Below are 173,699 nucleotides of genomic sequence, written 5' to 3'. Positions count from 1 at the left end.
GCCGCCCGTGCGGTAGTTGAACGAACTTTTGCCTGGTTAAACCACTTTCGACGGGTTACCAAAGATTATGAGCAGACCACCAGTAGTGCAGAATCATGGCTTTTGTGGGCTAACTGTGCATTGATGCGGAACCGATTGGCAAAATAACCAAATAATATTTCCCAACATGTTCTAAGTCATTTGTAATTCTTTTCTTGTATTCATCACACTGGCATTTTTTAAATGGCTATTTAATGATACTCTCAATTTATAGGGACGGTTAAAAGCTTCTTGAGAAACTTTAAAGTAGCAAGAAAGTGTCCTAATGATTTCTTTTGATAAGCCTTTTTTATAATTTAAAATATCTGAAACGAGGCCTTTGCTTACACTTAAAATCTCTGCTAAGTCTTTTGCCTTTAATGATTTTTCGCGCATTAATGATGTGAGCAATTCAATAGGATCTACCTCATTGAATGAGTTATGTTCCTCATCCCACTTCATAATCAGGTACGTAAGCAGTTCAATTTCATCTTGCGTGCTTTCGCCATCTCTAATGACTAAATCTTCTAAAGTACCACAATATTCTTTATACTGCTTCTCCGATTTGATTACTTTATATTTCAGCACTTCCATTTTAGTAGTCATTTACAGTATACTGTTGATTTTTTTGACAAAGCTTTGTGTACTGTGCATGGGTTCCTATCCAGCAGACAAAGAGATGAATCTGTTTCTCGCCGAAAGCATACTTACAGATCATGCGATATGTATTACCACCAATATCAAACACGACTCTATTAGTGCCATTGCCTAATAAATCGGCTGCTCCAAATGTGTCAAGAATATTTGCCGGTACCTGCCAATCGGCAAATTTGATTGCTGTTAACCAATTTGCAAAGGAGCTTTTACCTCGGGCATTCTTTTCAACATAAGCCTCGATCGTCTCTTTTTTTATTAGATGAACCTTCATAATACAACGTAAAGATAGTATAAAAGTTCACGTTATGTGAACTGCCACTAAAATTTATCCAGCCTGCTCCACTTAAAAACAGTTAACTTATTTGGAAAATTTATAGGTACCTTCAGCTGTAGATAATTGAATACAATCATATCAAGCCTTTTCTATCACAAATCTTCGATTAGGTTACATCAGCTCTTGAACCCACCGATTTCATTACAATTGCCGGTCTATTCCGGCCAAATTTCAAATCAACGACGGGCAGTACAGCCGAACCTGGATTTCAGTCAAATTTGCCGCATGCCGTATTAAGCAATCGATCTGCTTAGGGGTTAATTTTGTTAAATTCGTTGAAACTCTTCTGGCCACCAGTTTATCTTGATCGGCAACTTTTTCATTGATGATATGACAATAGTCTATACTGGCTTGAAGTCGCTCCAACACAGCTGCTTTATAGGTATCCAAATCCGACAGCCACTCTTCCGGAATCTGATGGGCTTCAATCAACCGAGTCGAAATTCGACCAGTTTTTAAGCCGTCCAAGAATCCCAATAAACATTTTTCAACATCCCAGCCCAGCGAGAGGTACGCAATCTCTTTTCGGTGGCTTTTAGCGGCATCGAAAAGGTGCTGAGCCATCTGAAAATTTTTGATTCGGGTCATGAATGTCTCTACAGTTCTAAGCAGTAAGGCAAACGTGTTCGTATATGTGCCTTCAAAAGGTAGTTTATTACCTGCATCGCTGGTAATAATCACATCACACTCGTACGAGCTGCCGGGTTGGGAAAGCTTCTGAATACCCTGATTATCGAAAACACCACCATCTACCAAGTAGGGACAAACGCTGTCAAACTGTTCAGGATTTTGGAAAAATTCCCGGTCAATTCGTACCGGCGAGAATGCAAATGGAACGCAGCTCGAAGCAGTAACGGCCCGGGACAGCGGAAATACATGGTGAAGAAAGCGGATTCTATGTTGGTGAGCATAGAGTGAATCCTCCATTTTCCTTTTTGAAAAGGTAAATGGACGACAGGTCTGCAGATTGGTGGACGCAATGGCTAATTCGGGCCGATCGGGTAAATCCGAAAGGGTAGCCCCTTTGTAGAAGAAGGAATCATAAGCCCGCTCGATTCGGCGGCTTATCGGAAATATTGAAAATTGAAATCGTATGAGACAGTAAACCCATAAAAGCCCCACAAACGCAGCAATCCACAACCAGCCAGTTACTAATAAATAAACGGTTAGAGTCAGCCCCCCAACAATATAAACCAACGTTCGCAGAAATATCCAGGAGAAGACGACCGAACGAATAACGCTATTGGTGGAGAGTTTTTGTGTCAACTCCTGTTCAAAAGCCGCGAAATTTCCTTGGTTTAGACAGTAGTATGCACCCGTAATTGATCCGCCGGAAACGGTGGATATTACATCAATTTGGGACAGAATGCCCAGCTCATGTAACTTTTTTAAAGTGCCTAAGTGGAAAGCGGCTGCTCGGTAGCCTCCTCCAGATAAAGCCAATCCTACTTTTTTATTTGTACGCATAGCCAGTCCTAAATTTACTCGTAAACATAAACCAGCAGTTCATCTAGTGTCACGATCAGGGCGCAGGTTGGGATAGGAACAGCGCGATTCAATTCCTTAAGTTCAGCAATGGTTGCTTCATCCCTTGTGCTTAATCTTTTCAGATTCATAGGATGCGTGTGCCATTCCCCTATGTAACCAATTACATCACCGGTCTTTTGCTTGACTTCATCAATTTCAGCCGGCAGCCCAATTGCTCCCCGAACAAACCCACCACAAGCTCCATGGCTACCTTGCGGCTCAGCGATAATGTCAAAAACATGGATCGTTTTCGTTTTATAATTAGCAATACCGATCAATACTCCCCCTGTTTCTTTAGGTGCCTGTTGCCCACTGTTCTCGAAAAGCAATTCTTTTATGCCACCCATCAGTCGCACCTGCCATTCGCTACCGGCTTTACAGGTCAATACGTCAAATGCCTGCACTTCTATGTATTCTGTACCGATGTTCGGAAACCCTGTCGTTTCGTCCAGGCTCGACATTGCCAATATTCCTGACATATCTTGTCTCGGCTGAGATGCCGCTGTTGCTAATATTCTTGAAAACACGCTGGCATGAAAACTTAGCATATCATCCGCCAACACAGATGTTGTCGAATTACAACCTAGCCCCACATTTAAATGGGTAACTTCCCGATGTGCATCGTTCATTCTCCAGGTCCGGAGTTGCTGGTTCTTGGTAGCATAAAAACAGGCGAGATTCACCAAATCGTCCATCCTTGGATTGCGGTTTTGCCCTTCCGCATAAAATAAGCCAAGGGCTCCTGCATCCGCTATTTCCGCCTTATAATACCTGGTGTTTGCCGGCAGTTGCTTTGCTAACAGGAAGTTCATCACCTGCACACTCGCTGTGGTATCGATTATTTGTTTGTACTCTTGAAATATGCGGTCCAGAAAAATCGCACTGAATTCAAAAGCATTAATTTTATCGGTGCTATCTGCCGGATAAAATTGTTTAATTACAGTGGCGAGTGCTTCTGCTTTATTTTGGCCTAACTGATCAGCAAATAATTCATGGCGGATCAAATTATGTGGCAACATTTTGTCATCGTCACAAATGCCTATCTGGAGGTTACCGCTCCGTGCATCATGCAATATCAACTTAGATCCAAGCGACCCCGCACCAATGTAAAGCGTAGTAGGCGTCTGGTCCCTGGCAGAAAGGTAATTGGCCATGTCCTTATTAAATGGCTCAATATGACCCTGAATCGTTACTTCAGTGTCATTATCAGCAGCAGCAACGCCCTCGGATGGCAAGGAGATCAGAAAATTTACAAACTCATAATTACCATTGTATCCGATTACTTTGCGAGGTCGTTTGATAGCAAGAATAACGCACAGGCCAAGCCTGATAATAGCGCCGAGTTCTTCAAGTTTCAGTAGCGCCTGATGCAAGTCGATTCCCCGCAAACTGAAGAACGTTTTAAGCTGTCCATAATTTTCAGGCCGTGATGTCAGATATCGATTATCTATTGAACCATCGGGATCCCAAAAGACGAAAGTAAGCATGGGATTTGCACTAAGATCCTTACCTTCACTTTTCGGAAGCTCTCTTATAGCATCACGAACACTTTCAAACACAAAAAGTGGAACAGGAACATTAGTCTGAAAAGCGAATAGCGTTCCCGCTTTTAAAAGCTGGGCCCCACCAAACAAGGCTACAGGCAGGTTAGGGACTAATCTCTGGTCATTAATGACAACTTCGTTGATCATATCATACCGATAGATATGATTTTTGAAAACATTTCCCTCCAGTCTGGTAGGGTCAAATTCATCTCCATCATCATCGAGCTGACCCGTAGCTGCCTTATAAAGCCATTGCCCACCCACGTCTAGAAAGTCGCTCATTTTAATCGTCGCGAACCATTCGTGGGGATTATTGCGAGCCAGACATAGCCTTGCCGGCTCTCCATCCGTTGTAAAATACAAATGCGAAAGCCGTGCTCGGGGAAAATTTTTCCTGTCACTTAAAATATAAGGCGCGATGTGCGGGTAACTATTCAATGACAGTTGTATCAGCATGGGTTCTTCATTACTGATGCTAATATCATCCACAGCACCCCGGCTCGGTAATGATACTGAGTAGGTGACCGGTATAACTACATTCCACTGATCAAGAGTCAATACTTTGGGATCATTGATCCCAAAGTATTGACTGATTTCCTGTATGGCAAACAGAACCTCAGCAGACAACTCACCTGCATGCGGTTGTAAAGAATCACTATGCAGCATATTATCCCTGGGTTACAACCGTTCCTGCAGCACCGGCACCGCCTGCCGAACCCGAAGCTGACCCGGTGGACTTTTTAGGTGCTCTGGCTGGGCCCTTAGCCGTAATATCAAAAATTATTGGTTCAGGTGCGGATTCCTTCGGTTCAACGGAGGTATTCAGGAACTTGTCCGTCCCTGAGAGCTTTTTAATGTATTCCTTTTTGGCATCAGCGTAAGGTGGATTATCATCATTGTTGACGATTTTCTTACTGGAGGCAATCACCCATGCCCCCCTACGGGCATAATCTAACGCTTCTAGCGAAGTAGATTGTACATCATCTTCTGAAGTATCATTGAAGAAGCTCCAGGAGCAATGGTGGGGAGCAAGAAACAGGTCCCAGTTCAGTGCCTGCTGGTTGACATCATTTTTAAAACGTTTCGTACGTTCCAGAATCTGTGCCCAAGTTGTGTAGTCCGAATCTCCGCCGAACATCGCCAAACAGCAAAAGTCCGAATCCCAACTGTAGGCCTTAAATCTCGCCTGAAAAACAATGCTGGCCGAGTTTTTATCCTTATCCGGGGAATCCAGGTGGATTTTGAAAGGAGCGTGAATAAAGATCGAAAACTTCTTCTGATCGACATCATTAAATCTGGTTACTAAATCACCAGGCACGGCACGCAGATGATTTAAGTCTTTATAATCTTTATTGCTGTCGTATCCGATTATTTTGATGCGGTTACCGGGCTTGTCTTTATCAGCATGATTTTTCCTGTGTAGATCAAGGCGCCTTTCCGCTTCGCACTGATGAGCGTCTTCATCATCGTTGGTGTACTGTTCAGCAATCATTGGCGAAAACCACATCGTATCCATCGTGATTAGGTTCTGGTCACGGTGTTTCTGTTCGTACTTTGCCGGATCACCCTGGTAAAAGTTGTCTTTAAATCCGTGGCAGTGATCCCGATCACCGTGGGTCAGAATGAACACATCCACGTAGTAGTTTCCATTCCGTTTCTGAAGAGAGTTCAGCAAATCCTTCTTGACATCATAAATTTTTGGATCCGTGCTTTCATCGGATTTCGCGGTTAGCTTGCAGTCAACCAGGATTCTGGTGCCGTCTTCGAGGGTAATAAGCGACATGTCGCCGTTTCCCACCGGGAAGTATTTGATAGTAGGATTAGCCATGATTCACCTCCTTTGTTTGAGCGGTGAACACCATGCTTATTTGTAAATCGGGTACTTTCGGCGTGGGCACTTCATCCATCGTGCCAGGCCAGCTCGTATAGCCATTTGCAAACAATTTCTTCATTTTCTGAATTGTTTATGAGTTAAAAATCACCGACCTAACTTTCTCAGGTCGGCATTAATTTTCGACTCAGCAGTTCGGCTATACGAAACTTATTTTGATATAGCGTATTAAAAGTTGTATTGTGTTGAACTTTTAATACTTTTGCATCAAAGCCTATTTCCGTCATAGTAGTATGCTGCAGGAAACTGCACGCTGAATCTTGACATACTAAAAAGCCTAGAAGGGGTCGGAGCCTTCGGGCTTTTTCCATTTTGATAAAAACCTTTCGGTTTTATAGCATTAATTCTGCTTCCTAGCTTGCCTGCCGTAAGGAATCGAAAAATATCAGCAGGCTCTGCACTGTAAAAATTGGCACCGTTTCAGTTCCAGGAATAGTCGGTTGCCGATTTGCGGTGGTTGCTCGGTCGATGGCCAATGGTAGCAATGGCTTTAATTCCGTATATGCATCGATTTGATTTTTCTTATACAGCGGCCAAATCCGTGTTAAATGCTCTACCGCTTCATCTCTGGATGCAAACGTAGCAGCAAAATCTTCAAAATGAAGAATAAACCATTGCTCTAAACAGATTGGACAGTATGCGCCACTTAGGCCATTTGAACCAATATATCGAAGCAAATCCGGAACCTCTATGCTTGGATTCCCGTAAAACAGCCATACATTATTAAAAGGATTCCGGTCACGGTTAGCCTGTTTTTTCTTTTGCACCGCTTCCTGAGCAAGCGCCCAAGGATCACAGGCCCTTTGGTTTGTCACCTCAACAGATATGGCTCCTCTCCGATTACGGGGTAGTTCCATTTGCAACGATTTTGCGTAGAGATATTCAGTGGTACCTGAACAAAAAATTAGCGCTCGGTTAGTTTTCACTCTCACTTCCATTTTGCATTTCAATAATAAAATTACGGTCATCGATTTGCGGAGTTGAGCCAATACGACCACTAGCGTACCACTTATCAATTGGAGTACCTAAGCGTAACCCAGGAATATCCGAACAGCGCCTGATCTCAGTACTTCCGAATTCGTCTTTGCTGGTAAACCAAACCTGATCCCTTCTGAAATGATCATTGGAAAGCTGGCTTACATCATGCGTCGCAAAAATCAGCTGAGCATTCTTTTGATTAATGTCCGGGTTGTGGAACATCCGGATAAAATACTTGGTAATTTCTGGGTGTAAATTCTTCTCGAACTCATCAACTACCAGAACACGGCCTTTGTCCAAGGCATCAAGTAAAATTCCACCGATTGCAAAAAGGCTCTGGGTTCCCGTTGATTCACTCCTAATTTCAAAAGCCCGCTCGTCGACTTTGACGCCGTTTTCAAATACGGGGTGAAGCGTTCTGATTTCGTATTTATATTGTTCTTTGATTTTCGTTTTGACCTCTTCAGGCAAGTCGCTCAATGCGCCGTCCTGCCAATCACGCTCCTTTGCAGTCACGGAAGATATACCCGTATCCAATGAACAGATGAGGGCGTTAAAACGTCTGGCAAATTTCGATGAGCTACCCTCGGCCAATCTTTTTGCGTAGAGCATAGCCATACTGCTTTCCATATGGTCTTCCATCAGCGGAAATACGGAAAGGCCCCTTCGAAAAAACAAATACGCCGATTTTAATACATCAATGTTGTTGTCAGAAGCCTTCGACAAAAACAGTTGATTGGGTAGAAGGAGTTTTTCAATCGCCTTCTTTACCCCTTTATAATAGTCACCAAATTTCATGTCTTTTTCAGCAGTACGCGAATACAACAGTGACTTACTTTTTGCAGGGTAACAAAAAAGCTCTTCTCGCTCAATCCTCTTCGATGAAAAAGAAATGGAATAATCGTACTGAATACTTTCGTAAAAAAAGCTGATATCCATTTCTACTGGACTCACTGCGCAAGTATTATCCAAAAGAAAGGGTTCATACGGTTCGATACTCTCATCCAGCTTATAGTTGGATGAGTGAATCACCAAATATTCCATAGCCCGGAACGCTTTTAAATAATTGCTTTTCCCGGAAGCATTGGGTCCATATATAACAGCTGACTTTAATACCGACTCTGTTTTTGTCAACTTCACATAGTTTCCCGCAAATCCTGAAAGGCCGGTTTTTAGAAATGATATTTCCTTCCTATCCTTAATTGACCCAAAGTTTTTAACAGCAAATGAGAGTAACATGACATTTTCACTTTAATTCTACACAAAGATAGAATGCTTACCCGAAATTTCAAAGATTTTTGCAGATTTTCTACTTTTTTTATCGAAAATTCGGATTTACAGGGTTAAAATATGCCTAAATATGCAAAAAATCATCAATTATTTGTAAGGATAGTTACTGACTACCGCTGGGCCCTCAGTAAAGCCAGAGATCGATATTAATATCCCCACCAGATCAGTTTCTGTACTGATACTCAAATTAATGACTAAGGAGCACCCTCTAAGTCGATGAAAGCCCAGTTTAAAGAGGGAGAGTCTCGGAGCCTTTTGGCTGATTATCTGGTAATACCAGAATGGTACTTAGATTTAGTTCATTCAGTTCACCTCATCATTCCTGTCGCTGTTTTGGTTGCTGACAACCCCTGGGCGACGGCAGCGTGTGCATTGCTTATTTCCACTGAGGAAACTATCCGAACCTTTATTTTGACCAATGGGAGTGGCCAAATGTTCATGCAGAACCTGCCGAGAGCTGGTCTTCCAAGCTACTAATAAGCTCTATGTAGAAACGCTTGAAACGGTCAAACTGTCCAAGTTAACTGTCTGACCGTTGATTGAAGTAAACAAGAAAACAGACCGGATTTATGAAACGAATAATGGGCCGTTTTTTCCCCTCTCCCTCCTACCCGACCGCCGTTCAGAAAAACGTTCTCTTTCGGAAAAGAGGTAATGAATACCTGCGAATAAACAGATAGTATTCTTTAGCTGGGTCAAAAAGCTAGTCTCAGAAACCTTTTTGCGTAAACTTTTCAGGCCCTACTTTTTGGTTCAGTGTTTTGAGAAGAATTTTATAGAAAAGCTTGATTGAAGTATAGGTTCAAAAAGGTATGAAATGTTGATTTGACGGATGGGATAGTCACTCTGCTACGAAATCAGCGGGGCCGCCAGGCGGTGGGCAGTGGCACCGTATTTTCCAGTACTTGACGCTCTGGATCCAGGATGTTCGCCAAGAAAGGTGCCGTGCGACTTGCCTTATTCGCGGCGATCTCAGCAGGTGTGCCTGCCGCAACGATCGTACCGCCGTCATTCCCGGCTCCGGGCCCGACATCAATGACCCAATCGCACTGGGCGACCGTGCGCATATCATGCTCGACAACGATAACGGTATTACCGGCATCAACCAGGCGGTTGAGCTGAACCAGCAGACGGTCGACATCACGCGGATGCAGGCCGGTGGTTGGCTCGTCCAACACGTACAGGGTGGTGCCGCGTTGCGTACGTTGCAGTTCGGTGGAGAGCTTGATGCGCTGGGCCTCACCGCCGGAAAGCTCCGTCGCGCTTTGTCCAAGTTTGAGATAACCCAGGCCAATATCCCTCAGCGTTTCCAGGGACCGCAACACTAACGCTTCCATAGCAAAAAACAGGCAGGCTTCGTCAACCGTCATGCCCAGCACATCCGCAATGGATTGGCCGTTCCATTTAATCTCAAGCGTCTTTTCGTTATAGCGAGCGCCATGACAGGTCGGACAGGGGGCATACACGCTCGGCATGAACAGCAGTTCGATGCTGACCTGGCCTTCTCCCGCACAGGTTGGGCACCGCCCTTTGGCGACGTTGAAGGAAAAGCGGCCGGCATCGAAGTGTCTCCTACGGGCCTCCGGCGTGGCGGCAAAGAGTTTTCTGACCTGATCAAAAAGGCCGGTATAGGTGGCCAGGTTGGAGCGTGGTGTTCGTCCGATTGGTTTTTGATCCACCTCATTCAGTCGCTGTATGGCATCGACATCGCCCCGCAATCGACCGACGGTTTTTTCGGCGGGGGTCTCCTCCAGCGCATCTTCCTCGGCCTCTTCCCGGCTCATGCCCAGGTGCGCTGTCACCAGATCCAGCAGAGACTGACTCACCAGGCTGGATTTGCCCGACCCCGAGACACCGGTCACGGCGGTAAAGCAACCCAGCGGGAAAGCCACGTCAACGCCCTTGAGATTATTTCGTCGGACTCCTTCCAGGCGCAGCCAGCCTTTCGGGGAACGGTTGCGGGCATCGAGCCGGGTTGTTTCCTCAAAAAGGTAAGGCCTGGTACGGGACTCGCTGACCTGCCTAAGGCCTTGGGGTTCTCCACTGTAGAGAATGCGTCCGCCCGCACTGCCGGCCTCCGGGCCAACATCAACGAGCCAATCGGCACGACGCATCAGCTCAACGTCGTGTTCGACCACGAACAGCGAGTTGCCCGACGCTTTGAGTCTATCCAGGGCGTCGAAGAGCGCGTGGCCATCGGCCGGGTGCAGTCCTGCCGTCGGCTCGTCCAGCACATAGATGACCCCAAAGAGCTGGGAGGAAAGTTGAGTAGCCAGACGCAGCCGCTGCAACTCACCGGATGAGCAGGTGGGCGTGCTGCGGTCCAGCGACAGATAACCTAAGCCCAGCTCGAGGAGCGTTGTCAGGCGATCCAGCAGATCACCGCACAGGCGCTCGGCAGCGATGCGCTTTTCAGGCGAGAGGTCATCGGTACGGCGCACATCAGGGGCGCCCTTGTGCGCCGAGCCACCGGCCTGCACGCGATTATCCAGCGCGGCTTTTGCCGCCTGGCGACTCACAAGCGACTTGGACGAATTCATGTGGGAGGCAAACTCGCCATTCGCTGCCGGCCTGATGACTTCTGCCAGTTGCTCCAGGGAGAGGTGCGAGAGATCGGCGATGTCGTAACCGGCGAAGGTCACCGAAAGTGCCTCGGGCTTTAAGCGCTTGCCCTGGCATACCGGGCAGGGGCTACTGATCATAAACTGCAACACGCGTTTGCGCATGGCGGCACTGTCCGTATGGGCCAGCGTGTGCTCCAGGTTTCGCTTGGCGCTGCTGAAGGTTCCCTGGTAGCTCGGTTCCATCTTTAGCCGCTGAGCCTGACGCGTTTCGGCCGGGGTAAGGCCGGCATAGACGGGAACCGTCGGCTGCTCGTCCGTAAAGAGAATCCACTGTCGATCCTTTTGGGGCAGGTCTTTCCAGGGTCTATCGATGTCATAGCCCAGCGAGACTAAAATGTCGCGCAGGTTCTGACCGCCCCAGGCCGTGGGCCAGGCGGCAATGGCTCGCTGGCGGATGGTCAGCGAAGGATCCGGAACCATCGACTCTTCCGTTATGGTATGCACGCGGCCCATGCCCTGGCAGCGGGGACAAGCCCCTTGGGGGGTGTTGAAGGAAAAATCCTCGGCATAGAGCATCGTCTGGCGGGGGGGGTAGGTACCCACGCGCGAGTAGAGCATGCGCACCAGGCTTGACAGGGTCGTCAAACTACCTACCGTCGAGCGGGCATTGGGCGTGCCGCGTTGCTGCTGAAGGGCGACGGCCGGCGGCAGGCCGTCAATGGCATCGACATCCGGCACGCCCACCTGATCGATCAGCCGCCTAGCATAAGGGGAAACCGATTCAAGGTACCGTCGCTGGGCTTCGGCATAGAGGGTGCCGAAGGCCAAGGAAGACTTGCCCGATCCGGAGACCCCACTAAAAACGACCAGCTGATTTCGGGGTATGGAGACGTCGATATTTTGGAGGTTGTGCTCACGTGCCCCCCGCACGCGGACATATCCCGATGCTGCTTTATCGTCCTGGTCGTTGGCGTTTGTTTGTCGAGCCATGCTAAAAGAAGATACGTGGAGAGGTTGCTGTACAATGGCAACGTGTGTGCTTTTTCGTTAACCGGGTTAATGCAAACAAAGTTGGGATGTTTGGCAAATACTACCACTTATTGAGCGAGGATACCAAACAGAATTGGTACGCAGGTCTTCGCTACCAAACGGGCCCACCGCATCGGCGGACCGTCGTGGCGCAGCCAAAAATGAAAATAGGCGTTTTAATCTCGCTTTTTTTGTTGCCCCTGCCGCTCATGGCGCCCGAAAATTCTTGACTCACGTCTCGTTTATCTGCCGGAGAAATTGGTTTTCCGTTCGATAACGCAGCGGAGAGCACGCAAAGGCCGTTTTGAACGAGGAGGAAAAGTAAGACTGACTTCCAAAACCGCACTGCCCGGCGATTCGTTCCAGGGACAAATCCGTGTTGATGAGATAATCCGCTGACTTTCGAAGGCGGAATTCTTTGAGCAACTCCAGAAAATTTTTGGAAAAATAACGCTTCAGATTCCGCTGGACTGCCGAGCGACTCATTCCTAATCCGTCGGTCAATGTACATAGCTGGTAATCTTTTTGGGAATAATGCGCTTCCAGTAGTTCCGTTACCCGTTTAACAAATTGAACAGTCAGGATGGCTTTTTCACCTTCTTTCTGGCAAATAATGGCCGTAACATCCGTTTTTAACTGAACATGATTTTTGACCTTCAGCAACAACTCTTCTTTCAAAAAAGGCTTCGTTAAATAGTCGATTGCGCCCTGTTTCAGACCCGCAATCCGGTCTTCTCTGGCTACTTTAGCCGTCAGTAAAATCACGGGAATGTGCCGAAAGGAAAGATTTTGTTTGATGGTATGAAGAAACGTAAAACCATCCATCTGGGGCATCATGACATCGCAGATAATTAGATCCGGCTGTAGTTGTTTCAACCGATATAAGGCTTCTTTCCCATTGGTTGCCTGTTCAACAACATGACCATATAATTGCAATAATTCTGCAATATTCTCCCGCAATTTCTCCTCATCCTCGACCAATAAAACAGTGGTCATATTGTACTATGTGATAATTAAAGCAAGTCCGCAATTTAAAATTACAACTAACTGGCAGACAATAAATTACAATTGAATAACAACCATGGATTACTTACATACGTAACCAGATGGTTATTTTTAATATAAAGATAGACAAAGATAGTCATTTTGATTGTTAGAATAAATGATTATATAATCATTTATCAGGCAGAAACTAATCCCGGATACCTACTTTCTGAAATCGGTGCTATTTTATAAATGAGGCTTCGTTTTTTTTAAATAACGCAACCCATGTAACTGATAATAGCGGCAACAAATTAGATTGCTGCGTTGATTAGCTAATAAGTTTTTTTTAATACCGTAGTAATTAGTAGTTTGTATGAATGATTCTTCCTTTCCACAATCTAATCCCGCATCTTCTTCGGGCCATGATTTGTTGCAGGCGGTGTTTGATAACTCTCCCTTCGGGATTACGCTGCTCGAACCGGTCTGGGATGAACACCATCGGATAACCGATTTTCGGTATTTGCTGGTAAATGGAATCTATGCCGATTGTTTAAACCTGACCGAAAAGGAACTAACCGGGCGTACGATGGGCGAGGTGGTTCCGAGCTTGCTTCAGGACGACATCTTTGACCTTCTGGTAGCCGTTACGCAGACCGGCCAGGCCCAGCAGTATCCGTTTTCGTATCCTGGTCAGACGGGCACGGTTTGGCGGAAAGCTCTACTAACCCCGCTGGCGAGTGGGGTTTTGGTGACCATTCAGGACATTACCGACTATAAAAAAGCCGAGGCAAATCTGCAACGACGGCTGGATCTGGAATCGATGATCGCTGCCCTGTCCAGCCGACTGATTAACCTGGCAGACGCTGATTTGGACGCCGGTATTGTGGATTCTTTGCGGCAGATCTGTATCTATAACGGAGCCGATCGGGCATCGGTCTTCCTGTTTTCGGCCGATCAGCAACGGGGAAGCTGCGTGCACGAATGGTGCGCTCCCGGTATTGCTTCCCTGAAAAATGACCTGCAAAACATACCCTTTCAAACCTTCACATGGTGGCTTCGGATGATGCTGACCGGACAGGTGATCCGGCTGGGAACGCTGGAGGATTTACCCGCAGAAGCTCATACCGAAAAGAGCATTTTAGGTGAAAAGAGCATTCGCTCCCTGTTAAGTATTCCGTTGATTATCGAGGGAGCCGCCGTGGGCTTTGTCGGCTTTTATGGCGTTCAGCATGAGCAGACGTGGGATGAAGCTGATATTTCCCTGCTTAAGACCTTCAGCACCCTGATCGTCAACGCCCGAAAGCGCATGCTGGATGAAGAAAAGGTACGACGCACCAACCAGCGGTTGCAGGGATTACGCACCATCGACCGGGCTTTATTGGGCAGCAACCGGCCGGACGAATCACCGATTCTCCTTGCATTACAGCATACCAACGACCTGATGCCGTGTGAGCGGCTGCTGGTGTTCCGCATCAGTGAAACCACGGGGCTTGCCTACGCCGAGTACTGCCTGGCGGATGGCGTGCTGGAGGCCCAACCCGATGTTATCATTCCGGCTGAGTACTTTTATACCGATCCCTTCCTGAAAGGAGAGCCGGTCGTTATTCCTCAACTACTCCCGGATAGGCAGGGAATCCCGCCCGAACTGGCGCTGTATGAGCAGGGATTCCGCTCGCTGGTGGCGGTGCCGTTGGTCAGGCAACAGCAGTGCATCGGTGCGTTTTTTCTGGTAGCGCGGACACCCGATTTTTTCACGGAGGAATATCTTCAGATTGCCCGGGAAGTGGCCAGTCAGCTTACGGTTGTTCTGCATCAGCAACAACTCCATGAACAGGTAAAACAATATACCGGGCAATTGGAGCAGCGCGTAGCCGAGCGCACGCACGAGATCTGGCAGTTATCGACCTGGCAAAAGGCGATTCTGGAACACGCCAGGCAGGCCATCATTTCGACAGATACCAATGGAATCGTCCAGACGGCCAATCTGGCCATCGAACAGTTGTCAGGCTATACATCCGACGAACTGATCGGACGGGTGGTTCAGATGGAGCCGGGCACCCCGGAAGCTCCGATTCCTATTGTTTCTTACCAAACTGCTTCCGACTCGTCACCATCGGAACGGTTTAAACTGGCTTTGGAAACGGATGGCTTTTTTTACACGGAATGCCTGATTTTGGGCAAAAAGGGCCAGCGTATTCCGGTTTTAATGACCGCCAGCGCCCTTCAGGATGAGGAAGGGAGGATAACGGGCTATGTGGGGATAGCAACCGATATTTCGGCGTTGAAAGCCGCTGAAGCAAAGGCCGAGCAAACGAGCCGCGAGTTGAAAATCTTTTTTGAAAGAGCGCTTGATCTGCATTGCATTACCAGTCTGGATGGGCATTTTTTAAAAGTAAATCAGGCCTGGACCGACACATTAGGTTATCGGGCGGAAGAACTTGAGGGGCAGCATTTCCTGGAATTTGTTCATCCCGACGACCGGGCCGGATCATTAGAAATGTACCAACAGCCCGTCATCGACGGGTATGTAAACCGGTATCGGCACAAAGACGGCAGTTATCGCCTGATCCACTGGCGCGCCAAACGCTACGAGAAACTGGTTTATTCATCGGCGCGCGATATCACCGAGCGAAAGATGGCCGAAGATGCCCTGCGGGAGAGTGAACAACGGTTTCGCGAAATTGCTGAAAATGTGGATGAGGTGTTTTGGATTCAATCGGCTGATCCTTTTAAATTGTTATACATTAACCCGGCCTACGAACGCGTATTTGGCATCACCTCCCAACGGCTGTATGACGATCCCTTTTCGTTTCTGAGCTCCGTTTTGCCAGAAGACCTGCCGATGGTAGCAGCGGCATTCGAGCGGTATCGCCAGGGCGAAGAAATTCCCATTCAATACCGCGTCCGGGGAGCTGATGGCCTGATTCGGTGGCTCAATGTCCGTAGTTTTGTGATGAAAGATAGTCGGGGCATTCCGTTGCGTTGCATCGGCATCGCCACCGATATTTCCAGCCAGAAAGAAAAAGAACTGGTGTTGCAGCAATCGCTGGAACGGGAACAGGAACTCAATAAGCTGAAATCACAGTTTGTCGCCACCGCTTCGCACGAATTCCGTACTCCCTTAGCCACCATCCAGTCGAGTGTCGATCTGATCGAATATTATCTGGACCGGCCCGAAATCACCGCTAACACCGCAATTCAACGGCATTTAGGGGTTATTAAAAATGAAATCCGGGCATTTGACGAATTGCTTTCCGATATGCTGACCATCGGCCGGATCGAAGCCGGAAAAGTCGTCTTTCATCCGGAGCCCGTTGATATTGTAGCTCATTGCCAGGAGATTGTCGCCACTCATTTTAATCAGCGTCAGGATCATCGTACCGTTCGGTTTGTGGTCGAAGGGAAGCCTGTTCCGGTCTATTTGGACGAGAAACTCATGAGTCACGTCATCGTCAATCTGCTCTCAAACGCCTTCAAATTTTCGAAGGCCAATCCGGAGTTACGCATCGTGTTTCAGCAAGCCCAATTGCTTATTTCGGTGACCGATCAGGGCATCGGCATACCCACCGCAGACCTGCCAAACCTCTTCCAAACTTTTTTTCGGGCCCGAAACGCCACCTCAATCCAGGGCACCGGCCTGGGTCTGGTTATTGCCCACCAGTTTGTAAAAGTCCACGAAGGCCAACTGGAAGTTCGAAGCGAAGAGGCCAAAGGCACTACATTTACCATTACTTTACCCAATTAGCATGTCAACGCAGATTTTAATTATTGAAGATGAAGTACAAATTCGTGAAAACATAGCCGAATGGCTGGGCCTGAACGGGTTTGACGTTGAAACCGCTCCGGACGGAATCCAGGGTGTCACCCAGGCAATCCTGAAGCAACCCGATCTGATTCTGTGCGATATCATGATGCCGGGTATGGACGGGCATCAAGTTCTGGAAGCCGTACGGGGTAATCGCTCCCTGGCCAGTGTTCCTTTTGTGTTCTTAACCGCCAAAGCGGATATGACGGATTTGCGACGGGGGATGGCCCTCGGGGCCGATGATTATCTGACCAAACCATTTACCAGCCAAAATCTCCTGCTGGCCATTCAAGCCCGATTACAACGCGAAGCCCTGAGAAAAGCCAGCCTTCTGGCCCAATTGAACGAGCAGCACCTTAGAGTTGCCCAAACGGCCGGTCACGAACACAACACGCCACTCGGCGGAATTATAGGATTTACGAACCTGCTGATCGATCATTTCGACGAATTCGATCGCGAAGATACGGTATCCATGCTGGAGATGATCCGGGTTTGCGGTTTGCGACTAAAACGATCGTTGGACAACGTGCGACTGATGGATATCCTGAAATGCGCGAATCCCTCCCATGAGGTCTACCTGGTTTTTACGACCGGTCAGACCACCATTGATTCGGAAACGATTGAAAAACAGATCCAGCACGTTGAAAAGCGGCAGGATCAGGAAATCAATCGGCGGGTTGATGTGGCAACCGCCCAACTCCGTATTTCGGACGATAATCTTCGCATTATTTTAGATGAACTGCTGGATAATGCGGTCAAGTTTTCGGACAAAGCCGGTCTCGTAGCGGTAACCGGACGCCAGGAAACTGATAGTTATCTGCTGGCCATATCAAATGAAGGCCGGTTTTTCAAGCCGGAAGATTGGACCCGAATCGAACCGTACAGCCAGTTTGACCGCCAGCAATACGAACAACAGGGATTTGGTCTGGGATTGGCTATTGTAAAAAAGCTGGTAGAATTAAACAACGGTTCGCTGGAAATTGAAAGCCAGCCCGATAGCTGGACGACCGTAGCGGTCCGGCTGCCGCTCCAGCCTGGATGAATGAACTGACAGGACTTTCCAGTCAGAAGGCCGTTCCCTTAAGGACCCAAACTAGGCTAAAGTTCAGCGTCAGGCCAACAGGACGATCAAAAATTAGTTGAGGCACCTACCAATTGCAAAACAAAAACCGGTCGGGTAGGAATAGTGATATTCGGACTTTAGATACCATAAAGCCGGAGACCATGAGCTTGGTAAGCAACGAAAAACCAGCCGAGATCCTTTTTGTCGAGGGAAAACGATCCGATTGAAAGCAGAGGACAAGGAAGCGATTATACTAAAAATCACAGTTAGTAACGGGACGATCACTCCGGGTTTACATCAAATCAGACTTATAACGAAGTAACCAATGATTCCTTTCAAGAAGAACAAAACGAGGGTGTCTTTCTATAGATGGGCCAAAATAACACTAATAATACTTGGGTGTGCACTTAGCGCGCTGGGGCAATCCAATTTCGCCAGCAAAACAATTGGCGTAGGGGTGGTAGTGTCCGACCTCGAACGCTCGCTGGACTTTTACGTGAATGGAATCGGTATGGTCAAAACCGGCAGCTTTACCATCAATGAAGAGTTCGGCAAACGTTCCGGCCTGACCAATGGTGTAGCCACGAACGTAACCATCCTGAAGCTCGAAAACAGCCCTGAAGCCACCGACTGGAAGCTGATGAGTTTGGGCAGCAAACCGGCGCATCCGAAGCCCAAACATATTCAGGACGACACAGGCATGCAATATATCACCATTCAGGTGAAAGCGCTGCAACCCATTATCGACCGGCTAACGCACCTGAAGGTGCCGTTTCTGGGTAGCACCCCTACACCCCTGAATGCCAAAGCGCACTTTGTTTTTGTGCAGGATCCCGACGGTACGTTCATCGAGTTAATTGGTCCGCTTCAATAAGCTTGAAAACTTGATTCTAACGGCGACGCTCTTTGCCAAAGGCGGTTGCCGTTTATTCATGTTCTCGCTCCTTATAGTCAGATGAAAACAAGCGCTTTTGATTTGATCTGCTAGCGATTGTGCTGCTGTTCAGGTGCGTTGCCTTGATGGGGTAGCTAACACAGTTGGAGTAACCAATGGGATACGAATCTGTTTCTACCATTAGCTGCGTTCCCGCTCCGGCGTACCGGTCGCTGCATTACATGATCAGAAAAAGAGCCGTATAGTACAGCGAAGACGCGACCGCTCCTGTGACCAGGCGTAATCGATACGGTCCGCCCTGGCGGTGCCGACCCAGGACGGACTGTGATTTTTCAGAGGTGGGGCGCCACGGCGAGGCCTGCACCGTGCCTTTTTGTCGATGTACCCCCTATCGGTAACGATTGACTTTCCATTCGGCATTGTTTTCTAGGCTGTTAGTTCACTCGATAAACGCCTTTAATAGCTTGATAATAAAACGAAATTACCTAAATACAGCACCGGCAATTGGTGCCATTCCCTGCTGTGAGGGTAGACACCAGAGAACCAGGATAGACATATGCCGTATAGGGGTTCATGCTGGTTCTTACTCAGGACGATATAGCTTCCCGCCATGATCGGCTCTCCGCACTGAATGGATCCGTGAGTGGAAGCGTAAACCATTTGGTTTAGTCCAGCTAGAGTCGATAAAGGGCCCTCCAGGAACGAGGCCATACCGGATGTGGGGAAAAGGGAGTCGTCGGGCCACCTTGCGGGCCGCTGATAGCAGGAAGATCTGCAAAGCACAAAGATTTTACGAAAAGAAATTCTAATTTTCTAAACAACTCGATTAAACAAGTGTTACCTCAGGCGAACGGATAACGGTTTGTGTATACGTTCCTGTCGCCTGGTTGCCCAGTTGGGATCACTTCCTCCGGACGAACCGCTCCTGCCGGATGTAGGGATCTTTCCAGCTCAACCACATGATATCCCCTGCCCATTCAGAGTCGGCTCCGTTAGGCCAACTCGCCTCTTTTTTGGCCGTCCGGCGCCCAGCGCTGCTGACCAACTGGCGAACCGCTTGTGAGAACGATCCGGGCCTGAGAAGCGTCAACCGCTTAAGCTGGGACGAGTTTACCAACAAAGTCCCGTTCATGCTCAATGTGCTCCAGCAGCAGTTGCAGCATCAGGACCAGGAAGCCCAGGTGGACCGCTTAGCCGCTGACCATGGCCTTCTTCGCTGGCGGAAGGGCTATATCTTGGCCGAATTGTTGGCCGAGATGCACTATTTAAGTCAGAGTATGCTGGCCGAATTGCGGACCTTCTGGCAACTCTACCCCTCAACCGATTCCCCATTGATCACCCTGGCCTATGAGCACCTCTTTGCGTTTGTTAATCAGATCAACACCGGTAGTGTGAGCCAGTTTACCGACTTACAACGTACGGCGGCCGCCAGCCGGGTTAATGTCCTGGAAAAAGCCCTGGCGGAACTTCAGGAGCTCAGCCAGCAACGCAGTGAGATCCTACGTCATTCCTCCCATGACCTGCGGGGTGGCTTCGGGGCCATTCAGGGAGCCGCTTCTTTATTGGAACTGGTGATGGATTCACAAGAGGAGCGTAAACAGATGCTGGACATGTTACTGCGGAACCTGACAACTTGCCGCTCGCTGGTTACCCAGTTGATGGACCTGGCCCGGTTAGAAGCAGGACAGGAAACCGTGCACATGCAGCCTCTGGATGCGGGTCCGTTGTTGACCAGTCTAGTAGCGAGCTACCAGCCGCTGGCCGCAGAGCGGGGGCTTTTACTCAAAGCAGACGGGCCGGCCAGCTTGCCGGTCGAGTGTGACCCCCTTCAGCTTCAACGCATTATTCAGAACCTGGTGCTCAACGCGCTCCAGCATACCCCTACGGGCTGGGTATCGGTCTGCTGGAGCCGGGAGAATGAGTCTCGCTGGATGGTCAGCGTGCAGGATTCGGGACAGGGCTTGTCTACCGCGGCTCTGGCGGGTTCACTACCCCACCTGGGAGTCCCCTCCCCCGAAAGCACAGCGGCCAATGGTAGGTCCGACGCTCAGCAAGCGGCTACCGCCCTTTCCTCCCGCTCCGGGTTTGCTCACCAAGGGGAAGGAGTGGGCTTATCCATCGTCAAGGGTTTGTGTGAACTGTTACTGGCTAGTCTGGAGATCGAAAGCAGACCAGGTGTAGGCACCCTGTTTCGGATACGGCTGTCCATTCAGGGGCAGACTTAAGGGCCACGTCCGCCTTTTCCGCCTATGGTGGTAGTGCCGAATGCCCGTTGACCAGCAAAAAAACGGCACGGTCCATTTTTTAGATACGCCCGTACCCTCACTTTTTTAGTTTCATATTAACTTTCTTGTTAAACAAAAGTTGTGTCCAGACAAGTAGGCGACTTTGACCAAGTTGGCTGGATCTCACGCAAAGTAAACACTAAAAGAAGTCGCCTTTGCGGCCAGACGATGCTGATAGCTGCGGCTATTAGAGCCCTCATGGGCAGCTTACGGAAGGGCAACCCTTCGGCTGCGGGTCAACCGGGCGAAGGCACTTGTCTTGCGAGACAATACGGATCTGTGGAATCAGATAGACGATGGGCAGTTGTTTCTCAGTCTGAAGGGAAGAAGTATTCGGAACGGTTGACTGGCATGCCGGATACAGGCAGCATTCCTTCGGATAACCCAATCGCTTGCCTCCTAAGCTTGGGTGCATGTAGTGGATAGACAATTTAATTGATGTTACTCCTCCTTGACCTATCTCTGTGGTAGGTAGCCGCTTGCGGCATAACAGCTTGACGTCTTCAGTAGATAGTTCAATCACGTTTAACGACAGGAAGCTATGTTAGCAATGAATTTTCGCGGGGCCCGTCAAATCAGGCTAGACCGTCATAAGCCCGAGCCAGAGATTAAGCATCCCTATGATGCGATTGTGCGCGTAACGCGTTCGTTGATTTGCGGATCCGACTTACACCTGTATCACGGTCGTGTGCCCGATACCCGGGTGGGCATGACCTTTGGCCATGAGTTTACCGGCGTAGTCGAAGCGGTAGGCTCGGGCGTGCAAAAACTGAAAGTGGGTGACCACGTGCTAGTGCCGTTTAATGTTGCCTGTGGCACCTGTCCGCATTGTAAGCAAGAACTCTACGGCAATTGCAATGAGTCAAATCCGCAAGCCACAGCCGTCGGCGGCTTTTTTGGCTATGCGCACACCGGCGGTGGCTATGATGGCGGACAGGCCGAATACGTTCGGGTACCGTACGCCGATGTGAGCCCAACGGTGATCCCCAAAGGAATGGACCTGGAAAACGCCGTTCTTCTGACGGATGTCGTACCCACGGGCTATCAGGCGGCCGAGCAGGGCGGCATCCAGAAAGGCGATACTGTGGTGGTATTTGGAGCCGGCCCGGTTGGTCTGATGGCGGCCCGCTTTGCCTGGTTTTTCGGGGCTACCCGGGTCATTGTGATTGACCACGTCGACTATCGCCTGGAGTTTGCCCGCAAGTTTGCTTTTGCCGAGGCTTACAACTTTCGGGAAATGAGAGACCCGGTGTTGTTCTTAAAAAAAGCCACCGATTACTTTGGCGCTGACGTATGTATCGATGCGGTAGGCTGCGATGGCACCGGCAGTGCCTTACAAACTATCACCGGTAAAGGACTGCTTTTGCAAGCCGGCGATGCCACAGCCCTGCACTGGGCGATTAACTCGGTAAAAAAAGGCGGCATTGTTTCCATCATCGGGGTATACGGTCCGCCCTGGAACCTGGCACCCATCGGAAGTCTCATGAATAAAGGGATTACCTTACGGGCCAACCAGGCCTCGGTGAAACGGCTGCTGCCCAAGCTGATTGATCACATCATGAGCGGGCGAATCAATCCCAAGGAAATGATTACCCACCGGCTTCCGCTGGAAGAAGTACCGGATGCGTACCGCATGTTTTCCAGTAAGCTGGACCACATCATCAAACCCTTATTAATTCCTCCACGCGCCAATGCGGCTTAAAACCTTATCGTATGCAAACCGTATTAGAAGATAAAATAGACGAATTTCAGGACCGCAAGATTGCGGATCGAAACCGGGATAAGCGCACCAAAGACATCCCCGGCTGGGGCATGGATGCAGATCCGGAAAATGATCCCACCTACCCCATGAAGCATTGGAACGGTGCGGACCACGAGCGGCTCAATTATGAAAAAGCCCCCCAGCAGCGCATCGACATTGAGGTCTTGCATTCGGTGGAGCGACCCGGTGTTACCCGAGTATTTGGTAATTCCTCACCACCTTCCGGTCTAAGTGGGGCTATTCGTCGCTATGCCTATCAGTATAGTGAAGCGACTGCTACGCACTGGATGACGCTGATATTGGCCGACCGGATCAACGCCATTGAGGGAAAGATAACTGACTTGGCACACGGCATACTTCCCAATCCCTGGATTGAGCGGGGCTGGCGAGCGGAATGGAAGTACAACCGGCCTGCTTTTATCCAAAAGGCCGCGACGACGGCCTTGCTGATCACGGCCGGTTTCATGGTGATGAAACGGAAGAACAAGCATAAGTCGGTTTAGTAAGCGGGTGGGATTTATTGTATCAACCCAGAAGAGGCCACAAGCTGAACCCTTTTGGGTTGATACGTTATTACCCGGCGAGTTACAAGTTACCTATTTACTGGTGCTCTAACAATTAAACCGATCCAATTATGAGTATGAGCAGTCATCAACTGGAACAAGTCTTTTTAGACGACACGTACCAATTAACCGGTGTGGCGATCACGAAAGACGGTCGTTTGTTTACCTGTTATCCGTTATGGCCCGGACCCCACCAGTACGGTGTAGTAGAAATCTTCCCTAATAACCGGGTGAAACCGTATCCGGACGAGCAGTGGAACAACTGGCAGGAAGGGGACACCGGAACGAATAAATGGGTTTGTGTGCAGGCGGTGTATGTTGACGCGGAGAACAACCTGTGGGTGGTGGACCCGGCCTGCCCGAACATGGAACAGGTGTATGACGCTTGTTTTAAGCTGGTCAAAATCAACCTGGCTACCGATAGCATCGAAAACGTATACCGGTTTGAGGGTGTACTCAGCAACAAAAGCTATATCAACGATGTGCGGGTCGATACCCAAAGAAAAGTAGCGTATTTAACGAACTCCAATGAAGGGGGGATTGTGGTGGTTAATCTGGAAACGGGAACAATCCGGCAGGTATTGCGCCATCACTATTCGGTAAAACACGACCCTTCCTTTACACTGATCATAGACGGGAAGGAATTTAAAAAACAGGGTCAGCCAGTACACCTTCAATCCGATGGCATTGCCTTAACACCGGATGGCGAATGGCTGTATTACAAACCGCTCACCGATAACAAACTCTACCGCATTCGCACGGAATTTTTGCGGAACGAAGCATTGCCGGAAGACCAACGGGAAGCTGCGGTGGAAGATTTGGGACGGTTTGCGGTGACGGACGGGATGATCTTTGACAAAAACGGCAACCTGTACCTGGGCGATTACCAGCACTACAAGATGGTGCAACTAACGCCTGCGCATCAGATGGAAGAGGTCGTGTCCGATGAAAGGCTGATATGGCCCGATAGTTTTTCGATTTCGACGGATGATTATTTATACATCAGTTGCTCTCAGATCAATAAGCAACCCGATTACAATGACGGCGAAAACAAAAGAACAACACCGTATGCCATTTACCGGATGAAATTGCCGAATGCCTAAATGCGGCATTTTTCCAATCCCTGGATTGAAAGGGGCTGGCGGGCAGAATGGAAGTACAACTCAAAAGGGTTTGTGCAACGGGCTGCTATAAGCACCGCCATACCGTTTGGCATTATCCTATAGCTGAGCAGGAAAAACCCACGCAAGTTGAACACTTGAATTATTACTGTTTATCAAAACGATGCATAATGGTGTTGTTTCGATACACAGGTAGCCCCACCTTATGAGTCGTATCTTTGATTATTGAATGATAGTTAGTAGAAAGGTTAAACTGATTAGGGTCACAATATTCAGCTTATATTTAACCGACTTGAAAGGAAAAAGTTAACCATCTCGATGTGCAACACCGGAAAACCAGTTATAGGAAATGGATGCACTACAGATACGCTACTATGGTAAACTCATTGAAACGCGCCGCGAACTGAGGCCCAATGAAAAAGCCGAAATCATTGAATATCTATGCCCTTGTGTTCCACCGGGTGATGTAGCCTTCATGGAACAATATGCCACTACCTACTACCTGATTCGTCTTCTTCAAGAAACTTGGCAATACAATAATCGAAAAACCTGATTGCCCCGCGTACCGTTTTGCGATTCCTCGCCATGCCGTCGACAAATGCCAGGCACACCAGTTGGAAAAACCAGTGATGAGGCTGTTGTAATACACTGAAATAGCCTTACACAAATGGGGTCAAATTAATTCAGTATAATACACTTTTTTGAACGGACATATTGACCCCAAGTTGGCTCCATTTTTCGATTGAGAAATGATGAGTTCAGGAAGCTAGCTATCAAATGCTGAACTCCACTACTTTTCTCCCCATTCCAATGTCAAGAAATTGGAATAAATGGTATGAGCACCGGAGTGGGTGTTTTAGCGACAGTCGGCTTTAAGTGTTTTTTATTTCTGTATGATGTTAATCATACGTATTAAAAATGTCGAACGAAATCATCGACGACACTGAAATTGGAACCGCACCGGCGGCCGCGTTGATTTGTGACGGAGCCGCCCGCGCGGACAGGTTTTGAGACCGGTAGCTCAAACTAAGAATGGCTGCGAGATGCGTAGGTCAGCGTCCCGAGAAAACGGGCGTTTTAAGAAACACACCTAATGGTGGTTGTTCGTAATCCACAATAAAGCCCCCGCAACTATTGATTTACAGAGCAGGGGCTATTAATGCAGAGCAGTGCTAACAATTAAACATGTTGTGCATCAAAGTACATTTTCTTGATTTCCTTTCTAGAAGCTTCTGCTCCGACTTCCTGCCGACGGTTGTAAATGGCTTGGGCCGCTTTACCTGCAAAATATCGTAGTTGGTCTTTACCATCTGTTGCGGCCTCAAAGATTACTTGAGCAATCTCTTCCGGTTCAGAAGTTGGTTTAATCATACTGAGCATTTTTTTCTCGGCAGCTTCATAATAGGGCAATGGTAGCACCACTCGATCACTATTAAACAGCTCGGTCTTCGTACTACTCGGCGAGACCGTTTTAATACCGATATTAAAAATAGATAATTCAATCGATAAGCATTCGCTCCACCCCTCAACAGCCCATTTTGTCCCGTTGTAAACACTTGTAAAGGGGAAGCTAGTATGTCCACCAATTGAGGTTACATTAATAAATAACCCACTCTGCTTCTCCCGAAAGTAGGGAATGAAGGATTGAGTAACGCGAATTGTTCCCAAGAAATTAGTGTCAATTTGCTGGGTAATTTGTTCATCGGTCAATGCTTCCAGAGAGCCCAGCAGACCATAGCCTGCATTATTCAACACAACATCAATATCAACCAGCGAAATGGCTTCTTCGACAGTTGATTTTATCTGCGTAACATCCGTAACGTCAAGTGGCAGAACGACTACATTCTGCAGTTGTGTTAATTCTTTCTCTTTTTCTGGCGTTCGCATTGTGGCGATAACTTTCCAGCCCCGTGCCTGAAATAGTTTAACGGCAGCTTTTCCAATTCCGGTTGATGCACCGGTGATAAAAATAGTTTTCATTTGGTTTCCATTTTTATGTTGTTTGAGCCGTAAACTTACCGTATTGAAGTATACCTTTGATACTTGTATACAAAAGGATACTTAAATACATGGAAGACAAAAATCGTTTTCAGGAGAAAATTGCAGCCATTCAAGATACGATGTATGTGATCGGGGGTAAATGGAAAATTCCGATTGTTCTGTCCATTTATAGCGGCAATAAGCGTTTTAACGACATCAGTAATTCCATCCCCAAGATCACTAATCGCGTACTTTCCAAAGAATTAAAGCACTTGGAAGATAACTTGATGATTACCCGAAAGGTGGTTGATGACTATCCTGTTCGGATTGAGTACGCGGTTACCGAGTATTGTTTAAGTATTCAAAGTGTGGCGAACACAATGGAGGAATGGGGAAGAAACCACAAGAAACGCTTGCAGAAATAATGAAACAATCTCTTGTCTCAAAAGACACTCATACCTGAGACGAAGAAAGATTGACGTAACCGTATTTCGGGCATTGGGCGAGTTAATGTCTTTCAAATCTATTTTTATAAATACCAAGTCTCGATCCGTCAAACTGTTAAGCATTGCGTAGATCGTGTTAAGCCTAACACGTATGGCTTCCCGTTCTTTGCACTGACAAAACAATATCAGGCAATGATGAAGACAGTATTTATCACCGGGGCTTCCTCTGGTTTCGGACACCAAACGGCTACCTTATTTCAAAAACAGGGCTGGAATGTCGTCGCTACCATGCGTTCCCCTCAAGAAGTACAAGGACTCGATCAGTTACCAAACGTGTTGGTTACTCAACTTGACGTTCAGGATGAGGCATCCATAACCCGAGCCGTAGAGGCAGGTATACGGCATTTTGGCCGCATCGATGTCCTAGTTAATAACGCTGGTTATGGTCAAATGGGCGTTTTTGAATCAACCACCCGTGAACAGATTCTGAAACAATTTAACGTTAATGTGTTTGGCCTGATGGATGTGACCCGGGCTGTCCTGCCCCATATGCGTAAACAAGGAAGTGGTACCATCATCAATATTTCCTCATTCGCCGGGCAGGTAGGTATGCCATTCGGGAGCCCTTATATCAGCAGCAAGTTCGCTGTAGAAGGCTTTTCCGAGTCGCTTTCTCATGAACTCCAACCCCTTAACATTAGCGTAAAGCTTATCGAGCCAGGCAGTGTAGCCACTAATTTCGGTAGTTCAAGGCAGATTAGCAAAAACGACATTGCGGCTTATGAGCCCATCATGACGGCCTTTTTTAAACACTTGGAAACGATCTTCACTACATTGCCTAAAGCTAGCCCAGAAGATGTTGCCCGAACTATTTACGAAGCGGCTACGGACCAACAGAGTCGGTTGCGCTATGTCGTGGGCGGAGATGGGCAGTTCTTTATAGACAGTAAATACCAGGACAGTAATAAAGACTTTAGCTCGCTGATGCGTGACTATTAACTCAGTGAAGGTGTCGGCTTTATTAGCTGAATTTGTTGTATGCCAGAATCATTCATTGATATTCATTCGATTAGTGAACTACACCAACTGTATGGTGTAGGTAAACCGAAGCACCCCTTAATTACAGTGGTTGATTTGGCCAAAACTCAGGTTAATTATCGTAAGAAAGCGGCTTCTTACCGGTTAAGCTTTTATACCATCTTCTGCAAACAGGTAAATGGAACGGTCAAATACGGTCGATCTTATTACGATTTCAGCGAAGGATCGATGATGTTCACTGCGCCAGGCCAGGTGATTACTTCCCGTGCTGATTCATACGCTGAAACAGGCTGGGGATTGTTCTTTCATCCCGATCTGATTTATAATTGTTCGTTAGGGCGACGAATCAAGGAATACACGTTTTTTTACTACGAAATATCGGAGGCTCTGCACATCTCCCAAGAAGAAAAAGACACCTTGGAAGCCTGTCTACAAAACATTCGAAAAGAATATACGCAGAACATCGACAAGCACACTCATACCTTGATTCAGAGCAATATAGAACTGCTGCTCAACTATTGTAGCCGTTTTTACGAGCGGCAGTTTTATACCCGCCAGAAAGTAAGCAACGATGCCGTTCAGCAGTTTGAAAAACTGCTGAACGATTATTTTGCCCAGCCCACGCTGATTAACACCGGTTTGCCGAGTGTGGCTTATTTCGCTGAGCAGATGCATCTCTCACCAAATTATCTATCTGATCTTTTACACCGGTTCACAGGCAAGACTACGCAGGAATACATCCATTTACAGGTGGTGGATAAAGCGAAATCGCTCCTATGGAGCACCGATCAATCTGTCAGCGAGATCGCTTACGCTTTAGGTTTTGGGTATCCATCCCAGTTTAGCCGGTTGTTCAAAAATAAGACGGGCTATGCCCCAAGCGAATATCGACACTTAAATTGAACTGTGCCAGTGATGGCTTCACCTAACAGTTGTTTAATTTCAACTGCTGTTGCACCTAGAGATTATATATTCTCAAAATACGCTCGTATTTTAGGAAGAAGACCAAAGCCTTGTTTCTAGAATGAATACAACTTGCCAAAATTGGATTATGAACCTACTGTTGACCCATAATAGATGAGATTTCTTTTCTACATAGAATTAGTTCAAGAAGGTATGAGTAGAAGGGTTAGGCAGGTATCACATTTTGTCCGCGTGGGCCCAGAGAGGGTGGTGTGTCAGAGATTGATAAGTGAATGGGATGGTCACCACTGAAAAAGGGACAGCTGCCCCAGATGATGCCGTCGTGAGCCAAGCGGACGAGCATTTGAGATACAATAGACCACTTTCTGAAAAGGCTAGGATTTTGGCTGCTTTTCTGCCGAAGAAACGTTTTGCGCGACTGACTAATTAGACGAACGTAGGACAAAACTAGTGCGGGAACGCGTTCGTAAGGTCAATCCCTTACCTACTACTTCTCTTGTTTCTACCTTTGGTTGCTATTTCCAAAGTATAGAATATTGGGTGCCTCTGAGCGCGCAGCAGCGATGTCTAGGTTACCGTCTTCATTGAAATCACCGACTGCAAACCCATACACCGTCCCCTTAGAATCGCCGAAAGAAATTGTTTTAAAAGCGTGGCCTGTCCCGTCATTAAAAAATATTGACGACGGAGCTTCGATATGCCCCACCAGGATATCAACTTTCTTGTCGTTGTTTAGATCGGCCAAGGTAAGTGCATAAGGAACTACCTTTGAATCCGCTAAGAGAATACCGGCTGAAAAGGTTTGATCTTTTTGGCCAAAATAGATGCTCACTCCTTTTTTTTCGTCTACAGTTACAATGTCAAGGAAATGGTCCGTGTTCACATCGGCTACGGCTGCCACCCGAATCGTAGCGTCAGGTAGCCCGAATGCAATACGACGGGCATCTGAAAAGCTAACCGTTGAGTTACCCAGATATACATAACTCTGGCCACCGTCCCGGTGCGGTACAACAAGGTCAATAAAACCATCCTGGTTCATGTCCGCAGGCGCAATCGTGGTGGCGGGGTAAGGAGCAAAGGGAAGGCAATTGCTAGTAAACTGTCCTTTTCCTCTGTTTAGGCAGATATAATTCACCGTTTCCTTATTACCTCTGTTTGCTAAAATAAGATCGGGCAATCCATCAGCGTTAAGATCAGCGATGGAAACATTCCTTGTTGGCCAATCAGGAAGGCCGAATTCAGAGTGAACCGTAAAATTTCCTTTCCCATCATTAACATAAATTAGCTTCTTATCCGGCGAATCATTGCTAATGGCAATATCAGGAAAACCGTCGCCGTTAAAATCCGCCACCCCCCCGGTGTATGATCGGTCGGATACTTTCCCCAGGCTGTAAGCCTTTCTTATACCGCCCTTCCCATTACCGAGGAGAACCCGGTCTACGATGGGCCAATGTCTTCCCTTCACCAGCAGTAGATCAAGATGGCCATCTCCATCAAAATCACCGAAACTTACATTCGCTGTTGTATCCGATTGCTTTTCAAGTTGTAAAGTTTGATTAAAGTTTGGCAAATCGTTCCTCTGAGCAAGCATTGCATGGGGTAAACTACTTACAAGGCCGATAATTATGAATGAAAATTTCATAGCAGTTCAATCAAATTTCTAGTCTTTCGTGGAAATAAAGCGTTTTTTCGCGAAAGCTCACAAGCTTCTCGTCGATTAGTCTGAAAAATTTAGTGTCATTTTTATAAACCATTAACTATGGGACAATAAATGGTTTAGAAGGAAATGACTTACCATCAAAACCGGACATAGCTTGTTGACAACTGGACATCAATGAAGCTAATTGTTGTCTCCTGAAACGCTCGTTTGTGAGACAATGTCTTCATTGATAAGACTCTGCCCTGTTTGGAACCCTGATAACCTTAGAGCGGTAGTTTGTGAAGGAGCTTATTGACCCAAGAGATGCCCCATTTCTGTGTTGAGAATGAATAGGTTCAAAAAGGTATCAATTCCTGATTAAGCTACGCGAGCGTTATTTGAGACGGTCGAGATTTATAATAATAGACCACCACATTTGGACACTACCCAAGTTGATAACAGTTCCGATTTAAGTCAACGGCTTAACTTGTTTGTGAATAGCTAAAAGAATTTTAGTTAATTCCTCGGGTTGGGAGAGGAAAGGTGAGTGACTTGTCCTCATTGAATAGATTTTTTGGCATGGCAATCGTTGGTACATCTGCCGCTGAATGTCTATACTAAGAGCCCGGTCTAATTGCGTCTCAATGTAGAAACGGGGTGGAGTTGACTTAACTTCAAGTTGATTAGAATTCTCGTTGCTGCTACTACTAGTACTTTGAGGCACTTGTGGTTCAGAGGTTAAATGAGCAACTGCCCAAGCACCTACTTCATCAGTACAGTCTGCATAAAATACCTCTTTAGCCATTTGGGGATTAACACTCACGCGATGGGTATCTGGATCCACTTGCAAAGCCTGGGGGAGTAATGACGTTTTATCCTGTCTCATAATTTCAGGAGGAGATATGTTTTCTGGCAATAAGAAAGCCGCCAGGTATACCATGGCCTGTATTTTTTCGGGGTAGCGTTGGGCCAGTTCCGTTATGATCATACCACCCGAGCTATGGCCCACCAGGATAACCGGTTGTGCTTGTTTCTCAACCAAGCGGCTTAGGGATTGGATCAGTTCCCCATGTTCCTTCCCTGAACCTGCAAAGTCAGGCGTCAATACCTGACGGGCATGTGGTTGTAAATGAGGGAGCAGTTTATTCCAGCACCAGGCACCATGAAAGCCACCATGAATGAAGAGAAAAACAGGGAGCATAGCTTATTGAGTTAAGTTAGGTTTTTTATCTAATAAACGAACGTTTGTTTATTTATGTTTTCATTTCCTCCCCTTTGTTGAAAGGATGTTTAGGGTTTCGCACGGTCTTAGTCCCTATCAGTTGGGCATTTCTTCTAGAATAGTTGTGTCACTTACCACTACCATTTGATGGGCCGCGTCCCACTTTTGCTGTGGAGTTACAAAGCCGATTGACCGGTGAAGGCGACTAGTGTTGTAATGAGTAACGAACCGATGTAATGTCTCTTTAGCTTCGTAGTAGCTGGCGAATTCATTTCGCTCGATAACCGCTCTTTCCAGAATACTGTGAACCGCCGGCCGCCCGGTCAATGTAGGCATTCTCTTCGGGAGTTGCCACATGGGTGAAGCGAACGGGCGCCCCCGTCCTGCTTCATCTGCGATGCTTTCAGAAAATTACGCACTTTGTGGGCGATAAATTGGCTACCATGATCATTGCGCAGAACCACCTCAGAATATGGGGGGCAGCTTATGTGTGTAAAACGCTAAATGGTCGGCTATTGATAGGCGTTTAACCGATGAAAGTTGAGTCATCAAATGGCTTTTGAATGTTTATCACAAACTAGGCTAATAAGGAATGTCGTCTTAGTCGTCTCAAGAAATGCTTGTGGCTGGGGCACAATTCATTTTAGTTCGAAATGCCTGCCCGTTTTATCTGCCATATAGTCAGCACGGGTACTTGGTGAGGCAGAAACCGAGCTACACCAGCATTCCAAACCGGAGGTGTTTTATCGATTTAAGTTGTATAACAGCCACAAGATTTTTTTGAGATGATGCCTTTGTTTATTGAGCAAGAATCGGGTTGGTAGCCAGGCTAAAATGACCGTGCTTTGAGCGCAAAAAGCACAAGACAATGCATCATATCAGCAACCCTTCCATTTTGTACTTTGGCACCCCTGTTGTGCTAGTTGGCACCACCAATAGCGATCAAACCTACAACCTAGCTCCTATATCATCCGCCTTTTGGCTCGGTTATCGCTGCATGATTGGTATAGCCGCCCATTCCAAAACAACTGAAAACATTCTGCGTAGTGGAGAATGTGTGCTTAACTTACCCTCCGTGGATCAAGTTGAAGCAGTTGACCGATTGGCACTCCTAACCGGAACGAGTCCAGTACCTGCGGGGAAACTAGCCAAAGGATATAGCTATGAAGCTGACAAATTCAAAAAAGCGGGAGTGACTCCCCTGGAATCAAATCTGGTCAAGGCACCCCGCGTGTTGGAGTGTCCTGTTCACCTGGAAGCGCGATTTGTCTCCATTCATCCGTTAGGGGCCGAAACGGGTATTGACCAGATTCGAAGTGTAGCCTTGGAATTAAAAGTTGTTCGGGTTCATTTAGCGGGGTCGATTCTTTCGGATGCCAACCCGGACCATGTTGACCCCAACAAATGGAAGCCGCTTATCATGAGTTTTCAGCATTTTTATGGGCTTGGTTCTCAGCTACAGCCGGCTAAATTAGCCTCAGTACCAGAACGATTGTACAGAACTTTTGACACTGAATCGGCCAAAGCCACTCATTGATTACGGCTATATTTAAGAATGGTCCCCAATTATGGGCCGGTTAAAGCGGGCCGCACGCTCGGTTGAGGATTGGGCACTGGATACAATGAATTCCAATTGGGTTTTCCGAGTATCATGCGTTGGCTGCGGTGACAATTTCCATTGCCTAAGCGGAGCCTTATCAAAAAAAAGGTCATATAAGGAATGAGTTTCCCCCATTCTTATACAACCTTATCATTCATCGAATGCTTATTACGCAAGTTAGGTGACAAGCTATCGTCGCCATCGACTACATGCATTGCATAAGCCCCGGAAATGAGGGAAGACACCACGGGTGAAAGGCTCCCCATACGTACATTTCAGTGACCGGGCCACACGGGCTCGATTTATAATCCTTCTCTTCCTTCCTGACCGGTGTTAAGGTTGACCCTTACCACCGGCAGCACCGTATACCTGCCCGGTGGCGTAGCTACCCTCGTTAGCGGCCAATTGAACATAAATCGAGGCCAGCTCAACGGGTTGGCCAGGCCGACCCAGCGGGGTATCACCGCCAAACGTCTTTAATTTTTCCGCCGTAGCACCACCACTGGGTTGCAACGGAGTCCAAATGGGGCCGGGGGCTACACCATTCACCCGGATGCCTTTTGGCCCCAGTTGTTTCGCCAGCGACTTGACAAAATTCATTGTGGCCGCTTTTGTTTGGGCATAATCGTACAAATTGGGCGACGGATCATAAGCTTGTTCGGACGTGGTTCCAATGATAGAAGAGCCAGGTGACAGGTGTGGTAAAGCGGCCTTGATGATCCAGAACGGTGCGTAGATGTTGGTCTTCATCGTCGCGTCGAAGTCCTCTGAAGAGACATCCAGTATGGATTCACGGCTTTGTTGCCGGGCGGCATTACTGACCAGAATATCCAACCCACCGAGCCCTTTCACCGCTTGTTCAACCAGCCGCTGGCAAAAGGCTTCTTCCCGAATATCGCCCGGGATGGCAATGGCCTTTCGGCCTTCTTTTTTGATCAGATCAATCACCTCTCTGGCGTCAGATTCTTCCGCCGGCAGGTAATTGATGGCCACGTCGGCTCCTTCCCGCGCATAGGCAATGGCGGCAGCTCGACCCATGCCTGAATCTCCTCCGGTAATTAATGCCTTGCGGCCCAGTAAACGACCTGACCCTTTATAGCTCGTTTCGCCATGATCAGGACGAGGAATCATTTTGCTGGCTAAACCCGGCCATGGTTGCATGGGCGTCGTAAAGGGAGGCTTGGGATATTTAGTGGTTGGATCGCTGAGTGGTACCGGAACGGCGGCCTGGGCATTTTGCCCTTCCGAAAAAGCGTTTAGAGGACCGACCGATACGGTTGCCGCCAGGGTGCTTCCAATCCCGCCTATGGCCTGGCGTCGGGTTAGTTGATTGTCCTTTTTCATGGGAATCTTCTGTGGTTGTATACTTTTTGTTGGGACCGATTGGCTTTTTTTTATGTCATACCCTTAACTGCCGGGATGCAGTAAAGTTGCAGATTACTCGAAACGTCTATAATCCGGCTTCAAATCAAGCCCTGAATCAGCAGGAACGTGGACGGGCAAGCGTTTGAAACGGCTTCGTGAACGTACACGGTGAAACCGGTCTGAACCAGTTTAGAGTGGCGCACCAATGAACACAGATTGAAGCAGGCGCTCACCTGGAGATAGGAATAACTTCTGTTTCGAACCACCGCTGCGGCATTTCCTTTGAGTAAGGTTTTTTCCTGATTCCATCATCATCGATGTGAACTCTTGGCTGGGTAATTAAAGCGGCAGTCTACCCAATGATTTACACTTGTTCTATGTGGGTCATACGTTTGAAAAACGGTCCGCAGGGCATCACTGCGACGCCTGCGGATACCATTTTTGACAGCTAGACAAAACAAAGAGTGTCCATAGTGCAACAGTCACGCTTCTTTTTTGAGAACAAGATTTCTGTGTTGAGTATGAAAGGTTCAGAAAGCTATAATTTATAGGTGTTTATAACCTCATCCATCCGAAATTGCCATTTCAGCGGCTTGACGGTTACCAAAAACACTATAAGAAGTGAAGTGCGATGTCATTCTAAACAATTTCGAGTTTGTATTGAGACAAATGAACTAGTATTTACCCCAAATCTGCCATCCTTTCTGTGCTATTCGGGAGACCTTTGACGAGTCCAAGCTGGATTATTAATCGTCAACTTCGTGTCACTCATGAAAATACACTATTTCCTGCCAACCCTTACCCGACATTTGCTTTATTGGCTAATGCCCTGCTTCCTGACCAGTCTTGCGGCCTGCCATTCTGCTGAACTACCCCCTGAACCGAGCAGTTATCAACGCCGGAATTCTGGGCTGGACTCGGTTTGCCCACCTACCCCCGGGGTTGTAAAATTCCCTAAAAATGAACTCTTTATGAAAGGGCGTATAACCGGTGGTCAGGACACTTCTTTTCACGGATTCTGACAGCCAACTAAACCACTTCACTGATGAAAACGCTTCATCCCCACTTTCTCTTTTTACTGCTGGTCATCATTATAGCGAGCCGCCCTGTTTTTGCCCAACCCGCCCGGATCGACTCACTGCTAACCGTGCTGAAGACGCAAAAGAAAGACACCAACCGGGCCAATACGCTCTCCAAACTGATTGGGAATTATCAGCGCAATAACGAGCCAGAAAAGGCTATCCAAACGGCAAACGAGATGCTGGCACTGGCCAATCTAATAGGATCTGAAAAATTCCGGATTGAGGCTTATTATCAAATTGGTATGACCTATTTCTATAATAGGATAAACTATGAAACCACCCTGAAATCCTGGCAAAACTTTCTACTCGTTCTTCCTGCCCGGGAAAAATCGGGTAATAAATGGGAGCTAGCTTGGATCTACTATTATCTGGGCGCGACTGATTCCCAACTCAATAATCTTCCTGATGCACTGAATTATCTATATAAAGCGTTAAGACTCGCCCGGGAAACGGGTAATCAGGCACTGGCAGCTGAGATTTATTATTTTATCGGCGGTATTTTTCTGGAACAGAAGCAATACCCGGAAGCCTTAACGAATTTACTGGAATCGCTGCGACTTCGAAAAATCATCGGTCATCAATCCGACATTGCTCATACCCTTACCCCAATCGCCCAAGTTTACATGTTCCAACGGGATTTTGCTAAAGCCTTTCAGTACACGCAGGACGCTTTACAGATCGTTCAGCAACCCGGGTTCGATGGCCCGAATTGGATGGTGCCTTTAAACTACAGGACCTTAGGGGAAATATACGAAAGCATGGGCGAAGCCGCCCACCAATTCGGTGATGAGCAGGAAGCCGCTAAACTGTACACCAAAGCCCTTGAAAATTTTCAGACGTCATTAGCCGACTGGAAAAAACTCAGGCAGACATCCGGAGTCGCCGAGGTAACGCTATTGATCGGAAACATCCACCGCAAATTGAACCGACAGGCCAGCGCAAGAGACTATCTAGAACGGGGGCTGAAAGCAGCCATTGACGATAAGTACCTGCAGAGTGTGGTTGAAGGCTACCGGTTTTTATCGAAACTCGACAGTGCCCAGGGCAATTACCGGCAGGCTTACCAAAATTACAAAGCGCACATCGTTTTCCGCGATAGCCTGTTTAATCAGGAAAAAACCCAGAAATTAACGGAGGTAAAAATGCAATATGAATTCGACAAGAAAATGGCCCTGGCCAAAGCTGAGCAAGAAAAGAAAGACTTGTTGGGTCAACGTGCTATAACCCGACAATACGCCGTCATGACACTCCTAGCGATTCTGGTCGTAGTAGTCACTCTGATTGCTTTTATACAATGGCGCAATAACCGACAGAAGCAACGCACCAATGCGGTGTTGCTGCAGCAAAAGGCGAAAATCGAAGAAACGCTCAACCACCTGAAAACGACCCAGACCCAATTGGTTCAGAAGGAAAAAATGGCCTCGCTGGGCGAACTGACGGCGGGCATTGCCCACGAGATTCAAAACCCGCTGAACTTTGTCACCAACTTTTCGGAACTCAGCTCGGAGCTGGTGGACGAATTGGAAGAAGAACGCCAGAAAAGCGCACACGATCCGGTACTAGAAGTGGAACTGCTGACCGACCTGAAAGACAACCTGGGTAAGATTCTGCACCACGGCCAGCGCGCTTCCAGCATTGTCAAGGGTATGCTCGAACACGCCCGCAGTTCCACTGGGGAGCAGCGCCCAACCGACCTCAACGGTCTGGTAGATGAATACCTTCGACTGGCCTATCAGGGGCAGCGGGCCAACGACAAATCATTTAACTGCAAACTTCAAACCGCCTTCGATCCGGCCATTGGCGAGGTGAATCTGATCCCCCAGGAAATTGGCCGGGTGCTGTTGAATTTGTTCAGCAATGCGTTTTATGCCGTCCATCAACAGCAACAACTGGCTCGGAACGTCAACTACCAGCCGGAAGTGGTAGTGCAGACGTCGCGTCAGGAAAAGCTGGTTATCATCACGGTTCACGATAATGGAACCGGTATTCCGGATAGCGTAAAGTCGAAAATTTTTCAGCCTTTTTTCACGACCAAACCCACTGGTCAGGGCACGGGGCTAGGACTCTCACTAAGTCATGATATTGTTACCAAAGGTCATGGCGGACATCTGTCGGTGAGCAGTCAGGAGGGGCAGGGTACCGAATTCACCCTAAGTTTACCCATTCCGTCAGCGGACGCGTAATTTCTCTCGTTTTTTGCGTAAAATCATCCGAATCTTAGTCTGCTTAATCGATGAAGACCAAAATCCTGCTGGTGGATGATGAAGTGGATCTGGAAGCCCTGTTCCGCAAAAGGTTCCGGCCCCAGATTCGGACCGGTGTTTATGACTTTGTCTTTGTTCGCGATGGGCTGGAGGCCCTGCGGGTACTGGAGCAGCAGCCCGATATTGATCTGGTGCTAAGCGACATTAACATGCCCGGCATGGACGGGCTCACTCTGCTGGCCCGACTGTCGGAAATCAACCCCCTGGTGCGTACGGTGATGGTGACGGCCTATGGTGACATGGACAACATCCGGCTGGCGATGAACCGGGGCGCTTTTGACTTCATCACCAAACCCATCAATTTTCAGGACCTGGAAGCGACGATTGAAAAAACCCGGCAGCACGTCCACCAGTTACGGGAAGCCGCGCAGTTGAAGGCGATAGATGCGATGAAAACGCGCTTTTTCACCAATATCACCCATGAACTGCGTACGCCCCTGTCGTTGATTCTTTCGCCGGTGGATAAGCTGTTGGAGATTGATGACATTCCCACGCCGTATCAGCACCAGCTCACGATGGTCCGGCGGAATGCCCGGCAATTATTGCAGCTGATCAACCAGTTGCTGGATATCCATAAACTGGAAGCGAGGCAAATGGATCTGGTCAACGAGGTGGGCGATTTGCCCGGCTTCGTCGGGCAGATTGTGGATTTGTTTCGTCCCTCGGCGGCCATTAAAAACCTGACGCTGACTTACCAGCCTGAATTGCCTACCGGAACGTATCTGTTCGATGCAGGGAAATGGGAGAAAATTCTTAACAATCTGCTCTCGAATGCGATCAAGTTTACAGCCACCGGCGGTATCAGCGTCGAATTGTATCCGACGCCCGTCGGCGCGGGGTTGTCGGTTCAGGACACCGGGATTGGAATTCCGGCAGACCAGCTTCCGTACATTTTCGACCGGTTTTATCAGGTGAACCTAACACGTACGGAAGCGTATGAGGGCACCGGCATCGGGCTGGCGTTGGTTCGTGAGCTAGCGCTCCGGCTGGGAGGCACCATTCAGGTCGAAAGCCGGGTGGGTGGCCACGCTCCAGGCACTGATTTTGTGCTGGAGGTTCCGATTCAGCGCGTGAGAGATTCTGTTGAACCAACCACTATCCCGGCACCCGGTCTGCTGATTGACCCGGAACACCCGACAAATGATTTGGCCACCCCAACCAGCCGTTCCGATCAACTACCGCTGATATTGGTGGTGGAAGATCACCGCGAATTGCGGGAGTTCATGGTTGCCGAACTGGCCACGACGTACCGAATTCGGGTAGCGGGCAATGGACAGGAAGGCTGGCTGGTGGCCCGGGAAGAATTGCCTGATGTGGTGATTACCGACCTTTTAATGCCCAAACTCGACGGTTTTGCGCTCATTGAGCGTCTGAAAGCCGACCCGGCCACCGACCACATTGCCGTCATCCTGTTGACGGCCCGCGACGAGCAGAGCAGTCGGATGCAAGGTCTGGCGTGCGGTGCCGATGAGTACCTCACCAAACCATTTCACCTCGACGAACTGCAGTTGCGGCTGCGCAACTTGCTGGCCCGGCAGCAAAACTTACGGGACCAGTTTTGCCAGCCATGGGCCAGGCCGGGAGAAGACCTGACGTCAGGGGCGGTTTTGCCGACCAAAGCCGGTCAGTTTCTAAGCCGATTTTACCAGCTGGTGGAAAGCCGGCTGGATGATTCGGCGCTAAGCGTAGAAGACATGGCCGACCAGCTGGCTATGAACCGCAAAACGCTCTATCGGAAAGTGCACACATTGACGCAACTGTCGCCTTTGGACCTAATTCGGCAATACCGGCTTCGCAAAGCCGTTGATTTGCTCAAGCTGGGCAACAACGTTTCCGAAACCGCCTACTTGGTTGGCTTCGAATCACCTTCCTATTTTATCCGGGTTTTCCGGGACTTTTATCAACAAACTCCATTGGAATACCTCAGACAGTAATCGATTATAGGACACATCTACTAACCGGCAAGCCAATTTAAGTCAACAAACTAGTGTATGACACTGAAATAGGCCTATAAAATTGAAGCCAGTAATTCTCTGTTTAACGCCCATTTTTGAACTGACTTGTTCAACCAAATAAACCCGCTATTTGCAAAAGGGACTGATCGGCTCAGAAAGCTATGAAATCCTGATCTAATCCACTTCCCTACTCTCCTTTTAAATTCAATGACAGATAAATACCCTACTTTAAATCCCTGTATGGGTGTTTAAAGCAACAAACGGAATTAAAACCGTCTGCGCCGGCAGCCCGGTCACAAACTCAACTGCATCAGCGAAAAAGGAACACCGTCCGCGGCTGCGGTTGCTTTCTAACGGGGCCGCCCGGCGGATTACAATTTGAGACGACAGGATTACACAAAGAATATCCATTGCGCAAGGCCAACTGACGTCGCAGGAAAACGGGCGTTTAATGCTACACATCATTCCTTTCAGGTTACGATCCAGTCGGTTGTCATAGCTATTGTCATTTAATCTTAGGTCCCCGGTGTACATTCAAGATGCGCGATGAACGTTCGGCTTTGGGCCACTCGTATAACATATCGTTAAACTTTAGTGGGTCAACTGGTTTGACAAAGGCTCGAATTTGATAAGGGCAGCAAATATCTGTATCACCCGGATCGCCTACGTAAACTACGCCTTTCCATTGTCCATTCTTTTCGACCTTTATGGGCGGCTGAACCCAATGCCTATGGTCACCTACGGGGCGAATCACTACCCATACCGTGTCGGCGTTCATTGCTTTGCCTTCCATGACTAACTGATGGGGTACTATATGCACGTCGGACGGATAATAAATAGTAATATCATCCGTAAAGATGTAGCGTTCGTCTCGCCGGATTATTTCTTTTATGTCAGAAGCTAATTCAGCTTTGGGCCACTTATGCAAAACGTCCCACGGAAAAAGAGTTTGTTCTGGATTGACAAAGGCCCGTACCTGAAATTTTCTATCAGTAGTATACAAAGACGAATCGCCAATAACAATCGGAACTCGCCAGTGACCGTGGGAGTTGACTTTAGCTGGGTATGCGACGTAGTAGTTAGACTCGTTATCTGGTTTGACGACAAGCCAGACAGTATCAGCATTACTTACTTCGCCCTCAATAGGAATTAGGCGTGGGTATCTAACGGCAGAAAATGGCACATGCATATGCAGTCCACTTGCCTGTTTGAATTTAGTTCGTTTTAGGGTGAGGAAATAACTGCCTAAACCAAATAGCACAATCAGCCCTGTTAATACAGGTAAGGATAACCGCTTGGTCAGACCCGTAGTGACATTGGGTGCGCTGACGGATTTCCCGGCAAGATCTGTGGCTGAACCTTCGGCATACAGGAAGCAGGTCTCCAGAATCTTTCTATCCGGCATGTAGCCATCGGCGGTGAAGAGCAGTACCAACGTATAGGTACTAGGAATGTGAATACTTTTTTGCTGTCGGTCGATGCCCCCGCGCACGAAAAGCTCCTCTTCAAACGACTCACGCAGAGGTTCGTAATTAGCCCGGTTGGTGTTGAAATTAAAAGCGGGGTATTTAACCCGGTCCTGGGCATGGTACGTCTGGTAGCGGGCTTTGATACTTTCTCGCAACGTAAATATTTCATTATCAGGGGTGTATCTGGTAAATTTTTCCATGCCTAAGGAAATACATAACGAACGTAAGTGAACAGAAATAGAAACGTAACGAAACCGAAATTTAAACGAAACGCCGAAACAAGGCCAGCATTTGCAGAAATTTAATCTTTGTTGCGGCCTGTACGAAGCCTGTATCCAGTATACTCACTGCACGGCTGTACGTTTCTAACGACAGATCTACCTCAATCATTTTCTAATAATTTTCACCATGCAATTGCTCGTATTACCCCTCTGGTTGTTACTCTCTTTTTTTACAAATATGCCGTTCGTCCAAGTCAACCCGATGGCCTACAACACGGATAATAAACAGGAGGATCTTTTGATACTACCTGATACCCATCGGCCTGATAAATCGTCGAGAAGTAGTTCAGCGTCTAAAGCAATCACGGTTAAAGGAAGCTGGGACGAGTATGGTGCTGGAGGAGGTATGAATTTTGGAATTCCCCACGACCGTCGGTTTTCACCCAGAAACATCGCGTTTGATTTTGACGTATTGCAGGAAAACGCAAAAGTTAGGTTTTACTATCAGGCCACTACCCCTATTGATGCTATTGTTATCTCCGAATTTGGTCAGGAGCAACGTGCCTATATGTCTGGTGGACATGAATATATTGATCTTACTTTCCAGCGGCCCGGCAAACAAACGCTTATCGTCTGGAGTACCCGAGGTAGTGTAGGCCGCTTTCAGTATATCATTGATGGGCCGGTAGGAAACGCAGTTCAGCGAAAGCCAAATCGATGGACGCAACCGGCAACCAGTTTTGGTGATGAAGGCGGAGCAGGTATAGGCGGCAACGCCTTCTCCTCCCGAAACCATTTATATATGTTTGAGCCAACTCAGGGAACATTTTTTGATGTCAATATAGAGGCCACAGGGTGTGCGGTAAAGGTTATAGTAGTTGATCCGAGCGGGGCTGTTCTGGAGGGATACAATGATTTCGGGTACGATCAGGTACCTGGCATTAGCTACAATGTCGTAAAAGCGAATCGTAAGGGTAAGTATCAGATTTATGTCTGTACACAGAAGCCCAACGAGATGGGTACTTACAAGCTGGATGTGATGGGTAGTCTGGTTAGTGATCCCGTTCGTACACAGGGAAAATTTCAGGCGATCACCGGACGTTTCAAGCCAACCTCAAGCCAGAACGAACATCCAATCTCGGTGTTTGGCGGATTTCTGGAGGTCATTTACCGATCAAAACAGATAGATGGCAATACCGTTCTTATGGACTCATACCAACAACCCCTAAATCCAGTCTTTGATGAGACCCCAACCCAACGGCTGATTGACCGTACATTTCGGATTGAAAAGGGAGGAGATCATAAACTCATCGTTTCAAACCCTGGTAAAAAAGCAGGTGAGTATGAGCTGTTAATTTGGGGCTACTTCAAAGAGATAGCTGATAACGTCCAAAGCCAGAATACAGCTATACCCAATACTGTAAGCGGGAGCAGTTCCGTAAGTAACGGGAACATGGTGATTATAAACGGGAAAGTTGTTTCCAAAAACATTACTGATTTCTCTACCCTCAGGCTGGTGTACGAAAATCTGGAGACAGGCAAACGTGTAGGCGAAGTGACTCCAAACCGCGACGGTAGTTATACCTTTACGGTACCCGTAGGGCAACAATATAGCATCACCGCCCTAACCAAAACCAGTCAGATTGCCAGTTCTGAAAATCTTGACCTAACCACCGTAGCTGACCCGAAAAAAGTTGTTACGTTAAAACCAATCCGTGTAATTGATAACACAGAAATCGGTTCAAAACTGGTACTTAACAACATTTTTTTCGATACGGGCAGTCCCATTCTACTCCGAAAGTCGTTTGCGGAGTTAAAACGAGTTGGGGCTTTCCTGAAAGCAAATCCGTCAATGAAAGTTGAAATAGCAGGTCACACCGATAGTATGGGAGATGACAATTCAAATCTGATACTTTCGCAAAATCGGGCAAATGCCGTTTTATACTACTTGCAAGATCAAATAGACGACACAACGGGTGGCAGATTAGTAGCTAAAGGCTATGGAGAAAAAGAACCAACTGCTCCGAATACTTCGGATGGAGGCCGTCAGCAAAATCGACGGGTTGAGTTCAGAATTATTCAGTAGCTGCCCTCTTGCCATGTTCGGAACGTGCGTTATTGGCCACTGGTTACCGGGCGGCAGGGTGCGGACCTCAACGTCAGGCTAGTAGCCCATAGGGTCAATTAATCAATAGCCATTTATTGGACAATTACTGTACGCATATACTCGTGTACACACCAGATCAAGTAATCTTTACATTGAAAATGACTCCTATTAAGTGTAAAATATTGACAATACTGGCTTACTAGCTAATATAAGCACATGGTATAGCTGTCTACTGTTCCTATCAATCACTCACGTTCAAATTCGTTTACATGAAATCAGTTATTGTACCAATACTGTGTCTGTTATTTTTTATCTACGCCTGTTCAGATCGTAAGAGCACTAAAGAAACGGCAGATAGCCGACCCACATCCAATAGCTTGTTGATCAGTCGAGCCGTTAAGGGTAGTCTCGCCAATGAGAATCATGGTTTTTTATCCATTGATGGGGAATGGCTTTTGAAAGAAGCGTATAGTAAAGTGGGAGATTTTTCGGAAGGCTTAGTGTTTGTCGAATCTGATCAGTGGTCTGGCTACGTCAATTTAAAGGGTGATCGCGTTATTGAAACCAACTATTCAGGGGAACGCTTTGCTGAAGGCTTAGCTAGAGTCACTGAGACAAAGGAGCAACAGTTATTTGGGTATATAGATAAAAAAGGGAAAGTAGCTATTCCCGTAAAGTACCAGGCGGCTCATACCATGTTTTCGGAAGGTTTAACCGGTGTCATGTTAGACGGCAAGTTTGGGTATATCGATAAATCAGGCAAGAAGGTAATCCCCCATAAATGCCTTTCGGACGATAGAAGAACAGAGTGGTTACAAGTTTTTTTATGACAATAAGATCATAAAAAAAGCAAAAAAGGTATCGGTCGACATCAAAAGCGCCACCATTGGCGAGATTATGAGCCAGTTCATGAAAGGTCAAGCTCTAAGCTATACCATTGTCGACGAAATTGTTGTCATCAAAGCCGAGAGAGCCCTACCCGCCTTTGACAAACCCGTAGAGAAAAACGTTTCAACTACCGTTCTTGCTCCAAAAATTCTTGAACGTATAACTGGTAGCGTTAGAGATTCGAAGGGGGAAACACTCCCCGGTGTTACGGTTCTTGTGAAAGGAACGACCAAAGGGACGACCACGAATGAACAGGGTCAATTCGAATTGAATGTAGCGGAGAATGACGCTGTTCTGGTTTTCTCCTTTGTCGGATACCTCTCCCAGGAAGTTGAGATTAAGCAACAATCGCAGCTTCACATCACGCTACAGACCGATATAAAGTCCTTACAGGAAGTCGTTGTCGTGGGTTACGGAACGCAGGCCAGGACAACGCTAACGGGTTCAATTGTCACAACGAAAGGAGAAGAGCTAAAACAGAACCCGTCTGTTAATTTATCCAATTCCTTGGCTGGTCGGTTGCCGGGTATTGTGGCCAATACGCGTTCGGGGTTTCCGGGGAGTGGCGCATCGATCTTGATCCGGGGGCAAAGCACGTTGGGAAATAACAATCCACTTATTGTAATCGATGGTGTTTGGGGACGCGGTGGATTTGAGCAGATTAACCCGAATGACGTGGAAAGTATTTCCGTTTTAAAGGATGCATCGGCTGCCATTTACGGTGCCCAGGCCGCCAATGGCGTTATTCTGATCACAACAAAACGAGGAACTTCCGGCAAACCGGTCATCAGTTATACGATCAATCAGGGTTTTTCCCAGCCCACCCGGTTGGCCAGGATGGCAAACTCGGCGACGTATGCCGAATACATGAACGAACTGCTCCGGTACCAGGGGCAGGCTGATCGGTTCACCGTCGAGGATATTGAAAAATTCAGGAATGGCAGTGATCCTGTCAACCATCCAAACACCAACTGGCAAAAAGAAGCGCTGAAAAAATTCAGTTTGCAGAATCAGCAGAATATCTCGGTTCGGGGTGGCAGTGATGAGGTTAAATACTACGTATCCGGCAGCTTCGCCAATCAGAACGGTATTCTGAAAAACAGCAATATTGACTACAAGAATTTCATCATCCGGTCGAACATCGATGCGAATTTATCCAAAAACATTCGCGTTAGCCTCGACTTTTCGGCCAATCACCGTTCTACCATCTATCCATCCATGGGCGTTTCGTCCATTTTTCAAACCATATGGCGCAATTATCCCTTTCTACCGGTTTATCACCCGAATGGTTTACCGGCACCGGGCATTGAGCGGGGAGAAAATCCGTTGTTGATGGCGTCGAATGAAGCAGGTTATGATAGCCAAAAAGACAATATCTACCAGACCCTTGCTTCATTTGAAGTCAAAATGCCTTGGGTAGAAGGTTTGGCGGTCGACGGTTTTGTGGCGCATGATCGCACCTATTCACCCGACAAATTATTTAGAAAACCGTGGAAGGTTTATGACTATAACGCCCAGACCAATGTTTACACCGAACGATTGGGCGGCTCGGTGAGCCAGCCCACGTTGCAGGAAACGTTTGAATCATCAACCCGCACGACGCTGAATCTGCGCCTGAAGTTTGATAAATCCTGGGCAAAACACACCCTGAGTAGTTTTGCTGCCTACGAACAGACCGAAACGGTCGGCAGTAGTTTCTGGGCTTCGCGCCGAAATTATTTAAGTAGCGCCATCGACCAGCTCTACGCGGGTGGGGTAGCCGGTAAGGATAATTCAGGTACGGCTTACGAAACCGCCCGCCGGAATTTCTTTGGTCGGGTGAATTACAATTTTGATGAAAGGTACCTGCTTGACTTTAATTTTCGTTACGATGGTTCACAGAACTTTCCAACCAGCAGACGATATGGCTTCTTTCCCGGCGTGTCGGTGGGCTGGCGATTGTCCGAAGAGCGGTTTATTAAGGAACGTGTAAGCGTTATTGATAACTTAAAACTCCGGGCTTCCATTGGCAAAATGGGAAACGATCAGGTTGATGCTTTTCAATACCTGTCGACCTATACATTTGCTGACGGTTACTATTTCGCCGATCCGGTTACGCAGCTTAACCGGGGACTCACGCCCAACCCAAACATTACCTGGGAAGTGGCCCGCACCACCAACATCGGTCTGGAAGCCAGCTTCTGGAAAGGATTGCTGGGTGTTGAACTGGACGTATTCAACACGCGCCGGAACAACATCCTGACGGCCAGAAACGCTTCCGTTCCGACCTATACCGGTTTGAATCTACCGACCGAAAATATTGGTATCGTTGAAAACAAGGGCTTTGAATTGCAGGTTTCGCACGCTAACCGGAGCAAAAAGATTGGCTACCGGCTGATGGGCAACGTCGCTTTTGCCAAAAACCGCATCATCGATATCGACGAACCGGCCAACCAGCAGCCCTGGCAGATGCGCACGGGCTATCCGATGGGAACCAGCCTGTATTACGACGCCATTGGTATTTACCGCTCGGAGGAAGAAATTACCGGCTCTGCTCATCCGGTAGGAACCCGTGTTGGAGATCTTCGCTACCGGGATGTGAATGACGACGGTAAGGTTGATGCCAAAGATCGCATCCGTACTGAGTACACCAACGTCCCCCAGCTCACCTTCGGCTTTACCGCCAGCGCCAGCTATAAGAAATTTACCATCAGCGCATTATTGCAGGGCCAGGGCCGGGTAAGCCAGTACGTATTCCTGCAATCGGGTTTGCAAGGAAATACCTTACAAGTAATGGCTGATAACCGGTATCGGCCTGAAAACCCCAACTCGACCTACCCCATTCTGCCCACCTACGACGCCGAAATTAGTGGCTACCGGTCAACTTTCTGGTTAAGGAATGCCAGTTTTTTGCGTTTGAAAACGCTTGAATTGGGGTATGACGTGTCGCCGGATTTCCTATCCAGAATTAAAGTACGCAACCTCCGGGTTTTCCTAAACGGTTCTAACCTGTTCACCTGGGATAAATTAAAGTATTTTGATCCGGAAGGAACGAACGAACTGGGCGGTTTTTATCCGCAGGAAAAGATTTACAACCTCGGCCTTAACCTTACTTTCTAAACCTGACCATGAAAATTTCACTGACTACTACACGACTATTCCGGTCGGTTATTTTTCTGCTTCTGTTGACCCAAAGTGCTTGTGATGACGGTTTTCTGGAACGCCAGCCTTTGGATAAAATATCGGAAGCCGATGTCTGGAAAGATGAAAAGCTCATCGAAGCTTTTGTCAATACGTGCTATAACGTGCGGCATGGTTTTCTGGTTGATTACTACATGATGCCCCTGAGCGACGAAGCGTACCGCCGGGCCCGGGAAACGTTCCACCTCGTCAATCGGGGCGAAATTACGCCGGTTAATAACGTGGCATTAGACCATTGGAGTAGCTTTTACAACATAATTACGAACTGTAATATCTTCTTTCAAAATATTGAGCAGGCGCCGATTGGGCAGGAAGTAAAAAACCGGATGATTGGTGAAGTTTCTTTTCTGCGGGCCTACGCCTATTTCCGGCTAATCGGTCTTTATGGCGGTGTTCCATTGATTAAGGATGTTTTCAAACTGGGCGATAATTTCGCCGTTGTCCGAAATTCGTACGAAGAGTGTTCGAACTTTATCGTCAGTGAACTGAGCAAGGCGCAATCGCTTCTTCCTCTTTCTTATACAGGTTCCAATCAGGGACGAGTCACAAAAGGAGCTGCTATGGCTTTAAAGGCACGTGTGCTTTTGTACGCAGCCAGTCCCCTGAACAACCCCGAAAATAAGGCGGAGAAATGGCAAAAAGCCGCTCAGGCTGCCAAGGAAGTCATGGATCTGGGCATCTACCAATTACAGCCAAACTATAAAGCGCTGTTTATAACTCCGTTTAATAGTGAGGTAATTTGGTCCCGCCAGTTTAAAAATAACCTGAAGGTAGAACACCAGATTGATCTACACTTTTATCCCAACGGGTCGGGAGGGTATGGCCAGGTTAATCCTTTGCACAACCTGGTGGATGCTTTTGAAACGAAAAGTGGAAAGTTACCCGCCGAAGACCCCGCTTACAACCCGCAAAATCCGTATGCGAATCGTGATCCCCGGTTTTATGACTGCATTTTGTACGACGGCGCTAAATGGCTTGATCGGGAACTGGGTTCCTATCTTCCGGGTGGACTGGATTCGAGCGAAGGAATTGAAGGCTGGAATGCTTCCTTTACCAGCTATAGCGTCCGGAAGTTCGTAGATGAATCCATTCGTCGTCCCAGTGTTACCAATTTGGGAAATACCCCCTGGATTTTTATCCGGTATGCTGAAGTTCTGTTGAACTACGCCGAAGCACTTTATCAACTGGGTGACGAAACGAAAGCCCGGGAACTGGTCAATCTGATCAGAAGCCGTGAAAGCGTAAAAATGCCGGCCCTAACGGAAAGCGGTTCGGCGCTGCTCAAACGCATCCAGCATGAGCGGCAGATTGAACTGGTTTTTGAGGAACACCGCTTTTTTGATGTACGCCGGTGGAAGATTGCTATGGAAACGGATAACGAAGACGCGAAAAAAATGGTAATTACCCGCAATGCTGCAACCGGCCAAAAAACGTATAAAGTAGAAGTGTTTCAGCCTAGGGCTTTTCAGGAACGGAACTATCTGATTCCAATCCCACAAACCGAAATTGAACGCAATTCCCAGCTTCAACAAAATCCTGGCTACTAAGGCCATTGGCTATGAATATATCCCGAAATTATAAACAAGCCTTCTTGTTGGCTTGTGCGCTGGTCTGCTCAATTTACTTTCCCAATGATGCAGCGGCACAGGAAGACTTGTCGGTTTTTCCCTATTGGAGTTATGAGGAAGGCTCCCCTTCGACATCCCTCTACCGACACCTTTGCCAGCGGGCTTTCAGACAATTGCAGACACGAAAGCAGGCAATTACGAAGCTGAAAACGAAAGCCGACTGGGAAAAAAGACAGGCAGCGGTCCGTGCAAAACTTCAAAAAATGGTTGGCCCCTTTCCGGCGAAAACGCCCCTGAATCCGGTCATCACCGGGACGATTCAGCGGGAAGACTTCACGGTTGAAAAACTGTATTTTGAGTCGCGGCCCCACTATTATGTGACGGCGGCTCTCTTCGTTCCGAAAAACCGGTCAGGGAAGCTGCCGGCCATTGTTTATTGCAGCGGGCACAGCTACAACGGTTTTCGTCAGGAGAGTTACCAGCGTATCATGCTGAACTATGTAAAGAAAGGGTTTATTGTACTGGCCTTTGACCCGATCGGACAAGGCGAGCGGCTGCAGTATGACGACGAAGTTGTGAAGAAATCGGCGGTTAACGAGCATTCGTATCCCGGTGCCCAATCGTTCATAGCGGGTTTGTCGCCGGCCAATTATTTTATCTGGGACGGCATCCGGTCTGTGGATTACCTGCTGACCCGCTCCGAAGTAGACCCGGCCCGGATTGGCATTGCGGGACGTTCGGGCGGGGGTACGCAAAGTGCCTACATTGCCGCGCTGGACGATCGTATTGTTGCCGCTGCTCCGGAATGTTACATCACCACGTTTGATAAGTTATTGCGTTCCAAAGGCCCGCAGGATGCGGAGCAAAACCTGCTCTATGGCCTGGAAAACGGGATTGATATACCGGATTACCTGGAAGTGCGAGCACCAAAACCCACTTTAATTGTGGCTACCACAATGGATATTTTCAGTATTCAGGGGGCCCGGAATGCCTACCAGGAGACCCGCAAAGCTTATCAGGCTCACGGTAGGGTCGATGCGTTGACGATGGTAGAAGATGACGCCGGCCATTTGTCAACGGTTAAAAACCGGGAAGCTTCCTATGCCTTCTTTCAGAAGTATTTAAAGAATCCTGGTAGCCCGGCCGATCTGGAAGTTGAATTTTTTAAGGAAAAAGAACTATTCGTTACATCAGGTGGGTTGGTGCGAAATTCCCTGCAAGGCGAAACCTTGTTTTCATTAAACCAGAAATACACCCAAACGCGGCTGAATGAAAGAGAAAAACGGCCTGCCGTATCCGGGAAGAACCTGCGGGAAAAAATTATTGCGCTGACCGGCTACGAAAAACCGCCTTTGGGCACCGATCTTATTTTTTGTGGCCGCCTGCACCGGCCGCAGTATGCCATCGAAAAGTACCTGATCAAAGGTTCAGGCAATTATTATCTTCCCGTTCTGTGGTTAAAGCCCCAAATCAAGAGCACAAAAACCTTGCTGCTCCTGGACGAAAGAGGGAAGGCGACGGCAGCGAAGGTGGGTGAATGGGCCGATCAATTGGCTCAAGCGGGTTACCAGATAATTTTGCCTGATCTGAGTGGCGTTGGAGAACTGGGCACCGGATTTATGAAAGGGGGCGATTCTGTTATCGAAGACATACCGCTAAACTTATGGTTTACGGGGGTATTGACGCATAAAAGCCTAGTAGCGGTTCGGGCCGAAGAAATTGAAATTCTGGCCGATGTCATCAAAAAAAGCATTGGCTTAAATCGGCCCCTGGCGGCATCGGCGTTCGGAACGTTAAATGCCGATTTGCTCCATGCTAGCGTACTTAATAACATGTTCGACCAAATCGTTCTTCTTAACCCTTTGGTTTCGTATCAATCTTTAATTGAAGAAAAACATTATAAAACCAAGTTTGTGCTTTCTGCGGTAGCCGGAGCCTTGTCGGCTTACGATTTGCCGGATCTGGTGGCCACCTTGCCGACAGACAAATTATTGATTATAAACCCACTAGATGCCAGTGAAAAGGGAGTAAGTTCTGAAGAAACAAAAAGAATTTTTCGAAATTGTAAATCATCTCTGAATATCCGTTATGATGTGAAGCCGGATCGGTATGTGGCTGAAATCATAGGATGGTTACGTTAACTTTAAAGCCGGAGCCCAGGCATAAACTTACGAATGCTCCTGACGGCTCCGGCTTACATTTATTACCGTTGGCTCTCCAAAGACAGAAAGTGGGCAACTGCGGATTAAATCGGATTGTTTCGGGTGTATTACCTTGAAACAGTTTTATAAGGGGTATTTATTCCTGCGCAATTACTGCATTTCTGAACCAATATTCTGACCTCAAGATGAGCCTCTGAGTCGCGTAGAGAGATGATCGGTTCAAAAAGGTATCAATTTCTGATCAAAGGTTATTTTCTTTATCCCCTTTCCAATTACCCTCTTTGTGAGAGTTGAATGAGTATTTAGGTTTTTGAAGGGCCAGAATGGTCGAAAAAGTTGTGATTGACACCGTCAGTGGCCAGTTAGAAGGTTCAGTAAAGAGCAACAAAAGGCACGGAGAAAAATAGAACGCTACAACACCTTATCCGGAGTGATGGGCAATTCACGAACCCGTTTGCCGGTAGCGTTGAAAACCGCATTGGCCACGGCAGCGGCAACCGCTACAATGCCCACTTCACCGATGCCTTTAACCCCCAGCGTGTTGACATGTTCATCCTTCTCATTAATAAAAATGGCGTCCAGCTGGCCGATATCTAAATTAGTCGGAACGTGGTAGTCGGCCAGGGAGCGGGTGACGAAATTACCCCAGCGCGGGTCAACCACCGATTCCTCCGTCAGCGCCATGCCTATGCCCCAGACGTTACCGCCGATAATCTGCGAGCGGGCGGTTTTGGGATTTAGAATCGTTCCCGCGCCCGTCACAGCCAGAAACCGGTTTACCCGAATCATCCCCGTTGATTTGTTGACGGCTACTTCCGCAAAATTGGCATTGAAACTATGGGAAGAATAGTCTTCGGCACGTTCCGGTGGTTTGCTGTCAACGCGTGTCTGGAAGTCGGTTATTTTTTCAGAGCGCATCAACTGGGCGGCCGTGGGGCGGACAAAGAACTGCTTGCCGGATTTAGTCACCAGTTCCTGCGTCAATTTTACACACGCATCGTTCACGGCATTAGCGTAACTGGCCGCACCCACCGAACCCACCGCTCCGGCAGCCGGTGGCAGGTCGGAGTCGCCGATGATTACGTTCACGTTTTGAATCGGCAAGCCCAGCGCATCGGCGGCCGTTTGCGTCAGGATGGTGTACGTGCCGGTACCCAGGTCGGCAGCGGCCAGTTCAACGGTGGCCGCTACATGGTCTCCCGTGCGCTTCAGTTTTACCAAAGCCGAGGTAGGACGCTGGTGGGCGGGGTACGTTCCGGCTGCGACGCCGTACCCAACCCAGTAATTGCCCTGCTGGTTTTGGCGGGGTTCGAACTTGCGGTTTTCCCAACCAAACGCTTTGGCGCCTTCCTGCAGGCACTGCACCATGGCGCGTGACGACCAGGGTTTGCCATTGGACGGATCCCGATCGGGTTCGTTTTTGATCCGAAACGCAATCGGGTCCATTTTGAGTTTATACGCCAGCTCGTCCATCGCTGATTCAAGAGCAAAACTACCCGTCGATTTGCCAGGCCCCCGCGTGTAGGTTGGGAGAATCAGGTTCATGGGCACCACCCGGTAGGTAATGAGCGAATTAGGCGTGTCGTACATGACTTTCGAGCAGTCGCCACAGGGCTCGATAAACTCGTCATTGATGGCGCAGTGGGTTGTCGTTTCGTGCACCAGCGCGGTTAACTTGCCATCGGCTGTCGCGGCCAGACTGATCTTCTGACGATTGTGCTGCCGCAGCCCGACGGAGTTGACCATCTGCTGACGCGTCAGGGCCAGTTTCACCGGCCGGTTGACGTATTTGGCTGCTACTGCTGCCAGCGCCAGATTGGCCCATTGTCCACCTTTGGACCCAAAGCCACCCCCAATGTAAGGGGAGACGATCCGCACCTGCTCCGGCTTCAGGTTCAGGGTAGCCGCCGTGGCCGTTTGCGCCCCGTTCACAATCTGCGCACTGTTGTACAGGGTAACATGGTCGCCATTCCATTCGGCGATCGTGGCATGAGGTTCCATGGGATGATGGTGTTCGATGGGCGTTTCGTACACTTCCTCCACTTTGTAAGTTGCCTGGCTGAGCGCCTTTTGTACGTCGCCCCGTCGGGCGTCGGCTTTCTCTTTATCCTTGGGTAGACGGGCTTGGTCGGCCAAATTATCGAAATCAACTTTCGGTTCCTTTTTATCGTAGGTAACCGTGATGAGCCGCGATGCATACCGAGCCTGTTCAAAGGTTTCGGCCACGACAATGCCAATGTGCTGTCCGAAGAACTCAATTTCCGGACTTTGCAGCAAAGCTCCCCCGCGCAGGCCCCCTTTGACGTTTAGTTTCGGAGCATTTTGATGAGTGATGATAGCGATCACGCCCGGTGCTTTCTCGGCGGCAGTCGCGTCGATTTCCTGAATTTTACCGGAAGCAATCGTACTTTTGATCAAAATTGCATACGCCGGATTCTTCACCGGATGATCCATCGAATAAGGCGCTTTACCGGTCACTTTGGCGATGCCGTCAATGCGGTTGATGGGGGTACCAGTAACTTTAGGTATATCCTTCATGAATTTAGCGCGTTACGCCTAGGCCTTACCGCCATTAACGGCCATCTGCAAGGCCAGAACGATGCTTCGATTTCCCAATTCTACTTTGAATGCATTGTGTGTCAACGGTTTGGCGTCCGCCATTTCGGCGTTGGCTGCCCGTTTAAAAGTAGCCTCTGTGGCCTCTTTACCCACCAGTATTTGTTCGGCTTTCAATGCCCGCCAGGGCTTGTGAGCCACTCCGCCCATGGCAATACGCGCCTGTTTAATCGTATTCCCTTCGATTTCCAAAGCCGCAGCGACCGAAACCAGCGCAAAGGCATACGAAGCCCGGTCGCGGACTTTCAGGTAATACGACTGTTCCGCAAACCGGTTCTTCGGCAGTTCGATGGCGGTAATCAGCTCACCGTGCATCAGGTTTGTGTCTTTTTCGGGTTCATTGCCCGGCAGTCGGTAAAAATCAGCAATCGGGATGCTGCGTTGCTGCCCGTTGGCGCTTCGGACGATGACCGTGGCATCGAGTGCCGTTAGCGCAACGGCCATGTCGGATGGATATACTGCTACGCAGTGTTCCGACCAGCCAAAGATTGCGTGCATCCGGTTGATGCCTTCACGGGCTCCACAACCCGTTCCCGGTTCGCGTTTGTTGCAAGGCATGGCCACTTCGTAAAAATACGGGCAACGAGTCCGTTGCAACAGATTACCGCCGTTGGTCGCCATATTCCGAATCTGGCCCGATGCACCTGCCAGAATCGCCTGCGATAGCAACGGATAGTGCTGACGCACCAAGAGATGATTGGCCGAGTCGGTGTTTTTACCAAGTCCACCTAGCGAAATACCGCCCTGATTCGCTCCGTTGATGATGGGTTTGATCTCGCTCAGATCCAATTCCGAAATGTCGATTAGCGCGTTGGGGCGTTCAACATCCTCCTTCATCAAGTCCAGCAGGTTGGTACCTCCCGCCAGGAATTTGGCATTAGGGTTCTCGGCCAGCAGCTTGATCGCGGACGTAGCATCTTTGGCTCGGGTATAGGTAAAAGCTCTCATTGGATGCGGTTGATAAGGGTTAGGCCGAGCGGAAAACCTGCTCAACGGGCTTTCCGCTGTGCACTTCCTGAATGGCGGCCACAATATTGGGATAGGCTCCGCATCGGCAAATATTGCCCGACATGCGCTCCCGAATTTCCTCATTGGAAAGTTTGACCGGTCCTCCTGGCTGACGCACGTTGCCGGTAACGTAGCTGGTGTGGCCTTTCTTTGCTTCATCGAGCAGGGCCACCGCCGAGCAAATCTGGCCGGGCGTACAAAAACCGCACTGGAAACCGTCGTGTTTCAGAAAAGCCTCCTGCATTGGATGAAGCCGGTTTCCTTGCGCCAATCCCTCAATCGTTTGCACGGTTTTTCCCTCGCAACTGGCCGCCAGCGTCAGACAGGATAACACCCGACTTCCGTTGACAATCACCGTACATGCTCCGCACTGACCGTGATCACAGCCTTTTTTGGAGCCGGTGAGGTTCAGCCGTTCCCGCAACGTATCCAGCAGCGTCATGCGTGAATCGATGGTCAGCTTATGGGCTTTACCGTTGACTTTCAATCCTATATCAACGCCATTCTCAAGGCTGGATGGAGCGAGTTCGACCGGGAGCGTTTCTCTAGATGGCCGGGTCAGTACCCGTTCCGCCACTGCTGATTGAGCCGCCAGGATGCCTCCGCCCGCCAGGGTCAACAATTTAAGGAAGTGGCGACGATTGACACCCGTATTCATAATTTCAGCCAGATCGTCTGGCATCAGGTCGGCAAACAACTGCTTTTCCTCCTCCGTTAGTTCAGGTGATTCGTGTTCGTCCATTGGATTTTGGTCATTGAAGAAAAGTTCATAAAATAGCATTGGCTGATCATTTCTAGCCATGACCAATGGCTTTTCCCTATCAACATATTTGACGAATGGCTAACCAAGAAGTGAACCTTGTTGTTAGAAAAGAATGCATTATATGTCTTGGCCCCTTACTAATTGACCAGAATGACCAGCGCAGTTGAGTCAATTTTCAATCTCAACCCATTTTACAAAAGATAAAGCTAAACGGGTAGCTCTTCAATGTATCCGAAACGGGCTCTCGTAGATATTAAAAGTAGCTTTTTTAAACGGACTTGCTGATCCTAGTTAAGTCCTTTTTTTACAGAATATGTAACTAGATAAGCTGCTTATTGACAAGCCTGTTCTCATTGAGTTCAGTTGGTTACTCTTCGCTCGTTCAATCTACGCTATCGCTATGCAATCCGCCCCCAAAAATCAACCGACTCGACTTTATGAGCGGTATCGCCAGTTGATCAAAGCTCATTTAACAGACTTGGTGAAGGGAGATGCTGAAACCATGTTGGACATTGAAGACTTCGCCGATCAATTGTGCGTTCATCCGACTCATTTGACGAATACTGTCAAAGCCGTAACGGGCACTTCGGCGTGTGGCGTGTTTCAGTTGGAAATTGGGCATGTCGCCAAAAAACTATTGACTGACCGGACCAGAACCGTGCAGGAGGTAGCTATGCAATTGGATTTTGAACCCTCCCAATTCACTAAATGGTTCAAGCGGATTTATGGCATAACCCCCAAGGCGTTTCGACAGGGCCAAATACTGAAATCATGACCATTTTCTACGGCGTAGCCCCTCTACCTTTGGTGCTGGAACAAACGGGTTTGAATCATGATTATAGACGGGGCAAATGTACTCATTACGGGGGGGAGTGAAGGAATCGGTTATGGGTTGGCCGCCCGATTTCTGAAAGCAGGGAGTCGGGTGCTGGTCACTGGGCGGGATGCGGCCAAATTAGCAAAAGCCGCCAGCGAGTTACCCAGCTTGAAGACGTATGTCAGTGACATGGGGAAGATACAAGACCGGGAAGCACTGGCTCAGTATGTCGCCAGCGTGATGACTCCCCTGCACTGGGTGATCAATAATGCAGGCATCCAACGTAGAATCTCCCTGGCTCAAGATAAAGCTCCCTGGTCTGAACGGCAACAGGAAATGGATATTTTACTGTCGGGACCGATTCATCTTAATCATCTGCTAATCCCGCTGCTTCTGCAACATAAATGGCCAAGCCGGATCGTGAATGTTACGTCCGGGGGAGCCTTCATCCCCCAACCGTTTGCGCCAGTTTATAGTGCCTGCAAAGCGGCTCTGCATAGTTATACCATGACGCTAAGGTACGCTTTAGCGAACACCTCATGTGGTGTAGTAGAGCTTATACCTCCCGCCGTGATGACAAACCTGGCTGGCAATGGCCAACAGCATGGCGCTGATCTGGATGCTTTTTGTGACCATGTATTCCAGTCACTCCTTATTGACGGTCTTGAGACCGTAGGGTATGGCCCAACCGAACAGCTTGAACCGCAATTATCCGAGCAATCCGTCACAAAACTCTTTGAAACAAGTGCTTCCCGTTTTCCAGTAGACGGGTATTCCCAAGGCTAAATTTTTTAGGAAGATGAATAATCATTTGCGAATACATAAATTAGCATCTCATTAATCGCTCATGGCGGTTGCCCAACTCTCCTATTCAGCCAATGAAAAATCGATCTAAAAAGCGGAGTTGTGCAACAGCCAGGGGCGTATCCTGCGACGAAAAATACACAAACAGGTTTATATGTAAATGGAAACCAACCAGTGTCGGCATCCAGTACCTTTTTGTCGATTCAGCCTAATTACTATGCCTAAATTCGAGAGGGGTCACGCCTGTCTTCGATTTAAATAACCGGGAAAAGTATTGCGGATAGTCAAAGCCCAACGAAAAAGCCAGCTCGCCAACCGATTTATCCGTTCCGAGTAGCAACGTCTTGGCTTCTTCGATCAGGTAATAATGAATCCGGTCCTGGGCGTTCATCCCCGTTTCCTTTTTCAGTAAGTCACTTAGATAATTGGGTGATAAGAATACCTGGTCTGCCAAGTACTTCACGCTAGGCAAACCTTGCTTCCGCAGGTCTGCAGACTGAAAATAACTCACCAAAACCGCTTCCACTTTGCTCAACAGGTCTTGATTGACCGTTTGCCGGGTGATGAACTGCCGGTCATAGTACCGGGTGCAATAGTTCAACAATAGCTCAATCGTAGAAACGATTAACCGCTGACTGTGCCGGTCAATGTTTTCCGAGAGTTCCGAATCAATCTTCTCCACGAGCTCAGACAGATTTTGTTTTTCCTTGTCGGATAAATGCAGGGCCTCGTGTGTCTCATAGGAAAAGAACGAATACTCTTTGATGGTTCTGCCTAACGAAGTGCCCCGGATCAGATCAGGGTGAAAAAACACGCCCCAGCCCCACATGGCCACATCGAGTTGGGCAGGCTCGTCCAGGGAAATGACCTGGCGGGGCGCGATGCAGATCAAACTGCCGTCCTGAAAATCATAGGCTTGCTGGCCATACTTCATTTTATTGGGGCAATAGTTCTTAAACATCAACGCGTAAAAGCCCAAAGTAACTTTCAGACCTGAATTGAACTGCTCGCTGAACTGAGAGAAGTCAACCACCGCTCCCTGGGGATGCTTCACCCGAGCTTGGGGAAGCAGTCGGTACATGTCGGTGATCGTTTCGAGATGAAGGATGCTGCTCATCGCTTATACCTGGCTCATGATGATTTTATCAAAGGCGCGATCGCCTAAGTAAGTACGCAGCCAAACAAGGGGTTTGGCCCAGCGTCCTACTCTATATCGGGTTTTGGGCTTATTGTCCGTTACGATTTTCGACACTGTATCAGCAATAACTACGGCTTTCGAACCGCTCCCTCGCTCATAGGTTTTTTTCGTTGACGCGACCAATTTGCGAGTCAGCTCAGCGTACGCTCCGGCTGCGGAAAACTGACCTAGACTTTTCAGGACTTCCTCACTGAACTCGGTTAGGATGATGCCTGGCTCCAAGACCACCACGTTAATGTTAAAGGGCGCTAATTCCAGTCGTAAGCTGTCACTGAACCCTTCAATGGCATGCTTACTGGCATGATACCAGGCCCCCATCGGCGTGTAGATTTTACCGCCCATGGAGGAGGTATTGATAATGGTGCCTGCCTTGGCTTTGCGCATGTAAGGTACCACTTTTTGGGTCATCGAAGCCAAGCCGAACAAGTTTACTTCGAACTGTCTTCGGGCCTGCTCCAGGGGAATGTCTTCAACCGATCCATACAGGCCATAGCCCGCATTATTCCAAAGCACATCAATCTTGCCTTCATGATTAATGATGGTGTCTATCACCTGTTGAATATCAGCTTGGTTAGTCACATCCATTTGGATGGGATGTCCACCCATGGCTTTTATATCCTGCATTTGCTCGATACGCCGAGCTGCGGTGTAGACGGTATGGCCTTTTTGAATAAGCTTCTTAGCCGTTTCTTTGCCCATGCCCGAACTGGCTCCCGTAATTAAGATGACCTTTTTCATGATTGCGTCGTTTTAAAAGTACGCTACAAAGGTCTACCGGATAGGGAAGGGAGACTTAACACGAAACCGGGTTGGTTGTATACAAATTCTCTTTTGGGGAAGTATTCCCTGCCAGAGGATATCCTATTCATCTACTTTTGTTCCCAGCGATAAGCTTGCTCGTTCGTAACTGGGTTTTGCCTTGCCAAACATAGTTCCCAGATGATTCCCATGTTTCATAAATTTTCTTGAAACGCTCGTGGCTGTTGCATAACTCTAACTCGAAATTAAAGTTCGATAATTAAACTTCCTTACGAGGCAAACCTGAACGTCAAACCGTTTTTTAGAGCAGTCGATTAAGTACCAATTCAACACACACACGAGTAATGCAACAGCCACGCTCGTTTTATGGTACTCTCCTAAGATACCCTTCGGGGCATTTTGCTTTCATATTTTGTACAACTATACACGTCCGTTTATGAATGAACAGGTTACTAGGTTGGCGCTGGTCAACCTGGTTTTCCACAACCTCAAAAACCTTTGGAGTCAAAAAATGCGAAATTTGATGTCAACAGTAATGCTAATTGATGCCCATTTTCTGGACTGTAAATATGACCCAAAATGCCCCCTAATATGTATTGAAAATTAATTGGGTCAGAAAGCTATCATATGCTGATTGAAGTCCCTATTTTTCCTTTGGAACCTAAGGGGAAAACATAAACGGTGTGAACGACGGAATGGGCGTATGACACGGCAGTCTTCTTTGGGCGTTTTTTACTTCTTTAAGCGGCTGTCCAAATTTCAGCAATACTTATCTGAAAAAGGGGAGATTTGTTGCCGGATTAAACCAAAACGCAGATGCGCACACTAAGATACAAAAAATGGGGCCTGCTCATCATTCTGTTTGTCTTTTCAGTTTCATTGAGGGTGCGGGCACAATCGAAAGATACCCTGTATCTGCCTGACCCGCTCATCGCCGAAGCCTATTATAAGGCCGCTCATCAGAATATTCTGGCAGCGGTTAATCCCGCTGTTTTCAAGGGCTATTTTTCGGTTTGTGCCGACGGAATCGGCTTTGGTTACGGCAATAGCTATCCTTCTCTGGACGGACATCAGATGAGTGACGCTTTGCTGTGGCTGGGACAGATCAATACAGTAAAAGCAAATTGGGACTATGTGACGTCTTTTCAAAAGCCGGATGGGAGGCTACCCCTGGCCATACTTCCAGCGAACGCCGGGAAAAAGATCGGGCCCAAAAATTACCAGGCGGAAGTTGATCCCAATGGAGGTTTGTATAAACACTGGGTACCGAAGGATCCGTTGAGAGCATTGGCGGGAACTACCTACATTCAGAATGCGGATGTGATCTTTCGATTCACGTCTGATAAGCAATGGCTTAAAGAACAATTGCCTTCCATAAATCGAACGGCCGATTACCTGGCTTCCCTGATTTCTGATGAAGGCGCGGTGGGTGGTGCCGGGTATTACGTCGAGCGTCCTACGCGGGTGGAATTCGACGGGGTTTCTCAAGGGCATGTGGTAGACGCCTTCCGGCGATTAGCAGCTCTAAACAACGTTGTTGGCAACCAGGTGGCTACCCAAAAATACCGTGGGCTTGCTGATCGTGTGGCGTCGTTCTTTCAAAAAAAATTCTGGCAGGGAACCCAGTATGCCGAATACCTTCATCCCGAAAAAGGAGTAGTCAAAGGCCATGGCCTCACCGATGTCGACTGGACAGCCCTGGCCACCGGGGTTGCATCAGAAAAGCAAAAAAAGGTAGTATGGCCACAACTGAAAAGTGCGAAGGGCTTCTACTACAACGGCATGCCAACCGGAATTGCCACCAAACCCGAAACGTACGAAAGCTGGGAAACTACCTATGCTGATAACCAGGACCTGGCAGCAATGGGCCGGGTGTGGTATCTGGAAGCCTGGGCGAGGGCGAACATGGGTGACGCAGAAGGGCTGATCAGCAGTATTCGGGCGGTGAGCCAGGCGGGTCGCGACAGTAGCTACTACTGGCGTGAGCGCTACAATGCCAAAGGTGGTTACGGAGCTAAAAAGTACAATGAGTATCCGGCGAATCTGATCAGAATTGTTCAGCGGTTTTTATTTGGCGCCGAACATGGTCTTGACGGATCGCTCCAACTTTCACCGGTAGCCCCTGAGGCCTTTTGGCGTTCGGGTTTTGGACAACGTCTATCATTACGCAATGGTGCGATCTATTATATGATGAAGGATGGGAGAACGGATGGCCAGTATACAGGCGGCACATCACAAACCCTGTCTATCAAATTCCCGTACCCGGTTAAAAATATCCATCTGGTCATCAATGGAGCGCCGGTCGCTCAGCGCAGTAAAGACCAGTGGATAACGTTTGTATTACCCCCTTCAACAGAAGGCCCGCCATCGACGTTCAGTTTGCGCTTTGAACACTAGAGCACTCGGAGCAGCTTCCTCAACTGTTGCAGATGGGATAGGTGGAGCTAGAGGATACCACCTTTCAAATCGGGTTTTCAACGTGATCGCTTAACCCGGTTAGAACCTAAGGTTTAAGGACCTTGAGTACTTTTCGCTCTTTCTGGGTTGCCACTTCCAGCAGATACTGGCCTGGGCCGGAACCAATCGGTACCCGCTGCTGCTCAACGGCCTCCGCCTGCTGAATGCGCTTGTGGTGAAGTACCTGCCCCTGGAGATTCGTCACCTGTAGCTGCACCCATTCACCTTCTGCCCCCCGAATCTCAACCTCAGCCGAAGTGCCGACCAATGGATTGCCCATTAGCCGCACCTGCAGGCCGGAAGAGCCCGGTTCGCCGGAGCCAAACCGGGCTCTTCCGCAGGCGGTTTTCAGGTTCCACTGGGTGGTCACCGTCACCCCATGCTGACGCGCTCTGAGTGTAAAAGGTTGTACATCACTGGCCGTGCGGAGCGCGAAATCGACAAATTGATCCGGGTTGGTTGTCCAGGGTGTGATACCCGCTGCCATGTACTCGATCAGTGAGCCGTCTCCTCCGCTGGAATTAAAGTGGAAGGCTCCGCTCCCGCAGTCATACCAGGGCGGTTGTAACGTCAGAAGGCCTGCCGGGAAGACCGTTATGGAAAAGGTCGTCAGGATTGGCCGGTTGCGAAACTGGCCGGTACTGGCTCTGAAGGTGACGGTGAACTGGCCCACACTCGTGGGCGTTCCCTGGATGGTTGCCAATGGGCTATACTCCAGCGTAGTAGAAGTCAACCGCAAACCCGGAGGAAGTCCTTCCACCTGAAAGGCCCACTCAGACGCATAGGTCGCATAGTTAGACATATAGGGCGTAGGATCGACAATGAAACTGCTTAGGACAAGGCCTCTTCCGGCCAGCGTTTGTCCCTGGGTCATGACCTGCGGTGGAATCGGTTGGAGTAGCTGGGGAATAAAGGGGGGGCGGAGGGTCGTACAGGCGGCTCTCAAATCGAAATTGTAGGTGACCGGCTGACCATTTTGAATCGCGGTTATGGGAATCACTTTAGGATCACTCCGCAAGCCGGGTTCAACGGTGCCGACTTTGTCGGCGGTAGTAGCACGGGTAATGCCTGGAGCCGTGAAGGTGATCGGCGTGTTATTCCCTCCACTGGTACGGAATGTGATCTGGCCGGTGTTGCAGTTGAAGTAAGGGGGCAAGACCTGGAGCGGCTCGCGGAGCTTGACCACCCAGAAGTCTCTTTCTCCATGATTGCCGGTGACATTCCCGTTGGTAGATCCCGTATAGCCAGCCATCGCATAGCCTCCATCTGAAGCCAGCGCAATGCTAAAAACAGATTCTTCGTCCGTACCTCCCAAGCATTTCTGCCAGCTCAACTGGCCTAACCGGGTGAGTTTGATCACCCAAAAGTCAAGAATTCCGCCCTGAAAGCCACTGACATCGCCATCGTTGGAGTTAGTGGATCCCGCCACTAAAAAGCCCCCGTCGGCGGTGGTGGTAATCGCATTGGCAATGTCATCGCCCGTGCCCCCCAACGTTTTTTGCCAGATCAGTTTTCCCTGATCGTTGAGTTGTACGACCCAGGCATCCTGTTTTCCATGATTGCCAAGTACATCGCCGTCATCAGAAGTCGTAGTTCCGGCTACCATTAATCCGTTATCGGCAGTGAGGGTAATGGCAAGAGCGATGTCGGCCTGGGTACTTGATCCGCCCAGCGCCTTTTGCCAGACCACATTCCCTGAACCGGAAAGCTTCACGACCCAAGCATCCGATTGACCACCGTGATTGCCACTCACGTCGCCATCGTTGGAGGAAGTTTGTCCCGTCACGACAAAACCCCCATCCACAGTTGCCGTGATGGCCGTTGCTCCTTCACTCCCCGAACCGCCAATCGTTTTTTGCCAGACAATTCCTCCTGTACTGTTCAGTCTCACCACCCAAATATCTCCTCCACCATGATTGCCACTGACATCGCCGTCGTTGGAAAGCGTTTCCCCAATGACGACAAAACCCCCATCCGTTGTCGTCGTGATGGCTCTGGCATACTCAATACCGGTCCCACCCAAGGCTTTTTGCCAAACAATCCCTCCGGTACTGTTGAGCTTCACCACCCAAAAATCACTTTCCCCGTGGTTGCCGCTTACATCACCATTGTTGGAAAACGTGCTTGCGGCCACCACAAACCCCTTATCGGGAGTCGGTATGATGGCATTTGTAAAATCATATCCGGTCCCTCCTATGGCTTTTTGCCAGACGATATTTCCAAAGGCATTAAGTCTAACGACCCAAGCGTCATTATCTCCATGATTACCGCTGACATTTCCATTGTTGGATTTCGTTTCCCCGGCTACCACGTAACCCCCATCAGAGGTTGGCTTTATGGCCCGGCCATAATCCAAATTAGTCCCTCCAAATGTTTTCTGCCAATCCAGAAGTTGGGCTGGTGAAACCGTTAGACTTCCCAGCCAGAAGACCATCGTCACAACCACTGAATTGAGCCCCAAAATTCCGCGGTAGTTACAATTCTTCCAGAATGTAATACGTGTTTTCATAGCGATTTTGGTGATTTATGGAACGTACTTTCAAAAATCAAAACCGGTAAGTGAACCGTGCAATAACCGTCGATTAGCTACTGCCTGTAAGCGAGTCATTTTATAAATTCAGACTTTCATGTGATTGAGCATATCATGTGTTCAATCACATGCGACTTTCGTTAATTTTAACAGCATCCTGTTTTGCTGTAAGTAGCAATCAGCTAGATATTTATATAGGAATACGAAGCTTCTCATATAAATCACAGTAAAGACGATTGCCCATCTAAGTAGACTAATCGCCAATTTTACTTCACCCGTATTAAATCGATTTTCGTTACTTCGGCAAAATTGCGTGAGGTTTTCGGAGTAAACCGTGACCGTTATCAGTTCAATGGCTAATTGATGTCACTATTTTTAAGGCTTAAACCCGCTCCTTATCCACCAAAACAATGCTTTGGTTGACCAAACGCATACCACTCGCCAGGATTACGCCCTACTTTTGGAAGCGGTTCGCCATATCCGTCCGCTCTAAATCCCAAGTTAACCGAACTAACGACCGAAGTGATCGACTCCATGCCGGTCGACCAGTATTTTGGGCGCATCGGCAGTGCCGCTTATGATCGAATCTTGATTTAGCCTGTACTTTTTAGGTTTAACCCGGGAGGGCACCAAAACCCAATTGCGTCGGAAGAACTCCCACGTTGTTTTTGAAATCGACCAAATGCTGAGTCCGCAGGTTTGGCGCAGTGTCCTCTTCGAAGGAACGTTTCAGGAACTTCAGGGTGAGGAGCGTGAACACGCAATGTATCTTATATCGACGTAGCGTAGCTGAGGAGAAATCCAGCGTAGCTATCTGGCAGAAAAACCCGAAAGATCCTGTGCAGGACTTTCTAACGGAACGACTCGGAGCCTAAAGCCCCAGGAGAAGGAGTATTATAAAGAAGTGGCGCAGGACGTCTTAAACCTAATGGAAGGTAGAAACCACCCGCCCAAGTTGAAGCGTTCAGAAAGGATTTTAGCGACATTTTAAGCCAAAATCAGCAGCAACAGAAAGATTATTCCAAATGACTACCGTTTTCAGCCTGAATATATAACGAAAACCAATAGCTTAAGCTCCGCCATTTTCTCCAAAAGGTACCGGGACGCCGGAGCGTTGCGAATTCAAGCAAAAGTGGCCGGGTCGCCGACGCGATGCAAATCCTTTGGGTTTCTACAGAAGGTGCCGGGTCGTCGCACGATAAAAATGATTTGTCAGTTCAGGTCGTGATGGCGACATTTTCGATAATGCCCGAGCTAAAGCGGGCTCGCGAAGTCTTACGAGTGCGGAAAGAGCAAGGTAGTGTTCCGGGCAAGCCAAAGGGAGTCATTAGAAGTCTATCTATAATGCTGCCCGGCAATAATCGAACATTTATGTAGCTTGGGCGTACCTATTAACACCATTATTCAGGTACAGCTGGACTATGGGCGTTACTCTTCGTTAAAACAGTACTTGAAAAAGCGGAAAATTTCCACACAAGACCCTGTATAACAATTGCTTACCACTTTCTCGCGACGGATTCCCCGAAATGTGTTAACTACCCCTAAATTGCAATCGCTTTGATGGGAAAGATTGAAGCGTGAGAAATCCAAAATTACCATCCTGTCATCATGAAGCATGAAACAGACAACTGGAGTTCGCAATATAATGGATAAGCAGACGATCGGGAAATTGAAAGCTTGGAAGCAATTCAGTCCGTATTTTGTTAAAAAGGAAGTTCCTGCAAAAACAACGCTTTTGCAGGAAGGGAAAATATCCACAACGATGTACTTCATTGAAAAAGGCTGTTTGCGAACCTGGATAAATAATGACGGTAAAGAAATAACCACCCAGTTTTTCTTTGAAGGCGATAGTGTTTCTTCCATTGAAAGCTTCAGGACGAAACAACCAAGCCTATACAGTATCGAAAGCCTGGAACCTTGCATTTTACAAACCATTTCCCAAAAGGATTTTCAAAATATCATTGAAGATTCGCCGGGATTAAAAAAGGATTTTGAAGAGCATTTATTTAAGCGACTTTTTCAAACCCAGAAACTTGCTTATTCTTTCCTCAAAAATAATCCTCAAAAACGTTACGAAGAGTTGATAGAACAGTACCCACATATTATTCAACGTATTCCGCAACATTACATTGCTTCTTATTTAGGGATCACATCCGTTTCGTTGAGCCGAATCCGAAACAGGCGATAAGCTTCTTTATTAACAATTGTTATCGTCTGAGGCTAATTACCTTCTCAATTTTGCACTGTAACGAAACGGTGAAAAATGAGAACAGTAATAGTATTTAACCATCCTTATAATGGAAGTTACTGTAATGCAATTTTAAACGCAGTAACTAAAGGACTTCAAAAAGCTGGTCACGAAGTGGATCTGATGCATCTTGACAATGACGGCTTTAATCCAGTAATGTCGCAAGCCGACTTAAAAGCATTTGTAGCACGTCAACCCATAGACCCACAGGTAATCGATTATAACGAGCGTTTGAAAAAAGCCGACCATTTGATTTTTATTTTCCCCATCTGGTGGGATATAATGCCCGCTACAACCAAAGGATTTATTGATAGAGTTTTATCTCCGGGCGTTGTGTATGATCATCACCCAAGAGGTTTTGGATTGGTGCCGCTTTTAAAAAACCTTAAGCGTATAACCATTATTACCACGATGAATAAACCAGGAATACTGTACTTACTACTGATTGGAAATTTAATCAGGAAAGTAATGGTCCGAAGCGTGTTTAAAACGATGGGGTATAAAAATATCAACTGGATAAGTTTTACTTCAGTAAAAACAGTGAGCCAGGCAAAGCGGGTAAAATGGCTTTCAAACCTTGAAAAGAGGTTTTCAACACTCATTAATTAATGTCAAATACAATACAAAATGAAAATAAACAGCTTAACTCCGTCATTTTCTCCAAAAGGTACCGGGACGCCGGAGCGTTGCGAATTCAAACAAAAGTGGCCGGGTCGCCGACGCGATGCAACTACTTTGGGTTTCTACAGAAGGGGCCGGGTCGTCGCACGATAAAAATGATTTGTCAGTTCAGGTCGTGATGGACACATTACAAATTAATGATTAATTGGTACAAATTAGCACGAAAACAATGCAGTTAGGTTATGCACGGGTCGTTACATTCTCAAACAGACGCACTACGCCAGACAGATTTCTGTCCAATAGATTGGTAAGAGAATAAATTGATACAGTTTACGCGATGTTTAGACGACTTGAATGCACTAGTGTCAACTCTCATGAATTAGATTAATCATCAGTTCACTTGCATTGGTATTGAATATCTAGCATTCTATTATTGAAAGAGCCATTTTGAGGATAGCCTTCTGCATTATATTGATAAGGAGAATCAAATAATGAACTAAACTGTTCTTTTACAAAAAAATATTTAACCCTGGTCATATTATTAATCGATAGTAAATACATGGCATCGTAGGGAATGAAACTGGTTCGAAGCTGAGACAAGTCCTTAAAAGGATTTGGATGCGAATCATATTCATATTCCATTTCCGTAACAAGCATATCAGGGAAACTGGTTCTCTTAACATAAACCACGTTACCTTTTTCATTGTATTCTAGATCTAACACGTAATTCAGCCTTTCTGTGTAGTTTTCTATTACATTTGGCGAACCCTTAATTTCATAACCGCTCTTTGTTACTTTAGCAATCCTGTCGCCTTTCCACTGGAAATCTATCTTTTCAGACGGAAATGGTACTGAGCTATATGTAATCCTGCTGCTCAAAATCCCATCGTTGCTATAAAAAAATTTCGTTTTATAGGAGTTACTTGATGGCCAGCCAATAGTGATTGGTTTACCGCTTGAATTATAGTTAATTGTATTTATATTTTCGACCTGGGTATTACTAAAAGAATCGAAATTCGTTACGCGTATTTCTACTATTTTGTTTCCTTCATACTGAAGTTTATAATTATAACCCGCTGCTGTTGTATCTGTAGTATAGCTTGAAATCAGGCAATCTTGCTGCTCCGGTTGCTTGTCAATATTATTTTTTCGGCAGCAGATTAGGAAAATAAGTGGTCCTAGCACAAAAACATATTTCATCAATAAGTTAAATCAATCAGAAATGGAAGGAAACATTCGTCTTTAGCAAAATTACAAATATTTAAGCAGCTACATTGAAGGTTTCTTTTAGTAAATGGACAACGCGGCAGCCGCAAAGAATTACTCTAAGAAAATATAATGCTTATTCTAATTGACTATCAGTACTTTACAGAATTGAAGATTTTCTGGTACAATATGAAAAAATGTTAAACTGATAAAATATGGTTTCACAACTTGTTCCAAAGCCTAAATTCAAGACAGAAGCCGAGTGGTTCGCTCATTACCGAAGGCAGGAACAATTCAGGAAGAGCCAGTAACCTACTAAGGCGCTTTTGGAATTTACCGTAATGAACAAATTAATTGCTATAGAAAATACTGTATTTACATTAAAATAGCCCATTGTTTGCCAATCATATTACGGAATATTTATACCTAGCATTCGAGTTTTTCTAATCATCCTCGAATCATTTGACTATCCCTTGTCGAAATAATCGTATCTTGTATTATATTAACCACAAACCTACACTATTTTGATAAGGGCAACTGTAACGGATAGTAGGATCAGACGATCCTACTGTTTCATGCAGGCTATTTGCGGCAAGGCTCTTGAACCCATCCCGGCGGCCCGGTTCCAAGGCACGCAATTGCGGATCTACCCGTAGATAGGAGTCTTTTAGGCCTTCTTTACCATCGGTTAGCTCGGTGAACGGAGTTCGCCTGAGGAGTAAGATTGAGATTCGACACCTAAATCTATTGCCGATGCCCATTTTTTACTCGCTGATTAGTAAACTGACAAAAAGAATCAAGACAATTCAAAACATACTTTAACTCTTAACTTTTAACTCTTAATTCTTTAGTAAGATCTGCATGCGGTCGGCTTTTGCGATCTTTCGGCGGAAATCGACGTATTCGGCGTAGGTTTCCGGCGCATACAAACCGGCTTCGATTACCAGCCTGCGGATGTATTTTACGGTATTCCCTTCCATCTGTACCGATGCCTGATAACGCCCGAAACGGGAGGTCAGCAGAACCGGCTCAAACCCGTGCTCGACACCAAGTCCGGGCGCTAATTGACAAAATACCGTATCGCTATCCAGATAGCTGGAAGGCAGCCGAAACGCCGACGTTCGCTGGTCGTATTGAATCGGCAGGATTTGATCCGACGATACCTGATTAGGCACAAAAAACAGGCGGTTTCCCGTGCGGGTAGCGCAGGTTGGCAGTTGAATGGCGATTTGCTCGATCACCGTCGGCAACGTATGCTTTTGCTCCTGAAAGGAAAAAGATGAAATCGTAAAATTGGGAATCCGGAACTGCTCGTATAACCATTGTCGCTGATCGTCCGGACTGGCCGTGTACATGACCGATTCGATGGCTTCTGCCTGAATACCGGTATACGTTGTGCGGACATCGGCGGTCGCGTTTCCTGACGCATCGAGCCGCAGCCGGACAGAGCGGTTCTGCTGGTTGTCTTCCGGTCGGTAGCTGGGCGTCCGAACCAGCTTTCCGCCTTCGGGCGTCAGTAGCAGCGCATGGCGATTGCCGGTAAAGCTGCCAACATACCCGGCCGGTACGTACGGATTCGTGCATTCCAGCCAAACGGTATCCTTCGCCAGAGGAACACACAAAATCATGTGATTGAATTGCGACGACGGAAAATCCGGCAGCACATCGGCCGTATTCCGACCCGCTACCACCAGCGCCAGGCTGGACGGTATTCCGACCGTTTTTAACAGTGCCCCCGTATAATTCGACAACGCTTTACAGTCGCCGTAGCCTTTCTCCGCCACCACGGAAGCCGGAAACGTCTGCCAGCCGCCGATGCCGAGCTGAATGCTGACGTAGCGCGTATGCTGCTGCACAAAACCGTATATCTTCTGAATTTTCGTCCGGACATCGGTTTCCCCGGCAACGAGTTCCAGCGCCTGACGCCGAAGCGGTTCGGGCAGTTGGTCACGCCCGTCGTTGAGCTGATACAGAAACCGGCCCAGGTCCTGCCAGGTGTTCATCTGGCCTTTGCGGGCTTCGAGTTCAAACTCCTTCGGGGCCGTCACAACGCCCGGACCCAGATTCGTATAATACGGTGCATAGGCTTCATAATCGGCTACTTTCTGCCGTTTCAACTGCCAGCGATACGCCCGCTCAGTTGGGCCATCCACCACTTCGGGAGCCGGGAGCCGGTTCAGGATTTTGTAGCGTAACGACTGTCCTGCCGGTAAAAGCACCTGAAACGTTGCCGATTCCAGCGCCAGTTTCTCATCGGTCTGCGGAAACCAGGCCGGGTACGTCATCGTGCTGTAGGTGGTGACTTCGTAGCGAAATTCAACGGTAAACGGATAGTCCGCATACGTAAAGCCGGCCGATTTAACGCGGTTATCTTCAAATAACGAAACGTCACTAATGGCACTCAGATCCTGAATATCACCGCGTTTGAGTCGCCTTACGGTTTTTCCTTCGGCATTGAACAACGTTCCTTCGATGCTGCTTACTTTCGAAAGTTTGCTGTAAGGCACTTCCAGTTTCGCATACGACTTCCCTTCCTGGTTCAGAATCGTAACGGCATAATGGACCGTTTCGGTTGCTTCGGACGGTGTTTTGACCTTAAACGTATGCTCATGAATCCGCATAACCGCGGAAGCCCCTGCCGACAACTCCGCTGGAATGGTTACGACCGAAAAGGGCTCTCCTGCCCGGCTGGCCAGACTGATTAGCCAACAAGCCGCCAATCCGATTACCTGCTTATTTTTCATCCGTCTTTTTTAATACGACCTGCTCGGCGTGTTTGGCAATAATCTGGTTATAAAATTCCCGCAGGGCGCCGTATTCCTCCGGACCAAAAATAGCCTTACTAAACACTAACCGGCTCGATATCTGCAAGTTCCGGCCTTCTACGCCCGTCACAAAGCTGAACCGACCAACATTACCGGGTAAGGCTAAAGCGATATTCCTGGGCACTTCCTCCACCTTGTATCCTTCGGGTAGGGTGTAACTGGCGACGTATACTTTTTCGATGGGCACGCCCATGTCGACCGGAAACCGTCGTTCAGGCGATTTAAATGGATTCTTTGCGTAATCGGAAATGGGCAAGGGACGCAGATACAACCGGTTTTCGATCCGGCTTACGGCTTCGGAGACCGTAACGTGGCCTTTGATAGTCAGCGGCAGGTAGCTCGAGTCCGCATTCAGCACAACCAATTCGTTCCATTGCCAGTCGGGACTCTGGCTTTTGAACGCCTGCCGAAATTTTTCCAGACTGATTTCTTTCAGGACCTGGCGACTGTCGGCGGCCGCGTAGCCACTTTGTGTGACCGTAATGGAACCATCCAGTTGGCCGTCTTTCGTTATTTTCAACAGGAACTGCCCGGATTCCCGGCGTTTCTCGATGGGCGAAAGCGACACCCAGCGGGGGTGTCGGATGTGGACGAGCCGCCCTTCGCCATTGAGGCAATGCACCGGCAAAACTCCCGCCCTGAGACCGGGCCCACACGCATCGAGCAGCCAGTCTTTACCGCCCCAGTTCACCAGCGCGATCACGTAGTCGAATCGGCTCAGGAGCGGATATTCCTTGCTCAGCGTGCCATTCTGCTTCGTACTCAGAATAACCGGAAAGGCTTCCAGGCCCATCTCCCGCAGCAGGCCCACCAGCATCAGATTTAAATCAGCGGTGTTGCCGGTTTTAGCCTCGAAGGCTTTTTTGAGTCCGTCTTCGGTATAAATTGCGCGTCGCTTGTTCCAGCTCATGGCCTTCTGAATGAATTGGTAAGCTGCCGTTACCTGTTGCAGCGTGTCCGCCGACTGTTTCCGCAGCGTCGCAGCCGTTTCTTTCAGAAAACCGGTTCGGTTGATGGCGAGTCCAAACTGACTGTCAACCAGTAAAAGCTTGTCCAGATCATCCCATTTTTTGGCATAGTTCCGGGGCCCAATCTCATGGGGCAGCGTTGTCCGCACCAGTTCAAACCAGACTTTAGCCCGGTAATTATCGGGCGTTGCCATAAAATCTTCTTCCCGCAAAGCCACCAGATTTTTCATGGCCCAGCGGTAATGAATCATAGTGCCCGATGACTGATTCTCATCAACTGCCAGGGGCTCGAAGCCCTGAAAGAGAATCCGGTATTCAAATCCGGCGATCAGATTCAGCTCGTACTGACTCCAGCGAACGGGAATATCGCGCTGAAAATCCCATTCCCGCAATTCAAACACAAAGTCGGACGTGAGTGTATACGTAAATTCAATAACGGAGCCTTCCCGAACGTTCGGCAGCGTAAACCGCTTGATGTACAATTTTTCCGTTCGGCGTTCTTCAAAGATGGCATCTTTGTTCAACTGGTCCACTTTTACCGATCCATCCGCCAGAAGCGTGTGCGTACTGCCTTGAATGTCCCGTACTTCTTCGCGCAGATCCGACCGCAGGCGGTAGAAGGGAACGGTTATGGTGGAGCGTTCAAACGCACTTTTCTTCAGAATTTTAATCCGGACGTGGCGCTGGTATTCCGCGTAATAGCCCCGGCTGTCATTCTGGAGAATGGCGGTTTTGCCAATGTCGGACAGAACAACCGCTTCCGCCGACGAATCGGCGGGATACATACGCATCGTTAAATCGTTGTAATCAATCTGGCCGAACGTAAGTTGCTGGGAGAAACCACAAGCAGAGAGAAGCAGGCACGACAGGGTCAGCCAGTAATTAGCAAGGCGCAGTGAAAACATACAAGTACGGTGTGAATTTTCAAATCAAGGCACCAAGCTACAAAGTAACGTAGTATCAAACAATCACTCTTTGTTCGCAAACTGTTTTTCGCCCGCTTCGACGGCCAGCGTTAAATGGTTTTCTTTGGGCGGTATCGGACACGCATAACCATCGCTGTAAGCACAGTAGGGATTGTAGGCTTTGTTGAAATCCAGCGCTATTTTTCCATCTTTAATATCGCCCACCCGCAGGTCCATATACCGGCCACCACCGTAGGTTTCCCTGCCATTGCTGGCGTCTTTAAAAGGCAGAAATAAATAGTCGCGGTATTGGGGTAATCGGGCGAGTTGCAGACTGCGGTAGAGCGTAAGGCGGCATGTTTTCCCTTTTAAACGAAACGTCAGCAGGGCATAACTGACGTAGGTTTTTTTCTGACCGTCATACGTAGGCAACTCAAAGGGTTCGGCAGTGGGCGTGCGTTGAACCGTCGCTTCTACGCGGTAAAGGGAGTCAGGTTCGTAGAAACTCAGCTTTTTAAAATCTTCTTTTTTTAACGGGCTTTTCGGCGATTTCAGGAAATCGGCCTTATATTCTTCCCGATGGGCGGCAATTTGTTGGAGATACGGAGTTTGAGAAAAGCCGGAAAGGCTCGCTACGAGAGCGAACAACATTCCGGCTAGTCGACGTTTATTCTTCTGAGTCATCAGCGGCACCGGTACGGGGCGTTTGCTGGTCTGAAACCAGTTCAAATCCTGAAATACCATCGCCATAATCGTACGGTTTGATCGTGAATGTGTATTCATGATCCTGGAAATTAAGGCCAATCTTTTGCAGTACGCCTTTCAACGGAATCGAATAGCCACGGCCCGTTTTTGACAATTCAAAAGCTTCAGTGTCACCCGCTTCCGTTGGAATCAAATACAATGCTTTAACGCCTTTCCGACGATTAACCGTACCCACTTTATAATAAGGCTTCGATGGATCGATGCTCAATCCTTCCATCAATTTTTGTGGGAAAGCTAAACGACCGGTTTTGGTCACAGATGTCGAGAACGTAGTCTCTTTCGGAGTTATTTTGGGTGCGTCTTCCGCATTATCCTCCGGCGAAAAGAAGCGGATTTTGTTTGGTTTTACTTTCATCGGGTGTGCTAAAAAAATGTTTGTGCGCAAAGCTATTCAATTCTATTTAATTTCTTTCACTTTTATTCAATTCTACCGCTATAAATACCGCCATTTTAATTATTAATTAATTCAAGTCCAAAACCTGATTCCTTATCAATTGATGAATCAAGCAACCGGATTTTCTACCTTCATCACCCAAAAACGCCTAAACCCGCTCCCTATTATACCAGCTAATATTTCTTATAAACCAGCGCAACACAACTATAACGTTCAAGATAATACGGTTAAAAATGGAATGATCTTCACAACAATGACACCTTTATCATCCCATCATGAACTAATTATTTTCAAAGCCTTCTGCTTTCTATCCAGACTAATTTTAGATAATTTTTTATAGAAAAAACTAAACAAACGCAGGACATTCCCGTTTGAAATCGAATTTTACAGGTAAACAGTCCATTTCATAACGACCCAACCCGGGCAGCCGGTCCCTTTAAATCAGATTCGGGTCTACTGAACAAACTTTCATACAGACCGGTCGTTTACTAGTAATCATTATCAAATTAAACTCAACGATCATGAAAAAAGTAAGTTTATTCCTGATGCTTGTCCTGGGTGCCTGGACTTTCCAATCGTGTAATACTACCAGCAATAAGGACAGCGCTGAACAGGCCGAAGATGCCAATGAAAAGAAAGACATGCCCGAAGATGATTCCGAATTTGCGGTAAAAGCGGCCAGTGGAGGCATGATGGAGGTAGAACTGGGGAAACTGGCGCAACAAAAAGCGCAAAACCAGAAAGTAAAGGATTTCGGAGCCATGATGGTAACAGACCATTCCAAAGCGAATGAAGAATTCAAAACGATTGCGGCTTCCAAAAACATGACCATCCCGGCAACGCTGAGCGACGAACACCAGAAACACGTCGATGATTTAAGCAAACTTTCGGGGGCCGAGTTTGATAAAGAATACGTGAAACTGATGGTCGATGACCATAAGGAAGATATCGACTTGTTTAAAGATGCTTCCTTCAATGCTAAAGACCCCGACATAAAAGCGTTTGCCGGAAAAACACTGCCGACGCTGCAAAAACACCATGATGCCATAAAAGCTATTCAGGATGGCATGAAATAACTCCTTGTGAATTGATTAAAAAAGGAACGCCGGATAAACCGGCGTTCCTTTTTTATTTCTTTATCGTATCTTGGACACGAGTCGACGCCGGTGCAATTTGCCATTTTAGTTACGCAAACCGGCGGTTTAATAGGATTCCTAAACCAATGAATAACATGAAAAGAACGGTTTTCCGGGCACTGACCTTCCTGGTTCTTTTTCCCACGCTACTGGTTGCCCAAACGGGAAAAGTACTTGATAATCAATCCTTAAAAAGCAAAATCCTGAAGAGTGAACGGAAATTTGCCATTTATTTACCACCCGATTATGAATCCTCGCAGCGCACCTACCCCGTTCTTTATTTGCTGCACGGTGCCGGAGACGATCATACGGGCTGGGTGCAATTTGGCGAAGTGTTGCACATTGCCGACAAAACCATTGCGGAAGGCAAGGCAACACCGATGATTATCGTGATGCCTGACGCCAATACCGGTCGGCGTGGCTACGAAAATGACGTGAAAGGCGAATGGCGGTATGAAGATTTCTTTTTCGAAGAACTCATGCCTTTTGTTGAAAAAAACTATCGAATTAAAGCCGAGAAGCGGTTTCGGGCAATTTCCGGCCTGTCGATGGGTGGCGGAGGAACCTTTACTTACGCCCTGCACCACCCGGAATTGTTTTCATCAGCTTGCCCACTCAGTGCCGCCACCGGACCACTTTCCCTGGAGGACGCCAAAACTCGGTTGGCCCGCAACAACCAGACTGCTACGGACGAAGAATTGCAGGCTTATTTCAACCGCCAAAGTGTGCTGAACCTGATTAATAACGTGCCTGACAACCAGAAAAAAGCCGTTCGCTGGTACATTGATTGCGGTGACGATGATTTTTTATACGAAGGTAATTCGCTGGTTCACATTGCGATGCGTAAAAAAGAAATTCCCCACGAGTTTCGAATTCGGGACGGTGGTCACACCTGGACGTACTGGCGAACGGCTTTGCCGACAGTACTGGAATTTGTTTCGGCAGCTTTTCACCAGTTTTGAACCTGATCCGAAACCGTATTGCCAAATTTTAATTGAAACCGGATCCCTTCAAAGTAAAGCAACTGACGTTCTCATCCTATGACGATGAGAACGTTTTTTTTAGTACTAATTTCCCCACGAACATTTTTTATTTAGTACCTTATTCTATTAGTAATAACTACTTAGGTGAAAATTAAATACGTACCTATTTGAAACCGTTAATTCTTATAGCGACCCAATAGCCGATGACGCCCTATAATTCCACCTTTACTCAAATCATACCTACTTAACAAGTGGTTTTTGTTTCCCGATTCAATCGAAAAAATTGCGGGATATACCCTCTACTTTAATTCAAATACCAGATAGACGCCTGTTTTATCGGACAGTTTAAATCACATGTAATCGAATGCCAAACAATGGTAACTTGTTTAATCCTGATAAAAAACATAACGATATGCCGTTCGCAAAAGAAGTCGCTTACGACCCCCCATTAAAGTATAGCTTATGTCGGTTAATTGATCGGGTTTAGAATCAAAAGTATCTTATCGTATGTAGTAAGCCGATTTGTTGAAGATGACGCCAGTAGCACTGATTTTGGAAGAAGGCCTAAATGTGCCGGGTGATTCATTCTGCCAAGCCGCCCTAAATCGGATTCAGGTTCGACCACTGAAAAACGGACCCCCTTTTCGGGTGGCGCAACTTTTGATCCGTTGATTTCCAAATCAGAAGGTAATGACGTTTGGACGCAAACCGCCTGGATTCAGAAGGGCGTCTGCTGATCGGGCAGGCGGTGTTAATTTTGAAATACAGCCCATTCGCCCCGGATTTCTCCTTGTATTTCTGTGAGAAAAAGTGTTATTTTGCGGGTCAAATTTTTGCGTAAAACTAACAATGGCTTTAATTAACAAGATCAGAGAAAAGTCAGGCCTGGCAGTAGGTATTATTGCCGTCAGTTTGATTTTATTTATTGTAGGAGGAGATCTGCTCGGTTCACGGAGTCTGTTTGGTGGACAGGACCAGAGCGTTGGCGAGATTGCCGGACAAAAGATTTCGTATCCGGAATTTAATGCGAAAGTCGATGAAGCCCGCGCTGCCTATGAACAGCAAACCGGTCGGCCCGCTTCTGAACAGGATCAGATTCAACTCCGCGATCAAGCCTGGAATCAGTTTATTTTAGACATTGCGTACCAGAAAGAATACGACGCACTCGGGCTGGCCGTCACTCAGGACGAGCTGGTCGATATGGTACAGGGCAATTACATCAGCCCGGCCATCCGGCAGACCTTTACGGACCCTAAAACCGGTGCTTTCGATAAAAATACGGTTATCAATTACCTGAAAAACCTGAAAACGTTGCCAGCCGAACAGCAGCTGGCCTGGGCTAATTTCGAAAAAAATCTGAGCACCGACCGGACCCGGACAAAATACGAAAACCTGCTCCGGTTGTCGTCATTTGTAACGACGGCCGAAGCCCAGAAAGAATACCAGGCTCAGAATACCCGTGCAGATGCTAAATTTTTGCTGGTTCCTTATTATTCAGTTCCTGATACAACGGTGAAAGTAACCGATGGTCAGCTTCAGGAATACCTGGACAAGCACAAAGACGAATACAAAAGCATCAACAGCCGGACCATTCAGTATGTAACCTTTCCGGTTGCACCGTCGAAAGAAGACAGTACGGCTTTATACGATCAGATTAAAACCCTGGCCCGCGGCCTGGCAACGGCAACGAATGATTCGTCGTATGCCCGGATGAATTCCGACATTCAGGCACCGTTGTATATGACGCTGGGTGAAATGCCCGAACAATTGAAAGCCACGGTTGGCACCTTTGCGCCGGGCGGTGTATACGGGCCTTATAAAGAAGGAAATACCTACTTTATTTATAAATACAGCGGTGTCAAGAAAGACACCAACTTTACCGTTCGGGCCAGCCACATCCTGATCCGGGCCACGGGCAGTGATTCGGCCAAAGCCGCTGCCCGCATCAAGGCGGAAGGTATTCTGCGCCAGATTCAGGGAGGAGCCAACTTTGAGGCTCTGGCAGCATCGACCAGTGACGACGGTTCGCGCCAGCAAGGCGGTGATCTGGGTTATTTCAAAAACGATAACCGGATGGTGAAACCATTTCAGGACGCCATTTTCGGCTTCAACGGAACCGGTTTGATTCCGCGTCTGGTCGAAACCGAATACGGCTACCATATTATCAAAATAACCGAGCCGAAAACCAATACGTTATACCGCATTTCGACCATCGGTAAAACCATCACGGCCAGCCAGGCGACCCGCGACGAAGTGTATCGCCGAGCCGAACAATTTGCAACGGAAAGCCAATCGAAGGAAGCCTTTGAAGAAAATGCGAAGAAAGACAAAACTCTGGTGGTCGCTACGGCCGAACGGATTCCGGAAAATTCAACCAATGTAAATGCACTTGGTAACGCCCGCGAACTGGTTCGCTGGGCCTTTAATGACGATACCGACATCAACGATGTTTCATCGGCCATCGAAGTGGATGATCAGTATGTAGTCGCTGTTGTGACCGGTAAAACGTCGGAAGATGAAGTGACGGTCGATAACTTCCGTCCGGAGCTAACCGCAAAAGTTCGCAACCAGTTGAAAGCCGAACAGATTATGGCGAAACTGAACAGTGCATCCGGCCCCCTCGAGTCGATTGCTCAGAAATACGGAGCCGGTGCGCTGGTTGAAACCGTACCCGACCTCAATCTGGCAAACGGTTTTCTGAAAAGCGCGGGCGTCGATCCGGTTGCTGTTGGTAAAATATTCGGTTTGAAACCGGGCAAACGGTCGAAGCCTTTTGCGGGCGATGCCGGTGTGCTGATCGTGGAAACGTCGAAAGTAACGCCCGCTCCAACGGTAGCGGATTACGCGGTTTATAAAAATCAGTTGATCCAAAACGCCAGCAGCCGCACCGGTTTTCTGATCAATGAAGCCATTCGTGACAATGCCAAGGTGAAAGACCGCCGGGCGAAGTTTTATTAATAACCGGAGATTTACCCACGACAAAAAAAGCTTCCCGATTCGGGAAGCTTTTTTTGTGCCTGATTCTTAAAGTCTTCCGCTAGGATTGGGGTAAATTATTCAAAAAGGAAACCAGTTTTGCAAACGCCTTTCCCCGGTGACTGATGGCACTTTTTTCTTCCATGCTCATTTCGGCAAAGGTCCGGTCGTAGCCGTCGGGCTGAAAAATGGGGTCGTAGCCAAAACCGCCGGTGCCACGGGGTTCCGTCAGAATCTGCCCTTCGGCTGTACCTTCAAACGAATGGTAGTTTCCGTCAATAACCAGTGTGATTACCGTCCGAAACCGGGCCCGGCGATTGGGTTTGCCGTTTAAGTTAGTCAACAACAGATTCAAATTTCGCTCGTAGCTGCGCGGATGACCACCGTAATAGGCCGAATGCACACCGGGTGCTCCGTCCAGCGCATCGACCTCCAGCCCCGAATCATCGGCAAAGCAATTGATCCGGTAATGATCCCAAACGTGTTCGGCTTTCTGCCGGGAATTTCCGGGAATGGTGTCCTGGGTTTCGGGAATTTCTTCAAAACAGCCGATGTCCTGCAAGGTTTTCAGTACGAACTGGTCACCCAGCATCGCCGAGATTTCTTCCAGTTTATTGGCGTTATTCGTCGCAAAACAAAGCGTCATAAAACGTTGGTAAAAAAATAGGCCACCTCGTTAAAAGGCAGCCTACTTAATTGAAAAGTTAAATTATTTGGCACTAACGACTTCAATATCAAACACAAGTGGAGCATACGGTGGAATCGGCGTTTTACCCTGCGGTCCGTATCCAATTGAAGACGGCAGCACAATAGTCGCTTTTTCTCCTTCCCGCATTTTGACCAAAGCTTCGTCCCAGGCGGCAATAACCGCACCCGTTCCAACGCTAAAATCAGTGCCGTCGGCGTTGGCATCAAACTGATTACCATTGAGCAACGTGCCCTTGTATTTAATCTTCGCCGTCTGACCCACTTTTACCAGGGCCGAATCCGGATACGCTTTCGTTAGCAGAAACCGCAACCCCGAAGCGGTTTTTTCAGCCGCCGTCAGTCCCTTGGCAGCTAAATAATCCTGAATCTGTTCCTCTTCCGTTCGAACACTAACCACCGTAATGTCGTATCGGACGGGCGTATAAGCCGGAAGGAGTAAATTCCCGCTTTTGTTATCGGTCGGGTCGTAGGGTGCCAATACGATGGCCTGCTCGCCTTCTTTCAGCAACTGCAAGCCATTGTAAAGCCGGGCTGTAATCGCGCCCTGCGACGGTGCTCCGATTATGACAACACCCGGTTTTTTTGCCGCCGTTTCGGTGCTGTCGACAATGAGGCCGTCCAACCGTTTCTGCACAAAATAAAAGCGCACTTCGTCGCCAACCACCGGAGCCTGGCCTGTAGGTACGTCCTTCGTTTTTGCAATGTACAAACCGGTCACATCATCCTTAACCGCAGTCAGGTTGTTGGTAGTAATATAGGCTTTAATTTCGTCCTCATTTTCGCGTCGCTTGCGGTCGTTCAGAGCCTCACCCGGATCCGGCGCACAGCTGATCTGTACGATCAAAAGTCCAATCAGCGAAACGGCAAAACTCCATCTCTGCCAATTTTGTATCACTTTCATTTCATTTAACTATCTAAATGCGTTTTTTCTTCTCACCATTCACGTCCTTTCCGTGCCTCTGTTTGTAAACAACGAACCCGATCCAAATCTGGTATCGGGTTCGCTGACAGATTTTATTCGTCAATTACCGTCCACCCTGCGGCATTTGCGGCATTTGGGGAGCGGGTGCTGCCCCTTTCTTGATGTCAACCAGCTCGACATCAAACATGATGACCGAGTTTGGCGGAATGGCGCCCGGAGCACCTTCGACACCGTAAGCCAGGCTCGACGGAATGATCAGGGTTCCTTTACCGCCTTTTTTCAGTTGGCGAACGCCTTCTTCCCAACCCGGAATAACGGCACCCTGGCCCAGCGGAAAGTCGATTCCACCCTGCGTTTGCGGATTTTTGTCGGAACTATCGAACACTTTTCCGTTCATCAGTTTACCCGTGTATTTAACCTTGACTACGTCGCCCGAGCTGGGACTGGCGCCCGTGCCGGGTTGAGTGATCACATAATACAGACCCGATGCGGTTTTCTGACCGGCCAGTTTATTCTTGGCAACAAAATCAGCAATGGTTTTTTCATCCACGCCCTTCTGTTTTTCCCGAACCGCCACCTGGGCTTTCTGGAATTCTTCCATCGACTGGACATCGATCACTTTGATGGTATAGGCAATGTCTGAACCTTTCGGAATAAACGGCGGCAGCGGCTGCTGCGACCGGCCCGCAATCGAATCGGCGTTGACATAAATGGTAGCACTATCGCCTTTGCTCAACAAAGCCAGCCCTTCTTCGAGGCTGCCTTTGAACGTCGATGCCTGCAAAGGTTGTTTCACGGGGGAACCGTTCAGGTAGCTGCTGCCCAGGGTCGAATCCTTGCTGTTTTTGACCGTTATGTTAAACGTCATCACGTCGCCGACTTTCGCCTTGCGCGTATCTTCAACATCTTCGTGAAATTTGTACTTCAAGCCGGTTTCGGTTACTTGCACCCGGTTGTTGTCGCAGGAGGCCAGTACCACTACCAGCAGAGAGAGTTTACTAATGGTCTTGAGATTCATGAAATTGGAGTTTGTAGTTCGTAGTTTGTTTTTAGAATTTGTGGTTAACTACACACCACAAACGGTAAATTATTTAGTTAAGACAAATTGGTTCACGGTCTTTAAACCGACTCCAGTAACTGCTCCTGGTAGGCCGGTAATACACTCAATAGTTTTTCTTCGGTTTGCTTCAGCGTCAGCGTTGTCCGGCCACCGGCTGCGTTTTTGTGCCCACCTCCGCTGAAATGCTGGCTGGCCAGATCGCGGACCGAAAAATCGCCAACCGACCGAAACGACATTTTCACTTCGTCTCCCCGATCGATCAGGATGGCGGCCATGATTACGCCTTCAACCGCCAGTGCCTGGTTGACCAGTCCTTCCGTATCGCCCATTTTCGACCGAAACCGCTTGAGTTCAGCATCGGTAATGGTGATATAGGCAAACCGGTATTCCGGCAAAACCACCAGTTTTTCAGCCAGGGCATACCCCGTAAACCGAAGTTTGTCCAGTGAAACGTTATCGTAAATCCGACGATGGATCGGGCTCACTTCGATACCGATATCAATTAATTCGGCCGCAACCCGGTGAACGTCTCCTGTTGTGCTCGCGTGCCGGAATGAACCGGTGTCGGTCATAATACCGGCATACAGGCACTCGGCAATGGGCACATCGACCAGTTTCTTATCGCCAATCTGATCGATCAATTGAAAAATAAGTTGGGCCGTTGCTGCGGCTTTCGTGTCCCAGTACGTAAAATCGGCGAATGATTCCGGTTCCAGGTGATGGTCGATCATGACTTTTTTGGCGCGCGACTGCCGAACCATCGGTTCCAGATCACGAATACGGTTCAGCACCGAAAAATCCAGACAAAAAATAACGTCGGCCTGTTCAAACAACTGACCAACTTCCACCCGCTTCTTTTCCTCAAACGCGATCACTTCATCATTGCCGCTCAGCCAGTACAGGTTTTCGGGGTAATCCGTCGGTGTTACAACCGTCACGTGGTGGTTCCGTTTTTTCAGATAGCCCGCCAAACCCAGCGATGAGCCCATGGCGTCAGCATCGGGGTTTAGATGGGTAGTAATCAGCACCGTCTGGGGCTTCTCAATCAGATCACGGATGGCTTCGAAGTCTTGCATTTATGAATTACCCCGTTCAAACGGGCAGGTATCAATTCGCAAAATTACGAAGAATTGTTATCTAATCTTTATACCTTTGGAGCCAAATAATATTTTGTTTACTACCTGATGACGACCAACCGTACGTTCACGATGATTAAGCCCGACGCCGTTGCCGAGGGTAATTCCGGTGCAATCATTAAAATGATCGAAGAAGCCGGGTTTCGGATTGTAGCCGTAAAGAAATTTCAACTGACTAAAGACCGGGCTGGAGAGTTCTACGCGGTTCACAGCGCACGCCCTTTTTACAACGACTTATGCGCGTATATGTCGTCCGGGCCCATCATTCCGATGATTTTGGAAAAAGAAAATGCCGTGGCTGATTTCCGCAAGCTCATCGGTGCTACCAACCCGGCCCAGGCCGAAGAAGGTACCATCCGGAAATTGTTTGCCAAGTCGATCGAAGCCAATGCGATTCATGGCTCCGATTCGGACGAAAACGCAAAAATTGAAGGCGATTTCTTTTTTGCCGGAGTCGAGCAGTTCTAGGTGGCGATAGAAACGCGGATGGAACGGATTGACTACTTAAAAAATCAGTTTTAATCCGATCTATCCGTTACATCCGCGTTCCGGACAATTTCTCGTAGTACTGACAGAAATGCGTTAAAGCACATTCCGAGCATTTTGGCGAACGGGCAATACACACATACCGTCCGTGCAAAATCAGCCAGTGGTGCGCTTTCGGCACATATTGATTGGGAATGTATTGAACAAGCGCTTTCTCAACCGCTAGTGGCGTCGTGGCGGTTTTCGGTACCAGACCAAGCCGGTGCGACACCCGAAACACGTGCGTATCGACGGCCATCGTCGGCTGGTTAAAAATGAGCGAGGTAATGACGTGGGCGGTTTTTCGACCCACACCCGGCATTTTCTGCAAATCGTCGACGTTCGCCGGTACTTCCGAACCAAATTCTTCCGTCAAAACTTTTGCCATTCCGACCAGGTGTTTGGCTTTATTGTTCGGGTATGAAACGCTCCGGATGTAGCTAAACACTTCTTCCACCGACGCGGCTGCGAGTGATTCGGGCTCCGGAAACCGGTCGAACAGCCTGGGTGTCACCTGATTGATACGCTTATCCGTACACTGTGCCGATAAAATAACCGCAACCAGCAATTCATACGGATTGCGGAAGTTTAATTCGGTTTTCGGCTCCGGGAAGTTGGTGGTGAAATAATCGAGAAAATGACGAAACCGTTCTTTCTTTAGCATAAAGCAATAATAATCCTCTCCACTTTGCTCTTTTGTTCTCCGCTCAACTTCGCGATATAAAAAAATATTTCGCAGAGTTAAACGGAGAACAAAAGAGTTGAGCGGAGAAAACAGAAACCCGTTAGCCTGTGGGATCAGACTGACGGGTTTGCCGCGTAATTTCTCGAATAATTCAGGATATTTTGAACGGTACGATCCGCCGGTTTGCGTTCAATTTTATTCATCAAACACTTGACTTCGAGCGTATCTAAATAGAAGCTCATCAGTTCCGGCTCAGCCATCAAGGCGTCTTCGATCAGCAGATTCTCTTCAGCGGAAGTCTCTTCGTAGACATACCGGATTACGTCATCGTTGGTAAAAGTTTGTATCATAGTATGGGGAACGTTTGCTTAATTGCTTACGCAAATTAATTAAAGCATAACGCATTCTCCCCAATGCTGTATTGATACTGACTCCGGTTGCATCGGCAATTTCCTGGAAACTCATTTCCTCATAATGCCGCATAATCAGAACCTGACGTTGCTGCTCGGGCAGCCGCTGAATCAGCTCACGTAGATGTTCATGCGTCTCCTGCCGAATCTGCACGGACTCAATCGAGTCTTCAGCAAATTCCAGCGTATTGAACACATTACTACCATCTTCAAACACTACATTGGGGTAGCGTTTTTCTTTCCTAAAAAAGTCGATAGCCAGGTTGTGAGCGATCCGAATAATCCAGGGCAAAAATTTACCCTCTTCGTTGTACTTACCGGATTTTAATGTTTCGACGGCCTTGATGAAGGTATCCTGCATTAAATCTTCGGCAACGTACTGGTCCTTTACAATCAGATAAATCGTGGTATAAACTTTCGATTTGTGGCGCTGAACCAGTTTCTCGAAGGCTTTTTCACTACCGCGGATGTACAGGGATATAAGCTCACTGTCGCTAACCTGCAATTTGTCCATTTTCAGTAATCAGTTAGGTAACGTAGAGCTTTGTATCGATAGTGTGTGAGCGTTGGGATTTTTAGTGAATGATCTGATTATATTTCTCAAAGTAAAATATTTTCGTTGTATTTTGCAATAGGCGGAAAAATTATTTTCATACTAATTAGTCAAAATTCAACACTTTATTGTGCAAATTGTAAAAAAAACCTCCGTTCTTAATCATTTCAATATTTCAGGCTTATTCAATGAATAGTTTGTATTTTTTCTACTGACCGATTGGATAGACCCAAAATAATGCCAAAGGGTTTAAAAGGTGGTTCATTCTTTCAAAAAAAATTAAGATAGTACTCCTGAGAATTTTATCAGACCTTTGCAAAACTTACTAGTATACGAATTTCGCCGAATAAACGATTGAAGGAAGTATCATGAAATTTAAAAAACACGTTTTTATTTGTACCAATCAGAAACCGGCACCCAAAAAAAGCTGCGGGGAAGCCCACGGCATGGCGCTGGTCGACGCCTTTAAGGAATCTCTGAAACAACACGGTTTGCAAATTGATATCCGCGCCCAGCGCGCCGGTTGCCTCGATACCTGCGCCCTGGGTCCGTCGATGGTGGTTTATCCGGAAGGAGTCTACTACGGAAATGTTCAATTGTCGGATGTTGACGAAATCGTGGAAAGCCATTTAATCAATGATCAACCCGTAGCGCGATTGGTCCTGCCATTTTAAAGCTCAGGAGCCCGGCGTTTTAACGGTCAGGAGCAGTCCGTATCCCTACTCAGGCTGTAAACTTCCGGGCTTCTGACCTATCCAGCCATGTATAAACACCTCTTTTTCGATCTCGATCATACACTCTGGGATTTTGATCGAAACTCGACAGAGTCCATTTATGACTTGTACGAACGGTTTCAATTGTCGCAAGTCGGTGTTCCCTCGGTCGAAGAGTTTAACCGCCATTTTATCGCTATCAACAACCAGCTCTGGTCTGATTTTTACAACAACCGGCTGACGCATACCGATATCCGGAAATACCGGTTCCGGATGGTAATGGATGCCATTGGCGTAACGGATCATTCGGTTTGTGATGAAATGAACGAGGTTTATTTGCAGCTGCTCCCCCGCAAACCGCACCTGATGGAGTCGGCTACCGATGTACTGGACTATCTGAAAGACCGTTACGAATTGCACATCATCACCAACGGTTTTGACGAAATTCAGGCCTTAAAAATGGCCAGCTCGGGCCTGACCTCCTATTTTCAGCACATTGTTACCATTCAGAAAGCGGAAGCTAAAAAGCCGGAACCGCGCATTTTCGAGTTTGCCCTGGAGGTGTCCGGTGCTTTGCTGAGTGAAAGTTTGATGATTGGCGATAATTACGAGGCCGATGTCTGCGGAGCCCAAAACGTTGGCATGGACGTGGTGTATTACAATGCCGCCAGTCTACCGCTCGAAGGAGCCGCACCAACCTACGAAATACGCCATTTGAAAGAGTTAATGGCTATTCTGTAGCTACGTTTTCAATTAACAGCGGTTTGCCATTAAACTGACCTTCACTCCCGACAACCGCAAACCGGGCAAACAACTCCTCCGAATACCACCGCCGTTCGCGCGTTCGCCGAACCACTTCCTTGTGGCCGCTTTGGCGGTACGCAAACTGGTCGATGCTTTTTTCACTCTTCCAGACGCTAACCGTACACTGTTGCGTGAACGGTTTTTCGCCTACGCCGAGCGCCAGCAGCAGGTCGTCGGCATGGGCTTTCAGGCGCTGGCGGGCTTGCGGAATGTGACGCCAGAAATCGGGCAAAGCCGCCAGGCGCAGGGTAGCCCGGGTTAGCACCGCAACCGGAAAACCGGCAGCACGGGCAACCGCAGGCGTTGCAAACGGATTCTGGCCGTCCCACTCGCCGTGCGACCGCAATGGATTCAGGTAGAGCGTACCGGTTTCCAGGGTGTTTTTGCAGATTTCCTGCCAACGATCGGACTGAAAAAAATGCCGGGCATCTTTTTCCTCCGCCCACACCCCTAAAAAAACGTAGGCCGACAAATCCGGAATAAGTCCGAAATTCCGCCCACAACCCATCATCTTTTGAAACCGCAATCCTTCCGCCCGAAAAGGTCGCATGATCCAGCGGCCCATGTTGGCAAAAGCCGGATACCAGCCACGGGCCGGATAGCGCAATAAAGTAAACGTAACGATCACGGCCAGTTAATTAGTCAGGTTAGGTCCTCCATAGAGATACCAGGATTCCGCCAGCTTGTTTAGAATAGAGCGGTTTTTATTTGAACAACCGGGCCGTTCGTTTTTTTAAAAATTAATAAACTCCAGTTTTCCGCAGGGGCTTCTGTTGGGCGCAATGTCAATTTAGGCCAACACTTTGGGTATTTTTTTCCACAAAAATAAAACCGCTCCAACCGAATGATCGGAGCGGCCCGGGCCTGTACCGTACTATATTCTTAATTGTCCTTATCCAGTTTGTCACCCGCTTTTTCAAATGCATCACCGATGTTTTTCCCGGCTTGCTTGAAGCCTTTCTTGACATCGCCCCAGGCAGCGGCAGTTGCATTCTGAGCTTTTTCCAAATCCTGACCCAGCTCTTTGCGATCTTCTTCTAAATCGGCCAGTTTTTCCTTGGATTTTGCTTTGGCTTCAGCCCCTTCCCGCTTCATATCGGCCTTTAATTCATCGATACGGGCATCCAGTTTGCGCTGTTGCTCTTTCATGTTAGCCACGGCCTTGTCGCGTTCTTCCCGAAAATCGGCGGCTGCTTCGTCGCCTTTGGCCTCCATTTTATCACCGGCTTCTTTGGCATCCGCTTCGACAGCGTCACCCGTTTTCTCCATTGCGTCTTCCGTGCGGGATTCGTTTTTCCCATCACTTTGGCAAGCGGTCAGCGATAACGAAGCTACAACTAAAGCGGCTCCGGCCAGCATCCGAACCTGTTTGAACGTCATGATCACCTTTTTCATAGCAAGTACTGATTGATTGGTTTGTACGAAGCCTTCGACAAAAGCAATGCCAACTCTTCCGGCTGCATTTTCAAATGCTTTTCCATTTGATGGCGCACCCGATGGCTTTGGTGGTGGTCAGGACAACCGGACGACCAACCAGCAGGTTGCCGACGGCCTCTTCGACATACGGCCTCTTCACGCCCGAAGCGATCTGCGGACTATCGTCGATGGCTCCGGTATATTCCACGGTGAAGTGATCACCGGAGCGTTTCAGCACAAACACTTCCGGTGTCCGGGTTGCCCCAAACGCGTGAGCCACACTCTGGGTATCGTCTGACAAATACGGGAACGAGTAATTTTTCTCCTGCGCCCGTATTTTCATATTCTCAAACGAGTCCTCCGTATAAGCACTCGGGTCATTGGGCTGAATGGCAATAACCGGGAAGTTCTGGGGAGCATATTTGCGGTCGAGCGCAATCATGCGCTCTTCGTAGGCTTTCGAAAACGGACAGTGGTTGGTCGTAAAGACAATAATGACCCCTTTCCCGTTTTTATAATCGCTCAGCGAAACCATGCGACCATCAACATTTTTCAATTTAAAATCCAGAACAACGTCACCAATGGCATACACTTTCTGGTCGGCAAAGGGGGGCGCCGGAGCAAACGTGGCCGCTGCCGCAATCATCAGCACAGCAAGCAGGCTTATCCATGCTTTCATAGGGTATTGAGTTAGAGTCGGAAAAAATCGTTCCGTAGGACGGTACACAGCCGAAAACCGTACTTGCTTCCGGCAAGGTAACCTACGGCTTGCCCTTCCTACGTTCTGCGAGCCGTTTTACCCAAAAATCCTGTACAAAATCCGTGCTAACCAACAAATAACCAGCGCGTTTCCTGCTAATTTAACATTTCTATCGAATAGAAGGTTCTGGTTTCTTTTTTCAAACAAAAACTCCTATATTTGCACCTCATTTCTGAGAAACAACATTTTCTGTATCAATCATGTATGCAATCGTAGAGATCGCAGGGCAGCAATTTAAAGTTGAAAAGGGCCGATACGTCTTCACCCACCGGTTGGAAGGCGACACGGACGCTGCACTTGTGTTCGACAAGGTTTTACTTGTCGATAATGACGGGACCATTTCGGTAGGCGCCCCGACCGTCGAAGGCGCTCAGGTTTCCGGTAAAATTCTGGAACACCTGAAAGGCGAAAAAGTGATCGTCTTTAAAAAGAAACGTCGGAAAGGCTACAAGAAGAAAAACGGCCACCGTCAGTATTTGACCAAAGTATTAATTGAAGACATAACCGTATAAAATCGTTTACAGCTACGGTTTACTGGGAGCCGACGCCAGCAGGTGTCCACCAACCGTAAACCATATCCGTAAACCGTAAACTTTCTAAAAAATGGCACACAAGAAAGGTGTAGGTAGTTCAAGGAACGGCCGCGATTCGATGAGCAAACGCTTGGGTGTGAAACTGTTCGGTGGTCAGTCGGCCATTGCCGGTAACATCATCGTTCGTCAACGCGGCACCAAACATCACCCCGACAAAAACGTCGGCATCGGCCGGGATCACACGCTTTTTGCGCTGGTCGATGGTTCCGTCCAATTCCGGAAAGGCAAAGGCGGTCGTTCATTCGTGAGCATTATCACACCGGAAGCAGCGGTTGTTGAAGCGGCTCCGGCCGTGGTTGAAGCACCGGTGGCTGACTAACTTTTTGATTCCATTCCGGATCACAACGACCTAAAGACCTGTCTGGGAATACCCGGACAGGTTTTTTATTGTCGGCAAACTAATCAATCCCGACTGCTGTTTCTCCGGTAACGGTTTTGATTCACAATTGAAATGATACAACAATGACCAGTACGCTATATCCTGCTACCTCGCTCTATACGGAAAGCAGCCCGAATCCCAACTCCATGAAGTTCGTGGTGAACTTCCCGCTAGCGCCCGAAGGCCTTTCGTTCGATTACGCCGATGCGTCGGAAGCCCTCATCAATGGCAAAAACTCCCCGTTGGTCGTCGCTTTGTTTGGCTTTGATTTCGTGAAACGCGTATTTATTGCCAGCAATTTCATTACGGTTACAAAAGACGATGAAACCGAATGGGAAGATGTACTGGTTGAGCTAAAACAATACATCAAGGCTTATTTTAACGAACAGAAGCCGGTTTTTGCCCAACAGACGATTGACGACAACACCACAAAACTGGAAGCGGATTCGCCAACTGTTCAAAAAATCAAGTCGGTGCTGGATCAATACATTCGCCCGGCCGTTGAGTCCGACGGCGGAGCCATTAGCTTCCACTCCTTCGATGATGAAAACGGAACCGTCAAAGTCTTGCTGCAAGGTTCGTGCAGCGGTTGCCCTTCCTCGACACTGACGCTGAAAGCCGGAATTGAAAATCTATTGACGCGTTTAGTGCCGGAAGTAAAACAAGTCGAAGCCGAAGGCGTTTAAAGAATGATGGATCAGGACGGGCCGTCCCGTCCTGATCCATCATTACTTTCTAACCTGATTGCTTATGGGGTTTCGCCTACTGCGTTTTGCGTTTTTATTCTTTTTTACCTCTTCGGTTTTTGCCCAAAATTTTCTGGGCGTAGCACCCAGTTCCTACGGTGGTACGCAAAGTATTTATCTGAATCCCGCTTTTGCTACGGACTCCAAATACGGTTTTTATTTCAACATCGGGGCCGGTAATGCTCACCTTGACAACAATTACGTTCGCTACAAAGCGCCTTTCTCGCTGACTTCGCTGGTGCTCAAACGCGTCCCCGGCCAATATAAGCTGTCCGATGGTGCGGTGTTGTTTCGTCCCGAATACCTGGAAGAAATAAACAACGGGAAACGCAAAAATGCGACGGCCTGGACGGATTTGCGCGGACCGTCACTGATGGTTCAACTCGGAGATCGGGCCGCCATCGGTTTAACGACCCGGCTTCGGGCCACCGCACAGATCAAAAACGCGTCCGAATCGCTCATGTCGGTGGTGCGGGCGGGTCTGGAAGACGAAAAACTGTACAATATTCCGAGTCGGGACAACCTGTTCAATATCAACACCAATACATACGCCGAACTGGGTTTGACACTGGCTGCGGCCCTCATTCAGAATGAGTACCAGCAACTTTCGGTCGGCGTCACGGTGAAACGCCTGCAGGGTATAACGGCCGGTTATCTGCGGAACAACGGACTTTCCTACCGCGTCCTGTCCGACACGGCCCAGTCGAACTCCTATTACATGCAGGTCGATCAGCTCAACGCCGATCTGGGATATACGACCTATTTGCAAGACCGGGGCCGCTCCGTGACCCTGCGTCAGCTTTTCGACGGCAATAATCCCGGCAGAGGCTGGGGAGCCGATCTGGGTTTTTCGTATCAGCTCAAATCGGCCGATAATCCGGCCGATTACGCCTTCCGCCTGGGCGTTGCCATTACCGATCTTGGTTCGGTCCGGTACCGCGACGACCAGTATGTACAACAGTATTCGGTCAATACGACCAATCAGCGGTTTACGTCCAGCGATTTCAATAACGCCAGCGGCAGCGAAGGCATCGCCGACGTACTCCGCACGAAATTGAACCTGACCGAAGCCAATAACCGGGGGCGGTTTACCTCAGGTCTACCGACGGCGCTTTCGGTAAATGCCGATATAAACCTGGGAAGCGGGCTGTACGTCACCGGTACAATCCTTCAGGACTTGCGGTCTAAAGACGCCATTTCGATTCGCCAGCCTTCGTTGATTGCGGTGACGCCCCGTCTGGAAACCTCCGCTTTCGGGGTGGCCATTCCGCTGGTGGTACTCAATAATGCATTTATGGCTGGTGCTTCCATCCGGGTCGGACCGGTTTTTCTGGGAACCGATAATTTGTTTGGGATGATTGGTAGTAATTCCAACAAATTGAGTCCGCGCGGGGCGGATGTCTATGCCGGACTGGCCGTTGCAAGCCTGCGCAGAAAACCGTAGCAACCGTGCGACATGAAAGGTTTTAACGCTTCAATAGTTTCACTAGTCCTGATTCTGCAGGCTCTTGTTTGTGCCGGGCAGACAAATCCGGTTGAAGAATATACCGTTCGGATTGAAACCAAAGAACGGAGTGGCCGGCTCATTCCGGCTACGCTGACGATCACCAACGAAACCACCCGCAAAGTTCAGCGCGGCACTTTGCAGTTGGGTTCCTATACGGTTTCGCTCCCGGCCGGGGCGGTTTACCGGCTCGATGCCAACTATACCGGATACCGGCCTGTCCAGAAAATTCTTCGTCTCGACCGCGTAGCCGACCAGGAACAAACCAGGCAAACGATCGTACTGGAAATGGAACGGGAGCTTTCTGCCGAATCGCCCGTGAATGTAACCGTGGTTGATTACGAGACGAAACAGCTGATCCGGCAGAAGATGAATGTGCAGATTCAGGAATTTAACGGGAAACGGGTGATCATGACGGGCCCACCGCGTGAGGGACGATTTACTTTCCTGGCCGAATTTGGCCAGAAAATCCGGTTTACGGTGGAGGTCGCCGGCTATCAGCCCTACGACTATACGGTTGACGTTAAAGATCAGCACGATATTACCATCCGGTTGCAGCGGGCCAAAAATCCGGTCGTAGCCGAAACTCCGCCAATCACAGAACCGGTGCCGTCATCGACCACACCACCGGTCGTGACGCCCCCCACGACGACCTCGCCACCGGTGGTGTCGGCCCCAACGCCAACGACTCCGCCGGTAGTTTCAGAGCCAAAACCGGCAGCTCCGGCGGTAAAACCAGCCACTCCGGTGCCTTCTGCGCCGGTTAACACGGACTTATCGACACTGACCGCGGGAAAACCGGTTACGCTCAACAACGTCTATTTCGACCAGAGCAGTTATTTACTGCGTCCTGAATCATATCCCCAATTGAATCAACTGGTTGCCTTGTTGAAAAGCCGTCCGGGTTTAAAGATCGAAATTGCGGGACATACCGACAACGTGGGCGATCCAAGGCTGAATCTGGCCCTTTCCGAAAACCGTGCCCGGGTGATCATGTCGTATCTGATTACCAACGGAATTCCCGAAAACCGCCTTCAGTATAAAGGATACGGCCAGACGCAGCCGATTGCAACGAACGATACGGAGGAGAACAAACGGAAAAACCGGCGGGTCGAAGTTCGGCTACTGGATGGGTAAATTTTGGGCTGATGTAGCAGACGTCTGCGCAAGCCAGTGCTGATAAACCTGGCGCATTAATTCTTTAATCTCTTCAAAATAAAGCGGTTTACTAATACAAACCGTTGCGCCAAGGTCGACGCATAACTCCATTTCGCCCTGATTCTGCGTATTGACAAAGAGAACAATGGGAATGCGTTGCCACAAAGGGTTTTCTTTAATCTGCTGGAGCGTGTCGAATCCGCTCATGCCCGGCATGTATTTATCCAGAATCACGATCCATGAATTCAGCGCAGCCGTCGATGATCCGTTGGTTTCCTGGTGGAGAAAGCTCAGTAACTTTTCCCCGCTTTCAAATTCCTGAACCGGAACCGACATTTCCATCGATTCAAGCGCCATACGCATCAGCATACGGTCTTCTTCATCATCATCGACTAACAGAACGGTGGGTCTACTTTCCGAATTAGTAAACTGTGTTTCCATGCGATCCAATGTTTGTTCACAAGAAGGGTCAAAAATCGCTAATCGTAGTTAATGGTCAAGCCCATTCAATCAAAAAATAAAAATGTTGAAGTAAAATTAAACAGTTTGTTTCAGGAACGGTAGGCAACAGCTTATTTATTGTAAAAACGGGATTCGACAAAGGTGGTTTTTCGCCCGACGACAACGTGTAATCAAACCCATTCTGAACGCTGAATGAACTCTATTTGTCTTCCCAATTGACCACCGAATACCGAACTGATGCGCCCCATTTAATCAGACGCCGGTATTGTTTTCTCACAGGATTCCAGCGCGGAGACTTGCCCTGATGCATCAATTCAACCGCCAGAAACGAACTACATCTTGGGATTGGCCTCGGGCGTCCGCCCGTTTTGCCCGGAGTAGCCCCGTTGGCTTCCGGTTATTCCAGGTTGAAATCAGCAGAGGAATGGTAGAAGCGACGGGTGAGCATGGAGCGGTGTAAATGGATTTTAAATGATGTTACAACGACCCATTTTTTACCGGGTAATCAGCAAACTGCCGCTTCGATGCGGCTGCGAACCGCCAGGTTTGATCACATACTGATAAACGGCCGGGGGCAAATCCTGCCCTTCACTCCGGCCGTCCCACGGCTGCTGATAGCCTTGGGAAACAAACACCGGATTGCCCCAGCGGTTATACACCTCAACCCGGCAGTCGGGGTAATCGCTAATACCCCGGATAACCCAGTTGTCGTTTATCCCGTCGTTGTTGGGCGTAAAAGCGTCCGGGATAAAAAGGGGCGTCATCACCGTTACCGTCAGTCTGGCGGTATTTTGACAACCCTGTGGCGTCGTAGCCCGCACGCGATACGTCGTCGTTGTATCCGGACTGGCAAAGGGTCTGGCGGCAACCGGGCTGCTCAACCCGACAGAAGGTGTCCAGTAATAACTCAACGTATCGATACTATTTTTGTTCAACTGCACCTCACTCCCCCGCCGAACCGTTGCATCGGCAACCGTAATGGCGGGCGCCTGCAGCACAACAACCAGCTGCTGCGTTCGGCCCGGACAGGTATTACCCGGCATCGTCAGCGTATACGTAATAACATACTGGCCCGGACCGGTTTTTGAGGGATCAAATTCCAAAGCCGTTACGGCACGGGCCGCCCGGCCCAAACCGGCAAACGTTCCACCACCAGGTTCGGCGCTCAACGCCAGCCGCGCGGTGGCGTTTTCACAAATGGCTGATAAAGGAGCCATGGTGACCGTGGGGGCGGTTTTGAATTGCAGAAGCACTTCTTCGGAGGTCGCCTGACACTGGTTGGTATCGGTAACGGTCAACACATAATGACCGGTTTGGGTCACGGCCAGCACGGCATCGCGTTGCTGATCGAGTACGGTTCCTGTATTGAGCCACTGGTACGTATACGTCGGTCGCGTGATGGCGTTCAGGCGGATGGTGTCGCCGGAACAGGCCGTCGTCAGTGCGGGAGGAACAATGGAAGCCTGCGGTTTGGGCTTGACGCGCACCAGCACGCTGTCAGTAACCACACAGCCGGTGGTGATACTGGTGATCTGAACTTTGTACTCACCGGTTTCATGGGGCTGGTAGTCAGGCTCTTTAGCCCCCGGAAACGGACGATCGTCCTTGAACCAGGCATACGCGTAATTGCCTTCGGGTGCTTTCAGAATAATGGATTTTCCTTCGCAAAACGTGGTGGGCCCACTGGCCGACAATTTCAATTTCTCGGCCTCGGACATATCGACTTTAACGCTGGTCTGGGCCGGGCTGGGTTTGCCGCAGGTATTCCTGAACTGCTTGATGACGGTATAATTTCCCGATTCTTTAATGACCAGCGTGGCCGTTGTATCACCAGGCAGATTCTGCCCGTCGCGTTGCCATTGAAACGACCACGCTGGCGAAGCTTCCGTTTTGAGCGTTACACCCTGACCCTGACAAACCGATACACTCGTGATGGTGCCGTTGGCGGCTTTGCCAATCCGGGCATTTTCGGGTGCTTTTTCAATCGCAATCGTTGGTGCGGGTGGCGTATTGGTCGGGCAATCGACAACGGCCAGTTGAAAATCGCGCCGGACGGAACCAATCCATTTCCCATTCCGAAACTCTTCGCATATAACCGCAAACACGAACAAACCCACCTGACTGGCCGTGACGGTCAACTGCCCGGTTTCGCCATCCACTTTCAGAGCGGGACTGCCCGGAACCGAATTGGTTGCGCTGAAACCCGGCTTCCAGGATACCATTGGATAAGCGGAACTGGGCTGGTTGTCAAAGGCAATACCCTGACTGGTAAAACCTTTATACGGTGTTACAATGGCATAAGTTAGTTGATCACCGTCGGCGTCCGTGGCCTTGAAGCTGAACGTAAATGGCTGCCCCTTACAGGCATACTCACCCGTCGGAACCGAAAAAGCCGGTGACGAATTGATCAGCGATTTGGGCGATGGAAACTCCAGGTGAAAAACCATGCCCGACTCGTCGGCCTGGCTGATGTTATCGATGGCACCACTGCGGCAACAAACGCCGTGGACGACGTAGTAGCCTCCCGGATCGTCGAAACGCTCCGGATCCAGTTCAATGTCCTGGCTGTAAACGACCATGCGGAGTTTCAGCGGCCGGAGTTGAGCACACGCCTGATTGGAAACGGCCAGCGGGTCCTGACGGAGCAGGGGCAATTCAAATTCACCCATTTTCAGGTTATCTTTCCGGCGGAAAACGGCTAGTTTGACGGTTGGTTTGATATCGCCCGCACGGCTGTTTTGCTCGTCGATGAACAAATCCAGTGACAACGTATAAAGGTCAGGAGTGCCCTTTACTGTAAGCCGTATGTTTCCGCCGACAATGTGTGAAGCTGATGCCCAGTGAATTACACCGATTAACATCAAAACAAAGAGAAAGGTATTCCGTTGAGCCATAGACTACATGCTATCCCGGTATATTCTTACAAAAAGTAAGCCATTATCAACCAAGTTAAAAGAATCGTTCTATAAATTTTTGTTTTTAGAACAATGACCTTGATTTAAAGCCCCGATCTGTATCAACTCATCCGAAAAACAGTATCTTTTACAAAAATTTGTAGTTTTGGTTAACCACAAGGCTGACTCCGGAACTATTCCGCTCGGGCGGGGTGGTTTCACAAACTGAGGGTATGACTGAGCGCGTAACGTTTTTCGATACAAAAATTGACTTTTTAAAGGGTGTAGGCCCTCAGCGGGCGTCGTTACTCAATACCGAATTAAACATTTTTACGTACCGGGATCTGATTCAGTATTACCCGTTCCGGCACGAAGACCGCACCCGATTTGTTACCATTGCCGAACTCTCCGAAGCGCTTCCGTCGGCTCAGGTCATCGGTCGGATCCGCGATTGGGCCGTGGTGGGCGAAGGCCCCAAGAAACGGCTGGTAGCCGAGTTTACCGATCATACCGGCTCGATGGACCTGGTCTGGTTTCAGGGCATTACGCATTTCGAGAAATTTCTCCGCCCCGGTGCCGAGTACATTGCTTACGGCAAACCCATCGCTTTTGGTAGCAAATACAGCATCACCCATCCGGAACTGGACCCCTTAACCGCCGAAAACGAGCAGGGCAGCACGTTTCATCCGATTTATAATCTGACCGAAAAACTCCGTCGGATGCGGGTCGACAGCAAACTGATCGCCCGCATGATGCAGCAGCTGCTCGAAGTGGCGTATCCGCACATTCACGAAACGCTGCCGAATTCGCTGCTGGAACAATACCGGATGATCTCGAAAGCCGACGCCATTGAGAACATCCATTTGCCCAAAAGCCAGGCCTGGCTGAAACAGGCCGAACGCCGACTGAAGTTTGAAGAGCTGTTTTACAATCAGTTACGACTGATCAAGAACAAACTCATTCACAAGACGGAATACCCCGGACAGGTTTTTCGAAACATGAAACTGCTGAACCGGTTTTACAAGGAATTCATGCCGTTTCAGCTTACCGAAGCCCAGAAGCGGGTTTTGCGCGAAATTCACGGCGATCTGGTCAGTGGCAAACAAATGAACCGGCTGTTGCAGGGCGATGTGGGCAGCGGAAAAACTATCGTGGCTTTCATCACGATGCTGATGGCCATCGACAACGGTGCCCAGGCCTGCATCATGGCCCCAACCGAAATTCTGGCCGATCAGCATTACTACGGACTGAAAGTTTTTGCCGATCAACTCGGCCTGACCATCGGACGGCTGACGGGTTCGACCCGCACCAAAGGCCGCCGGATTATTCATGAGCAATTGCAGAGTGGCCTGATGCACATCATTGTGGGGACCCACGCCCTGCTGGAAGATGTGGTGCAGTTCAAAAACCTCGGTCTGTGTATCATCGATGAGCAGCACCGGTTTGGCGTGGCCCAGCGCGCCCGGCTCTGGAACAAGAATCAGGATATCTACCCGCACATGATGGTGATGACGGCGACGCCCATTCCGCGGACGCTGGCGATGACGCTCTACGGCAACCTGGATCTGTCGGTCATCGACGAACTCCCGGCGGGTCGCAAACCGATCAAAACCGTCCACCGTTACGACACCCACCGGCTGGAAGTATTCGGGTTCATGCGGCAGCAGATCGAACAGGGACGACAGGTGTATGTGGTCTATCCGCTAATCGAAGAATCGGAAAAGCTGGATTTCAAGGATTTGATGGACGGTCACGAAAGCATCACGCGAGCCTTTCCCAATCACCCCATCGGCGTTCTGCACGGTCGGATGACCGGCTATGACAAGGACTTTGAAATGGAGCGGTTTGTGAAGGGCGAGACTAAAATTATGGTAGCCACAACCGTGATCGAGGTCGGTGTCAATGTGCCGAATGCCAGCGTGATGGTGGTCGAAAGTGCCGAGCGGTTTGGCCTGGCGCAGTTGCACCAGTTGCGGGGGCGCGTCGGGCGGGGCGCCGAGCAGTCATACTGCATTCTGATGACGGATTATAAGCTCTCGAAGGAAACCCGCACCCGCATCGAGACGCTGGTGAAAACCAACAACGGGTTTGAAATTGCGGACGTAGACCTCCAGCTCCGCGGCCCCGGCGACCTCTCCGGCACGCAGCAAAGCGGTATTGCCGACCTCATTCTGGCCGATCTCGCCAAAGACGGTGCCATTCTGATGGCGGCCCGGGAATCGGCGCAGCAGATTCTGGCGGAAGATCCCGATTTGGTTTTACCCCAACACGCGCCGATCCGGAATCAGGTGGAAGTGCAGCGGGAAGACGAGACGAACTGGAGCCGGATAAGCTAGCGTTTCGCTGGTCGAGATTTGCAATCTGCAGTATAATTACAATGGTTTTACAATCTTGCCTTTCTGACTGCGGATTACAAATCGGCGACAGAGAGGATCAAGCGGGGTTGCCCGGCGATTGCGAATCTGGATCAGCACAGACTAACCCGAAATTTCTATGAACCCCCTCTCCCGTCGCCAATTTCTTCAATCCTCCACCCTGCTGGCCGGCAGCCTGATGGTCCCAAAAATTCCGGTTTTCAAAACCGCCCCAAAACCGCTGCGGCTGGGTGGCCCCATTTTCCTGAAAAGTGACGATCCGGGGGAACTGGCGCGGGAACACCGGCGGTTGAACTACAGCTCGGCCTACGTTCCGGCGGTCAAATTGACGGAAACGACCAGAATTGCCGCCATTCGAAAGGCTTTTGCGGAACAAAACGTCCTCATTGCCGAAGTAGGTGCCTGGGTCAATATGCTGGATCAGGATGCTGAAAAACGAAGCAAAAACCTGGCGTACGTGACCGAACGGCTGGCACTGGCCGACGAAATCGGGGCGCTGACCTGCGTCAACATTGCCGGTTCCTACAATCCTACCCAGTGGGATGGCCCGGATGCGCGAAATTTGACCAGGGAATATTTCGACGCGACGGTGGAAAACTGCCGCCAGGTCATCGACGCCGTGAAGCCCAAAACCGCCAAATTTGCCCTGGAAATGATGGGCTGGAGCTTGCCCGACGGGCCGGATTCGTACCTGAAATTCATCAAAGCCATCGATCGCCCGGCTTTTGGGGCACACATCGATATGGCCAACATCATCAACACACCCGAGCGGTTTTACAACAATGCGGCATTGATCAGGGAGACTTTCCGCAAACTGGGCCGCTGGATCATCGCCGTTCACGCCAAAGATGTGTACGGCAAAGATGTCCATTTTGCCGAAACCCGGCCCGGGCGCGGGGCCCTTGATTACGGAACGTATCTCCAGAATGTCACGGCCTTACCGCGTGACGTGCCGTTTATGCTCGAACACCTGCGCACACCGGAAGAATACGACGAAGCCCGGCAATTTGTTATCCGCAAAGCGACCGAAGCCGGAATTCCGTTGGCGTGAAAACGAAGCCCATTTTTGGTGTATAAATTTTGGGAGTTTAAAAGGGTACTTGCGAACCGATGCAGAAATCGGACAAGTCTATTTTTGCTATGTAACAGCGGCAGAAACCTTCGGTTTACGGGAGTGGAATAAAATACAGCCGGAACCACAATCAACTAGTAAATTATCCAATAGCCTTCGGTTTGACTTTCAAATATTCTAGTAGCGCCCCCAATCCTACGACAATTACCGCCATTATAAAACCATCTTTGATAAACAATCTAAAAACTAAAATCCATTCACTTGAATTAAACCGAACAGCCGTAAAATGCGGAATTCGTATCAATAAAATCGCGCCGATCATTAGTATACAAACCACCCTACGAAGCGCAATCGACTTGTGATCTATCCCAAACTCGATACTTTTTACTTGGGTAATACATAAGATCAGAGACGTACTATAGGCCATTGAAAACCACCTTCCGTAGTCCATTGCTATGAAACATAATACAAATGCCATTAGCGCGATCAGACCAAGTGACACGAGTAAGGCATTTAAATTTTTAAATAAAACCGCTATATTAAAACACCTAAACAGGACATACAGAAAATAGAAGTGAGCCACATAGAATGCGAGATGAACGGCAGGGCCAACGGTTGTAAAATGGTGAAATGCAGACGCTATATTTTCAGAAGAAGGTAACTTCTGAAAGTAGTCAAACGCTGTAAATTGCTCTCTTCCAAACCCAAGGTTAACATACTGTTGCATAAAATTTTCTGCAATACGCTCAGAGTTGCCTTGTGTCAACGACAACAGAAAAGTTGCGACTATCCCTACTCCTGCATGGATTAACAGCCATTTTTTATTTATCCATTCATTTAAAAACAGGTAAGCTAGCAGGAAGGGAAGAAACAGAAAGAAGAAGCTTTCATGAATAAAGGAAGAAAGTACTATAAAAATAACTATTAAAACATTAGTAACCGTAGCCTTTTTAGAGCCATATAAAGACAGCCAATAAAAAGGAAAGAAAAAAAACAGTTCTTTACGAATAGCAGGTGGATCTTTTACGTAAAAAGCCAGGCCAAAAGGCGAATAAAAAACGACTGCCATACCGAATAAAACCCACCATGGATCCTTTAGGCGCAGTGCATTTTTTACTATCAGTAAAGGCATTAGTAAGCATATACTATATACTAATGTTATGGCGATCAACAGCACCTCCTTATTTGAGATGGCTATAAAAAAATTGCCGACTAGCGCTCTTCTGTAAAAACCGTACCGGTAATTCATCAGAGTTTCACCAATGGTATAGCCCATTTGACCATGCCCTATCGGATACCATATCGTATAAACTAGTATGGCAAATGCGTTAACAATGAAGAGATTGTTGTAGAGGTCCGCGTACGTTTTATAATGAAGCCGTAATTTTTTAGCGCTATCCACGTGTTTGCAATCAATTCTATTGACGAATGTAACACCAGCAATTGGTTACTTTAATAGAAGGATTCTGTGGTTTTCTTTCTTGAAGAATCAACTGCTCTACAGAAGTTACACAATGCCGTAACTTCCTATTCTTGCAGGCAGGTTTCAAGAATAGGAAGTCAACGAAAAACGATTTATTTCAGCTGATTCTGCAACCGTTTTGCCAGTGTATGGCTTTTAAACGAACTACTGAGTTTGTCGTACATGGCCCGGGCCTCGGTTTTCGGAAACTGATTCCAGTACCAGTTTAGCAGATACAGGCTCAGTTGCGAATCAGGATTGGCCTTGATGTGCGCGGCCACTTTCTGGTTCTGCTCTGCCTTCAACCGCTTTTCTTCCCGCGCAACGCGGTTGGCAATCGCCGTATCGCCGGTCGAACGCTGGCGGTCGTTGTACAAATCCATCAGCACATTGCGGTACGGGCGGTCTACTTCATTTTGAAATTTCAGCCAGCTATCCGTCAACGGCGATCCTTTTATTTCCGACTCGCGGAAGGCGTCGCGGGTCCCTTCGAGCGTCAAATCGCCGTCCCAGATGAATTGCACCTGCCCCGGCAAACCGGCGGCCACCACGTTGTAGAAATCAATTTCGGGAATGCTGCGACTGAATGTAAACTTGCCATCGACTGCCCGGGTCGAATCGACGATCACGGGGCGGCTGTTGGCATTGTCGGTTTTCTTGAGATAAACCATAACCGTACCGAGTCCGCTGACATTGCCCTGTAGCCTGACGTTTTTCTGAGCCTGAACCGACGTCAAAAACCCAAAGCTGATCAGCAGAACGAGAATAAAAAACTTGTTTTTCATGGTAAAATGGTGAGGCTTTTGAAGTCTGCCGTTTAATAAAACGTTTTGATACCCAGAATGTAACCCGGTATATTACGGATAATAAACAACAAAAATACCCTTTCGGTCGGTGTTTGTTTGCCCAATCCGGTGGTAAACTTATCCTCTGGCCTTTTCAAATCAAAACCTTTTCCTTAACCGCTACGACGCTACTGCATGGATGCCATCTCTGCTACCGTCCCTTCGGATTCCGAAGCAACCCGCTACGCAGCGGCTCAGCCCGTTGCCAAAGCCGACCGTATTCAAACCGTAGACGTCATTCGCGGGTTTGCGCTGCTCGGTATTCTGATGATGAATATCCCGTATTTCGGCCTGTCACACACGGCCACACCCCGGTTTTTCACGGCGCCGGTCGACTCGCCGGATTTTCGCACGTTCATGACGGTTTCGGTCGTTTTTGAAGGCACCATGCGGGCGCTGTTTTCCATGTTGTTCGGAGCGGGAATGCTGCTGTTTATGGCCAAAAAAGACACGCTGGCCGACGGCTACGGCATGCCGGATTATTATTACCGGCGGTTATTCTGGCTCATTGTGTTCGGCATGTTCAATGCCTACTTATTGCTTTGGCCCGGCGATATTCTGTATACCTATGGCGTTTGCGGCCTGTTTTTGTTTCCATTCCGGAAAATGAAGCCCCGAACGTACCTCCTGATCGCGTTTTTCTGCGTGGCGGTATTGGGCGTCAAAGGGATTTTCAGGGCGATGGAAAGTAAAGAGAACCGCGAAGGATACCTCAAAGCCATTCAACTGGAAAAACAGAAGAAACCGCTCACCGATGAACTAAAAAAAGCCAAAGAAGGCTGGCTGGCGGTAGAAAAAAGCACAAAATACGACAAAAAGAAAGAAGAGGAAAACAACAAAAGCATGCGGGGCAGCTACGCGACGGTATTCAGTACGTACCTGCCGCTAAACACCAAATTTGAATCCGTTAAATTCTACCAGAACTTCGTTTGGGATGCGTGGGCGCTGATGTTTCTGGGAATGGCCCTGTTTAAATGGGGCTTCTTCTCCAATAAATTACCCACTCAAACGTACGTCATTACCCTCCTGGCGGGTTACGGCATTGGCCTGACCCTGGGGTGGTTTGCATTTTGGAATGGCGTCGCCTGGTTCACGAATCCCGGCAAAACACTGGATGCGGATACATTTCCATTTCAGGCTTTTTACCACATCCGCCGGGCAACCTCTGCGCTGGGTCACGCGAGTTTGCTGCTGCTGATCTACCGCTCGAACCTCGTTCCGTGGCTGATGAAAGCCCTGGCCAATGTCGGGCAAATGGCATTTACCAACTACCTGATGCAGAGCATCATCTGTACGCTGTTTTTTTACGGATACGGTTTTGGCTATTTTGGCAAACTGTCGTATTACGAACTGTATTTTGTCGTTGCCGCCGTGTGGCTGTTTCAGCTCATTTTCTCCGCCATCTGGCTCCGGTTTTTCCGTTTCGGCCCCTTCGAATGGGTTTGGCGCTCGCTGACCTACTGGAAACGGCAACCGATGGCTTTGTAGCGCCGGAATGTAGACTCTCAAAAAGCTTTGACGATGCTACAACGAATCCTTTTTCTGGTTTTTTGGAACACGGCAATCGCCTTCGCCCAGCAGCCTTCTCCAGCGGAATTGGTGCAGCAGCAAATCGACGCCTGGAATGCCCACAATGTCGCCGGCTTCGTGGCGCCCTACAGCGACAGTACGGCCCTGTTTCTGTTCGCTGAAAAGCTCATCCGGCAATTCCACAGCAAAGCGGAATTACGGACCTATTACGCCCGGTTTTTCGAGAACAATCCCGCCCTGCATTGTGAGGTCCTGAACCGGATTGTTCTGGGCAATACGGTTATTATGCAGGAAAAAGTGACCGGTCGCGCCGATGGGCGAACCGTCGACTCTATTGTTACCTACAAAATCGAAAACGGCAAAATCCGGCGGGTCTACTTCGACTACAAACCCTGACAAAAATCAACTCAAGGGTCCGAGGAAATGGATTCCGGAGCCAGGGACTTTTACATTTATCATCACAAAAATCCTATTTCATCTCCTCATCAAGGCCATTCAAGTGTTTTAATTGTATTTTAATCCGAATGCGGCAACTTCTGTTTAAACGATATTTGTTTAAACGAATATAGGATCTACTTTTGGGTTTTCTTAACCACTATGAACAAGCAATTTCGCAATGAATACCATCGGCTGATCGCCAATCTGCACCATACCGATGGGTACATCATGAATTATTTTGCGCAGAAACTAGCTCCGTTCGATCTGTCGGTGCAGCAGTACATCGTTTTACGGCACCTTTCCGAGGTTTATCCAAACAGCTTGACGGCTGGTGAGTTGAAGGAAAAAATGATCGAAATAAACTCGGATATCACCCGGCTTACGGATCGCCTGGTGGCCAAAAACTTAATTGTGCGTGAGATCGATTCCCAAAACCGGCGCCGGGTAAATCTGCGGCTGACGGAAGAATCGAAACGGTTTGTGGAAAAAGCCGCGGCTGAATTCAACGATTTTGAATCCATCGTGAGTCACCTGACTGATGAAGAAGTACGACTACTGAATACACTCCTGGATAAAATTAGAAATCGCTAACATGAAAAAGTACGTAATAGGAACGGCTTTTTGGCTGCTGAGTTTGGGATGGGTGGCTGCCCAACCCACGCCGACAGTCATGCCGCTCGGCCAGGCCATCCAACTGGCTTTGCAAAACAACAAGGGAATTAAACTGGCGGATGCGCGAACCCTGGCCGCCGAAGCCCGTTCGCAGGAAACCAAAGATCGGAGTCTGCCCCAGGCCAACGCATCGCTGGCTTATTCGCGCTATACGCTGACCGGTCCTTTTTCGCTGGGCGCGGGGGAAGACGGAAAATCGGCCCTCAGCATTCCCGCCGGAGCGTTCAATGCCATGATTGGGGGCGTAACGATCACGAAAGAAGTGTTCGGCGGTTTTGCCGAGAAGTCGGCGGAAAAATCGGCGGATCTGTTGGCGAAAGCCAGCCGGTTAGACGCCCAGCGCAACCGCTCGGAACTGGTCTATACGGTAACCGACGCGTATTACAACATCGTTAAACTGATTCGGTCGACCGCCGTTATCGATCAGAGTATCAGGCAATTTGAAGAGAAAGAGCGGGAAGCCCGCAATATGGAAAAAGAAGGCATTGTAACTGCCAACGAAGTACTGAAGATCCAGTTGCAGAAAAACAATCTGAATCTGAGCCGCTTACAGGTCGATAAGGCTCGCCAGACGGCCCTCTACAATTTCAATTTGCTCGTTGGTTTGCCCACCGATCAGTTCATTGCGGTCGATACGACCTTGACCAATCCCGTTGCAACGCTGGAACCGTTGAGCGGTTTTCTGGCGCAGGCCGTTCAGGCGCGTCCGGAAGTGCAGGCGAACGCCCTGCGGCTTCAATCGGCGGAAGCGCTGCTGCGCAACACCCGGAGCAGCCGGTATCCGCACCTGGGTGTGTCGGCGGGTTTCAACTACATCAACCCCACGGCCCGGCTGATTCCGGAAGCCAAATCGTTCGTGAGCACCTGGAACGTCGGCGCGGGCTTGACCTACAACATCGGCTCATTGTATAACCTGAAAGGAAAAACGAACGAAGCCAAAACCGCCATCGATCAGGCAACGCTGCAAAGCCAGCAGCAAACCGATCAGATTCAATCGGAAGTGGTGACGGCCTATAACAATTACCAGCTGGCGCTGGAGCAGCAGAATGTGATCCGGACGGCCCTGACGCAAGCCCGGGAAAATTACCGTTTGACAGAATCCCGGTTTCGCAACGGGCTGGTTGGCGCAACCGATTTACTGGAAGCCGACAGCTTTCTGCTCCAGGCCCAACTCAATGTGATCAATGCCACGGTGGACTCGCAACTCGCCTACCAGCGATTGCTGAAAGCCACGGGCAACAACCTTAATTAATCTCGTTTGTCAGACGATACAGCCATGAACAAGAAAACCTTATTCCGCGTCGGGGGCCTTTTGATTGTTGCCCTTGCTCTCTTTTTCGGGTATAGCGAATTCCGCTACCTGCAACGCCACGAAACCACGGACGACGCCCAGATTGACGGGGACGTGAACCCGGTTATTCCCAAAGCCAGTGGGTATGTAAAAGCCATTCGATTCAAAGACAATCAGTTTGTGAAAGAAGGCGATACGCTGGTTATTCTTGACGATGCCGATTACCGCATCCGGTTGGCTCAGGCCGAAGCCGCTTTGCAAAGCGCAATGGCGAGTGCGGGCGTCACCCGCTCCAATGTGGGTGTGGCATCGGCCACGGTCGAAAGCTCACAGGCCAGCGTTCAAACCGCTCGTAATCAGGTAGCTGCCGCGCAGGCTAACGTCACCGCAGCTCAAGCCCGGGCCCGCAAAGCCAACCAGGATTTTGAGCGCTACGGGCGTCTGCTGGCCGAAAAATCGGTGCCGCAACAACAGTACGACAACGTTCTGGCCGAGCGCGATGCGGCTCAGGCGCAGTTGCAGGCGGCTCAGGCGCAGTTGCAAACCGCTCAGTCGCAGGTGAACGCGGCCGGTACGCAAACGGGTGTAACCAGCTCGCAGCACCGGGCTACGGAAGGCCAGATTTCGGTGGCACAGGCTGCCGTAAAGCAGCGGCAGGCTGACCTGGACATGGCGAAGCTGCAACTGTCGTACACCATTGTGCGGGCTCCGGTTGCCGGCGTGGTTTCCAAGCGGGCCGTTCAGGTGGGTCAACTGGTGCAGGCGGGCCAGGCAATCTGCTCAGTGGTGGGAAACTCGAACCTGTGGGTAACGGCCAATTTCAAAGAAACGCAGCTGAAGCAAATGCAGCCCGGTCAGGTCGTTGAAGTGGACGTAGACGCATTTGAAGGCGAAAAACTGACGGGCCACGTGGGTTCGTTTGCCGGTGCAACAGGCGCAAAATTCTCGTTGCTGCCTCCCGACAATGCTACCGGTAACTACGTAAAAGTGGTACAACGGATTCCGGTCCGGATTGATCTGGACCCCAAAAGCCCGCTTTACACCAGACTCCGCCCCGGTATGAGTGCGACGGTTGCCGTGGATTTACAGAAATAACGGATCAGGATCGACGGGCTCAAAACCGTCGATCCTTTATTTCCACTCTCATTCGAGTTTGATACTATGAAGTTAGGATTTGATAAATGGATCGTCGTCATCACGGTGACGACGGCCGCGCTGTTGCAGACCATCGATTCGTCGATCGTCAACGTAACGCTGAACCAGATGATGGGCAACCTCGGCGCATCGCTGGGGGACATTAGCTGGGTGGTTACGGGATACGCAGCCGCCAGCGCCGTGATGATCACGATGTCGGGCTGGCTGACGGCCAAACTGGGTCGCCGGAATTATTTCGCAGCCTCGATCATTCTCTTTACCATCGCGTCAGTTTTCTGCGGAACGTCCACCAACGTCTGGGAACTGGTTTTCTTCCGGGTTGTGCAGGGAATCGGCGGTGGGGGCTTGTTGACAACCGCTCAATCCATTCTGATTCAGACGTTTCCGAAAGAACAACTGGGAATTGCCAACGCCATTTTCGGGATGGGTGTTATTATCGGCCCCTCGATCGGCCCCACACTGGGCGGTTATATTACGGATAATCTGTCGTGGAACTGGGTGTTTTACATCAACATTCCCTTCGGGATTCTGGCAACGTTCCTGACCTATACCTACATCAAGGAACCGGCGGAGAAAGTGCTGGCGGGCAGGATGGACTGGCTCGCCTTGATCCTGCTTATCATGGGAATCGGCGGTTTGCAGATCATTCTGGAAAAAGGGCAGGAAAAAGACTGGTTCGACTCGGGATTCATCGTGGGTATGTCGATTGTAGCCGGTGTGGGACTGATTGGTTTCATCTGGCGCGAGTTGGCCGTCAAACTTCCGATTCTCGACTTGAGTCTCCTGCGTCAGCGCCGGTTTGCGGTCGGAACCCTGTTTAATTTCATCCTCGGTTTCGGGTTGTTTGCGTCGGTTTTCATCATCCCGGTTTTCTGTCAGACCATCCTGGGATTCACCGCCAGTCAGACGGGTTTACTCTTAATGCCGGGTTCGCTGGCAACGGGTTTGATGATGCCGGTGGTGGGTGGGCTATTGAGTAAGAATTACATTTCGCCCATCTGGTATGCCGCCATCGGTTTCATCCTGTTTTTCGGTTTCTGTTTCGATCTGTCGGCCATCAGCCTGGCCGCCGGACCGGATTATTTCTTCTGGCCGCTCATTGTCCGGGGGATTGGCATGGGATTGATTTTCATTCCCTTGACTACCATCACCTTAGCAGACCTGAAGAACATCGAAATTCCGCAGGGTTCGGCCCTGACGGGCATGATTCGTCAGTTGGGAGGAACCTTCGGAACCGCCATCATGACGACGTACATTTCGACGCGGACCGTCCTTCATTCGTCGCGTTTGGGCGACAATATCTCGATTTACAACCCCTTGTCCGCCGAGCGGATCCGCCAGTATACCAACCTGTTTCTGTCAAAAGGTGATGCGCTGGTGACGGCCACCAGCAAAGCCTACGGGGTGATGCAGGGCGCGGTCATCAAACAGGCGCTGGTGATGACATACGCCGATGCATTTCTGGTCATCGGTGCGTTTTTCCTGGTCTGCGTACCCTTGCTGCTGTTGTTTACCGGTAAGAAAATCGAAGCTTCGGCACACACGGAAATGGTGATGGAATAAGGAATTTCCCATTTAGCTCCTAGAAACGGTTCAGGAAGAATTGCCTTCCTGAACCGTTTCTTTTACTTTGCCACTACCGTTACCTTGCCACCACAAGCCATTTCAGCCCATTCCTAAACCCGTTTCCCCGTGAAAAAACCGTTCCTGCTCTTTCCTTTCCTGCTCAGCCTGCTTCTGATACCATCGGTTGGGCCGGTTTTCGCCCAGCATCTGCCCTGGAATGTGGAAAAGCTGAAGCAGATTCCGGGCTTTCAATGGCAAACGAGTGATACCGCGCGGGTCCGGCAGATCCTGTACGAAGGAGAAAAATACGGCCCGCACCCCCACACGCAAGTGTTTGCGTATTATGCCACGCCCGGCAGTTTATCCGGAAAACCGGCCGACGACCGCAACCTCCCTGCCATCGTTCTGGTGCACGGCGGGGGCGGCAAAGCCTTCCGGGAATGGGCCGAATTGTGGGCCAAACGCGGGTATGCCGCTCTGGCCATGGATCTGGGCGGCAACGGTGCCGACGGGAAACGACTGCCGCTCGGCGGACCCGACCAGAATCCGAACGCAAAATTCAGGAGCATCGACAGTACGGCCGACAAACAGTGGGTATACCACGCCGTCGCCAACGTTATCCGCGCCCACTCCTTGCTGCGCAGCCTGCCGGGCGTCGATTCGAGCCGGACAGCACTCACGGGCATCAGCTGGGGCGGTTTTCTGACCTGCATCGTTGCGGGGCTGGACAACCGGTTTAAAGTGGCCGTGCCGGTTTACGGCTGCGGTTTTATCGACGAGCCGGGCGGTTTTTTCCACGATAAAGAGTTGGGCGATACACCCCCAGATCAGCGGAAACGCTGGATGGACCGCTTCGATCCTTCCCACTTTGTCGGACAAGCCCGCATGCCGATGCTCTGGGTGAACGGCACGAATGATCGGTTTTATCCGCCCACGAGCTTTTCCCAAACCTATGATCGGGTGAAAAGTCCCAAAAACTACCGCATCACCACCACGATGAAACACGGCCACCGCGAAGGGTGGGAACCGCAGGAAATCGGCTGGTTTGTCGATTCGTATTTGACCGGCGGAAAACCGCTGCCCGTTCTGGGAGCCGTCTCCACGCAAAACGGGAATGTGGTCGCCCGGGTAACGGCACCGGTTCCCTTAACATCGGCCACGCTGGCCTACACGACGGATACGAGCCTGCCCTTTGAAAACCGGCGCTGGACAACGGTTCCCGCAGCCTTGAAAGGCAATCAGGTTATGGCTCCCGCACCACCGCCTGACGCGACGATCTGGTTGCTAAACGTCGTTGACGAACGGGGAGCGATCGTGTCCAGCCCTTTTCAGTTCAGGCGTTGATCGCCTTTATTCTTCCTGTTTGTTCCAGATATCCGCATAATCGTTCGGATGACGCTTGAATTGGGCGTGTACATACGGACATAGCGGAACCACTTTCAGGTTATTTTCCCGGGCGTAAGTCACCATCGCATCCAGCAGTTGTTTGGCGTAGCCGTGACCTTCTGCCTCCGGAACAACTTCGGTGTGGTAAACCGTCAGCTTTCCATCGGCAATATTGACGACCATTTCACCAATTTTAACGCCTTCTTCATACAGATAAAGGGCGCCAAGACTTTTTGTATCGAGATCAAATTTAATTTCTGCCATGTTTTTGGGATTAAAATCCGGGGCTGCCGACCGCATGGTCGAAAAGCATTGCGCCCCGTTTGCGGAAATATAGGAATAAATCAAATTACAGGCGCTTTCCGGGTAGGAAATCCATTTCAGTTCTCCTTATTTGATAACTTACATTCCAAGCCTGATGTATTGAACGATGAGCACGAAATCTGAGCAGGGTGCGTTTTTTTTCCGAACCGGTTTTTACCTGGTTATTCTTTTGTCCGCAACACGACTCCTGGCGCAAACGGGAAAAGGCGACCGCATCAGCGGCCCTAATTTTGCGACGCGAAGTCCGGTGGTGGCTAGTCATGGAATGGTAGCGACGGCCCATCCGCTGGCGTCGCAGGTCGGGCTCGACATCCTGAAACAGGGCGGTTCAGCCGTCGATGCCGCCATTGCGGCCAACGCGGCTTTGGGCGTTCTGGAGCCCAATAACTGCGGTATTGGCGGGGATTTATTCGCCCTGGTCTGGTCGGCAAAAGACCAGAAGCTCTACGGTCTGAACGCCAGCGGACGCTCGCCCAAAGGGTTGACGACTGAAAAACTAAAAGCGGTTCTAGGCGATTCAAAGGCAATTCCGCTGTACGGACCTTTGTCGGTTTCGGTGCCGGGAACCGTCGACGGCTGGTTCGAATTGCACCAGCGGTTTGGCAAATTAGCCATGAAAAAACTGCTGGCTCCGGGAATCCACTACGCCCGCGAAGGCGCGCCGGTTCCGCAGGTAATTGCGTATTCCTGGCGGGAAGCCGTGCGTCGGCTGGAAGCGAGCCAGTCGACGATTCAGGAATTTGACAACTTTCGCCGTACATTTCTGATCAACCAGCAGCCGCCCAAAGAAGGCCAGCTTTTTAAAAACCCGGATCTGGCCGCTACCTACGAGAAAATTGCCAGCGGTGGCCGCGATGCTTTTTACCGGGGTGACCTGGCCGGGGTGATCGATCGGTATGCCCTCAGAGTCGGGATGTATCTGCGAAAGGAAGATCTGGCCGAACACCGAAGTACCTGGGTCGATCCGGTGTCGGTCAATTACCGGGGCTTCGATGTGTATGAACTGCCGCCCAACGGCCAGGGCATCGCGGTGCTCCAGATGCTGAACATCCTCGAAGCGTATGACCTGAAACGGATGGGTCATAACAGCGCCGATTACCTGCATGTATTGACGGAAGCCAAAAAACTGGCTTTTGAAGACCGCGCCCGGTTTTATGCCGATCCGGCATTTTCCAAAATCCCGCTGTCGTGGCTGCTTTCGGAAGACTATGCTACCCAACGGCGGAAATTGATCGATCCCAGACAGGCGGCCAAACGCATCGATTCCAGCGCCCCGCCGTTGCGGGAAGGTGACACGACTTACCTGACCGTAGCCGACGACGAAGGCAATATCGTATCCCTGATCCAAAGTAACATGCTCGAATTTGGCAGCGGCCTGGTGCCCGACGGACTGGGCTTTGCCTTTCACAACCGGGGCACAAGTTTTAACCTGCAACCGGGTCATGCCAATGAATACAAACCGGGCAAACGGCCTTTCAACACGATTATTCCGGCTTTTGTGCTGAAAGAAGGCAAACCATTCCTGAGTTTCGGCGTAATGGGCGGGGCCATGCAGCCGCAGGGGCACGTTCAGATTCTGTGCAACATCATCGATTTCGGCATGAATGTGCAGGAAGCCGGTGATGCCGCCCGGTTTAGCCATTCCGGCAGCAGCGAACCCATCGGCACGATGATGCTCGACGGCGGTCACCTGGCCCTGGAAAGTGGTATTCCGAACGCAGTCCGCTACGAACTGGAACGCCGGGGCCACCACCTGATTTCGAAGGATTTCTTTGGTGGTTATCAGGCCATTCTCTCCGATACCACAAACAAAGTGTACCACGGCGCGTCAGAAATGCGGAAAGATGGCCAGGCAGTGGGCTATTAAGGGAATTAAAAGTTAATAGCTAACTCCCAGCGACTTCAAAATCGCTTCGGTAATTTGCCGGCGGGCGGGAATAAATGTATCGGGTACGGGCCTGGGACTTTCCACATTTGTGGCAAAATAATAGACCTTGTCCCCTTTTTCGACATAGCCCACAAACCAGCCGATGTTGGGGTTGGCACTGCCGGCGGCCCAGCCAGTTTTGCCGTACAGTTTCCAGCCGGGCTTCTCGTCCAGGAGCATAATTTTTTTCAATACCGCCAGATTCTTTTTGGCAAACGGCACATTGCCGTCGTGGACCCGGCGCAAAAAGTCGACCTGCTGCTCCTGCGTAATCGTGGATTTGCCCTCCAGCCAAAATTTATCGAGGTTGTCGGCGTGAATATCAAGGTTGCCATACCCGGCTTTTCCGACCCATTCCTGCATCCGTTTCAACCCCACTTTTCGGGCTACTTCCTGATAACACGGCACGCACGATACTTTAAAAGCGGTTTCGAGTGTGTTATCGCGGTTCCAGGTTTCGATGTCCCGCCTGACGCTATCCCATTTCATGACGGAAGTTTCGTCTTTCAAAACACCGGTTTCCAGCCCGATCAGCGTATTGATGATTTTGAACGTGGAAGCGGGCAGAAACCCCTGGCGAGTGCGTTCAAAATTATAGGCTGTATAATGATCGCGTTGCGGATCATAGAGCAAAAAGGACCCCTTGAGCTTTTGTTCGGTAAAATACCGCTCAAAATCCGGGCGCTCCGTAACCGAAGCGGGTCGGTAGCTCAACAGGAAAATGGATGCGAGCGCAACCAGTATTTTCATAAAAGGCCCGTTACGGTTTTGACGAGATGAATTGAATTTTGGCAAACTTGCCCGCCCCGCCTTTTTCGCCCAGCGCCGGTTCAAACCCCAGTTGTTGAATGGTTCCTTTCCAGGCGGGCACTTTGGTCATATCAATTTCATACGTCCGGTATTCGCCATCGCCAATAATCGGAAAATCGACCAGGTGCGCCGGGACAAATTCCGGATCACCCGGCGCCATCCAGCGGAGCCGGGCCTGCGTTGCATCGGTTTTGAGAGCCGCCCGGACGTAGACCTTCGGCATGTCGGCAGCCTGCCACGTTTCAGCCGGGCCGGAGAGCAGAAAACTTCCTTTATCGAGTGGAATATCTAGTTCATTCTTAATGGGCCAGCCCCGATCCGTTCCCAGATAATACCACCACGACTGCCGGTCGGCCACGAAGCGGTAATCCGGCGTTGTTCGGGGGCGGGGCTGGGCATAAACGAATTTTCGAATGTCATCGAGCGAACCCACCACCAGCGTATAATCGTACTGATACTGAATATTGTAATCGATCACTTCATACGCCGAGGGCGTAATGTACGCCGTTGTGAAATCGTATTCGCCCCCAACGGGTGACGTTCCAAAAATACCGCCGATAAAATACTGATGGTTCGCTTTGTGAACGGCCAGCCCCCAATTCGCGTCATTGACCATCGCCATCCAGTTTTCCGGGGAAACAAGTGCTTTTCCACCAGCAATTTCGTTGACCGTCTGGCTTTGGGTTCGGGTCAGAACATCATTGGTAAACGGGCGGGTGCCGGTATAGGTCACAATATTGCGAAAAGGAGCATTCAGAAAAATAGCGGGCAATTCCTGCGGTTTAGCCGCATATTGTTTGGTATCCGTCCGGTTGTTATTCAGCCGGTGGCGAACTTTAACGGTATTCTTGTCGAGCGCAATCCAGGTTTCAACCGTACATTCACACGGGATGTTATCGTTGGGATAAATCATGGGCTGGGTTTTGACGTAAATCTGTTGTCCGTCGTTGCGCGTTTCGAGCACCTTGGAGCGATTGCCAAAAACGTCGCCCGACATGACCGGATTCCAGCCCAGGTTTTGCCAGAGCGGATGGGCCGGTTTTCCATCGGGCGTAAAGGTATCCGGACCGGCATAAAATGACGCCTGAATTTGCCGTCCCGCGTCCCAGTTATTAACCATGTTTTGCCCATTGGCCGAAGCCGCCAGGTAGGTGATGGCGCCCCCCATATTCAGATCGACACTCAGCCGGAGCGACCCGTTATCGATGTAGGAAGGCCGGGCCGGCGGATTGGGCAAACCGGTTATGGGCGAGGTGCCCGGCCCGCTCCCCCCCGGATTGGATGATCCCGGCGTGCCGGGCGTCGTTGTCGTCGAGCCGCCCTGGTTGGAAGGAGTCCGCCAAACACGCTCTTCGTACTTATAACAGCCTGCAAACGTCAGACCTACCACCCCGATCAACAGCCATGCACGTCGACGTATCATCATATTCGTAAAACTATACAGTTAAATTCGCCCGATCGCTTTCTTTCAAAGCGTCAAATTGGGCATAAGTTTACAAAAATATGGCTTTAATGTTTAACTTGCCTCCCATTTAAAACCAAAAACCAATCCATAATGGGTCTGAAAAGTTTGATTCCCAACTCGATAAAAACGGCGCTGAAACAGGTAATTCCCTTGTCGGTAATTGACCAGCTGGAGATCATTACCGGTGAGCGGGATGAGCTGACTCCTCCATCAAGAATGATTTTTATCGGTGACGGTGATTTCAAAAAGGTGGGCCAGCTCGGTATCGATCGCATGGCCGCGATTGGTAATCTGAAACCGACCGACCGCGTTCTCGACGTGGGCAGCGGTATTGGCAGACTGGCGGTTCCACTGACCAAATACCTGACGACTGGTGCGTACGACGGCATTGAAATTGTGAAAGAAGGCGTCGATTGGTGTAACAAGGAAATTCATAAACGCTTCCCGAATTTCAATTTTCACCATTTGAACGTCTACAATAAGATGTATAACCCGAAGGGAACGATGCAGGGCCACGAACTGCGGTTTCCGTTCGAGGACGCGACCTTCGATTATGTGATCCTCAATTCGGTGTTTACCCACATGCTCGAAGCGGATTTCGAGCGGTATCTGGCCGAAATTTCGCGGGTGTTGAAGAAAGGGGCCCGAGGCTATATTACCATGTTCTGGCTGAATGACGAATCGCGCCGGTTAAATGCGGAAAAGAAAAATAAATACGATCGCGTTCTGACGCCCTACACCGACCGCACGATGGTTCACATCCAGGATTTACCCGAAAGTATGATTGCTTTCGACGAGACGTATGCCCGCGAATCGTTTCAAAAAGCCGGTTTGACCATCCGTGATGTCAAATTCGGAAGCTGGCCCGGTCGCGAGAATACCATCGATTACCAGGATTTGATTTTTGTTACTAAAAAATAGGGTTTTTGTCGTTGCTCCGCAGTTTTCGGAGCAACGACAAAAACATTTAAAAGTTTTTCTTCCTAATTCGTCACCATCCACTAATTTTGTGGGATTTTTGACCATACCGAAACAGATTGGCTTCGGAAGCAACTAAACGGTTCGCCATGTGGCTGCGTTCCGGTCGCTGTGCCAACCTGTTTTCGCTTCGGGCCAGTACGTTTCAGGGGGTCAGGAATAGTGATTGTGTGTTGATGATTCAGCACGCATTTTTCATCGGTTTGCCGTACCAACGGTCGCCAGATTCATTATTCATTCGTCTCACTGTAATGCCCAAAGACTCCTCCATCCGTTCGATTCTCATTATCGGCTCCGGCCCTATCGTTATTGGTCAGGCCTGCGAATTTGATTACGCCGGTTCACAGGCCGCCCGTTCGCTGCGCGAAGAAGGTATCGTGGTTTCGCTGATTAACTCGAATCCGGCCACCATCATGACCGACCCCATCAATGCCGATTATGTCTATCTGAAACCGCTTGAGAAAAAATCCATTATTGAAATTCTCAAGGCTCATCAGGAGGCTGGTCACCCCATCGATGCGGTTTTACCGACAATGGGCGGTCAGACGGCTTTGAACTTAGCCATCGACTGCGAGAAAGCCGGTATCTGGAAAAAATACGGTGTCAGCATCATCGGCGTGGACATCAAGGCCATCGAAACCACCGAAGACCGCGAGAAATTCCGGTTGAAAATGATCGAACTGGGGGTCGGCGTTTGCAAAGGCCGTACGGCCCGCTCCTTTCTGGAAGGCAAAGAAATTGCGCAGGAAATCGGATTTCCGCTGGTAATTCGACCTTCCTACACCCTGGGTGGAACCGGGGGCGGTTTTGTCGATAAACCGGAAGATTTTGATAAAGCGCTGAACAACGGGTTGCACGCGTCGCCGGTTCACGAAGTGTTGATCGAGCAGAGCGTGATGGGCTGGAAAGAGTACGAACTCGAACTGCTGCGCGACGGAGCCGGTAATTTCATCATCATCTGCTCCATCGAGAATTTCGACCCGATGGGCATCCACACGGGCGACAGCATCACCGTGGCTCCGGCCATGACGCTGCCGGATACGCTGTACCAGCAAATGCGTGATCTGGCCATTAGAATGATGGACGGAATCGGGAAGTTTGCCGGGGGGTGTAACGTGCAGTTTTCCGTCAATCCGGCCGATGACTCCATCATTGCCATTGAAATCAACCCGCGCGTGAGCCGTTCGTCGGCCCTGGCTTCGAAAGCAACCGGCTATCCGATTGCTAAAATTGCCGCCAAAATGGCGATTGGCTACAACCTCGATGAGCTGACCAACCCGATTACCGGCTCGACCTCCGCCTTTTTTGAGCCCGCCATCGACTACGTCATCGTGAAAGTACCCCGCTGGAATTTTGATAAATTTCCGGGTGCCGACCGTTCGCTGGGTCTGCAAATGAAATCGGTGGGTGAAGCCATGGGCATTGGCCGCAACTTTCAGGAAGCGTTGCAGAAAGCCTGCCAGTCGCTCGAAATCCGGCGCAACGGCCTGGGTGCCGACGGCCGTGAACTGACCGACCAGGCGGCCCTCAAGCAAAGTCTGGCCCATCCGAGCTGGAACCGGCTCTTTCATATTTACGACGCCTTCAAAATCGGCATGTCGTTCAAAACCATCCAGAATCTGACCAAAATCGACAAATGGTTTCTGTATCAGATTGAAGAACTGGTGGAGTTGGAAAAAGAGATCGGGCAGTACGAACTGGAAGATGTGCCCCCGGCTTTACTCCTGAAAGCCAAGCAGAAAGGCTATGCCGACCGCCAGCTGGCACACATTCTGGGGGTAAAAGAAAGTAAGATTTATAATTTCCGACAGGAGCATAACATCCGGCGCGTGTTCAAGTGCGTCGACACCTGTGCGGCCGAATTTGAGGCCCGTACACCTTATTACTACTCGACCTTCAACAGTCCGCAGTTGCCCAGTGCCGGGGGTGAGTTTCCCGAAAAAGGCGCTTTGCCGGTCGGTATGCTGGCGGGCAATGAGTCGATCATCAGTGACCGGAAAAAAGTGGTCATCCTCGGGTCAGGACCGAACCGGATCGGGCAGGGAATCGAGTTCGACTACTCGTGCGTACACGGCGTTCTGGCGGCCAAAGAGTGTGGTTATGAGACGATTATGATCAACTGTAATCCCGAAACCGTCTCGACCGACCCGGACATTGCCGACAAGTTGTATTTCGAGCCGGTTTTCTGGGAACACGTTCACGCCATCATCATGCACGAAAATCCGGTGGGAGTCATTGTGCAGCTGGGCGGCCAGACCGCCCTGAAAATGGCCGAGAAACTGACGCGCTACGGTATTAAAATCATCGGTACCGACTACGAATCACTCGATCTGGCCGAAGACCGGGGCCGTTTTTCAGCCCTGCTGCGGGATTATAACATTCCGTATCCCAAATTCGGGACGGTGCGCGGTTCCGACGAAGCCGTCGAACTGTCGCGCGAGCTCGGTTTTCCGCTCCTGGTGCGGCCCAGCTACGTTCTGGGTGGCCAGAGCATGAAAATTGTCCTGAACGAACAGGAACTGGAGCAGCACGTGGTCAAGATTCTGCACGACATTCCCGACAACAACATTCTACTCGACCACTTCCTCGAGAACGCCATTGAAGCCGAAGCCGACGCCATCTGCGACGGCGAAGATGTGTATATCATCGGGGTGATGGAGCACATCGAACCGGCCGGTATTCACTCCGGTGATTCCTACGCGGTGTTGCCAACGTTCGATATGAGCGACGCCGTGGTGCAGCAGATTGAAGCGCACACCCGGACGATTGCCAAAGCGCTGAAAACCGTCGGGCTGATCAACATTCAGTTTGCCATTAAAGACGAGGTCGTCTACATCATCGAAGCCAATCCCCGGGCGTCGCGGACGGTGCCGTTTATCTGCAAAGCCTACCAGGAACCGTATGTCAATTATGCGACGAAGGTGATGCTGGGTGAGAAAAAAGTGAAGGATTTTGATTTCAAACCGGTGAAAAAGGGCTACGCCATCAAAATACCGGTCTTCTCGTTCAACAAGTTTCCGAACGTGAACAAGGAACTCGGCCCGGAAATGAAATCGACCGGTGAAGGAATTTACTTCATCGACGATCTGGAAGACGACTTTTTCCTGAACGTCTACTCCGAGCGGAATTTGTATTTGAGCCGGTAGAAGGATACCAAGTACAAAACAGTTGAGTTGGCCCGTTCGGGGTTAACTCAACTGTTTTTTTGTTTTTTACGTTATGAAGTCGGATATTTAGTAAAAAGAGAATTATGATAGTTCTGACTTTATCTCTTGAAGAAACGGCTTTCAATGACTTGCAGAAGAAGTCAAAGCAACTTAACGTATCCTCCGAAAAGTTAATTCAGAAGATTGTAGCCGACTATTTGTATCTGGAAAAAGTGAATCAGATTCGCCAGGAAATGAAAGGTGTCGCCGAAGAAGCAGGCTTTCAATCGGAAGAAGATATATTCACAGACATCTCTTAGTTCGCCATTGACAAAATTATTTTTGCCTATTTTTAGGTCAATCGACTACCGGACTGTCGGTTTCCATTTCTTAATTCATTCTTATTATGGAAATGAGTCCAGCCCTGTCGGCTTCGACAGTCATTGTCTTCGATACAAACGTCTTTATTTCTACCTTCGTATTTCCCGGTTTCTCTGCCAAAGTCCACGATTTTTGCGCGGTAAATTTTCAACTATTTACTTCAGAATGGATTCTCAACGAGTTAGACAGAAAATTAGGTCTTCCCAAATTCCGCTGTTCTACCGAACGCCGTTCTGCCATTAACGAACTACTACGGATACGCCATCAAGTGGTTTTTCCTGATAACGAGTTGCTTGCCGCTTGCCGCGACCCCGACGATAACCACATCCTGCAATTAGCCCAATTTGTAAATGCGGATTTTATCATCACCGGCGATCGCGATCTGTTGGATTTGGTCCAATTCGGTGCTATTGAAATTTTATCTCCGCGCGAGTTCTGTGACCGGTATATTCAGCCTTGAAATCTGAATAGGAAACGCCTGCATCAAAAAGGCACACCATTTCTCGGCCTGGACGACGGGATGCCCCATAACATTTTAAGTATTTTATAATATCAGTAGAGCAACTGTTTAATTGGCTTTTGCGTTATAAAGGTATCTCATAACCCGAACACCCAGTCGTTCAGCATGATTTTTAAATTCTTATTCGTTCTTCTGCTCCTGATCGCTTTTGTACCGCCGGTACGACGGTTTTTCTTTTGGCTGCTGGTTGGCCGGCAAATCGCCAAAGAGCAGCGGAAAGCCAACGAACAGTTTAACCGGGGCGGCCGCGAAGGCGAAACCCGGGTCTACACCACCACGCCCGGTGCCAATGACTCCAAACTGAAAGGCGGAGAATACGTGGATTACGACGAAGTGAAGTAAGTTTTACTGGCCCACTTCGCGTTCTTTCTGATATTTTACGGCCATGCCCCGCATCGAATACCCATTGACGGTGGCCGAACTGTAATATTGATACCGGACCGCAATCAGCGCATCCGCTCCCATTTTTTTAGCTTGCATCGTTAACCGCGCCAGCAGTAGTTCTTTCTGCTCGATGGTATTGCCCCGCTTGACCATCCGACCCTTGAGCGGTTTCTGCTGGTCGACCAGCGGAAACTCTTCCTTGTATTCCAGCCATTCCATTTCCGTAAACGGCCGGTCGGGTTGCTGGCTTTCATAAAACACGTCGACCGGATAATTGGGCGACATCGAAATCGGAATCGCCGGTCGAAAACACCCCGCCAGACTTATCATCAGGCCCATTATTCCCGCAAAACCGTACGGGACGACCTTCGTTATTCGATGTGCGCTAGTCATGATTCAAACTTATTTATTCAGTACAATTTTCTCCACCACTTCCGGATAATACCGGTGTTCCAAAACCTGCACTTTTCGGGCCACCTCCTCCGGCGTATCAAACGGTTCGAGGGCGCAGGAAGCCTGGAAAATAATGTTTCCCTCGTCGTAGTGTTCATTCACGTAATGAATGGTGATCCCCGATTTCAGTTCGCCGGCTTCGACCACGGCTTCGTGCACAAAATGGCCGTACATGCCCTTCCCACCAAATTTGGGCAACAAAGCCGGATGAATGTTGATGATTTGTTGAGGAAACGCTTTCACCAGCGTTTCCGGTATAAGCCACATGAAACCCGCCAGTACAATCAGATCAATTTCCTGTCTCTGAAGCATTTGCACAATGCGGTCGGTCTCGTAAAACGTTCGCCGGTCGAACACCAAAACCGGAACATGCAATTGCTGTTCGGGACCGAACCCCCGGCGCGCCCGCTCGATAACCCCGGCTTTCGGGTTGTTGGTCAGGATCAGCGAAACGTCAATTTCGGGATGATCCGTTAAATAACCGGCAATTTTCTCCGCATTGGTTCCGGAGCCGGAGGCAAAAATGGCAATTCGCTTCATGGATTGATCAAAAGGAGACGCAATAACGCTACAAACCTACGTATCTTTCGAAAAAATTTGATGATATTAGCCGTATGCTTCAATCGCATCAACTGACCTTTGCGTACTCCCCGACCAAGCGATTCGCATTTCCGGACATCCGCTGCAACGATAGCGAAGCGGTTTTGATTCTGGGAAAATCGGGTACGGGCAAAACGACGCTGCTCCATTTGCTGGCGTTACTTCTTCGGCCTGAAAAGGGCTCCGTTACCATCGACCAAACTGATCTGACCCAATTACCGCCCGCCAAAACCGCGACGTTCCGGGCCGCTCATGTGGGCATTATTTACCAGAAACCGCATTTTGTCAGCGCCCTTTCGGTGATGGATAACCTCCTGCTGGCTAATTATCTGGCCAAAAATCCGCAGGATAAAACCCGCGCCCGTGAACTGGCGACACATCTGGGTTTTGCCGATCATCTGAACAAGAAAACCCACCAGATGAGCCAGGGCGAACAACAGCGCGTTAGCATCGCCCGGGCCGTCATGAACAAACCGGGTGTTATTCTGGCCGACGAACCGACGTCCAGTCTCGACGACGTCAACTGCGCCCGCGTGGTGGCCTTGCTGCGGGAACAATCCGAGCAAATCGGGGCCAGCCTCATTGTGGTGACGCACGACCAGCGGTTGAAAGACGAATTTTCGAAGCAGGTGATTTTGTAAGTTTATAGTTTAAGGTGTATGGTTTATAGTTGAAAGTCAGCTCAATACTCTTGATTTTTAACCCTAAACTCCAGACTTGAAACCGAGCAACTGGATATGAATCTTTTTAAAATAAGCTGGGCCAATCTGAAAGACAAACCGCTCAGCAGTTTCCTGAGTGGCTTGCTGATGACGTTGGGCATCACCATCATTTCGCTGTTGCTGCTCCTCAACAAGCAGTTGGACGAGCAATTCTCCCGAAACGTCAAAGGCATCGACATGGTACTGGGTGCAAAAGGAAGCCCGCTGCAACTGATTCTGTCGAGTATTTACCAGATCGATTCGCCAACCGGTAACATTCCGCTGGAGGAAGCCGAGCGGCTGACCCGCAACCCGATGATCAAAACCGCCATTCCGTTGTCGATGGGCGATAGTTACAAAACCTTCCGGATTGTCGGTACCAACAAAAAATACGTCGATCATTTTGAAGCCACCGTTGGGCAAGGCGCTCTGTTTCAGAAAGATCTGGAAGTAACCATTGGTGCACGCGTGGCCGAAATTGCCGGTCTGAAACTGGGTGATACCTTTTCGGGTTCGCACGGACTGGATGGCAATGGGGAAGCACATGCCGAAACGAAATACAAGGTGGTCGGTATTTTCAACCCCAGCAACAGCGTCATCGATCAGCTGATTCTCACCCCCTTATCGAGCGTCTGGGCGATTCATGAACACCATGAAGAGCATGAACACGATGGGGAGGAACACGCCGAAGAAGACCATGATCACGAAGCTGAGGCTCCCCGCGAAATCACCAGCATGCTGGTAAAATTCCGGAATCCGATGGGGATGATGGTGGCCCGGGGCATCAACGACAACTCCAAATTGCTGGCGGCCCTACCCGCCATCGAAATCAACCGCCTGTTCGATTTGCTGGGCATCGGCGTCGATACGCTGCGCGGACTGGCGGTGGCGATCATGCTCATTGCTGGCATCAGTGTGTTTGTGTCGCTTTATAATTCGCTGAAAGAACGCAAATATGAGATGGCACTGATGCTGTCGATGGGCGCCGGACGGACGCAATTGTTCGGGATGCTGCTGCTCGAAGGGCTGACGCTTTCCCTGATCGGTTTTGTGGTCGGACTGGTTCTGAGCCGCGTCGGGTTGCTGTTGTTTTCGATGCGCGCCGAACGCAATTTTCACTACAGCCTGAACAACATGAGCATTTTGCCCGAAGAATGGCTGGTGCTGGGCGTGGCCGTCCTGATCGGTATTGTCGCAGCAGCATTGCCAGCACTCGGCATCTACCGCATGAATATTTCCCAAACACTGGCGGAAGAGTAATCAGTTTTCGGTTTACGGTTTACGGTGGCTGACGCCTTCATTAGCTCGCGTCAGCCACCGTAAACCGAATACGGAAACCCGTAAACCGTATACCGAAAACTGTAAACCGTATACCGGCAAACTAACTCCCAAAAACCGCTTTCACCTCCTTCAAATCCTGGCGGTGGGCCGTTAGGGCGTCCATGGTGTTGGGCGATTGCTTCTCGATGCATTGTTCCAGCACCAGATGCGGGCGGATTCCGATGGTTTTCAGTTCCTGGGCCAAACGCGGATAATCGATGTCGCCCGCGCCGAAGGTTTCGGCCCAGACGCCGTTTTTCGACTGGCGCAGGTGCAATTCCGTGATGCGTTTTCCGTACAGTTTCACAATGTCGAACAGCGCCACCTGCGAGTTGCCGGAACCACGGTAAATCCAGTGCACATCCAGACAGAGCGACACATGTTTGGGATCCGTCGCCAGCAGCATGTGGTGAAATTCCCGCGCGGAATTCCGCATTTCAACGTCGTGGGTATGATACGACAGCGTCATGCCCCGCTTTTTCAGCTCGGCCCCGAGCCGATCCAGGTTGGCCGCCTGAATGGCCAGTTCAGCATCGGTTTTATCCTCCGAACTTCCCCATTTTATCGGACTGGGATTTGTTACCACAAACCGCACCCCCAGCGGACGGGCCGCATCCGCAATGGCCGTCACGGTCGCCAGCGTTTTGTCCGCTTCATCGGCTTTGTGCAACGTGCTGTTGACGTAGAGCGAATGCATTTCCAGCTTGTGCTTTTTCAGCAAGGGAGCCAGTTTGTCGATTTCCTCCGCCGACGTAATCGACGGCTCATAGCCTACAAGGCCCGATTTTGCAAAATCGGCCAGCGAAGCATCCAGATCCGCCGACCAGCTGCGGCCCTGACGCTGGTAAAAGGTGTGCCAGGTATATTGGTTGCAGGCAATCGGCAGTTGCTCCGCCGTTCCGGCTTTGGTGCGGGCCAAAGCGGTTTTGGTTACCGGAACCAGCGCGGCCAAACCGGCGATGGATTGTAGAAAAGTACGGCGATCAGCAGTCATGTTTTTCAGGAATCAGGGGGAAGGAATGGTTTTGTTGGAACGGGCTTTATTAACCGTTTCGAATACAAAGTAACTTTCGCACAATTTATCTAAATTTAAAGCTTCACTCCATCTTTCAAACGTTGCTGATCCGTTTTTCATGAAATACCGTTTTCTCCCGGCATGGCTGGCGGGCGCGCTGAGTTGCTTTGCGGTTTTTGCCCAGGCCGTTGCCCAAACGCCCGCTGCCGGACCGTATCAATCATCTGCCCAGCTTTCAACCCGTTTAAAATCCCTCACCAGTCGCTACGGAACGCTTTCCAACCTTCAATCGATCGGAAAATCACGTACAGGAAAAGATATTTGGCTGCTGACGATCGGTCGCGGAACGGCGGCTCAAAAACCGGCGATTGCCATCGTGGCTGGTGTTTACGGTGCGCATCCGGCAGGAACGGAACTGGCCGTCCAGCTGGCCGAAAAACTGCTGGCGGCTTCCGGTCAGGATAGCGTGGCCCGGTTGCTCGACACCAAGACCTTTTACTTATTTCCCAGCGTCAATCCTGACGCGCAGGAACAGGTGGTTGCCAAACCGCGCTACGAACGAACCGGCAACGGCGCCGATACCGACGACGACCGCGACGGCCGGCTCAACGAAGATCCGTTTGAAGACTTGAACAGGGACGGTTTGATTACGCAGGTTCGCATCGAAGACCCAACCGGCACGTTCGTTCCCAGCAAAGAAGACCCGCGCGTTTTGGTCAAAGCCGACCCGGCCAAGTCTGAAACCGGTCGTTACCTGGTCATTTCGGAAGGAACCGACAACGATAAAGACGGCGCATTCAATGAAGATGGCGCCGGTGGCGTGGCGTTGGACAAGAATTTTACCTTCGATTATCCGTTCTTCACACCGGGTTCGGGCGAAATGCCGGTGTCGGAACCGGAAAACCGGGCGCTCCTCGACTTTCTCTACAAAGCCCCGAATGTTTACGCGGTTTTTACCTTCGGACCGTACAACAACCTCTCGGAAGCGCCAAAATTTGACCGGACCAAAACCACTAAACGGATCATTACCGGTATTCTGGAAAAAGACGCGCCCGTTGGTGATCAGGTTTCGAAACTGTATACCAGCCAGACGGCCCTGAAAGACGCTCCGCCGATGCCGCCGACGAAAGGCAACTTTGCCCAGACGGCGTATTACCATTACGGGCGCTTCAGCTTTTCGACGCCGGGCTGGTGGGTGCCCAAAGCCACGGCTTCAGCGGATACGACAAAGGGAAAAGGAGGTACAAAACCGTCGGACAATGACGATGTCAAATTCCTGAGATGGGCCGACGCCAACAACCTTCGCGACGTTTTTGTTACCTGGCAAGCTATCGACCACCCCGATTTTCCGGGCCGGAAAGCGGAAGTAGGCGGTATTGCGCCGTTTGCCAGACTGAACCCGCCGGTTTCGTTCCTGAACGACATCGCCGATAAACACCTCAAATTTATGACTGCTTTTGTCCGCCAAATGCCAGTGATCGACGTGGTAAACCTGCGAACGGAAGCGCTTTCGGGCGGACTGACCCGGGTGACGGCCCAGGTGATCAACCGGGGGTTGTTGCCAACGGGTGCGGAAATCGGCGACCGGGTGCGGTTTGTTCCCAAAATGAAAATCGAGCTAAGAACCGGGACCGGTCAAACCGTTGTGTCGGGCCGAAAGCGGATTCTGCGCAGTGCCATGGCCGCGGGCGAGTCGATGGAAGTGACGTTCCTCGTCTCCGGCACGGGCCGCGCCACGCTCGAAGCCGGCAACGCCATGACGGGCCTTAAATCAATCGACATCACCCTCAAATAAACCCTGATTACCTCTGATGTTCTCTGATCAACTCTGATTAATAGTTGTTTCACAGAGTTGATCAGAGAACATCAGAGAAAATTTTCATGAAAAAGCTATTCTTTCTGTTACTAACAGTGATTCCTCTCGTTCTTTCCGCGCAGCAGAAACCGGCGCAGAATGATGATTTGACGGGGCTGCGGGCCGTGGGTTCGCCCGCCAATCCGAAAGTGCCGATGCGGTGGAATCATTACAACGACTACGCCGGGATTACGAAGTTTTGCCAGGACATGGTGAAAGCCCATCCGAATCTGGTTAAACTGGAGTCGATGGGAAAAACGTTTCAGGGCCGCGATTTGTGGGTGTTGGTCGTCAGCGATTTTAAAACCGGTAATGCAGAGCGCAAACCCGGTTTTTACATCGATGGCAACATTCACTCGAACGAATTGCAGGGGGCGGAAATCGCGATGTATACCGCCTGGTATCTGGCCGAGAATTTTGGCACCATCGAGTTTACAACGCAACTACTGAAAGACAAGGTTTTTTACATCGCCCCCAGCATCAACCTCGATGCGCGGGAGGATTTCATCAAAAATCCCAACAATCCCAATTCGCCCCGCTCGGGTCTGATGCCGTTCGACGATGATGGGGATGGCGAGATCGATGAAGACAAATACGATGACCTCGACGGCGACGGCAACATTGTGCTGATGCGCCGGAAAACGCCATTGGGCCGCATGAAACAGGATCCCAACGACCCGACGCACATGATTCCGGCCAAACCCGAAGAACCGGGCGAATACGAAATTCTGGGCTACGAAGGCATCGACAACGACGGCGATGGGCAGGTGAACGAAGACCTGGCCGGCCGCTACGACCCCAACCGCGACTGGGCCTGGAACTGGCAACCCGACTATGTTCAGAACGGAGCGCTGTTTTACCCCGGCACTTTACCCGAAACCCAGGCCATTAAGAAATTCATTATCAATCACCCGAACATTGCCGGGGCGCAGAGTTATCACAACTACGGCGGTATGTTTCTGCGCGGGCCGGGTGCGGAAGAAGATCAGCCGTTTTACAATCCGAGTGATATTGCGGTTTATGACGTCATCGGCCGCACGGGCGAGAAAATCATTCCCGGTTATAATTATTACGTGATTTACAAAGACCTGTATACGGTTTATGGGGGCGAAATCGACTGGCTGGCGCTGGGGCGGGGCGTTTTCACATTCTCAACCGAGTTGATGTCGTCGTACCTGCTGTTCCGGCAAAAACCGGGGCAAAGCAACCGGTTTCAGGACGACGAATTCAATCAGTTTGGCAAATACCTGCTGTTCGATGATGCTTACGTGGCCTGGAAACCGTTCAAACATCCGCAGTATGGCGACATCGAAATTGGCGGCCCAAAGAAGAACTACATCCGTAATCACCCCGGTTTTATGCTCGAAGAAGATGCGCACCGGAACATGTCGTTTACGCTTTTCCACGCCCACCAGACGCCCAGGCTGGACGTTCAGGAAATCACCACAAAACCGCTCGGCAACGGCCTGACGGAAGTAACGGCCACGGTCGTCAACCAGCGCGTGATTCCAACCCATTCGTCGCACGATGTCAAGTATAAAATAGAACGGCCCGATTACATTACGCTGAAAGGCGCGACGCCCCTGGCGGCCATGATCGTCGAAAATGCCGATCTGAACATCACGAAAGAACAGAAAACCAATCCGGCCACGATTGAAGTGCCAACCATTCCGGGCATGGGGTATGTGAAAGTCCGCTGGATCGTGAAGGGCAGTGGTGGCAAATACACGGTTTCGGTCGATAGCCGGAAGGGCGGAGTGGTCGAGAAGACACTGTAACGCGCCGGTGACCGGGCATACCGCTATTTTCCTGAGGTTGGTCAGCGCTTGCCGATTCCTGAAAATTAGAACCAGGTAAACCGCCGGCGCACCAACCAGAAAACCCGTGCTTCTGACGTCAATCCTACGTCACTGCCGGAAAATATAAACAAATCCGCCCTACGGCTGGGATTGCCGCACGGGTAGCAGAATGACGAAACGAGCGCCTGGCGGACGGGGCGCGTCCACAGAAATCACCCCTTCATGATTGGCAACGATTTTTTTGCAGATGGCGAGTCCAAAACCGAGCCCGTCTTTACCGGGGTTTTTCCTGTTGTGAATCTGGAAAACGCGCTCACTTATACCGGTTTCTAAGCCGGGTCCATTGTCTTCGTACTGAATCCGGACAAATTCGGTATAATTATACTTACCCGGCAAAGACCGGAAACGGTTGTGTTCAACGAGTTGGGCGGTAATCCTGATTTCAACCGGTGATTGAACGGGCTGCTTCCGAAACTGAACCGAATTATCTATAAGTTGCCGAAAAAGCTCGACGAGCTGCCCGAGATCGGCATCAATGACGGGCAGTTCATTGGTCACCAACCGGATGTCGGACACTTGCCGGTGCTGGCCAACCAACGCCTGGGCTTTCAGTATAGCGTCTTTTAACGCCACGCGGGAAAACCGATGCGGAGACACATCGAGCAGCAAGTAATCCCGCAATCGCCTGATCAGTTCCCGAATTGCATGACTGGCCTGAATGATCTTCCCCAAATACCGGTCGGCTGTCGGCGTGAGTCCCTGAGGCTCCTGCTGTTGCAATAAATCGGCCAGTAACGCTATTTTTCGCAGGGGCTCCTGCAAATCATGCGTAACGAGTTTACCAAACTGAAATAATTCCTGGTTCTTTTGCTGTAATTCAACCAGCTGCTCATCCAGCTGTTGCTGGTGGCGTTCCAGGGCTTGTTTGGCTTCGATCAACTCGCTGTTTTCCCGTAGCGCCTGCTCGGCCAGGTGTTTGGCGTGTAAGATTTCGGCTTCATACTTTTGCCGTTGCCGAATTGGCAGACAGAGGCACTGATGAACAACCGACTCACCCCGGCGCGTTGAGGCTGCGTTCAGCAAAACCGGCAGACTATCGCCATTTTTCATTCGCAGCGTCAAAAAGATTTCCTCGGCTTTGGCCTGCAGCTTGAGCAGGGGAAACAGATGGGTCTGAAAAAAAATCCGGCTGGCAATGGTCAATAGGGCTTCCAGGGGCCGACCGACTACTTCCCCGGGCTCATAGCCGATTTGTTCCAGCAAGGGGCGGTTTATAGCCTGTACAATTCCCTCATCGCTAAAACAGAAATACCCCCCGGGAATTTCATCGAATGACTCCGTGGAACCGGTCATCACAACCCGGCTCCATTTAGAGACTCCTGGAGGTATTCGTTCATGGCCAGAATCGTCTGAAAGGGTGCGCTCAGGTGAGGGCAATGGCCACTGGCTTTGAGCAGCTTAAGCTGGCTATCGGGCAGATGCTGGTGCACGTAAGTTCCCACTTCGATGGGGGCAATCAAATCATCGGAACACTGGAGGATGAGAGCAGGAACGGTAGACTTTGCTAAATCCGGGCGGTTGTCGGATAAAAAAGTAACCTGGGCAAACTGGCGGGCAATCACCGGATCCGTGGAGCAAAAGCTCTGGTTTAGCTCCTCGGTCATGGCCGGTTGGGAAGGATCATTCATCACCATGGGTGCCATAAAATTGGCCCAGCCGATGTAATTCTTCTCCATGGTCACGAGCAGTTCCTGAATGTCCTGGCGATTAAATCCGCCGATGTACCCTGTGGCATCATTGAGATAGCAGGGAGAAGGCCCGATTAGAATCAACCGGCTGAAGCGTTCAGGCGCTTTCAAGGAGGCTAGCAGACCAATCATACAACTGACGGAATGACCAACAAAAATAACATCGGTCAGGTCCAGGGCCGAACAAATGTCCAGCACATCCTGGGCGTAGCCGTTGAGATTGGCATACCGCTCGGCGTTATAGGCGCTGGTTTGGGAAGCTCCCGATCCGACGTAATCAAATAAAATGAGCCGGTAATTCGGCTCGAAGGCCGGGGTAATGAAGCGCCACATCTGCTGACTGCACCCAAAGCCGTGGGCGAACAGCATGGGCTGGGTCCCTTTTCCAAGGACGGTCACATGATTACGGGCAAGTACGGACGTCTTCACGGAGGCATTGGATTGAACCATGAGTCGGCTTTCAACCAGGTGGTGTGTGTAAAGATAAGCAATAACCCAATAGATGGATGATCGCCATCCGAAATGATCGTGGTCCCTTTTTGCCAAATCACAAAAGCGTTCGAGAATCAATTCCCGGCAAATTCTGTCCTAATTCCGGCGAAAAAGGTGTTCTATGGTCAGACGGGTTACAAAGTCGGTTTTATTCCCAGCCTTAAACGGGCGTTGTGAAAACGTTGTAACTTATTGTGTGGCACCATTCCGTACCTTTTAAAAGTGAAGTGAGTAGATCTTATTTAAAAACCAGCTTGCTTTCCGAACGGTCTGCAGTGGCGTCTCCGTTACTTTGACAAATTCCCTCATGAACTCCTCATCCGAAAAGGCAAAACAATCCAGGGCTGAAATCTTTCGATCACTCCATCAGCAATCCGGCCTATTTGTAATTCCCAATCCCTGGGACGCGGGGTCAGCAATGATTTTGGAACGCATGGGATTTCAGGCGCTGGCCACCACGAGTGCCGGCCTGGCCTACTCGCTCGGCAAACCCGACGGTCATGCGTCCGTCACCCGCCAGGAAACCCTGCAAAATGCTCAAAGCATTGTGCAGGCTACTCAGGTACCCGTTTCTGCGGATCTGGAAAATGGCTATGGAGATGAGCCCGCCACCTGTGCCCAAACCATCGCGTTGGCGGCCGGGGCCGGGTTGGCCGGTGGTTCCATCGAAGATGCGACCGGAAAACCGGACCATCCCATCTACCCCTTTGATCTGGCCGTGGAACGGGTGAAAGCAGCCGTAGAAGCCGCCCGAAACCAGTCGCAGCCTTTTATGGTGACGGCACGAGCCGAAAACCTGCTTTACGGCCGGCCGGATCTGAACGATACCATCAGGCGGCTGGTCGCCTTTGCCGATGCCGGCGCTGACGTCCTATTTGCGCCGGGTCTGAAAACCCGTCAGGAAATACAGGCAGTTGTCAAGGCGGTGGCTCCGCGCCCGGTTAATGTGGTAATGGGCCTTTCCGGTGGAGACTTTTCACTGACTATGCTGGAGGATCTGGGCGTAAAGCGGGTTAGTCTGGGGTCATCCTTGGTTCGGGCGGCTTATGGGGCCTTTTTTAAAGCTATTGGGGAGATCAGGCAACAGGGCACGTTTGGCTTTGCTGCCGAAGCGATCCCGTATGCCGACCTAAACCGCCTGTTCAATGACCACCAACGCTAAACCGCTAAACCAGTTGCTGGGCTCCCTCCTGCCCTTTCCCAAAAGTAACAGGAGTTGACTCATTTGTGACAGCCTTTCCGGGCGTTGAAGCCGACCTTTGATTCATTCAAACGGACACAAAAACTAAACTTCATACGCCATGAAAACGCTCATCAAATCCCTGCTCGTTGCCTTTACCTTAACGGCTGTTACCTTCTCGACTTCTTGGGCTGAAAGCAATAAACCCATCGGAAAGCCCAAGAACGCAGTCGCTTTTCAAAGCAGCATGTACACCACCAATGCAGGCAAGGTTCAGATTGCCGTCAATAAACAAACCGGCGGGAAAGTGGAGGTTCGACTGACCAACAGTGCCGGGAAAGAGGTCTTCGTGCAATCGATTGGTAAACGCCAGGAAGCCGCCCGGTTGCGGCTGGATGTCAGCGCCCTGCCCGACGGAGTTTATCAGGTAGCCATCAGCAATGGCGTTGAGACCACCACCCAGGAATTGACGCTGGCCACCACCCCGGTGACCCACGCGGCTCCCCGACTGGTGGCCTTCAACTAAATCTGACTCGTACTTGCTTATACCGAAAAGGCCGATTCCATCTGGAATCGGCCTTTTCGGTATGTCGATTACAAAAGACACCACCCGAGATGAACCCCAATCCGGACGCTGTCCGGCATTTCTGTTTCAATGGCGTTCGAACCTGTTTCTGGCTAAGATAAACCTCCAAAACACGGTCATCCCAACGGGTTCTTGTGCTCCTCTACTGCGTTTACCGGGCGGTTTTGCTCTCCCCATTCCGATAATTGCTGAAGAATCGGCGCTAGGCTTACCCCCAGCGGTGTTAAGCTGTATTCAACTTTCGGGGGCACTTCGGGATAAACCAGCCGACTGATTAAACCGTCTTTTTCCAGTTCCCGCAGTTGCAGGATCAGGATCCGTTCCGAAACCGTCGGTAGGTCTTTTTTGATCTGACTGTACCGCATAGTTCCGTTCACCAGCCGGGCCAGGACCGGGAGTTTCCACCGGCCACCAATTAATGCAATCGTATACGCCATGCCACAGCTCGCATTGAGCAGGGTTTCGTTTTCAAGGTTGGTCGAGCTCTCTTTCCGCATACTTACATTTCTGTTAGTTCTTTACAAATTTAGCAGTATTTACAAATAAAGGGGTTTGATTTTAGTTTTGCAGGCCTAACATGAAAAGCAAAACAAATGGAAACACGGAGTGACAGAGTCGCCCTGGTTACCGGCGGCAGCCGGGGAATTGGGGCCGCCATCGTCCAACGACTGGCCCGGGAAGGGGTACGAGTGGCGTTTACGTATGTCAATGGGAAAGACAAAGCCGAGGCTTTAGTGCGGAAATTAGCCGAAAGCGGGGCAAACGCCTTCGGCTTCCAGGCCGATAATTCCAGACCAGGTGAAATCACAGCTGTGCTGGAAGAAGTAAACCACACCTGGGGGAAACTGGATATTCTGGTCAATAACGCCGGCATCTACATCGGCAAACCCTTTGCAGAACATACGCTGGAAGAGTACGAACAAACGATGGCGGTCAATGTTCGGGCCGTAGTGGAAGCCTGTTTACATGCCGCACGAAGAATGGAAAATTATGGCCGGATCATAACCATTGGCAGCAATATGGCGGATCGGGTGGCCGCTCCGCAAGGGACTCTCTATTCCATGAGTAAATCCGCCCTGATCGGTTTAACAAAAGGCCTGGCCAGAGACCTGGGCCCCAGAGGAATAACCGTTAACTTGGTTCAACCCGGGTCAACCAACACGGATATGAATCCGGAAAACACCGACCATGCCGATTTTCAACGAAGTTTAATGGCGATTCCCACCTACGGAAAGCCCGAACAAATTGCCGACCTGTTGGCTTACCTGATCAATCCGGCTAGCGGTTTTACGACCGGTGGCGTCTTTACGATTGATGGCGGTATGAATTGCTAAGCGCCATTGGTTGCCCGACAAAGCGCTTAGCAGTATTCACGACGAAATGCGAAAAGAATAGAAAGTGGTGTGATTGAAACCGGCCAGTGGCCGGTTTTTTCTATTTCCGAGACTTGCGATCTGGTAATGGTAAACCCTTGAGCCAGGCGGTTGGAAGCAGGCAGGAGTGTTCCGGCGTTTGTCGATTTTACCGCATATACACGCCGATGCGTTCTTCGTCACTCAGCACCACCAGCACGTGTTCGGTCAGCGTGGTCGAGAGTTTGTAGCCAATGTAATCGGCGGCAATGGGATAGCGCTTGTGGTCCCGGTCGACAATAACCGCCACTTTCAGCTTGGTTACCGGTACGTTCAGAAACGGTTGCAGGGCAAAAGCCAGCGTCCGGCCCGAATTCAGCACATCATCGATTACAATGATCGATTTTTGGGTAAAAACCGTCTCTTCCGCATCCAGTTGAACCGGCGGCTGCTGAAGGGTGGTTTTATCCAGCGTAATTTTCATCACCTTGACATTCAGTGGAGAAATCTGCCGCAACACATCAGCCAGCCGTTGCGCCAGCACATGGCCTTCGCCCGAAACGCCAGCCAGAATGACCTCCGATTCTTCAAAATTGTTCTCGTAAATTTCAAACGCAATCCGGCGTATTTTTTGCTCTACCTGTACGCGCGTCAGAATCTGGGTAGTCTCGGAAGTCATAACCGATTAGGGAAGTCAATTGTAAAAATGAAAATTACCCGAAAACGCCGAATGCTCAAAATAAACGAAGCCTTTTCGTAGTTTTGTACCTTTGTTAGCCAAAAGAAGAAAGACAAGAGAGAAAAGACCTCGAATCTCTTTTTCTTTCTTCTTTTGTCTACTCTCTATTGTCTAAAAGTTTATTTATTTCATGATTATCAAAACCAAAAAATACGCCCTCGACCAGAAAACCTACATCAGTCTGGCGATGCGTAGCTGGGTAAAACACAACTGGTACTGGGGCTTCGTACCGCTGGGCCTCATTTTCGTCAATGCCATTCTGAATGTAACGGGTGTTTATCCGAACTGGTGGATTTACCTCGTCATCGTACTGCTGACCATTCTGTACGTTTTGTTCTGGGCCGTACAGTTTACGGGCATTACGCAAATGGAACAGACCAAATCCCTGTTTCAAAAATACGTCTACGAGATTGATAGTCGCCAGATTATGCTGAAACTGAACGCCCGCGAAGGCGGTATCCTGAAATGGGATCAAATCCGGAGCGTCACCAAAGACAAAAATGCCTACGTCATGGTGGTTTCCAACGAGCAGTCTATGAACGGCATGAAAGTGAACTGGTTAGCCAAAATCGTTGCCAAAGGCATGAAAGACGCTCAGTTTCTGTACCTTCCGTATTCGATTTTCACCACTGAAAACGAACTGAAATTCATGGATACGCTCCTGAAACGGAAAGGTTTTTTAGCAGAAGTAGAAAAGCAATAATCAAAAAAACCGGCAGAGTCGAACCGGGATTTTTCAAATCCTGCGCCCAGCTCTGCCGGTTTTCTTATTTTGCCTGGTTGGTAAAATCGACCACCGTTACTTCGTCCAGCCACGGGCCAACGATCTTGCCAAATTCTTTATGAGCCGGATGCGGCAGGTAGGCATCCCGGTCTTTTTCGTTGTCAAATGTCAGAACAAAGGCGTGCGTCAGCCCCTTGTTGAGTTTCTCCGGGCTGTTGTTGGTTCCCCATTTAAAGCCTTTGATCTGTTTGATTTTCGACGGCAGGGCTTCAAAAGCCGCAACAATTTCTTTCACCTTTGCGGGCGTAGCTTCTGGTTTGAACTTAAACAGGACAACGTGCGTCAGATCGGATTTAGTCATTTTGTTCTGGGCGGTAGCGCCGGTCAGCGCGAGGCCAAAAAAGAGAAAGGTGGCAAAAATGGTTTTCATGAAATCGGATTGTCAGTGATTCTGCGGTTGCAGAGTGCTAAAAAAAGGCAATGGCATGCCGAAACTACTGCTACTGTTTTTCGGCATACGGTATGACCAGTTTCTCACCGCGAGCCGCGTAGTTCTTGGTTTTTCCGTTGGCTTTCATCAGCGCATCAACCGTAACGCCGTACTTATCAGCCACTACCCGCAGAATATCACCCGGACCAACGGTATGATAGGCCCGCGCTTTCACCTTCAGCTTCGTCACATCAGCCTTCACCGCATTGTCTTTCAGATCCGGGTTGAGTGCTTTTAACGTATTGATACTCAGATTGTATTTCGTCGCAACGCTATAAATGGTTTCGCCCGGTTTTACAGTATGCGTGATCGACACGCCACCCGCCGGAACCGCAGCTTTGGGTGTTTCTTTTTTCTCTTCTTTGGGCTTTTCTTCCCTGGGTTTCTCTTCTTTCGGTTTTTCCTCAACCGGTTTCTCCTCCCGAACCGGCTTTTCGGCCCGGGCTTCGGCTACCGGTTTGTCGGCAGCGGGTTTGCCCTGAGCCGGGCGTTCTTCCGAATCCAGCGCGGGTTTCTTTTCCACTTCCTTGCCTTCCTCTTCGATGGGCGGTGGGGTGGTCTGCGACAAATCCACCGGTGCATTACGGCTGGATGTATCGATTTCGATGGGTGCGGCCAGTTCGGGTTCCAGCGGCAGCTCAACCGGTTTTTGAACGGTCGTATCCAACGCAACGCTGGTCAGTTCCTCCGACCCTTTGGTATCATCGGCCACATACTCATAGCCGACATACAACAGCGCCAGGATCGTCAGAATCAAAACGGCCAGCGTTATGGTGGGCAAACTTGAACCCTCCGTTGGCCGGGGGTTACGCTTCGCATTTTCAGTTTCCATATTCAAGGTTTACAGTTTACGGTTTATAGTTTATGGCTGGCTGACGCATTCTTATTGGTGCATCAGCCGACCATAAACCGTAAACCATAAACCCGTTAACTGTTTTTTACCTCCTGACTCATTTTTTCCACTTTTACTTTCATATCTTCTTTGTAGGCCTGCAAACGCTGTGCGACGTTTTGGTCGAACGTACCCACAATCTGGGCCGCCAGAATACCGGCATTGCGGGCACCATTGAGCGCCACCGTCGCCACTGGAACGCCCGAAGGCATTTGCAAAATCGACAGCACGGAGTCCCACCCATCGATCGAGTTGCTCGATTTAACCGGCACCCCGATCACCGGCAGCGTCGTCAGCGAAGCGACCATGCCCGGCAAATGGGCCGCACCACCCGCTCCGGCGATGACCACGTTCAGCCCCCGATCCCGGGCGGTTTTGCCGTATTCAACCATTTTTTCCGGCGTGCGGTGGGCCGATACAACATCGATTTCGTACGGCACACCCAATTCTGCCAAAATATCGGCAGCTTCCTGCATGACCTTAAGGTCCGAACTGCTACCCATTATGATTCCAACCATATTTTTAGTTAGGAGTTAGGAGTGAAGCGTGAAGAGTTGGCTGACGCATATAACTCTTCACGCTTCGCTCCTAACTCTTCATTCTTAACTCTTCACTTTTATGATCTCTTTGACCGTTTCGGCTTTTTGCCGAAGCTGGTTTAAATCCTGACTAATAACGGTAATATGACCCATTTTGCGAAACGGGCGGGTAATTTTTTTACCGTAGAGAAATGGAAATACGCCCGGCATCGCCAACAGGGTTTCCATGCCTTCATACCGGGCCGGACCACTGTGGCCGGGTTCGCCCAGCAAGTTGACCATCGCGGCTGGCGATAGAATCGCCGTATCGCCCAACGGCAGGTTCAGAATGGCCCGCCAGTGTTGTTCAAACTGCGACGTAACATTGGCCCGGATCGTATGGTGACCGCTGTTGTGGGGACGCGGAGCTACTTCGTTGACAATGACCTGTTGGTCTTTGGTTAAAAACAATTCGACCGCCAGCAAACCGACGATTCCAAAAGCTTCGGCGGTTTTTCGGGCAATTTCCTGCGCCTGCCGGTCAATGCTTTCGGAAACAGCCGCGGGGGCAAACAGGTATTCAACCAGATTTTGTTCGGGATGAAAAACCATTTCAACCGTCGGGAAGGTAGCGGTTTGCCCCTGCTCGTTACGGGCAACAATTACCGCTAATTCTTTCTCAAAATCAACGGCTTTTTCCAGAACGCCCGGCGCATCGAAGGCTTTTTCCAGATCACTTTCGGAGGCAATCCGTTGAACACCACGCCCATCGTAGCCGTCGCGGCCCAGTTTGTGGAAAGCCGGCAGAAAGTCGGGATTGTCCGCTAAAACCCGCGGTACGTCCTGGCGGTTTTCGGTCAGAATAAAATCCGCCGTAGGCAGGTTGTGCTCGCGGTAAAATTGTTTCTGTGCCCGTTTATCCTGAATAATCCGGATCACCGACGGCTGCGGAAAAACCCGCTTCCCTTCGCGTTCCAGTGCTTCGAGCGCATCAACGTTCACCCGCTCGATTTCAATTGTGAGCACATCGACCTGCTGGCCAAACTGATAGACGGTTTCGTAATCGGTCAATGAGCCTTGCGTAAATGACGTGGCCAGATGCCGGCAGGGCGCTTCGGCATCGGGGTCGAGAATATGGACGATCAGGTTCCAGTCGATTGCGGCCTGAATCAGCATCAGGCCCAATTGACCTCCACCAAGGATACCTATGCGGGCGTTGGGATTGAATGTAAGCATATTTGTAACAATACGTCCGCAAAAGTAGCCCCATTTATGGCTTTGTTCTACTTTTTAATGCACTTGTTTTCCACTTCTTAGCCTGCCTTCGGTCAGTTGCCGGGGCAATTCCTTTTTCTGAAAACCGCCCGAATCGAAACAATTCCAACTCTTCCTGTTAATTTGCACGTTCATACCAGAATCGGGAAGTACCAGAAATACCGTACCGGACAGGGGAATAAAGACAGTCAGCATCCATAAGCCTTTGATTAGTAATGACTTGCTTTATCTCTCACGTCTTACTTTTTCATCTCTAGCGAACTTATGACCGACAAATTATTTAATCAAAAAGACTTAATTGCGTATTTCATTGTAGCGGCTATTGGTGCATCCCTGCAAATTCTGGTGAGTTCGCTGCTGCAGGAGTGGTTTCAGGTTTCGTACGAAAATGGCGTGTTGATTGGGTACGTCTCTTCGTTTTTCATTGGTTTTTTCCTGACCAAACTGCTGGCTTTCAACGCCAAAAACTCGGCCAAAACCCGTCGTGAAATGGTGAAGTTCGCCATGGTTTCGGTAATTTCCTGCCTCATTACCGTCTACGGAGCGTCGGCCCTCTACAACTTCTCGATCAGTCAGCGGGGCATTTATACCTTCACATTACCGGGGTCGGTTAAAACCGTGAATATCAACAAGTTATTCTCCCACACGTTCGGAATGGGGCTGAGTTTCATTTCCAATTACATCCTGCACAAAACCTTTACCTTCAAAAATACCGGTTTTTACGAACGGCTCAAGCTCCTGCTGAATCTAAACTGATCAATCCAGCAACGCCAGAATATCCTCCTTCGTCAGCGATTTCATGAAGTTTTCTTCGGTCGTGATCAGGTCGCTGGCCAGTTTTTGCTTGGAGCGTTGCAGGGCCAGAATCTTCTCCTCAACGGTATTGCGGGAAATGAATTTATACGTAAAAACCGTTCGTTTCTGACCAATGCGGTGAGCACGGTCGATGGCCTGGGCCTCGATAGCCGGGTTCCACCACGGATCGAGAATAAACACATAATCGGCAGCGGTCAGGTTGTGACCCAGTCCGCCCGCTTTCAGTGAAATCAAAAATAACTTGATCGAATCATTTTTTTGAAACAAATCCACCTGCCCCCGGCGGTCCTGGGTCGATCCATCCAGGTAGGCATACTGAATACCGCGCTCCTGTAAATACTGCTGAACAACATCCAGGTGTTTAATGAACTGACTGAAGACCAGAATCTTGTGATTATCGGCCATCGCCCCTTCCAGCCGCATTACCATATCATCCAGTTTGCCGGAATTCCCCTCGTACGTTTCATCGATCATGCGCGGGTGGTTGGCAATCTGGCGGAGCTTGGTCAGCCCCTGTAAAACCACCATCTGCGATTTAGCCATTCCTTCTTCCTCGATGCGCTCCAGAATCAGGTTTCGGTAATACGATTTGGCTTCTTCGTACTGTTTCTCCTGTTCCGGCGACATATCGCTGTAGTGAATGTTTTCCACTTTTTCGGGCAGATCCCGCGCCACCTGCGACTTGTGACGCCGGAGCATGAACGGTTTGATGATGCCGTAGAGCCGCTGTGTTTTCTGCTCGTCGTTCTTTTTTTCGATCGGAATCTGAAATTCGTTGCGAAAAAACGTCTGACTGCCCAGCAAACCGGGATTGATAAACGTCATTTGCGTCCACAAATCCATCGTGCTGTTTTCCAACGGCGTTCCTGTCAGAATGAGCCGGTGGGCGGAGTCCAGTTGCATAACGGCCCGCGTGATGTGCGACGACGGATTTTTAATGGCCTGCGATTCATCCAGAATGATGTAATGAAACCGGTAATTTTTCAGCAGGTCGATGTCGATCCGGACAATACCGTACGAAGTCAGAATCACGTCATAATCGTCAAATTGGGCGGTATTCTTATCGCGGTAGGTACCGGTATAGGCCATCACGCGCAGTCCGGGTGTAAACCGCCGGGCTTCCAGTTCCCAGTTATACAACAGCGACGTCGGCATCACGAGCAGCGTCGGTTCCTTGTATCCGGCTTCTTTCTGAGACTGCAACAGGGCCAGCGTCATAACGGTTTTTCCCAATCCCATATCGTCGGCCAGGCAACCGCCAAACCGGTATTGATTCAGAAATTGCAGCCAGTCGTAGCCCGCTTTCTGATACGGACGCAATTCGCCCTTGAAACCGTCGGGCAGCGGGTGGGCGTTGATTTCTTCAAAACTCCGCAGTTTTTCCAGCTTCCGGCTAATCACCGCCGACGCCAGGCTTTCCTGCTGAAGCTCCTGAACCAGCGCAATGTGGTGCTTGTGAAGCACCAGCCGGTCGCTGTCGACCTCGTGTTCCATAAACGCAAAGAGTTCCGAGTATTTCGTAAACCACGTTTCGGGAATCACCGCAATTTCGCCGTTGGGCAGCGTAAACTCCCGTTTCTTGTTGAGAATCAACGTACGGAGTTTGATAAACGGAATTTCGAATTCGCCGAACTGCACTTTGGCGAAAATGTCGAACCAGTCGCGGGTTTCGTTGATCGAAACCACAATGGACGAATAGCCTAAAAAGTAGCGTTTGGCGTCGTTGGCGTGTTGCGAAATCTGAAACCCGGCTTCCACCAGCAAATTATGATTTTGCTGCAGCCATTCAAAAGCAGCCGCTTTTCCGAGTTTGGAATGGCCATTGTCTTTCAGTTCGAGCCCGTTTTCTTTTAACCAGAAAAGGGTCGATTTCTCTTTCCGGACATCCCGCCGAATCTTGTGAAAAACATAGTCGTCGCCCTTCTTTTCGATGCTGACGTTGGACGAATCCGTGAAACCGTCGTACCGAAATGTGAACTGTCCATACTGAAACAACAGGTCAAAAACCACCTGCGAGTCATCGACGGGCGCGGCATGGGCCATTTCGGTCAGCACGTTGTTCATGCGTTCGCCGGCACCATGGCTGGCCCGGTGCGAGTCGCCGGTCGAACTCGCCTGGTCGAACAGAGCGGGCGTGGCCCGGTGCGCAACGGCGTGTTCCGAAACCGTCAGAACCGGTGCAGGCGGAAGCACTTCGTTCCGGATTTCAAACCCTCTGGCGTATACGTCGTAGGAGGCAATCAGCGGAGCGACGAAACGGTGATAGTACTGATCTTCAATGTTTTTCGGAATAACGATATTCCTTTTTTGCAGAAACGGGCGGAGTTTTTTGCCATCGACATTCTTGTCGAAATGAAATAAGCGCTTCCCAACCATCATCCAGGCCGGATCGTCGCAGATCAGCAGGGCATCCTTAAACTGAAATTCAACGCGTTCGCCCGCGTATTTGATAATCGGAAAATATTCCGTGGCAGTTTCGGTCCGAACAAAATTAAAATAGACGCGGGCCTTCTCCGGCATCCGCTCGACGGACATCCAGGCTGGATTGCCATCGTTACCCATAACGTATAACTGCTTGTCGGCCAGCCGTTCCAGAATCAACGCCCGCCGGAGTTCCAGGTATTCACAAATCCGATCGCGGAGGTCTTTATCCCCTTTTTGCGGGTCGTAGATCTTCAGGAAGAAATCGACAGCCGGTAATTTTTTGGGGTTGAATTTTTTAAGAATAACATCCTGCTGGATTTCGTCGATGATGCGAATCAGTTCAAAATCAGCCTCATCCAGCTCACTGGCGAACTCTCCGGCGTTTTTGGCCGACAAGGTCTGGTTCTGCAACGTCAGTTCACCCCGGGCATTGAGTTGCACGACGAATGCTTCAAACAGATACCCCAGAAACTCGTGTTCCAGAAGTGAATAGACCAGTTGAAACGGTTCCGCAGGAGAGACTTTCATAACACCGTATTAATTACTGCCTGACTACACCAAGCCCGGACATACCGGGTTGATCGTAAAAAATCCCGATTTCAAACCGAACGGCTAAACGTTAAAAAAGAAAGCAAAAAGGATGAATTGCCGTCCGGTTAGAATGAGCAACAAACTCAAATATACGAATAGGCGCAACAAAGGCAAATCTAAAAATCAGGAAGCGAACCGGAACTGATTTTACGGCCTGATAAGACCACATGGACGCGCTGGCGGCCCCGGCCAACCGCCAGCCGCAGGACATCAACCGGGCGGATCAAAACGGCATGTGGCCCAACGAAAAAGGCCCTCACTTCGGTAAGGGCCTCTTTTTGACGTAACAAAAACCCGTTGCTTACGCGTAGGTATTCAGCATCACCGGCATCACCAGCATCAGAATATCTTCGTGTTCTTCTTTATCAGCCGGAATGATTAAACCGGCACGGTTGGGAGCCGACATTTCGAACGAGAGCATTTTGGCGCTCAGGTTGTTGAGCATTTCGGTCAAAAACTTGGCGTTGAAACCAATTTCCAGCGGATCGCCGTCGTAATCGCAAAGCAGTTTTTCGTTGGCTTCGTTGCTGTAATCCAGATCTTCGGCGGAGATCGTCAGCGCGTTGGTTTTGAGCGAAAGCCGGATCTGGTGCGTCGTCCGGTTGGCGTAAATCATGATCCGTTTCAGCGAATTCAGGATGTCCGTCCGCCCAATGGTCATGATGTTCGGGTTGTTGGTTGGAATGGCGTTTTCGAAGTCCGGAAACCGCTCGTCGATCAACCGGCAAATCATCTGCGTCGATCCGGCGGGTGATCCGGCAAACGTAAACGATGCGTTCGACTGGCTAAACTCGGCTTTTACCGGAGCTGCTTCGGGCAGTGATGCCTTCAGCAACGTCAGGGCTTTGCGGGGAATAATCATCGACGAATCGCTGGGCGAATTGATATCCGTCCGGCGGTACCGTATCAGCCGGTGACCGTCGGTGGCCACAAACGTGGCGCTTTCGGCGGTCAGTTGCAGGTAAACCCCCGTCATGGCCGGACGCAGGTCGTCGGTGCTGGTGGCAAAAACCGTATTGTTGATGGCGCTCAGTAAGGCATCCGACGACAGTTCGACCGTCAGGCTGCGGTTGACCGTCGGAATTTTCGGGAAGTCGATCGGATTTTCGCCCGACAGTTTATAGCGGCCATTGTCCGTCAGAATTTCGGTTCCAAACGTTTCCGTATTGACGTTGAACGTGATGGGTTGTTCGGGCAAACCGCGCAGGGTATCCAGCAGCAGCTTGGCCGGAATGGCAATGGCCCCCTTCTCCGACGACTCGACGGCAATGTTGGTGATCATGGTCGTTTGCAGATCGGAAGCGGTAACCGTCAGGATATCTTCTTCCAATTTGAACAAAAAGTTTTCCAGAATCGGCACAATCGGGTTCGTTGCCACCACACCGTTGATGGCCGAAAGTTGCTTGAGTAATACGGAGGAGGAAACGATGAATTTCATAGTCAATTTTGTTTGGGGCCAAAAGTCCAATGAGAACAAAAGTAGGAAAAATAGTCGAAAGTTAAGAGGTTGTTTCGCAGAGTTTAGCGGAGAAAAGCAGAGTTCCGCGGAGTTTTTTTTTATTAACGCTGCTTACCTCTAAATTTCTCCGCTAAACTCTGCGAAACAACCATTCCCGCGTTCACGCGTACTTTCTCCGGCGGGCGATTTGCCAGATAACGCCCACCAAACCCACTAAAACGACCGGTCCGAGAAGGTTCAAAAGCTGCCACGACAGACGGTCTTCCCGCAGCCGGATTTTATCCAACGGTCTCAACATCACCTGTTTGGTGCGGGCGGTGATGATGCCGTTGTCGTCCAGCAGATAATTGACGGCGTTGACCACAAAATCCTTGTTGGCAAAGGTGTTTTTCGAGAATCGCTCGTAGCCCAGCGGATACGGCGCGTTAGTCCGGTAATTGATGTCGTTGATGAGCAGATCGCCGTCGGAACAAACCACAATTTTGGTGGGTTGGCCCTGGGCTTTGAAAGCCGCAGCCCGCGGATCGCCGGGCAGAATGCGGTTGGTATAGAGCGACTGAAACCGGCCCTCCAGCAGACAGGCAATCATCTTTACGCCGTTATTGTAGGTGCGCGGATCGGGTTGCTGACGCGCTTCGTTGTAGCTCACCAGGGCCGGTGCTTTCAGGATTTTGGTGTATTGCGAGGTCATCAGCAGGGGCGTTTTTGCGATGCCCGCAGCCTGCACCGTGTCGAGCGTGCTGGTAAACCGGGTGTAAATCGCATCCAGATTCCGGACAATCGGGCTCTTTCCGAAGGTGTTGATCAACGGGAAAAACCGCCACGGCAGCATCTGAACGTTCGGTTTGTCGCCCATGTCGCCCACATTCAGCGGAATCATGGCGCAGCTTAAATCCTTGATAATGTCGTTGTTGACCCGGATGCCCCAGCGAAAAAACAGGTCGTTCAGGTTCAGATCGAGCGGCTGGGCGAAGGTCCCCTCCCGCCCGACGCTGTCGATTTTCAGCCCATCGACAAAAAACAGCGCCTTGCCGCCATTCACCACAAACTGGTCGATTTTGTATTTGTCGGCTTCCGAAAACGCACGGTCGGGTTTGGGCACAATCAGCCCATCGAGCCCCACCAGATCGCGGGAATCCTGCAAATTGATCAGCTTGATGTCGTAAAACTCATTGAGGGTCGCCAGCAGATCCGAAAGCCGCAGCGGTTCGACGTTGGTGTAGGAAACTGCCACGCCCAACACTTTTTTCTCCTTGATGGTCAGCCGCCGGATAGCCGACGCCAGTTCGTATTCCACGTTTTCAATCGACTGATTCAACTGCTCTTCCGACGAATTGGAGCGGTTGCCCCGCAGCAGCAAAACCGGCTGTTCGCGGCCTTTGTAAGACACCAGGGCCCACGGAAAAATCAGTTGTTCGGTGCGCTGGTTGCCTTCCCGGTTAAAATTGAGATTGGTCGGCGCCAGTCCTTTCTGAATCAGTTGCGTTTGCTGTTCCGCCCTTTTTTTGGCGTCCGGATTAGCGGTTGGGTCGATAAACCGGTACGTCAGATTTTTCCCGGAACGGGCCTGAAACTCCGATAACGTTTCCCGAATGCTGGTTTCCAGCCGCTCGAAAGCCGGTGGCAGGTTGCCTGTCAGGTACACGTTGACGTGCACATCGTCGTCGAGGTTTGTTAGCAGATTTTCGGTGGCTTCCGACAGCGTATAGCGGCCTTCTTCCGTCAGATCGATCCGAAAAAACAAAAACGATGACAACAGATTGACAACAACTAGAACGGCGAGAACAAGGCCGAAACGAAACACGAATGACTTCATACCTGCGTAAAACGCTGAAAGCGGTTAAGTTGTGCGAAAGTAGGACAAAAAATGACCGCAGGTATAATCCGATCTCCGCTAAATTTTCAACGCTGGCGTAGGGGTAACACCGGGTATAGCGGTCTTAGGTTCGTAAACGACAGACTACTGAATCATGACCACGAAGAAAATCCACACCCTCCTGTTTCTATTTTTGCTGGAACTGCCCGGCGCATTCGGCCCGGTTCTGGCCAGCGCCAACGAGTTTCCGGTGCCTCCATCGGCCCCCAACCGGCTGTTTTACATTCAGCGGAGTAACGACATCAATACCGTGATTTACGAAGCGAATGTAACCGCCGGTCGGCGGCTCGATGCAAACGAGCCCGTGAACGTCTACTGGATTCGCTACGCCGAACGTGGCCAGCGTGAGTCACTGTCGCTGATTCAGTGGAAACTGGCGTACGGTTATAAACACAAGGCTTCAACGTGCAACGACAATTGCTTTGAAATTCAGCTGAATGCGTTCAAAAAACGCACGATCTGGGTCGACGTCCAACAGGGAAAACCGCTGGCATTGACGCTAATTAACGGACGAAAAGCGTGTTTACAAAAAGTCTTTGTCCAGCTGGAACCGGGTTCCGGCCTGATTCCGAAAGTACTATACGTCGAACTGTTTGGCATCGATCCGGTGGCCGGAATACCGGTGTATGAACGGATGCTGGTGTAGATCCGAACGGCGGGTATAACCGCTTTTGCCAGAATGTAAAACCCGCCTTTAGGCTCGGGCTTTACATTCTTACTTCTTTAGCGCATGCCGCTGATTTATTTCTCCACTATAAACCGGAAGGTTTGACGGCCGTAGTGATCCATTACCCGTACCAGATAAAGTCCATTGGCCCAGGATGACGGGATAGGTACTTTCAACTGACCGGTTTCAGCCGTTGTCTGATACAAAGCATGCCCCTTAAGATCTACAATCTGGATCGTGGCGGCTTTCTCTAAGCCCAAAATTGTCAGCACATCACGAACTGGATTTTGCCGGATAACTAATTCACCATTTGCACGAACGATGATGCTTTTTATCTTGGAGGTTGTAAAGCGTCCATTCGTATCGGTTTGACGAAGCCGGTAATAATTGATGCCAATCGCCGGGGTGGTATGCACAAATGAATAGGTATGAATTTGCTCCGTTGTTCCGTTACCATTGACACGGCCGAGTGCTTCAAACGAGTTGCCATCAAGGCTGTACTCAATCAGAAAATAGTCGTTGTCCACTTCCTGAGCGGTTTCCCAGCTTAACAGAGCCGTATTGTTTTTCTCTTTGGCATCAAACCGACTCAGGGTAACGGGCAATACGCTACAGGGCGCAGGAGTTAGTGTGTACGTCTGCTGGTCGGTATTAACCGGGTTGCTGCTATCCGTTACCCGCATTTTTACGCTAACGGCCGTACCACTGGCGTAGGTAAATGAAGGCGTTAACTGGTTTAAGATCTCGAACGTGCCATTCCCATCCAGATCCCAATCAAAGGTGTAAGGACCGGTGCCTCCGGTTGCTGTTCCACTAAATGCCACTGTCTGAAATGGGTTGCTGCCCTGACAGGAAGCCGCGTTCGTAAAATTGCCGATCAAAGGAGCCTCTACCAGCGGTAACTCGGTATTATCACTGAAACATTTGGGGTTGAGGGATGAACAGTTTAAGTTGCCTGGCTGGCAAAATGTATTCAAATCCCTTTGCTGATTTCCCCACGCGATCAACACAGAATTCAGCGTGACAGTGCTACCGCAGGTATAGGTGATGGGTAGGCATTTTGTAACCAGACCCTGGTCCAATGTTTCCGAATAGCACTGGGTGAAGCTATAGGGCGTGGAATTAATCGTGTACTGTATCGCCATGTAAAATCCGTAGCGGGTACTTGACGCTACGTTAAACTCAATACACAAGTTGGCCGATACCGATGAGCCTGGTGTGCACGAATTTGATAAAGGGCCACCAGACGGAGCCGCGATATAGGTTTTTTGAAACTTAATGTCACCGGATGTACATTGATTACAACTTAATGGTTGTGCATACATCGATATAGAAACAATTAAAAATAAGAAGGTGAGTAAACAGCGACTAGACAACGACCGACAAAAAGCCTTACTCAAGCGAACAGAGAGTCCAATAAAAGAAAAATTCATAGAAATTATTGTTAGACAGAGAGTTAAGCGTCAAAATTAGGCATTTTTTACGAATGTTGAAAATATCATTTCACTCAGGCAGGCTATAAATCGGAAATGAATCAGGAGAAATGAAGACTGGTTGCGGTCAAAACCAGTTTAGATATTAGCCGCTTATCTTTGCGGTCACGATCAAAAAAATCATTTTAAGTAATGCAACAAACGTCTCAACCCGACCCCGCTCTCATTACCCGACACTTGCGCGCCATGTTTGGCTCCCGGTTGCTGATTGCCGCCGTTCAGCATCTGGCGGTTTTTGAAGAACTCAGTAACGGCCCGCTTTCGCTTACCGAACTCCGCAACCGGATTGGGCTGAAAGAACGCCCGGCCAACGTCCTTTTCCCGGCGCTTTGTGCAATGGAACTGCTGGACTACACGGAAACCGGTGCGCTTCAGGTCACGGAACTGGGCCGGTTTTTAACGCAGGCGCAGACGCCCAATGTGATCGGGTACGTAGGGCTGGAAAAGAACGATCCGGGCGCGATCGAAATGGCGGTTCGGCTACGAAACGACGGCCCGCTGGATGTCTCGGGCGGTATTTCCTACGTGAAAGAGGGCGAGGGTCCGTCGCCGATGGATGATGCCGAACTGAGCCGCCTATTTACACTGGGCCTGGCGGGGCGCGCTCAGAAGCTCGCGCCGATTGTCGCCGGAAAGGTGTCGAAAAGCGACGGTCATCTGCTGGATGTGGCGGGTGGCACCGGTTTTTATACGTACGAATGGCTGCTGGTCAATCCGGCGGCAACGGCAACGATTCTGGACCGCCCGGCCGTGTTGGCGGTGGCCGCTGAGTTGCTCGAAACCTTCGCAAAAAGTGGTCGTCCGGGGACCGAAACCATCAAAGAACGGGTGAACTTTCAGCCCGGCGACATGCTGACGGATGATTTACCGCAAACCGATATTCTGCTCGCTGCCAGCCTTTTCCACGACTGGCCGACCGAAACCTGTCAGGTACTGGCCAACCGGTTTGCGGCTGCCATTCGCCCCGGCGGGGAATTGTGGGTTCATGATGCGTTTCTGAACGATGCAATGGATGGCCCGCTGGCCGTTACCGACTACTCCGCCCAATTGTTCTGGGGCACCAAAGGCCGCTGCTACAGCCGCAAAGAATACCGCACGTGGTTTTCAGAAGCCGGATTAAAGCCAACCCATGACAACATTCCAACCCAGATGGATTACGGTTTGATCTGGGCCCGAAAAGAATCTACCTCCTACTTATAGCCTGTTTCCAGGTCCAATCAGGCGTAAAAAGCCCGTAATTCCGCGCTGGCGGGGTTGCGGGCTTTTTGTTTATAAATAATTAAGGTCATCATTAGCAAGTATTGTGAAATAATGCTATTTATGGGAATAATTATATTTATTAACGAAATCATATGATAAAATGTATGAAAAACCTCTCCAACATTCAATTGGTGGCTACTGATTATTCCAATGAATTCAGTGTTCTGGTCGTAGAAGACAATCTCAATCATCAACTTATCCTGCATTATTTACTGCGGCAGCAAATCAAAGGGGTGCTGCCAGTTGGGGCCACTTCGGCTTCACAGGCACTGGCGTATCTCAGGAACTGTCACGCTCAAAATACCAGAATGCCCGCCATGATTCTGATTGATTTGTATTTACCCAACCGGGGTGATGGCTGGAAATTGTTACGAAAAATCCGTTCGCACGCCAGGTATCGATCCATTCCCGTCGTTATAGTCAGTGCATCAGCGGAACTGTCAGACATTGAACAATCTTATCACTTTGGAGCTAACTCCTACATTGTCAAACCATTAACTATGGAAGGATGGCAGGATATTCTTCCGGCTATTGCTCAACTCGTTTGAACATAGACAGGCCATTATTTTATCTGTCCTGCTTTTCTCAGTAGCTCCACTACTTTTTCGACCGGTAATTGACCGACTTCATAGCCATTGGCCGTCGTCATCGACCGGGCGGCAAACAAGGAATTGATGATTGCTTCTTCGGTGGCTTCAATAGCGGCCAGAAAACAGGGTGAGGCATCGTCGTTGCGCAGAAGTTTCATTTCATCAACCGTACTTTTTGAGGAATTCGGAATGCGGTTAGCGGTTGAGACGGCAATGACGTAATCACCGCTGCCATTGGAGGCCATACCGCCCGTTCGGGCCAGGCCCATGAACGCCCGTTTTGCCAGCCGTTTCAAATTCCGGGCATCCAGTGGCGCGTCGGTCAGCACCACCATCATACACGAACCGTCGAGTTTTTCCTTAAACGAGAATTTGCCCAGTTCAACGCCAACCGGCACACCCGCAATTTGCAAAACGCCCCCGAAGTTGGTTTGCACCAGAACCCCAACCGTATAGCCGCCCAGTGAAACCGGAAGTTTTCGGGAAGCTGTACCGATACCGCCTTTAAAACCAAAGCAAACCGTGCCGGTTCCGGCGCCCACGTTGCCTTCTTCCACCGCCCCGGTTCGGGCCTGCCGGATGGCCTCCAGAACGTGCTGTTTGGTGACGGGGCGGCTACGGATATCGTTCAGACCCCCGTCGTTGGTTTCGCCCACCACCGGATTCAGCGAGCGCACCTGCTCATTCCCCGGTTGCGCCAGCGTGTAGTCGATTACGGCGTCGGCCGCCGTCGGCACACCCAGCGTATTGGTCAGCACAATCGGCGTTTCGAGCGTGCCGAGTTCCTCGACCTGCGTATAGCCCGCCAGTTTGCCAAAACCGTTGCCGACGTAAATGGCCGCCTGACATTTTTGCTGGAACAGATTGCCCTCGTGCGGCAGAATAGCCGTCACCCCCGTTCGCACCCGCTGGCCCTCCAGCAACGTCACCTGGCCAACCCGCACCCCCGGCACATCGGTGATGGCATTGAGTGCGCCGGTTGGTAAGACGCCAAAGCGAATGCCGTAGTCGCGGGGACGTTTGGTCGATTGAGCCGATACCATAAAGGGCATGAAAAACAGGACGATGAGGAAGACACAGAAGGCGGTTTTCATACCGTAAAATAGGCAGAGGAGCGGTATTTTCCAAGAATTCGGAATTACCGGTTTCCCGCTCCTGCGTTCAGCTGGCCGGAACTTTCTTTTTCCGCCGGCGTAACCGCAGCATTTTATTGATGTCTTCTTCGGAAGTCTGATCACCGAGCAAAATTCCCCAGGGTTCCAGTCCTTCAACACGATCAAAAATCACTTTCAGAATGGCAATGATCGGAATCGACAAAAACATCCCGGAAACACCCGCCAGGGCCCCGCCGAGTAATACGCCGACGATCGATACCAGCGCATTGATCCGGACTTTGGAACCGATAATAACCGGCACCAGAAAGTTGTTATCGATAAACTGAACCACCAGAAATACGGCCACAACGCCCAGCAGGGTCGAAGGTTCGGGGTGGTTCACAAACGTCACGGCCACCGCCAGGCCGGTTGCAACCAAACCACCGATGTATGGAATCAAGTTCAGAATGGCCGCAATGACGCCCATCAAAACCGCGTATTGGACGCCCAGAACCAGTAAACCCACCGAATTGAGAATCGCTACGCAGGCCGTTTCCGTAACCAGCCCCACGACGTAACTTTGAATTACACTCCGGATCTCACCCAGCACTTCCCGCACACGCTCCGTATGTTCAGTGGTGAATGAGCGGATGATGAACTGAATGAGCATGGCCCGGTAATACAGGAGCAGAAAGATGTAAATCGGCAGGAGCAGTAACGTACCAATCGGCCCCGTAATAATGCCGAGCGTATCGGACCCCTGCAAGGTGTCCATCGTTTGCGCCTGAGCCTGTTTGAGGTATTTATCCTGCTGGCTGTAGCTGACGTTGTATTCCTGCCGCACCCAGCGCCGGGCATCTTTGTAAAAATCGTTGAGATTCTTTTGCAATTTGGGCCAGTCATCGGCAAAGTGGGCAATCTGCATGGAAATCACCATCGTCAAACCCACCAAAACAGCCACTGCCAGAAACAGCGCCAGACTGATGGCAACTACTTTTGGAATCCCCCGGCGAATCATCCAGGCTTCGAGGGGGCGCAGCAGCACGGCCAGCAAGCCGGCCATGGCGAAGGGCACAATGATGTCCTGACCGAGGTAGAACCCGGTCATAATCAGACCTAAAGCCAGTAGCGTATGCGAAAGCCGGTGGTAGAACGGCGGGGTAGGAACCGAAGACATGGTAAGCAAAGTTTACGTAAGTACTGTTTTATTTCCCCGGTCACTTCACTCGTTCCACTGCTCTTCCGGACTGATCGATTCCCTCTATTAACGGGATGTACGCGGATTTGTTTGGGACCGACCGGGTTGACGAAAACCGATAACCGGGCGGTTTAAAAGGACGTGGATGAACGGCCTCCCTGATACGTCACCGGTGTCCGCCCCGTCCAGCGTTTGAACGCCCGGCTGAAGGCACTCAACTCGTTGTAACCGAGGATGTACGAAATCTCTTTGACAGGATAACTGCCCGACGCTAAATAGTGAATCGCCAGCGACTTGCGCACCGAATCCGCCACCTGCTGATACGAAACGCCCTCCTCCTGGAGTTTGCGCTGCAGGCTGCGGGCGCTCGTGTTGAAATTTGCGGCCAGTTGATCCAGCGACGGAATGCCCAGGTATGCGTTGGCCAGCAGAAAACTCCGGATTCGGTCTTTCAGCGCTCTGGCATGCTCAAATTCCTTGTGTTGTTCAGCCACTTTTTTTAGCAGCAGACTTTGCAGTTCGTAGTTGGCCGTCAAAATGGGTTCGTCCCAATACCGGTTTTCGAATTCCATCGCATACTCGCCCGGTTTTTTAACGGGTTTGCAACGTAGGACCCGCTCATATTCGTCCGGATTCAATAAATCGTATGGAAGACGGACGGTTTTGGGGCTGATTTTTTTCAACACCAGGCCGTCGGCTTCGTGCAGAACAAAAACCATGAATAGATCCATGATCTGTCGAAAAACCGACGCCCGTTCGTTTTCGCAGCCGGGTTCAGGAACAAACCGGATGGTGAACGTTCGGGCGGTTTGGTACACCTCCATCTGGAATAAATCGGTGACCAAACGCGTGGCCGCAGCCGCGTTGGTCAACGCTTCCCCAACCGTCGCACAGCTCTGGACCAGCTGGCCCACGATACCTAAAGCCGCCAGTTGCAGCGACTCGCCGAAATGCAGGCCAAACAGCGGATCGTTGGTCAGATGAACCGCATTCAGCCAGAGATCGCCAACCTGTTTCCGGGTCAACGGCACGACCGATTTGCTGGTAAGCTCCTGTAAATCAATGCCTGCTAATACACACAAACGCTCCGGGTCAATGTCTTTCTGGGCGGCATAAGCCAGCAAACTGAGCGCTAAACGTTTCTGAGGATCTTCCATGATTTAAAGGTACTGGTTATCCTGAAAGTCCGGATGCAGGTGTCGTTAAATGGTAATCGATTGGCGGATTCGGGTAAGCACCACCCGCGGTTTCGGCTCTACTTTTGTCTCAGAACCAAACCAAACACAAGCATGGAAAAGTCAAAATTAGTTCAGAAAGCCCTTTGGGCGAATGTGGTTTTTGCGGAGATCGGCGCGGCTGCCTTTCTTTTTTTACGCGGAAAACTGGCTTTCATCAACGAGTTGGCCAGCGGTCAGCCTGTTCTGTTTGGACTCGAGTTGCTGATGCTGGCCGGACTGGCAACCTATGCCGCCCTGCGACCGGCCATGTCCAGACACCTGATTCGGGTGATCGTTGGCCTGAACATCCTGCTTTTCGGTTACTTTCTGGAAACGCTGCTTCTTGGAAACGTGTCGGCCGTGGCCATGGAAGTCCTGCTGATCGACATGGCGGTGGTCGCAGCCTTAACCATTGCGCAGGTAGTGGGCATGCGGGATGGGGCTCAAAAGAAAAATGAAGTTCTGGTTTCGTGATTTAAAAAGGTCGCTATGTCAGAGATGGGATAGCGACCTACCTAATGCCGTCCCTTCCCCTGTCTGACAAACAAGGCTGAAAATAGTAAATTTTTGTTTGCGAAGTTTCCCGAATAGCTCCTGTCCACTCGGCTTCACCTATCTATTTTTATAAGTAAAAGTAAGCGACCGGTATTATTTATAAGTAAAATCATATTATTGGAAAAATATTTTTATCTCTTCTTAGTTGCATTTATTTGACAACTGACGTAGTTTTGTAAACGTGATCAATTAACTGGTTTTACTACTTGATTACGCCGTTTTGGCCGGTTTTTCAACCGCTCTGTACCCCACCGTAACACTTTTTGAAGAGTCTTTTCATCCATGTATACTAAACGACCCTTTTAAGTTCTGCGCGTGTATGTCATTACCGTTAACTCAACACCAAGCTGAATCGTCAGATTTTCTGAAAACGTTTCCCCAGTTCGATTGCCTTTCCGATGCGCTTTACCGTCGGCAGTGTATTGATAAACGCACCGGCGAACTTCACAGCATTCTCCGTCTGGACAAAAGACGGTTCTGCGTTGTGCCTCCCCAATGGGCCAGGCAGTTAGAAAAAGCCGGCTATCCCATCGCAGTTCGGTAAGATCAAGCCGGATTATCCCCTTTTGGAGTTGGTTACACGGGCAATACGCCCTACCTTGCCACCATGAAAAGGCAGATCCGGGAAGTCCGGTATTTTCTATTTGGTCAACATTTTTCGGATGGACTGCGAATCACGCTGGCCATTCTGATTCCCTCCGTCGTATTTTATCACTTTGGACAGTTTGAAACCGGTTTGCCGATTTCGCTGGGAGCCTTGTGGGTCAGCATTACCGATGCGCCGGGTCCGGCCGTACACCGGCGCAACGGCATGTTGGCCGGCAACCTGGTTGTAGTACTGGTATCGCTCATTACCGGTTTTATCCGCATGAACGTCTGGCTGCTGGGCGTCGAAATTGCGTTGTTCAGTTTTTTCTTTTCCATGTTCGCCATCTACGGCAACCGGACCACGTCCGTAGGAACCGCGGGGTTATTGTCGATGATTCTGATGATGGACCGGGAACTGGAATCGGCGGCTGTCTGGCGGTATGGCGCCCTGGTTTGCGCGGGCGGATTGTGGTATATGGCCATCAGCCTGACGTTTTCGCAGCTCCGACCCTATCGGGCGGCCCAGCAGGCCCTGGGTGAATGCATCCACGAAATCGCAAAGTTCCTGATGATCAAGGCCGAGTTTTACAGCATTCGGACCGATTTACAGGACGATTACCGGAAACTGGTGGCCCAGCAGGCCGTGGTTAGCGAAAAACAGGATGCCGTTCGGGAATTGCTGTTCAAAACCCGGGTGATCGTGAAAGAAACCACCTGGACGGGGCGCCTGCTGGTCCTGACGTTCGGCGACGTGGTGGATCTGTACGAACAGATTGTGGCGATGTATTACGACTATGCGCTGATTCGGGACCGGTTTGCTACCACGGGCATTCTGGACGAAATTTCCCGGCTGATTCGCCAATTGGCCATCGAAATGGATTACATCGGTCTGGCTATCCAGTCGAACCGGCCTTATAAAAGCCGAACGGACCTGATTCGGCACCTCGAACGACTGAAAACGAAGATCGATGAAATTGGTAAACAGGACAAAGAAGGCAGCAACCTGGTGCTGAAAAAAATACTGATCAGCCTCCGCAACCTGAACCAGCGGCTGAATGATATTCATACCTATTCGCCCACGGTTTTGAGCGAAAAACCCAAAAATAAGGAAGCTACGGAATATTCCCGCTTCGTGTCTCACCAGGAAATCGACCCGAAACTAGTAATCAACAGCCTGACCCTCAGTTCCTCCATCTTCCGGCACTCGATCCGGGTGACGGTGGCCTGCCTGGTCGGATTTGTGGTGGCTAAACTGATCGCTTATGGACACCACGGCTACTGGATTCTGTTAACCGCTTCGCTGATTCTGAAACCGGCTTTCAGTCTGACCAAACAACGCAACTACGAGCGGATTATCGGCACCGTGGTAGGCGGATTGATTGGCGTGAGCATTCTGGTGCTGATTCCGAATACTACCGGTTTATTCTGGGTTATGCTCTTTCTGATGATTGGTGCCTACAGCTTTCAGCGGACCAACTACATCGTGATGGTCATTCTGATGACGCCTTATATTCTCATTCTGTTCCGGTTTCTGGGCTTGGGCGGTATTAACGTGGCCGAAGAACGTGTGCTCGATACGCTCATCGGGTGCGTCATTGCATTTGCCGCCAGCTATCTTTTTCCGCGCTGGGAATCCCAGCAACTCAAAGGGCTTCTCCGCGACGTGCTGGATGCCAATCGCAACTACCTGCGTAAACTGGCCGATAGTCTTTCAGGAAAACCGCTTACGCTGACGGACTACAAACTGGCGCGCAAGGAAGTCTATGTCAGCTCGGCCAACCTCTCGGCAGCTTTCCAGCGTATGACTTCCGAGCCGCAAAGCAAGCAGTGGCATAAGAGCGAAATCCATGAATTTGTGGTACTGAACCACATTTTATCTTCCAACATCGCCACCATTGCCTCGGCCCGGTTAACGGCCGAACGCCCGGCGGCTGTGTGTCCGCCCGACCTGCTGCGCCCCGTGAAGCGGTCGCTGACGGTTCTGAACGAGAGCTTGAAAAAACTTGACACGGAGTCGGCCAAACCCGTTTTAGAGGCTTCTGCTCCCGAATCAAGCCCGTCCGAAAAACCGGAACCCGTCGTAACGGAAGACCGCTCCCTGAAAGAACAACTGGATTTTATTCAAAAAGTAAGCCACGACATTGGTAAACTCACCGATGCGATTTTAACCTGAACATCCCGGTTTTTCACCTGCCATATAGTCCCGAATCCGTTGGTAAGAAAGTTCTTTTGCTACTTGGCATTGCATAGTACCTTTGGATCAACAGTAACAACAAAAGAACCAGAAAAAGTAAACAACCAAACTAATAAGACCATGACAACGAAACAGTTGCACCGCATTCCTTCCGAATCCATGTTAGGTGGTGTTGCCGCCGGACTCGCCGATTATTTCGGAATTGATAAAGTTTTAGTACGCATTCTCTTCGTGTTGATTTTCTTCATACCGAAACCCGTACCCATCGTTTTGATCTACATCGTGTTGTGGATCGTAATGCCAAAAGGCGAACGTTATTTCGAGGCACGCCCAAATCCGGAGCACCAATCCCGCTAACCCGTACTTCTGAACATAAAAAAAGCGGACATCGACGGTCCGCTTTTTTGTTTTCCTCCCAATCATTTCAAAACGTCGCTCAGGTCTAAAGACGACCTTTTGATCCAGATTAACCACGTCGGAAAATTACCCCGGAGGGGTTTGCTGTCAATAGGAAAACCCCGTATGCCCCGCATCCCAAGCCCCGGCAGGGGCGTCCTAATAAGGCCAAGAGTCAGAACGCCCCTACCGGGGCTTGAGGTTAGCAATTTAGCCCAGCCTGGCTATTAACAGAACACCCCGCCGGGGTAAGTGAGATACTGCCAAAACCCTTGTAAAATTGGGTGAAAAGGATTGAAGGCTAAATACACAACTTCCGTTTTCCTTTACTCCGCACTCAAATTCAAAATCTCGTTGATCAGCCAGACGCCGTTTTTGCGTATTAGCCTGCATTCATACGAAGCCAGCAGGTCGAACTCCACGCTGGCGCGGTCTTTCTGCACCGTCACTTTAGTGATTTTCAGTTTTTTCAAGGAGTCCAATTGCACATCCACATCCTGACTGAGCAGTACCAGATCGTATTCAAACCCCGTGGGCGGGCCTTCGTTTTGGTGCGTTAACTGAAATCCCTGCTGCCGTTCCCGAAAATAAATTCGCCATTCATTCAGGTAGGTGTCCGTCAGCAGGTGACTGCTCCGGAGGTAAGCCAGGTATTTCTCGCCGTTTTTAAAGTTCACCGAATAGGGCTTACCCGGTTTTTGATTCACCAGAATAATGCGGCTGGCCGAGTCGATGTGGTTTTTATACCAGGTGAGCAGATTTACTACCGCCCGCGCAGCCGGGACGGAATCTTTGCCAAGGCCGGAAACGGCAATAAGTTTAGTATCAGCTTCTTGATTGATGGTTTCTACCCGGTAACCGGCAAATGCCAGTGCTACAAGGATGCCCAGAACGACTCCTTTCATCATGACTTTTTGGTGAGTTTAGTGTTCAGAAATTTTTTAAAAGCCTGATAATCTGCCGGCAGACTTTCTTTATCCGCATACGGTTCCTCAAAGTTGTTTAGAACGGTTTTCAGATTATCGCCTTGTGGGGTACGGTAATTCGGGTCGGCACCGCGTTCCAGCAGAAGCTGGCAAATGTCCCACGACTGGCGTTGTGCGGCATACATTAGGGGCGACGTAAGCGGTTTGATCGTGTATTCATGGCTACCGGCGGGCGCGTTCGGGTCGGCACCGTGATCGAGCAAAACCGTTACTTTTTCCAGCCGCTCAACATCCAGATCCATCACCTTAAAAATAAGTGGGCTGCCATCGTGGGGCCTCGCATTGGGGTCGGCGCCTTTGGTTAAAAACCACTCCAACAGGGCCGCAGAGCCTATTTCACAAATTTGAAACGGCGTGGGTGCGTGCATGGAGTCCGGGCCTTGCATGGTAGCGCCATGTTCCATCAGGAGTTCCATACAGAGCATAATTCGTTGGGGGTTTTCACTCTTCGCCGTGGTAATGGCCGCAAAATCGAGCAGGGTCATGGATTCATAGCCGCACTGATCAATCTGCCGCAGCGGTTTTTGCAAGCGTGTTTTGAGTTGTTCCACATCACCGGCGGCAATGGCGGCCGCAATTTGCTGCCGTTCAACGTCCGGAAAATAAAAAGAGCCATTTTCCCGCTCGGCCTCAGCCCGATTCTGTTTTTGTAATTCAGCGTAATTACTAATTGCATTGAACAGGCCAAAAATGGCGGGTAACGCCAGCACGATCAGAGCGGTAATTTTCGAGAACCGGTAGGGTAAAATGGTGAGCACAATGAGTCCGGCCAGCACGAGCGTGGCAAAAACCGCCAGGCCCGATTCCATGCCCCGACCGGCCGCATCGTTGCCGGGACGGTTTACACCAAGCAGGGTGTAGAGGACCAACAGGCCGTACAGGCCGATAAAAATCCAGTTGGTGATGGTAATGATTTTCATAGGCCAAAGGTGCGCAGAACCACCGCCGAAAGCCATCGAAAATCAACACTGAGTTGGGTTGGCTTAATAAGTACCATTCAGGGCCAACAACGTCCGGCCCATCATGGCTTTTTACCGGACTTTGCGCGCAATCGTTTTTTAAAAACCGCATAGTCGGCCGGTGTTTTCCTCATGTCCGCATACGATTGCTCGAGTTGATCCATACCGGTTTTCAGGTCTTCTCCGGCTGGTGTACGATAACCGGGGTCGGCACCGTGTTCCAGCAGGAGCTGGCAATTGTCCCATCGGTAATGAATACCAGGCAGGGTTTGGCCACTATGTGCCATTCCGGGCCCAAGGCGTGCCGGATGCGGAGGGTTTCATTCAATAGATTTCCTCCATAAAATTTCAGGGATGCCACCGTTTTTGAATAAACTTAAAGTAACTTAGGTAACTGAAATACAGGAGGTTTTTTGTGTTTACTATTTTCATAGAATAGCATTCCGTTATGAAACGATATCTCACGCTCCTGCTGGTTATTTTTTCGATCGCCAGCCGCGCCAATTCCATCCTGATTCCGATGGACGACCGCCAGAAAAATCACCTGAAATCATACGGTATTGCCTATTTCGTTTTGAAAGCCGGACTGGAAGTGGACTGGTTGCTGAACTACCGGGGCGGCAGTTTCATGATTAAACACAGCCCGACCGTTGAGACGGAATGCCGGGTTCGGGGCATTTCCTTCGAGATCATATCGGATGCCGACGCCAACGGAATTCAACAGCAGATTGCTAATCCCGATCTGAACATGGCTTCGGTTAAGCTCGTGACAGCGGCCAAAATTGTGGTGTATTCGCCGATCAAGGTCAGCCCGTCGGAATTCGAAAATACGGATGCGGTTTTGCTCGTTCTCAAATACGCCGAAATACCGTTTGAAGTGGTGTATGACGAAGAAATTTTGAAGGGTGATCTCGTAAAATACGACTGGATTCACCTGCACCACGAAGACTTTACCGGCCAATATGGTCGCAATACGCGCCGGATGTCGACGGAAGATATAAAGGCGCAGGAAGATATTGCCAAAAAATTCAATTACCCGAAAGTTTCCCAGATGAAGCTGGCCGTTGCCAAGAAAATCCGTGATTTCTGCGCCGGCGGAGGGTATCTGTTCGCCATGTGTTCCGGGGCCGAAACCTTTGATATTGCACTGGCAGCCGAGGGCGTCGATATTGTGGGCAGCACCTACGACGGCGACGGCGTCGATCCCAATGCGCAGTCAAAGTTGGATTTCAGCAAAACCGTGGCATTTCAGAACTTCACCCTGGAACTCGACAACGGCTACGGCGGCATGGCTTTTTCCGACATCAACAGCTCAGCGGGCCGTTTCGGTGGCGGCTGGGATCAGCCCTCGGGGTATTTCAGCCTGTTTAATTTCTCGGCCAAATGGGACATGATTCCCGCCATGCTCGTTCAAAACCACGAATCGAACATCAAGGAATTCCACGGCCAGACCACGGCGTTCCGCAAAAGCACCGTGAAACCAAATGTGCTGGTGATGGGAACCAGCCCTTCGTCCGACCGGTATATCTACGGCGAGTGCGGCATCGGGCAATGGACGTTTTACGGGGGCCACGACCCCGAATCGACGCGGGGCGGGGGCTGGAAAATGGCAACCGACCTGAACTTGCATCCCAACTCGCCCGGCTATCGCCTGATTCTCAACAACGTACTGTTCCCTTCGGCTAAAAAGAAGAAACGGAAAACGTAGTGTCGGTCAGGGTAATTGCGTCTGCCGTAAAATTGAAGCCTGCTGCAGCGCATTCTTCAACTCTTCGATCACGATCGGTTTGGCAATGTAATCATCCATTCCGGCGCGCAGGCATTCTTCCCGGTCGTCGGCCATCGCGTTGGCGGTCATGGCAATGATGGTCGGCTGGGGGCCGGGCTGCTGGCGAATCCAGATCGTGGCTTCCAGCCCGTTCATTTCGGGCATTTGCACATCCATCAGTATGACTTCGTAAAACCGGCGCTGCACCAGATCCACCACTTCGCTGCCGTTTTGGGCCAAATGGGCCTGATACCCCAGTTTGCCCAGAATATTGAGTGCCAGTTTCTGATTGGCCGGGTAATCTTCCGCCACTAAAATCTGCAACGGATATTCTACGGAAAAATGGTCTGACAACACCCGGTGTGCGGCTTTGGCCGAAACCACCGGCGGCTCCGGCGACTGCTTCAGCTGTTTTTGCACGACATCGAAAAGCTGCTGCTGCTTGACGGGTTTGGTCAACACCGACGAGAAAAGCTCCGGATACGACTTGCGGCTTTCTTCACCGATGGAGCTCAGCAAAATAATCGGCAGGTGCAGATTCCGCCCGCGGATGGCCCGCGCCAGTTGGACGCCGTTCATTTCCGGCATCTGCATATCGGTGATAACCAGTTGAAAGGCAGGCTCCTGCGTCATGATCGCCAGCGCCTGCTTGCCCGAAGAAGCCGCCACCACCACGAGCTTCCACTGTTCGAGGTGCGCTTTCAGAATAGTCAGATTGGTAGGGTTGTCATCGACAAGCAACACCCGCTTGCCGTCGTTCTCGCCGGTATTGAAGAAAATATATTGCCGCTGAACCTGCTGACTGATCTGGCATTGTATGGTAAACGCAAACGTCGTTCCCAATCCGACCCGGCTATCGACCCAAATGGCTCCCCCCATCAGTTTGACCAACCGCTCGCTGATGGCCAGCCCCAGGCCCGTACCGCCATACCGCCGGGTCATGGACGAATCGACCTGCGAGAAGGCTTTGAAAAGCCGCTGAAGTTTGTCTTCGGGAATTCCAATACCGGTATCCCGAACCCGAAAAATCAGTTCCAGTTCCTGATCATCGATGCGCCGTTGCATTCCAATGCTGACAAAAACTTCGCCCCGTTCGGTAAATTTGATGGCATTACCAACAAGGTTGATCAGAATCTGGCGCAGGCGGAGGCTGTCGCCAATGACCTGAGTTGGCACCTGATGCTCGATTTCATACACCAGATCAAGCTCCAGTTCGGCGGCTTTTCCGGCAAACAGATCGAGGACATCTTCCACACAATGCCGCAAATCGACATCCTGTAATTCCAGTTCGAGACTGCCGGATTCGATCTTGGAAAAATCGAGAATATCGTTGATAACGCCCAGCAGGTTGGTGCCGCACTGGTGAATGGTATCGACGTATTCGTGTTGTTCTTCCGAAAGTTCGGTTTCCTGCAGCAGATACGTCATGCCCAGCACACCGTTCATGGGCGTCCGGATTTCGTGGCTCATCGTGGCCAGAAAGACGCTTTTGGCCTGATTGGCTTTTTCGGCTTCCTCCCGGGCCAGTTTTTCCTGAACCCGTTGTTCGTGGATTTCCTCGACAAGCGCCTGTAAATGTTCGGATTGGCTCTGGAGTTCCTCGGATTGATACAGCACCTCGGCGGTTCGTTCGCCCACCACTTTTTCCAGATCATTTTTCTGGGCTTCAATGGCCTTCACCCGATACCGGTAGAACGCATACGCAGCCAGGAGCACCAGGAGCACCAGCCCAATCCGAAACCACCAGGTTTGCCAGTAAGGTGGCGTGATGATAATCCGCAGTGAGGTCCCCTGCTCGTTCCAGACGCCATCGTTGTTAGACGCTTTTACCCGGAAAATGTATTCGCCAGGGTCCAGATTGGTATACGTGGCCACCCGGTTGTTACCCACATAATTCCAGTTTTTGTCAAACCCTTCCAGCTTATAGGCATACTGGTTTTTTTCGGGCAGGCTATAATTTAAAGCGGCAAACGTCAATGAAAACATCGACTGCCAGTACGCCAGCGTGATTTCGGTTGTTTCAACGATGCTTTTCAGCAGCGGAGAATCGGGTTTACCGATGGCCACGGGTTGATTGAAAAGCTGAAAATCGGTGATAAAAACCGGCGGAATCGAAAGATTATTCCGCAAACTATCGGGGTAAAAGGCGTTCAGACCGTTGGTTCCACCAAAGAAAATTTCACCCCGCTTCCCCTTGAATACCGCCCTTCGGTTGAACGAATTGCCCTGCAAACCATCATTGACTCCGTAATTACGGAATGTTCTGCTGCGGAGATTAAACCGGCAAAGTCCTTTGTTGGTACTGATCCACAAGTTTTTGTGGCTGTCTTCGATAATTCCCTGAATCACATCGTTGGGCAATCCTTCCTGCTGACGGAAGGTCGTGAACACCTGCGTTTTGGCGTTGAACTTGTTAAGCCCGCTGTCGGTTCCGACCCACAACGTTCCGTTGGAATCTCCATAGATGCTGTTCACCAAATTGTTGCTCAGACTCCCCGGTGTCATCCGGTTGTAGCGGTATACCGTAAAAGTGCCATCTTCCTTATTAAACCGATTCAGGCCACCTTCTTCGGTGCCTACCCAAAGGGTGCCGCTACGATCACAGTATAACGAACGAATAACCGCATGGCTGATCGTGCCGGCCATCAACGGATTTGGGCGGAAGTGCGTAAAAACCCCGGTTTTTTTATTATATCGGCTCACACCGGCTCCGAGCGTGCCTAACCACAGATTGCCTTCCTGGTCCTCCGTGATCGCGCAAATACTTTCGTGACTGATGCCATCAGGACCGTCGCTTCTGGGAAAATTGATAAAATTGCCCGTCTGTTTGCGCCACAAATTAAGCCCGCCCTTGTAATTACCGGCCCAAATAGCGTGATCACGATCCTCGTAAACGCACATGACAAAATCGCTGCCAATACTGCCCGGATTGGCGTCGTTGTGCTTAAACCGGGAAAACCGATTGGTCGACCGCTGAAGTCGGTTCAATCCTCCGCCGTCCGTACCCATCCACAGATCGCCCTCGGCATCTTCCAGAACGGACAATACGTTGTTGTTACTCAAACTGTTGGGATCATACCGTTCATTCTGGTAGAGTTCGAATTTGCGGGGTTCACGGTCGTAAAAGTTGATTCCACCGCTGTAGGTTCCGACCCACATATCCCCTTTTCGATCGCGGCAAATGGCATAAATCGAGCCGTTGTTCAGTCCTTCGGCATCGGTTTCACTGTAAAGAAACCGGGAAATTTTGGTAAGGTCTTTGCTTATGACGCTGATTCCTCCGTTGCGGGTGCCCACCCACAAATTGCCAACGTTATCTTCTTCCAGTGAAATTACGTCATCGTGGCTGATGGAATTGGCGTCGGATGCCCGGTTCTGAAAACGGGTAAACGTCTTCTGATCCGCATTCAACAGGTTTAGTCCGCCCCCTTCGGTGCCAATCCAGATCCGCTTCTGTGAGTCTTCGCGGAGGGCCGTCAGATTGTTGTTGCTCAACGAGGTTTTGTCGGCAGGGTTGTTGGCAAAATGCCGGAACGTCTGGGAAGCCACATCGAACTGATCGAGGCCACCCCCACCGGTTGCTGCCCAGATCCGGCCTTTTGTATCGGCTAAAACAGCATAAATAAAATCGTTACTCAGGCTCTGCGGCAGGGCCGGATTATGGGTAAAATGCGTGAAGGCATTGATGGTAGGATCGAAGCGGTTGAGCCCGCCCCCGTAGGTACCCACCCACAACATGCCCTGGCGGTCTTCCGTAATGGCCATCACCTGATTATGACTGAGGCTGTTCAGATTGTCGGGCGTGCGCTGGAAATTGACGAAATTATCGGCTTCCGGGTTAAATAAACTCAAACCGCCGTCCTGAGTGCCCACCCACAAGCGCCCTTTCCGGTCTTCATACAGGGCGCGGACTACATTATGGCTCAGGCTGGCCGGATTTTTCGGATCATTTCGATAGACGGTAAACGTATACCCATCGAACCGGTTTAAACCATCCTGCGTGCCAAACCACATAAAACCCCGTTTGTCCTGCAAAATACAGGTTACGTTGTTCTGCGAAAGACCTTCGTTTGTGGTAATGTGTTTAAACCGTATAGGAGTTGATTGGGCGTTAAATGGCTGAACCAGTGATAGGAATAGCAATAGAACAGCGCATATTGATTTCATACTAAGCCCGTTGAGTTATTATTTTTCAACTAACTACTTCTAAATAAATTATAAAATTGTCTGGCAATTATAATATTCCATCAAAAATCGTGCATAAAATTTAGCATTAAAAAACCATGCTGTAAGATATTGATTTTTCCGGCTGCCTTATTTATTCAACCCGGCTTAGTGTTGATTCCTGCTTTATAAATCAGTTCATACATCGTTCTTTTGCCCATCATGGAACGATTTATGACTTTACTCGTCGCCAGTCTCTGCGCGGCCCCTCTGTTTTATTTTTTGTTTGCCGAAATCACCATTGCCCTCAATAGCAACCCCTCCGGGCCTGATGCCCGGTTGGGAGTTGCCTACCTGGCCACCTGGGGCGGTTTTCTGGCAGCTTTTACCGGCTTTTTCCTGATCTGGTTTCTGGCCCGGTATTTTCTGGTGGAACAGTACCTGCGGTATCTTCAGATTTTCGACGGGATTGCCCTCGTCGGTTGGATCGCGCTGTATCTGGGCTGGTCTGACAAGCAGGAATATAGCCTGAATTACCCCGATCACCGGGCGGTGGTGGAAGTGGAAGTCCGGTCGACCCGATCATTTCTGAACGGCGCGGCCATCGACTCGATCCTGATTCCACAATTTTACGGGCAGGATCTGTCAAATCCACATCCCGATCGGATTCGGGAGGAGGGCGACTTTGTCATTTTACCGTGGGAAACCACGCCCATCAGTCTGAAACGGTGGGAGATGTTTGTATTTGTGCGAAACGAGCGGGTTCGTTTTCCCCTCGACCTGCCCAAACGCCCGCAGGCATCGACGGACTGGTCGGGCTGGATGGCTCCGTCCGGGGATCAGGACGGCCCTTTACCTGAAGGCGTTCGGCAAAACATCACGCTCCGGTATCGTTTCCGGCTGGTGCCTTACGGGTCGCAATAAGGCAACCACCTGAATCAATCTTGCCAATTAAAGAGAAGGTCCAGCCGGTACCAGACCGGAAAAATGGCGTTTTGCCATGTCAAATCCCATCGTCATCATCATCCGCATCTTAACGGGGTCGAACAGCAGACCGCCTTCACCCCCAAACTCGTCGGACGAAAGATTGATATCGGGCCGGATTTCGTGCAGTTTCAGCAACGGTTTGCTGCTGATCGGATTCGTGGCGGTGACAAAACTCTCGGCAATTACGGAAGGGCTTACGCCGTTGGCGGCCAACTGACTTTTTACGGTTGCCAGGTATTGATTGACTTCGGCAACAAAGGTGGGTAGCCGGTAATCATTCTGACCAACGTCGGTGCTGAACGTATCGATAGTAAAGCCCAGAATGGCAGTTGCTTTGGTCAGAAAACTGCTTGAAAAAACACTCTGGCCCACTTTCGGACCCATTGAAATCGCAATAATTTCGGTCGCGCCGTTTTCAACCGCGACCTGCAGTGGCGTATTCTCCCGAACGCCCCCGTCGCAAAACTGCTCTTTTCCCCGCTGGAATACGTCGATCGGCTGCATATAAATGGGTTGGCAGGACGAAGCCAGCATGGCACGCTGCAACTCGGTGGGCGTCGTTATTTTCTCGATCCGGTACGACGCGGTCGATGCGGTATCCCGGGTGGCAAAATGCACCAGTTCCTGGGTTTGCAACGATACTGCCGACAGATACAGCTGTTTCAGCGAGGCCATGATTCTGGCGCTGCGTGCCGCCGTCAGGTTGCGTTCGATAAGCCTCAGCAACGGCGTTGCATCATGAATGGAAATGTCCGTCAGAATCCGGCCAACGCTGTGTTTATTCAAAACATCCTCATTGCGCGTGGTCGTATAAATCTCTTCCAGCAGGTCCATTTCTCCCAGTAAAGCCAGGGGACTGATGAGCGAGCCGGTGCTGGTGCCGCTGTAAATATCGAAGGTATCGATGGGCTGGATATTCTGGTGGATGAATTTGAGGACACCAACCGCAAAAGCGCCTTTGGACCCTCCGCCACCAATTACCAATGCTTTCATAGAGAAGTCGGTTTAACGTACGTCCGTAGGATTCGATTGAATCGTGGCAGGTATTTTTTCGCGATACAGGTGGTAGGCAATCCCGACTTGAAACCAGTTGGCCCGGTAATGCAGGTCGCGCCGGTAATTGAGCGAGAGGATTAAAAGTTCGGCCAGATCAGCGTGAAAACCGCCACCCAGCAGTTGCTGTTTATGGGTGCCAGACAGGTAATCGGCCGAAAGATGAAGATTTCCGGCGTCGGCCGTAAATATTTTTCCGAGTTTAGCGATTTTCAGCGCCAGGCGCGGGCCGCCCACCCCATAGACCTGGCCCGAGGTAATAAAACCGCCGACCGTAATCCCAGCCCGCAGGCGTTTATCCACCAGTTTAAATTGGGGTGAAACACTCAGCTGACCTATGTATAATTCCGGCGAAGAAGGTGCTTTACTAAAGCCCTGCGAAAACTCCAGCGGCACCACCCACTTCTCGTTGAAATCCTGTCCGCTGGCTCGTAGAACGGCTGCGAACAGCAGCAGCAACAGCGCATTTTTTTTCATGGTTCCTCATTTATAAAGTGGAATTTTCAGTAGTGGAACGGGCTGAAAAGCAACTTTTTAAATGTAAATGAACCGCTGTCAGATTCCAAGAAGTATTGATTAACCGTAGGAAGTCCGCTTAATACAGATTATAAATTTCCATGATGCTTTCGAGTTTCTTCTCGAAATCGATTTTAAGATCAATCAGTTTACCCGAACGAATATCAAATACCCAACCGTGTACGACCACGCCCCGGTCACGATACGCTTCCTGAACAGCCGCCGTTTTAATCAGGTTCAGGCACTGTTCTTCCACGTTCAGTTCAACCAGGCGGTTGTAGCGCGCTTCCGTGTCACCAATGGCGTTTAATTCTTCCTTGTGCAGCCGGTATACATCGCGGATATTGCGTAACCACGGGTTTAGAATTCCCATATCGACCGGCTCCATGGCGGCTTTTACGCCCCCGCAATTGTAATGTCCGCACACCACCACATGGTTCACTTTTAAATGCCGGAGTGCATAGTTTACCACCGCCATCACATTTAAATCGACGTTGTTGACCAGGTTAGCGATGTTGCGGTGCACAAACACTTCGCCCGGCTGAACGCCCATCAGATCTTCGGCGGTAACACGGCTGTCGGAACAGCCAATATACAGAAATTCAGGACTTTGCCCTTTTGATAAATCGTTGAAATAGTCTTTATTAACCGCTAGCTTTTCGGCAATCCACTTTTCGTTGTTTTGAAATATGGTGTCAATAGTCATGGGATGGAATGGGAAAGTAAAAGTCGAATTTCGTCAAATTATTCCTTTCTTTCAAAAAACAGAAAAGCCCCGGCTGTGTTTAGCATACAACCGGGGCTTTTCAACGTCTCGTTGGTCTCTTCTAGTTGAGCCAGAAATCATCTTCCTGCGCCAAATCTGCCGAGTAAACTTTTGCCTTTACAATCTGGCCATTCTCAACGGTATACACGTCAATGTTGTCCACATCCAGCACCACGCCGGTGGGCTTTACGGCTTTCCAATGCACCACACAGGCGACGGTATTGCCGTTTGCGGCTGTCACCTTCACGTCTGTCAAAGCCAGCGTACCGGCCGACACCTCCAGCATGCCACCCACCATCTGAAAAACTTCCGTGCTCGACTTTTTTGGTCCCGAAAACCGGTTGCTCCCCGGCTGGCTCCACTCAATGTTCGGGTGTAACGACGCGGCTACTGTGGCATTGTCGCCCTTCTGTACGGCGGCCAGAAACGTACTGACGACCTTGATTGCTCCTTTTTCCATCGGTTCTGATTGTTGCTGCCTGCCAGTGGTTACGCGGTTTGGTGCTGCCTTCTTGTCGAAAACGACCTGGGCATTTCCCAAACTACTGACTGCCACTACCAAAGCAAGTGTGATTGTTTTCATGTTTTTTTGACAAAGGTACCGGGCGTTAGCCGGGCCATCTGTACCAAAAAACGACAACCACTTACCAGTTTACGACACGAAACAGCAAGCAACAGAGCGATTAGCTGATGGGGGCGGCCTGGTCAATGAGCCGCTGCAAAACCGAATCGAGCGTTGTCACGTCGGGCAGTGTCAGCAGGAAAACCTCCTCGAGTACGGAGCGAATTTCGGCCACGCTCGCCAGGTCACGCTGCTCGGATTCACCACCCAGATGATGCGTCGTAAAAACCGTATTGCGCAGGCCATACCGCCGGTCGGCCGTCGATCGGGCAACGGCCAGATTGTTGATAAAATACGAGTTGGGATTGGTACACAAATACCAGCTAAAGACTTCATAGTCGGGCAGCAGATGCTCCCGCAACGTGAAGCGATACAGCGACTTCCATTCGTCTTTCACCTGCGCCTGCACCACCAGTTCTTCGCTGGACTCGATCAGCCGAAACGGTTCGTGGGGTGTCGTCTGTACAGTATCCAACTCCAGCAGCAGCGGCCCGGTGGGCGACAGACCGCCAAAACCCACATCGACGAGAAAGGAATCATCACCCACTTCCACGTTCAGCAGTTTATGGCTAATGGCTTTCACCTCGCCTTCCGGAACGTTCCACAGAACCCGGGCCGCCAGCCCCCTCACCCGAAAACCCAGCGCCTTCAAAACGTGGCTCAACAGATGATTCTGCTCGAAACAATAGCCACCCCGACCAGTGTGCACCATTTTTTGTTGAAGCGAATCGATATCGAGCAAAACCGGCAGACCGAGCAACGGATTCAGGTTTTCAAACGCGATGGTTTCCGTGTGCAAACGTTGCAGCGCCCGCAGCGTTTCGAGCGTTGGCGTGCGCTCACCGGCATAGCCGATGCGCCGGAAATAGGCGTCGAGATCAATTCCCGAAACCGCCGGTTCCGGTTTGTTTTCCTGAGAAAAAGGGGACTGCATCTGAAAAAGTTATCAACACATGTGAAAAAAAAGTCCGGGAAATTTTTCAAAATACCGCCCTGCCGGCTTTTGCTGCTGACACAGGGCTGTCATACCTCCGGTGTTTCTTTGTACCATACAAACCAACACGATCATGGCACAAGCACTTGCAGAACAAACCGAACTGACGGTCGCGTCTTTCCTGACCGACCTCGCCATTTATAACCAGTGGGCAAACCAAACGCTGGTCGATTGGCTGAAAACGAAACCCGCCGGGCTGATGGTCCAACCCGTACCGTCGAGTTTTCCCAGTCTGAAAGAGACGCTCCTGCACATCTGGGATACGCAACGGTTCTGGCTTTCTGTTTTGCAACAAACCACTCCTCCGCAATCGTTCCGGTGGTTTGGATTTGAGGGCACTGTGGATGACGTTTTTGAAGGAATTTTGCAACAATCGGCAGAAATGACGACCTATGCGCTGTCGCTCACGGCATCGGAATGGCAGGAACAGGTCATCTTTACGTCGCCCTGGGCGGAAGGTGTCCGTTCGCGCATCGAATTTTTTCAGCATTGCCTGAATCACAGCACCTATCACCGGGGACAGCTCGTTACGATTGGCCGGAATGTGGGCCTGACGGATGCCCCGATGACGGATTATAGTTTTTATTTTTTGAGAACATAGGAGCACGGATTAAACGGATGGGGCGGATAAAAACGGATTCTATCCGTGGAAATCGGTTCCATCCGTTTGATCCGTATTCCTATCTCCTATTTATTCTTAATCCAATGACTCATTCGGACCTTATCCAATACCGCCTTCACAATCAACAACTTACTCAAACTACGCTGGCGACTCCCGGCGAGACGGTGGCGTGGTTCGGGGCGGTTCAGGGGCAGGAGTATGCCGCCGGAAAATGGGCCCTTGGCAATCGGCTACCGGGCAGCACCGACGCCGACATCGAGCAGGCGATCGCCGACCGCACCCTGATTCGTACCTGGCCGATGCGCGGCACCCTGCATTTTGTGGCAGCTGCCGATATTCACTGGATTCTGGAGCTAAACCAGCCGCGCTCGCAGAACCTGTACGCGAGTCATTTCCGCCAGCTCGAATTAAGCGAAACGGTGATTGCCAAAAGCAAAGCGGTTTTCGAAAAGGCTTTGCTGGGTGGTAAACACCTGACTCGTAGCGAACTAAAGACCATCCTGGAGCAGGCGGGTATCCCCGCGCACGAAAACCGGCTGGGTTTCCTGCTGGTGCGAGCTTCCTGCGACCGGCTGATTTGCCACGGCGTCCGGCGCGGCAAGGAGTTCACCTTTACGCTCCTCGACGAATGGATTCCCGCCCCCAAACCCCTGCTGCGCGACGAAGCACTGGCCGAATGGACCCGGCGGTATTTCACCAGCCACGGCCCCGCTACCCTGGCGGATTTTAGCTGGTGGTCGGGCCTGACGCTGACCGATGCCAAAGCCGGAATGGAGATGGTCAAAGGCGGTTTTGTTTCCGAAGTCATTGAAGGGCAAACGTACTGGATGCCCGCATCTTTACCAACCACCAGCGCCACAACCGCCTATCTGTTACCGGTTTATGACGAATACCTGGTGGCTTATAAAGACCGCAGTGCCCCGCTTGGCGGCCTGAATCCGGAACAAATCGCAGCCTCCGGCAACGGTATTTTCAGTCCGGTTATCGTAATCGACGGGCGGGTGGCCGGCACCTGGCGACGGACGTTGAAGAAGAATGCGGTTTTGCTGGAAACCACTCTTTTTCACTCCCTCAGTGCCGCTCAGAATCAGGCGTTGTTGGATGCCCAGGACCGATACCGGCGGTTTTTAGGACTGGCGTAAGTCGTTTCTTGTGGCAGGCTGGCAGGAGCCGTATTTTCAGACTATCCACCTGCGACGAGTTCGCCCAGGCCAACTCCCCTCGCCTTACGACTCCAGAAGGCCGGAAGCGGTTTTGCCTTCCAGCGTGTTAATCATTTTTAACAGTGTTTTTTTAAAATCAGTTAGTTCAGCAACGGTGGTTTCACTACTGCGAAACGATTCAATAATTCGTTCAGGAATGCAGATGGCTTTGGCCTGAAGATTTTTCCCTTCTTCTGTCAGTGAAATCTCTACCACCCTTTCGTCGGAATCCAGCCTCTTCCGGCGGATCAGCTGCTTCTGTTCCAGCCGTTTCAGCAGGGGCGTCAGCGTATTCGATTCCAGATACAAAAGCGTACTTATTTCACTTACTGACTGGTGATCTTTTTGCCACAACACCAGCAAAACCAGGTATTGCGGATAGGTAATATCTATTTCTTTTAATAAAGGGCCATACAGTTGAGTTGTCAATCTTGAAGCAACATACAATGGAAAACAGAGTTGATGCTCCAGATATAGAATCCCGGTATCTTTCATTTCACAAGAGCTTTTTTAGAGTCGATTCGGTAGCCTTTGGCCCCGTAGTCGGCGCGAACCGTTTGACGGGTCTGCCCTTTTTATCCAAAATAAATTTAGTGAAGTTCCATTTGATTTTACTACCGAAAAGGCCTCCCAATTCAGATTTCAAGTAGGTAAAGATCGGATGCTCATTCTCACCATTGACGTCCACTTTGGCAAACATCGGGAAGCTCACCCCGTAATTTAACTGACAGAATTCCTGAATGTCGGCCGAACTTCCCGGTTCCTGGCCCCCGAATTGATTGCAGGGAAAGCCTAAAATAACCAATCCCTGGTCTTTATACTGGGTATATAAATCTTCCAGGCCTTCATACTGCGGGGTTAGACCACACTGACTCGCCGTATTGACGACCATGATCACTTTCCCTTTGTATTGTTCCATCGAAATGACTTCTCCGGCAAGGTTGGCCGCTTCGAAGTCATAAAATTTTTGGTCAGGCATGATCTGAATTGCTTTTAGAGGTAGAAAAAAGAGATTGATAAGCGCCCGTTGACCACAAAGCCCAGGCTACCAATACCGGTTGAAAAAATAACCGGATCAGCCGTTTCTGATCCGTATCCAGACCAAAAGCATCGATTCGGTTCAGGTATTGAGCGATGTTGCCGGGAAAAACCAGAACGTAGAAAACCGCTAAGGCAAGCCCGATTTTTACTTTATGGCGGCCCCCAAACACCATTCCTAATCCCAGAAGGATTTCCACAACCCCCGACAGAACGACCACCAGATCTTTACTCAAAGGCAACCAATTGGGGACTTGCGCCTGAAAATCCTGCCGCTGGAAGGTGAAGTGCCCAAGAGCGGCCAGAATCATGAAGGCGCCCAGGAGAATCCTGAAGATATTTTGGAGGGTGCTGGTTTGGGGAGTTTTCATTTTTTAAGTCGTATACGTTTAAATCGCCTGCGATGTAAATGTAGCTATTTTATGTTCCCGGGCATCAACAAAATTAAATTTTCAGGAAAATCAGCCGGAACACGGCGCGGATCTACGCGGCTTCCAATCGCCGGGAAATGCAAAACCGGTGCCAGCCCTTCTGCTCTTCATACCGCACCTGCAACCCGTAGGTGTCGCAGATCTCCCGGATAATGGCCAGTCCAAGCCCCACGGAATCGGGGCTGGAGCCTTCCTTTTTGAAGCGTTCAAAAAGCCGTTCCGGGTTCGAAACCAGCGCATTACCCGTATTGCCCAGCCACAAACTTTGCCCGTCAGACGCCAGTTCCACGCGCCCCTCGGCATGATTGTGTTTGATGGCATTGTTGACCAGATTCATCACCAGACTATCGGCCAGTGACGGCGGCAACTGAACCTCAAACGGCACCCGGCTCGGGATCTGAACTGTAATTTGTTTGTGGAGCAAGACCTCGTCCATGTCGGTCAGTTTTTCGGCCAGTAAAGCCGTCAGATCAACGGTTTGGTTTTCGGTAAACTGGTGATTCTCAATCTTTGCCAACAGCAACAACCCCTGATTCAGCCGGGCCATGCGCCGGGACGCCTGGTAGATATCTTCAATCCAGCGGCCCTGGCTTTCGGTCAGTTTTTCCGACTGAATAAGCTGTTCGACTTTGGCATTGATGAGCGCCAGGGGCGTCTGGATTTCGTGGGACGCATTTTCGGTAAATTCCTTCAGGCTGCGGTAATCCTGCTGCATTTTGTCGCCCATCTTCCGAAGTACCTCATTCAGTTCGCGAAACTCGTTGATCTCCGGTTTATCGAGTTGCAGGGGCGTTGCGCTCGCCAGATTGAAGCGTTTGATGCGCGACAGACTTTCGTAAAACGGATGCCAGAGCCGCCCCGACAGTTTTCCCTGAAACCA

The 173,699-nt window shown here is 49.8% G+C and carries 146 protein-coding genes (1 of these 146 running past the window's edge); 71 read left to right on the top strand and 75 right to left on the bottom strand.

Going from position 1 to position 173,699, the window contains the following annotated elements:
• Positions 1-171: 171 nt before the first annotated feature.
• The 8 genes from EHT87_RS30375 to EHT87_RS30345 form a co-directional block, all read right to left on the bottom strand.
• A complete protein-coding gene (locus EHT87_RS30375) occupies positions 172-612 on the bottom strand; it encodes a helix-turn-helix domain-containing protein (protein WP_124910537.1) in 441 nt (146 codons plus the stop codon).
• 1 nt (position 613) lies between these two features.
• Positions 614-946 (bottom strand): type II toxin-antitoxin system HigB family toxin, encoded by a 333-nt coding sequence (locus EHT87_RS30370; RefSeq protein WP_124910536.1) that lies wholly within the window; start codon positions 944-946, stop codon positions 614-616.
• 234 nt (positions 947-1,180) lie between these two features.
• Positions 1,181-2,476: a patatin-like phospholipase family protein gene (locus EHT87_RS30365; protein ID WP_124910535.1), complete on the bottom strand. Its 1,296-nt coding sequence runs from the start codon at positions 2,474-2,476 to the stop codon at positions 1,181-1,183.
• A 14-nt stretch (positions 2,477-2,490) separates the two neighbouring features.
• On the bottom strand, positions 2,491-4,746 hold the full coding sequence (gene cap2-3, locus EHT87_RS30360; protein WP_124910534.1) for an anti-phage 6A-MBL system cap2_3 protein: 2,256 nt from the start codon (positions 4,744-4,746) through the stop codon (positions 2,491-2,493).
• A 1-nt stretch (position 4,747) separates the two neighbouring features.
• The gene (gene mblB / locus EHT87_RS30355) at positions 4,748-5,908 is read right to left on the bottom strand and encodes an anti-phage 6A-MBL system MBL-fold protein (RefSeq protein ID WP_124910533.1); all 1,161 of its coding nucleotides are present in this window, start codon (positions 5,906-5,908) and stop codon (positions 4,748-4,750) included.
• Positions 5,901-6,032: a hypothetical protein gene (locus tag EHT87_RS31795; protein ID WP_262707768.1), complete on the bottom strand. Its 132-nt coding sequence runs from the start codon at positions 6,030-6,032 to the stop codon at positions 5,901-5,903. The genes mblB and EHT87_RS31795 overlap by 8 nt, the downstream gene beginning before the upstream one ends.
• Positions 6,033-6,324: 292 nt before the next feature.
• Positions 6,325-6,909 carry an RloB domain-containing protein gene (locus tag EHT87_RS30350; protein ID WP_221622096.1) on the bottom strand — a complete coding sequence of 195 codons (585 nt, stop codon included), beginning with the start codon at positions 6,907-6,909 and terminating at the stop codon, positions 6,325-6,327.
• Positions 6,887-8,188, bottom strand: coding sequence for an AAA family ATPase (locus tag EHT87_RS30345; protein ID WP_124910531.1), 1,302 nt, complete (start codon positions 8,186-8,188; stop codon positions 6,887-6,889). The genes EHT87_RS30350 and EHT87_RS30345 overlap by 23 nt, the downstream gene beginning before the upstream one ends.
• Positions 8,189-8,455: 267 nt before the next feature.
• Here EHT87_RS30345 and EHT87_RS30340 point away from each other — a divergent pair, with 267 nt between their 5' ends.
• Positions 8,456-8,716 carry an HAD family hydrolase gene (locus tag EHT87_RS30340; RefSeq protein WP_124910530.1) on the top strand — a complete coding sequence of 87 codons (261 nt, stop codon included), beginning with the start codon at positions 8,456-8,458 and terminating at the stop codon, positions 8,714-8,716.
• A gap of 380 nt (positions 8,717-9,096) precedes the next feature.
• Here the strand turns inward: EHT87_RS30340 and EHT87_RS30335 are convergent, their stop codons facing one another.
• Positions 9,097-11,793: an excinuclease ABC subunit UvrA gene (locus tag EHT87_RS30335; RefSeq protein WP_124910529.1), complete on the bottom strand. Its 2,697-nt coding sequence runs from the start codon at positions 11,791-11,793 to the stop codon at positions 9,097-9,099.
• 270 nt (positions 11,794-12,063) lie between these two features.
• Entirely contained in the window at positions 12,064-12,828 is a 765-nt protein-coding gene (locus EHT87_RS30330) for a response regulator transcription factor (RefSeq protein ID WP_124910528.1), read from the bottom strand.
• Positions 12,829-13,189: 361 nt separating this feature from the next.
• On the opposite strand from EHT87_RS30330, the gene EHT87_RS30325 reads away from it, so the two are divergent.
• The 8 genes from EHT87_RS30325 to EHT87_RS30290 all read left to right on the top strand — a co-directional run bounded on the left by EHT87_RS30325 (position 13,190) and on the right by EHT87_RS30290 (position 24,863).
• Entirely contained in the window at positions 13,190-16,561 is a 3,372-nt protein-coding gene (locus EHT87_RS30325) for a PAS domain S-box protein (RefSeq protein WP_124910527.1), read from the top strand.
• 1 nt (position 16,562) lies between these two features.
• Positions 16,563-17,663 (top strand): hybrid sensor histidine kinase/response regulator, encoded by a 1,101-nt coding sequence (locus EHT87_RS30320; protein ID WP_124910526.1) that lies wholly within the window; start codon positions 16,563-16,565, stop codon positions 17,661-17,663.
• A gap of 346 nt (positions 17,664-18,009) precedes the next feature.
• Positions 18,010-18,558, top strand: a complete 549-nt coding sequence (locus EHT87_RS30315) for a VOC family protein (RefSeq protein WP_229321481.1) — start codon at positions 18,010-18,012, stop codon at positions 18,556-18,558.
• 1,034 nt (positions 18,559-19,592) lie between these two features.
• On the top strand, positions 19,593-20,804 hold the full coding sequence (locus EHT87_RS30310; protein WP_185716389.1) for a sensor histidine kinase: 1,212 nt from the start codon (positions 19,593-19,595) through the stop codon (positions 20,802-20,804).
• A gap of 601 nt (positions 20,805-21,405) precedes the next feature.
• Positions 21,406-22,566, top strand: a complete 1,161-nt coding sequence (locus EHT87_RS30305; RefSeq protein WP_124910524.1) for a zinc-dependent alcohol dehydrogenase — start codon at positions 21,406-21,408, stop codon at positions 22,564-22,566.
• An 11-nt stretch (positions 22,567-22,577) separates the two neighbouring features.
• Positions 22,578-23,129: a hypothetical protein gene (locus EHT87_RS30300; protein WP_124910523.1), complete on the top strand. Its 552-nt coding sequence runs from the start codon at positions 22,578-22,580 to the stop codon at positions 23,127-23,129.
• A gap of 137 nt (positions 23,130-23,266) precedes the next feature.
• Positions 23,267-24,292 (top strand): L-dopachrome tautomerase-related protein, encoded by a 1,026-nt coding sequence (locus EHT87_RS30295; protein WP_229321479.1) that lies wholly within the window; start codon positions 23,267-23,269, stop codon positions 24,290-24,292.
• Positions 24,293-24,659: 367 nt separating this feature from the next.
• Positions 24,660-24,863, top strand: a complete 204-nt coding sequence (locus EHT87_RS30290; RefSeq protein WP_124910521.1) for a hypothetical protein — start codon at positions 24,660-24,662, stop codon at positions 24,861-24,863.
• Positions 24,864-25,489: 626 nt separating this feature from the next.
• On the opposite strand, the gene EHT87_RS30285 is transcribed toward EHT87_RS30290, so the two are convergent.
• The gene (locus EHT87_RS30285; RefSeq protein ID WP_124910520.1) at positions 25,490-26,290 is read right to left on the bottom strand and encodes an SDR family oxidoreductase; all 801 of its coding nucleotides are present in this window, start codon (positions 26,288-26,290) and stop codon (positions 25,490-25,492) included.
• 89 nt (positions 26,291-26,379) lie between these two features.
• On the opposite strand from EHT87_RS30285, the gene EHT87_RS30280 reads away from it, so the two are divergent.
• From EHT87_RS30280 to EHT87_RS30270, 3 genes are all read left to right on the top strand, one after another.
• Entirely contained in the window at positions 26,380-26,715 is a 336-nt protein-coding gene (locus EHT87_RS30280) for a winged helix-turn-helix transcriptional regulator (protein WP_124910519.1), read from the top strand.
• Positions 26,716-26,928: 213 nt separating this feature from the next.
• A complete protein-coding gene (locus EHT87_RS30275; RefSeq protein WP_124910518.1) occupies positions 26,929-27,735 on the top strand; it encodes an SDR family oxidoreductase in 807 nt (268 codons plus the stop codon).
• A gap of 39 nt (positions 27,736-27,774) precedes the next feature.
• The gene (locus EHT87_RS30270) at positions 27,775-28,677 is read left to right on the top strand and encodes a helix-turn-helix domain-containing protein (RefSeq protein ID WP_124910517.1); all 903 of its coding nucleotides are present in this window, start codon (positions 27,775-27,777) and stop codon (positions 28,675-28,677) included.
• A gap of 523 nt (positions 28,678-29,200) precedes the next feature.
• Here EHT87_RS30270 and EHT87_RS30265 read toward each other — a convergent pair.
• The 3 genes from EHT87_RS30265 to EHT87_RS31920 all read right to left on the bottom strand — a co-directional run bounded on the left by EHT87_RS30265 (position 29,201) and on the right by EHT87_RS31920 (position 31,895).
• Entirely contained in the window at positions 29,201-30,340 is a 1,140-nt protein-coding gene (locus tag EHT87_RS30265) for an FG-GAP repeat domain-containing protein (protein WP_124910516.1), read from the bottom strand.
• Positions 30,341-30,806: 466 nt separating this feature from the next.
• On the bottom strand, positions 30,807-31,538 hold the full coding sequence (locus tag EHT87_RS30260; RefSeq protein WP_124910515.1) for an alpha/beta fold hydrolase: 732 nt from the start codon (positions 31,536-31,538) through the stop codon (positions 30,807-30,809).
• 117 nt (positions 31,539-31,655) lie between these two features.
• Positions 31,656-31,895, bottom strand: a complete 240-nt coding sequence (locus EHT87_RS31920; RefSeq protein WP_185716388.1) for an integrase core domain-containing protein — start codon at positions 31,893-31,895, stop codon at positions 31,656-31,658.
• 532 nt (positions 31,896-32,427) lie between these two features.
• Between EHT87_RS31920 and EHT87_RS30250 the strand changes: the two genes are divergently transcribed.
• A complete protein-coding gene (locus EHT87_RS30250; RefSeq protein ID WP_124910513.1) occupies positions 32,428-33,096 on the top strand; it encodes a flavin reductase family protein in 669 nt (222 codons plus the stop codon).
• Between the two features lie 396 nt (positions 33,097-33,492).
• Here the strand turns inward: EHT87_RS30250 and EHT87_RS30245 are convergent, their stop codons facing one another.
• The gene (locus tag EHT87_RS30245; RefSeq protein ID WP_124910512.1) at positions 33,493-34,503 is read right to left on the bottom strand and encodes an SDR family oxidoreductase; all 1,011 of its coding nucleotides are present in this window, start codon (positions 34,501-34,503) and stop codon (positions 33,493-33,495) included.
• A 1,066-nt stretch (positions 34,504-35,569) separates the two neighbouring features.
• Between EHT87_RS30245 and EHT87_RS30240 the strand changes: the two genes are divergently transcribed.
• Together EHT87_RS30240 and EHT87_RS30235 are read left to right on the top strand one after the other, a co-directional pair.
• Positions 35,570-37,789, top strand: a complete 2,220-nt coding sequence (locus EHT87_RS30240; protein ID WP_124910511.1) for a tetratricopeptide repeat protein — start codon at positions 35,570-35,572, stop codon at positions 37,787-37,789.
• Between the two features lie 50 nt (positions 37,790-37,839).
• Complete coding sequence (locus EHT87_RS30235) at positions 37,840-39,804, top strand: response regulator (protein ID WP_124910510.1); 1,965 nt, start codon at positions 37,840-37,842, stop codon at positions 39,802-39,804.
• A 526-nt stretch (positions 39,805-40,330) separates the two neighbouring features.
• Here EHT87_RS30235 and EHT87_RS30230 read toward each other — a convergent pair.
• A complete protein-coding gene (locus EHT87_RS30230; protein WP_124910509.1) occupies positions 40,331-41,494 on the bottom strand; it encodes a hypothetical protein in 1,164 nt (387 codons plus the stop codon).
• Between the two features lie 283 nt (positions 41,495-41,777).
• Here EHT87_RS30230 and EHT87_RS30225 point away from each other — a divergent pair, with 283 nt between their 5' ends.
• The 5 genes from EHT87_RS30225 to EHT87_RS30205 all read left to right on the top strand — a co-directional run bounded on the left by EHT87_RS30225 (position 41,778) and on the right by EHT87_RS30205 (position 51,399).
• Positions 41,778-43,601, top strand: a complete 1,824-nt coding sequence (locus EHT87_RS30225; protein ID WP_221622095.1) for an OmpA family protein — start codon at positions 41,778-41,780, stop codon at positions 43,599-43,601.
• A gap of 290 nt (positions 43,602-43,891) precedes the next feature.
• Complete coding sequence (locus tag EHT87_RS30220) at positions 43,892-44,452, top strand: WG repeat-containing protein (protein ID WP_124910507.1); 561 nt, start codon at positions 43,892-43,894, stop codon at positions 44,450-44,452.
• 67 nt (positions 44,453-44,519) lie between these two features.
• A complete protein-coding gene (locus EHT87_RS30215; protein ID WP_124910506.1) occupies positions 44,520-47,609 on the top strand; it encodes a SusC/RagA family TonB-linked outer membrane protein in 3,090 nt (1,029 codons plus the stop codon).
• An 8-nt stretch (positions 47,610-47,617) separates the two neighbouring features.
• A complete protein-coding gene (locus EHT87_RS30210) occupies positions 47,618-49,237 on the top strand; it encodes a RagB/SusD family nutrient uptake outer membrane protein (protein WP_124910505.1) in 1,620 nt (539 codons plus the stop codon).
• 11 nt (positions 49,238-49,248) lie between these two features.
• Positions 49,249-51,399 (top strand): alpha/beta hydrolase family protein, encoded by a 2,151-nt coding sequence (locus EHT87_RS30205; protein WP_124910504.1) that lies wholly within the window; start codon positions 49,249-49,251, stop codon positions 51,397-51,399.
• Positions 51,400-51,831: 432 nt separating this feature from the next.
• On the opposite strand, the gene EHT87_RS30200 is transcribed toward EHT87_RS30205, so the two are convergent.
• The 3 genes from EHT87_RS30200 to EHT87_RS30190 are packed head-to-tail and all read right to left on the bottom strand — an operon-like array spanning position 51,832 to position 55,786.
• Positions 51,832-53,958 carry a xanthine dehydrogenase family protein molybdopterin-binding subunit gene (locus tag EHT87_RS30200; protein ID WP_124910503.1) on the bottom strand — a complete coding sequence of 709 codons (2,127 nt, stop codon included), beginning with the start codon at positions 53,956-53,958 and terminating at the stop codon, positions 51,832-51,834.
• 18 nt (positions 53,959-53,976) lie between these two features.
• A complete protein-coding gene (locus tag EHT87_RS30195; RefSeq protein WP_124910502.1) occupies positions 53,977-54,984 on the bottom strand; it encodes an FAD binding domain-containing protein in 1,008 nt (335 codons plus the stop codon).
• Between the two features lie 19 nt (positions 54,985-55,003).
• Entirely contained in the window at positions 55,004-55,786 is a 783-nt protein-coding gene (locus EHT87_RS30190) for a 2Fe-2S iron-sulfur cluster-binding protein (protein WP_124910501.1), read from the bottom strand.
• A gap of 421 nt (positions 55,787-56,207) precedes the next feature.
• Between EHT87_RS30190 and EHT87_RS30185 the strand changes: the two genes are divergently transcribed.
• Together EHT87_RS30185 and EHT87_RS30180 are read left to right on the top strand one after the other, a co-directional pair.
• Positions 56,208-56,582 carry a helix-turn-helix domain-containing protein gene (locus EHT87_RS30185; protein WP_124910500.1) on the top strand — a complete coding sequence of 125 codons (375 nt, stop codon included), beginning with the start codon at positions 56,208-56,210 and terminating at the stop codon, positions 56,580-56,582.
• 57 nt (positions 56,583-56,639) lie between these two features.
• A complete protein-coding gene (locus EHT87_RS30180) occupies positions 56,640-57,410 on the top strand; it encodes an SDR family NAD(P)-dependent oxidoreductase (protein WP_124910499.1) in 771 nt (256 codons plus the stop codon).
• Positions 57,411-57,636: 226 nt separating this feature from the next.
• On the opposite strand, the gene EHT87_RS30175 is transcribed toward EHT87_RS30180, so the two are convergent.
• Together EHT87_RS30175 and EHT87_RS30170 are read right to left on the bottom strand one after the other, a co-directional pair.
• Entirely contained in the window at positions 57,637-58,545 is a 909-nt protein-coding gene (locus EHT87_RS30175; RefSeq protein WP_124910498.1) for a helix-turn-helix domain-containing protein, read from the bottom strand.
• Positions 58,546-58,548: 3 nt separating this feature from the next.
• Entirely contained in the window at positions 58,549-59,364 is an 816-nt protein-coding gene (locus EHT87_RS30170; RefSeq protein WP_124910497.1) for an oxidoreductase, read from the bottom strand.
• A gap of 837 nt (positions 59,365-60,201) precedes the next feature.
• On the opposite strand from EHT87_RS30170, the gene EHT87_RS30165 reads away from it, so the two are divergent.
• The gene (locus EHT87_RS30165) at positions 60,202-61,782 is read left to right on the top strand and encodes an alpha-L-rhamnosidase-related protein (RefSeq protein ID WP_124910496.1); all 1,581 of its coding nucleotides are present in this window, start codon (positions 60,202-60,204) and stop codon (positions 61,780-61,782) included.
• A 106-nt stretch (positions 61,783-61,888) separates the two neighbouring features.
• Here EHT87_RS30165 and EHT87_RS30160 read toward each other — a convergent pair whose 3' ends face one another.
• Positions 61,889-64,351 carry an autotransporter outer membrane beta-barrel domain-containing protein gene (locus EHT87_RS30160; RefSeq protein ID WP_124910495.1) on the bottom strand — a complete coding sequence of 821 codons (2,463 nt, stop codon included), beginning with the start codon at positions 64,349-64,351 and terminating at the stop codon, positions 61,889-61,891.
• A gap of 619 nt (positions 64,352-64,970) precedes the next feature.
• Here EHT87_RS30160 and EHT87_RS31915 point away from each other — a divergent pair.
• The 3 genes from EHT87_RS31915 to EHT87_RS30145 all read left to right on the top strand — a co-directional run bounded on the left by EHT87_RS31915 (position 64,971) and on the right by EHT87_RS30145 (position 67,229).
• The gene (locus EHT87_RS31915; protein ID WP_124910571.1) at positions 64,971-65,156 is read left to right on the top strand and encodes a pyridoxamine 5'-phosphate oxidase family protein; all 186 of its coding nucleotides are present in this window, start codon (positions 64,971-64,973) and stop codon (positions 65,154-65,156) included.
• A gap of 831 nt (positions 65,157-65,987) precedes the next feature.
• The gene (locus EHT87_RS30150; protein ID WP_229321475.1) at positions 65,988-66,560 is read left to right on the top strand and encodes a Crp/Fnr family transcriptional regulator; all 573 of its coding nucleotides are present in this window, start codon (positions 65,988-65,990) and stop codon (positions 66,558-66,560) included.
• Positions 66,561-66,635: 75 nt separating this feature from the next.
• A complete protein-coding gene (locus tag EHT87_RS30145; RefSeq protein WP_124910494.1) occupies positions 66,636-67,229 on the top strand; it encodes an NAD(P)H-dependent oxidoreductase in 594 nt (197 codons plus the stop codon).
• Positions 67,230-67,637: 408 nt separating this feature from the next.
• Here EHT87_RS30145 and EHT87_RS30140 read toward each other — a convergent pair whose 3' ends face one another.
• The 5 genes from EHT87_RS30140 to EHT87_RS30120 all read right to left on the bottom strand — a co-directional run bounded on the left by EHT87_RS30140 (position 67,638) and on the right by EHT87_RS30120 (position 74,265).
• Positions 67,638-68,441, bottom strand: coding sequence for a hypothetical protein (locus EHT87_RS30140; protein ID WP_124910493.1), 804 nt, complete (start codon positions 68,439-68,441; stop codon positions 67,638-67,640).
• 845 nt (positions 68,442-69,286) lie between these two features.
• Positions 69,287-71,191, bottom strand: a complete 1,905-nt coding sequence (locus tag EHT87_RS30135; RefSeq protein WP_124910492.1) for a DUF3857 domain-containing transglutaminase family protein — start codon at positions 71,189-71,191, stop codon at positions 69,287-69,289.
• On the bottom strand, positions 71,181-73,145 hold the full coding sequence (locus EHT87_RS30130) for a DUF3858 domain-containing protein (protein ID WP_124910491.1): 1,965 nt from the start codon (positions 73,143-73,145) through the stop codon (positions 71,181-71,183). Before EHT87_RS30130 ends, EHT87_RS30135 begins: the two co-directional genes overlap by 11 nt.
• 63 nt (positions 73,146-73,208) lie before the next feature.
• The gene (locus EHT87_RS30125; protein WP_124910569.1) at positions 73,209-73,796 is read right to left on the bottom strand and encodes a DUF1684 domain-containing protein; all 588 of its coding nucleotides are present in this window, start codon (positions 73,794-73,796) and stop codon (positions 73,209-73,211) included.
• A gap of 16 nt (positions 73,797-73,812) precedes the next feature.
• Positions 73,813-74,265, bottom strand: coding sequence for a hypothetical protein (locus EHT87_RS30120; RefSeq protein WP_124910490.1), 453 nt, complete (start codon positions 74,263-74,265; stop codon positions 73,813-73,815).
• A 560-nt stretch (positions 74,266-74,825) separates the two neighbouring features.
• Between EHT87_RS30120 and EHT87_RS30115 the strand changes: the two genes are divergently transcribed.
• The 3 genes from EHT87_RS30115 (at position 74,826) to EHT87_RS30105 (ending at position 79,381) form a co-directional block, all read left to right on the top strand.
• Complete coding sequence (locus tag EHT87_RS30115) at positions 74,826-75,380, top strand: DUF4142 domain-containing protein (protein ID WP_124910489.1); 555 nt, start codon at positions 74,826-74,828, stop codon at positions 75,378-75,380.
• Positions 75,381-75,535: 155 nt separating this feature from the next.
• Positions 75,536-76,402, top strand: a complete 867-nt coding sequence (locus tag EHT87_RS30110; protein WP_124910488.1) for an alpha/beta hydrolase — start codon at positions 75,536-75,538, stop codon at positions 76,400-76,402.
• A gap of 870 nt (positions 76,403-77,272) precedes the next feature.
• Entirely contained in the window at positions 77,273-79,381 is a 2,109-nt protein-coding gene (locus EHT87_RS30105; RefSeq protein ID WP_124910487.1) for a peptidylprolyl isomerase, read from the top strand.
• A gap of 79 nt (positions 79,382-79,460) precedes the next feature.
• Here the strand turns inward: EHT87_RS30105 and rdgB are convergent, their stop codons facing one another.
• The 4 genes from rdgB to EHT87_RS30085 all read right to left on the bottom strand — a co-directional run bounded on the left by rdgB (position 79,461) and on the right by EHT87_RS30085 (position 83,165).
• A complete protein-coding gene (gene rdgB, locus EHT87_RS30100; RefSeq protein ID WP_124910486.1) occupies positions 79,461-80,045 on the bottom strand; it encodes an RdgB/HAM1 family non-canonical purine NTP pyrophosphatase in 585 nt (194 codons plus the stop codon).
• Positions 80,046-80,108: 63 nt separating this feature from the next.
• Positions 80,109-81,008, bottom strand: coding sequence for an FKBP-type peptidyl-prolyl cis-trans isomerase (locus EHT87_RS30095; protein WP_124910485.1), 900 nt, complete (start codon positions 81,006-81,008; stop codon positions 80,109-80,111).
• A 124-nt stretch (positions 81,009-81,132) separates the two neighbouring features.
• The gene (locus EHT87_RS30090; protein ID WP_124910484.1) at positions 81,133-82,047 is read right to left on the bottom strand and encodes an FKBP-type peptidyl-prolyl cis-trans isomerase; all 915 of its coding nucleotides are present in this window, start codon (positions 82,045-82,047) and stop codon (positions 81,133-81,135) included.
• Positions 82,048-82,148: 101 nt separating this feature from the next.
• Entirely contained in the window at positions 82,149-83,165 is a 1,017-nt protein-coding gene (locus EHT87_RS30085; RefSeq protein WP_124910483.1) for a DHH family phosphoesterase, read from the bottom strand.
• A 108-nt stretch (positions 83,166-83,273) separates the two neighbouring features.
• On the opposite strand from EHT87_RS30085, the gene EHT87_RS30080 reads away from it, so the two are divergent.
• Positions 83,274-83,693 (top strand): nucleoside-diphosphate kinase, encoded by a 420-nt coding sequence (locus EHT87_RS30080; RefSeq protein ID WP_124910482.1) that lies wholly within the window; start codon positions 83,274-83,276, stop codon positions 83,691-83,693.
• A gap of 67 nt (positions 83,694-83,760) precedes the next feature.
• Here EHT87_RS30080 and nth read toward each other — a convergent pair whose 3' ends face one another.
• The 3 genes from nth to EHT87_RS30065 all read right to left on the bottom strand — a co-directional run bounded on the left by nth (position 83,761) and on the right by EHT87_RS30065 (position 85,359).
• Positions 83,761-84,414, bottom strand: coding sequence for an endonuclease III (gene nth, locus EHT87_RS30075; protein ID WP_124910481.1), 654 nt, complete (start codon positions 84,412-84,414; stop codon positions 83,761-83,763).
• Between the two features lie 134 nt (positions 84,415-84,548).
• The gene (locus EHT87_RS30070; RefSeq protein ID WP_124910480.1) at positions 84,549-84,785 is read right to left on the bottom strand and encodes a hypothetical protein; all 237 of its coding nucleotides are present in this window, start codon (positions 84,783-84,785) and stop codon (positions 84,549-84,551) included.
• Positions 84,760-85,359, bottom strand: a complete 600-nt coding sequence (locus tag EHT87_RS30065; RefSeq protein WP_114405445.1) for an RNA polymerase sigma factor — start codon at positions 85,357-85,359, stop codon at positions 84,760-84,762. Before EHT87_RS30065 ends, EHT87_RS30070 begins: the two co-directional genes overlap by 26 nt.
• A gap of 407 nt (positions 85,360-85,766) precedes the next feature.
• Between EHT87_RS30065 and EHT87_RS30060 the strand changes: the two genes are divergently transcribed.
• Positions 85,767-86,072, top strand: a complete 306-nt coding sequence (locus EHT87_RS30060; protein ID WP_124910479.1) for a (2Fe-2S) ferredoxin domain-containing protein — start codon at positions 85,767-85,769, stop codon at positions 86,070-86,072.
• 87 nt (positions 86,073-86,159) lie between these two features.
• Positions 86,160-86,852 (top strand): YjjG family noncanonical pyrimidine nucleotidase, encoded by a 693-nt coding sequence (locus EHT87_RS30055; protein WP_124910478.1) that lies wholly within the window; start codon positions 86,160-86,162, stop codon positions 86,850-86,852.
• Here the strand turns inward: EHT87_RS30055 and EHT87_RS30050 are convergent.
• The 3 genes from EHT87_RS30050 to EHT87_RS30040 all read right to left on the bottom strand — a co-directional run bounded on the left by EHT87_RS30050 (position 86,842) and on the right by EHT87_RS30040 (position 89,010).
• Positions 86,842-87,543: a DUF3291 domain-containing protein gene (locus EHT87_RS30050; protein WP_185716386.1), complete on the bottom strand. Its 702-nt coding sequence runs from the start codon at positions 87,541-87,543 to the stop codon at positions 86,842-86,844. The two genes, EHT87_RS30055 and EHT87_RS30050, sit on opposite strands and share 11 nt — an antisense overlap.
• Before the next feature lie 254 nt (positions 87,544-87,797).
• The gene (locus tag EHT87_RS30045) at positions 87,798-88,310 is read right to left on the bottom strand and encodes a sll1863 family stress response protein (protein ID WP_124910477.1); all 513 of its coding nucleotides are present in this window, start codon (positions 88,308-88,310) and stop codon (positions 87,798-87,800) included.
• Positions 88,311-88,380: 70 nt separating this feature from the next.
• On the bottom strand, positions 88,381-89,010 hold the full coding sequence (locus EHT87_RS30040) for a thioredoxin family protein (protein WP_124910476.1): 630 nt from the start codon (positions 89,008-89,010) through the stop codon (positions 88,381-88,383).
• A gap of 281 nt (positions 89,011-89,291) precedes the next feature.
• Here EHT87_RS30040 and rplU point away from each other — a divergent pair, with 281 nt between their 5' ends.
• From rplU to EHT87_RS31700, 5 genes are all read left to right on the top strand, one after another.
• The gene (rplU, locus tag EHT87_RS30035; protein ID WP_124910475.1) at positions 89,292-89,603 is read left to right on the top strand and encodes a 50S ribosomal protein L21; all 312 of its coding nucleotides are present in this window, start codon (positions 89,292-89,294) and stop codon (positions 89,601-89,603) included.
• A gap of 91 nt (positions 89,604-89,694) precedes the next feature.
• The gene (gene rpmA / locus EHT87_RS30030) at positions 89,695-90,003 is read left to right on the top strand and encodes a 50S ribosomal protein L27 (RefSeq protein WP_124910474.1); all 309 of its coding nucleotides are present in this window, start codon (positions 89,695-89,697) and stop codon (positions 90,001-90,003) included.
• A 143-nt stretch (positions 90,004-90,146) separates the two neighbouring features.
• The gene (locus EHT87_RS30025) at positions 90,147-90,749 is read left to right on the top strand and encodes a NifU family protein (RefSeq protein WP_124910473.1); all 603 of its coding nucleotides are present in this window, start codon (positions 90,147-90,149) and stop codon (positions 90,747-90,749) included.
• Positions 90,750-90,813: 64 nt separating this feature from the next.
• The gene (locus tag EHT87_RS30020; RefSeq protein ID WP_124910472.1) at positions 90,814-92,253 is read left to right on the top strand and encodes a DUF5723 family protein; all 1,440 of its coding nucleotides are present in this window, start codon (positions 90,814-90,816) and stop codon (positions 92,251-92,253) included.
• Positions 92,254-92,265: 12 nt separating this feature from the next.
• A complete protein-coding gene (locus EHT87_RS31700; protein ID WP_229321473.1) occupies positions 92,266-93,450 on the top strand; it encodes an OmpA family protein in 1,185 nt (394 codons plus the stop codon).
• On the opposite strand, the gene EHT87_RS30010 is transcribed toward EHT87_RS31700, so the two are convergent.
• Both EHT87_RS30010 and EHT87_RS30005 read right to left on the bottom strand, forming a co-directional pair.
• On the bottom strand, positions 93,436-93,912 hold the full coding sequence (locus tag EHT87_RS30010) for a response regulator (protein ID WP_124910471.1): 477 nt from the start codon (positions 93,910-93,912) through the stop codon (positions 93,436-93,438). The genes EHT87_RS31700 and EHT87_RS30010 overlap by 15 nt on opposite strands.
• 515 nt (positions 93,913-94,427) lie before the next feature.
• A complete protein-coding gene (locus EHT87_RS30005; RefSeq protein WP_221622094.1) occupies positions 94,428-96,794 on the bottom strand; it encodes a T9SS type B sorting domain-containing protein in 2,367 nt (788 codons plus the stop codon).
• Between the two features lie 266 nt (positions 96,795-97,060).
• Between EHT87_RS30005 and recG the strand changes: the two genes are divergently transcribed.
• The gene (recG, locus tag EHT87_RS30000) at positions 97,061-99,163 is read left to right on the top strand and encodes an ATP-dependent DNA helicase RecG (protein WP_124910469.1); all 2,103 of its coding nucleotides are present in this window, start codon (positions 97,061-97,063) and stop codon (positions 99,161-99,163) included.
• Positions 99,164-99,320: 157 nt separating this feature from the next.
• A complete protein-coding gene (locus tag EHT87_RS29995; RefSeq protein ID WP_124910468.1) occupies positions 99,321-100,253 on the top strand; it encodes a sugar phosphate isomerase/epimerase family protein in 933 nt (310 codons plus the stop codon).
• A gap of 163 nt (positions 100,254-100,416) precedes the next feature.
• Here EHT87_RS29995 and EHT87_RS29990 read toward each other — a convergent pair whose 3' ends face one another.
• Together EHT87_RS29990 and EHT87_RS29985 are read right to left on the bottom strand one after the other, a co-directional pair.
• Positions 100,417-101,550 carry a hypothetical protein gene (locus tag EHT87_RS29990; protein WP_148096045.1) on the bottom strand — a complete coding sequence of 378 codons (1,134 nt, stop codon included), beginning with the start codon at positions 101,548-101,550 and terminating at the stop codon, positions 100,417-100,419.
• Positions 101,551-101,849: 299 nt separating this feature from the next.
• Positions 101,850-102,521 carry a DUF4369 domain-containing protein gene (locus EHT87_RS29985; protein ID WP_124910466.1) on the bottom strand — a complete coding sequence of 224 codons (672 nt, stop codon included), beginning with the start codon at positions 102,519-102,521 and terminating at the stop codon, positions 101,850-101,852.
• Positions 102,522-102,716: 195 nt separating this feature from the next.
• Between EHT87_RS29985 and EHT87_RS29980 the strand changes: the two genes are divergently transcribed.
• From EHT87_RS29980 to EHT87_RS29950, 7 genes are all read left to right on the top strand, one after another.
• Positions 102,717-104,069: a DUF418 domain-containing protein gene (locus EHT87_RS29980; protein WP_124910465.1), complete on the top strand. Its 1,353-nt coding sequence runs from the start codon at positions 102,717-102,719 to the stop codon at positions 104,067-104,069.
• Positions 104,070-104,102: 33 nt separating this feature from the next.
• Positions 104,103-104,507, top strand: coding sequence for a nuclear transport factor 2 family protein (locus EHT87_RS29975; RefSeq protein WP_124910464.1), 405 nt, complete (start codon positions 104,103-104,105; stop codon positions 104,505-104,507).
• A 201-nt stretch (positions 104,508-104,708) separates the two neighbouring features.
• The gene (locus tag EHT87_RS29970; protein ID WP_124910463.1) at positions 104,709-105,140 is read left to right on the top strand and encodes a MarR family winged helix-turn-helix transcriptional regulator; all 432 of its coding nucleotides are present in this window, start codon (positions 104,709-104,711) and stop codon (positions 105,138-105,140) included.
• A 1-nt stretch (position 105,141) separates the two neighbouring features.
• Positions 105,142-106,473 carry a TolC family protein gene (locus tag EHT87_RS29965; protein ID WP_124910462.1) on the top strand — a complete coding sequence of 444 codons (1,332 nt, stop codon included), beginning with the start codon at positions 105,142-105,144 and terminating at the stop codon, positions 106,471-106,473.
• Positions 106,474-106,497: 24 nt separating this feature from the next.
• The gene (locus EHT87_RS29960) at positions 106,498-107,607 is read left to right on the top strand and encodes an HlyD family secretion protein (RefSeq protein WP_124910461.1); all 1,110 of its coding nucleotides are present in this window, start codon (positions 106,498-106,500) and stop codon (positions 107,605-107,607) included.
• A gap of 66 nt (positions 107,608-107,673) precedes the next feature.
• The gene (locus EHT87_RS29955; RefSeq protein WP_124910460.1) at positions 107,674-109,230 is read left to right on the top strand and encodes a DHA2 family efflux MFS transporter permease subunit; all 1,557 of its coding nucleotides are present in this window, start codon (positions 107,674-107,676) and stop codon (positions 109,228-109,230) included.
• A gap of 129 nt (positions 109,231-109,359) precedes the next feature.
• Entirely contained in the window at positions 109,360-110,577 is a 1,218-nt protein-coding gene (locus EHT87_RS29950) for an alpha/beta hydrolase family protein (RefSeq protein WP_124910459.1), read from the top strand.
• 6 nt (positions 110,578-110,583) lie between these two features.
• Here the strand turns inward: EHT87_RS29950 and EHT87_RS29945 are convergent, their stop codons facing one another.
• A complete protein-coding gene (locus EHT87_RS29945; protein ID WP_374756050.1) occupies positions 110,584-110,919 on the bottom strand; it encodes a GNAT family N-acetyltransferase in 336 nt (111 codons plus the stop codon).
• A 130-nt stretch (positions 110,920-111,049) separates the two neighbouring features.
• On the opposite strand from EHT87_RS29945, the gene ggt reads away from it, so the two are divergent.
• The gene (ggt, locus tag EHT87_RS29940; protein ID WP_124910457.1) at positions 111,050-112,810 is read left to right on the top strand and encodes a gamma-glutamyltransferase; all 1,761 of its coding nucleotides are present in this window, start codon (positions 111,050-111,052) and stop codon (positions 112,808-112,810) included.
• A 12-nt stretch (positions 112,811-112,822) separates the two neighbouring features.
• Here ggt and blaOXA read toward each other — a convergent pair whose 3' ends face one another.
• Together blaOXA and EHT87_RS29930 are read right to left on the bottom strand one after the other, a co-directional pair.
• Positions 112,823-113,620, bottom strand: coding sequence for a class D beta-lactamase (gene blaOXA / locus EHT87_RS29935; protein WP_124910456.1), 798 nt, complete (start codon positions 113,618-113,620; stop codon positions 112,823-112,825).
• Positions 113,621-113,630: 10 nt separating this feature from the next.
• Positions 113,631-115,106: a hypothetical protein gene (locus EHT87_RS29930; protein WP_124910455.1), complete on the bottom strand. Its 1,476-nt coding sequence runs from the start codon at positions 115,104-115,106 to the stop codon at positions 113,631-113,633.
• Between the two features lie 129 nt (positions 115,107-115,235).
• Between EHT87_RS29930 and EHT87_RS29925 the strand changes: the two genes are divergently transcribed.
• The 5 genes from EHT87_RS29925 to EHT87_RS29905 all read left to right on the top strand — a co-directional run bounded on the left by EHT87_RS29925 (position 115,236) and on the right by EHT87_RS29905 (position 120,512).
• Positions 115,236-116,066, top strand: coding sequence for a class I SAM-dependent methyltransferase (locus tag EHT87_RS29925; protein WP_221622093.1), 831 nt, complete (start codon positions 115,236-115,238; stop codon positions 116,064-116,066).
• Between the two features lie 308 nt (positions 116,067-116,374).
• Positions 116,375-119,269: a carbamoyl-phosphate synthase large subunit gene (gene carB, locus EHT87_RS29920; RefSeq protein ID WP_124910565.1), complete on the top strand. Its 2,895-nt coding sequence runs from the start codon at positions 116,375-116,377 to the stop codon at positions 119,267-119,269.
• 104 nt (positions 119,270-119,373) lie between these two features.
• Positions 119,374-119,589: a hypothetical protein gene (locus EHT87_RS29915; protein WP_124910454.1), complete on the top strand. Its 216-nt coding sequence runs from the start codon at positions 119,374-119,376 to the stop codon at positions 119,587-119,589.
• Between the two features lie 86 nt (positions 119,590-119,675).
• Positions 119,676-120,110, top strand: a complete 435-nt coding sequence (locus EHT87_RS29910) for a putative toxin-antitoxin system toxin component, PIN family (RefSeq protein WP_124910453.1) — start codon at positions 119,676-119,678, stop codon at positions 120,108-120,110.
• Between the two features lie 165 nt (positions 120,111-120,275).
• Positions 120,276-120,512, top strand: a complete 237-nt coding sequence (locus tag EHT87_RS29905) for a DUF4834 domain-containing protein (RefSeq protein WP_124910452.1) — start codon at positions 120,276-120,278, stop codon at positions 120,510-120,512.
• Between the two features lie 3 nt (positions 120,513-120,515).
• On the opposite strand, the gene EHT87_RS29900 is transcribed toward EHT87_RS29905, so the two are convergent.
• Both EHT87_RS29900 and purN read right to left on the bottom strand, forming a co-directional pair.
• Entirely contained in the window at positions 120,516-120,947 is a 432-nt protein-coding gene (locus EHT87_RS29900; protein WP_229321471.1) for a YbjQ family protein, read from the bottom strand.
• Between the two features lie 9 nt (positions 120,948-120,956).
• A complete protein-coding gene (purN, locus tag EHT87_RS29895) occupies positions 120,957-121,547 on the bottom strand; it encodes a phosphoribosylglycinamide formyltransferase (protein WP_124910451.1) in 591 nt (196 codons plus the stop codon).
• A gap of 74 nt (positions 121,548-121,621) precedes the next feature.
• Here purN and EHT87_RS29890 point away from each other — a divergent pair, with 74 nt between their 5' ends.
• Positions 121,622-122,248, top strand: a complete 627-nt coding sequence (locus tag EHT87_RS29890) for an ABC transporter ATP-binding protein (protein WP_124910450.1) — start codon at positions 121,622-121,624, stop codon at positions 122,246-122,248.
• A 96-nt stretch (positions 122,249-122,344) separates the two neighbouring features.
• Positions 122,345-123,568, top strand: coding sequence for an ABC transporter permease (locus EHT87_RS29885; protein ID WP_124910449.1), 1,224 nt, complete (start codon positions 122,345-122,347; stop codon positions 123,566-123,568).
• A 121-nt stretch (positions 123,569-123,689) separates the two neighbouring features.
• Here EHT87_RS29885 and EHT87_RS29880 read toward each other — a convergent pair whose 3' ends face one another.
• Positions 123,690-124,622, bottom strand: coding sequence for a sugar phosphate isomerase/epimerase family protein (locus tag EHT87_RS29880; protein WP_124910448.1), 933 nt, complete (start codon positions 124,620-124,622; stop codon positions 123,690-123,692).
• A 139-nt stretch (positions 124,623-124,761) separates the two neighbouring features.
• Between EHT87_RS29880 and EHT87_RS29875 the strand changes: the two genes are divergently transcribed.
• Together EHT87_RS29875 and EHT87_RS29870 are read left to right on the top strand one after the other, a co-directional pair.
• Positions 124,762-126,438 carry a M14 family metallopeptidase gene (locus EHT87_RS29875; protein WP_124910447.1) on the top strand — a complete coding sequence of 559 codons (1,677 nt, stop codon included), beginning with the start codon at positions 124,762-124,764 and terminating at the stop codon, positions 126,436-126,438.
• 86 nt (positions 126,439-126,524) lie between these two features.
• Entirely contained in the window at positions 126,525-128,276 is a 1,752-nt protein-coding gene (locus EHT87_RS29870) for a M14 family metallopeptidase (RefSeq protein ID WP_124910446.1), read from the top strand.
• Positions 128,277-128,435: 159 nt separating this feature from the next.
• Here EHT87_RS29870 and EHT87_RS29865 read toward each other — a convergent pair whose 3' ends face one another.
• Together EHT87_RS29865 and EHT87_RS29860 are read right to left on the bottom strand one after the other, a co-directional pair.
• Complete coding sequence (locus EHT87_RS29865; protein WP_148096044.1) at positions 128,436-129,650, bottom strand: sensor histidine kinase; 1,215 nt, start codon at positions 129,648-129,650, stop codon at positions 128,436-128,438.
• On the bottom strand, positions 129,650-130,474 hold the full coding sequence (locus EHT87_RS29860; RefSeq protein ID WP_124910444.1) for an alpha/beta fold hydrolase: 825 nt from the start codon (positions 130,472-130,474) through the stop codon (positions 129,650-129,652). The genes EHT87_RS29865 and EHT87_RS29860 overlap by 1 nt, the downstream gene beginning before the upstream one ends.
• A 370-nt stretch (positions 130,475-130,844) precedes the next feature.
• On the opposite strand from EHT87_RS29860, the gene EHT87_RS29855 reads away from it, so the two are divergent.
• Together EHT87_RS29855 and EHT87_RS29850 are read left to right on the top strand one after the other, a co-directional pair.
• On the top strand, positions 130,845-131,699 hold the full coding sequence (locus EHT87_RS29855; RefSeq protein WP_124910443.1) for an isocitrate lyase/PEP mutase family protein: 855 nt from the start codon (positions 130,845-130,847) through the stop codon (positions 131,697-131,699).
• Positions 131,700-131,838: 139 nt separating this feature from the next.
• The gene (locus EHT87_RS29850; protein ID WP_124910442.1) at positions 131,839-132,243 is read left to right on the top strand and encodes a T9SS type A sorting domain-containing protein; all 405 of its coding nucleotides are present in this window, start codon (positions 131,839-131,841) and stop codon (positions 132,241-132,243) included.
• A 176-nt stretch (positions 132,244-132,419) separates the two neighbouring features.
• Here the strand turns inward: EHT87_RS29850 and EHT87_RS29845 are convergent, their stop codons facing one another.
• Entirely contained in the window at positions 132,420-132,800 is a 381-nt protein-coding gene (locus EHT87_RS29845) for a winged helix-turn-helix transcriptional regulator (protein ID WP_124910441.1), read from the bottom strand.
• 96 nt (positions 132,801-132,896) lie between these two features.
• On the opposite strand from EHT87_RS29845, the gene EHT87_RS29840 reads away from it, so the two are divergent.
• Positions 132,897-133,637, top strand: coding sequence for an SDR family NAD(P)-dependent oxidoreductase (locus EHT87_RS29840; protein ID WP_124910440.1), 741 nt, complete (start codon positions 132,897-132,899; stop codon positions 133,635-133,637).
• A gap of 187 nt (positions 133,638-133,824) precedes the next feature.
• On the opposite strand, the gene EHT87_RS29835 is transcribed toward EHT87_RS29840, so the two are convergent.
• Positions 133,825-134,334 (bottom strand): phosphoribosyltransferase family protein, encoded by a 510-nt coding sequence (locus EHT87_RS29835; RefSeq protein WP_124910439.1) that lies wholly within the window; start codon positions 134,332-134,334, stop codon positions 133,825-133,827.
• 190 nt (positions 134,335-134,524) lie between these two features.
• Between EHT87_RS29835 and EHT87_RS29830 the strand changes: the two genes are divergently transcribed.
• Entirely contained in the window at positions 134,525-135,097 is a 573-nt protein-coding gene (locus EHT87_RS29830) for a YcxB family protein (RefSeq protein ID WP_124910438.1), read from the top strand.
• A 64-nt stretch (positions 135,098-135,161) separates the two neighbouring features.
• Here the strand turns inward: EHT87_RS29830 and EHT87_RS29825 are convergent, their stop codons facing one another.
• The 4 genes from EHT87_RS29825 to EHT87_RS29810 form a co-directional block, all read right to left on the bottom strand.
• Positions 135,162-135,479 carry a Dabb family protein gene (locus tag EHT87_RS29825; RefSeq protein ID WP_229321489.1) on the bottom strand — a complete coding sequence of 106 codons (318 nt, stop codon included), beginning with the start codon at positions 135,477-135,479 and terminating at the stop codon, positions 135,162-135,164.
• Positions 135,480-135,618: 139 nt separating this feature from the next.
• Positions 135,619-136,440 carry a LysM peptidoglycan-binding domain-containing protein gene (locus EHT87_RS29820; RefSeq protein WP_124910436.1) on the bottom strand — a complete coding sequence of 274 codons (822 nt, stop codon included), beginning with the start codon at positions 136,438-136,440 and terminating at the stop codon, positions 135,619-135,621.
• Positions 136,441-136,535: 95 nt separating this feature from the next.
• Positions 136,536-137,018 carry a 5-(carboxyamino)imidazole ribonucleotide mutase gene (gene purE / locus EHT87_RS29815; RefSeq protein ID WP_124910435.1) on the bottom strand — a complete coding sequence of 161 codons (483 nt, stop codon included), beginning with the start codon at positions 137,016-137,018 and terminating at the stop codon, positions 136,536-136,538.
• A gap of 84 nt (positions 137,019-137,102) precedes the next feature.
• Entirely contained in the window at positions 137,103-138,254 is a 1,152-nt protein-coding gene (locus EHT87_RS29810; RefSeq protein ID WP_124910434.1) for a 5-(carboxyamino)imidazole ribonucleotide synthase, read from the bottom strand.
• Between the two features lie 303 nt (positions 138,255-138,557).
• Here EHT87_RS29810 and EHT87_RS29805 point away from each other — a divergent pair, with 303 nt between their 5' ends.
• Positions 138,558-139,049: a GtrA family protein gene (locus EHT87_RS29805; protein WP_124910433.1), complete on the top strand. Its 492-nt coding sequence runs from the start codon at positions 138,558-138,560 to the stop codon at positions 139,047-139,049.
• On the opposite strand, the gene EHT87_RS29800 is transcribed toward EHT87_RS29805, so the two are convergent.
• The 3 genes from EHT87_RS29800 to gldG all read right to left on the bottom strand — a co-directional run bounded on the left by EHT87_RS29800 (position 139,050) and on the right by gldG (position 145,399).
• A complete protein-coding gene (locus EHT87_RS29800; protein ID WP_124910432.1) occupies positions 139,050-142,061 on the bottom strand; it encodes a DEAD/DEAH box helicase in 3,012 nt (1,003 codons plus the stop codon). It abuts the gene before it with no gap.
• Between the two features lie 364 nt (positions 142,062-142,425).
• Positions 142,426-143,562, bottom strand: a complete 1,137-nt coding sequence (gene dnaN / locus EHT87_RS29795) for a DNA polymerase III subunit beta (RefSeq protein ID WP_124910431.1) — start codon at positions 143,560-143,562, stop codon at positions 142,426-142,428.
• Between the two features lie 181 nt (positions 143,563-143,743).
• Positions 143,744-145,399 carry a gliding motility-associated ABC transporter substrate-binding protein GldG gene (gene gldG, locus EHT87_RS29790; RefSeq protein WP_124910430.1) on the bottom strand — a complete coding sequence of 552 codons (1,656 nt, stop codon included), beginning with the start codon at positions 145,397-145,399 and terminating at the stop codon, positions 143,744-143,746.
• Between the two features lie 154 nt (positions 145,400-145,553).
• Between gldG and EHT87_RS29785 the strand changes: the two genes are divergently transcribed.
• Complete coding sequence (locus tag EHT87_RS29785; RefSeq protein WP_124910429.1) at positions 145,554-146,105, top strand: DUF4833 domain-containing protein; 552 nt, start codon at positions 145,554-145,556, stop codon at positions 146,103-146,105.
• 95 nt (positions 146,106-146,200) lie between these two features.
• On the opposite strand, the gene EHT87_RS31480 is transcribed toward EHT87_RS29785, so the two are convergent.
• Positions 146,201-146,950 (bottom strand): T9SS type A sorting domain-containing protein, encoded by a 750-nt coding sequence (locus tag EHT87_RS31480; RefSeq protein WP_185716384.1) that lies wholly within the window; start codon positions 146,948-146,950, stop codon positions 146,201-146,203.
• 801 nt (positions 146,951-147,751) lie between these two features.
• On the opposite strand from EHT87_RS31480, the gene EHT87_RS29775 reads away from it, so the two are divergent.
• Positions 147,752-148,819 (top strand): methyltransferase, encoded by a 1,068-nt coding sequence (locus tag EHT87_RS29775; RefSeq protein ID WP_124910427.1) that lies wholly within the window; start codon positions 147,752-147,754, stop codon positions 148,817-148,819.
• A gap of 164 nt (positions 148,820-148,983) precedes the next feature.
• The gene (locus EHT87_RS29770) at positions 148,984-149,427 is read left to right on the top strand and encodes a response regulator (RefSeq protein WP_185716383.1); all 444 of its coding nucleotides are present in this window, start codon (positions 148,984-148,986) and stop codon (positions 149,425-149,427) included.
• A 14-nt stretch (positions 149,428-149,441) separates the two neighbouring features.
• Here the strand turns inward: EHT87_RS29770 and EHT87_RS29765 are convergent, their stop codons facing one another.
• The 3 genes from EHT87_RS29765 to EHT87_RS29755 all read right to left on the bottom strand — a co-directional run bounded on the left by EHT87_RS29765 (position 149,442) and on the right by EHT87_RS29755 (position 152,918).
• A complete protein-coding gene (locus tag EHT87_RS29765; RefSeq protein ID WP_124910425.1) occupies positions 149,442-150,563 on the bottom strand; it encodes a DmpA family aminopeptidase in 1,122 nt (373 codons plus the stop codon).
• 67 nt (positions 150,564-150,630) lie between these two features.
• On the bottom strand, positions 150,631-151,740 hold the full coding sequence (locus EHT87_RS29760; protein WP_124910424.1) for an AI-2E family transporter: 1,110 nt from the start codon (positions 151,738-151,740) through the stop codon (positions 150,631-150,633).
• Between the two features lie 152 nt (positions 151,741-151,892).
• Positions 151,893-152,918, bottom strand: coding sequence for an AraC family transcriptional regulator (locus EHT87_RS29755; protein ID WP_124910423.1), 1,026 nt, complete (start codon positions 152,916-152,918; stop codon positions 151,893-151,895).
• A 132-nt stretch (positions 152,919-153,050) separates the two neighbouring features.
• Between EHT87_RS29755 and EHT87_RS29750 the strand changes: the two genes are divergently transcribed.
• The 3 genes from EHT87_RS29750 (at position 153,051) to EHT87_RS29740 (ending at position 156,672) form a co-directional block, all read left to right on the top strand.
• On the top strand, positions 153,051-153,452 hold the full coding sequence (locus EHT87_RS29750) for a hypothetical protein (protein WP_124910422.1): 402 nt from the start codon (positions 153,051-153,053) through the stop codon (positions 153,450-153,452).
• A 688-nt stretch (positions 153,453-154,140) separates the two neighbouring features.
• On the top strand, positions 154,141-156,294 hold the full coding sequence (locus EHT87_RS29745) for an FUSC family protein (RefSeq protein WP_124910421.1): 2,154 nt from the start codon (positions 154,141-154,143) through the stop codon (positions 156,292-156,294).
• A 141-nt stretch (positions 156,295-156,435) separates the two neighbouring features.
• On the top strand, positions 156,436-156,672 hold the full coding sequence (locus EHT87_RS29740; protein WP_124910420.1) for a PspC domain-containing protein: 237 nt from the start codon (positions 156,436-156,438) through the stop codon (positions 156,670-156,672).
• Between the two features lie 365 nt (positions 156,673-157,037).
• On the opposite strand, the gene EHT87_RS29735 is transcribed toward EHT87_RS29740, so the two are convergent.
• From EHT87_RS29735 to EHT87_RS29725, 3 genes are all read right to left on the bottom strand, one after another.
• A complete protein-coding gene (locus EHT87_RS29735) occupies positions 157,038-157,619 on the bottom strand; it encodes a hypothetical protein (protein ID WP_229321469.1) in 582 nt (193 codons plus the stop codon).
• On the bottom strand, positions 157,616-158,617 hold the full coding sequence (locus tag EHT87_RS29730; protein ID WP_185716382.1) for an ankyrin repeat domain-containing protein: 1,002 nt from the start codon (positions 158,615-158,617) through the stop codon (positions 157,616-157,618). Before EHT87_RS29730 ends, EHT87_RS29735 begins: the two co-directional genes overlap by 4 nt.
• A gap of 101 nt (positions 158,618-158,718) precedes the next feature.
• Positions 158,719-158,943, bottom strand: coding sequence for a hypothetical protein (locus EHT87_RS29725; RefSeq protein ID WP_124910418.1), 225 nt, complete (start codon positions 158,941-158,943; stop codon positions 158,719-158,721).
• A gap of 161 nt (positions 158,944-159,104) precedes the next feature.
• On the opposite strand from EHT87_RS29725, the gene EHT87_RS29720 reads away from it, so the two are divergent.
• Positions 159,105-160,364, top strand: coding sequence for an asparagine synthetase B (locus tag EHT87_RS29720; protein ID WP_124910417.1), 1,260 nt, complete (start codon positions 159,105-159,107; stop codon positions 160,362-160,364).
• A gap of 6 nt (positions 160,365-160,370) precedes the next feature.
• On the opposite strand, the gene EHT87_RS29715 is transcribed toward EHT87_RS29720, so the two are convergent.
• Entirely contained in the window at positions 160,371-164,591 is a 4,221-nt protein-coding gene (locus EHT87_RS29715; RefSeq protein ID WP_124910416.1) for a hybrid sensor histidine kinase/response regulator, read from the bottom strand.
• A 231-nt stretch (positions 164,592-164,822) separates the two neighbouring features.
• Here EHT87_RS29715 and EHT87_RS29710 point away from each other — a divergent pair, with 231 nt between their 5' ends.
• Entirely contained in the window at positions 164,823-165,512 is a 690-nt protein-coding gene (locus tag EHT87_RS29710) for a hypothetical protein (protein WP_124910415.1), read from the top strand.
• A gap of 27 nt (positions 165,513-165,539) precedes the next feature.
• Here the strand turns inward: EHT87_RS29710 and EHT87_RS29705 are convergent, their stop codons facing one another.
• The 5 genes from EHT87_RS29705 to EHT87_RS29685 form a co-directional block, all read right to left on the bottom strand.
• Positions 165,540-166,568 carry a patatin-like phospholipase family protein gene (locus EHT87_RS29705; protein ID WP_124910414.1) on the bottom strand — a complete coding sequence of 343 codons (1,029 nt, stop codon included), beginning with the start codon at positions 166,566-166,568 and terminating at the stop codon, positions 165,540-165,542.
• Positions 166,569-166,580: 12 nt separating this feature from the next.
• Positions 166,581-167,105: a hypothetical protein gene (locus tag EHT87_RS29700; RefSeq protein WP_124910413.1), complete on the bottom strand. Its 525-nt coding sequence runs from the start codon at positions 167,103-167,105 to the stop codon at positions 166,581-166,583.
• Positions 167,106-167,223: 118 nt separating this feature from the next.
• Positions 167,224-167,850, bottom strand: coding sequence for a carbonic anhydrase (locus EHT87_RS29695; RefSeq protein ID WP_124910412.1), 627 nt, complete (start codon positions 167,848-167,850; stop codon positions 167,224-167,226).
• 121 nt (positions 167,851-167,971) lie between these two features.
• Entirely contained in the window at positions 167,972-168,493 is a 522-nt protein-coding gene (locus EHT87_RS29690; protein WP_229321467.1) for a nuclear transport factor 2 family protein, read from the bottom strand.
• A 100-nt stretch (positions 168,494-168,593) separates the two neighbouring features.
• Positions 168,594-169,466 (bottom strand): arylamine N-acetyltransferase family protein, encoded by an 873-nt coding sequence (locus tag EHT87_RS29685; protein ID WP_124910411.1) that lies wholly within the window; start codon positions 169,464-169,466, stop codon positions 168,594-168,596.
• 133 nt (positions 169,467-169,599) lie between these two features.
• Between EHT87_RS29685 and EHT87_RS29680 the strand changes: the two genes are divergently transcribed.
• Positions 169,600-170,127, top strand: a complete 528-nt coding sequence (locus tag EHT87_RS29680) for a DinB family protein (protein ID WP_124910410.1) — start codon at positions 169,600-169,602, stop codon at positions 170,125-170,127.
• A 104-nt stretch (positions 170,128-170,231) separates the two neighbouring features.
• On the top strand, positions 170,232-171,290 hold the full coding sequence (locus EHT87_RS29675; protein WP_185716381.1) for a winged helix DNA-binding domain-containing protein: 1,059 nt from the start codon (positions 170,232-170,234) through the stop codon (positions 171,288-171,290).
• 84 nt (positions 171,291-171,374) lie between these two features.
• Here the strand turns inward: EHT87_RS29675 and EHT87_RS29670 are convergent, their stop codons facing one another.
• The 4 genes from EHT87_RS29670 to EHT87_RS29655 form a co-directional block, all read right to left on the bottom strand.
• Positions 171,375-171,845, bottom strand: a complete 471-nt coding sequence (locus tag EHT87_RS29670; RefSeq protein WP_124910408.1) for a MarR family winged helix-turn-helix transcriptional regulator — start codon at positions 171,843-171,845, stop codon at positions 171,375-171,377.
• A gap of 1 nt (position 171,846) precedes the next feature.
• Positions 171,847-172,329: a glutathione peroxidase gene (locus EHT87_RS29665; protein WP_124910407.1), complete on the bottom strand. Its 483-nt coding sequence runs from the start codon at positions 172,327-172,329 to the stop codon at positions 171,847-171,849.
• Positions 172,322-172,759 carry a DoxX family protein gene (locus EHT87_RS29660; RefSeq protein WP_124910406.1) on the bottom strand — a complete coding sequence of 146 codons (438 nt, stop codon included), beginning with the start codon at positions 172,757-172,759 and terminating at the stop codon, positions 172,322-172,324. The genes EHT87_RS29665 and EHT87_RS29660 overlap by 8 nt, the downstream gene beginning before the upstream one ends.
• 112 nt (positions 172,760-172,871) lie before the next feature.
• On the bottom strand, positions 172,872-173,699 hold the 3' portion of the coding sequence (locus EHT87_RS29655; RefSeq protein WP_124910405.1) for a sensor histidine kinase. The gene runs 447 nt beyond the window's last position; 828 of the gene's 1,275 nt are visible here — the last part of the coding sequence; its start codon lies beyond the right edge, outside the window; the stop codon is at positions 172,872-172,874.

This window comes from Larkinella knui (genome assembly GCF_003858645.1).
GTDB classification, from domain to species: domain Bacteria; phylum Bacteroidota; class Bacteroidia; order Cytophagales; family Spirosomataceae; genus Larkinella; species Larkinella knui.
The sequence above is the reverse complement of the archived record's forward strand: the minus strand, read 5'-3'. Positions and strand labels throughout refer to the sequence as shown.

What these genes read in the sequence shown, in the direction of transcription:
- EHT87_RS30135 (WP_124910492.1), bottom strand. Translation starts at nt 71,191, where the DNA reads ATGAAAAATAAGCAGGTAATCGGATTGGCGGCTTGTTGGCTAATCAGT.
- EHT87_RS30065 (WP_114405445.1), bottom strand. Translation starts at nt 85,359, where the DNA reads ATGGACAAATTGCAGGTTAGCGACAGTGAGCTTATATCCCTGTACATC.
- EHT87_RS30270 (WP_124910517.1), top strand. Translation starts at nt 27,775, where the DNA reads ATGCCAGAATCATTCATTGATATTCATTCGATTAGTGAACTACACCAA.
- EHT87_RS29915 (WP_124910454.1), top strand. Translation starts at nt 119,374, where the DNA reads ATGATAGTTCTGACTTTATCTCTTGAAGAAACGGCTTTCAATGACTTG.
- EHT87_RS30235 (WP_124910510.1), top strand. Translation starts at nt 37,840, where the DNA reads ATGAAGACCAAAATCCTGCTGGTGGATGATGAAGTGGATCTGGAAGCC.
- EHT87_RS30165 (WP_124910496.1), top strand. Translation starts at nt 60,202, where the DNA reads ATGCGCACACTAAGATACAAAAAATGGGGCCTGCTCATCATTCTGTTT.
- EHT87_RS30225 (WP_221622095.1), top strand. Translation starts at nt 41,778, where the DNA reads ATGGCCTACAACACGGATAATAAACAGGAGGATCTTTTGATACTACCT.
- EHT87_RS30370 (WP_124910536.1), bottom strand. Translation starts at nt 946, where the DNA reads ATGAAGGTTCATCTAATAAAAAAAGAGACGATCGAGGCTTATGTTGAA.
- EHT87_RS29990 (WP_148096045.1), bottom strand. Translation starts at nt 101,550, where the DNA reads ATGGGCTATACCATTGGTGAAACTCTGATGAATTACCGGTACGGTTTT.
- EHT87_RS29840 (WP_124910440.1), top strand. Translation starts at nt 132,897, where the DNA reads ATGGAAACACGGAGTGACAGAGTCGCCCTGGTTACCGGCGGCAGCCGG.
- EHT87_RS30280 (WP_124910519.1), top strand. Translation starts at nt 26,380, where the DNA reads ATGGAAGACAAAAATCGTTTTCAGGAGAAAATTGCAGCCATTCAAGAT.
- EHT87_RS29825 (WP_229321489.1), bottom strand. Translation starts at nt 135,479, where the DNA reads ATGACTAAATCCGATCTGACGCACGTTGTCCTGTTTAAGTTCAAACCA.
- EHT87_RS30335 (WP_124910529.1), bottom strand. Translation starts at nt 11,793, where the DNA reads ATGGCTCGACAAACAAACGCCAACGACCAGGACGATAAAGCAGCATCG.
- EHT87_RS29705 (WP_124910414.1), bottom strand. Translation starts at nt 166,568, where the DNA reads ATGAAAGCATTGGTAATTGGTGGCGGAGGGTCCAAAGGCGCTTTTGCG.
- EHT87_RS29845 (WP_124910441.1), bottom strand. Translation starts at nt 132,800, where the DNA reads ATGCGGAAAGAGAGCTCGACCAACCTTGAAAACGAAACCCTGCTCAAT.
- EHT87_RS29870 (WP_124910446.1), top strand. Translation starts at nt 126,525, where the DNA reads ATGAAAAAGCTATTCTTTCTGTTACTAACAGTGATTCCTCTCGTTCTT.
- EHT87_RS29985 (WP_124910466.1), bottom strand. Translation starts at nt 102,521, where the DNA reads ATGAAAAACAAGTTTTTTATTCTCGTTCTGCTGATCAGCTTTGGGTTT.
- EHT87_RS29720 (WP_124910417.1), top strand. Translation starts at nt 159,105, where the DNA reads ATGAAACGATATCTCACGCTCCTGCTGGTTATTTTTTCGATCGCCAGC.
- nth (WP_124910481.1), bottom strand. Translation starts at nt 84,414, where the DNA reads ATGCTAAAGAAAGAACGGTTTCGTCATTTTCTCGATTATTTCACCACC.
- EHT87_RS29925 (WP_221622093.1), top strand. Translation starts at nt 115,236, where the DNA reads ATGGGTCTGAAAAGTTTGATTCCCAACTCGATAAAAACGGCGCTGAAA.
- EHT87_RS29910 (WP_124910453.1), top strand. Translation starts at nt 119,676, where the DNA reads ATGGAAATGAGTCCAGCCCTGTCGGCTTCGACAGTCATTGTCTTCGAT.
- EHT87_RS29735 (WP_229321469.1), bottom strand. Translation starts at nt 157,619, where the DNA reads ATGATGAAAGGAGTCGTTCTGGGCATCCTTGTAGCACTGGCATTTGCC.
- EHT87_RS30045 (WP_124910477.1), bottom strand. Translation starts at nt 88,310, where the DNA reads ATGAAAAAGGTGATCATGACGTTCAAACAGGTTCGGATGCTGGCCGGA.
- EHT87_RS29865 (WP_148096044.1), bottom strand. Translation starts at nt 129,650, where the DNA reads ATGACCGGTTCCACGGAGTCATTCGATGAAATTCCCGGGGGGTATTTC.
- recG (WP_124910469.1), top strand. Translation starts at nt 97,061, where the DNA reads ATGACTGAGCGCGTAACGTTTTTCGATACAAAAATTGACTTTTTAAAG.
- carB (WP_124910565.1), top strand. Translation starts at nt 116,375, where the DNA reads ATGCCCAAAGACTCCTCCATCCGTTCGATTCTCATTATCGGCTCCGGC.
- EHT87_RS30040 (WP_124910476.1), bottom strand. Translation starts at nt 89,010, where the DNA reads ATGAAAGCATGGATAAGCCTGCTTGCTGTGCTGATGATTGCGGCAGCG.
- EHT87_RS30185 (WP_124910500.1), top strand. Translation starts at nt 56,208, where the DNA reads ATGCAATCCGCCCCCAAAAATCAACCGACTCGACTTTATGAGCGGTAT.
- EHT87_RS29820 (WP_124910436.1), bottom strand. Translation starts at nt 136,440, where the DNA reads ATGGAAACTGAAAATGCGAAGCGTAACCCCCGGCCAACGGAGGGTTCA.
- EHT87_RS30175 (WP_124910498.1), bottom strand. Translation starts at nt 58,545, where the DNA reads ATGAGCAGCATCCTTCATCTCGAAACGATCACCGACATGTACCGACTG.
- EHT87_RS30150 (WP_229321475.1), top strand. Translation starts at nt 65,988, where the DNA reads ATGAAACAGACAACTGGAGTTCGCAATATAATGGATAAGCAGACGATC.
- EHT87_RS30265 (WP_124910516.1), bottom strand. Translation starts at nt 30,340, where the DNA reads ATGAAATTTTCATTCATAATTATCGGCCTTGTAAGTAGTTTACCCCAT.
- EHT87_RS29675 (WP_185716381.1), top strand. Translation starts at nt 170,232, where the DNA reads ATGACTCATTCGGACCTTATCCAATACCGCCTTCACAATCAACAACTT.
- EHT87_RS30240 (WP_124910511.1), top strand. Translation starts at nt 35,570, where the DNA reads ATGAAAACGCTTCATCCCCACTTTCTCTTTTTACTGCTGGTCATCATT.
- EHT87_RS29875 (WP_124910447.1), top strand. Translation starts at nt 124,762, where the DNA reads ATGAAATACCGTTTTCTCCCGGCATGGCTGGCGGGCGCGCTGAGTTGC.
- rplU (WP_124910475.1), top strand. Translation starts at nt 89,292, where the DNA reads ATGTATGCAATCGTAGAGATCGCAGGGCAGCAATTTAAAGTTGAAAAG.
- EHT87_RS30110 (WP_124910488.1), top strand. Translation starts at nt 75,536, where the DNA reads ATGAAAAGAACGGTTTTCCGGGCACTGACCTTCCTGGTTCTTTTTCCC.
- ggt (WP_124910457.1), top strand. Translation starts at nt 111,050, where the DNA reads ATGAGCACGAAATCTGAGCAGGGTGCGTTTTTTTTCCGAACCGGTTTT.
- EHT87_RS30200 (WP_124910503.1), bottom strand. Translation starts at nt 53,958, where the DNA reads ATGAAGGATATACCTAAAGTTACTGGTACCCCCATCAACCGCATTGAC.
- EHT87_RS30170 (WP_124910497.1), bottom strand. Translation starts at nt 59,364, where the DNA reads ATGAAAAAGGTCATCTTAATTACGGGAGCCAGTTCGGGCATGGGCAAA.
- EHT87_RS30160 (WP_124910495.1), bottom strand. Translation starts at nt 64,351, where the DNA reads ATGAAAACACGTATTACATTCTGGAAGAATTGTAACTACCGCGGAATT.
- EHT87_RS29680 (WP_124910410.1), top strand. Translation starts at nt 169,600, where the DNA reads ATGGCACAAGCACTTGCAGAACAAACCGAACTGACGGTCGCGTCTTTC.
- EHT87_RS29775 (WP_124910427.1), top strand. Translation starts at nt 147,752, where the DNA reads ATGCAACAAACGTCTCAACCCGACCCCGCTCTCATTACCCGACACTTG.
- EHT87_RS30300 (WP_124910523.1), top strand. Translation starts at nt 22,578, where the DNA reads ATGCAAACCGTATTAGAAGATAAAATAGACGAATTTCAGGACCGCAAG.
- EHT87_RS29850 (WP_124910442.1), top strand. Translation starts at nt 131,839, where the DNA reads ATGAAAACGCTCATCAAATCCCTGCTCGTTGCCTTTACCTTAACGGCT.
- EHT87_RS30230 (WP_124910509.1), bottom strand. Translation starts at nt 41,494, where the DNA reads ATGGAAAAATTTACCAGATACACCCCTGATAATGAAATATTTACGTTG.
- EHT87_RS29665 (WP_124910407.1), bottom strand. Translation starts at nt 172,329, where the DNA reads ATGCCTGACCAAAAATTTTATGACTTCGAAGCGGCCAACCTTGCCGGA.
- EHT87_RS30055 (WP_124910478.1), top strand. Translation starts at nt 86,160, where the DNA reads ATGTATAAACACCTCTTTTTCGATCTCGATCATACACTCTGGGATTTT.
- EHT87_RS29800 (WP_124910432.1), bottom strand. Translation starts at nt 142,061, where the DNA reads ATGAAAGTCTCTCCTGCGGAACCGTTTCAACTGGTCTATTCACTTCTG.
- EHT87_RS29960 (WP_124910461.1), top strand. Translation starts at nt 106,498, where the DNA reads ATGAACAAGAAAACCTTATTCCGCGTCGGGGGCCTTTTGATTGTTGCC.
- EHT87_RS30275 (WP_124910518.1), top strand. Translation starts at nt 26,929, where the DNA reads ATGATGAAGACAGTATTTATCACCGGGGCTTCCTCTGGTTTCGGACAC.
- EHT87_RS30365 (WP_124910535.1), bottom strand. Translation starts at nt 2,476, where the DNA reads ATGCGTACAAATAAAAAAGTAGGATTGGCTTTATCTGGAGGAGGCTAC.
- EHT87_RS30210 (WP_124910505.1), top strand. Translation starts at nt 47,618, where the DNA reads ATGAAAATTTCACTGACTACTACACGACTATTCCGGTCGGTTATTTTT.
- EHT87_RS29965 (WP_124910462.1), top strand. Translation starts at nt 105,142, where the DNA reads ATGAAAAAGTACGTAATAGGAACGGCTTTTTGGCTGCTGAGTTTGGGA.
- EHT87_RS30345 (WP_124910531.1), bottom strand. Translation starts at nt 8,188, where the DNA reads ATGTTACTCTCATTTGCTGTTAAAAACTTTGGGTCAATTAAGGATAGG.
- EHT87_RS29690 (WP_229321467.1), bottom strand. Translation starts at nt 168,493, where the DNA reads ATGAAAACAATCACACTTGCTTTGGTAGTGGCAGTCAGTAGTTTGGGA.
- EHT87_RS30125 (WP_124910569.1), bottom strand. Translation starts at nt 73,796, where the DNA reads ATGTTGTTCGCTCTCGTAGCGAGCCTTTCCGGCTTTTCTCAAACTCCG.
- EHT87_RS31795 (WP_262707768.1), bottom strand. Translation starts at nt 6,032, where the DNA reads ATGAAGAAATTGTTTGCAAATGGCTATACGAGCTGGCCTGGCACGATG.
- EHT87_RS29740 (WP_124910420.1), top strand. Translation starts at nt 156,436, where the DNA reads ATGACAACGAAACAGTTGCACCGCATTCCTTCCGAATCCATGTTAGGT.
- rdgB (WP_124910486.1), bottom strand. Translation starts at nt 80,045, where the DNA reads ATGACGCTTTGTTTTGCGACGAATAACGCCAATAAACTGGAAGAAATC.
- EHT87_RS30115 (WP_124910489.1), top strand. Translation starts at nt 74,826, where the DNA reads ATGAAAAAAGTAAGTTTATTCCTGATGCTTGTCCTGGGTGCCTGGACT.
- EHT87_RS30005 (WP_221622094.1), bottom strand. Translation starts at nt 96,794, where the DNA reads ATGTTAATCGGTGTAATTCACTGGGCATCAGCTTCACACATTGTCGGC.
- EHT87_RS30140 (WP_124910493.1), bottom strand. Translation starts at nt 68,441, where the DNA reads ATGAAATATGTTTTTGTGCTAGGACCACTTATTTTCCTAATCTGCTGC.
- EHT87_RS29710 (WP_124910415.1), top strand. Translation starts at nt 164,823, where the DNA reads ATGACTTTACTCGTCGCCAGTCTCTGCGCGGCCCCTCTGTTTTATTTT.
- EHT87_RS29695 (WP_124910412.1), bottom strand. Translation starts at nt 167,850, where the DNA reads ATGACTATTGACACCATATTTCAAAACAACGAAAAGTGGATTGCCGAA.
- EHT87_RS29685 (WP_124910411.1), bottom strand. Translation starts at nt 169,466, where the DNA reads ATGCAGTCCCCTTTTTCTCAGGAAAACAAACCGGAACCGGCGGTTTCG.
- EHT87_RS29660 (WP_124910406.1), bottom strand. Translation starts at nt 172,759, where the DNA reads ATGAAAACTCCCCAAACCAGCACCCTCCAAAATATCTTCAGGATTCTC.
- EHT87_RS29885 (WP_124910449.1), top strand. Translation starts at nt 122,345, where the DNA reads ATGAATCTTTTTAAAATAAGCTGGGCCAATCTGAAAGACAAACCGCTC.
- EHT87_RS31700 (WP_229321473.1), top strand. Translation starts at nt 92,266, where the DNA reads ATGAAAGGTTTTAACGCTTCAATAGTTTCACTAGTCCTGATTCTGCAG.
- dnaN (WP_124910431.1), bottom strand. Translation starts at nt 143,562, where the DNA reads ATGAAATTCATCGTTTCCTCCTCCGTATTACTCAAGCAACTTTCGGCC.
- EHT87_RS30205 (WP_124910504.1), top strand. Translation starts at nt 49,249, where the DNA reads ATGAATATATCCCGAAATTATAAACAAGCCTTCTTGTTGGCTTGTGCG.
- EHT87_RS30180 (WP_124910499.1), top strand. Translation starts at nt 56,640, where the DNA reads ATGATTATAGACGGGGCAAATGTACTCATTACGGGGGGGAGTGAAGGA.
- EHT87_RS29855 (WP_124910443.1), top strand. Translation starts at nt 130,845, where the DNA reads ATGAACTCCTCATCCGAAAAGGCAAAACAATCCAGGGCTGAAATCTTT.
- EHT87_RS30145 (WP_124910494.1), top strand. Translation starts at nt 66,636, where the DNA reads ATGAGAACAGTAATAGTATTTAACCATCCTTATAATGGAAGTTACTGT.
- EHT87_RS30120 (WP_124910490.1), bottom strand. Translation starts at nt 74,265, where the DNA reads ATGAAAGTAAAACCAAACAAAATCCGCTTCTTTTCGCCGGAGGATAAT.
- EHT87_RS30090 (WP_124910484.1), bottom strand. Translation starts at nt 82,047, where the DNA reads ATGAATCTCAAGACCATTAGTAAACTCTCTCTGCTGGTAGTGGTACTG.
- purE (WP_124910435.1), bottom strand. Translation starts at nt 137,018, where the DNA reads ATGGTTGGAATCATAATGGGTAGCAGTTCGGACCTTAAGGTCATGCAG.
- EHT87_RS29980 (WP_124910465.1), top strand. Translation starts at nt 102,717, where the DNA reads ATGGATGCCATCTCTGCTACCGTCCCTTCGGATTCCGAAGCAACCCGC.
- EHT87_RS29785 (WP_124910429.1), top strand. Translation starts at nt 145,554, where the DNA reads ATGACCACGAAGAAAATCCACACCCTCCTGTTTCTATTTTTGCTGGAA.
- cap2-3 (WP_124910534.1), bottom strand. Translation starts at nt 4,746, where the DNA reads ATGCTGCATAGTGATTCTTTACAACCGCATGCAGGTGAGTTGTCTGCT.
- EHT87_RS29670 (WP_124910408.1), bottom strand. Translation starts at nt 171,845, where the DNA reads ATGAAAGATACCGGGATTCTATATCTGGAGCATCAACTCTGTTTTCCA.
- EHT87_RS30330 (WP_124910528.1), bottom strand. Translation starts at nt 12,828, where the DNA reads ATGACCACTGTTTTATTGGTCGAGGATGAGGAGAAATTGCGGGAGAAT.
- EHT87_RS29750 (WP_124910422.1), top strand. Translation starts at nt 153,051, where the DNA reads ATGGAAAAGTCAAAATTAGTTCAGAAAGCCCTTTGGGCGAATGTGGTT.
- EHT87_RS29890 (WP_124910450.1), top strand. Translation starts at nt 121,622, where the DNA reads ATGCTTCAATCGCATCAACTGACCTTTGCGTACTCCCCGACCAAGCGA.
- EHT87_RS30250 (WP_124910513.1), top strand. Translation starts at nt 32,428, where the DNA reads ATGCATCATATCAGCAACCCTTCCATTTTGTACTTTGGCACCCCTGTT.
- EHT87_RS30305 (WP_124910524.1), top strand. Translation starts at nt 21,406, where the DNA reads ATGTTAGCAATGAATTTTCGCGGGGCCCGTCAAATCAGGCTAGACCGT.
- EHT87_RS29730 (WP_185716382.1), bottom strand. Translation starts at nt 158,617, where the DNA reads ATGAAAATCATTACCATCACCAACTGGATTTTTATCGGCCTGTACGGC.
- rpmA (WP_124910474.1), top strand. Translation starts at nt 89,695, where the DNA reads ATGGCACACAAGAAAGGTGTAGGTAGTTCAAGGAACGGCCGCGATTCG.
- EHT87_RS30320 (WP_124910526.1), top strand. Translation starts at nt 16,563, where the DNA reads ATGTCAACGCAGATTTTAATTATTGAAGATGAAGTACAAATTCGTGAA.
- EHT87_RS30325 (WP_124910527.1), top strand. Translation starts at nt 13,190, where the DNA reads ATGAATGATTCTTCCTTTCCACAATCTAATCCCGCATCTTCTTCGGGC.
- EHT87_RS30010 (WP_124910471.1), bottom strand. Translation starts at nt 93,912, where the DNA reads ATGGAAACACAGTTTACTAATTCGGAAAGTAGACCCACCGTTCTGTTA.
- EHT87_RS29970 (WP_124910463.1), top strand. Translation starts at nt 104,709, where the DNA reads ATGAACAAGCAATTTCGCAATGAATACCATCGGCTGATCGCCAATCTG.
- purN (WP_124910451.1), bottom strand. Translation starts at nt 121,547, where the DNA reads ATGAAGCGAATTGCCATTTTTGCCTCCGGCTCCGGAACCAATGCGGAG.
- EHT87_RS30195 (WP_124910502.1), bottom strand. Translation starts at nt 54,984, where the DNA reads ATGAGAGCTTTTACCTATACCCGAGCCAAAGATGCTACGTCCGCGATC.
- EHT87_RS29715 (WP_124910416.1), bottom strand. Translation starts at nt 164,591, where the DNA reads ATGAAATCAATATGCGCTGTTCTATTGCTATTCCTATCACTGGTTCAG.
- EHT87_RS30340 (WP_124910530.1), top strand. Translation starts at nt 8,456, where the DNA reads ATGAAAGCCCAGTTTAAAGAGGGAGAGTCTCGGAGCCTTTTGGCTGAT.
- gldG (WP_124910430.1), bottom strand. Translation starts at nt 145,399, where the DNA reads ATGAAGTCATTCGTGTTTCGTTTCGGCCTTGTTCTCGCCGTTCTAGTT.
- EHT87_RS30295 (WP_229321479.1), top strand. Translation starts at nt 23,267, where the DNA reads ATGAGCAGTCATCAACTGGAACAAGTCTTTTTAGACGACACGTACCAA.
- EHT87_RS30245 (WP_124910512.1), bottom strand. Translation starts at nt 34,503, where the DNA reads ATGAAAAAGGACAATCAACTAACCCGACGCCAGGCCATAGGCGGGATT.
- EHT87_RS29905 (WP_124910452.1), top strand. Translation starts at nt 120,276, where the DNA reads ATGATTTTTAAATTCTTATTCGTTCTTCTGCTCCTGATCGCTTTTGTA.
- EHT87_RS29995 (WP_124910468.1), top strand. Translation starts at nt 99,321, where the DNA reads ATGAACCCCCTCTCCCGTCGCCAATTTCTTCAATCCTCCACCCTGCTG.
- EHT87_RS31920 (WP_185716388.1), bottom strand. Translation starts at nt 31,895, where the DNA reads ATGCCTACATTGACCGGGCGGCCGGCGGTTCACAGTATTCTGGAAAGA.
- EHT87_RS30190 (WP_124910501.1), bottom strand. Translation starts at nt 55,786, where the DNA reads ATGGACGAACACGAATCACCTGAACTAACGGAGGAGGAAAAGCAGTTG.
- EHT87_RS29770 (WP_185716383.1), top strand. Translation starts at nt 148,984, where the DNA reads ATGAAAAACCTCTCCAACATTCAATTGGTGGCTACTGATTATTCCAAT.
- EHT87_RS29975 (WP_124910464.1), top strand. Translation starts at nt 104,103, where the DNA reads ATGCTACAACGAATCCTTTTTCTGGTTTTTTGGAACACGGCAATCGCC.
- EHT87_RS29745 (WP_124910421.1), top strand. Translation starts at nt 154,141, where the DNA reads ATGAAAAGGCAGATCCGGGAAGTCCGGTATTTTCTATTTGGTCAACAT.
- EHT87_RS29930 (WP_124910455.1), bottom strand. Translation starts at nt 115,106, where the DNA reads ATGATGATACGTCGACGTGCATGGCTGTTGATCGGGGTGGTAGGTCTG.
- EHT87_RS30285 (WP_124910520.1), bottom strand. Translation starts at nt 26,290, where the DNA reads ATGAAAACTATTTTTATCACCGGTGCATCAACCGGAATTGGAAAAGCT.
- EHT87_RS30025 (WP_124910473.1), top strand. Translation starts at nt 90,147, where the DNA reads ATGACCAGTACGCTATATCCTGCTACCTCGCTCTATACGGAAAGCAGC.
- EHT87_RS29955 (WP_124910460.1), top strand. Translation starts at nt 107,674, where the DNA reads ATGAAGTTAGGATTTGATAAATGGATCGTCGTCATCACGGTGACGACG.
- mblB (WP_124910533.1), bottom strand. Translation starts at nt 5,908, where the DNA reads ATGGCTAATCCTACTATCAAATACTTCCCGGTGGGAAACGGCGACATG.
- EHT87_RS30095 (WP_124910485.1), bottom strand. Translation starts at nt 81,008, where the DNA reads ATGAAAGTGATACAAAATTGGCAGAGATGGAGTTTTGCCGTTTCGCTG.
- EHT87_RS29700 (WP_124910413.1), bottom strand. Translation starts at nt 167,105, where the DNA reads ATGAAAAAAAATGCGCTGTTGCTGCTGCTGTTCGCAGCCGTTCTACGA.
- EHT87_RS30070 (WP_124910480.1), bottom strand. Translation starts at nt 84,785, where the DNA reads ATGATACAAACTTTTACCAACGATGACGTAATCCGGTATGTCTACGAA.
- EHT87_RS29725 (WP_124910418.1), bottom strand. Translation starts at nt 158,943, where the DNA reads ATGGCACATAGTGGCCAAACCCTGCCTGGTATTCATTACCGATGGGAC.
- EHT87_RS30260 (WP_124910515.1), bottom strand. Translation starts at nt 31,538, where the DNA reads ATGCTCCCTGTTTTTCTCTTCATTCATGGTGGCTTTCATGGTGCCTGG.
- EHT87_RS30220 (WP_124910507.1), top strand. Translation starts at nt 43,892, where the DNA reads ATGAAATCAGTTATTGTACCAATACTGTGTCTGTTATTTTTTATCTAC.
- EHT87_RS29805 (WP_124910433.1), top strand. Translation starts at nt 138,558, where the DNA reads ATGACCGACAAATTATTTAATCAAAAAGACTTAATTGCGTATTTCATT.
- EHT87_RS29900 (WP_229321471.1), bottom strand. Translation starts at nt 120,947, where the DNA reads ATGACTAGCGCACATCGAATAACGAAGGTCGTCCCGTACGGTTTTGCG.
- EHT87_RS30315 (WP_229321481.1), top strand. Translation starts at nt 18,010, where the DNA reads ATGATTCCTTTCAAGAAGAACAAAACGAGGGTGTCTTTCTATAGATGG.
- EHT87_RS30375 (WP_124910537.1), bottom strand. Translation starts at nt 612, where the DNA reads ATGGAAGTGCTGAAATATAAAGTAATCAAATCGGAGAAGCAGTATAAA.
- EHT87_RS30215 (WP_124910506.1), top strand. Translation starts at nt 44,520, where the DNA reads ATGAGCCAGTTCATGAAAGGTCAAGCTCTAAGCTATACCATTGTCGAC.
- EHT87_RS30085 (WP_124910483.1), bottom strand. Translation starts at nt 83,165, where the DNA reads ATGCAAGACTTCGAAGCCATCCGTGATCTGATTGAGAAGCCCCAGACG.
- EHT87_RS30020 (WP_124910472.1), top strand. Translation starts at nt 90,814, where the DNA reads ATGGGGTTTCGCCTACTGCGTTTTGCGTTTTTATTCTTTTTTACCTCT.
- EHT87_RS30060 (WP_124910479.1), top strand. Translation starts at nt 85,767, where the DNA reads ATGAAATTTAAAAAACACGTTTTTATTTGTACCAATCAGAAACCGGCA.
- EHT87_RS29810 (WP_124910434.1), bottom strand. Translation starts at nt 138,254, where the DNA reads ATGCTTACATTCAATCCCAACGCCCGCATAGGTATCCTTGGTGGAGGT.
- EHT87_RS30350 (WP_221622096.1), bottom strand. Translation starts at nt 6,909, where the DNA reads ATGGAAGTGAGAGTGAAAACTAACCGAGCGCTAATTTTTTGTTCAGGT.
- EHT87_RS30290 (WP_124910521.1), top strand. Translation starts at nt 24,660, where the DNA reads ATGGATGCACTACAGATACGCTACTATGGTAAACTCATTGAAACGCGC.
- EHT87_RS29765 (WP_124910425.1), bottom strand. Translation starts at nt 150,563, where the DNA reads ATGAAAACCGCCTTCTGTGTCTTCCTCATCGTCCTGTTTTTCATGCCC.
- EHT87_RS30130 (WP_124910491.1), bottom strand. Translation starts at nt 73,145, where the DNA reads ATGTTTTCACTGCGCCTTGCTAATTACTGGCTGACCCTGTCGTGCCTG.
- EHT87_RS29880 (WP_124910448.1), bottom strand. Translation starts at nt 124,622, where the DNA reads ATGACTGCTGATCGCCGTACTTTTCTACAATCCATCGCCGGTTTGGCC.
- EHT87_RS29835 (WP_124910439.1), bottom strand. Translation starts at nt 134,334, where the DNA reads ATGACTTCCGAGACTACCCAGATTCTGACGCGCGTACAGGTAGAGCAA.
- EHT87_RS29945 (WP_374756050.1), bottom strand. Translation starts at nt 110,919, where the DNA reads ATGCGGTCGGCAGCCCCGGATTTTAATCCCAAAAACATGGCAGAAATT.
- EHT87_RS29760 (WP_124910424.1), bottom strand. Translation starts at nt 151,740, where the DNA reads ATGTCTTCGGTTCCTACCCCGCCGTTCTACCACCGGCTTTCGCATACG.
- EHT87_RS30080 (WP_124910482.1), top strand. Translation starts at nt 83,274, where the DNA reads ATGACGACCAACCGTACGTTCACGATGATTAAGCCCGACGCCGTTGCC.
- EHT87_RS29830 (WP_124910438.1), top strand. Translation starts at nt 134,525, where the DNA reads ATGATTATCAAAACCAAAAAATACGCCCTCGACCAGAAAACCTACATC.
- EHT87_RS29755 (WP_124910423.1), bottom strand. Translation starts at nt 152,918, where the DNA reads ATGGAAGATCCTCAGAAACGTTTAGCGCTCAGTTTGCTGGCTTATGCC.
- blaOXA (WP_124910456.1), bottom strand. Translation starts at nt 113,620, where the DNA reads ATGAAAATACTGGTTGCGCTCGCATCCATTTTCCTGTTGAGCTACCGA.
- EHT87_RS30105 (WP_124910487.1), top strand. Translation starts at nt 77,273, where the DNA reads ATGGCTTTAATTAACAAGATCAGAGAAAAGTCAGGCCTGGCAGTAGGT.